Source organism: Hahella sp. HNIBRBA332, from assembly GCF_030719035.1.
GTDB lineage: Bacteria > Pseudomonadota > Gammaproteobacteria > Pseudomonadales > Oleiphilaceae > Hahella.
Genome location: NZ_CP132203.1, coordinates 3052902 through 3283587 on the forward strand (window position 1 = coordinate 3052902; position 230686 = coordinate 3283587).

Genomic DNA, 230686 nt, shown 5'->3' on the forward strand with positions numbered 1-230686 from the left:
ACGATGCGCAGGTAGCCGTCATTCTGCACCATGGCGATATCGCCGGTTTTCAGCCAGCCATCTTCAGTCATGGTCTTGGCGGTCTCATCTGGACGCTGCCAGTACCCTTTCATGACCTGGGGCCCTTTTACGCACAGCTCGCCCACCTCCCCGACGGTAAGATCCTTACCTTCGTCGTCAATGATTTTCACCATGGTATTGGGAATCGGCAGACCGATTGTGCCAATTTGAATAGCGTTCATGGGGTTGATGGAAACCACTGGCGACGTTTCTGTCATGCCGTAGCCTTCCGTCACATCACAACCAGTGACTTTCTTCCACATTTTCGCCGTATCGCTGGTCAACGCCATGCCCCCGGCAGCGGTCACCTTCAGAGACGTAAAATCCAGATCCTGGAATTTTTCGTTGTTGCAAAGCGCCACAAATAGCGTGTTGATCCCCAGGAACGCCGTAAACTTCCATTTGCCCAGCTCCTTGAGAAAGCCGTCAAAGTCTCGCGGATTGGGGATCAAGATACTATGGTTGCCGGTATCCAGCATGACGCCGCAATTCATGGTGAATGAATAAATATGATACAGCGGCAGCGGCGCAATCACTGTTTCAACAGCTTCACCGAGGCGCACCGTCAGCAGCGGCTTCAATTGCGCCACATTGGAAACCAGGTTGCGGTGAGTCAGCATGGCGCCTTTGGCGACGCCAGTCGTGCCGCCGGTGTACTGCAACACCGCGATATCTTCGGGGTTAACGTCGACAGGCTTGAAGGTGTACCGCGCGCCCATAGACATCACTTTAGTAAACGGTACGGCGTTGGGAATATTATAAGGCGGCACCATCTTCTTGATGTACTTGATCGCCGCGTTCATCACCATGCGCTTGATTGGCGGGTGCATGTCTGGGATCTGAGCCACAATGACATGCTCCACGCCGGTATGCGGAAGCACTTCCTGCGCCTGCGAAGCCATATTGGCCAGAACCACCAGCGCCTTGGCGCCGGAGTCGTTGAACTGATGCTCCATTTCCCGCGGGGTATAGAGCGGGTTGGTGTTAACCACGATCAGCCCCGCCCGCATTGCGCCGAAAACGGCGATCGGATATTGCAGCAGGTTGGGCATTTGGATGGCGATGCGGTCGCCGGGCTTCAGGTTGGTTTCATTCTGCAGGTAGGCGGCGAATGCGCGTGTGTACTTCTCCATTTCGCCATAAGTCATGGTTGCGCCGACGGCAGTGAACGCAGGTTTATCCGCGTATCGTTTGCACGCCTGTTCAAACATGTCGACAACCGATTTGTATTTCCCCAATTCAACTTCGGATGGAACTCCGGGGGGATATTTATCCTTGAAAAAATTATCCATACCGCTATCTCCTGGCCAACGCTGTTAATAGGCAATCTGATTTTTATTTGTAGTTGTTGAGAAAACGGGACTGGCTGAGAGATGACCGCGTCGCTTCAGGCGACGGCTTCAAGGATGACGGAGCAATGCCGCAGCTAACTCGACGCCTACGCGCCCGGCGCTCGAACCTGCGCCGTAACCCTTAAAATGAGTGAATTCCACTGCATAGCGCAACATCGACTTCCGCACCTGGCGGCTCCGACGCACCCCATATTAGAAACTCTTACTCGCGATCATATATAAGCCAATCATCGAATCCCTGACGACCACTACCCCATTCTTACTTCTGTCATCGGGCGGCGCTATTTTCAGGAGAGTCACCCGGTCGGGTGATTACCCCATCAGGCCGGAACGGTATAGTGGGCTCGTTTTTATAGTGCGCGATAGAATAGCAGCTTTATTTTGGCTTATGTAGACAAAAGTATTACTTAATTATCGGAGTTTCTTCAGATTCCCTGAGACAATACAGAGCGGGAATACCGCGACAATAACCATTGACGCTGATGCGGGCGATAGCTAAATTGTTGCGAATCAGCGTATAAAACACTAATAAAATCCAATAAATAACAAACATCATGCGCAACCTGGAAGATTTCCTTACCAGCCTGGACGGCCATAAGATCGGGTACTACAGATGGATACCAGACTCCCCCGTCATACGCGGCGTTATTCAGATTTCCCACGGCATGGCGGAACACGCCGGTCGCTACCGGATTCTGGCTGAGCACTTCTGCGCCCAGGGCTATGCAGTCGTCGCTCACGATCACCGCGGCCATGGCCGTTCTATCGCCAACGGCCAGACCGGCCATTACGCGGACCGCGACGGTTGGGACAAAGTCGCTGCAGACCTGCTGTTTATGGCGAATCAAATAAAAAAATGGCATCCAGACGTCCCCCACTTTCTCTTCGCCCACAGCATGGGATCTTTCATCAGCCTGCAGTGCCTGATCGCACACCGCCCGCCCTTCCACGGCGTTATTCTTTCCGGCAGCAATTATGGCGCGCCATTGAAATACCTTGCGGCGGCGGCCATCGCCAGGGCGGAAAAGCTACGCTTGGGCGCGCGCAGCGCCAGCCGTCTGCTGGACCATCTTTCATTCGGCTCATTCAATCATCGTTTCGCTCCCAATCGCACGGAGTTCGACTGGCTCTCCCGCGATGCCGCCGAGGTAGACAGTTACATCAATGACCCATGGTGCGGCTTCATCTGCACCACCGCCACCTGGATCGCATTACTGGACGGCTTGCGTCAGATTTTCACTCCGGCCAGCTTCTCCCGCATCAACCCTAATCTGCCCATTTATCTGATTGCTGGCGATAAAGATCCTGTCGGAGAGTTCGGCAAAGGGGTAAGAAAGCTGGAGCGCCACTTACGCGAGGCAGGCGTACGCGACCTCAGCTGCACGCTTTACCCCGATGGACGCCATGAAATGCTCAATGAGATCAATCGCCAGCAAGTGCTGGAGGATCTGTCCTCATGGGTGACCGCGCACACTCCGTAACAGACGCGTTAGAGGAATTTGGATTACACTAATATATAAAGGAAAGTTAATCCCTGCGTCGCCACTCTCCGGCGTGCGTTGTCAGCAACCCAATCAAGTTATCAGTTCACTATGGACGCGCTAGAAAACATTACCTACGACGAACTTCATGTGGGCGACTCCGCCACTTATACCCGTACACTGACAGAGCAGGAAATCGTTCTGTTCGCCGCCGTATCCGGTGATATCAATCCGGTGCACCTGGACGCCGAGTACGCGCAGTCCACCGTATTCAAGGAGAGAATCGGCCACGGCATGTGGTCCGGCGCATTGATTTCGGCGGCCCTGGCCACCGTTATTCCTGGCCCCGGCACCATTTACCTGGAGCAGCACCTGAGTTTCAAGCGTCCAGTAAAATTAAACGACGTCCTGACGGTTACCCTCACGGTAGCGGAAAAGCTAACTAAAAAGCGCGTGGTTCTGGACTGCGCCATTCATAATCAAAACGGCGTGCTGGTGGTGGAAGGTCAAGCGAAAGTCATCGCTCCAGATGAGAAGATTTCTCTGGAAAGACCAGTGCTGCCCGCAATTTCCATCAGCGACGAGTCCTGATTCGCCAGCGAAAGGCGACTGGCTTCATCGCATCCGCCGCTGATATTTCCCCATAAAAAAAGCGCCCTCTCTGGGCGCTTTTTGTTTGTTCAGGCTTACAGCAAATCGATAGGATATCTGATCGCCTGTTTGCTGGCGTTGGATTTAGCGCCAAAGTTCAGCAGCCTTAAACGAGCGCATATCTTCTTCTCGAAGTCAGGATTATTCAGATTACTTTCCACGATCTTGCATTGCGATACACTTCCATTCGCTTCCACCATCAACTCAGGCACCAGAGTTCCTTTCAAAGTAGGGTCCTGACGACGGGCCCGCTGATGAATGGAAGCCAATGCACCCTTGGCGCTGTCGAACACCTTCCTGATTTCTTCCAACGTGCGCGTTGCACTACGTTGATTGCTGGAACCGGAGCCGGATGTTTTCTTGCTGGAAGAGCCGCCGCCTGACTGGGCCTTTTCCTGCACTTCCGTCACCTTGCGCGAGGCCAGCGCAACCTGCTGGGTCGACTTATCCAGTTTGTTGGCGTCCACGCCTCCACTACCGGAGGTGGAAACATTGTTCACCAGCTTATCCGACGCCTTTTTGCTGATAGGCGTCGCCGTGTACAGCGGTTGGTCTGACGCATCCGCAGTGTCCGCCAGGGCCCGCATGTCAGAGAGCTGATCGCTAAGCGCCAGCAAACCAGAGCTTTGCGCTTTTTCACGCGCCTGATCCACCGTCTGCTGCTTGGGTTGCTCCGCCTTCGGCGTTACCTTTCTCTCTGGTTTTGGTTCAGGTTTGGGCTGCGGTTTCGGTTCTGGCTTTGGGTCGGGTTTCGGCTTGGGCTCTTCTTTCTTCTCTTCCTTTTTCTCCGGCTTCGGTTCCGGCTTTTTGATCTCCGGCTTTGGCATTTCCCGTTTTTCAATCACTACCCGCGCCAGTTGGGGAGGCAGTTCTTCCAGTTCCTGGCGAGTTTTCTCAGGTAATTGCACCAGAGAAATGACCACCGCAACTACCAATAACAGTAATATGGAGAACGCCAAAATCAGGTGAAAACGATCACGCTCCTTAACGTCAACATCCCACGGCAAAGGAAAGCCTACGCTAGTTTTCACCATACTAGGCCTCCTTATCCGCCGCACGTCTTACCGCCAAAGAGATGCTGCTGTAGCCTGCCTCAACACAGGTGGACATAATTTTCTTCAACAGCTTATAGGGCAACTCTTTGTCCGCCATGATGGTAATCGGTCTACCTTCAGGCGGAACTGGCGTGGTGACTCGAGACACCTGATAGTCCAACTCCAACTTGAGGCCATTGATCAACAGTGGTTCCTGATTGGCGGCAACAGCGACTTTGCTGACTACACGCCCGCCAACCAAAATATCATCATCGGTCACAGTGACAGTTAACTGCTCCGTCGGGGGCTGATCTGCTATAGATACAGGCAACTGAACAGAACCACTTTGTTTCAGAACTTGAACGTCAGATGAGTTCACCATCAGGAAGAACACCAGGATAGTGAAAATGTCCATCAGTGACACCAAGTTCAGCGACGCTGTTTTGTGCATCCTACGGTAATGGCGTTGATAGCGCTTGGCGCGGCCTGACTGCTTCATTGCGCGCCTCCTGCTGGAATGATCTCGGGGGCATCGGCAATGGAGATATCCGGAAACAACTCCGCGTTAACGACGCTGCCCGCCACGACGGCTTTGTAGGAGCGCACCTTATCCATCACACTCACCAGTGTCTGATAGGACGTGCTTTCCTGAGGCAGGAGGGTAATGTCTTTTTTATCCGGGACCCGGGCCTTGATATCCTGCATAGCCAATGCGAGCGTCTTATAGTCATGCTCGCCTTCCGCCAGCTTCGGGATCTGCATGATGACCCCGCCCTTGTTGTCCGCAATAACCAACTGCTCCTCCAGGATCATGACCTGTAATTGTATCTGGTCTTTATTGTCCTGGGCGGAGTTGGCGGCGGACTCAGGGAAGTTCAGGTTCAGAACGCTGATTTGAGAGAACACCAGATTGATCAGCAGCACCGGCACCAGGACGATCATGAGGTTCATGAACGCCGTGATGTCCAGGTCAGCAACAGCCTCCGGACGACGGTGTTTACGACGCATCGGTCTGTCCTATGTTCTTTCTGGAGTGGCTTTCGCTACAGGGGCTTGGGCTGGTTTTTCCGAAATCAGGTTCATGATCTTGATGCCGGCCGTCTCAAAACTGTCCACAATTTCGTTGGTTTTAGTTTGCAATATGGCATGCACAAGCAGTAAAGGAATAGCAGTCATTAGGCCAAAAGCAGTAGTGTTCATGGCCAGAGAAATACTCTGTGACAGCAGATTAGCCTTCTCAGCCGGGTCAGCATTGGCAACCGCAGTAAAGGCATCGATCAGGCCGATAATGGTGCCCAACAATCCCAACAGAGTGGCTATATTGGCAAGGGTGGCCAGATATTGCGTACGCTTTTCAACACGAGGAAGGACTTCCATCAGCCCTTCTTCCATGGCGTATTCAATCTGATCGCGAGGTTGACGGCTCAGCAATCGAGACAAGCCTGCTTCTACAATAGAAGCCATCGCGGTTTTGGATTGTTTGGCCTGTTTTAGCGCATTGAGATAATCTTTGCGCCCGATCAGCATGATCAACTTATTAAAGTCTGCGCGATTGCTCAACTTGGCGATGCTGAGATAAACATATCTCTCAATGGCGATAGCAACCCCAACAACGAGCACTATGCCGATTGGAACCATAAAAATACCGCCATCTTTAAAAAAGCGAACGATAGTCTCGAACATATCGCGCTGACTCCTTAATCACTTCTAGGTTATTGCTGGTCTAAATCGCCTATCTTAAGGTTTTTACGATAGTACAGACTTTGCCGAAACGCCTGTCTATCTAGCGGTCTGAGCGCGCCGTCCAATTCTTTTTCCGGCTCCGGAACGTCAATCGCCGGACTATCCGGCGTTCGCCAGGGAACCAGGTACAAGACTTTGGGTTGCTCCTGCTCCCCCCTCAACGCCGTTCCTTCGAGCTCGATCAACTCAGCCGCAAAACCTGCGTTACTGTAGAGACCGCAGAGGCATAAGGCAAGTATTTGAAATCTCATACCTTCTCCGCCTATTGGATACGCCGCTCAAGGTCGGCGATCCACATCGCCACTTGCTCGTCGGGAGCGGATCGAAGTTCCTGGCAGCGCTGGTAATGCTCCAGCGCCCGCACGTAATCACCCAGATACATGTCGTAAAGTATAGCTATATTACGATGATAAACCGGCTCATTCGGCTCCGCCTTCAGCGCTCTTTCATAAAACGCCAAGGCATTCTCAAAATCACCCTCCTCCCGCGCTAAAACTGCCAACTGATTCAAAGCTCTGGCGTCTTTGGGGTTTACATCCAGCGCCTGAGCGTACCATGTCCTGGCGGAAGGCAGATCGCCCTGCTTTTCCGCGATGACTCCCAGATTGAAATAAGGCGCGCTAAGGCTGGGTTTATCAGCGATCACTTGCTTGAATAAATTCTCCGCCAGGGCGACCTGATTATTGTTTAAAGCTGTCAGCGCCTGATCGTACTTCATCTGAGTTTGCTCTCCGGCCAGAGCGGTATCAGCGGCAGCATTCTTGCGCGCCGGCGAACCGGCGCAGCCAACCAGCAACAGGGCCGCCGTTAACGCCAGACCTATGACGCCAAGTTCATTGCAACGTTTGCGCGACATCCACCTTTACCTCCTGCTTGTCATATCTGGCGGGCATAATTTCACGCAACGCCAGATAACTTTTTTTGACCCACTCGTCGTAAACCCCTTGGCGAGTACGGCTTGCATTGAGCTCAAGAAACTCAATGGCTTTTTCTTCGAAGGGAAACGCCTGTTCCTCCAACAGCAGACCGTATTGCTCCCGCTCCAGATCACTCAGGTTACCAGGGCGATTGGACTCAATGATGTCTTTAGCCAATTGCCGATAGACCTCCCCCATCATGTAGGTCGCCGCAGTAGCGTATTCGCTCACGCCATAACCATTGATGCGATTGAGCCGCTGCATGACTTTCTTCAGCGCAGCTTGCTTGGCCGCCAACGACTTGTTTAGCGGCAAGGTCAGGCGTACGTCGTCAAACGCCGCCTTTTCCTTCTGCGCCAGCGTCCAGCTGGCCTCCGCCGCCAGAGAGCGACTCGCAGGAGTCCGATCTGCGCCGCCGTTCTCTTCAAAATGAATCAACTTCTCCCGCCATTGGTCCGCTTGTTGCGGCTGAGCGCTCTTGGCGTAGTAATCAATTAGCGCGCCCCTGACCTGGATGGCGGTCTCGAACGGCGCCGGATATTCGTTTGCATATTGCAGGTACACATTGGCCGCTTGCTGTTCCCGGCCGGCGTTTGCCATCAATTCCGCCGCCTGCAACAGCGCCTTGCGCTTACGTTCAGCGTCTTTTTCACCCGCAGCGATGCGCAGCAACTCATCGGCAGCGGATTCTGGGCGCTGATGTTGTTGATAGGCGTAGACCAGTTTCTCGCCAATGCCCGCTGTCAGCTTGTGATCGGGATAACGCTTACGGAAGTCATTCAGCAGATCAATCGCTTCTTTCCAGCGCCCAAGATCGATTGCGCGCATGCCTGCGTCATATTGAGCGCTGATGCGCACCTGGGATTCCGGCGCTTCGTCAATGACTCGCTTATATTCAGTAAAGGCCGCCGCCACCTCTCCACGCGCCTCCGCCTGTTCGCCCTGGCTGTAAATACTGGCGGCGAAATTCTCCATCAGCACGTCATAATCCTGCGCTTTGCGGGAGCGTAACGACAGCGCCTGACGATAGGCGTGCTCAGAGTCCTGATATTGACTCAACGCAAAAGCGGAATGACCGGCAATAGTCCATGCTGCGTTACGGGTCGCTTTATCTTCCGTAAAGGAAGCAGTCTGGGTGGCGGCATCCAGCGCTGCGCCATACTGCTCCATGGCGTAGAGTTCATTCGCCGCAAATAACAGGCTCTCCGTCGCTCGCGAGTCCCGGGGGAAGGTTTTCGCAAACCGCAGCAGCGCATCCACGCGGCGGCTTCGCAACGTAGAGTCATCCTGATTGGCGTCCACTGCTTTGCTCAGAGCGTTGACGCCAGCATAGGCGGCCTCATGACGCTGAGGAAAGTCAGGATAGAAATAGCCCGCCTTGTCATAAGCTCGCACCGCAAGCTCCCATTCCTCCAGCAAAAAGTACGCTTCCCCCTGCAAATAAAGCGCTTCAGCCGTTTTTCCTTCGGAGGGAAAGATCTCCTCCATGCCGTCAAAATACGCCACCGCATTCTGCAAATGCGTACGCCGCTCCACCCCGGCCGCTTTCAAGCCAAGAGCGTATTCTCTTCGTCCTAAATCATCCAAATATTGATAGAGAGAGGGGCGCAGGCGGGTTTTGGCGGTCTCTTGCTGGGATTTCCAATAGTTCGACGCCAGCCCCAGTTCTCGGGTGAAACGGGCTTTCTCCTCCCACGCCAAAGAAGGTAGCCCGCCCTGATCGTAGGCGGCGATTATGCGATCATGGAAGTCGCTGCGATCCGTGGCCGCCGGATAGGCGACGATATATGCCTGCGCGCTGGCGGCGGCGTCCTGATAGCGTTCGCGCTGCAAGTAATAGTCGTACAAGGCCGCATACAGTTTAGGAGCCAAGGGTCGATAGTCGCCCAATGCGATAGCCGCCTTCAGAGTTTCCGGCCCTTTACCGTAACTGGCCATGATACTGATGATGCGCAGGGCGTCTTCCCCCGCCTCTCGTACGCCGGGCTCCACCTGTCCCGTTGGAGCGGAGTTGAACTCCAAGTGGGACAACACCTGTAAAAAAGTCTGCAATGAAGCGCTGAAATTTTCCTGCTTAAACTGGGTCCACCCCAACATATAACGGGCTTTGGACGCCAGATCGCCATCGCCTCGGTCCGCCAGCACCCGGCTGTATGCCGATTGCGCTTTGACATATTCACCAGCGCTGTAGCGTAACTCGCCGACACGAAACCATGCTTCTGTCGCATAGCTTGAGCGCGGATACTGACCCACCAACCGCTCCAGACTGGTCAATGCTTTATCGGTGCGCCCCAGCATGCCGCAGGCGCGAGCCAACTGATAAAGAATACGATCGTTGTCTTTGTCCCCCGGCTGACGCTGCAACAGAGCTTCGTAGCTCTCTATCGCGATGCTCCATATTTCGTCGTCGATCAGCCCCTGGGGTTTGGCGTCGTAAAACAGTTCTTCCAGATTGATCAGTCGATGCAGCGCTTTGATGCGCACTTCCGGGTCAGAGGCCTCGCGGATCAGGCGACTGTATCGCAACGCCACTTCATTCAAAGGGGTTCGCGGCGCCACTCGATAGCTGAAGTCGATATAGGCGGGTTTCAGTTCGCCGATGGTCTTATCGGCTTCGTCTTTTTCCACGATGACGATCGGCGCCAGCGTGCCCGCCAACGCTTGCAGAGGGATCAACCCGAGAACGCTCACACTAAGGAGCAAGGCGGCCATTCTCATAACGCCCCCTCTCCGGCTGTCGCCGCATCTGGCGAAGCAGGCTGTTTTTTGCGCAGCTCGGCCACAGCCAGGTCGTCATACAAATTCACCAAGGCCAATTGGCTACGTACGTGATAGCCGTCTATTTCACGCCAGTGTCGCCGCAACAACTTGACTGCCAGTTGCGACAGCTTCTTGTCATAATCGTTGATTTTCCCCGCCAGTTCTCGCTGCATGGCGGAGAACTCTTTTTGCAGAGTCTCAACTTTGCGTAGTTGCGCCTTGTAGAGATCGCCGCCCTGGCGCAAGCCGCTCTGTACACTGACAAAATTATCCTTGAGCTGGGTCAACGCCTCATCCAGGTCCCGCAACGCCAGCAATTGCAGCGCCCGTTGTTCGTCGGAAGCGTGAGCGGCGGACTTGGCCAGCGTATTGCGCTCGGACACCAGTTGATTGAGTTGTTGCGGACGCATTTTCTCAAGCGCCCCGGCGGCGTCCCGTTTCGCCTCGCGCGCGCGGCGCTCCAAGGCGGCGGAGAAGATTTCCATCCGCTGCGCGCCATCCTGCAGCGACTGCAGTAAACCATGCATTTGCAGCAACTCCTTGGCGAACGGAAAGAAGTCCGGCTTATCCATCAAATAATGAACAAAGGCGATCTTAGGCGTATTAGTGAGCAAATCCGTGGCCAAATACCATTCCACCTCGCCATTTTGCAATGGCGCCTGCAGCAACAGATCCAATACGCCTTTGTCGTTGATTTCAGCCACCACTTCGTCAACCTGACGCTTTTCCTTCTCATACACGGCGATGGCTTCCAGATAGGCGTCGATCGCCGTGGCGCGTAATTTCTCCTGCTCATAGCCATAGGCGATAGCCTGAAAGGTTTCCGCAACGCCGGAAGACGTGAGGGCGAACTTTTTGGCCCGATGCCAGGACTGAATGGCGGTGCGATAGCGTCCCAATCCCGCGAACGCCATGCCGTAGTCATAGATCGCCGCCGGCGCTCCCGGGCCAGAGGCATGGACGTTTTTCAGGAACGACAGGGCTTTGTTGTAATCCTTGTCCAGCAGCGCGATATGTCCCGCCGCCAACAGGACGCGATCACTCAGCTCGCGCCCCTCATAACTGTCATCAGCCATGGCCGCAGCGACCCGTAATGCGACCAGGGCGCGCGAGGAATCCGGATCATCCGCGGCGTAATTCACCCCCAGGTTGTAATAGCCATGGGCGGCCCACAGACTGCCTTGAGAGGCATCTCCCAGGACCTTGGCCGCATCCTGGGGCCGCCGCAGTTGCAGATAGCTGTTGGCCATGTAGTAAAGGGCTTCATCTTTCCTCTCCCGAGGCATCCCCTTCATCGCTCCGATGAACAGATCCACCGCCTTTTCCCAATCACCGTCGCGATAGGCGAGACGGCCTTTGATCATCTGCGCCTGCTGTTTAACCTCCGACTCCCTGGCGGTGAACTGTAAATGCTCCAGCAGCGACTCCGCATTACGACGCAGCCCAAACTCCAGACCGGATTCGATGGCGAGTATATGGTTCAGGTTATGATATTGATTACCTACATGGTTGGAGCCAAGGTGCTCGTTCTCCAACAGCACCAGGGAGTGCAGAAAGTCATTTGTGTAGTAGTGGAACAGCGCTTCCCGGTGCAGCAATTCATCGGCGGTTTCTTGCGCCCGCACAGCGCCGGCGAGCATGCACAGGCAATGCAGAATCAACAGCAGGACGGGCATTCGATGCATGGTTGGCGTTACATCCCCTTTCATGGCGTTCGACCGTAATCAGCGGCGCTTAGCGCAGCTCTCTGATCAGAAAACGGGGCGCTCTGACGCCATCGCCCTGCACCCGCAATTCCAGGTATTTAGAGCCATTTTCTTTATTGAAAGACAGTGTCGCCGCTTTTCGCAGGTATTTGTCTCCGGCGCTGCGCCCATTGAAAACCGCCACCGCCTTGTGGGCGCCCGCAGGCAAATTCCCCATAAACAGGCGTTGCACGCCGCCTCGTTGCAATGCCTGCAATTCACGAGCGGAGTAAAGGTAAGTGGTTGCCTTGTCGCCATCCAGAGTCAGCTCGACGGAGTCCAATTCAAAACCGACATTTTCATCCACGGCCAGGAAAAACACTACTTGCGTGTCGATGGGATACAGGACTTCTTCCTGCAGTTTGTATAGCTCGCGATTGAGCTCGATGACGCGTTGCTTCAGAGCCTCCATATCCCGCTCGGTCGAATCGCCGGCGGCGCCATAAGCCTGGGAGGTGATGACGAAAGTCAGTATGTACAACGCTGTGATGATTATTCTTGGAATTGTTCGCAAAGCCTTCATCCTCAATACCCTTGTGAGAGCCGAACTCTCGGGTGAACGCAGAAAGAGACGAAAGCCATGGTAGCACCGGGTCGCCAGCGATAGTGTGAACTCGATTCACCAAACTACACAAATGTTTACAAAACGAGACATAGTTAGCGTTCGCCACTGACGCCTGATTCGCCGGCGCCGCGCAAAAGCATAAATAGTAGAAGTGAGACAATGAAGGCGCGCCGCCCAGCGACGGCGCGCAAAGAAAGGAAAAAGGTTTACTTGCTCAGGTACTTCATACCCTGCTCCAGCCCGTCGATGGTCAGCGGATACATATGCTGGTTGACCAACTGCCGGGTGATTTCCAACGAGCCGCCCATGCCCCAGTAGTCCTGGGGATAGGGATTCAGCCAGATCACCTTGTCGAACTTATCCGTCACCCGTTGCATCCAGACCGCCCCGGCTTCTTCATTCCAATGCTCAATACTGCCTCCCGGATGCGTGATCTCATAAGGCGCCATGCTGGCGTCGCCTACGAAAATCACCCGGTAATCCGATGCGTACTTATGCAGGATATCCCAGGTTGGGATGGTTTCGCTGACGCGGCGAATATTATTCTTCCACACGCCTTCGTAGATGAAATTGTGGAAGTAATAGTACTCCATGTGCTTGAACTCGCTGCGCGCGGCGGAGAACAACTCTTCACATACGCGAATATGCGGGTCCATAGAACCGCCGATGTCGAAAAACAGCAGCACTTTTACAGAGTTATGGCGCTCCGGCACCATCTTGATATCCAGGTATCCGGCGTTATTGGCGGTGCTGCGGATGGTATCCGGCATATCCAACTCTTCCGCCGCGCCCTGACGGGCGAATTTGCGAAGACGACGCAACGCCACCTTGATATTGCGGATGCCAAGAGTGATGGAATCGTCCAGATCCTTATACGTGCGCTGCTCCCAAACCTTCACCGCACGGCGGTTGCGGGAGCCGTTTTGCCCGATGCGGATACCTTCCGGGTTATAGCCGTTCGCCCCGAATGGCGACGTGCCGCCAGTCCCGATCCATTTATTGCCGCCCTGATGACGCTCTTTCTGCTCCTCAAGGCGCTTTTTAAACGCCTCAATCAACTCTTCCAAGCCTCCCAGGGATTCAATCTTGGCCTTTTCCTCATCGGTGAGCTGTTTTTCAAATTCCGCCCGTAGCCAATCCTCGGGGATCAGCGCCTCCAACACAGCATTCAGATCTTCCAGCCCTTTGAAGTAGACGCCGAAAGCCTGGTCAAACTTGTCGTAGTGCTTCTCATCCTTCACCAGACAGGCGCGGCTCAGGTAATAAAAGTCGTCCATATCCGCAAACGCCAGCCCCTGTTGCAGAGCCTCCAGCAGGTCGAGCAGCTCCCGTAAGGACGCCGGCACCTTGTTCTTGCGCAGCGTCAGGAAGAAATCAATCAACATATAAGTGTCCTCCTTTGCTCACAGACGCAGTATTGCGTCCGCTCATTGCTGCGATCAGCCTTTTCTGCGCGTCATGAACGCCAGTTTCTGCAATAGGTGGACATCCTGCTCGTTCTTCACCAGAGCGCCGTACAGGGGAGGTATGGCCTGACTGGGATCGTGGTTGCGCAACACGTCCTCGGGAAGATTGTCCGCCATTAGCAGCTTGAGCCAGTCGATCAACTCCGATGTCGACGGCTTTTTCTTCAATCCAGGCACTTTGCGCACATCGAAAAAAACATCCAGTGCATCCTTCACTAGCGAGCGCTGGATGCCTGGGTAGTGGACGTCGATGATCGACTCCATGGTGTCTTTGTCGGGAAAGTTGATGTAGTGGAAGAAGCAGCGTCGCAGGAAAGCGTCAGGCAACTCTTTCTCGTTATTGCTGGTGATGATGACAATAGGACGGGTGGTCGCGCGGATTCGCTCCTGGGTCTCGTAAACGTAGAACTCCATTTTATCCAGCTCCAACAACAGGTCGTTGGGGAACTCAATGTCCGCTTTATCAATCTCATCAATCAACAGCACCGCCTGCTGTTCGGATTCAAACGCCTCCCACAGCTTGCCTTTTTTTATGTAATTGCGAATGTCGTGAACGCGGTCGTCTCCCAGCTGGGAGTCGCGCAGGCGCGAAACCGCGTCATATTCGTAAAGTCCTTGCTGGGCCTTGGTGGTGGACTTGATGTGCCACTGAATCAAAGGCGCGCCCAGGGCCTCCGCCAGCTCTTCCGCCAGCATGGTCTTGCCCGTACCCGGTTCGCCTTTGATGAGAAGCGGTCGCTGTAATCGAATGGCGGCGTTGACCGCCAATTGCAGGTCGTCAGTGGCGACATAGTTCTTGGTGCCGGAAAACTTCATGTGTAAAACCTTGTATGTTGTGTGAATGCGTCATTATTAGAGGAGTTATAAGCGGATATATTACCCGAAAACATTCAAATATTTCATGCCAGCCGCTAAGCTATCCCTCACGCTCGTATTGTTGTGGCCGGGGAAATCTACTTAATCTGCAAGGAGATAAATAATGAACGTCTACGAAGACAACTCCATGTCCATCGGCAACACGCCGTTGGTGAAGCTGAATCGCGTCACCAAAGGCAACGTGTTCGCCAAAATTGAAGGCCGTAACCCGGCCTACTCCGTAAAATGCCGTATCGGCGCAAACATGGTATGGGATGCGGAGAAATCCGGTCGCCTCAAACCTGGCATGACCCTGGTTGAACCCACCAGCGGCAACACCGGTATCGCTCTCGCCTTCGTCGCCGCCGCACGGGGATATAAACTGATTCTGACCATGCCCGCCACCATGAGCCTGGAGCGTCGCAAGGCGATGAAAGCGCTGGGCGCGGAGATTGTACTGACCGAAGGGCCCAAGGGTATGAAAGGCGCCATTGAGAAAGCGTCGGAAATCGTTTCTCAGGACCCGCAACAACACTTGATGCTGCAACAGTTCGATAACCCCGCCAACCCGGAAATCCATGAAAAGACCACCGGCCCTGAAATCTGGCGGGACCTGGAAGGCGCAATCGATGTCCTGGTCGCTGGCGTCGGCACCGGCGGCACCATTACCGGCGTCTCTCGCTACATCAAAAACACCATGGGCAAAAACATTACATCCGTGGCCGTCGAGCCCACCGCCTCTCCTGTGATCACTCAAACCATCAAAGGCCAGGAATTGCAGCCCGCCCCTCACAAAATTCAGGGTATCGGCGCAGGTTTCGTACCGCAAAACCTGGATCTGGACATGGTGGATCTGGTTGAGCAAGTCACCAACGAAGAGGCTATCGAAATGGCTCACCGCCTGATGCGGGAAGAAGGCATCCTCTGCGGCATCTCCTGCGGCGCAGCGGCGGCTGTTGCAGTCCGTTTGGCGGAGCGTGACGAATTCAAGGACAAGAATATCGTGGTTATCCTACCGGACAGCGCGGAGCGCTATCTGTCCACCGCCTTGTTCGACAACTTTTTTACTGAAGCGGAAAACGTGCAGTAGTTAGAAATTAGAGTTTAGAAGTTAGAAGTTAGAAGTTAGACAACGCCGGCCCTCGCGCCGGCGTTTCAGCTTTTGCTGGCGGGATTCACCTTCAGTGAGACACCGCGTCTAGGTTTCAGCAAGCTTAACCGCCCCTTCTTCATACCATCTGGCGGCGACTTCGCCATCTCTAAAAGCGATTAACTCCCCAGGGCGCATTTGTCGCCATTCTTCATCGACGGTCAACGGCTCCGTGACGATCATGGTGACTTTGTCGGTGGGATTGGTGTGCTCTTCGAAGTTCACCCGGATCTCACCATCTTCCAAAGAGGCGCAGCCAAAGGGCGCCTGACGAGTGATCCAGTACAATTTGGTGGAGCAGTACGCGAACAAATACTCCGAGTTGGTGAAAAGCATGTTGAACACGCCTCTCGACGTCAGCTCCAGACAATTCTCATACAGCCTTCCCCCTAAGCACTCCAGACTGGCGAAGTCATTACAACCGCTGGCGACATCCTCCAGCAACCAGCAAAACGCGTGCTCGCTGTCGGTTTCTCCCACCGGACGAAAACGCCCCAGAGGCAGGTCCTGGTAGGATTTCAGTTGGCCATTATGCGCGAAACACCAATAGTAACCGCCCAGTTCGCGAATGAAGGGATGGGTGTTTTCCAGACTGATGTCGCCGACGTTGGCTTGTCGGATGTGGCTGATGACCGTGCGGCTTTTAATGGGATACTGGCTGATAAACCGAGCGATTTCCGAGGTGGCGCTGGGATTGGGATCACGGAACTCACGCAGCCCCTTACCTTCATAAAAGGCGATGCCCCAGCCGTCTTTATGCGGCCCGGTCTGACCACCGCGAAACATCAGACCGGTCCAGGAAAAACAAATATCCGTCGGCGCATTCGCGCTCATTCCAAGAAGTTGGCACATGATCAGAAGTTAACTACTTTTTGTCTTCGTCTTCCGATCCGGCGGGGAGGTCATCGGTATCGGATATATCAAAATCTTCCAGGTTAAACTCATCATCCATGTCTCTGGCTTTCTCGTTGGAAGCCAGAATCTCGTCCGCCAGCGCTTCCGCGTCCGTATCTTCAGCGTCCGTATCTTCAGCGTCGGGTGAACTCATGGGCGGCTCATCTTCCTCCTCTTTTTTCGGTTCCGGTTCCGCTTCCTCCTCCATGCCGAATTCCATATCGTCCGCCTCATTCATCATAGAGGGTTCTTCTGCGACATCAATAGGCTGTTCCAGCTGCTCTATCTCATCTTCCAGATCATGACCGGATTCTTCCAGGGAGGGAACTTCATCAGAGTTATCCAGCCTGGAGGTCTCCACGGGCTCACGAACTTCCTTTTCGATGCGGCGTTTGCGGTATATCCAATAACTGGCCCCCGCCGCCAGCAACAGTATGGTGGCGCTGCTGGCTGCGATGATAATCCACAACATGGCGTTGGAGCTTCCCTCCTCCGTCGCGGCGTCCTGCTGCTCCGTCGCTGCTTGATCCTGCATTTCCGGCGTAATGGGCGGCGCGATGGCATCTTCTTCAGGCTGCTTCGATGGCTCTGGCGCCTTGACGGCTTCCTGCACCAGGGTTTCATTCATTTGTTCCACGCTGCTGTCGTTCACCAGTGAACGGTATTCGTTCGGCGACGCCTCCTGGCGTGGGAACTCGGCCATGACGCTGTCAGGCTCGAAACGGAAGGCGGAGCCGGAATGGGTTTCCCCCTCCACTCTCAACATGACTTCATACACGCCATCGCCCCGGGTAGCGTCGACTTCCAACTCCCAGCGCCCTGTTTCCTGGGTAAACGGAATGGATTTAATCAGGTTGCCGCCATCCGGTCCTTTGATCTTGGCGATAATAGAGGTCTTCGCTTCACTGATATTTGGACTAAGGGGACTGATGACAATTTTGTAGCGGGTATCCGCCCCAGCGCCGGTGGCTTCAAGATCCACCGCCATTGGCGCGTTCAATGTGATCAGCTGCCGCGACTGCCGCTTGAACGTGCGGCCGTCGGCCTGCACCAGCACTTCGTACTTGCCGATCTGTTTGAGCTTGGTAATGCTTTCACGAAATACGCCGTCGGATGGAGGTGAGCCTTCTTTGGAAATCCGCTTGGTGCCGGATTTGTTGTCCTCTGTCCGAATGGTGACGTCCACCGCTACAAGGTCCAGAAAAGTCCGGTTTTGCACCAATGTCCCGTCTTCAAAAAAGCCGATCTTGAGTTCCAGATGATCTCCCGCGTAGAAGTTCGCAGGCAGTGGGTCCACCACCATTTTCAGATTGCTTACGACCGTCACCCGGCTGCCAGACGCCAGCTCGGCATCCAGCTTCCACTCTCCTTCCAAAGGTCTTTGCACGGTAATCAGATCATAGCCCGCCGCCTTGAACCACTTAACGTAGTCGGGACGATCTTGTTCGGTGAAACGCTTGCCGGTGGGCTCTACAATGGCGGTTTCCACATTTTCGCTGGCGCGAAACACCAGAGCGGTAAACTCTTCAATGCTTGAGTCCACATCAAACGCATTGTCTTCCAGAGGCACCTCTTCAGCCGGCGCCGCACGCTCGAAGGCTTGCAGAAAGACACGACTCAATTGATCGGAAGTTTCCGCAATGGCGTTAATGCCATTACTGCCAATGGAAAGTCGTTGCAGCAACATCTGATCCGCATTCTTGGATAGCGCAATGGTGTGAATCTTGGCGCCGAAGCTGGCAATTCTTTTCAGCACCTGAGTCAGGACGCGGTCACGCTCAGCTACATTCTCTCCCGGCTTTTGTGAGATATCCACCACGCCGTCGGTGAGCAGAATGAAATGCGTGTTGCTGTAATCCTTACCTTCAACAAAGTCCTCGGAGGCTTTCTCCAGCGCCGCGCCGATATTGGTGTATAGCGCCGTCGAGCTGATTTCCTTGGCCTTATCCTTGGCCAGGCGACGCCAATTGGGGTCGACGACCTGATGAGGCGCCAGCACATTAACATACTCACCGAATGTCCATACCCCCGCTGAATCGCCCGCTGGCAACAGCTCCGTCACCAGATTAAGGGCCGGCCGCCGCAGATTTTTCGGGTCATTCTTCTTCATACTGCCGGAAATATCGATGAGCACGCGTACGTCCGCAGGCGGAGGCAACTCCATCTGCGCGGAGGCGACTCGCCACAGCATCAAACTACAACACAGGCAAACGAGAATCTGGCGGAAAAGCAATGTCATATTCGAGCGTATTCCAAGTTGGCGCAGGCGAATGTAGCCGCTCAGCAGCCGTCTCCGCTGGAAATATCGACCGCTGGCGGGCGCAGCGCGGCCGAGCCCGCGGCCATCCTTACTTCAAGTTATAGCAGGTTTTGTTGCAACAACAATAAAATACGCAGGAATTGCTTAAAAAAGCGAAGGGACTTAATTGATTTTTAAGTAATTATGTACGTCGTCCAGGCTTAGCAGGCGCTGGTTTGGAGGTGACGAAGAGCTTGCCAAGCACCACTTGCAACGCGAACAGCAGACCGATAACGCACCAGGCCGCCAACATCAGCAGGCCCGCCTGCAAGGCGGCGCTGTCATCATGCTGGAGCCAGTTGTATGCGGCGACGATATGGGCGGGCGCCCACAGGCCTTCTTTAGGGACGGACATTGCAGGAGTAAACAACACCACCGCCAGCAAGCTGCGCAGGAATAGTTGCACGGGACGAGGACCACAACGGTTGAACAACGGCATCATTAATGCGTACAAAGCCAGCGCCGCTACGAGATAAGCAACCCAACCGGCGATATAACCAAAATCTGTCAGCATAATTTTCTACTTTTCAATAACTGTTGCTTCAAGCGTTCAAATCATATCGATAAGAATCAGTTCTTCCCAATCGTCCGGGTCGATGTCGTCTTCGCTTATCGTTCTGTGTCGCACGGACTGCCCCGCCGCCTCCACAGAGCGCGAATCCCCACTGATCAAAGGGTGCCAGGCTGGTAACGTCTGATTTTCAAAACGAAGACGATATGCGCAGGTCTTTGGCAGCCAGTCACTGATTTCGGGAAGATTTTCCGGTGAGATAACCAGACAATCCGGGTTCTTCGATGCGCGCGCAGTATAGCAATTACACTGCACCCTTTCAGCATCCAGATAACGGCAGGCTACGGCGGTGAAGTAAAGCCCGTCGCTTTCCTCATCCTGCAACTTGTGCAGGCAGCACTTGCCGCAGCCGTCGCACAGCGACTCCCATTGCACGTGGCTCAGCCCATCCAGTGGCTGCTCCCACCAGCGCGACTCAGTCATCCTGATCTTTGCGTCCCACCGCAGGACGTTGTTCGCGCGCGCGCACCACATCCATCATGTAATCGTCCTGGACAGACGGCATCTGCAGATAGAAACCTTTTTCGTCAATGGCGCTCATCACTTCCGTCGCGTCCGCCCTGGCCAATGGCTTTTCTTTCGTCAGCAACAGATCAAAAACATGCTGCGGTTTGCCAAAAAGTTGCAGTAACGCTTCCGGCAATGCGCCAACGCCCTGCTTTTTATCCACATAGACATACATTTCCTCTTTCTTGGAACTTCTGAAAATGGAAATCAGTCTGCGATCCGGAGTCATAACCTGTTTTTCCTCAATACCTAACTTCACTCTTTACGAGAATAACCGGGGCCTTACGACGATTGCTGGGGCGGGACGGAGTTGTCGTTCTGCAACCAGCGTTCAAGCGGCGCTGCGCAGATACGGCCGCGCCAGCCCTGTAGCAACTGCGGTTGCGTCCCCACTCCACCCTGGATATGCCAATAAACAAACTCTTCCAGCAATCCCCGGCTGGCGAGCAGGCCCACGTTGATGCGGTGTTCTCGCGCCAGCTTTTGCGTCAGTTTTTTTACTTTCTTTACTAAGTCCTGATATTCCCGCGGAATCGGCGGACGTATCATTTCAAATCCGGCCTCAGGCTCATCGCCTTCGGACTGCATATGCTCACGCACCATTCCCACCAGTTCCGTCCCATACCGGCGTAGCCCGGCGCCCTGAATAGAGGTGATCTCCGTGAGCTGCCCCAAGGTGCGAGGCCGACGTTGAGCGATGGCGATCAACTCGTCGTCAGGGCAGATCTTCTTGCGTGGGATATCCCTCCCTCTCGCCTCCTGCTCGCGCCATGCCGCCAGTTTCGCCAGCAACTGCTGCGCGCCTTTGCGCAAACGCCATCCGCCACGCAACTTCAAATAGTAGCGCCCTACGTCCTGAACCCCGGCGGCGGCCAAACGCATGGCCTCGCCTTCTTCCAACGCAATTTCGTACTTGCCGGACTGGCGCAATCCTTCTTCCAGCTTCTGATAGAGCGGCCACAACACCACTACATCTTCCTGGGCGTATTGAATCTGCTTGTCTGTGAGCGGCCGTTGCGTCCAGTCTGAGCGCGTCGCTTGCTTCTCCAGCTCAATCCCCAGGTTTTGTCGCACCAGCGACTGCAGGCCTTCATTCAGCTCACCATCCAGAAGCGCATTGGCGACCTGAGTGTCGATCATGCCGTAGGGCTGCGACAAGCCAACGCAGTTAAACAACTCCAGATCCTCGCTGCAGGCATGCACCACCTTAAGTATGTCGCGGTTCTCGAACAGTCGACTGACTCCACTCCAATCGGTGATTTTCAGCATATCCACCAGATACACGCACTGGCGATCATAAAGCTGCAGTAGAGCCGGCGCAGGATAAAACGTGGTTCCACGGATAAATTCCGTATCCACCGCCAGCCAGTCGGTCTTTTCCAGGCGCTGCAGGGCATCCTGCAAGGCAGCCGGCGTGTCTATCCAGAGACTTTCATAATCCGGCGGATATATAGCGGAGAGGGGCGTATCGTTAGGCAAACGGTTTTCGACCTTGCAGTGCGTGACTTAACGTGCCGCTGTCGATCATGCCCAGTTCTCCTCCAAGGGGAATGCCATGGGCGATTCGGGACACAGGAATGTTCAAGTCTTTGGCGATATGGGCGATAAAATGCGCCGTCGCTTCACCTTCCACGGTGGGGTTGGTAGCCAGGATCAGCTCGCTGACGGCGCTTTCCTGCAGTAGCTGCTTGAGCTTATCAACGCCAATGTCTTCAGGACCTATGCCGTCTATCGGCGACAAGTGCCCCATCAGCACAAAGTAACGGCCGCTATAATCCGACGTCTGCTCAATCGCCAGCACGTCCGTCGGCGATTCCACCACACAGAGAACGCGATCATCCCGTTTCGGGCTTTCGCAAATCGAGCAAAGGTCCGCCTCGCAAAAATTCTGGCAGCGGGAGCAACGTTTCACCCTGGTGAGCGCATCGCTGATGGCAATGGCCAGATCCGCCGCTCTACCCTGATCTCTTTCCAGCAGATTAAGCGCCATGCGAGTGGCGGACTTCGCCCCCACGCCGGGAAGATATCGCAGACAACGGACCAACTGATCAATAGCGGGCGTCAGACTGGAAGACATATATGGATACTACTCCGTCATTAAAACGGCATTTTGAAATTAGGAGGAATGCCCAGACCTGCAGTCATGTTCGACATTTTATCCTGGTTGTTCTTTTCCACTTTACGCACGGCGTCATTCACCGCCGCCGCCAGCAGATCCTCCAGGATTTCCTTCTCTTCCTGCATCAAGCTGGCGTCGATCTCCACTTTTTTCACATCATGGCGGCCATTCATGACAATTTTGATCAACCCGCCGCCGGACTCTCCGCTCACTTCTGCATTAGCCAGCTCTTCCTGAGCTTTCTGCATTTGTTCCTGAATCTTTTGGGCCTGCTTCATCAAGTCGCCCATGTTACCTTTAATCATATGTCTACTCCTGAATAATAGGCTCAATACTGTTTTCGATGACCGCTGCGCCGAAGCGTCCCGCCATCATCTGAATATTGGGATCATTGCGAATGGCCGTTTCCGCCTGTTGTTGCAACTCAGCCCTGCGTCGCTCCGCATACTGCAGCGGCGTCAACCATTTCGATTCGCCGGCTGAGACTTCGATTTTAACCGCTTCGCCCAGGAATTCCGACACCGCCGCGCGCAAGCGCTCACGTTGAGCCTCATTAAAAAAGTCGAGATGTTCGCGATCAATCGTGAATATGACCAAGCCTGGCGTCACCGCCTCTAAAGCGCAACGTTGCGCCAGGGTGGCGGTCATTCCGCTGATGGCGAGGCGCCGGACCGCATCCTTCCACACCATTCCCTTCATGGTCGGTTCGCCCTCCAATGGCGGCGTCAAAGGACCAGCTGGAGGCTTCTTGACGCGGGTCGACGCCACAACGGGAGGGGCTGAATTCATTGGCTCAGCGCTCCCAGGACTTGCCTGCGGACCCGGGCCAGATTCAGTTACTGGCTTTGGGTGCGGAGCTACTGCCTCCCTTACCTGTTGTTCCTGGACTGGCGCAGTCGCCTGAAGACGCTCGCCATGCGGCTGTGGCTTTGTCGCTGGCGCGACATGATTTCCATCGTCGTGATAACCAGCGTCCGCCGGATAGTTAGAAAAGCCATAATCCGCATCGGAAGGCCCTGGATCATCGGCAAAGTACGCATCGTAATCATCAACTGGCGGCGGTTCTGCTTCAGAATGCTTGGAGGTCGACCGCTCCACGGGGTGGGCAGGCGTTACAGGTGAGGCGTCAATGACTGGCGCATCGCCCGGATTATGTGGTTCCGGCTGCTGCAGCTCTTGCTGAGGAAACGTCTGTCGGGGCGGTTCTTGCGGCGATGGCGCAACGGGCTCTTCTGGAGTCTGCTGTTGCGGCTCCGGTTGCGGAGCCACAGCTTCTTTCGCCGGCTCTGGCGTGGCCTCTACCGCTGGTTGCGCTGCCGCCACCGATTCAGTCTGGGATGGCCCCGGTTGAGCGCTTTCCTTATCGTCGTCAGCCGAGGCTGTCGCCGAAACAGCAGAAGGCGCTTGAATCTGTCTGGCTGATTTGATGTTGGGACGGAAGGCGATCATTCGTAACAGAGCCATCTCAAACCCGGTACGCGGGTCGGGCGCTAAGGCCAGATCTTTACGCCCCATTAATGCAATCTGATAGTAAAGCTGGGTGTCTTCCGCCGTCAGCGTTTGCGCCAACTCAGTGACCTGTTGTTGATCGCCAAAACTGTTGTCGACGCCGCCGGGCACGGCCTGCTCCACCGCCACGCGGTGTAGCAACTCAGCCAGCGCCTGTAGCACATAAGCGTAATCCGGCGCGAACTGGGCCATATGATTCACTTGCGCCAGCATCGCAGCGCAATCCTGAGCGGCGATTGTACGCAGCAGGTCAATGACCACATGCTTCTCAATGGTCCCCAGCATTTCAATGACATCTTTCGCCGCCAACTTACCATCGCCGAAAGCAATGGCTTGGTCGGTAAGGCTCATGGCGTCCCGCATGCTGCCTTCCGCGGCGCGCGCCAGTTCCCACAGCGCCGCCTCTTCCGCAGGCACATTCTCCGCCTGCAACACATGGGCTAAATGGGTGACAATACGTTGTGGCGACAGATTCTTGAGGTTGAACTGCAAACAGCGCGATAGAATCGTGACCGGCAGTTTCTGCGGGTCTGTTGTGGCCAGCAGAAATTTGACGTGAGGCGGCGGCTCCTCCAGGGTCTTCAACAGTGCGTTGAAGCTGGAGTTGGAGAGCATGTGCACTTCGTCAATGAGATAGATTTTATAACGGCTGCGGGTGGGCGCGTACTGCACATTGTCGAGCAGCTCGCGCATATCCTCGACTTTGGTGCGGGACGCGGCGTCGATTTCGATCAGATCGACGAATCTGCCTTCGGCGATTTCGCGGCACACACCGCACTCTCCGCAAGGAATGGCGCTAACGCCTTGTTCGCAATTGAGGCATTTGGCGAAGATTCTCGCCACGGTGGTTTTACCCACGCCGCGAGTGCCGGTAAACAGATACGCATGGTGCAGACGGTCCTGATTCAGGGCGTTGGTCAGCGCTTTGAGTACATGCTCCTGCCCCGCCATTTCCGCGAAATTGCCGGGACGCCATTTTCTGGCTAGAACCTGATATGCCATGCCACTCCTATCGATTCATAGCGATTACGATATTGCTTCAACTTGCTCACCCGGCCCGCCATAGCCTGTAAGGCGCTCTCTTTGGAAGAACTAAAATTCAAACGCATACATTAGCATGCAAGGGGTTTTCTGTCACCGAAACGACAACGCCGCAGACGCTGGAAGACCGTCGCAGAAATCGTGAAATCAACAGGAAAATTAAATACAGGAGGGAGGAGATGGAGGTAGCCCCACCAGCCACACCCCGGCACACAGATCCACCGCTGTGGCTGCTCCCTTCCGGGCCTGACCAGGTTCACGGTTTCTTGTTGCGAGGGGACCGGCAGAGCCACCATAGCAAGTCAAGAACAGCTGTTCTTCACAAGTGGCGCGCATCATAACAAAGTCAGATGGCGGGCTCAAGCATGAAAATGACAGAAATTCCGTCGCTTAGGAATTGTGTTTCTTTTCCGCTCGGCGAATGAACTCCTCGAGGATAATACGGTACAGCTCATCCCCCAGATATTTATCCTCCACGCCGGACTCAATACTTGGGTTATCGTTGACTTCAATGACCGCCGCGCGATTACCCTTCTGCTTTACGTCCACGCCATATAAGCCGTCGCCTATCAGCCCAGCGGCTTTCACTGCTGCACTCAGCACCACTTTGGGCACTTCATAAGTCGGCAACGTCGCCCAGGCGCCAGCGGCTGTCGAGCCTTCGCCGTGCTTATAGATCTGCCAGTGGTTACGCGCCATGAAATACTTACAGGCGTAAAACGGCTTACCGTTCAACACGCCGATGCGCCAGTCGTAGTCCGTGTACATGAACTCTTGCGCCAACAGTAACGCCGATTGCTTGAACAGCGTTTGCGCCTTTTGCTCCAACTCTTCCGGCGACTCTACTTTCACAACGCCCCGGGAAAACGAACCGTCAGGAATCTTCAGCACCATAGGCAGGCCCAACTCCTGCGCCGCCGCCAACAACTGCTGTTTGTCGCCCTTGCTGACTATCAGAGTCTTGGGCGTCGGCACTCGATTGGCCCGCAGTAAATCCGCCAGATAAACTTTGTTGGTGCACCGCATGATGGAAGTGGAGTCATCCATCACTATCAGACCTTCCGCTTCCGCCTTTTTGGAAAATTTGAAGGTGTGGTGATCAATCGCAGTCGTTTCGCGAATGAACAACATATCGTATTCAGGAATGCGCTGATAATCCTTGGGCTCGATCAGGTCCACCGCTACGCCAAGCTGTTTGCCTACTTTGGCCAACTTCTTCAGGGCGCCTTTGTCGCTGGGCGGCATTTCCTCTTTGGGATTGACCAATACCGCCATGTCGTAGCGATATTTCTTGCGCTCTTTGGGCTTGCGCCACACTTTGCGGCTGAATGCGTCCAATGAGTTGGCGAACAGCGTCTGCTCCTGATCGTCGAAGCCTTTCGGGCTTATCGGACGCATAGCGGACAATTTCCAACCGCCTTTCTGTTCGATCTCTACTTCCACCACGGGACAGGGCAGCTTTTCGAACACCAGAGCGCCCAATGGCTCCAGATCCGGGTCGCTGGTTTTACCGAAGAAACAGCGGAAGGTCAGCTCTTGATCAGGCTTGTTAGCCAACTTCTTCAATGCCGACAATGCAGTGTCGTCGTCCAGATCAAGAATCAGCGAATACAAAGAGCGCTTTTCAATCTCGTTCAGTGTACGCACGGAAGGAATGACGTGATGCCCGCGCGCCTCAGCAAGCAATGAGCAGTAATAACCTTTGCTGAGATACTTGTAGCTGCGGCAAAGATTGATCAGTCTGACGCGATCGTTTTTGTTGATGGGTAGAGCCAGGTAGTCTTCAAATGATATTACGTCTTCACTTGGATAATAGGGGGTCCAATCCTTTAAAGACTCAACGACTATGTAAAGACGAGACATACGGCTTGGGGTTCCTCTGGGAGCATTGGGGGATAAGGAGTTATAGCGCTATTAAATGACGAACGTTCATTTTAGACTTGCGCATCTTTGCTAAGTCTTGCTTAACTTAATTAGCCTGTCCACTACATATTTGACCTTACCCCCAACTATTTCAAAAGCATGAATAAAAGCCAGCCGCAAACTGTAATACGCTCTTTGGCTCCCAACTATCGGGAAGCCCACATGGAAGATCTTGATGAGCTGGTGGAGCTTGAAAAATCATGCTTCACCACGGACCGGCTCAGCCGCAGAAGCTTTCGTCACATGATCAAATCCGAGTCCGCCTCAGTGGTGCTTTGCGAGATGGACGAAAAGTTGTGCGGCTATGCGATTACGTTATTTCATCGCGGCACCAGCCTCGCCCGCCTCTACTCTATCGCCATCGTACCTGAGTCTCGCGGCAAAGGCGTTGCGCGGGCGTTGATGGACATGGCCGAGCAGTCGGCGATCTCGCGTCGCTGTATATTCATGCGTCTGGAAGTGCGTACGGACAACCAGGAAGCGATCGGCTTATACAAGAAGCTGGGGTATCGCCAGTTTGGGGTTTATCACGATTATTACGAAGATCATCGGGACGCCTATCGTTTCCAGAAGCAGATCATTCGTTTTGCTCCGCTCAATCAAACGCTGCAGATTCCCTATTACAGCCAGAGCACGGATTTCACATGCGGCCCGGCGTCGCTGATGATGGCTATGGCGACGCTGAATACGGAATATATCCCCCGCAACTGGGAAGAAATACAGATCTGGCGTGAGGCCACTACCATTTTCATGACCTCAGGACACGGTGGATGCGGCCCTCACGGACTTGCGCTGGCGGCGCATAAACGCGGCTTCAAGGCGGAAATCTATGTCAATTACGAAGGTCCGCTGTTTCTCGAAGGGGTCAGGCGCACGGAGAAAAAAGAAGTATTAAAGCTGGTGCACAAGGATTTCATGCACCAACTCGAAGAAACCGATGTGGTCATTCACAACACGGTGCTGACCCAGGAAATCCTGGATCAGGAAATCAAGCAAGGCAAACTGGCCCTGGTGCTGATCAGCACTTATCACTTCGACCAGAAAAAAGCGCCGCACTGGGTGATGATCAGCGCCATCGACTCGGATTTCGTATATATTCACGACCCGGATGTGGATGAGGAGTCGCACCGGCTCGCCATCGATAACCAATATATCCCCATCGCCCGCGCCCAGTTCGACCGTATGTCCCAGTTTGGGCAGAACCGACTGCGCACTGGCGTAATTATTTCGCAACGCCCCAAACGTACAAGACGAAAAAATGCCTGATATTTCAGAACGCTTCCCCACTTCCCGCGCGCAAGCGAGCCGAATAGACAAACTACTGGTGGATCAGGGCTATTGTCGCTCGCGCAATCAGGCCAGGGAGCTGATCAGTCTCGGGAAAATCATGCTGCAAGTCGGCGCAGGTTGGGAGGCGGTGTCCAAGCCTAGTCAGACGGTGCTCAGCGACGCCAAAATAAAGGTTCTCGATAACGAACTGCAGGAATACGTCTCCCGAGGCGGCCTTAAGCTGGCCGGGGCCATTGCGCAGGTAGGCGCGGATTTTAAGGACAAAACGGTGCTGGACGTAGGCCAATCCACCGGCGGATTTACGGATTGCGCGCTCAAGCAAGGGGCTGCCTTGGTAGTCGGCGTGGAGGTTGGACACGGACAGTTGACGCCATCTTTGAGAGACCATCCTCAGGTCCGGGTGTTTGAAGGGGTCAACGCCAAAGAAATTCCCCTCTCCCTGCTTGAATTGACGACTGATTGCGCTGGCTATGACTTTGCAGTCATGGACCTGAGTTTTATTTCACAAACGCTGGTGTTGAAATCTGTCGCCGCGCTTCTCGCCAATAACGGCTCGTTGATCAGTCTGGTGAAGCCGCAATTTGAAGTCGGCCCGGCGGGCCTGGGCAAAGGCGGTATAGTAAAAGACGCGAGTCTTTATAGCGAAGTGGAAGATAAGATCAAAATGGCTTGTGAGGACGCAGGACTCAGAGTGATGGATTACTTTCCTAGCTCCATCACAGGCGGAGACGGTAATCGAGAGTTCTTCGTCTTCGCCTGCAAAGTGGCGAATTCCTGACGATGGACAGTGCAACCGCGCGCCTGCACCCGACGACGCCGGGACTGCGCGGAGAGAGGATCAATGCAGGGCGCGCTCCATCGGCGCAGAGGGCGCGCCAGCGTCCGCAGTGGCGATAAATCCACAATCGAGACATTCGCGAAGTATATCCTGCTTGGCTTCCAGGGCGTTTCTCAGGAATACTCCCAACTGCTCCTTGGTGACGCCAGCGGACACCCATAAGGTATCGCACATAATCACACGAGGCGCCCCATCATCCGCCAAGTCGGCGAACGTCTTGATATTTGCGTAAGCGCCATTCAAGCGCGGCAATTCAGCAACCAGATTCAACAGAGCGGACGCTCTTAACTCTACTTCGGTAGTAAAAATCAGACATTCCTGCTCCAGAAAAACCCGACTTTCCAACACCCCTTCCTGACTTTGCAGATCGGCGATGTGCACACCCTGGCACTGCCCGCAAAGGTAGTGATCAACTTCCAGGTCTTTTAGCCATTTAAGCAGGCTATCACTATTAATAAACTGAATATGGGGCATGTAAACACTACTCTTACGCTTAACGCGGTGGCCTTCAAAGCCGCGGATTATAAAGTAACCATCCCTATATGAGTAGACCTTAACAGCCTATATCACCCCCTGCCGCCAAATGACGGCGAATGAATCCGGTCAATTTATGATCAATCTCTTTGACGGGATTTGGCGTGACGCGTCGCTTTCATTGATACCACTGCATTAAAGACAGTGATTCGGGGGATCAAACCATGAAACTTATCAAAATGCTGCAAAAACTCAGCGCCAAACCCGCTGAAGAAACTGAATCCAACTATAGCCGTAAAGCAGTCAAAGACGTTGATCCACGGGACCTGACCGGACAATGGGGTATGAGCGCAACCGACGCGCTGCAAGTCAACTTCGTCACCCGTGAGTGTGGTAAACGCTAATCAATCCACCGCGCCTATATCGTTCTTATTCCTTTCTAAACAATATTTAACGGCCCGGGGCGCGTCGCTCCGGGCCGCAGCTATTGACTCCCCCTGCGCCTCTTGCGAAAGTTTTGCTTTCCCCAGTTTCCGATGAAGGATGCCCTATGCCTGCAGTAACCCGGTTCTGCAAACAATCCCGTCTATTATTATTTACTCTTGGTCTTTCCCTGCCATTCACCTCCTACGCCGACTTCGCAGAATGCGTGGCGGGGTTGCAGGAAAAAGCGAAACAGGAAGGGATTTCCGAGAGGGTCGTCAACGAGGCGTTAGGTCAAGTCAAACTCAGTCAACGCGTCATGGAACTGGACAGCAAGCAACCTGAGTTCATAGATACTTTCACCAATTACCTTAACCGCCGCGTTACGGATGAAAGGGTGAACAAGGGCCGCGAGATGCTGGCCAAACATCGCCCCCTGTTTGATCAGGTCGCTAAAGAGACCGGCGTTCCCGCTCAATATCTGGTCGCATTCTGGGGTTTGGAAACCAACTATGGCGGCTACACCGGTAAAATGCCCATTATGGATTCCCTGGCCACCCTCGCCTGCGACCCACGCCGCAGCGCCTATTTCACCGGTGAACTAATGGCGGCGTTAAAGATCGTCGAGAAAGGCGATGTGACCGTGGACAAGATGCTCGGCTCCTGGGCCGGCGCCATGGGCAACTTCCAGTTCATGCCTTCCGTCTATCTCCAGTACGCAACCGACAAAGACGGCGACGGCAAGCGCGACTTGTGGGGCAGCCTGCCTGACGCCGCCACTTCCGCCGGCTTATTCCTGAACGGGTTGGGCTGGCAAAACGGCTTTCGCTGGGGACGCGAGGTCAAGTTGCCAGAAAAATTCACTTATGGCGAGGCGGGACTAAAGCGCAGCAAAACGTTGTCAGAATGGAGCAAGTTAGGCGTCCTGGATGCAGACGGACGTAAAATGCCGGATCTGGACTTGCAAGCGTCGCTGATTATTCCCGCTGGCCACCTTGGTCCCAAGTTCCTGGTTTACGATAACTTCAAAGTCATCATGCGCTGGAACCGTTCTGAATCCTACGCCATTGCGGTGGGTCACTTGGCCGACCGTATCGCCGGCGCAGGACGCTTGCGGCAAACGCCGCCAGATCTGCCGCGTCTGCCTTTGACCGCCGTCGCCGACTTGCAACAGAAGCTCACCGACAAAGGCTTCGATGCGGGCAAGCCTGACGGTATTATGGGACCAGCCACCCGGGACGCCATCCGCGCTTTTCAGGAAAAGCAGGGTATGATCGCCGATGGCTACCCCAACCCGGAAGTCTTGCAGGCGCTGGACATCAAGATTCAATCAGAGTCGTGAGCGCCCGCCCGCCCAATAACCTTGGGCGGGCGTTTATCCGCTGACGCACGAATTAGATATGAAGCGGGGTTAGCTTCCCACGTAACGCCAACTTACTTGGACGTTTCAGGCTGCGCGGCGGCTTCTTCTCTGAACATTTCGTAGTAACCTACTTGCCGCACAAACTCTTCACGGTCAATCGGCTTCAACACTTCATCATTGATCAGCGATGCCGCGGAGTCGCCCAGGCCGGCGAGCTTACGCGGTTTCCTCCAGGGCACAATATAAAGCACCTGAGGCTGCTCCTGATTTCCACGCAAGGTTGCGCCATCCACGGTAATTACTTCTGTCTCCGCCTGCGCTAATGGACTGATGACCCACGCCGCTGCGATGAGACACAGACTGATAAAAACATTCTTAGGCCGGGACTGACGGCTCATACCCCGCCCTCCTGTTACTGTATGCGGCTCTGCAGATCAACAATCCAACGATTGACTTCATCGTCGGGTTGCGCCTGCAGGCTTTGATAAATCTGATATTGCTCCAACGCTTCCTGCAATTTGCCCATGTACAAATCATAGGTAATTCCCAGATTCAACCGGGCAGGCGCGTAGGAGCCGTCAACGGCGATCGCCTTGCGGTAATACTCTTCCGCCTCAGTGAACTTACCCTGGCGGCGAGCCAGATATCCCAACAGGGAGTACCCTTCAGGATTCAGCCCGTTGACGCTGACCGCCTTTTCGAACATCGCCTGCGCCTGATCAGGCGCATCGGTATTCATATAAATGATGCCCATATTGATATAGGGGCCTGAAAGCTGGGGATAGTCTTCACTCACCGCCTGAAATTTTTTCAGCGCGGAACCAAAATTACGAGCCTTTTGCTCACGCAATGCGTCCACATATTGACTGCGCGCGCCCTCAGGGACCTGGGAAACGTCGACGCCGCCTGTGGCCCCGCCGACCGATGATTTCTGGGGCGCGCCGGAGCATGCCGCCAGCAACAGAGTCAATGCCAGACCACCAACGCGAATACTGCTTTTACGACTAAAGAATGTTTTCACTGAACTCTGGGATCTCTTCCGATTTTTGATAGCGTGCGGGGAACAGCTTTTTCAGCGCTTCAAAGCTGTTTTTCACCCACTCATCGTAGGTACCGCTCCAACTCCGCTGTGCGTTCGCCTCATGCAGTTCAATCGCGTTTTCCTCGAAGGGGTACGCCTGCTCCTCCAGCAACAACTGATATTGCTCCAATTCAAGTTCATTGAGATTGCGGGGACGCTCAGAATCCAGCAGGTCGCGGCTGAGCTGAGAATAGATCTCTCCCATGCGATAGGAAGAACGCGTGGTAAATTCCGCTATACGATAGTTTGCTGTTTTCTTGTAGGCGGCCATCGCTCGCTTCATCGCATCCTGCTTGGAGCGCAAAGAGTTTTGCAGCGGCGCGGTCAGCTTGATGCTCTTGAACTGAATGAAGGCGTCATCCGCCAGTACGCTGGAGGACTTCGCCGCCAGATAGCGCATACGGTCAGAGCCTTTCGATCCAGCGGCGTCATATCCCTGCACCACCTTCTGCAGCCAGAAACGTTGTTTGATGGGGTCATTCGCCTTGGCGTACAACTCGCTCAGCGTATAGCCAGCTTCCGCCGCCATATCCGCTGGCTCAGGATAGCTGTTGGCGTAATCCCGGTAGGTGTCGATGGCTTTCTGGATCTGGCCGCTCTTCTCGTACAGTTCCGCCGATAACAGCAACGACTCGCGACGGGTTTCGCCGTCAGGATGACTCTGCGAAATCACCGCCAACTCGCCAGCGGCTGCGTCCCATTGCTCAGTGTTGCGATAGGCCATCGCCAACTTGGCGGGCACGTCTTTCGCCAGTTCATGCTGCGGATAGCGCTGGCGGAAACTCTTCAGAACCGAGATTGCCCTGTCCCATTGCCCCTGCTGCAGCATGTAGGTGGCGGCGTCATAATCTGCATTCGCGCGCACCGACGCAGTGGGAGCCGCCTGCCCAACACGCAAAAACTGATCAATAGCGCCATTGACGTCATTGGCCGCCAGCATTAGTTCGCCCTGCTTGTAAATACTGGCGGCGAGCAGTTCGACAATCTCGCCGCGCCGCCTGTCATTCGCCGGCATGAGCGCCAACACGCGGGTGTAGGATTTTTCCGCCTCCGCGTATTGCTTAAGTTCAAACTGGCTGTGACTGATGATCAACCAGGCGCCCAGCAAGGACGCATTGTCCGGCGGCGGCGTGCGTTGCGTCAGGCGTTGCGCCACATCGATCGCGCGCGGGTAATCCTTCATTGCGAACAGCTTTTCCGCCGCCGAAGCCATGACAGCGCCCGCTCTGGGATCGGACGCATAAGATTGGGCGAAGCGAATCTGGCTTTCAATTTTGCGCAACTCAATCTGCGCGCGCTCGGCTTCAGCAGAGTCTGACGCTAATTCATCAAAAGCGGTTATCGCCGCATACCCCGCCTCGGCGCCTTTGGCGAAGCCCTTGTATTCATACGCCGCTTTTTCGTAGGCGACTATTGCCTCTTCGTATCGCTGCACGGCGAATAGGGTTTCGCCACGCAGGAACACCATTTGAGGCGCTTTCGGATCTTGCGGGAAGGTATCCACAAATTCCTGATAGTATGCGGCCGCACTGGCGTACTCATCGCGCATGGCGGAACGCGCCTGTTGTGCGCTTATTTCCTTGCCGTCCAGCCCTTTCGTCCGACCATTGCGGGCCGTGGCGACATTGCGATCCAGCGTTTGCGCAGCGGCGTGATGATGCGTAGCCAGTTCGTCGATATACACGCGCAGCTTTTCCGCTGTGAAGGCTTTAACCTTTTCGTCTTGCTGTCGCCAATAGAAGTCGCTGGTGACGCCATAGTTCTTCACAAACGCCGCCTTTTCCGGCAACACGGAGCTGCCAAAGCCCGCTACGATGAGCGTTTGAATGACGCGCTCCTGATAATACGGCGACCATTTGCTGAGAGGATGCAGTTCGATAAAGCGTCGATAAACGGACACTGCATCCGTATACCGCTCCTCTTTGACCAGCAGTTCGCCGTATTGCTGATAAATCAGATGCTCATAACTACGCGGACCGACTCTCGCAAACAAGCTTGTAACGGTATCTACGCCATCCAGATAATTGAAAGCGAAGCCCATTACCCGCAGCTGATCCTCCACCAGAGTACGGGACTCTTTCGACAACGCGTCCAAATCGTCCGACTCCGGCATCACCAGATCCAGCACTTTGACAAAGCTATCCAGAGAGGTTTCGTACTCTCCTTGCTTAAACAAGCTCCACCCATGCATGTACAGCGCCTGTTGCTCAAAGCCAGTTTTGGCGCCGCCGCCAATGACAGACTCAAAAGCGCGCTGAGAGGCGTCATAGTCGCCATTAGTGAACAATATCTCGCCGCGCCGGAACTGCGCCTCATAGAAATAAGGAGAACGCGGGAACTCTTTCACCAGGCGATTCAACGCTTTGAAGGAATCATCGCGACGCCCTTCCAGATCATAGGCTTTCGCCAACTGATACAACACCTGGTCGTTTTCCGCCCGATTGGGGTATTTCTTTAACAATCCCTCATAGGCGGAGATAGCAACAGCGAAATAAGCCGCCGAGCCTTCGGAATAGTCCACCACTTCCTGGGTCACAGATGACTCTTCATTGCGGATCATCTGTAAATCCGCCAGTCGGTAAAGAATCTTGGTGCGAGTTTCAGGGTCTTCGACAACGGTCAACAGATCCGTGTAATTAGCGATAACTTCATCAATATTGATGTTCACCGTTTCTTCGCCCTGATCCTCAATGATCGCGGGCTTCAAATCGGCGATGGTCGGCTGATCCGCAGCGCGACGACTTTCCTCGGAACCGGAAAACAGCGAACAGCCGCTCACGACGACCGCAATAGCGGTTAACATCAACGCCCTCATAAGCCGCCTCCGTCTGCGTCGAGAAGCTCATCGGACAAGCGAGTGCGCGCCAGTTTTGCGGAGGTCATGTAGTAGTTGACTTGATCTCTTTGCCGCAATAATTCATCTCTGGCCATGTCGCTGACGGTTGTTTTCGCCCGGGTCAGCGCGCGACGCACCTGATCGTTTAACTCCTGTAAACGGGGCTTGGCGCTATCCACCCTTTGTTCAAGCGTTTCCAATTGCTCTGACTTGGCGATGAGATTGTTGATTCTCACGCTGCGCAGTGAATATTCTTTCAGCGCCGTATCCAGCGCCGCCAGTTCCTGCTTGGCTTCCCAAAGCCGTTCGGGAAACTCTTCACTGATAGTCCAGTTCAGAAAACCTTCCATACGACGCAATTTATCTTCATATTCCGGCACATCTTCAGCCCAGTCAGGATCCTGCCGCATCAACTCAATGGTGCGTCTCGAACGTTCAATAATCGCCTTGTATCCCAATTGGTCTTCCGTCAGAAAATAAGGACCGTCGCCGGCGGCTTCGCCTTCCGCTATGACCTGCGCCAACGCGTCGCGCTCGGCGCGAATGCGATCAGCGTCCAGGGACGTCATTTTTTCACGGGTTTCCCGAATGCGCTCTTCCCGCGCTATTCTTCGGGTATCGATCATCACGTCAAAGCTATCCACCTTGCGTAACCATTCGTTCAAGGTGTTTTGCAGCAAAGTCAGTTCACGCAGCTCTTTGAGCACGCGCTGGAATTCTTCCTGGGCGACCAGGTGAGCCAGACTGTAAGTAGCCGGGCGCACATCCAGACGCCCGTATTCATCTACGCGGATGTTGTCATCGTCCAGGCGGGTGATATGCAGCTCCGGATCGCCGCCGAATTCGAGACTGTCGAACAGGCGATCTTCGTCCAGCTCAGCAATATTGGTTTCCAGCAGACGCAGGCTTTCCTGATATTGGGTGACGGCATTGGCGTATGCATTGAGCGCCTTCACCTTCTGCCCAAGCTGTTCATAGACATAGCCAATGGCGAAGTGAGACTCCTGAATAATGGGGTTGGCGGCTTGCTTGCTGCTCAAGGTTTGCAGTGATTGGATCGCCAGACCGAACTCGCCGGAATTGGAGGACGCCAGGGCGTATCCGAACAGCGCCTGATCCGACCAGGGCCCATTAATGCGCACTTTGCGAAACTCCGTCATGGCGCCGGCGTAATCGTTTTGCTCCATTCTAAGTACGCCGGTAGTCAGGCTGATTCTATCGCTTAACGCGTAAAACTCATTAGAGTCATCCTCGTCCCGCGGCGTCGGCGCGCTAACGCCCGCCAATCGACGCAGCGCCGCATCCAGATCGCCAAACTTCCTTTGGTTCAGAGCGAGGTTGTACTCCAGATAGGCGCGCCAGTAGGAGTCTTTCGGCAACGGCTGTAAAAATTCCTCCGCTGCGGTCAAATCCTCCAGCCCCAATGCAGTTTGCCCCTGAAGGTAAAAATACTCTTCCAGCAGACCCGAGTCGGAGTCCTCCAACAATTCGCGATCAACGCGCTGGAATGAAGACTGGGCGTTCTCCCATTTCCGCATCTGGTAATACACTTTACCAAGGTAAAACCAAGCCTGATTACGGACTTCCGGGGTCACCTTGTCTTCCAGCAGGTTTTCAAAAATACGCTTGGCTTCATCCACCATGCCATAAGAAAGCAGCATCCCCCCTTTCAGCACCTGAGGGTGATCGCCATGGTGGGTGATATTGTTACGCAGCTCACCAATCGACAAATCCGTGAGCGCGCCGTAATAACGCTGCTGATAGAACTCGAACAGCACTTTACCGTACTGCAAATCCAGCGCCCGCTCAGGCTTTTTCTCATCCGCAGCGAAGACGCTTTGCCCCAGGCTCGCCAGGACGAGAAGAGACGGTATTGTTTTTCTAAGTATTCTTTTCATTGCCTCAGTGACTACCGGCTACCAGACACAGTTAAAATTATTCCCATTCGACAACGGTGAATTCAGGTTGGTACTTCTTGGTCGAGTCGGTAATGCGCAACTCCAGCGTTTTGATGTCAGAGCCTTTTTCAAATTTTTGCGTGGCGCCGCGCTTATAGTCGCGACCATTGGGCCCTACTCCAGTGAAAAATGCGGTGATTTCATGTTCGCCGGTCTTCAGGTTGCCAATATGCAAACGCTGCATACCGCCTTTGTACAAGGCCTTGGCTTGACGCTGGGTATAAAGGTGACTAGCCACTGTTTCACCATCTATTTTGACTTCCACCGCATCCAGCTGGAAAAACTCGCCAACGTCGACGGAAAGAAACACTACGAACTGCGTACTGGCGGGAAACAGCAGATCTTCTTCCAGAATGAACAGGTCGCGATTCAGTTCAATGGCTTTCTGTTTAAGCGACTGCACCTGATCCACGATAGGCGTGTCAGGATCAACGGAGGCCATCTCTTCATCGTCAGCCAATTGCATCACATCAGCGGAAGCGGCGTCTTCAGCGTCCTCTTCCGCTCGGGCCATGGCCGACAACAGCAGCACAATCAGGAACAATGCATGGGCCAGGCTGTTTTTGTAATTCATACTTTCAATCCCAATTAAATTGATCGCATCCTGTAATGGATAACCTCACCGCTATCAGTACGAAGCGGTGACGAAAAAGCGAATAACGGTGGCGTCAAATTCGTACAAAGGCTCTTCTCCCGGCGCAAAGCCAGTTCGCGTCACGTCGCGGAAGTCCTCGTACTCAAATTTCATAAAGTCGACGAACAAATTGACGCTGCCTTTTTCAATAAACGAAAAGCCCTTATTGAACTCATAAGTCAAACCAACGCCCACGCTGTCGCCGCTATAAGTGCTCAACTCCTTGTCGCGCCCCATAAAAGTACGAACGTCCTCGCCTTCAAACAGGTCGTCGTAAAACTCTGCTTTGGTCTGCTCGTAATGGCGGAACTTGAACTCGGTGATGAACTGGTCGCCGAACGGGTGCACATAGGCCAGCTCATAGTTATAGCCCTTGATATTCCACGAGTCGGAAAAATACCGGAACTCCCCTTTGATAGCAGCCCGATATGGCAGGTAGTACATGCCTCGCAGCGCCACAGCGTTACTGGTGCGCGTCGTGGGATACTTTTCTATTCTGTACTCATAACCTTTCGGGCTGGTGGCGTCTAAAAAGCGGTATACCCGGTATGGGTTATTCAGATAGCCCTCATCCGTGATCGTCTCGATATCCAGGTTGAGCAGTGCGTTCTTGGTCAACACCTGAGTGACGCCAAGCCGGTAATGCTGGCGATCCACTTCCTCGTTAAGAGAAGGGTCTAACTTACTGCGTACATTATCCCAGCCTTTTGAGTACCCCATGGTCAGGGTAGTCAGGTCGCCGAAAAAGTCCTGACTGATATTGAAGTGAATGGACTCAGCGTCAAAATCGTTTTCCTGGCTGTTGGTATAGGCGAAGCTCATGATGGACTTGTTGTACAGATAGTCCACGCCCAGGCCACCTTCGGTCCGCTCTTCTTCATAGGGAGTCGCCCGCGCCAGTACGTCCACGGATGCGGAGCTGACTGAGTCGACATAATAGTTGGCGCTCAAAGAGAAGCTGGCGTCGAAGTTCTTTCTTACCAGGACGGAAGGACCGTCGATCTCCATGCCCCCGCCTTCATAGCGGTGATACATCGCCTCCGCTTTCTCTTCCGGCAACACGGCGGCGCCAGCGGATAACGCCGTCGCCAAGAAACTGAATATCGCTGCAATGCGGTGTACGTTTTTCATATCAGTTACAGCCGCAGCCTCCGCCAGCGCCGCCTTCGGCTCCACGCGCGCCCTCCCGGGCCTGATAGACGTGATGCATGTATGAACCAGCAATGCCGATACGGCCAAAGCTCATGATCGGGTCGGCGAGGTTATTACGCTCATAAGGCATAACCCAGGGTTCGAGACTGCTACAGCCCCCCAAAAGCATGGGAGCCAGCAGCAGGAATATCCACTTTTTCATTGTTGTTTTACTCGCGAATCAGCGCTTTGACTTCTTTAACGTAATGATCTTCGGTACCTGGCTGATATCCTTTGTGCAGGTAACGCATGTTGCCGTTTCTATCCACGATGACCGTTGTCGGCATCGCCTTCACGTCATACAAGCGGCTGACCTTGTTCTGGTTATCGTAGAGAATCGGGAAAGTGACTTTGGTGTCTTTCAGGAATTCGTTAGCCAGAGAAGAGTCTTCATCCACGTTCACTGCAAAAATCGTGAAGCCGAATTTTTCGTACTTCTTGTAGATGTCTTCCAGTATCGGCATTTCCTGACGGCAGGGGCCGCACCAGGAAGCCCAGAAATTGATCAGCACGACTTGGCCGCGGTATTCCTGTAGACGCAGATTCTTGCCAAGAGAGCTCTTCAGCGTAAAGTCCGCAGCCGCGCCCTTGATCTCCGCAGCGCTTGCGCTGACAGTGAGAATGCTGGCGGAAATCATCAGGCAAAACGCCGCCACACTTTTAAAGAATTTGTTTTTCATAGCTTTGACTCCTCAAACTACTCTTTCTTCGACGCCAACTTCAGCGACTGCGATTAGAAGAAAACGGACAGACCGGTCGTCATTTCCAGGTTATGGGTTTTCTTATCCTCGCCCAGGATATCGGTATCGAAAATGTGGTCCCTCATGCCCAGATGCAGGGACAACCAGTCAGTGCCCAACATTTGGAATCCCCAGCCGAAATTGGCCGTCAGGCGATCATCGCCGGCGAACTGAGTGCTGCCCAATCCCCCCACGACGTAAAAATTGGTGTTGAAGGCGTACTTGCTGCCAAAGAATATTTCCCCCGGAAAAATGTTGTATCCGAGAGAAAGGTTGTAATAGGTCAGGTCTCGTTCGTCATCTTTCAACAACTTGGCGGAACCGCTCAGCTTTTCATAGCTGGTTTCGCTGGTGTCGGTGACGCCGTAATTGGCCTCAACAAACAGATCTTCATTGATATGGTAGGCCAAGCGGGCGCCTATCACGAAGTTAACGCCAAAGTCCTCTACACTCATCAGGCCGGTGTAGACGCCGACTTCAAAGTCCTCTGTATCGATCAGGTCTTCCTGTACGCGACGCGGCGTCACCTCCGGTTCGATCAGCGGCTTAACGGCGGTTTCAGACTCAGCATCCACCTCTTCAGCCATCACCTGCCCCGCCCCGACAGAGGCCATCGCACACGCCAATACCGCACTGGCGACAGGGCGTCGCCCGTCGTTTAGAAAAATACGCTTAATCCAATTTTCCATTCTTCTGCTTCTTCGTTTTCGTCGCGGTCAGTGAAGACCACGTAGTCTTTATATTCCATACGGATAAAATAACGGTTGGTCATGTACCATCTGACTCCAAGCCCGTAATGTACGGCTTCCTCAACCCTGTTGTCTTCATTCACCAGCGTCGCTTTCGGCTTAATGAATGCAGCGCCGGTTCCCAACGTAAAGAAAGGGGAAATCCGCCAATGGGGGAAAGGTTGGTGCACGATATTCAGGTCCGCGATCATGATCTGGGAAAAATCCCCCAGGACCTGGGAGGCCCAGAGCTCCGTCGATAAATTGGGAGTGAACAGGTAGCCTACGTACATGGAGTTCACCGCTGCGCCGCCAAAGTCGCCAGTCGCAACGCCGCCTTCCCAGCTACGAGAGGAAAAGTCGTCAAAGCGCGGCTCCGTGAAAGCAACCTGCTCGCCGCTTCCATCCAGAGTCATTTCCATTTGCGCACGGCTTGCCCAGCCTTCCTGTCCTTTGGCGTTGCGCACTTTGAACCACTCGGTTTTCCGTTTGAGAATTTCAATTCGCTCGCCTTGCTCAACGACGAAAAACACAGGATAGCCCCGCCCCGGCCCTGTACGGAACTCAAGGTAGGGCTCTGCGACATCGACTGTCTGATATTCGTCTTCAGCAAAACTTTTCAGTGAAAAGCAACAAAGGATAACCAACAAAACCGGGAAAATTCTTACCGCTAACAAGTGTCTTTAATCCTGTGGAACGTCAAATGGGTTGTTGTAGTACTGCGCTCCAATATCCAGCCACTCGGATATCAACTTCAACTCGACTGGCTCAAGCCATCCTTCATGGCTTCCCCCCGTCTGGAAAGGCGCGAAAAAGCGAGTGCTGGCGATTGCTCCTTGCGGTGTCATCGACCGGTTAACGGCGACCGTAGTCGTCACGGGGATTGGATTGCCATCATCGTCCAAAATAAGATCGCCATTGCCGTCGGTTTCGAACACTTGATTGCCGTCATCGTCCAAGACAGGAATCTGGCGATCCACAAGCACTCCTTCGATAATTTCCTGTTCCGCATCATTGAACAGCAGTTCCCGGTACGACTTAAAGTGGTCCGCTTGATCCGTAGAAGGCCCATCGCCTAAGTCCAATTGTGCTGCTGGAACCTGAACCACCGCTATGGCGTCGGTGAGTCCGTGGCATGTATTACAGGTGTGATCCGCTAATACAGTGGTTCCATCATCATCCAGAACCTGACGATCTTTCCCCCATATAGGGTGAATATGGGTCTCGTAATTAATTACCACTCTACACTTGGCGTCCTTAGGGGAAGCGCACGCGCTTGATACAGGCGCACTACCAGCCAAGTCGGCATAGGCGTAACTGAAACTCTCCGCTTTTGCAGTAATATTAGCGTCGGTCCACTCATCGTCAAATACAATATCAGGATTCAGGTATCGCAAGCCATTGATTCGGGCGTAGGTTTCCGCCATGGTTTCGCCCATATCAGCAAACAGAGCAGGGTCCGTATTGGGGAATGGCAGACCTGTCGTAGCCGCGCCGACATTGATGGATGGCGCCTGAGCTTCCGGACGACCATGAGGAGCCTCGCTATTCGCTGTATGACAACCAATGCATTCCATCGTTTCTCCTGGCTTCACCTGCAGCCAGTTCTGATGCCGAGGACTGGTTCGTTTGCCCGATTTATCCACTACGCTCACCGCAAACGCCACGTTGGCGGGGACAGCAAACTTCACGGAGCCATCCGGCTCAATGGGAACATAACCCAGAATTTCTCGCATTAACTGTCCAGCGCTGGCGCCGAAAGCCGTACCTGGAACATCCGCGATATCCCTGTCAGGCATGGAAACCGCTTTGATAACACGCAAAAATCTGGCGGGCCGATTGTCCGCAGAGGTCTGCACTGGATCCGCCATAGCGCTGACGCCCGCAGGAGTCGTGTCAGTCCCGTCAATGTCGTATACGCTGCGTATATGTACGATGCCGTACCCGCTATCGCCAAGGTCAGCATCCAATCCGTCGCCGTCAAGAATAGAGTCTGGTCGCGTGCGTGTTTGCAGCACGACCGCATCGGTATATAAGACATTTTCGGAAGGAACTACCACGGGCAATTGGGTTCCATCCGCTGCATTGTAGATCCAAAGACCATACAAAGGCGGCGCCGCCTGATAATCAGAGTCCTCCAATCGATCTTTGGTGCAGGGAACAATATCGTTATCGGAATCCAACAAGCGGCATTGGCTCCAACTCACCAGCAATCGCCCGGTGCCATCCATCATGGGATAAGCGGAATTGAATGTCCCGGCGAGGGTTTGCACGTCATCGTCCGTAGAGACATCACTAGGCGTCAGCCTGGTCTGACCGCTCGTCGTCACGCCTCGATTTTCATAAGTAGGCTGATCGTGCTCAGTAAAGTTTTCAACATCAATGGCGACCAATGCTCCACCATAACGGCTGCTTTGATACGGACGCAGACTCACCATGATGCGCCCATCCTCAAGCTCCACTGGTTTGAGGAATTGCACCGCTTCATTACTGGAGCCCGTATCATGACTATGACGACCATATAGATACTCCAGACCCGTCCCATCAGGGTTCACCCGATACAGGTTCATGGAGTTATTACCGCCCATATTGTCCCAGCGCGTGAAAATTATCTTACCGTTCTGAGTGACGAACGGATCCAAATCACTACTCTGGTTGAAGGTAATCTGCTTGATTTCATCGGTATCAGGGCTGATGACGTGCAAGACCAAAGAAGGGTCGCGACGATCTTCATTCAACGCTTCAAACTGAGGCTTACCCTCATCCAATAATATTGCCTGAGACTGTCGCTGGCGGGTGGAGGCAAAGACGATACGTCCATCAGGAAGATAATGCGGCGAGATGTCATCCCCGGCCTCAGCGACATTATCAGAGGCAATCACCCGCTCCAACGAGCGGGACGCCACATCGTACTCCCAGAGATTCCAGGTCGGCTGCTCATCTTCATCCGCATCTTCAATTTCCGGAGCACGCATGGCGAATACGATTTTGGCCCCATCGGAGGAAACGTCCACATCTCTGACGTCGTATAAGAGCTGTCCCTCTTCATTAAGAAACTCCTCTCCCTGAAACGCCTTAGAGCTTATGTCCCGTTCAGGAGCGCTGGGAGAAGCCTGACTTCTCAGATAAAGCACTGCGCCAGGAAGGAAATCAAGCGGCGCACGAGCATCAGCGGTCAGCAGATTGCCGTCTTCATCAGCCAGTAAAGGGCGTTTCACGTAGGCGATAGGAATATCCTGAATAACCGGATCAGGATCCTGATTGGCGCCGCCAATGCCGCCACCGCAGGCGGTAAGCGCAAATGTTAATACGGACAAAGGAATTATTTGACGGAGTCGTCGATATCCAAATACATAAAATTTATTGGGCGGCGTCATTATTTTATTCATAAGCATTCACTGTCGGTAATGCCAAATGGCAGTCAGACCAATTATTTTAAATTATTGTTACAAGCCGGTGAGCTTAATTTATCCGCACGGCTTGCGCCAATATTTCTGACAAACTCCATTCAAACGCTTGTTTAGCTATAAGGCCCAGGGCCAATACTAAGTGGAAAATACTTAATATGCCGTCTCTGAAATTATGTCGCTGACAATTATAGAAGCCAGGGACGATTTGTAAGTAAGTGTAATAGCGTGCGGGCCCGCACAAAACAACGTTAGCCTGTTCTACTACACTATTTTATAAAGAATTATGACTAGTTCTGTGTATAGGCCATTCTTCATAGAACATATGAACATTTAATATTTGTCGTTTTATCAATTAGTATTAATTATCACCTAACCATTCGTTTAAGCGCACTGCACAGAGCTGCAGGAGAAAATAAAGTATGAGTAGTCTAACTCCCATAGATAATAAGCGCAGACAGGTTAAGCGTTGCGTTATATCTCTACTCTCACTGGCTTTAACCCTATCTACTGCAGCAGAGGCAGGCCCCAGGGAACAGGCTAAGAGAATCCATGATCGTATCGCCGGGACGCCTCCCAGCGAGTCCGTACTTAACGACATGGCCAGCGATATAACCTCCGGCGACCCCATCGCCGCCGCCTATACCGCCATGGAAAACAAAAATTTTTATGACGTAACCCTGAAAAATATGGTTGCGCCCTGGACCAATGAGGCGCAGTCATTATTTGTTCCCTTGAATGACTATACCGCCACCGTCGTCGGCATGATTCGCGATGAAGATGTTCTGGGGATAGACTTTCGGGAAGTGCTTTACGGCAATCACCTTTATGTCGGGAAAAGCAGTCTGGGCGCGCCCGCCTATTCTTTAGCGAATAACGCCCATTACGAATTTCTGGAAACTCAGGGCGTCAGCCTGAAAGACGATTTGGTGCACACCACTCAGGCCCTGCCTGCTGAAGCCACCGCAGGTATTATGACCACACGCGCAGCGGCCAAGGCTTTCTTCAGCGGCGGCACCAACCGCGCCATGTTCCGGTTCACCTTGATGAATCATCTCTGCAACGACCTGGAGCAGGTGAAAGACATTACCCGTTCTCCCGACCGCATCCGTCAGGATGTATCACGCAGCCCAGGCGGCGACAGCCGGATTTTTCTCAACAACTGCGTGGGGTGTCACAGCGGTATGGACCCTATGGCGCAAGCCTTCGCTTACTATGAATACGAATACGATATGGACGCCGATCCCGATGGTGAAAACGGCGTGCTGGTCTATAACACGGAAGGGATGACCGACCCGGATACGGGTACCCGCGTACAGGGCAAGTATCATATAAACTCCACGACCTTCGAATACGGCTATGTCACCCCGGACGACCATTGGGACAATTATTGGAGAGAAGGCCAGAACAGTCTGCTGGGCTGGGACAAAAGCCTGACCGGCTCTGGTCAGGGCGCCAAAAGCATGGGTATAGAACTTGCGCATTCAGAAGCGTTTGCTCAGTGCCAAGTGAAAAACGTCTTCCGCACCGTTTGTCTGCGGTCGCCGATTAACAGCGCGGATAGGGATCAGATCAGCGCAATGGTTTCGTCATTCAAAGCCAGCGGTTACAAAATGAAGCGAGTGTTCGCTGAATCTGCCGCATATTGCATGGGCGAGTGAAACAGACAGCCTGTTTCGCCAAACAAGAATTCTTAATCGGATTACGACTGTGAACATCATGAGCTCAATACAACAGCAGATAATAAGAGCGGTCGCCATATCGATCGCCGCGATCAGCATTCTGCTCAGCGGTTGCGGCGGCAATAGCGGAGCTTCCAACGAAAATCTTCCCAATACAAACCGCCCCGGACAAGGCGGCAATTACAGCGGACCCGCGCCCGCGACAGACGACGTGCAACAATTCAAGCTCAGCCTTTGGGACAAGCTTTCACCAACCAATCGGTGCGGCAGCTGCCATACTACAGGCGGTCAGTCCCCCATGTTCGTGCACAAGGACGACATCAATGTCGCTTATTCCGAGGCGAATAAAGTCGTCAATCTTAGCGACCCATCGCAGTCACGCATGGTATCCAAAGTACTTGAGGGCCATAACTGCTGGGAGAACAGTGTCCAGATCTGTGGCGAGCTGATCACAAAATATATTAGCGACTGGGCGGGCGGAGCCTCCGGCGACACCAAGAAAATTGACCTGATAGCGCCAACGGACAAAGATCCGGGTGAAACCAAAAACTTCCCTGCCGATTCCTCCCTATTCAGCTCTACGGTATATCCATTGCTGACCACAAACTGCGCCGGCTGCCACCGGGAAAGCGCTGCGATTCCGCAGTCCCCTTATTTCGCTGGAGCCGATGTGGACTCCGCCTACGCAGCAGCTAAAAGTAAAATAGATTTGGGCACGCCCACCAACTCTCGCTTTGTTGTACGCCTGCGTGATGAGTTCCACAACTGCTGGTCCGGCTCCTGCGCTAACGATGCCGCAAAAATGCTGGAAGCTGTAGAAACCTTTTCCGGCAATATCGACCCAGATCAGGTAGATCCTGAATTAGTCGCAAGTAAAGCATTAAGCCTGACTGACGGTTTGGCGGCGAATAGCGGTGGTCGTTATGAACAAAACGTAATTGCTCTGTATGAGTTCAAAACCGGCGAGGGCGTTACCGCCTACGACACTAGCGGCGTCGACCCTGCATTGAATCTAACGCTGACCAATGACGTCGAATGGGTTGGCGGCTGGGGCATCAAGTTGAACGGGGGCAAGGCGCAAGGCTCCACGTCCAACAGTAAAAAGCTGCATGACCTGATCAAAGCCACCGGCGAATACACCATTGAGGCTTGGGTCGCTCCCGGTAACGTAACTCAGGAAGGCCCTGCGAGAATTATCAGTTATTCCGCAGGCGTCAATGCCCGCAATTTCACTTTGGGGCAGGTTCTATACAGCTACAGCTTGATGAACCGCACCAGCGAAACAGATCAAAATGGCGAACCCGCTCTGGTGACGGACAATAACGACGAAGATCTACAGGCCACCTTACAGCATGTCGTGGCGACTTATAGTCCGGCAAATGGACGCAGAATCTATGTGAACGGCAGGTTTACTGACGATGAAGATATGACTACCGCTGGCAACCTGAATGACTGGGACGACACCTTCGCCTTCGTATTGGGCAATGAGGCCTCCAATAATCGTCCCTGGCAAGGAACCATTCGAATGGTGGCGGTCCATAACCGGGCATTGACTCAGGACCAGATCTCGCAGAACTTTGAAGCAGGAGTTGGACAGAAGTTCTATCTGCTGTTCGGCACGTCTCACCTGATCGACGTACCGCAGAGTTACATTGTATTCGAGGTTAGCCAATTCGATAGCTACAGCTATTTGTTCAACGCCCCCTTCTTTATCAGCCTTGATCCAAACGCTGAGCCTTCCAGTATTCCTGTCAAAGGCATGCGTCTTGGGATGAACGGACGCGAAGTCACCGTTGGGCAGGCTTATAAGAACATGAACATCTCCTTGAACGAGACTAGCTATACTCCGGATAACGGCCAAGCAATGTCTGACAGGGGAACTATCATAGCGCTGGAAAAAGGCCCTGAGGAAGATGAGTTCTTCCTGACCTTTGAGCAGTTGGGATCCAACAGCCATGTTTATATCGAAGCGGACCCTACTCCTCCTGGCCCCCCCGCGGACGGCGACCCGGTTCCTGATATTGGCCTGCGTAATTTCGACGAAATCAACGCAACCATGTCAGCCATCACTGGCGTCAGCGCCTCCAGTCCTGGAGTAAGGTCAACTTTTGAAACGGTGAAGCAGCAGTTGCCTACCGTTGAGAACATCAATACGTTCCTGGCTTCGCATCAAATGGGAGTCACCCAGTTGGCGATCCAGTATTGTGACGCTCTAGTGGAAAGCAACACGCTGCGCAGCGCGTTCTTCCCTGGCTTTGATTTCAACGCCAGCGCATCCAGCGCCTTCTCCGGCGCAGGAAGAGACTTGGTCATTGACCCACTGCTGAATAAAGGCATGGGGGTAAACTTGGCGTCACAACCAGATGGCGCCGATGTTAGAGCCGAATTGAATCAGTTGATCGACAAACTGGTTGCATGCGGCGGCGGATGCTCCGCGGACAGAACCGAAACAGTTGTCAAAGCAAGCTGCGCCGCTGTACTAGGCAGCGCCGCGATGCTGGTGCAATAAAGTTTGACGATCAACGGCAAAAATTTCGATAGAGGTGGTTTTATCATGGCAAGAAGACGTGGACCTTACGGCCTCGACGAGCCGCTGTTTCACCCGGACCACAAGCGCCCGGTGACACGTAGGGACTTTATCGCCCAAGGCTTTCTGGCTGGCGCCGGAACCATGTTCGGCACATCCATACTAGGTCTCTTCGCGAACCCAAGAGAAGCGCATGCAGCGCTCTCTTCGGATCTGGAGTCATTGAAGTCCTCCTGTGGCATCGCCGTACAAGGCGCCGGAAAGATACCTTTTATCTGTTTCGACCTTGCGGGCGGGGCCAACATATCTGGCTCTAATGTTCTGGTTGGGCAACAAGGCGGTCAGTTGGACTTCCTCAGCACGGCGGGATATAGCAAACTCGGCCTGCCCGGCGACATGACCCCAGCAATTGGCAGCTCACCCGGCGTGCCAGGCGGCTTCGTCAGCCAGGAACTAGGGCTGGCGTTTCACTCCGACAGCGCGTTTCTGCGTGGTATTCTAGAGAAAACTCAAGCTGCTACTCGCGGCTTTGTCAACGGCGCAGTCATTCCTGCGCGTTCGGACAATGATACTGGTAACAACCCGCATAACCCGATGTACGGGATCTACAACGCCGGAGCGGACGGCTCATTGGTGTCTCTGATTGGCTCCAGCAGTTCGGATTCCGGCGGCAACTCCATGGCCCCTGCGATGCTGATGAATCCGAAAATCCGCCCCACCAAGGTCGATCGTCCCAGCGATGTGACAGGCCTGGTGGATGTGGGCGATCTCGTCGGTTTGCTCGATCAGTCCGACGCGGTGGCGGTCATGGAGGCGATTTATCGCATCAGCGATAAGAAAACCGGCGTTGTCACCACTGATGAAGTCGTTAAAAAGCTGGTGGACTGTGGCTATCTTAAGAGCGCAGATCTAGCGGATCGTTTCGGGAACCCCGCCTCATTGAACCCGGCCCTCGACACCACTATCGTCGGCCCTTCAGGCATATTTACCCAGGCTGAGTTTGATAGCGATGGAGAGTTCAGAAAAACCGCATCGGTAATGAAAATGGTGCTGAACGGCTATGCCGGCGCCGGCACTATCACCATGGGAGGATTCGACTATCACACCGGCGAGCGCGCCACGGGCGAACGCCGCGATCTACGCGCCGGTCGCTGCATGGGCGCCTGCCTGGAGTATGCCGCACGCCTGGGTATGCCTTTGATGATGTATGTCTTCAGCGACGGTTCACTAGCCAGTAACGGACGTATAGACAGCTCCGTAGACGGTCGCGGAAAAGGAGAATGGACGGGGGATAACTCATCCACCGCCGCATCTTTCTTCCTGGTCTACAACCCTAATGGGCGCCCAGCGCTGATGGGCTCCACTACTGAGCAACAGGAGCGACATCGCCAGATTGGCCACATGCGCGCCGATGCCTCAGTTGAAACCTCTTCAAGTCCTGCGGCGAACAACGTCAACCTATTGGTGAACACTGTTGTGTTGAATTATATGGCGTTGCATGGAGAGCAAAGTCAGTTCGCCTCCACTAAAGGATTTGAACAACACGGACTGGGCTCTTCTTCCGATCTGGACCGTTTGACTGCATTTCAACCTATCGTGAACGGTACCATCGGTTAAGTTCATCGTTCACCTAGACAATATGAAATAAAGGGCCTGCTGGGCCCTTTTTTATGATGACAGATCTTCGATCCGACGGCGCATTTCCAACAGCTACTCCGCCGTCGGCGGTTTCAGTTCCGACGAATAATGCATTTTGCGATTGCGGTCGATAATAATCGCATCAATGCCCGGTAGTTTTTCAATCAGTTCCAGCCCCTTTTCCGCACCGAGAATGAAGACGGTGGTGGAAAGCGCATCCGTAGTCGTCGCATCTGGACCGATAATGGTCACGCTTTGGGATTCCTCCGCCGACTTTCCGGTTTTCGGGGAAATTATGTGGTGAACCCGCACGCCATCGTGCATAAAGAAGCGCTCATAATCCCCAGAAGTAGACATTGCCGTGTTTTCCAGAGGTATCAGGACGGCGTTCTTATCTTCCAGACGCGGATCTTTCACGCCAACAATCCAAGGTCGACCATGTTTATCGCCCAGAAGGCGACTGTCGCCACCGGCGCTCACCAGCGCATATTGGATCCCCATGTCCGCCAGTTTTTCGATAGCCTTGTCTACGGCATAGCCCTTGGCGATGCCGCCGAGATCAATGGTGACCCTCGGATCTTTAAAATGAATGCTGAGCGTCGCCGGATCCATTTCTATCCACCGATAATTAATCGCCGGAAGATTTTCCTCTATTTGTTTATCGTCGGGAGCCAGCCCTTCGCGATAATTATAGTACTTGCCGATGGATGCGAAGGTGATATCAAAAGCTCCATTGCTCAGCTCAGACACCCGCTGCGCCTTTTCAATCAGGTGGAACAGCTCCGGCGTAATAACCACCGCCTGTTTACCAGCAAGTCGATTCACCTTGGACACTTCGCTACTGTCGATGTAGACGCTCATCAGCGCTTCAAGACGATCAAACTCCTGATCCACCGCCGCAAACGCTTTTTCCGCCGCAACAGAACCACCCTCGTCCACCCAGACCTCAGCGCGAATTTTTGTGCCCATGCCATTCCAGTCTTTACTGAACCATTCAGCGGAAGCGGATTGAACAAAAGAAGCAAGCAGCAAAACGCCGCTTATCAGGGCAAATGGTTTCTTCATGGATTAACTACCGCAGCGGATTTGACGCAGAGGTATACCCCAGCCGGCGGGCAATTACAACCTGCCGCCACAACGCTAAAAGGCTTTGTGATCACAGACATAGGCGAAAGGACGTTGGGCTAAAAGCTTGCGCTGACGTTCCCTGAAATTGATCAGAGCCCGACGGCGACGCTTGAATAGCGATTAGATGCGGAACTTGCGCACCAATTGCGTCAGTTGTTCACTCAAGTTGCTTAAGCGCTCGCTATTTTCCGCACTGCGGTGCGCTTCCTTATCGGTTTCCAGGCTGATCTCGTCCACCAGCCGGATACGGTCGTTCACGCCATAGGCAAGCTGCATCTGAGCCGTCGCTGCAGTGCTGATTTCGCTGTTCATATTGCGCACTCTTTCAATGGCCTGCGCCATTTCATCCAGGTGCGCGCCGGTGGCGCGCGCTTCTTCCACCGTGGCGTTGCCTTTCACCTGGCTTTTATTCATAAAGCTGATGGCTTTTTTTGAGCCTTCCTGCAGCTTCTCCGTCATCGCCTGAATATCAGCGGTGCTGTCTTGGGTTCGCGAAGCAAGAGAACGCACTTCATCCGCCACCACTGCAAAGCCTCTCCCCTGCTCCCCCGCCCTTGCGGCTTCAATAGCGGCGTTGAGCGCCAGCAGGTTGGTCTGTTCCGCAATGGAACGAATTACGCTGACAACGGAGTCGATTTGCTCAATCTCAGAGCCTAATTCCTGGATAATCTCCGCCCCCTGGCTGATATCCGTCGCCAGCCCTTCGATAGATTCAATCGAGTCCACAACCAGATTTTTGGTTTTCTCGCCAATTTGATTAGCCTGCTCCGCGAGCAAAATCGAGTCTTCCGAGAACTTCGAGACGGTATCCACCGATTGCGACAGGGACTCCATATCTTCACGCAATGAGACCGACTCGTTACGCTGACGCTGGCTGACGTCCGAGGTATTGTGGGCGCACTTGTCCAGTTCGCTGATGTTATCCTTCATACTCTCGCTAGCAGATTGAATACTGACGATGACATCCTGAATCTTGCAGATAAACGCATTGAAGTATGACGCCAGCACTGCAATCTCACCTTTATTGCCGACCTCCACACGTTGGGTAAGGTCGCCTTCCCCTTCGGCGATATCCATTACCCGCCGCGTAATCGCTTTGATAGGCTTGATCACCACGTTAAGGATAATGATCGACACCAATACAAAAGAAATCAGGGAACCCATGGCGCCGAAACCGATGGCGCGGTTCACCCTATCCACAACCTGGTTGGTTTTCTCACTGGATTGAGCGACCAGATCGCCGGTGATCTGATTAATCTGGGTAATCGCCGCATTCATATCCGCGATGATCGCATCGCTATCGTTGGCGAGCTTTATGGCCTGGTCCCGATTATTGAGGCGCAGCAGGTAGGCGTTGAAGATGTCGTTTTCCTCCTGCAGCGTTTTGATCCAGGCGTTATATTCCCGATAGATGTCTTCGATGTCCGCCAGCGTCGCTTCGTCCTCCACCATGCGTTTGAGAGTCTCTAACGTCGCCACGCCCTCTTTGACGCCATCGTCGAACTCCACCTGCAGCTTCTTCATCGCATTGCGGTCTTTTTCTGAGGTGTAACGCGTCACCGCTATCTGCAAACTCAAAATCGTCTGCTTCAAATTCTGCGCTTCAATCACCACTGGATAATCGCTTTCAAACATGTTGATAAGAGAAATCATATCCGCCAGCATTTTGGAGATCTTATCCCCTTCCGCCCTGAACGCAGCGAGAGCGGCGATATTGCGCTGCTCCAGTTCTATGGCGTCGGTCTGACTCTTGACGATGCTGTCCACCAATCTGTCCAGTTCGTTGCGATGATCAATCAACAGATCCACTTGCTCCCGCGTGCTCGGCGACAGCTCCGCCAACAACGAAGCGTTTTGCATAAACCCAGGGGTAAGCGCCTTGATAGCCTCATGCTTCGCGCGGATCTCGCTCGCCTGGTTGACAGACAGAATATTATTCACCCCCTTGGTGGTGATCAGATAGTTGACCGCCAGTTCGTCAGCCAAATCACCAGAGCGATTAACGTTTTCTATCAGGTGCGTAAACCGGTCCCGCAGCGACGACATGCCGCTCCAGGTAAAAGAAAAAGCGCCTGAGATAATCACTGCAGTGATTAGCAGCAACGCCGCAACCCGGAAGCCTATGCTATTGAAACGAGAGGAGAAGAACCGGGAAATAGCGTCAACCGCCATAACTAACACCTACTAACGACTGTCGAGCCCTTTAAAAGCATAGATCACAGGCCAAATATCAACCATTTTTAAGCTGTAACAGAATCTTAATAAGTGTTAGCGGCTTGATCCGCATCATAAAAAGCGGGCGCCGACGAGCAATCTCGGGAAGGTAGTACTCACCAAGTTAATGGGAAATAAGAGGGATAAATCTGCAGGCTTTGATTATGGCCAGGCAATAAAAAAGCGCCTCTATTGAGACGCCCTGCATGAGGTATGACGAGATTTAATTGCGGGCGTCAATCCCCGCCCAGGTTACGCAGAGACCGCAGGAACAAACCTAAACCGCCTACCGCCAAAACCAAGATCACAATCAATTCAAAAGCAGTCATGGAGCGCATACTGAAATGGATAGAGGAAATAACGCCAAACACCAGCGCCGTCAGTGAACCAATGGTTAAAATCCAGCCCAGAATGTTTTTGGCGCTGAAAAAGATCAGGCCCACGCCGAACATGAAAGGAATCATCACCATACCGGAGGTAATGCCCCAGTGGCCGCCAAACGCATTGAAGCCGTACAAACGCATGCCCATGCCGAAACTCGATGAGACGACGATAGAGTTGAACAACATGTACAACCCGCCGCACAGCATGATTAATCCGATAAAAAACTGCCCTACTCCACCGGAGGTACCGCCAGCGCCTTTCATTGTTCATCTACTCCTGCATCGTCATTGAATATCACGCCTCACGGCGCTAAAAAACTGCGCAACTATACCATAAGCGTAGCAATTAGAAGCCATTAACGCGGCGAAAATCACCGCTTCCGCACACATTTCGGTAGAAAGCACTGTTGTTTAAGCAGTAGCAAGAGCATAGCGTTACCAACGCAGCATGGATGTTGTCGCTGCCTCAATCCGCAACAACAATGCACAACACATATATTGAGGAAATTTCGATGACCAAAGGACAGATCTCTTTTTGGGAAGGCAATGGCGCAACACAAGATCAAGTAGGAAATACGCTGAGCGGTGGAACCAGCTACGATATCAATTGTAAGGATGGCGACCACGGCTTTCAGAACGACGAAGCGCGCTCCATGAAACTGGAAGGTATTCCCGGCCCCACTATCATGTGGGTGTATGACAGCCCATCCGCCTCCAAGGACGATGACTGGGCGAAGATCGTGATAAAAGGCGATATTCAGGATTCTGTCGTGGTTGGCACGTTCAACAGCAGCGGCTCTTACGACAACGGCAATGTCACTGTTGAAAGCCATTATAACAATGGCCTGGATGGCAAAATTTCCCGGATTATGATCGAGTATCTGGGCTAAAACCCTCTGGCAGGAATCATTCCTGAGCTTAAAGAAACCGCGGCGTTGCGCCGCGGTTTTTTCATAGACTTGCCTAAATCCTCGACATCAGGGGCGACTAAAGCCGCCCCTTCCGACTTAGACCATTAAGCGCTTTGCCAGGACGCGGCGATCGCCGCGTTTACCTGACTCTGCTGCTCTTCTGACAGCGTGATTTCACCACCGACCGGCGCGTCGAATGCGGCCATCGCCGACACCAACTGCTCGATCCGCCCTGCATCAATCACTGCATCGTCAGTGCGAACCGCTTCCAGCTGTTGCGAGTTATCCGCGTACCAGCTCTGCACCCGCACTTGATCCTGCGATCCCAACAGATCCATCACCAAGTCGTCGCCATCGCGAGAGAACCAGAGATTCTGCTCGTCAACGCCCGCAGCGAACTGCAGTTGATCCTCACCCGCTCCCGCGTAGTCGTTGATGGTGTCGCGACCATCGCCGGCGGCGAAGTGGTAGGTGTCGTTACCGGCGCCGCCGATCAGGTAGTCATCGCCGCGTCCACCAGTGAGATGATCGTCTCCCGCGCCACCGTCAATGAGGTCGCCATCTGAGGAGCCGAATATCACATCTGCGCCCGCTTCCGCGATGGTCACCGTCCCAAATCCGCGCTCGTCAGGCAGTCCGGAATAATTCGGAGAGCCATCCGGATCAGGATTGCTCATCCCGAAAACACCGAAGATCTGGTCGCCGGTGATTTGACCGCCGCTGGCGAACTCAATGCGGTCGATCGCATGGTCGCCGCCCTTGAAGAAATTCTTCAAGGTGACGGAATCCGACCCTCCGCTCACATTTAGCGTCAAGTGATCCCCGTTGCGCTGCAGTCCGCTGGACACCTGGCCGAAGCCGATTCCCTCAAAGCGCAGGGTATCGAAACCACCCCCGGTGTTATCAATGACATCCATGCCGCCGCCGGCATTAAACACATAGACATCATCGCCGCGTCCGCCGATCAGCAGATCGTCGCCTTTGCCGCCATTAAGGATATCGTCGCCATTGAAACCGCGAACCAGATCGCGACCGTCTCCCGCCGTCAAGGCGCTGTCGCCGTTCTGCGTGCCGTCCACCGTTTGATCGTAATCGCTGGCGGCGGGGATGGACATGCCGAATACGCCAAAGATCTGCTGGGCCGAGATCTGACCGCCGGTTTCGAACTCGATGTTTTCCACCAAGGCGTCGCCGCCCAGGAAGAAATCCGTCAAAGTGACTTGACCGCCGCCACTGACTTTCAGCACCAGATCATTGCCAGCCTTAGTCAGGCCGGAAGACACCTGTCCGAAGGTGATGCCGCCGCCAAAGCGCAACGTATCCACGCCTGAGGCGTCACGCAGCACATCCTGACCGCCGGTGTAGATATAGACATCGTCGCCCACGCCGCCCAGCAGGAGGTCGTCGCCCGCGCCACCGGACAAGGTGTCGTCGCCGGAACCGCCAATCAGGGTGTCGTTAGCGCCGGAGCCATTAATGACGTCGTCCTCGCCCAGTTGCGGCTGTGGGGTTTCTCCATCGCCGTTTCCGGTGTCTCCACCGTTGTTGTCAGTCCCACCATTGTTGTCAGAACCGCCATTGTCGCCACCGTTATCGGTTCCACCTCCGGTATCTCCTCCGTTATCGGTCCCGCCGCCGTTATCACCGCCAGAGCCGTCAGGCATTGGCGTCAGCATACCGACCAGGCTGCTGGCTCTGATGGCGTTGCCGCCGTCAGTCGGCTGGACATAGGCGATAGCGTGTTCGCCGCCCAGGAAATGATCTTTGACTCGCACTTGTTGCGCCAGATCGCCATCGACCAGAATCACCAAATCGTCGCCGTCCTGGTGGTAACTGAGACGAGAACGGTTCAGTCCATCCAGAAAGAACACCCAATCCGCGCCGCCGCCACTGGCGTCAATCACGTCCACACCTTGACCGGCCTTGTAGTAGTAGTGATCGTCGCCAGCGCCGCCAAACAGCAGGTCATCGCCGTCTTCCCCGACCAGAACGTCATTGCCGTCTCCGCCGATAATCACATCGTTACCGGATCCTACACCGCTACCGTTGCCGCCGTAGAGATGGTCGCCGCCATCGCCGCCTTCAATGCGGTCATCGCCGCCGAACGCGAAGATCGTATCGTCGCCGCCCAGACCTCGAATCAGGTTCCGGCCGTTGGTTCCAGCAATCTGCTCACCATCTTCATTGCCTTCCATGACATTGTCGTACTCGCCATCGGAACCACCGTCGTCAGGATCACCCCCCGCCGCCAGTTTGTTAATGTTGGCGGTGTTGATCATGGAGGAGCCATCCGGCTGCACCCAGTCAATGGCGAAATCGCCGCCCTTGAAATGGTCTTTGACCCGCACGCTGTCGTTGACGCCGTCATCAATGGCGATCAATAAATCATCGCCGTCGCGACTGAACGTCAGTCGGCTCTCGTTCAGTCCGCCCCCAAAGAGCACACCGTCAAAGCCGCCGTCGCCGTTGAAGATCACATCGTGACCGTCGCCTGGGCCATAGACGTATTTGTCGTCGCCCTCGCCTCCGGTCAGCTCGTCATCGCCAGCGTTGCCGCTCAATTGATCGTTTCCAGCGCCGCCGAACACTTTGTCATCGCCGGCTCCGGCTTCAAAGTAGTCCTTGTCCGCGCCGCCATCCAGCAAGTCATTGCCGGCGCCGCCGAAGAGACTGTCTTCGCCGTCCTGTCCATACAGCTCATCAGCGCCTTCGTTGCCTTGCAGGCTGTCGTCGCCCAGACCGCCTTCCAGGTAGTCATCGCCAATGCGGCCCACCAGGTTGTCGTCGCCTTCGCCGCCAAACAAGCGGTCGTCGCCTTCATCGCCATCGAGGTAATCCACTCCGGCGTCGCCGTAGATAGTGTCGTTTCCTTGACGACCCCAGACTTTATCGTCACCGCCGCCAGCATGGATTTCATCGTTCAGTTCGCGGTATCCGGTCAGAGTTTCGCCCGCATCGGTTCCCAGCGTCACCGTACGCGCTTCAATGTCCGCGTCACTAAGAGCGCTACCATCCGCGAATTGGAACTGGTTCACCTTGAAGTGGTCGGTGGAGCCCAGATACCAGTTCTTGATAGTGACGCCATCCACGCCATTGCTGTGCTCGATGATTAGATCGTTACCACGACGCGTGAAGGACAAATCAGACGCCTTGACGCCCTCACCGAACTTCAGCGTATCGGAGGAGGGTTCAATGTTGTTGAACGCCTCGCCTTCTCTGCGCTCAATCAGAGTGTCGCGACCGTCACCCAGGTTGAACAGATAGGTGTCGTCGCCAAATGACCCATAAAGAGTGTCATTGCCGGTTCCACCCGCCAGGGTATTCACAGTCTCGGCCCAGGTATTGGTATTGGCGATCAACACATCGTCGCCAGCACCGCCCAGCAGGGTGTCAGAGCCCAGGCCACGCAGCTCGTCGTTACCGTCGCCGCCGTCCAGCGTTCCCTGGCCTTCCAGTATGTCTTCGCCTTCGCCGCCGAACAGTTGGCCGGAGCCGTACAGTTCGTCCTTACCGGCACCGCCGTATAGTTCATCCTGACCGCCATCGCCATACAGCTTGTCATCGCCAGCGTCGCCGTTCAATACGTCATCGCCGGAGCCGCCATGCAGCGTATCGTTTCCTTCGCCGCCAGACAGAACGTCCGCGCCGCTATCGCCGAATAGTTCATCAGCGCCGAGACCGCCGGATAACTGATCCTGACCATCGCCGCCGCGCAGCGTATCGGCGCCTTCTTCGCCGAAAAGCTCATCGTTTCCGGAACCGCCGAACAGTGTGTCGCCGCCGTCGCCACCGAATAGACGATCCTCGCCCGCGCCGCCGTCGAGTCGGTCCGCGCCCAAGCCGCCTTTAAGCAAATCGGCGCCGCTATCTCCGTATAGCTCGTCGTCGCCAACGCCGCCGTCGACGTCATCATCGCCATCGCCTGCGCGGACCTTGTCGTTTCCGTCCAACGTACTGATGGTTTCGCCATTGCTAAAGCCCTGAATCACGTCCGCATCTGCGCTGCCGACAACCGCCTGCGCCATCAATGCAGCGAAATCCCAAGTCACGCCATCACTGAACGTCACGCTTTCCACACTGGAAGCCGCTGGCGTCAATTGCTCGCCCAGATACTGGCCAGTGATCGTGATTTGATCGTCGCTACCGGGAACGCTGATCACCAGATTGCCGCCTTCGCGTCGCACACGTACGGCTGTAGACGCAATATCAGTGAACTCAATGCGATCCGCGCCGTTGACGTCGGTGATGACGTCTTTGCCATCGCCGCGTGCGAAACGATATAGGTCGTCGCCTTCGCCGCCGGCAAGTTTGTCGTCGCCGGCGTCGCCAGCCAGCACGTCATTGCCGGCCCCGCCTTGCAGATCATCCGCGCCAGCGCCACCGGACAGACTATCGGCGCCGTCATTACCCAATAATGTATCAGCGCCGCCAGCGCCGCTCAGGATATCGTCAGTGCTGTAGCCGATCAGGGTTTCATCGCCGTCGCCGCCGATCAACGCCATATCCAGCAAGGTTTCTTTATCCCAGACGGTTCCGTCCGCAAAACGCACTTCATCGATGGCGTAGCCGGTGGTTCCTTCGTTGCGGAAGAAGTCATGCACCAGCACCTGATCGCCTGAGCCGTAGTCCAACTGCAGGTTATTACTGGCGCGGGAAACTCTAACGCTTGAGGGAGTCACACTCGCGGCGAACACTATTGCGTCGGAGCCGCCACTGTCATTGTTGTTGATGACATCGCGCCCATCGCCAGATGTGAACTGATAAATGTCCGCGCCTTCGCCGCCAGTGAGTGTATCGTCACCCACGCCGCCGTTCAGGGTGTCGTCGCCGTGACCGCCAAGAAGCTGGTCATTGCCGGCGCCGCCGAGCAGTTCGTCATTACCGCGATCGCCATTGAGCAAGTCGTTGCCCTGCAATCCGTCGATACGGTTATCGTTCAGATCGCCGTAGATCACGTCGGCCTTTTCCGTCGCCTCCATGGATTTCGCATTGATGTCTTCCGCGGAAAACAGGTGCGACAAACCAGAGCCCGGCAGGAAGAAGCCGATACTGCGACCAGCGATGCCGCCAAAGTCCGGGTAGTAATCGCGAATGGTGATCTTGTCGGTATCGGTCTGTTTGAACAATACATCCAGGTGACGGCCATTACGTCGGAAGATCACGTCATCCAGCTCAATCTCAGAGACGTAGATGGTGATTTTTCCATTGTTATCGTAAATGGAGTCCTTCCCATCGCCCTTGGTGAAATAATAATTATCATCGCCGGCTCCGCCTTCCAGATGGTCATCGCCCACACCGCCAATGAGGTCGTCGTCGCCGTCGCCGCCATAGAGAGAATCATTGCCTTCCTGGCCGAACAGACGGTCTTTATCAGCGCCGCCGTACAGTGAGTCTTCGCCCAAGCCGCCCTGCAGTTCATCCTGACCGTTCTCGCCGTACAGCCTATCTTCGCCTTCCTGACCCAGAATGATGTCATCGCCATCTTTGCCATAAAGCACATCATTGCCTTTCAGGCCGTTGAGCACGTCGTTGGTGGAGAAGCCATAGATCGTGTCGGCGTCGTCGGTGGGCAGAATGGCGCGCTTTTTCAGCTCGTCCAGATCCAATTCCGAGCCATCGTCAAAACGAATGTGGCTCAACGCATATTCGCCAAGACCATCTTTTTCGAAATATCGGCTGACGGTGACTCGATCCTGCATATTCTTGTGGAACAGCACTAGGGAATCGCCGCTGCGGCGCACCCAGAAATCATCTTTGCTGATGCCCGGTCCGAATTGCAGTGTGTTTATGTCGGAACCACTTTGATTGCGGTCGATGATAGTGTCGGCCCCATCCCCCAAATTGAAGTGGAAGGTATCGCTGCCTGCACCGCCGTCAAGGCTGTCATCGCCTTTGCCGCCAGTCAGCACATCATCGCCTTCGTCCCCATAGAGCTTGTCCGCGCCATCGCCCGCGTCGATAACGTCGTTGCCTTTCTGACCCCGGATGACGTCATTGCCCGCCAGGCCGGTCAGGTTGTCATTAGTGGCGTCATAGCCCCAGATCTCATCCTGGCCCTCGGTAGGAATCAGCACTTTCGCCTTGACTGTGTCGATGTCCCAAAGGGTTCCATCAGCAAATTCAATGGACTCCAACGCAAATCCTGTAGAGGCGTCTTTATTGAAGTAGTTATTGATCCGGACAGTTTGCGCGCCGTCATCAATGCTGATCAGAAGGTCCCAACCACGACGCAGCAATACAGTATTTTCCGCCAGGATGCCTGCGCCAAAGACCACACGATCCACCACTGTTTCAGAATACTCTTCCGTGATTGTGTCATGACCGTCGCCTTTAGCGATTTGGTAAACATCCTTACCTGCGCCGCCGGACAAAGAGTCATCGCCACCGTCGCCGACAAGCAGATCATCGCCTACATCGCCGCGCAGATTATCGGCGCCCTCGCCGCCATACAGCTTATCGTCGCCCTGGCCGCCATGAAGATAATCGTTGCCAGCATCGCCGCTCAATGTATCCGCGCCAGCCTGGCCGTACAGCGAGTCATTACCGCTCAACCCTTTCAGGTTATCGTCAACGGCGTCGTAGCCCCAAATCTCATCAGCGCCTTCAGTGGGAACCTGTACTTTCTGTTTAACCGTAGCGACATCCCAGACGGTTCCGTCCGCAAACTCAATAAAATCCACGGCGTAGCCCGTGGCGCCATCTTCATTGAAGTAGCTACTGACGCGAATAACCTGACCTTCTTCGCCAATATGCACTAGCAGATCGCGACCATTACGCGCCAGGCGCACGTCGCTCTGGGTAATGCTGGCGTCGAGGTAAATCCGGTCTTCTCCCGCTGCGTTGGAATTGTTGATGACATCTCTGCCGTCCCCTGCGCTGAATTCATAGCGGTCATCGCCTTCACCGCCTTGCAGGTTGTCGTCGCCAACGCCGCCGACAATACGATCTGAGCCTTTGCCGCCAGTCAGCGTGTCACTGCCTTCACGGCCTTCCAGCACATCATCGCCGCCATTGCCGTTCAGACGGTCTGCGCCTGCGGAACCAATAATGTAGGAGTGGCCTTCCGAGCCGGAGTAATTGTTATTCCAAATGCTGACGTCCTGCAGCGCGCCGGTCAGCAAATCATGAAACACGGAGGCGTTTTCATGGCCCTGCAACTGGGTAACGACTGCGTTTTCATCAATATTCAGCTGCGTGCGGAATGCGCTGTACACCTGCGCAAGCAGCGCCGCGTCGTCTTTGGAGCCGACATTTTTGGCGTACTCCGCCAGAGACGTCTGCAGTTTGGCTGCGTCAGTCACCATCATTTTGTTGCTGCTAATGGAGTACAACGCACCAGAGAAGGCTTCCGCCAACACGGACTGCGCCAAAAAGCGATTGGCGAAGTGCATGCTCAGAGCGTGAAAACGCTCATCCAGATAACTGGTATTGATCCGATTCACATAGGGCGACTTGCCTTCTGCGAACTGGCTCTCAATAGATTCCTTGAATTGTGTCAGACCGGAGAAGCTTTCCAGAATCCACAATTTTTCTGTTGTAGACAAAGGTTTGCTAGTATCCAGACCCGCCTGTTCCCGCAGCGCGGTAAGCCCGGACCAGTCCGCAAGCACTTTTCCGAAGTTGTCATAGACAGTTTTAGCGTCAGAACCGGCCAATGACTGCACCAATGCCAGTGTGGCTTCGTTCTGCGCATATACCGTCTGCAAATCCTTGACGCTGCCGAAACCGCGCAGGAGCGGCAACTGAATGCCTCGCTGCAACAGGTCCTGCAATACGCTTTGGTTCAAAGTATGGGAACCTGGGTCTTTGGTGATGCGGTTATCCAATTGCAGGTCGAAGGCGGCGGCGTACGCCTCTTCACCGTTACGGACAATCGAACCTTCTGCAATGATGCGGTTGCCATTGCTGTCTTTATCGACGGTTTCGTGGTCGAGCTTGATCGCTTCAATCCCCAGATCTTGCAAGGAATGCAGCTCACCTTCCTGACTTAGGCCATCCTGGTTGGTGTCAGTCCACACCTGCAATTTGGAATAAATGGCGTCCTTGGCGTCGATCACACCGTCTTCATTTTCATCACCAGCGACTCGCAGAGCTTCAAAACCATCCACATCCGCGCCGCCGAACAGCTCGTTGATATCATCAATGGAGCCATTCTCATTCAGGTCATTGACCAACAGACCATCCCGCGCATTGATCCAGCCCACCCTTTCAGCGATGCCATCGCTGTCGATATCGAAATAAGTAGTGGAAGCTGCGAGGGCGGAGGTTTCGACCGCACCGCTGTTATCAAGGTCGAACGCCAGCGGATCGCGTCGCACAACAGAGTTATCAGGATCATGCTGAGGCGGATCATCCGGCTCGTCTTCAGTTTCCAATCGAATACCGAGATCGCCGTTGGAGAAATCGTTGATGGTTAGGCCGCCGTTGACGGTAAGCACCGATCCATTCAATTCATAGGTAAAGCGGCCATCTTTACTCTTATAAACATTCTCCGGATCGTCTTCTTTACGGGTTCCACCCACAAGCGTAGTGTCTTCCAGTTTGACGGTTCCATTGCCGTCAGAATCTTTCAGCGTATCGGAACTATCCGAGACATAGGTGTCAAAGCCTTCGCCACCTTCGAGGGTATCGGAGCCTTCGCCGCCTTCCAGGCGATCTTCTCCTTTGCCGCCCTTCAGAGTATCGTTACCACTCTCTCCAAAAATTCGGACGCCATTATCTCCAACCTCTATTTCATCATCGTGAGATGTGCCCTTGATCGTTTCAACACTTCTAACAACTATCGAGCCATCGCCTTTAGATTCTCTTACCGTTATTCCTTCGTTACCCTCTCTTGTTATAACCACGCCGCTAGACATATCGGATATATCTAACGTATCGCCTTCGCTATCCTGCTCTTGCTCTCCCATATCTATATATTCAAGGCCATCTAGCTTTTCAGCATCTACTCCAGATATAACCAATGAATCATTTTGAGCACCGAGCTCAATTCTCTCTATATCGTATAAATAGTCTCGCCAGCTAGAAATCAGCCCGTCTGACTCAATTTTAAAACGGTACTTAAATAAAGCATCTCCTGATAAAGAATCATCAATGGAGACACTGAGAGAATCATTTAAAGCGGTATATTTAACTGTATCAACCCCTCTACCTCCATCAATAAGATCATCATCATCAGATCCAATTATTACATCATCACCCAAGCCTGCGTGAACAATATTGTCGCCTGAATTAGTTTGTAGTTCAGCATCATCACCATAGGTGCCGGCAATATACTCTTCGCCAAAAACAGATCCAATACGGTCACTCATATCGCCGAAAGGCAGGTCATTGCCCAACTCAAATCCATCATCTTTCGTCAAGCCATATGAACGCCAAAAAAAGTCATCCAATGACTTAACCAGATCAGACTGATCGGTATCAAGGACAGCAGGGCCGCCAAATAAATTTATTATAGCCTCCCATCTATTCGAGTTGCCAGCACTCCAGGCAGCCTCCTGGCTTGCCTGAACCATCGCAATTAAATCATAAGTTCCATCAAGATGCTTAACTGTGACACTTCTATATTCGCCATTTAAAGGTATATCTGCGACTACATCTTCAGAACTTAAAAGAAAATCACTAAAGAAATTATCTATGCCTAAATAGGGAAATAATTGCGTCCCAGCCCATGGAGCGTAATCCCCTTCCATATGAGGGATCATACCGCTAAAAACCGTACTCGCAGCGGCTCCTGCATCGATGGCCCCTAGCCCCATTACACCAGGAAGTTCGCCACCATAATTAATCACGTCACCAACTAAATTAAATGCAATCAAGTTAGACGCTTGCTGATTCTTTCTTTCGGCCAGAGCTGGATCGCCACCACGAATTTTATACTGTATTTTAGTATAATCCCGGATGTAATCCGCATAGAATCCCTTACCTGTATTGACACCTTGCGCACCTTCTATCCAGCGCCATACAGCAGGGTCTACTCCTTGCTTAGCAACATACTCACCATCGACATGATCGCTAATCATCTCAAAAATGGCTTTATACAATGGTTCACCCAATCCCACTTCATCCGGCTTAGATTTGTATTTTAATAATTGATCATCCAACATAACCTTTAACGTCTCAACTTGCTCTTGAGTTAAGGTTATTCCACCATGTCCACGCTCATATACAACTTTCTTTGTCATTCCTTTACACCCAATCAATTATCTGACCATTTATAATCAACTACCATAGCCTTTTCTACTGTATCGCGAAGCTCTGCGTCATATTTAACAATAACGTCAATAGGCAAGTATTCCTTATAAAATTTATACGTAATATCAACACGTCCATTTAATACATATGAGACTGTACATTGATTTAGTGGAATAGCCCCTCCTCCCCAACAGTCGACAAAGAAAGGTCGTCCCAAAGGGGTTTTATAAATATTTTCAGGAGCTTTATACCCAACAGCAAGCAAATGCTTTGGGCGCTCATCAGCTGACTTCCAATAGCATGCTTCGAGCCCCTCCTCAGTATACTCGCAGTTGTTATAACTCCCTTTTGCCTGATAAAACTGATTCTCAGATCTATCTTGAAGCATTCCGGAACTATTTCCAGAATAGGTTAGAGAAATACTTTCCGGCATTAGCTTCAAATCAGCACTCATACCACCTGTATCTTTCAGTCTGTAATTCAGCTTTATACCTTTTGTAGCGACGGGATTATCTGGACAACCTTCTGGCTCCGTAGGATCAGGCCTATGAGGTAGATCTTCACTATCTTTAACTGCTCGGAACTGTAGGTTAGTCTCGTAGGGAAACCTGAATACTGTTTTCCCCAAAGCCACATATACATTTCCTTCCGCATTCTTCTTACATAGGTCAGGGCTATATTCAATATTCCCCGCAAAGCTAGCATTCCTATTAGTCTCACCACTCTCTTCACTATCCGCATATCCATGCTGACAACCAGCTATGAAAAACAGTGCAATGCTCCAGTCGATACACTTTTTATATCTTCCCATTTGTCAAACCCTGTTTGCTGTCTCGTATTTATACATCACCACTAATAAGCCATTAAAACAAAACTTTGAATAAATCTTCCTCCTGATCTCCGCTTCAGTATTCCTCCTCATTAAACGAACCAAAACGACAATTAACGCCTAAAAACGCGCTGAGCCAATATGCGCCGTTCTAAAACACTAACCTCTCGACTTACCCATAAGTCAGGTGGGTGTTACTGGGACGTAAAAAATTTAGTACACACTGACCACGTTGAATTTACTCTCAAGGTAGTTTCGCGCCAGATCGTCAATAACGGAAGATTGGTTTTTCTCGATTTTCTGGGGGTAAGGTCAAGATGACCGCTTATAAAACAAACAGTCTTATCCACGGATAACATCTCCTTGTGAACAGTAGCTTCAAAAGGCTTCCTAGCTCTCTCAACATGGCCATAAATTAGCGCTCCCCAAGTCGCCACAAATGTTCCTTGTTACGATAGATTCTCCCAATTTCATCAAATATTGAAAAAAATAATCTGTTATTTTTGATAAAAATCAGACGAGTAGCTCATATTTTCTAGCTGTAGAAGATAACAGACATACGCACTTTTTATATTCAGTTCCAGCACCAAAATTAGAAGTCCAATTCTCTTTAGAGTAACCATCAATCATAGATTTCACGAAAATATTTATCCGAATCAAAATCAATATCCGTTCCAAGTTTTTCCGCAATTGGAGATTGCCACATACTCAGTCCTGATGACAGGAGCGAGGTCAGCTTCCTCCTTAAAGATAACTTTAATATCGACTTTAAGACTTTAACTATGGCTGATGTTGAACCACTATACCTGTCCCAAAAGGTCGGCTTATAGCCTTTAATATTATCTACAACTTCACAGCATTCTGGGTTTAATGTGACAAAATGTTCCACTCCCTGATAAAAAACAACATCACTCTTATCAACCTTATCCATACTCAACAAAAAACCTACTTCTTCTTGATTACAGATATAATTCATAATTACAGGTGGATAATGCTTGAGTGCATATTTTACAGCCAGCCTAATTCTTTCATCATCTAAAAGAACGCCGTTCAGCATAACAGTATCCTGAATAACTAAGAGCGGACCTAGCAATAAAGTATACGAGGCAGCACAACAAAATTATTGATAAAAACATTCTCAACAGCTTCTTTCCATGCTTAGCATGTCCTACCACCCAATTTTTATACATGATCAAATAGCGCAAAACTGTTTTCTAATTTACCTTAAAATTCATCGATCTCCCTAGTTCATCAAGAGCAACTATTACTACCCTCTCCACCAGCTCTCGATCTTCAACATCTTCTATATAAGTTAAGGATTCTAATGTTGAAGCATTTCGAAAAAAACTCTTTACCTCGTATAACTTACCGTCAAAGAAAAGTACAAAAACTGTCATTTCCGGCATCCCAGAATCCAATTGAACCAGCCAGGAATCATTTTCTCTATCTACAACCCAATAGTCCCCTTCGTTTATCTCACCAAGAGGAGTCGCATATATGTAAGGGAGTCTTGGCAAGGCGCCTCTAGTTATCTCTCTTTCACTTTTAGAACCAGCCAAATGCTTTAAAATAGCATCTTGCACCTTCAAGCAATTTTCTGCTGCAAGATCTTCTATTACGTAGTTCATTGCTAATATGTCACCTTCAAATAATCAGCTGATATTTACAAGTACAATTCAGGCAAGTGCGTTACACCAAGGCTCTGAGCTATCCTTAGATATCAACACATTACACCACGTGAAAACCAGCTAGAACTTATAATCAGCATTGTCTACGCGCCAAATTCCTAGCCGTCCCGGACTTCTCCCTCCCTGGCCTGACCCAGGCGATGTCGCAGGTAGAGTCGGCGGTCATCTGTTTATCTCGCTGGTTATCGGAGGTGAAGCCGCTTTGGGTGGGAAATCCGGGGTTGTTTCTGGGGGTGTCGAACATGTGATAGACAGTGACCGCGCTGGATTTTCCGAAAAGGTAGTCCTGCGCCAGTTTGTCCGCGCCGCGGGCGTCTCCGACAACGAAACTGGCTTGATTTTCCAATGCCTGGTCAATAACGGGAGCGTAGTGTTGCTCGAATTCTTGTGGGGTAAGATCAAGATGACCGCTTATAAAACAAACAGTCTTCTCCATGAATAACGTCTCCTTGTGAGCAATAGTTTCGAAAGGCTTCCGAGCTTTCTCAACAGGGCGACGAATTAGCGTGCTCCATGCCGGCGGGAAGGTTCCTTGTTACGAGTGATTCTGCCAATTTCATCAAAATTTTAAAAGCGATTACCTGTTATTTTTCATCAAAATCAGAGAGGTAGCTCACTTTTTCAAATAACTGCAGAATTAATAGGCTGAATTAAGCAGCGACTGAGGCGAAGAGGCCAAGCCCTAAGGCGTATCTGGCCCCTGTCTGATGGCTGATCCGAGCATGGTCAGCTCAGAACAAGTACAGGAAGTTTAACGCGGCGCTCCATACCGTGCTTCGATCCACCAACGGCGAATCCGTGATTTCGTCTCCCAGCCAGCGCACTTCCGCAGAGTGAGAGATACGCCAATGTTCCGACAAGGCGGTAAACACTTCATAGCCGACAAAAGGCGTCAGCGTATCATCGCCTTCATAGGCGCTACGGTCGGAGGTTGCTTCGCTATCAAGAACGCCATAGTAGTAGTCTACGTAGTCACTGCTGCGATAGTAAAAACCTGCTGAAGGCGTCAGATAGAGCGTATCGCTTAACTTTTGCGGCGCGGAGAAACTGGCGCTGGCGACCAGTCCTTTGTATGCGCCGGAAACATCGTGGGCGATGGCGGCGTTCAACGAACCCTGATCGAATGCGTACTCCACTCCCACACCCAAGTCGACGCTGGCGTCTCTATCGTCCATTCCGGCAAAGACAACGGAGTCTGACGCATCATAGCCGCCGTCGCCCATTCCAAGGCTGATGTAGGCGCTCAAACCGCTGTCGCCATCGCCCAATACGCGATAGTCCGCCTCGGTTCCGCTGATACTGAATCGGTCTCCTTCGTAAGAAATCGCCGGATAGACCGCCAGCTCATCAGAACCGCTCACGCCTTCGTACTCCGATTTCCAGGCTGCCGCGCCAACGCCGAGCATGAAATCCCCAGCGCACGCCGGTCCGGCGCTCAGACATAATGAAAGCGCAATTAACTTCCTTTTGCTTACCACAAAATACCTCACTTTCTCTTTGTTATTTAAAAACATAACCTAACCACGAAAGGGCTTGTGCAACAAGCTGATTATTTTGTATCAGAAATATGACACCTAAGCATTGCTCACTGATTACCTTCCTCAAAAAACAAATCCTCTTCGCTTCATTGGTTTAGTTCCCACCCGCGCCTAGAATAAACACAGCACATCCAACGTCGTCGCCTAAAACACCAAGGAGGACATACCGTGCTTACGCCTGATGAACTCAGCCGCTACAGTCGCCATCTCAGCCTGCCGGAGTTTGGTCGCTCAGGTCAGGAACGATTGCGAGCCTCCCGCGTGTTGATCGTGGGCGCAGGCGGATTGGGGTCTCCCCTTGGATTGTATTTAGCGGCGGCGGGCGTGGGTGTTTTGGGGATTGTGGATGGCGACGTGGTGGAGGAAAGCAATCTGCAACGGCAGGTGTTGTATACCGTGGATGATATCGACCAGCCCAAGGCGGAGCGCGCCGCCGCTCGTTTAAGCGCGCTGAACCCGCATGTGGACATACGCCCCTACGCGATGACGCTGTCCTCGGAAAACGCCCTTGCGCTGATCAATGACTATGACCTGGTGATCGATGGCACAGACAACTTTCCCACCCGCTATCTGACCAACGATGCCTGCGTGCTCACTAATAAACCCAACGTATATGGCAGCATCTTTCAGTTCGAAGGCCAGGCCAGCGTGTTTCATCACGATGGCGGCCCCTGCTATCGCTGCCTGTTTCCAGAACCGCCTCCACCGGGCATGGTTCCCTCCTGCGCGGAGGGCGGCGTACTGGGCGTATTGCCCGCCATGATCGCGAGCATACAGGCGACCGAGGCTATCAAAATCCTCACTGGCATGGGCGACACCCTGAGCGGCCGCCTGCTGCAGTACAACGCATTGAGTATGAGTTTTGATGAGTTGCGACTGCGAAGAGATCCCCAGTGTCCCGTCTGTGGGGACCATCCCAGCATCAGAGCGCTGATCGATTACGACGCCTTTTGCGGCGTTCCCAAAACCCTGGCGCAGGAAAGCGATATCAGTCCGGAGGCGTTGCACGCACGACTGCAACAGGGCGAGGACCTAACGCTCATTGATGTGCGAGAGCCCTACGAGCGGGAGATTTGCGCCATCGCCGGCAGCCTGCACATTCCATTGCAAAGCCTGCCGGCGCGAATAAACGATTTCAACAAAGAGCAGACACTGGTGTTCTACTGCAAGTCAGGCGGACGCTCCGCTGGCGCCCGTCAGTTATTCAGCGATGCTGACTTCAAACGCGTCTACAACTTAAGCGGAGGCATTCTCGCTTGGGCGGCCAAAGTCGATCCGGACATGCCGCGTTACTGATCCCGTTCCATGACCGCCAGCGCCTTAGTCGGGGACCGCTGCGACCGGACTAAAAATGCTTATCAAAGCGCACAACATAAATCGGGGGCAGATGTTCGCTCAGGCACTGCCAATGGTCGCCCTGATCTTCACTCACCCACAGCCCGCCCGTGGTGGAGCCAAACGCCAGTATGTCGCCGCTGTCGTCCACATCCAACGAGTGACGATATGTCAGATCATAGGCCGGACCTTGCGGCAGTCCATTGCTAAGCGCCATGAAGCTTTTACCGCCGTCGCGCGTGCGGTTGATGATTAATTTACCGTCAACCGGGACACGGCGCTCATCCTTGATCGCCGGAGCAAACCAGGCTGTGTTTGGGTCCTGGGGATGCACTGCCACTGCGAAACCGAACACAGAGGGAGGAACATCGGTGAGTTCCGTCCAGCGATGCCCGCCGTCATCGGAACGAAAGATGCCGTTATGGTGCTGAATCCACATATGATCCGGTGATGCAGGACAGCTGACCATACGATGAGGGTCCTGAGATTCCGGATTGTAGGCCTGATCCGGCGGCAGAAAGGCGGCGCGCAGCCCTTGGCCAGTTTGCGCCCAGGTTTCGCCTGCGTCCTGACTTTCCCATACGCCGCCGCAGGATATCGCCAGCCGCACGCAACGGGTGTTGTTGGGATGCACGCAGATGGAGTGGATACCGGGTTTGTCATACCCGCCGCCGAACCAGTTAGCGCGTTCCGGCCGGTTCCAGAGCGACTCAATCAGCGTCCAGCTTTCGCCTCGGTCCGTGGATTTGAACAAGCCGCCGGGAATGGTTCCCGCCCACAGTGTATCCGGTTGATCGGCGCCGCCAGGAACCAGTTCCCAGATCAGTTCTACCGCCGGCCCGTCTTCGTCGCCGCTTTTGGGAAATTTAGGGGCGTCAATTTCCTTCCACTCCCGTGAACCGGACTCGGCTCTGTGCAGCTTCACGCCAAAGTGGCCAAGATTAAGCGCCGTATATTGATTGCCGTTGCGCGGGTCCCGCAACACCATAGACACCGGGTCGCCCAGAAAATCCGGCTCGCCACAGCGCCATTGCCCCTTTCCCGTGCGCTCGTAAACAAACAAGCCTTTACGCGTTCCTATACGTAGTTTTTGATTCATCGCCGCCGCTCCCATCAGATTGAAGGATTGGGGCCGCCTTCAACCGCCGGAGAGCGCCTGCAGCACATGTACTTCGGAATCGGGCTGTAACGCATCGGTCAGATGAAGTCGGTCCCGGACCATCTGTCCATCCACAAAAATTGCTATGTTTTTACGCAACCGGTCCTGATCGTCGAGAATATACCCGGCCAGACGCGCGTTATCCGCAAAGACTCGTTGCAGCGCTTCCGCCACGGTCTCCGCCGGAACAGCCTGCGGCGGACAGGACAGGTATCGTTTGAGGTTATTGGTGAAAGTGACCGTCGCCATATCTATTCGTCTTACTCGGCGTGATTGCCGTCATTGGTTGAGACAAGATCCGTGGTTTGATATTAGCACAGCGTCGCGCTAAAACAGTTCCGCCAGACTGTCCGCCACCTGCGCGCCGTCAGGCAGACGCCGCTCATCCTCAGGGAGGTATTTGCCGGTGCGCACCAGACAGGCTTGCAGGCCTGCGTTCACCGCACCCTCCACATCGCCGCCAACATCGTCCCCCACCATCAGGCACTGCTCTGGAGAAAAACCGGTTGTGGCGCGCACCTGATCAAAAAACTCCCGGCTGGGTTTGCCCATGATCACTGCGCTGATGTCCGCCGCCCATTCCAGTGCGCGGATAAAAGGTCCCGCATCCAGCATCAATCCTTCGTCGTCTTTAAAGTATTTATTCATGCCAATGCCGATCAGAGGCGCGCCAGCGCGACACAGACGAAAAGCGCGGTTCAGATTAGGGTAATTCAAACCGTCGCGGGCGTCTCCCAGCAACACACAATTGGGGTCATGGCGATCCAGGTCCGCCAGATCCTCCTGCACTGCGTCGTTGATGATACACAGCGGTCGCAGTTTGTGTTTGAGGATGTAAGCTTTGGCGGCCAGAGGCGCGGTGAATAACTCTGAGTCCTGCAAGCAGAGGCCCATACTTCTCAGACGTTGCAGCAAATCGCGAGACGACTGGCTGGCGGTGTTGGTGACAAACCTTAACGTCAGGCCTTTATCCCTTGCCCGCTCTATGGCGGATACTGCTCCAGGTATGGTCTGACTTCCCTCATAAATCACGCCGCTGAGATCAAGAAACAACGCCTTATAGGAAAGCGACATCGGCGACCTCCTCGTCCATTGGAAAAATAGAGTCGGAAATACCCTGTAAGTGGGCCGAATAATTATACTGACGGCTTATGGCGGGATTAACAACCGCTAAGGCGCCTGACGTCGACCTTTAAACGTAAAAGCGACGCCAAGCGCTTTGGAGGAAGCGGCTTTCAATGACGTGAATATCCGGGCGTTTAGCGCGCCAAAGCGCCGATCATCTCGTCAAAGGTTTCCACGCGAATACTGCGCACCAGATCGATATACAAATCCCAATTCCAGGCGGGATTAGGGCATGTGCGATGACCGGAATGCGGCGCTTCCTCGATATGACCGCGAATGCCTGCGGTGTGCGGCGCGGTTTCATGACGTACGGGAATACCATAGCGATGACATAGCCAAGCCACCAGTCGCGCGGACGCCATGTATTGCGCATCCGTGGGATAAGTCCTTGGATTCGGATCCCAGGGATTCACGTGTTCAATGCCAATACTCTCGCGATTGGTTTGAGAGTGAATATTATCGACATGATTGGCGATATGCGCTTCCCTCACGGTCTGCACCACGCGCCCTTCACGATTGACAATATAGTGGGCGCTGGCGGGGCCCGCCCGAAAGGTGTTTAAGGCGTTGCGCTCCGTCAAAGCAGGCCCGCCAGTAATGTGGATGATAATGTAGCGAATGTCCCGCCGCCCCGGCGGTATTCTGAAATTCGCCGCCGGCGACCACAGCGCATAAGGGTAGTCCACGCGCCGCATATCCACCTGCAATAATCGATCTTCCCAGGGTTGTCCCATGATGACTCTCCACCGTTTCATTGTGAGTGCTTGTTTTCGGTGCGACGGGAAGGCCCGCCGTTATGTCCAAATTAAAACCGCCAAAGAAAAAGCACAGTGGAAAAAGTCACATTTCAAATGTGAGGAAATAAGACTGAGCCGCTTCACTACGTCTTTTATACTTAGTAAGTACGACTTCCCCGCTCCCTGCAGACAATCTCTACTTATCCGCCCAATGCCAGGCCGGCGTGTCCAGAATGCCTTGTCCGATGATTTCTGTCTGGCCCAGGGGCTTTTCCAGTTGCACAGCGTTGCATTCCGGGTGTTCATTAAGAGCGGCGACGAGACGGGAGGCATGGGACACCACCCAGACCTGGGAATGCTCAGAGGCGCGTAAAATCAAACGCGCCAATGCCGGCAATAAGTCAGGATGCAGGCTGGTTTCCGGTTCGTTCAGCACCATCAGTGATGGCGGACGCGGGGTCAGGAGCGCCGCCACCCATAGGATATAGCGTAAGGTGCCGTCGGAAAGTTCCGCGCCGGTCAGAGGCCTGAGCAGTCCATCTTGATAAAACATCAACGAAAAGCGACCGTCTTCGTGCAGCCTTACATCCAGCCTGGCGCCGGGAAAGGCGTCGCTAATGGCCGCATCAAGCGCTTCGCTGTCGCCGATTTCACGAATGGTCTGCACCGCCGCCGCCAGATCGCGACCGTCATGATGCAACACCGGCGTCCGCGTGCCCAACTGAGGTTTACGAGCAGGCGCATCGCGGTCTGTTCGGAAGTGATCATAGAAGCGCCAGTTGCGAATTGTCTCACGCACCCGGAATACCTCCGGCGCAGCGCCAGGGTCGGCCAGCTGATCGAACATACTGGTGAAAAGGCTGAGATTCTGCGCCGCCACGTTCCAACTGCGCCCGTCGCGCACTCTCACCATCGGCCCGTCCCGGTCCACCAGTAATCCTGCGGGACGATAGAATGGCCCGGCCCAAATGCACTCCCGCTTGATCTCTGGGTCCAATGCGAAGGCTGAAGGGGATGGTTTGGGCAGCCCGAGTGATATCGCGTAGCCGAAATCCTCACTGGAAAAGCCGAGCCGCAAGCGCACTGCATCGCGACGTGGGCCGCCCTGGACAGGTATCTCGCCAGTCCGCATCCGACGACTGATTTTCTCCGGCCCAGCCCAGAACGTGGAGCCCAGTCCGCCCTCGCCGGCCAAAGAATTAACCACCCCGCCTTGCGCCGTCTCCGCCAACAATCGCAGCGCCCGGTACAAATTAGACTTGCCGCTGCCGTTAGGCCCGGTAATCACATTCAGCGACCCCAATGGCATCGTCAGCTGCAGTATGGAACGGTAGTTATTGATGGAGAGCGTAGTGAGCATGTTAATGTTCCTGGTCGAGCCGTCTTGTAGAATCGGCAACCTAGCATTTAAAACGACACATGTTTTACCAAACTGCCAACGGAGCCCAATCATTATGGATATAGCCAGAACAGGAATCATTTTAAACACGGAAAACTACAACGCCTGCGTGGCTTTCTATCGGGATCTGTTTAGCCTTGAAGTCCAATTTCAAGAGCAACGCGGCGACTTCCAAATGACCTGTTTTCGCTACGGCGGCGCTTACTTATTAGTGGAGACCGGCGGCAGCGCTCACGCCGGAACCCCGGAAAACCTGATACACCAGCGCCCCGCTAAACTAAGGTTCAATGTGAGCAATCTGGAGCAAGCATTGGAAGAAGTGCGCGCCTTTGGCATAACGGCGGAGATTGAGCGATACGCCTGGGGATCCGTCATCAATATCCAGGACCCGGGCGGTAACCGGGTCGGCATTAGAGATGAAGCAACGTTTTTAGATCAATTAACGGAATACGCTAAAAACCGTTAGTCCCATCAGCTCTGAGCGATGGAACAGGTTTGCCCCGATGTAGCCGCGCTCCGTCGTTGCGTCAGAACCGCCTGCGCGATGCCGGAGCACATGATCAGACCACAACCGGCCATCTGCAAAGGGCTCAACGCCTGATCAAACAAAGCCCAGCCAAATGTCACCACAGCGATGGGCTCCAGATACGCCAGCGTGCCGAAAGTGGCGGAAGGCAGTTCACGCAAGGCGATAACCGCAAACAAAATAGCAAGGAATCCGGGTAACAGACCCGCAGCCAACAGCCAGCCCCACTGCGCCGGCGCAATCACTTCCTGTTGCTGCAGCATCAATGGCGCCATACACAGCGCGCCGATCAGCATTTGATACCAGCTTCTTGCATAAACATGCACATGCGCAGGCGTGGCGCGATTGATAATAATAAAGCCCGCATAGCACAGCATGGCCAGCCCGGCGTAGGACATCCCCAAAGCGTCCTGGGAGCCGCCGAACTCAAGACGAAACTCCATCATCATTGCAAAGCCGAAAAGCGCAGTAAGAATCAGACCTATCGCGCTGGCGCTGAGTTTCTCTGATAAAAACAGGTGCGCGAATACGGAGGCGACCACTGGAGCCAGATAGATGGTCATAATGGCGTTGGCCATGCTGGTATGCTCCATGGCCTGGATATAAAACACAATAAATCCCGCCAGAAAACCGCCGTTGATCAGCACCCGCCAGGAAGGCCAACACCACAACAGATTCGCTTTACGGATGACCAGCAGATACCCCAGCATCATCGCCGCGCCAAAAAACAAGCGATAAAAAGTCACGGTTTCCGCGCCCAACTGCGCGTATTTGGCGATAACGCCAATCGTCCCCATAAACACCGCCGACAACGCCGCCATCACCAAAAATGGCGTAGCGCTGCCTGAGGACGGCTGTATCTGCTTCATCTGATTTCCTTGACTGCAAAGGTGAAAACGTAAGAGCGAAAGTCCATTAATTCATGACAATTGGAACAGGCCGTCATTGAGACTGACGAGAAGAGAGGCTCAATCTTCGCTGAGCTGCGCTCTCACCTCTTCCAGGATGCGGCCCAGCATGTTCTGGCCGCTGCCGTCGCCGCCATCGCCCCAGTAGTCGTCATTGTCCGTGTGTTCGACGATTTTGGCGGAACCGGTGCTGAGCAGGCGTTCGCGCAAGGCTTCGTGTTGGGTGAATTTGGCGAGAATGGCCTCGCGCATGATGTTGAGCTTGATGGTCTCCCAATCATTGCGCAGCTTTCTTTTGCGGTCGCGGCCTTTACGCGCGGCTTCCAGCGGAGACTTGGCTTTGCGAATATCGCTGCGGTCTTTTTCTTCTTCGAATTTCATGGCCTGGAAATAATGCTCGCTGCTGGGCCACACTTTTCCTTTGAGCTTGATCGGGTATTGGGCGAAATTGGAAAACTCTCCAAATTCATCATTTACGCTATAAAACTTAATCACTTCCACGTTTGTACAGGCCCGTCGTCAATTATTTTGCGGCGCTCACAGCCATCTCCATCAACACAGTCTGACGGATGACCGCAACAGCGGACAACTCATTTTCCGTTACAGAATTTTGGCGAAGAAGGCTCACGAGACGAAGCAAATTAACGCAAGCGACGCTTCCGCGCAATGAGGGGCGAGGAAAAACGCCGTCCACGGGAGTGAACGGCGCTTTAAAGGCGAATAACAGGGCTTAGTCAGCGGAGGTCAGTTTCCAACGCGCGCTGAACCAGCCGGGTTGAACCGGCCCTGCCTCGGGCGTCCCGTTTTCAATATGCAGATACTGGTTCGGTCGCCAGCGGTTGCGGATGCGCACCCAGTCAGTCTGTCCTTCCACCGGCTCCAGCTTCCACTGCGCGCTATGCCACCCGCTCTCAATGGCGCCCGCCTGCAAGCCGCCATCTTCAACATTCATGCAGGCCTGCGCGCGCCAGCGGTTACAGATTCGCACATAATCGTCCTCGCCAACTGCTTTGATATCCCATTGGGCGCTCCACCAGCCTTGTTCAACGGCTCCGCTTTCCAGACCACCGTTTTCCATATGCAAAAACTGATCGGCGCGCCAATAGTTCTGCATTCGATAACGGCCACCGACTTCGCCGGGGAACGGCACTTTATGGATACGGTTGGCGGACATCGCCGCAGACCGCTCTCGCCACAGCCGAGCCATATCCTGTGAGTGCGAAGTGCCCAGCACATTGCCTTCGTCGTCCATCACCAAAGGAGATGAGTAGTAGCTCAGGTCATTGCCGCACTGCGCAGTTCCCCGGCCTTGCCTGACGCTATACCCATAGTTGTATCCCGTGTCGCCTTCGGACTTGCAGTGCATCCCACCAACATTGTGGCCGACTTCATGGCGGTAGGCGCCGGGCCAGGGCGCGCCAATCACCACAATGTCTCCTGGCGCATAACCCCAGCCTCCCGCGCTTCCAGGCGCATCCGTCGGCCGTTGCACCAAACCAATAAGATCCGGCGCATAGCGCGCGATATCGTCCTTGAACCACTCTTTGCCGTCCCGTAGCACGGAAGTCACCACGCCGGGGTTCTGCGGCGACACGCCGACTCCCACCAGCCTCAGGTATACCCCTTCTATCTGGCTGTTATTGAGCGCTTCATTCACCGACTCCACGTATATTTGCGCTTCGGTGTTGATATTGCCGACGTCCTGAGCCGCCTGCTCGGAGAATCCGATGAATACGTCAATGACATAACGTCCTGAGGCGTCTTTCTCTCCTGCCGCCTCTTGATTGAAGCGCCTCATAAAGCTCGTGTCTGGATTCTTCAGAATACGATCGTCCATTTTCGGCGGTTGAATTTTTCGCCAGAAAACGTTTTCATTTGCATCCGAAGACGACTGCAGACGAAATTGACCAGAGCCCGTTTCCAGATAGCCCGACATTTCCTGCTTGTCGTGATCCAAAGTGATGATAAAACTGCTGTAGTCCATGAAGTCCGCCAGAGCAGGATCATCCACCTGTGCGCGAATAACCTCGACGCCATTGACCTTCGATCGGGACTTTACGGTATAAAACAAGGTGCGCCCGTCATCGAGATGGATTTCTCCACTCTCGTTTTGGGCGAATTGCAGATACTCTTCCTGGGCTGACAGGGGTTGCCCTTGTACAGCCGCGCTGAACAAACATAAGGCGGCGAATGACGACGTGAAAAACCTCTTTTTACGCATAGCGATATCCTTATTGTCATAGTTGAGTTTCAAGGCCTCGCGCCAGTGCGCCCTTCACTCCCTCAGGTTCGCCCGACGCAATAGGTACAGCGGCCTCAGCGTCGTTTTATGCGGAACGCAGCAACTATGCCGCGACAGCTTCACACAATGAAAACGTTTTCAATATTACTCCAAAAATTAGCGCGACTGTATAACCATCGCGCCGCATTTTGTGAGTGACTGCAAAAATCGTTACGTTGCGCGCAGACTCGACTTAACGTAAGCGGGTCAGTCTTTGCCGAACCACTCCACTTCTTCTTCATACAGGTAGGATCCGGCCTCCTCCTCAGTGAAACCTTTGCGCTCCTTGAAAAACTCAACCTCTTTGCGACTCTGAGGACCGCCGCCAACGCGAATCAGGCAGTCGATATAATCGATAAACGCTTCAGATTCATCGCCAAAATCCTGGCCAACCAGAATCTGCTTATCACATGGAAATATACCGCTACGTACTTTCAACGCTCTTCTCGCGGAGATCCCCACGGTCGTGAGCCCCATGCGCACCGCCAGTTCATAGGCCAGTTTGGGCACGCCGGCGTTAGTCAGTCCGCTGACAATTTCCACCTCACTCTTATCCTTGCCGTCGACCCAGGTCTTGATAGAGCGCTCCAGGATTTCGCTGGCCGCTTGCTGGTCGAACCAGCGCTTACTGAATCCCACTACCCCGATTTTCATTTTATTGTTCTCCACACAGCTTAATTTGTTCGATGTTCGTCATTAGCCCTGGCTTGTCCGCTTCGCGCAGAGCTACTGGAAAGGCCGCTCTTATAAGCTTCGAAACGGCGTTTATTGTCGCGTGGCGCATTGTAGTGATCCCATAGCCAGGATACAAAGGCAAAGTGGTATGCGGCGCCAGGCCATAAAACCCACAACGAAAATGATGAAAAGGCGGCGTGGCGCAATAAGTTGGATAGAATTCGAGCAACGAGTGGCTATTTAACTACCCTGACCGTCTCCATTCAGCCTCCATCGAGCCTGAAAGCCATGGAATGTTAGAAAGTTAGACCGCAGACGCTTACAATGTGCGGCCAAATCAATAGCCGAGTCTTTTCACGCCTGATAGTGCGCCATTTTCATTTCGCGCCACGCGCATTCGGCTATCTTATTTCTTACAGACAAAGCATCAGTAAAATCAGAGGCGAACGAGCATGTTGCTATACATCTACGTCGATGGAACAGACTTGGAAGACATTGCCGGAGATGTTTCTTCAGCGATCGAAAGTTGGGTAAAAGAATCCACTCTGGACCTCACGTTTGTCGATAACCGTCAAATCGACCCGGAAGCCTCTGAAGACATGGATCTGGATGATCCTTCAGACTGGCGTATTGGCGTCAACCTGAGCGTCCGCAACAAGAAACAGCTTAAAGAGCCGCTGGATGGCCTTTACAAAATCGCCAAGCGCCTAAAGTGTGAATTCGTCATCGGCATCATCGACGAGAAGACCGGCGAGCAAGAAGACGTCTGTTATTTCGGCTTTGAAGAAGGCCAGCCGGATATGTTTGAGGTGGGGAATTACTTGGGGATTTAATTATCCCGCGTAGAGAGCCAGCACACCTCGCCCATATCTAAAGCGCCCAATAATTGAACGTCGGGCGTTTTTATTTGCACAGCGATGTATTAAATAGCCTGTTTAACCACTCAATCGCCGCAGGCTCCTCACCACAGTCATAGACAAATTCCTGCCCTCTGTAGACAGACTGCAGGGACACATAGTCATCGCAAATCTCGCCCCATCGAGTGGGGTTTGTATGATAGGAAAGCGCTGCTTTCTTGTCAGGCGGAAAGAAAAAACGCGGGAGTTTCCATGATGATCGTGAGGAGACGTTCGCCTGGGTGAGTTGTAGTATGTCCTCAAAACGAGGAAAACAGCCTCCACCAGGAAATGCCGTTTCTTTGCCGCCGATACTCAGCTTTTCGGAGGCGACATAAATCGTATTGCCGGAATGCTTAAAATTCTCAGCGGCCAATATATGTGGGTGATCGCTAAGCCAGGGCCTGTTACGTACAACCTCCTCAGTATCCTCACCGATCTGAAGAATTTCGCCAATTTGAAGCCAGCCAAATAGAACGTGAAGATCGGCGCTGCCTTCCGCAAATCGCCATCCCTTTTCGGTATTGGCAATCCTTCTAAACCATCCAAAGAAAAGAAACAGATCGCCACAGGCCACTTTTTGATTACGCAAATGAGATTGGGCCGCGCTCACTTGCCCAAATGAGGAACGCCATCCCTCTTTTCTGGTCATATATGTGGCGCATAGATCCGGGTCTATGTGAACCGTCGTCTCAGCCTTGATTCTGCGATCTGAGAGGTCTTCAAGAATACTGCCGATATAGACGCCCTCAATATTGAGCATGCCAAGATTCTGATAGTCGGCGTCCGTTGGGATCGGTAGTGAAATCATGCGGCCATCAGGCATGATCAGGCTAGGCATTCCTCCAGCGGATGAGTCGAATCCCTTTCTGCTAAGTATCAGTCGCATCTCACCAATCCTTTCGGTAGTTATTTCCCACTTTTCTACTCATGAATTAAAAGAGTAGATTAGCGAGGGGCGTATGCAAGCGTTTATTCCAAACCGAAATACCCCATGCACACGCCCACTACGCTAAAGGCGAGTTATACCGCGTGCGACAACTTCCCAGGAATCGCCCGCGCTTCAGGATGTTCCGCCAGCGGCACGAAGGCATGTCTGGAACCGTCGTATGCCTCGATGCCGCCGGATTCAATGTCGTAGAACCAGCCGTGCATGGTGAGACGGCCTTCCTGCAGCGCCAGACGTACAGACGGATGTGTCTGCAAGTTCGCCAGCTGGGCGATGACATTCTCTCGCACCATATCTTCGATCTTCGCCCGCTCATCGGCGTGCTTACGCGCCTGATTCACCACTTTGGCGGAGTCCGCATAGCGCAACCAGTGAGCGACTGCCGGCATGTGGTCGATACACTGGCAAGTAGCGACCGCCGTCATGGCGCCGCAGTTGGAATGCCCACACACGACGATGTCCGCCACCCGCAACGCCGCCACGGCGTATTCCACCGAGGCCGACACCCCGCCAGGCTCCGGTCCATACGGAGGCACAATATTCCCCGCATTACGAATGACGAAAAGATCCCCTGGCTCTCTCTGGGTAACCAATTCCGGAACCAGACGACTGTCGGAACAGGAAATAAACAGAGTACGCGGCTGCTGCTGAGTGGCGAGATCTTTGAACAACTCCTTACGCTCAGGAAATGCTTCGCGCTGGAACTTCAGAAAGCCTTCGATGATATCTTTCACTCGGATCTCCTAATCAACTCTATGGCTTATAAATCAGCGTGAATTAATAATCCAAAACGACCTTTCATAATACCCTCCATAGGTAGCATTAAATCACTTGGCCCCCGAAAATGCTTAGTGCTCAACGTGATCTAAAAGTGCTTCTCTGAAGTCGGGCTTAAAAAGCGATATCCCAGGATATATCGATGTTCAAACACCCTAGCTTGCGCATTATCTCCGCCGTCAGCTTTGGACCTCCCCGGCTGTTGGTATGGTAATAGCAATAGATTTCAATGGAGCATGTCTTTCTTAATACAGATAACGCCATCCCCCGGTATTCCACTGCATCAACCACGGCGCTCACGTGTTCCAAAGGATTAGTCGAGTCCAGCCGCCCTTTGGTGGACCAAAGCCACATATGACGCTGCCGAGACTGATCATCCAAAGCCTCAGAATCACGGAGCAGCACTTCTGTTGCTTCCGTCTTCAGCATGCGGCTTATCACATCAGGTGGATGTACCTCTGAAAGAATACGGAGTTCTGAGTAGGTTTTTATACAAGCCATGATGATATCGCCCATACCTGAGTGGATTTATTGGTGAAATAACCAGAGTAGCCCGTCAGGGCTGAAACTATGCATGATCGCGGGTTATGCTTTGACTTACAATTTCCCCTATTTCTATTTAAAAACACAATCGGGTTCTATTATGTTTGAACGATCAGGCGTCAACTGGAATGGGTATGTCAGCGGCTCCTGCCCAGTCCAAGGTTGCGGTATTGTTGACAACTATCCATGGTACTTCAGAGCGCGCGGCGATTCATGGTCAATGGAGATTGCAGAGGATCAGAGCATTGACTGTGAGTGCCTGCCGTTAGTAGGACATTGGCCGGGCTGGCTTATAGAAGAATCGTGGGGGGAGTGGCCTGATGCTGGCCATATGGAGGCGGCTGTAGCATGGGAGCTAATAGAAAGGGTCTTTGAGCAATTCAGAAACAATGAGCTTCCCTATTTTGCTGGCGAGCAGACTGACTAACAGGCTCATTTTTAGGCTCTCTCTCTTGCCCCGTTCATACAAAGGAGCACACCGGGCCGATCATAACCAGACTTTCTTTTAGCAGAAAACCAGCTACGCGTGAGACATGGTAGATGCCTCAACCCGGCTCACCGAACACACTTTAATTGCCCGCGTAGTTTACTAAACTGAATATGCGCGACGCCTGTAAAAATTTAATCCATCTTCCCCAGGATGCACTTCGGTAGAAATGCTATGAAAGCTCTTTCGGTATTAGGGTTCTGGTTCTGCGCAACAGCCTCCGCCTACGCCGCTTCAGATACGCGGGAGGTGCTGAGAATCGGAGCGAACGATGAGATCGCACAATTGTATGCGCCTTATCAAAGGTTCGTTGAAGCCGCTTTTCGGGACACCCCTTGGAGAATCGAGTGGGTGAACCTTCCTTTGGCGCGCTCAATACGCGCCGCCGATGAAGGCAGTATTGACGGTGATTTCATAAGAATTAAAGAGGTGACGGAGATTTACAGTCATTTGGTGGCCATACCCTGGCCACTGAATCGCCAGCGCTTTTATCTATATATACCGACCTCATTGGACTGCCCCGACACGCAGAACATAGACCAATTAGTAGTCGGAAAATTATTAGGGATCTCCGCGTACGATCACTTTCCTGAAAACATCAAGAGAAACATGGTCTTTTCCCCCAACCTGGAGTCTTACGTGAATATGGCGATGGCGCACCGCATAGACGGCATCGCCATCACCGATGATCACTATAAAAAGATCAAAAGGAAATTCGACGTTGATTTCAAGAAATGCAACGACCACATGCTATATGAAGCCGTTACTTATATGATGCTAAATATTAAGCACAAAGAAAAAATTCCTCAGATAGTAAAGGCTTTTTCAAAACATGTAGCGCTTCTTCCGGCTGAAGATCGAATACACTGAAGCTATCTTTATAAAGTATTCATCGCATTTATTCTTGCGCCAAATATATCCATCTTCCCACTACATACATACCGACTGAGCCCAGTGCTGTTCAGTAATAATCACAATAGGAACGCCGCTCTCCCGATACGTCATAGCCTTCTCAATTTTCCGCCCAAAGTTTTCATGGACCCAGCTATCCTTCACATAGGTTCCTATCACCAGATAATCCAGTGATTTCGTGACGTTCTTGGCGATCTTGCCTCCACGCGCCACAGTCGCTTCCTCACACTGCTCCCGCGTTCCAAGCGCACAAGTTCCGCTAAAAAGGAAAGACCGTCCCTGAAAGGTAATGGGCGGCATGGGCTCGATGATAGGCAGACGGGTTGCCTTGGCGACCTCCCCCAGATAAGACTCATCTCCCGAGATTCTTCTCAGAACACTTAGCAGCTCAGAGGACTCTTCACTATCCAATACACCGTCTTCCAACATAACGCTAACTCTATCCAACAAATTAACGATAAGTGGATTATCGGAAGCACACCTGCTCTGCACCAACCAGGTTTGCAGAAACTCCGCTTCCGCCTGATCGACTCTTCCATCAGCGACAATGCCTTTGCTCAGACCGATCAGTGTATCTATTTGCCTGTCCTTAATTTTATTTAGATTGAATTCGGTGAAAATATCCATAAATATTCCCTCTCTAAAATGATTGAAACTTAAGGCGCGAATATTTTTTTAAACTGAAAAACGGCCATACGCCAATGGATAATATTCAGATTATCCCCTGCACTCGCGATAGTAGTATTCTATCTATCGTAAAGACAAAATATGTCGCCACAAACCAAAAAGAGTAGAGTTGCGCTTTTTTCTAACTCAAAGAGGAAGCCCTATACCCTGGCACCATCAATTCATGTCCAGTCAGATCACTAGGGCGTGTTGACGTTTCGTCATAGGTGATAGATAGGCGCAAACTCGTCATATTGCGGTTCCCACACCAACAACAAGACGAGTTTGCGATGCCCCGATTGATGCTCAGTGACGAGCTTTGGTCGAAGCTGAAAGAGATCATGCTGCAAGAGCGAATCTATAACAAGCCCACACTACGAATGATGGTGGAAGGCATGTTGTACCGAATGCGGACGGGGTGTCCCTGGCGAGACTTGCCAGGGCAGTTTGGCGACTGGAATTCGGTGTTCAAAAAATTCAATTCCTGGTCTGCCCAAGGCAAGTGGTTGAGGATCTTCCGGGGCTTGATCCGCGAGCCGGATTTGGAATGGGAGTTTATTGATGGCAGCTATGTGAAGGCCCATCAGCACAGCGCAGGAGCCTGCACGGAAGAGTCTCAGGCGATTGGTAAGAGTCGGGCGGGCAATACCACGAAAGTGCATCTGGCCGTGGATGCCTATGGTCTTCCTGTGGAATTTGAGATCACAGGAGGCGAAGTCAATGACTGTACGGCAGCGGCGGAGTTGATTGAAAAGCTTCCCTTGTCAGAAGCGGTTGTCGGAGACAAAGGCTACGACAGTGAACGAGTGCGGGCACAGATCGAAAGGAAGGGAGCCAGGGCCGTGATACCGAGAAAGCGAAACTCTGTCAAAGGCAATGACGATATGGATTGGGGTTTATACAAGTGTCGCCATTTGGTGGAGAACGCCTTCGCCCGACTCAAGCAGTACCGGGCCATCGCGACGAGGTATGACAAGTTGAAGAGGAACTATGAAAGTATGGTAGCCATGGCTTGTGGGTATTTATGGCTGCCGATGTGAAACGTCAACAGACCCTAGCTATTTGGTCAATAAAATTATCTGTTGCCTGACTGATAAACTCCGTAAGTAGCCAGTTATGTTGACTTGCAAAGTGTCTTCTCAGCCTTTTCGGGTCATAACGTGTAAGCTCACTTAGTCGGTGCATAGCAACAAATATCAGTGAAGGTGTTGGCCAATGCAATATTCCTTTAGAACGATCATTTCTCTTATAGTACCAGAGCCTTTGTTCGCCATGGATATACTTTATATCTCGTCTTATCTTATAGTGGTAAGACTGAAGCCTTTCAATATTCTTCTTCATCTCATAGCTGTTCGATTCATCCCAGCGGAAGCGCTTATTCCTCCTAATATAAAATCTATCCGAGTTAGACTTATCCAGCTCCCACCCACGCTGCCTGCCTATTACTTTATCAGTGCAATATTTAGCATCCACTATTTCTGCAGTAAACCAAGCCTCAGTCCCATCAACCTGCTTAACAAAATGTGGGTCTCGAATAGGTATAAATAGCTCTTTCGCTCTAACATATGTGCATGTATATGCTCTATGAACAAATGGCATATTATAAATAACATCCTTAAGGCATACTTTTACATTAAAAATATTAGAGCCATAATAATTGCTTAACGAGCAAAACACCCCACGCCCTTTTACACTAGAAACCTCATTCATTAGTGATGTTTTTGAACCAATTGACTCACCAGAAACACCATGAAGATCTGAATAGTCTATTTTCTTCTCCGAAAGCAGAGACTTGGTAGCATTAAGCATACAAAAATACGATGCAATAGTTTGAGATTCTTTAGGTAATACTCTAGTAGCATGATAAAAATTCTCTGCCTGCTGCCAATACAGTTGGGCTTCCTCTGAAGCATTACGTTTCAGCCAAAGTTCAACATAGTCAAACTTATCAGTTACCAATATTGTAGGAGCGTCGAAAGCTGGGTTAACTACAGCTTTATGAGGCCTTATTTTTGACTTATTTATCTCTATCACTCTATAAGCCATAGCGACCACCAAAAGATAGCAAACGATTACAATTATTCAAATTTGCGACATAAAAATAATCACAAAAAAACATCAAAACCGAGAGGCACCAACATATATGAAACCTCTCTTTTAATTACAATATAGAAGATAAATCCAGATAGAGAAAAAGAAACACTATTTATTTCTAATCAGCCTACAAGCCTATGCATCATCCACCTGTACAAAAAGCAGCAACCTCTTGAAAACTGGCGTTCGAATTCAATAATTTACCAGACGTTACTTCAATAACCAGAAAATGTGTTGAACTGCTTTTTGAATCCTGAAGAATCAAACTTCCATCGCAGATTTTAGGGGAAACAGCACGCCAGTTCGCTTCCACATCCCACTGTTTAAACAGCGAATAACAACTTCCTGTTCCTGTGGCGGCTTTTGTCAAAGGCGCAGGGCTGCACGCGATGAGATTTTCACCGGCGGAGATAATGATAGAGTCAGGTTTAAAAGTCAGACCAGAAGGCTTCCAGTCTGTTCCATCGAACTGAAACGCCTTTCCCTCTACATCCAGCACATACAGTTTTTGCTGGTACTCGAAAAACTGGCTTGCCATCGTTTCCAGTGGCCAGCTATTCACCCTCTCCAAATTACGGGATATAAACACAACGAAGGGAAAGTTTTCCCCTTTCCGATCAATTTTAAATCCCGCCAGATAGAGCCCTTCGTCTGTTTCAAACCCTGTGTAGGCGTTTTGCAGCTCTGTCTGGAGCGTTTGCCCCTGGTTAACGACAACGCCGTCATGCCTCCACGAGAAGACTGTTTGCGCGCAGACGGAAAATGGAAATGCCAGCAAGGACGCCAATACGAAAATACAGGGCCTTATCATGCGGCTTGCTCTCAATAGCATGGAGTTCAAAAACAAAGACATCTGTTACCTGTCTTTCACTTTCAAATTAGGCCAACATGAGAGTCCCGTCAGAAGAATCGCAACTGCCCCTAAGACATGCCATACAATACTATCCAGTCCCACTCTCAAAAAGGTATAAATAAGATAAACACCGACAAGCGCAACACCTATTTCCACGGCAAAAGTTACCCCAGGCATACGGTAAGACTTATTGTCGCAATGGCGGCACGTATATGGCTCAACCTTAATACCTCGCCCCTCAAGGGTATTAATCTTTTTACAGTGTGGGCGCCCAATCAAACCTGATATTCCCCAATGATTGGCTTTCCGAACAGGTAAACGGCAGGGCTCGTATGTTCACGGATGGATCGATTGCGGTTCAATAGGTAAGCACTCTCCTTGGACAAGCTTACTTTCCGCAAGAGAGATATGGCAGTTCGCGACGATTTCTTTTCCTTTCATTATGACCATGTCAGCGACATAGCTTATTTGATCGTCCATGGCTTTATATCCGGAAAACTCTATGAAGCTGAAGTCCGTTCTCGCATCAAGCGTTCGATAGCCGTTTAGCTTGATCTCACAGGCGTCAATGGACTGGATTACATCACTCCCACTTGCGCCCAGAAGTTCGAATCTCGGAAAAACGTTATCGATCTCTAACTCACCGTTTGTCAGGCGAACCTTATAGGTTTCCAGTTCGAATATTTTTTCTGGCTTATTCGCAGAGGCATCTTCAACCTCTGCGTTACCCATCACGCTCCCGCTTAAAAGCAGAATGAGAAAGCCGCCAAACCTGCATTTTCTCATTGCGAGGTTCCTGTTGGCTGATGACTATTGAAGACAAGTTTTCCAAAAGCGGACCATTCTTAGACTTCCCCACCCGCCGCAAACCCAGACGCCCAGGCCCATTGGAAGTTGTGGCCGCCCAGGTGGCCGGTGACATCGACGACTTCGCCGATGAAGTAGAGGTTGGGGATGTCTTTGGCGGCCATGGTTTTGGAGGAGAGGCAGTCGGTGTCGACGCCGCCTAGCGTGACTTCAGCGGTGCGGTAGCCTTCGGTGCCGTTGGGTTTGATTTTCCAGCTTTTCAAGGCGTCCGCGACTTCCTGCAGGCGTTGATTGGAGCATTGCTGGAAGGTTTCATTCCAGTTTTTCCATTCGGTGAATATCTGCGCCACGCGCTTGGGGAGTTTGGCGTTGAGGTAGGTTTCCAGGCGTTTATTGGGTGATTCCTGGCGCCAGGTTTTCAGTTCCGCCAGCACATCGTCGTCCGGTAACAGGTCGATAGTGAGTTCCTGGCCAGGTCTCCAGAAACTGGAGATTTGCAGCATGCTGGGGCCGCTGAGACCACGATGAGTGAACAGCATAGGCTCTTTGAAGGTCACGCCGTTAACGCTGACGGCGACCGGGCAACTGACGCCGGACAAAGGCGCGAAACGCTGCAAATCTTCCGGCTGCAACGTGAATGGCGCCAATCCCGCCCGGGTCGGCAATACCTTAAGACCAAACTGCTCCGCGATTTTATAGCCGAAGGGCGATGCGCCCAGTGTAGGAATCGACAACCCGCCGCTGGCGATCACCAATGACTCACATTGGATGGCCCCGCTTGAGGTCTGCAAACGAAAGTGGTCGCCTTCGCGCTCCACCGCATCGATACTGCATTGCAGACGAATTTCAGCGCCAGCCCAGTCGCATTCAGTCAGCAGCATGTTGAGAATATCTTTACTGCTCTCATTGCAAAATAACTGCCCAGGCGTTTTTTCATGATATTCAATGCCATGGCGCTCCACCCATTCCACAAAGTGCTGAGGGGTATAGCGTCTTAGCGCAGAGATGCAGTAATGGGGATTATTGGATAAATAATTGGCCGGAGTGGAGTTCAGGTGGGTGAAGTTGCAGCGCCCTCCCCCGGACATAAGAATTTTCTTGCCCGCTTTATTGGCGTGATCCAGCACCAGGACTTTTCTGCCGCGATACCCCGCGGTAATCGCGCACATCAAACCGGCGGCGCCGGCGCCAATGATGACCACATCTACTTTTTCAACCACGAAAGACTCCACACTGACTGTCTGCAAACCAGCGCATTGTAAGCCTCTCAAGAGCTGTCGACTAATTTATTTATGTAGTCTCAGCGAGGTCCGTATTGACGCAGAGAAGGCTGTCCGTCACGCCTATTGGCACAAGTAACGAATATCCGCCAACAAGGTGCGCTCGCTGTCCAGCACCGTACTGATGGTCTGGCACAGAAAACCGGAGTTCGTGTCGCGATATGGCCGCGAATTGATGACCCGCCTTTGCAACAGACGCTCGATCGCCAGCATCTGATAAAAATAAGGTCTGGCGGCCCAGTTCACCCCTTGATTGCCCATATGCTGTAACCATTCAGCGCCGTCCCAATCAAAGTTGGGCGTGATCTGAACCCCAGTATGGTCGCAGATATAAAAGCGCAGGAAACCTTCTGGCGGATGCGGTAGCGCGCCGAGGAAATCCTCGTTGCGCAGCACAGAGTCCTTGATATCGAGCACGCACTTTTCCATTTGATGGATGTAGTAAATATGCCGGCGCTCTTCCTCCACCTTGCGATGGATAAAGCTCTCCAACAACATACCGACTTTTGACTGCGGCGCGTCTGGCGCCAAAAAACGCTCCAGCGCAGGATTGAAGATGTAACCCTGAATGTAACGGGCGCCGCATTCCATGGCGAAGCGAAACTCGTCTTCCGTCTCCACGCCCTCGCAGATGATCTGGCTGCCCGCACGCTCCGCCAGGTAGCCGACGGACTGCACTACTTCGCCTGAAATACCCCCGCGCGCCGCGCGCTTGAACAGGCGCATATCCAGCTTAATGAGATCCGGCTCCAGAGAAATAATGCGGTTTAATTGCGAATATCCGGCGCCAAAGTCATCAATGGCGATGCGCAAACCCGCACGCCGATATTCAGCCACCTGCTCCACCAGCGCCGCCTCGTCGCCGCCATTCTCCGTGAACTCGACCACCACACGCTGCGGATCGATGCCAGCTTCATGAATCATGCGGATCGTGGGAACCTGCTCTTCCTCGCAGCTTTTACGCATCCATTCAGGGGAAATGTTGAGAGTGAGGAAGCAATCCGGAGGGAGGGTTTGAGCGGTTTCTAGCGCCTGCTTGCGCACCATGCGGTCAATATTCAATAACCGCCGTCGGTCAACGCCGGGATCAGAGAATAAGGGGCCAGCGGACATTACTGTACCGTCATCGCGCCGAATCCGCGCCAAGGCTTCATAACCGGCCACCATTCCCCGGTTAATATCGACGATAGGCTGAAAAAAAGGGAGGTACTGATTGCTTTCTGGTTGGACCCCGTCACAGGGTTTGTCCGAGTCTCCGTCAGGGATTCCATCCGGACCTGTCCGCAAACTCGATATGCGCTTCGCAACCGAATCCATTTTTACTCCGAAAGTAAAGAAGGAGGCCAGTAGTACAGCCGATTAGGTTAGGCCATTTGATCATAACCTACTGTAAAGGTTTGAATATTTAGGTGTACTTTAGTAACTGCCACGCTGTTTGGGCAATTTATACCGTGTAACAACCATATTGCAAGGCGACCCCTCGACTTCCTGAGAAAATGAACGCTATTTAATCCATCGACGCCCCATACATGAGTTCCACTCGCATTCCATCCGGTCGACGATCGATTTGCAGCGTCCAGGCCATGGCTTCCGCAATTTCCTGGCAGAGCTTGAGCCCTATGCGGTTACTTTCTTCACGTTCTGTTTCCTCAGAGGGTCCATCCACCTCTTCGTCAACGTTGAGAACGATCAGGCGGCTCTCACTCAGAGTCACGGTAACGGAACCCGCCGCAGTGTGCTGGAACGCATTGCGAATCAGATTAGCGGAGATAATAGTCCAGGGCGTGATCGCTATCGCCGTGACCAAGGTGTCCGGCGCATCCAGTGTGATTGAGACCTGTTTGCTATGCAGCAGGTAACGATGGAAGTCGATCTGCTCCCGGATCGCCGCCGCCAGATCCTCATCGCGGCGAGGCGCGCCTTCCCGCTGCTCCCGTCCCAGCCACAAAAGCGTTTCCGTCATGCTTTGCATGCCATAAGCGGCGCGTTCGATACGCGCCAGTGACGGCGTCAGTTCTTCCGGCGGGTTGCGGCGTTGCAGCAGCTCGACATTGTTGCGCACCACGGCGATGGGCGTGCGTAGTTCGTGACTGGCGTGACGCAAAAAGTCCTTCTCCCGTTGTAGGGCGGTGCGCAGCCGTGCGAAGGCGCTGTGCAGCTTCTCCGCGATATCTGAAAACTCCGCGAAGCCCATCTGCGGCGGTTTTTCCGTCAAGGTATCGAGGTTCAGGTTATGCGCCCAGTGCGCCAGTCGATCCACGCGTCGCCCCACGTATACCAAAAACAAATGAGTGAGAATGATAACGCCGAGGATCACCGCAAGCGCCAGAATGATCTGGCTCACGCGAATACGCCAGATCTGGTGACGCACATCATGCTGTAGCGCGCCCGGCGTAGGATGCCGGGTAATGTAGAGCCATTCGTCGTTCGACAGATGGAAAGGAAACAGAAAGTAGATATCCCCCGGGGCTTTCGGTTCCGACGCTTCATTGCGGAACAGGACTTCAAGATTGGCGGAAACCAGCTCTGACCGATCAAGCCGCGATTGATAGGGCTCAGGCACCGCGGACCAGTCCCGGTAGGACTGCACATATAAACCTGACGGCAACTCCGCCTCAGGATTGTTGGCGAGGCGCTGATCGTAGTCCTGGGCCAGAAAATACATCTCCACCGTCATCGCCTGCTCCAGGCCGCGCCCGAAATACTCTTTCAGCAACAGGGTGTAGATGATCACAATCAGGGTTGCGATCCCCAACAGGTAATAGCGAAAAACCCGTCTGACGGCGAACTCTTTAGCGAACGTCAAATCGCTTCCTCTCCATCGCGCTCCGCCTCACCGCAACGGACGCCTTGTCCCGGCACGGTATGAATCAGCGCGCTGGCGAAGGGCTTGTCCACCGCCATGCGCAATTTGTACAAATGCACTTTGAATGCATTGCTGTCCGGCGGCGAATCCGGCCATAACAGCTGTTCCAGATCGCTCTTGCTCACCACGCCCGGGCTGTGCCGCATCAGCTTTTCCAACAACTGCCAGCCTGTAGGCGTCAGCGTCAACGCTTTGCCCTCGCGCCGCACCTGCCGCTGGTCCAGATCCATCTGCAACGGCCCTACTGTAAGCAAACGCGCCTGACCGCTACGGCGGCGGGACAACGCCTGCAAACGCACAATCAACTCCGCAAAGGCGAACGGCTTCACCAGATAATCATCCGTGCCGGCGCGAAAGCCTTCCACCTTGTCGTCCAGAGTGTCTCGCGCGGTGAGCATAAGCACCGGGGTATCCACGCCTTCTTCTCTCAGTTTGCGACACATGGCCAGCCCGTTCATACGCGGCATATTGATATCCAGCAGCATCACGTCGTAGGCGTTGGCCCGCGCAAGATTATAGCCCGCCACGCCATTGGCGGCGTGGTCGCAACTCATGTTCTCCAGCGCCAGATAATCCAGCACGGTGGTGGCCAGATCGATATCGTCCTCCACCAGCAGCACTCGCAAATGGCCGCTCATAGTCTTTTTCCCATCATCAAACCGCTTCATCAGGCGCGCCCAAAACCGCGTCAGCCGCGCTTTTCCCGTCCGTCTCACGGCGTCGCCCGCCAACCAGACTGCGTAGATCCTCACTGATAGCCAGCAATACCGGGATCAACACCAAAGTGATGACCGTTGCGAAAAGTATACCGTATCCCAGCGCCACTGCCGCCGGGATGAGGAATTGCGCCTGCACGGACGTTTCATAAATCAATGGGGCCAGCCCTACGAAAGTGGTGCTGGATGTCAGCAAGATGGCGCGCAAGCGACTGGCGCAGGCGTGCTTTACCGCTTCTTTGACCGCCATGCCGCCCTGGCGCGCTTCATTAAATTCCGCCACGATCAGCAAGCTGTCGTTCACTACCACGCCCGATAGCGCCAACACACCGAACAGAGACAGCAGACTCATGGAGATGCCCACCATCCAATGTCCCAGAATCGCTCCGACCACGCCGAACGGAATAGCGGTCATGATGATCAACGGTTGCCCGTATGAGCGTAATGGAATCGCCAGTAGCGCATAGATGCCGAATAACACCAGGGCGAACGCTTTGATGAAAGAGGCGCTGGTTTCCGCCTGCTCCGTCGCCTCGCCGCCGAAACTGACCGTCAACCCTGGGTAATCCAGCTGCAGTTTGCGCAGCTCGCCATTCTGCAACGCCGTGAGGATTTCCTGCGGCGACGTGATGTTTTTGTCTACATCCGCCGTCACCACCGCCACTTGTTTGCGATCCACCCGGGTGATTTCGTTAGCGACGTAGGAAGACTCTAGTTTCGCCACGCTCAGCAGCGGCAACACGCGTCCATCATCGGTGCGCACGCGGGCGTTGACCAGGTCGTCCACATGGCTGCGGTCACCGGAGGGATAACGAATCTTCACTTTCACTTCGTCTTTGCCACGTTGAAAGCTCTGCGCTTCGTAACCCTGAAAGTTCTGTTGCACCTGGGCGGACAGCTGCGCCGTGGTCAGTCCCAGCGCGCGCCCGGAGTCGGTCAGTGACAGCGTAATCTGCGGCTGACCAATCTTGAGGGTGCTCTCCATATTCTCCACCCCGGCGTACTCCTGCAGCGCGGCGATCAGTCTGTCGTTGGCCAGGGTCAGGGTTTGGTTGTCATTGGAAGCCAGCTCAACGCGCAGGTCTTCCGGGCCATCAAACGCGGTGATGAACTTCACTGCCCGCGCGCCTTCCACTGCGCCGACCTTCTTCTGCCACAAGGCCGCCACTTCGTCGATAGTCAAAGCGCGCTGGTTCTGCTCCGCCAGTTCGGCGGTGATGGACACGTCGGTTTCCGACGCCACTCTGACTTGCAGGTTGGCGATAATCGGCGCTTCCATCTGCTTCGATTCGATCAACTCGGCGTTCAGGTCCTGCGCCGCTTGCTCAATACGCAACGCCTCGCGCTGGGTCAAACCGTATCCGACATCATCCTGCATGGTCAGTTGCACATTGATGACATCCCCTGGAACATTGGGGAAGAACACGAAGCGCACCGCGCCGGAAGGTATCAGCCCCGCCACCACGATAAACAACGCCAGCATCGCCGCCAGCGTGGCGTAACGGTATTCCAAAAGTACATGCAAGGCGCGGCGATAGTAGCGATGGGTGAAGTGCTCCAGACCCAGCCGTACCTTCTCCTGCATCGCCTCCAGCCAGCGCGCGGCGAAGTGCTTGCGCCCCTGCTGCGCCCTTTCCCGCACATGGGCCAAGTGAGCCGGCAGGATCAGCTTGGATTCGATCAAAGAAAACACCAGACAAAAGATCACCACAATACCGAACTGGGCGAACAGCTGCCCCATCTTGCCTTCCACCAATTGCAGTCCGGCGAACGCCACGATGGTCGTCAACACGCCAAAGGTGGCGGGAACCAGCACGCGCTGCACGCCGCGGATGGTGCTGGCCACATTGGCGCCGCGCTGGCTTTGCTCGGTATGAATGCTTTCGCCGATCACCACGGCGTCATCCACCACGATTCCCAACGCCATAATAAAACCAAACGTGGTGAGCGAATTAATGGTCATGGCGGACAAACCATCCCCCATCAAAAATACCGCGCCGGCAATGGAAATCGGAATGCCTGCGGCGACCCATAGGGCCACACGGAAGTTCAAAAACAACGCCAGCAGCACCAGCACCAGCAGAATGCCTTGCAGGCTGTTCTTGTACATCAGATTCAAACGATCGGCGATGGCGCTGCTTTTGTCATACCAGGTGGCGCTGGAAACGCCTTGCGGCAGGGTTTCACGAAATGCTTCGGTAATCTGCTCCGCCCGCTCCGAGACTTTCATAATGTCGGAATCGCCGATCATCTCCACTTTCAGCGCGATAGAGGGCTCACCGTTGAAACGGGACAGCACCGGCGTATCGTCATAAGCGTCATTGACCTCGGCGATATCTCCCAAAGTGACGCGTGCGCCGTTGGTCAGTTCTTTCACTACGATACTTTCGAAGTCGCGGCGGCGGTATTTCTGGTCGTCTGCTTTGATGACCAGGTAGCCATCCGCGCTCCGCAATTCACCGCCGCTGCGAATCAACGACGATCCGTTGATCGCATCGGACACTTCCGCCAAGGTCATACCGTAAGATTGCAGACGGCTTTCGCTGACCTCCACCGTAATTTCCGGCGTGCGGTCGCCATAGGTAGTCACGCGTTTGATTTCAGAATCAGCGAGCAATTCATCCCTTAATTGGTCCGCCAAATCCTGCAATACATCCTGGTCCGCATCGCCATAGAGTTGGGCCCAGATCGCATGATCCACACGCTCCGCCTGGCTGATGACGGGCTTCTCCGCCGCCTCCGGCAGGTTCTTGATGGCGTCCACGCGGATTTTGACATCCTGATTGAGCTTATCGAGGTCGTAGTCGCTCTCTTTCTCAATAGTCACTGTCACCGATGAGGTGGAGGACTTACTGGTGATCTGCTTGATGCCCTGCACGCTTTGCAGAGCTTCTTCGATCTTGATGGCGACGCCCTCTTCCGCCGCTTTGGCGGAGCCGCTGGAATAGCTGACGCTGACAGTGACTTCATCTGGCGGAAAGGAAGGAAAACCTTCCTTGCGCAGTTCAAAGGCGGTCACCACGCCAGCCAACAGGATCACCGCCATCAACAAGTTGGCGGCGACGGGATTGCGCACGAACCAGGCGACCCAACCTCCGCCGGAATTGAATTGTTTGGAACTCATTGCGCCGTCTCCCGCACAGGATGAACCTGCGCGCCCGGCGCGTAGCCCGCCAAGGGATTACGCACCACCGCCAGGGTCGCGGCGCTTTCCGCTTTCACGTAGATGGAATCGTCGCCAGTGAACAGAATGTCCGGCGTTTCTCTCACCAACTTGTCGTGCTGATCCACGTACCACAGATAGCCGCCGGCGGTCACCGCAGACGCAGGCACTTTCAACACGTTGTCCATATCCGCGCCGCGAATCTCCGCTTCAACAAACGAGCCAGGCAGCAACGCTGTTTCTTGCTGCAACGGCTGCTTGACCTCCACCAACAGCCCCCGCAAACGCGTGGAGGCGTCGATATAATTGTCCAGCCCCACCACCTGAGCGCTCCAGGCGGCGCCATCCGCTTCGATGGAGCGCAGGGTGACGGTGTCAGGCAAGTCCTGCTGCAATAGCCCCCATTGTTGCTGGGTCAGGGACAGGCGCACCTGTACTGCTTCCACGGAATACAACGTTCCAGCTTCCGCGCCCACGTTGACATAATCCCCCAAGGCAACGCTACGGCTGACCACCACGCCATCGAAAGGCGCAATGACCCGGGTGCGCGCCAGATTTTTACTCGCCTGCTCCACCGCCGCTTGAGCGGCTTCAAGCCTGGCTTTGGCGCTGGCCAGTTGCGGTTTATGCAAGGTCAGATCTGACGCCGGCGTTTTAATGCCGGAGCGACGCCAGTCTCTTTCCGCCTGCTCGGCCTCGCGCTGCTCCTGCTGCAACGCGTAATCGGCTTCGGCGAGCGTCTGCCTGGCGCTGGCGAGCGCTGCGCGATAATCGGTGGCGTCGATAACGAACAGTAATTCCCCTTTGGTGACGTGCGCTCCTGCGGTGAATACCTTTCCCACTTCAGTCACTTTGCCGGCCACATCCGCTTTTAGCTTCAGCTCATATTCCGGCGTCGCTTCCCCGTTCAACCTGAGCTGGTAGGGATAAGCGCCAGGGGTGCTTTCAATCACCGTCACCGCCGGCAGACTTTGATGCTTTTCACTCTGCATTGGCGCCGGCTTGTTGTTGATGGCGTAGGCAGTCGCCCACAACGCCAGCGGAATCGTCGTCAGCCCCAGCAGAGACACCCAGACCTTTCTGCGTCGGCGAGCTTTGGCGTCAGAATTTGCAGCGCTGCGCGCCGTATCTTCAGTGGAGGGTTTTACGATGGCGTTCATAGTGTCAGTCCAAGGGCCAGGCCCAGTGTAATTCGGTTGCTCATACGGTCGCGGCGCGTTTCCAGCAGCTGGGTCTGGGCGTCGAACAGGCTGCGCTGCGCCTGCAGAAGATCAGTGATGTCGGCCAGCCCCTGGGAGTACAACTCCTGGTAATGACTAAGACTGGATTCGGCGTGCTCCCTGGCGCTTTGATAGTGAGTCTGCTGCGCACTCAAACGACGCTCGCTTTCCAAAGCGCTTTCCACTTCATTGAGGGCGTTCAGCAGGGTTTCCCGATAGCTCCACCAGGCCCGCTCCGCCACACTGGCCTGGGCATCCGCGTTGGCTTTAATTTGTCCGCCGTTAAACAAAGGCGCCGTCATTGAGCCAAGCAGGCTCCAGGCCGGACTTTGTCGGAACAGGTCACTCACGCGCTCGCCGCTGTCGGATAAGGAGGCGGACAGGGAAAATCCAGGCAGCAGGTTCTTGTGGGCTGCGCTGGCGCGAGCGTCTTCCGCCAGAATTCGACGGTAGGCGGCCTTCAGATCGGGGCGCGCGCCGATCACCTGCATAGGCGTGTCCGCCTGGGGCAACATCACCTCCGGCAAGATTTCCGCGGTTTGACTCGACGTTTGCGGCAGTCTTCCCAACAGCACATTCAGCGTGCGCAGACGGTCGTGATAGGTTTGGCTCAATTGTTCCAGTTGAGCTTTGGCGTTGGCGGTGGATAAACGCGCCGCATCCAGATCGGCGAGATCGCCAAGTCCGCTCTGAAACCGCTCCAGGATGGTGGTTTCGGTGAGTTGCAGGCTGTCCATACGCGCCTGCTGAATAGCCAGCCGGCTCTTATCAGCGGACAAAGCAATCCAGGTTTGCATTACCTGCGCCGCCAGGGAGGCTTTAGCGGCGTTCAAGTCTTCTTCCGCGGCGGCATAGTCTTCGCGCGCAGCGTTGCTTTGATCGCTGAGGCGCCCCCAGATATCCAGTTCCCAGGACAAGTTCAGGCCGGCCGAGTATGTGCTGTGGGCGTCCACCTCGTCGCTTCCTGAGCGCTCGCCCTTGGCGCTGGCGGACACTTCGGGTATGCGGGAAGCGTTCTGCGCCGTCAGGCTGAACCCGCTTTCACGCAAGCGCAGCGCCGTCTGACGCAAGTCAGGATTGGCCTGCATGGCCTCTTGCAACAGGCCTTGTAATTGCGCGTCGGCAATCAGGTCTGTCAGGCTCTCCAGCGCGACGCCCTCACCCAGCGCCTGATCCCAGGCGGCGGGCGTCTCCATTTTTTCCAGGTTGCTTGCCTGCTTAACCGGCGTCAAACTGCAGGCGGTCAACGACAGCAGCAGCGCAGGAATAATGCATCGTTTAAATTGAAGTACTACGGACAATTTCGTCGACCCCGATATGATTGATACGACAATGGCGACATCCTATCGGGAAACGGGTTAACGGCCGGTTAACGCTGGCGTGGATACCGCAGAAATAGCGGATGCGCCGCCATAGCCGATCAGATTCATCGTTGCAGCGACTGATCAAGCCTTTTTCGAATAAGCAGAAGGATTCAACATGTTATTAGAACTCGCTATCGGCGACGCTTACGGCGCTGGTTTCGAATACGCTTCCAACAAGATTGTGCGCGAGAACAACTTCGGCGAGCAGTACATCCAACACCAGCGACACACCACTATTCTGCCGGGCCAGTACACCGACGACGCTCAAATGGCGATCGCCGTAGCGGAGGCCCTGATCGCCGAACAGCATTGGAACGAGACTATTCTCGCCGGCTACTTTCTTAACGCTTTCAAGCGTGATCAGAGAGAGGGATACGCCAAAGGCTTCTATGATTTTCTCTGTAGCGTAGAGACGGCGGAGGAATTTCTGGCCCGCATCAAACCCGACAGCGAGAAAAGTGGAGCCGCCATGCGCGCCAGTCCCATCGGCGTGTTGGCGGATGAGAAGCAAGTCATCGAATACTGCGCACTACAGGCGAAAGTCACCCATAACACGCCGCTCGGCGTAAACGCCGCCCTCGCCGCTGCATTGATGACGCACTATTTCATTTACGACCTCGGCCCGAAACAGGACCTTGGCGAATACATCGCCTCCAAAGTCCCCGGCGATTGGAATGCTCCCTGGAAAGGTAAAGTCGGCGCCTTGGGCGTGGATTCCACTCGCGCCGCCATCACGGCAGTCATAGCGGAAAAAGACCTCAAATCTATTCTGCTTAAATGCATCGCTTACACGGGGGATACGGACACCGTCGCCACTATCGCCCTGGCTGCAGCCGCGTGCTCAAAAGAGGTAGACAAAAACCTTCCACAGTCGCTTTTCGACAATTTGGAAAGAGGCGCATACGGCTATGATTACATCGCATCGCTGGATAAAAAGCTGATGGAGCTGGTGAAATAAAAGTCGCTTACGCCTGATCGAACGCGCAGGCGTAAGCCTAACGAAATATTATGTGACGCACGGCGGTTTTTCGTTATTTTTTCATTGCATATCAATCGTTTGAAAAGCATAAATGTCGGCTCACAAGAAACGGATAAAGTGTAACGGAGTACGCGCCAAAGATTGCCTCTCCCTGCCCTTCATAGTGTTTCAAACAATCTCAAATGCACACAGTAAGTGGTAACAGGACATGCCAGTTTTTGCATATCAGTCGTTAAACTCCAACGCCAGTAGCGACCATGGCGTCAGCGCCTCAAACTCGCAACATTTTACCCGGATGACTCACGATCATTCCGCTACTAATCATCAGGGCCCCTGGCTGCTGGTGCCGCCGACTAATCCCGCCGTCGAGCCACATGAACTGCTTCATGGCCCTTCTCAGATGATTTCTACGGCGTCAGCAGGGCACATGAATAAAGGACAACACGATAACGCTTCCTTTCGGAGCCTGGTGGAGGGCAAGGCGCGCCTGAATCATCAGCATTTAGGCCAAGCTTTCGGAAAGAGTTGCGACCTGATGGTTTTTGGTGAATTGAACAGCGAGCATGCAGAATGGGCCACACTGAAAAATAGCGCCGGCCCGATATTCAAAACGTCGACGCCCGCCAAAGCATGTAACTGCTTCAGTGTGCACGCCACCAATAACAGCCAGCATCGCTTCGCAGGCGACGGCCAAGGTTGGATCGCTATCAAGAGTTATGGCGTCCTGGCGGTCTTCGTACATGTTCCCAACTCAGTCGCCAAATCAGCAGACGCAGCCAAGGTATTTTACGGCGCCATTCGCAACCAATTACTGCAAAGCAATGCAGGGGTTATCGACATCATCATGGGCGACACTAACCAGGGAAGTAACGACTTTACCCACACCGTAGTCAGCGAAGCCTTGGGCCAAACCTTCGCTGATGCGCACACAGGCTCATCGATACAACCATTCGACGCTCACAATAGAGAGTTTCAGGGCACAAACAGCACGGGAACCAAAAAATACGACGTGGCGGTTTACAATACCCAATCAGTTAGAGTCAATCGCCTGATCTACCTTTCTCAGTTCGCTCCCACCAGCCACCAAAGCTGGGAAGCCGTGGCCATCACCGATCATATGGGTATAGGTGTGGAGGTTGAGCGGATATAACTGCGCGACAACAGCTCGAATAGCTTTCAGATTGGGGACCCCATAAACGGTCCCTTACTCAACTTCCGTGTTCAAACCTAAATTCTCTTCGCTCCTATTTACCCAATAGAGGCTAGTCTCTACGCCCTATTCTTCCAGTTTGTTAAGTTTTGTAACATGAATTTTTCGTTAGTGTGCAATCAAGGTTTGGAAGAAGATGAGCAGAATGGATTTTGATGTTGAAGTAAAACTACTCAAGACATCTCCCGATACCATATTAACCCCTCTATGCATCCCTGATTTCCAGGAACTCAAGTCGAATACCACGAAAAACAAAGACTTTATTACCTTTGAAATACAAGTAAAGAACCAGTCTGTTGATAAGCTTTATATAAATATTTCTGATGGTGATTTTCTCGTATTTCAAATAGAGTTACCTGCAAGTATGCGCGAAACAGGCATCCATAAGTGGGAGTGGGATGGCTACGACAGAGTAGGCACCCTTGATACCAAGATACTTAAAAGCAGCAAGCTTAAAGTAACTGTTACTGCAAAAAAAGATCATAAAACAAAGTTCAGTACTTTGTTTCTTAAAGGGGAAGCCGCCCAAGAAGACTGGCTGGATCTGAAAATTGACAGGAGTGATAGGCGAGTATACGTTGAATTGAGATTGAACTTAAAAGATGGCGGGGCTAGAGGCGTAGGAAAGCTCCCGCCAGAAGAAGCATTCCAAGGAAAGGAAAATATGCATTGGAGCGATGCTTTCACTGAAAGACACATAAGACACAAAAGCTTCACAGACCTAAAACATTTAGTCTTCCTTGGTGTAAAGAAATATTGGTCCAGAAGTGTAAGCATCAATACAGGACACCAATGTACATCCTACAAAGTAATACTGAATCCCATTCCAAATTTAGACAAGGCTATGGATGACATTTCCATATCCTACAACACTAATGGACCAATTCTCAGATCAAGTAACCCAGGAAAAATTAGAGGATTAATTTCACTAATTGGAAATATAGCTCCTGAAGATATCGTTTATAATGTAGGTTGGGTTAAAATCAGTGGAATATGGCGCTTCTATTTCGCCTCACATGCAGATCAAGAGTTTATGTCCACAGCTGCACATGAGATTGGCCATGAGCTATTAAGCGCCTATAGTGGAGCAAATAATTCATACAGTCACAAAGGCTCATCTTTTCTACTGACACAGTCTCCTAAGCCTACTTTTATGGGAGGGAGTTCTTATCCTGAGAGTTCAGAAATAGATTTGATGAAATACTACAATGGCGCAACACCTTCTGATTTTTATGATAGGCAAATTGCAACTGAAAAAGATGTCCGCTCACTAATCTGGATTTCAAGGATAAAGTTCAAATGAGAAAAGCTTTAGTAACCGCAACTGCCATACTAGCCTTATCTGGTTGCTGCCTTGACTCCTCTTACTCAGTCAGAGGAGTAGTTCCAACCAATATTATCATTAAAAACAATACAAATAACACTATTAATATAGAAAAGTTCTATGCCGCACCAGACGCTAACGCTATGTTTTCAATGGAAAGCTTTCGCCTACATCCAAGCGAAGACTCAGAAGTATTACAAATGACCATCTCCTCGTTTGATGCTATCGTCGATAGGAAGTTTTATTTCTTTGGTGCATGCGAGGGATCAGAGAGCCAGTTATCTCCTGGTGAAAACTTTAGACTTGAGAGATCTGAAGGATACTGGCTAGCGACAATAATCATTGATGATTGCAGCTATTTTCACCCACAGGAAAAATTATAAGGAAGCGACATGAAAACCTCGGCAATAAGTCTGCTTTTTCTTTTATCGACAGGTATCACAGGTTGCTGCACAACTTATATTCCGGACGTAGATATCCCTTTAACAGCTGAGCTTAAATTGAGAAACGTATCTGACAGTTCTCTGATCATCAAAAAGCTGCAGTCAAAGGAAGATAAGCAGCGTATTTTTTCCTTCCCACCGACTCAACTGGCCTCAGGAAAGACAGTTTCGTTCCCAGTGTCAGAGAAGACATATTCGCTTGTCAAAGCTGGGGATTTCGAAGTTAGCTATCAATGCTCAATGGCGGAAAGATATTTTGGAAAAGAGTCTGTATCAGTTGCCTCCAATGATACCGCCGCCTTACAAAGTGTGGAAATAGAGTTCAGTCAATGCGCCACTGAGGGTGAGTGAGCAGGGGTTTTCTCTTACTCTTACCTATTCTCCTCGGCGGCTGCTGTCTTGATGGCCCGTATCAATACAACAGCTTTGTTCCTGTGGATTTGGTCGTCAAGAACCAGACAGACAAAGACGTATATATCAGAACTGTCTATAACTTTGATACCAGAGTCGCAGGTTTTACAACCAGAAGCATGTCGTTAAGCCCAGGAGAGCTGTCTGAGACGGCAAGTGTCGCCATAAACAGCTTTGACGCAATTGTGTCTGACCAATATTTTGTTAGCGGCGCATGTGGCGAGTTCGATAACAGTCAGGTCCCCGGGAGCCGACTCCGGGTAGAAGCCTCAACTAAGCCAGTGTATCGGCTATTAATCGTCATTGATAACTGCGACGCGTTTAAGTAAATATGAAACTGACCCACACTGCCTTATTCTTCATTACAGTCATTACGCTGTCAGGATGCTGCAATTACCAACGGCCAAATATTGATATTCTGCTTTCTGAAACGATTGAAATAAGCAATCCATCAGCCATGCCGCTGGCCATTCTGGAAATTCGAAGTACGCCGGATAGCCCTTACAGATTCAAGTTCCCTCGGGTATCAGTGGATGCTGGCGGTCGCATTAATTACCAGATTACAGAAGAGTCCTACTTAGGATTTAGTCAGGGGGAGTTTATTGTACAGGCTCAATGTGGCGGCTCTGAAACGGTGTTCGGAAAAGAGCGGTTTAAAATAGACTCAAAGGCGCTAGATAGCCACCAGCCCATATCGATTGACCCTGTAAATAATTCTGTGTATCTGCCTGGTTATTAAAGATACTCCGTTAAGCGATCTTCGAACTCGATCATAAATCGGTTCAGCGCTGACTTCCAATTCCTGATCGGCATCGTCCATTTCTTCGACGCATCCATGATCGCCAGATACACCACCTTTCTCGCGGAATCATCCGTGGGGAACAGCTTCCGTTTCTTGATCACTTTCCTAATGACGCTGTTAAGGGACTCAATGGCATTGGTCGTGTAGATGGCCCTGCGAATGTCTTCCGGGTAGCGGAACAGAGTGTTGAGGTTCTCCCAGTGAAGCCGCCAGGATCGGCTGATCTGGGGATATTTCTCATCCCATCGTTCGGCAAACCTGTCCAGCTCTGAGAGGGCTTCCTCCTCGGTGGCCGATTGGTAGATCCGCTTCAGATCTGTTGTGACCGGCTTATAGTCTTTCCACGGCACATACTTCACCGCATTGCGCACCATGTGCACAATACAGAGCTGTATCTGGGTTTGGGGATACACGGTATTGATCGCTTCGGGGAAACCCTTCAGGCCGTCCACACAGGCGATCAGAATGTCCTTCACGCCCCGGTTCTGCAACTCGGTCAGCACATTCAGCCAGAACTTCGCCCCTTCGGTTTCCGAGAGCCACATCCCTAGCAATTCTTTGTGGCCTTCCAGGTTGACCCCCAGGGCCAGATAGATCGCTTTGTTGATCACCTGCTTGTCCTGGCGGATCTTCACCACAATGCAGTCCAGGTACACGATGGGATAAACCGCATCCAGAGGACGAGACTGCCATTCCACCACCTGCTCAATCACGGCATCCGTGACTTTGGAGATTAAGGTGGGAGAGACATCCGCGCCATACATTTCCTTAAAGGTGGCCACGATCTCTCGGGTGCTCATGCCTTTGGCGTAGAGGCTGAGAATCTTGTCGTCCATGGTGGTGAAGCGGGTCTGCTGCTTCTTGACCAGTAGAGGCTCAAAGCTGCCCTGACGATCTCTGGGAGTATTAACTTCAAACTGACCGTCCTCGGTACGGAGGGTCTTGCTGGAATAGCCGTTACGGCTATTGTCTGAATTTGAAGATTGATGTTTCTCGTATCCCAGATGCACATCCAGCTCTGCATTGAGCGCGGCTTCCACGGTCGCCTTGGTGAGCATCTGACGGAACTCGTTGAGATCCTTTTCTGTTTTCAGAGATTTGGCTGCCTCACGGGCAAATGCTTCTAATTCTTTCTGGTTCATTGTCTACCTATCCTTAACCCCGCTATAGGGTACTAGTGATAGGCAGATACACAAATTAAATTACAGTCTCTATCGATTACGCTGCTAAACTGCCCTGACGGCTAATTGCAGTTCGTAACATCACAATGACAGCGCCTTCCGCACCGCTGACAATAAGTTTTCCGGCAGTTCTTTATTTTTGGTGAGGATTGCGTCGAATTGGATTTCTTCCGGTTTAAGGCCCTGACGGCTGGTGATGAGTATGGCGGGGATTTTGTGATTGCGGGCTTGCGAAGCGCGTAAGGCGGCGACCACCGCAAGGCTGTTAAGTTCTTTGAGTTCGCCGCCGGCGATAATGAAATCGAAATGTTCACGTAGCAGACGACCCAGTGCGTTCAGGCCGTTCTGCTCCCACACCAGACGCACTGGAAGAGGCTCCAATGCCTGTTGGTAGTAACTGGCCAGGGTTTGCGAAGATTCCGCCAGTAAGCCGGATTTGCGTTTTTCCAGCACCCGGTGGTTCAAACGTTCCAATTCACTTTCGATATCCGACTGCTGCATGAGTTCGCTGCGGTGGACGACGCTGACCCGGCGCAGCAGATCGAGATAAGCCAGCGCATTGTTGGCGGAACTGGCGTCAAGAGCGGCGTTTGCGCCCAGCTCAGCAAGAAAGCTTTCCAATTGATGGCAGATGGTGGTCACCACGTTCAACCCATGGGTGCCACCCGCCCCTTTGACATTATGGATACCGCGATAGAGTTCGTTGAACACTTCCTTGTTCGCGCCATCTCTTTCCAACGACAAAATCAACTCTTCAAGCTTGTTGCAACGTTCATCCAGCTCCTGCAGAAAACGTTCCCGCATATTCGCCAAAATGGCGGCGAAGGTTTCGGTATCCATTGCCATCCAGACCACCTTCTTTAAATAGCATTCGCCAACGCTAATTTTATTTGAATGCTATTAATCCTAGCACTTCCAGCGCAGAGTTATTGTAAAGATTACGATATCGGAATATCGCGCCGGACAATGTGTTTATGTTCGTTCAGGAGGAACGCTGCACATCAGCGTTTGCAACTGCCTTCTACACTAGTTGGGGATACCTAAAACGTCAGACAGTTAAAAGCGTTCCGTCACTTCTTGGGGAGCATTAGATCTACTTGTTTGACCAGACCACATCCTCGCTTAAGCTGGCCCCTGCAGGTTATAGACCCGCCTTTCAGGGCGTCTATCCATAAATCGGAACAGGAAATATTAATAGCGCCGCACTGGGATTACATCTATTCTTAATATGTTCATTCCCGGACGGATAGGACGCCGCCATGTCGACAGAGGATTTGCAGAAAGCGTTCCAGCTCTCTGCGGAGTTGTTGCAAAACCAGTCTTATCACGATTTAACGCAGAACCTGATCAGTCTCCTTCGTAGCATCGAAGGCGTTGACGAAGTTTCCGCTTACGAGATATTCAGCTCCGCGCCGCCAGCCTCCAATAGTAAAAATCCGCGAAGCGATATACTGGTGCGACGCTTTCCCCTTATCTCCAATGATGATTTCGACAATCAAAACGCCGACGTATTGAAGAATATAATCGCCGAATCGCAAGGCGGCGTGGGATATTGGATTGGGAGCGCCGCGCCGACGATTTACTACGATGTCGCCAGCGCTTTGGAGCCCCGGCGCATCATCCTGATAAAAGGCGCTGTCAGCACTTACGATTTTGAAGTGATCAGAGGTCTATATGGCGTCTACAGTAATCAGGTGACGCTGCTCGACGCCAGAGAAAGAGACCCGCTCACCCGCCTGTTGAATCGGGGGGCCATGGATAGAACGCTGGAACAGGTGGTTGACTTCTATCACCTGAAGCAACCTGAGGAAGCAACTCAGTCTTCCTGGCTCGCCCTGTTGGATATCGATAATACAGCGCCCGCTAACGGAGCTAATGGCGATGAGACCCTGCTGCAGGTGTCATTACTGTTGAAAAAGGGTTTTCGTTCTTCCGATCTGCTATTCCGCCTTGATGGCGAGGAATTTGTGGTCATCGTAAATCAGACAGACAAGGAAGGCGTGGAGACCTCTCTGGAGCGATTCCGCAAAAACGTCGCCTCACACCCCTTCCCCGCCGGCAAAATTAACGTCAGCATCGGCTTCACGCAGGTGTCCCCGGAATGTCCCACGCCGCAATTAATCGAAAGCGCGGATCTGGCGCTGTACCAAGCGAAATCCGACGCCGGCGCCGCCATCGTGTACAACGATGCGCTGCGCCAGAAACAAAGTCCGATGGATGATGTGGAGTGCTATTGAGAAAAAACTTCAGCACCGGCGCGGGAAAGAATCACTCATCTTCATCAGTTAAGTCATCAATCCTGATTTCAATGTGGCCGTCCGGCATTTCCGTCGTATAGTTTTCCAGAAACTCCGAGTATTCCTCTGAATTTCGCAATAATGAGCGTCCCGCCTGAATCAGGGTGTCGATTTCCCGATTGCTCAGTTCCAGTGAAGTTGGCAGGCTGTTGAAGAACTCTTTCAGCGAAGGCGATGTGAAGGACTGAAAATTGACTTCGATAAAGTAATAGGGAATCCGCCCAAAGCGCTGAAATCCTCTGACGATACGATCATCCTGATCTTGCAGAATCGCCCGGGACTCCACGTTATAGCGCTGAATTTGCGCATTGGTGACGGCGTCAATGGTGTCCGTAATGGAGGGCTTGTTAGGGCTTTCATCAATACCTCGTTTCGGCCTGACTTCCGCATTGACCAGGATCACCGCCACCCGTTTCACTTTCTTGGTGTGATCCTGGGCGGCGTTTTCCAGTTCAGCCAACTGCAGACCGTCTATCACCCCTCGCAAGCCCAGGTTATCCGAAATGCCGCCATCCACCAGATGAATATAAGGATGCTGCTCGCTGTCGTTATAGGACAGCAGACCGCTGACCAGCTCCCGTTGGCGAATATCCAGTGGCTTGGACTCGTTCAACATGCGAAACATGGCGGATTCGCTCAGGTCGCAGTCACCACCGTGATTTTTCAATACGATGGAAGGAAACGCCACCGGCACCGCCGAGGACGCGGTCACCGCCCGCGCCACATTAAACTTATCCAGGTCCGAGCACAGTAGATCAAAGGTATCCTGATCAAAGGAGAAACGATTCCCCTGACTCAGATCCGTAGCGTTGATATTAATGAAAGGACGGCGGCTCAGCGGGATATCGGCGAAGGTCTTACCCTTGAAGATATAGTTGTCATAATACTCAACCGCCATTTCCGTCCGGTCAAAGCGAGTGAACAGCGAACGCCACCAATACCCCGGACTCAGCAACTGCCACAGTAATGCGCCCTGCACGCTCTGGCGGAGAAATACTTTCTCGTAGTCCGAAAACAGCTTATCGCCAAACAATCCGTAATAGGCGGCGGTGAAACTGCCTCCTGATACAGCGGAGATATAATCCACCTCATCCAGCAAACGGGTTTTGACGCCATCGATTTCAATGCGTGTGTCCTTCAACTCCTCCATGACGCCATAGGACAACGCAGAAGCCCGCGTGCCGCCGCCTGAAAAGGCCAGGATCAACAGGGTTTCCCCCAGGTCGTTGTCGCGCTGGTATGTGCGGAAGCGGTAAGCGTGGTCGCTGTTGTAGGATTTAATCGGTTCGTTTTGCGGCTTGAACTGGCTCGCACACCCGCTGCACAACGCTGCGAGGAGAATCAACACACTGCTGGATCTGACTAACGAATACATGACTCTGATTCAAACGCGTTTAATACCAGGAAGCCGCCGTATAACGACCGTTTTTCGCCGCGCCTTGGAGTGCCTCAACGCGCGGGTTGTTGATAAAAGCCGAAAGCGCCTTACTTAACCCAACGCGCACTATAACCTATTCCACATGGAAATCAGATGAATGCGGCAATCGCCTGGGCCGCCATGTCCACATAGAGCTCCTTTTGTCCCACCGGCGCCGCATAGGCGATCACGTCTCTAGCCGCCTCTTCTCCCAAGCTGCGCCAGATCACCCACATAGCCAGATAGGTGGCGGACAGGCAGCCTCCCGCCGTGGCGATATTACCCGTAGCGTGAAACGGGCCTTCCACCACCTGCGCGCCCAGGCTCTGCAAAACCGGTCCCGTAGTCGCATCCGTGCACACCGGCGTGTTATTCAACAGTCCCAGGCTATGTAAAAACAAAGCGCCGGAACATTGCGAGCCGATAAACTGAATGTCCGGGTCAAGATGAAATGCCGACATAATGCTGTCATTTTTCACATGTTCGCGGGTTTGCACACCACTGCCGAACAACACCGCATCCGCTTCGCTGGCGAACATCAGCGGCCGCTGCGCAGTGATCTTGACGCCATTCATCGACAAGGCGTGCATCGAGGGGCAAGCGAGTTCCGCCCGCCAGCCCGGTTGCTTCACCCGATTGAGCAGGGTGAGCGCCATAAAGGAATCCATTTCATTGAATCCGTCGCATGTGACTATGGCTATTTTCATATCGCCCCACTATTCATACTTTGTTCGTTGGTGTTTGCACTCGCACGACGGACGCGCCAGCACCAATGTCCAATAATCATTTGCAGGCGTCTTCTCGTTGCAGGCGCGCGCCATTCCTATTTCAGTATATTCCAGCGCCATGATATTGCCGCAATGCCCCGGACTGGCCAGCCGGATAAAACGCCTCGCCGCAATAACGGCTTTGCGCTCTGGCGTCGTTGATCAATTGCAGCCACTGCTGCGCAAGATGGCTCATACCCGGTCTTTGGCGAATCCTACTCTTGGGGGGCGTAGAACACAGGTGTCGCCGGCTGATGCCAAGCGCCCATTGCGTCACTAGCATAACCAGAACACCCTCACAAAGCCCGACTAATTTTTAACGCCGGAGAACGCTTCGATGCCGACCGACTTCATCGCCCACCACCATCCTCTCACCGATGTCGAGATACTGAAGGACGGCAGACTTTGTATTAGCGTGCATGCAGCGTCTGACGAAACGATTGATAGCGCCTGGATTCGCTATGAGTTGGACAATGAAGAGTATTTAACCGCACTGGAGCCAGCGGAGACCACCGCAGGCGCGCGGCGCTGGCGGGTCGAGATTCCCACCAACCCTGGCGCTGCAACCACTTATTATCTATTCAAGTTTATCTGCGCAGAGCGGCAGTTTTGTCTCGACGCCGGCGGCGTGCATCCCCGCATTCGTTCACGTTCTTTCCACTTCAAGCATGTGCAGGGGCTACAGACTCCGCAATGGGTATGGAATCAGGTGTTCTATCAGATCTTTCCAGACCGGTTTCGCATCGGCGATAGCTTCTCCTCGTCCATCGCCAAAAAACATAAGGAACATAAGAACCATGAAGAACAGACGCCCCTCAGCGACTGGAACGCCATACCGGATCCATCCCGAGGGTCGTCGGAGTTCTTCGGCGGCGATTTGAATGGCGTCGCTGACGCCTTACCCTATTTGCACGATGAACTCGGGATCAACGCGATTTATCTCAACCCGATCTTCGCTTCTCACAGCAACCATCGCTATGACACGGATGATTACCTTCAGGTAGAACCGCGCCTGGGTGGCGAGCCTGCTTTGCGGCGTCTGCGGAAGGAAACCCAAGCGCGGGATATGCGGTTGATTCTGGACGCCGTCGTTAACCACACCTCCGTCCATCATCCCTGGTTTCAACAGGCGCAGGCGGGCGACGCGCGTTACCGCGCTTTCTATCATTTTGACTCGGAAGGCCGCTACGCCGCCTGGAAAGGTATCGACAGTCTGCCCAAGTTGAATTACGCCAACCCAGACGTGGCGGCCAGCATGTACTCAGGCGACAACGCCATTCTTCGTCACTGGCTGCGACCGCCCTACGCCATCGACGGCTGGCGTCTGGACGCGGTGCATATGCTGGGTGAAGGTCCCAGCGCCCACAATAACGCAACGCATATGCGCGGCATGCGCGACAGCGTCAAACAGGAAGCGCCGCAAGCTTATCTGCTGGGCGAGCATTTCTTCGAAGCGACAGAATGGCTGCAAGGCGATCAGGAAGACGGCGCGATGAACTACTACGGCTTCGCCCATCCTCTGCGCGCCTGGCTGGCCGGTCTGGATATTTCCGGACAGCCGGGAGCCATTGACGGACGCGAGTTCGCCGCCTGGCTGGCGGAGACGCGGGCAGCGATTCCCTGCTCCATTCAATTAAGCCAGCTTAACCTGCTGGATACCCACGACACACCCCGTTTCCTCACTCTGCTGCAAGGTGATCGCGACCTGTACAAATTGGCCCTGGGTCTGCTGTTTACCTACAGCGGCGCGCCTTGCCTGTATTACGGTGATGAAATCGGGCTGCCCGGCGGCGCAGACCCGGACTGTCGTCGCCCCTTCCCCTGGGACCGGGAACGCTGGGATACGGATATTCTGAACTGGTGCAAAACTTTGATCGCATTGCGAAAGAATACGCCAGCGCTGAGCCGGGGCGGACACCTTGATCTGGGGGCGGATAGGGACAGCTATTGCTTCGCCAGAACTGCACAGGAAGGTTCGATGATCATCGCCGCCAATCGTGGCGACGCCTCTAGGGCGTCCCTGGATACACGGTTGCTGGGCGCGCCGGGAAGCTGCTGGCGGGATCTGTTCAGCGGAAATCTTTTCACTGCGGACGGATATACATTGACGCTTTCCCTGCCGTCTAAATCCGTGCGGATTCTGTTGCAAGATTAGGCTTAATCGCTGTTCGGGCCTGAGCATCCTGTGACTCCAGGCCCGACGCGTTGATCAAGACAGGTTATCCGCGGCGATCAAACCATCCCAGCAATCAAACAGATACAAAGCCAGATAAATCGGCGATAACGCCCAGATCAATGGGTCGTCCCAGAACGGATAGGTGGTTCCCACTGCGGCGATCGCAATAGCCATCAGCTCCGTTACGCCGAGATACAGCAATATCTTGGTCAAGTGCGCCAACCAGCGTTGCAGCGGTTTCTCCAACACGGACTTCTGATAAGTGGTCTCGAATATCCCCACAATCGCCGACGCCATCAACAACCCGATGACAGCCAGAATGGCGGACTGATTACCCGCCTCCATATGCTGCATGCTATCCAAGGTAAACAGAATCATCGCCGGCGCAATGACCAGCAATAACACTGCATTTTTCAACGCCAGCTCAGTAAGGAATTTTTTCTTGTTCAGCATGACTCAACGCGCATTCAGAGAACAGGTATCCAGAAAAGACAACGGGAAAGTATAGAGTAGCTTTCTTTTTGAAACTGACGAGAGATGCGCGAATCTACAATTGGATACACGGAATCTCACCCAGACAAGACCCGGCGCAGCCGGATCTTGTCTTTTCAGTGACTCACTTTCAAACACGAGTTCTCAATCACGACTTTTTCAATCACCAGCCGCCACGGGTGGCGTTGACCAGGTCACTGTTGAATACCGTATTGCTCCCAGGTTGCCATTCTATTCCCGCTCCAGGGTTGTTCTCGTCCCGTTTCAGGCATTTCCACTCGACCTGCGTTCCGGCGGGGACGGAGATAACGCCGCTCCACACCGGATAGGCGGAGGGCTCCAGTTTGACTGCGCCTGCGGGGCTCCAGCCGCCCAGTTCGGGCAGATTACCCACGGCGTAGACGCTTTGCCCCCATTGGGTCTGGCCGTTATCGCAGGTAAAAGAAACATCCACCCTTTGTGACTGACACTGCGGGCAATCCGCCACTCTCGCCTCCACATGAATCGCCATGGCGTCGCGACCGGCGACGTTGACGGCTGCATAGCCCGCGCTGTCCACAAAGACCGTGGGCCCCGTACAGACGCCTTTGACGTAATCGCCATGCAAAATGTCGCAGTATTCTCCCGCTGGCAAACCGGTATCCAGTGAGGCGCTCCAGCCCCCTGAGTCATTGTTCAGCGCCACAAAGCCGAGTCCGCCGCGCCCAAACGCCAGCCGATTATCGCCATCGCGAGACACATTGGAGGTATAGGCATTGGCGGCGGTGGCCTGACGGAATTTCGCCATATTACCCATCCCGCCCCAGCGGTGCTCGCATACCCAGTCCACGCCGCAGGCCCCGCCGGTGTGCGGACCGGAATTAGGCGGCCCCTGATCGTGGTCATTGAAGTAGTAACTGGACATCACTCTGGGATAGCCGTAGGGATAAGCGAGCATAAAAATATTGGCGAGATAGTACATGCCCTGAGGATCGTTCCAGGTCAGCGCCCATTCCGGGTGCTGGCGCTGATCGTCATGATTGGCGACGAACACCATGGCGTCACCGCTGGCCACGCGGCCGCCCCACTGGGAAAAATCGATCAGATTCGCCATGCGTCCATTACGAAAATGCCAGGCCAGATCCCGCTCCATTTGAAACTCGGTGACATCGGCGATATGGGTGTACATCTCTGGTTGCACCGCTTCTCCCGACGCCCGAATCACTTCCTGAAAGATATAGGGAGAGCCCTGAATACGGCTGACGATATTCTCTATGTCCGCAGGCGGCATGTGCTTGGCAGCGTCGATACGAAAGCCTTTTACCCCCAGGCTGATCAGATCGTTCATGTAACCCGCGATTTTACCGCGCACGTAGTCGCTTTCAGTCTTCAGATCTTTCAAGCCCACCAGATCGCAATTCCAGACCTGATTGGCGTCGCCATAGTTGATGCCGCCGCAGTTCCAGTTATGAAAGTCATTGACCCCATAGGGGACGTCAGGAAAGTCGAACCCGGTGGACGCCATGTGATTGATCACCAGATCCGCGTACACATCCACACCCGCCGCAGCGCACCGTTGCGTCATGTTCTGGAATCGCTCCCGGTCTCCGCTACGACTGTTCAACACATAGCTGACGGGCTGATATCGGGTCCACCATTGCGCGCCCTCGATATGGGCTTGCGGCGGCGACACCTGCACTGCGGCAAATCCCTTCGGCCCCAGATACTGTTCGCACTCCTGCGCCACGTCCTCCCAGCTCCATTCGAACAAATGCACCATCACCGAGGCATGACGATTAACCTCGCCGTAGCTGTTTCCGGCTACGCACAGCGTTCCCGCACAGACCGAGGCCAGTACGAGCCGCTTCACGCCCCCGCCCAACCTGTTATCGCCATTCTTGTTATTCACGTTATCCATGACCATGTCAGCTCTCCCGCAAGCTTGTTATTGTTTACTCCTTACATGAATGGCCCATCGAGGTTAAACACCCGCGCGCATCCACGGATTAACATTAGTCGCGACGACGTGAACGGACATCCATCCAAGTGGGGTTTAGAGGGGGAATTTGAGGGGGAGATTGGGGAGTCACGAACCATGACTCCCAGGGTATGCGCGGAATTATCAGTCCAGAATGGTGGTGAACTGAGCAAGGACGCCTAACACGACCATTCCCCAGATAGCGAGACCAATAAGGATGAACAGAATATTCCAGGGACTAAAACGGCTGTTGCTCTTCCCTTCGGAATCTTGATTCGCACGGTTTGCATGTGTTTGCGCCTCATACAGCGTGTAAAGAGAGATAGTAGAGGTGGCAAGCAGCACAATATCCCAAACACCAAAAACATCGCTCGTCAATTCACGGTTGATGGCTGTCCCCCCGATCGTCATCAACACATATAAGGTCGCCACAATCTCGTGTGAGCCCCAACTTCCCAGCCCCTGCTCCTGATGGCTATTGGCAATGCGTTTAAAAAGAGAGTGCGTGAACCAGATACTGAATATAGAGCGCCATACCGGCGCGACTTTAAGACCTTCATGAACCTGCAGCGCTTTCCAGTGTTTGTAAAACCAGTAGAGGTGATAAAAACCCAACGTAGCGATATATAAAACAATCAGCTTGGTAATCGAGGTGGTGAAGAAGGGAGTTGAAGATTCGCTGTGCGTGTCCAGCTCAGCCTGCGGCGTTTGATACGGGTTTTCCATGGGACGGCCTCGGAATATCTGAGAATAAAAATTGCGCGGGCTGAGCACGACGGATCAGATTCCGCGCAATTCTATTCATCTATCCCAGCTTGTCCAGCTTTACTCAGGACGCCGGCCTTTTAGCTCTTCCAGGCGTTCAGCTGGACGCAGGGACCTTCAAAGGTAACAGCGGCGACATCCAGCGTGGAAGGGTTGTCATTGATCAACAGACGGCTGCTGTTGGCGATGACTTTCCATTCCGCAGAGGTCAGCGTCCAGTTCTCTTTACCAGAGTCAATCTGTCCCAGGTACACCAGACTGTGGTCATCCATCTTCTCCGCCCACAAATGCAACGGGCCTGAGGGCTTGTCCTGGAAGCGTTTGGACCACTGGGTCACCAGTTCCGAAGTTCCCGGCTCTTCGCCTTTATAGGCGGAGATCACCAGCGCCACTTCGCCGTTGCGACTCATGGGGGCCATATAATCGGCCCCCCGCCCCGGCGCGCCGCCCATAACGTTCCACAACAGCGCCACAGCGAACACGACCGACGCCGCGGTCCCCGCCATGGCGGAAAAGCGCCACATGGCGAGGTTCTCCCAGAAACTGGCCAGCCAGCTGGTTTTGGCGACCTGCGCCTGCGTCCTCGCCGTTTGCGGTTTCGCGACAGGGGCCGTAGCGGCGTCTATTTTCGCCCACAGATCTACCGGCGGTTGTTGCGGCGGCAGACGGTCCTGCATTGGCGTCATCAAATCTGACCAGTAGGCCACCGCCGTATCCATTTCACGATAGTCGCGCATCAGAGTTTCCATGCGTCGACGTACTCGGGCGCTCATCGCCCCCGCCACATATTGACTCGCCAGATGGTCGCAAACTGTGGCGTTTTTATATCTCATGCTTCGAGACATTGTTTTAACTCCTGCAGTCCGCGTCTGATCCAGGCTTTGATCGTCCCTAATGGGCGCTCTAGCCGAGTTTCCAGTTCGCCGTGGCTGTATCCGTGGATGTAAGACAATAAAATCGCTTTACGAGGCTCTTCATTCAATTTTTCAAGGCACTGTCGCATGCCTTCCTGGTCCGCCAGTCCGCACCCCTCGCCAGCCAGATCCGCCATCAACGGCTCTACATCATCCATGAGGTCTTCACGTTTGCGCTGTCTGCTTTTCAGCTTGTCCAGAGCGGCGTTGCGGGTGAGCACGCAGAGCCAGCCCCAGGCGGATCCGGCTCCCGAATACTGCGACGCTTGCCGCCACAGCTTCATATACACTTCCTGCAACAGATCGGCGGCTTCGCCCTCATCTTGCAATATGCGCATGGCGACGCCCATCAACCTGGCGCCGGTTAAATCATACAGACGCTTCAGCGCGGCTCGGTCCTGATCCACGATGCGGCGCAACAGCGGCGCCAGCTCCACAGACCAATCTGTGTCGGTTGCAGTCTTCAACGACGGCTCCTGAATTGAGTTCACCTGATCGATTCCCCCGAAGGTTCCCAGGCATTATATCCAGGTAGCCGCCGCATACCAGTCGGACGTGGCGTTTGCGACGGATTTTCGTTTCTACGCTCCCGCAACGAGACGCCTGCCAGCACGCGTCAGGTCAGCCGATCAATAGTAGCTGCTGCTGTAGTTGCTTTGCTTGTGGCTTTTCGCCGAGTCCATTTTCACCGTGAACCAGACGTCCTTGATGCCGTGACCATTCACGTCGCCAGGCGCGCGGTCGCCAACCCAGAAGTACAGAGGCTTGCTCTCGTACGCCCACTGCTTGGAGCCGTCTGCGCGGGTGATGATGGTGAACTTACCGGTATCATGCGCGGAAGGGCCAGCCATGAATGGAGGCCAGTTTTCCGCGCAACCGCCATTACAGTTGGAGACGCCGGCCGCATCCTTGGTGAACGTGTACAGGGTCATGCCCTGCTTATTGGTCATCACGGAACCGAGAGACGTGTCTCTACTGGAAACCGGCTCGCCGCTATGATTTTGAGAGTTAGCGGCGCAAGCAGTCAGCATCATTGCAGCGGCCAGAACGGTAAGGCTTTTGAGTTTCATATCAGGCATCTCCTCAATAAGTTTTTTGGTTTTCGAATGTCTTCACTTATTAAGACGACGCCAGTTATCAATTTGGATGCATAAAAAGAAAAAATTTTATTAATCCCCGATTAGAGGACTATATTTGTAAATGAGAAGATCTCTCACTATTGGATATTCAAATAAGAAAAAGGAGACTGATCATGACACCCAAGGCCTATTTCGGCATTGCACTCATAACAGCCACACTGGGACTCTCTACCTGGCTGCTGGGAGGCTCTTCCTCCCCGTCTCCATCCGCCCCCCAAACGAGCGCCCCCCAAGAAGCCGCCATCGCCGTTAATGACGCCAACGCATTTCTCCCCATCGGCATGCAAAACTTTTCCGCCCAGGCGCGTCCTTCCAGCCTCACCCAGAACCAGAACACCCTTTTGGAGGACCAGGCGCTGGAGCGTTATGCGGAATACCAATCCTACTTCGACTACGGGCGCGACTATCGCGAGCTGCTGCAGCATGCGGAGCAAATGGACAGCGCCACCCGCCGGGAAAAATTCTCCCGTGCGGAGCAAAATATCGACCGTCTGGAAAAAGAGCACAAGCTCTCCGCGGCGGAAGCGTTGATCATGAAACTGGCGTTATTGAAAATCACCCCCAATGACCCGGAAGCCAAAGCCAGGGGCATGGAGCTGATTCAGCAGTACAAGCAAGCGGGCGAAGCGCGCATGCAGGAGTTCAAGGACAACCCGGACCCGCGTTTCGCCGAGTACAAGAAACGCGAAGCCGAAATAGTGAAGGAAGTGCTGGCCATGACCCATTATCCCAATGGACTCAGTCGCGACGATTATCTCGCCCAACGACTGAACGAAGAGCTCAAGCAGGCCTACGCGTTGGACAACAGCGGGACGACGAATTAATCCTGATCGCAGGAAAACGTCAGCCCTTCCCGCCTGGATCCCATCTCATCAAACAAAGAAAAGCCCTCGGCAGAGGGCTTATTTGCAACGCATCAATTCAGTGGTCAGAGCCGTTTACAGCAACTGATCCAGCAGCCAGTACAGCAGGTTGAAGCCTTTCTGATAATCGCTGACGGAGTCTTCTTCCGAGGCTGACATGACCGGGCCGGAGCCTTCCATCACATTATTCACGAAGTCGCCCAGTTCCAGTCCGTCTTCCTGAATGTCGGCATTGTTGAACTCGATGATGCTGGTGCAGTGGCTTTCATTCACATCGCGGAAACGTGGAATGTAGTAGCCCCAGTTATCGTAGCCGTCCAACGACGTCATCAGGTGGCTGGTGTCTTTGTACCAACGCTGATGAATTTTCTGCTTACGCTTCTCTGCATCGGGCTCGTTATTGATGTCGTCATAGAAACGTTCATAGGAATAGGACGAGTAATTGAGGTCATCCCAGAAGTGCGTATGACCCAGACGATCGTTTGGATAGTATTCGCCCAGGGCTGTGTACAGCGTACCCAGGTCGTTCAGGTCCAGTGACGGCAGCTCGTTTTGGAGGTAGTACAAAGGCCCGTCGCCATCGCCATCCAGACCCCACACATTGCGAATGGTGTTCTGCAGTTTGAGGGAGGGATATTCTTCTTCCGAGCCGGTTACCGGCGCCGGGAAGATAGGGCCGGAATCGTTGATCAGGTAGGCCTTGCCTGGCGCCATATCGCGGCGAACCGGGTGATAGTTGGCGAAAGAACCCGCGCCGCCTGCGCTGCATCCGGTCATCAGCATTTGTCCGGAACGCTCCAGGTTGTTCTTCAACCACGCCACCACTGCGCGCATATTGCGCACGCCGTTATGCCGCCATACCAGCGGGTCATTTTCGCCGGTGGGATCCTCGTAGATCGCAACCTTGTCCCCGGTATAGATATCCCCGGTACAGTAGGGAACGTACACCATGTTCCAGTTCTGGGTTTTGGTGCTGGTCCAGGGATGCAGACGGAACACGAACGGGCTCACCAGACTGGCGGAAGGATTCTGCAGGCTCATATAGTCATCGGGAATGCCGTTGGGATTGCGAGCGCCGCGAATGCCGGTCTGGCCTGTGCAGCTTTCATAATCCCAGCAGGCGCCGCCGCCTTCCATATAAATCACCGTATTGCTGGTGTGCGCCACGCGATTGACGAAGAATTTATAAGGCGAGCCGTTGCCGCAAATTGCGCCGGTGTCCGGGTGTAATTGAATGGTCTGCCATTGCAGATAGGCGCCAGGGCTGAAGCCATCGGCGACTTCGGAGGGGTTGGGCGTCAAGGGATACTGCGCTGCGTTTTGCTGCTCCTGCGTGACCGGGTTGTCCGCGCCCCGGGGCCAGATCAGGTTGCCCAAGGTATCCCAGAATGAGTAATCGCCCATTTCTGCGGATACGCCAACTGAACTGCCAAGAAGACCTAGAAATACCGCTGTTTTTATTTTTGTTCTGGATTGCATTGTCTTTTCCTCCATTAATTGGAAACGCAATTCAATCCAGTCTCTCCTCCCGGCTTCGCTCCTGTTTTTAAAAGAAAAAAGTATTGTCGCCGACCTTGGCTCGCCGGTAATGCAGGGACCGCTAACTGGATAGCTGAAAGGCTAGTCGGGGATCAAGGGTTACGCAAATTTAATTTAACGACGTTTACTTATTTTGCGCGTTGGGAAGCCCTATCTGGCGGGTTGGGGGCCGCCTACAGCCAGGGCGCAGGCCAGCGTTATCGCCTGCCAAACGGGAAAAATCGCCACACTTTCCCAAAAGCCATGCCAGACGGCGCTTTTGGCGATATCCGGCAGACTGTTGATCAGCACAAAGTCCACCACGCCGCCCGCCGCGCCAGCCAGGGTAAAGGACGTCAAAAAGATCAACCAGGCGCGCATGCGCCAGGCGAGGATAACGCCGACTGCGGTGACGCAAGCGCCGACTGCGCCCATCAGCGCCAGTGACACAACTTCCCAGGATGAAATGAAGAACAGAAAGCATAAGCGCCACCCCAGAATCGTGGCGGCGATAACGATCAGCAGACGCAGCCCCTTGCGCTCGGCGTTCCAGCCCCGCCGCCAGGCGCCGAGACAGATAGCCGCGCCGAACACGCCGCCGGGCATCCAGTAGTTCACCCACAGGGCGTCGCTCCATTCCGCCAATTCCAGCAGCACGCCGATGCCAGCGATAAGCAGACCGGAAGCCAGCCCCATGAGCGCGCCGAAACTGAGATCTTTGTTCATGCCAGGACGTCCGTTCCTACTTGATGTAGCGATCAATAATATTCTGATAGACGGATTGACCGTTGTCCTCTATCTCCGTTTTCAGCTCGTCCAACGCAATTTGAAAACGCTCGATAATCCAGTCTGGCGTATCGATATTGAAGGCGTAATAGTTATCGCCAGCGGAGCCGAAGTCATATACCGGCGCGTATTCAGAAGGGTTGAAGCCGTTCTGCTTGATGATCCAGTAAGCGGCGATGTCGCCGTAGGCCCACATGTCCACCCGGCCCGCCTCCAGCATTTTCGCCGCCAGCTCCGGGTATGGCACCGGCTCGCGCTTTTCGGGCGGCACTCCATATTCGTCCAGTACGATTTCAGCAATGTCCTCGCGCACGGAGGCGATGTGGAAGTGTTTCAGGTCCTCCGACGAGCGGACGTTCAGGTTCCGCTCCTTTTTGGCCATCAACACAATGGGCGACGCCGCCACCGGCCCCACCCATTTGAATAGATTCTCCCGCGGGCCGCGTCGGGTCATGACAAACAACACCGTATTCGGCGTTTTCAACGTCAACCGGTAGCTGCGCGCCCAGGGGTGCACCTGAATATCCTTACGCGTCTTTTTTGAACCGAGCTTTTTCAGGATCAGCTCCAGCAAATCAACGGAAAACCCTTTGAGCTTGTCGTCCTGAACGTAATTAAAGGGGGGATAGTCCTCGGTCATAAACGTCAGTTTTTCTATCGCTTCATCCGCCCGACACAGGGATGCGCTCAACAATAACCCAACCAGCGCCATGACAGGACAGGAATACCATCGCATGCTTTTATGCCTCCACACCAAAATGGTTTCCTCGTCCCACAGAAACCAGACACGGGCGTTATACCTTCAATTCTTTACGCGAAGTGCGGAACCGTCAAACTTTCGCCGAATTCATATATGATTCAGATTACTTTTATCGGCAACCATTATTTACGACGACAAGGCGACAACGGTTTCTTATGTCCCAGGCGCTGGCTTTATTTCATCCACTCATCGCGGAATGGTTCGCCGCCAATCTGGGCGCGCCTACGGATATTCAGAGTAAGGCCTGGCCGCGCATCGCTTCCGGCGAACATTGTCTGATCACCGCGCCCACCGGCAGCGGTAAAACCCTCACTGCTTTTCTCTGGGCCCTCAACCGCTTCGCCACCGGCGAGCTGCAACCGGGCCGTACGCGCATACTCTATATTTCACCACTGAAAGCGCTGAATAACGATATCCGCAATAACCTAAGCCGTCCGCTGGCGGAACTGACAGCCTGCTTTGAACGCAAGGGCGAGCCCTTCCCAGTTATCCGCGCGCAGACCCGCAGCGGCGACACGCCCTCTGGCGAGCGCCGCCAGATGCTGCGTCACCCGCCGGAGATTCTCATCACCACGCCGGAAAGCCTCAATCTGCTGCTGAGTTCGCAAAGCGGCCTTACTCTGCTGCAGGACCTGGATACGGTCATCATAGATGAAGCGCATTCCCTGCTTGGCGTCAAACGGGGCGCTTATCTGATCTCCGCCGTGGAGCGTCTGGTGGATCTGTCCGGCGAGTTTCAGCGCATCGCCCTGTCCGCCACCATCAACCCAATCTCCGTCGCCGCGGACTTTATCTCCGGCTACGAACTGGATGTCACCCAGCCGGACTACGCGCGCCACCCGCAATACCGCAAGCGCCCGATCACGCTGGTGGAGTCCAACGCCGCCAAGCAGTACCGGCTCAGCGTCAATTATCCAGCCGCCATCGCCCATCGCGGGGCGGATAAGCATCTCTGGGACGCTCTGGCGGAAACCCTGCTGACGCGAATTCAGGCCAACCGCGCCACCTTGATTTTCACCAATAATCGCGCCCTGTGTGAAAAGCTCACTTACAAAATCAATCAGGCGGCGGACGCTATGGTGGCTTACGCGCACCACGGTTCGCTGTCGCGTGAGATTCGCACGGAGGTGGAGCAACGCCTCAAAGGGGGCGAACTGGCTGCTATCGTCGCCACCAGCTCCCTGGAGATGGGTATTGATATCGGCGCGCTGGACGAAGTCGTGCTGGTGCAGACCGCCGGCTCGGTAGCGGCGGCGATCCAGCGCGTGGGTCGGGCCGGTCATAATGTCGGCGACGTCAGCGTCGGTTCTCTGTTTCCCACGCACCCACAGGACTTTCTGGAATCCGCTGTCCTGGCCAAAGCCATCATGGAAAAAGATCTGGAGCCAGTGCGTCCATTGCAATGCCCCCTTGATGTCCTGGCGCAGATAATTATCTCCATGACCGGCGTCGCAACCTGGGACCTGGACGAGCTGTACGCCCATTTGCGTATGTCCAGCGTCTACCACACGTTGCCCCGCCGCCAGTTTGATCTGCTGATTGACATGCTGGCGGGCCGTTACGCAGAGAGTCGTATCCGCGAACTGCAGGCGCGCGTATCCGTGGATCGTCTGGACAATACCGTCACGGCGCGACCGGGCGCCTTGCTCTCTCTGTATCAGTCCGGAGGCGTGATACCAGATCGTGGTTACTTTCATCTACGTCATCAGGACAGCAGCGCCCGTATCGGCGAGCTGGACGAAGAGTTTGTCTGGGAGGCGAAAATCGGACAAAGCTTCACTCTGGGCGCGCAATTCTGGCAAATTCAGAAAATCACCCACAACGACGTATTCGTGCTTCCCGCCAAAGCTGGCGCCTCCACGCCGCCGTTCTGGAAAGCCGAGTCCATCAGTCGTAATTTCCACTTCTCCGAGCAAATTGGCCTGTTCCTGAAATATCTGGACGCTAACCTGGACGCCGACGATCTGGTCGCCGCCTTACAGTCGCAATACTGCATGACGGAAGAGGCGGCCGCGTCTCTGTTGGATTTTCTGCGCCGCCAACGCGCCCACACAGGACGCCCCCTGCCTCATCGCCACCACCTGCTGGTGGAGATCGTCGACTCAATCCTGGGACACAGCCATGGTCGTCAGATGGTGCTGCATACCGGTTGGGGCGCTGAAGTGAACCGCCCCTGGGGCATGGCTTTGGAAGCCGCCTGGCTGGAATCCTTCGGCGAGCAGCCAGTGGTATATGTCAGTAACGAGTGCATCGTCCTGCAAATGCCAGAGGAGATTCCCGTCGAAGCGATTCTCTCTCTGGTCTCCCCGGAGCGGATAGAAGCCCTGTTACGCGCCCGTCTGGAAGGCTCCGGTTTTTTCGGCGCACGCTTCCGGGAATGCGCAGGTCGGGCGCTACTGCTCAACAGAGGCAAATTCAACGAGCGCCGTCCATTGTGGATGAGCCGCTTGCAATCGCAGAAGTTGCTGAACTCCGTGCTCAAGTACGAAGACTTCCCCATTCTGCTGGAAACCTGGCGCACCTGTCTGCAGGACGAATTCGATCTTCTCGCGTTAAAACAGCTGCTGGAGGAGTTGCGAACCGGACAGGTTCAATGGTCCGTCGCCAACACCCGAACGCCCAGCCCCATGGCTCAGAATATCGCCTGGGAACAGGTCAACCTGTACATGTATAAGGACGATACGCCCACCTCGGACAAGACCTCCAATCTCAGCGAGGACCTGCTGCGAGAGCTGTTGTACAACGATGCGCTGCGTCCCACCGTAAACGCCGAGTTGTGTCAGCGCTTTGTACAGAAACGCCAGCGCCTGGCGCCGGGTTATGCGCCGGACAGCGCGCGGGACCTGTTAGACTGGATCAAGGAGCGCGGCGCGATTCCGGATTCTGAATGGCGCGAACTGCTCGCCCGTATTGAATCAGAGTCCGGCAAGGAGGCGCTGCAAAACATGCTGGCGGCGACAGAGGCCAAGCTCATTCGTCTGGCGCATCGTGACGCCCAGATTATTGTGGCGCGGGAAACCCAAACTTCTCTCGCGCAGGCTTTCTACCCGGAAACCGACGAGGATGCGGAATCCGATGCGCTGTTCGATACGCTGCTGGGCGAATGGCTGCGCTTTTACGCCCCCCTCTCCGCCGCTGAGATAAGCGACTGGCTTGGCGTCGATCCACAACGCCTGCAACGCGCCCTCGACGATCTGGTTGAGGCGCGCGCTATCGTGGCCGGCCCGCTGATCGCAGACGATACTGAGGTGCGCTATTGCGACCGGGAAAACTTCGAAATCCTCCTGCATATGGCGCGCAAGGAAGCCGCGCCGGAATTCGCCCCCCTCCCCTTGGAACAGCTATCCTTGTTCTTACATTGCTGGCAGACCCAGGCGAGCGAGCGTGACGACGATCCGCACGAGCGACTGTTTGATATTTTGCAGCGCCTGCAAGGAACGCCCGCCCCGGCCGCATTGTGGGAGAACGAAATACTCCCTGCGCGCTTGCCGGACTACAGCCCGGCGGTGTTGGATCACCTGTTTCAGGAGTCCGATTTGGCGTGGATTGGCGTAGAGGAAGGCAAAACCCTATTCAGCTTCACCGCTGATCTGGATCTGCTTGACGCCCCCGCGCCTCTGAACGAAGCAAACGCCAGCGAACTGCAGGCCCTGTTTCCAGACGCCGACAGCCGCTACGATTTCCAGGCCCTTTCCGGCAAAAGCGGACTGGACAACACAGCGCTGACGGAACGCTTATGGGATTGGGTATGGAAACAGCGCATCAATAATGACACCTACGCCGCACTGCGCAGAGGAGTGGAAAACAAATTCACCATTCCTGATCTGCCCGCTCAGAGCTCCGGCAGACCGCCTTCACGCCGACGCGCCATGCGCCACTCCTTCGCCCAGTCAAAACAGGCGGCGAACAGCCCCGGAACCTGGCGCCAAGTACGCTGGCCCCAGCGCCAGGAAGACCCGATAACGGAACAGGAGCGCGGCAAAGACCGTGCGCGTTTACTGCTGAGTCGCTACGGCGTGGTGTTTCGCGAGCTCCTGCAAAGAGAGCTTCCGGAGATGCGTTGGAGCGCCGTCTTCCGTTCTCTGCGCCTGATGGAGCTATCCAGAGAGATCATCGGCGGCTACTTTTTCAAAGATATTCCCGGCCCACAGTTCATTACACCCATAGCGCTGCAAATGCTGCAGAACGGCCTGTCGCAGACGCGCATATACTGGCTCAACGCCGCCGATCCCGCCTCTCTTTGCGGGTTGGGGCTGCCGGGCCTGAAACAGCGACTGCCGAAGCGTTTGGACTCTATACATATGACGTTTATGGGGCCGGAGCTGATCATGACCTCCCGCCGCAATGGCAAACAGTTGGACATCATGATTGCGCCAGACCATCCAGATATCGAGGCCTGTCTGGCGCCTTTACGCAACCTGCTGTATCGACCCCATCAGCCGCTCAAAAGCATCAACCTGGAAACCATTAACGGCGAGAAAGCCGTGGACAGCCCCTACCTCGCCCCTCTGAGCCGAATGTTCGACGTGCAGAAGGGATACAAGGACGTCGCGCTCAACCGCAACCTGCTGTGACGCCCGCCATCCAGCGAGCGCCTGGACGTCAACCCAATGCGATGCCGCTCACCGCGAACATAATCGCCACCAGATAAAACAGAAATACCTTCAGATTCGCTGGAACAACCGGATAGGGATGCGTCGGGAGGTGTTTGATTATCATTGCTTCACTCCTCTGTTTATTGTCGGCGTTCTAGCCACGCCTGCAGGGTGAACGGATGAAGCAACACGCAAAAAAGCCGGCCGCGGTATCCTGCAGGGACTCCTCTGGCTAATCAGAGTTCCCTCTGGCGAGCACAACACAGGCACTACGAAGGATACAGCGGACACAGACGGCGTCTGACTGGAGGCGACCACTCTATCCAACGCCCGGCTCGCTAGTAAGCATAGCCACTGTTCACAGAATGTACTAATTACATGTAAATATTTGTATACATGGTCCACCCATGCGGCTTGATCAATACAACGTCCTGATTCGCCGCTAAAATGCCTATACAATAGACGCCCGAATCATTGACGGCTTTCGTCAGGCAATCGCAAGGACAATTTATCCGTGTCATCCAAACCCCGGTTTCAGCAGGTTAAGGACTTTATCGTCAGCGGCATCGAAAGCCAGCGCTATACGGTTGGCGGCCGCATTCCCACGGAAATGCAGTTGGCGCAGCAGTTTCAAGTCAGCCGCATGACTGTGCACAAGGCGATACGGGACCTGGTGAATGAAGGACGCCTGGTGAGGTATCAGGGACAAGGCACTTTTGTTAACGACGCCAAACCCACCTCCTCTTTTCAGGATATCCGCAACATAGCGGAAGAAATCAAAGCCCGGGGGCATGAATACAGCGCCCGCATCGTCAAGCAGGAGCAGTTACTCGCTTCCTCCAATGTGGCGGTGCAGTTGGGCATCAAGACCGGCGTAGCGGTGTTTCACACCTTAATCGTCCATCTGGAGGACGGCGTGCCGGTGCAACTGGAAGACCGTTACATCAACCCTCTGCTGGCGCCGGAGTATCTGGACCAGGATTTTTCTCTTGTCACTCCCAACCAGTACCTCACTTCTGTTTATCCTGTGTCCGATGTAGAGCATATTATTGAAGCGGTGCTGGCGGACCCGGATCAGTGCGAGCTGCTGGAAATCAATATCAATGAGCCCTGTCTGCGCATCTATCGCCGCACCTGGAGCCGTCAGCAGTTAGTCAGCAGCGCCCACCTGACTTATCCAGGCAGCCGCTATCGCCTGCAATCCGACAGCCACTTTTCATAAACATCGCCTCCCTCTCCATAAAGATCATCAATTCAGATTATTTTGCAGCCGCGCCCTCCTGCGAATAACGGCTGCAGGGTCGTCTTTCGCGCAGGCAGGCTCTTGTGGTTCTCCTTATCTTTTCCCCTGATTCCTACCATCCTGCGATAGATCAGGCAGTTAGCGCCCCTTAAAATTTGTATATACATTTAACTTCTTTCCTCTCTCAAAATCTCACTGCGAGTGGGCGGTGCAGGCGCAGAAAATTCTACACTCGCACCAGCTTGTCAAATTCAAAAACAGTCTTAAACCCTCTATTTTTATAGCCATAAGAATATGCGATCGCTGTCAATGCGCTAAGCAAAACCGGTTTTATAATTCGTTATGAGAAGAAATTTTTCTCGCCTCCCCTCTTGCGCAAAACGCATTTTTTGTCTTTAAATGTATATACATTTATAAAGACACTGCGGAGAGCGAGATTTTATGGATTGGTGGATCAACGCCAGGATCGCCACCCTTGATCCTGACGCCCAACACGCTTACGGACTGCTGGAAAACCATGCACTCGGCGTGGCGCACGGCAATATCGAAGCCATCGTCCCCATGTCTGAATGGGATGGCGGCGCGTCCGATAACATTACTGACGCCAATGACCGCCTCATCACCCCCGGACTGGTGGATTGTCACACCCATCTGGTCTACGGCGGCGACCGCGCCGCTGAGTTCGAAATGCGTCTGCAGGGCGTATCCTATGCGGATATCGCCAAACAGGGCGGCGGCATTATTTCTACCGTGCGCGCCACCCGCGCCGCCACCGAGAAAGAGCTGTTGCAGCAATCCGAGAAACGCTTGCTGGCCTTATTGCGGGAAGGCGTGACCACGGTGGAGATCAAATCCGGCTATGGCCTGGATCTGGAATCGGAGCTGAAGATGCTGCACGTGGCGCGACGTCTGGGACAGCGCTATCCCGTCAACGTCCGCACCACCCTGTTGGCGGCTCACGCCTTACCTCCCGAATACGCCGGTCGCTCCGACGACTATATATCCTGGATCTGCGAAGAAGCCCTGCCCATGGCCCACGAGCAAAAGCTCGCTGACGCTGTGGACGTGTTCTGCGAATCCATCGCGTTCACCCCGGAGCAATGCCGCCGGGTATTCGAAGCCGCGCAGAAACTGGGCCTGCCGGTGAAAGGCCACATGGAGCAACTGACTTTGAGCGGCGGCAGCCAGCTCGCCGCGGAATTCAACGCCCTGTCCGTCGACCACGTGGAATACTTGGACGAGGCAGGCGTGCAAGCCATCGCGGCCTCCGGCACGGTGGCCACGCTGCTGCCCGGCGCCTTTTATTTCCTGCGGGAAACCCAGCGCCCGCCCATCGATTTGCTGCGTAAGCACAAGGTCGCCATGGCTCTGGCCACGGACCTTAACCCTGGTTCCTGCCCTCTGGCGTCAATGCGTCTGATGATGAACATGGGCTGCACCTTCTTTGGCATGACCCCGGAAGAAACCCTCGCCGGCGTCACCCGTCATGGCGCCAGGGCCCTTGGTATGCAGGATCGCATTGGTCATCTGGCTGTGGGCATGGCGGCGGATTTCGTTGTCTGGGATTGTCAGCACCCAGCTCAATTAAGCTACGAATTCGGCGTCACCGCTCCGCATCAACGGGTATTTCATGGAGAAATTCACAATGTCTGAGGCAAAAGTCTGGTCAGGTCGCATCGACAGCGCCGACGGCCCCACCGCCATACGCTGGCACCAACAAGTTCGCGCGCCGCAGGAAGACAGTCCGGCGGGCGTGTCGTTGATCGGCTATCCCTGCGATCTCGGCGTCTATATCAACAAAGGTCGCGTGGGCGCGGCGAACGGCCCTGACGAAATCATCAAAGCGCTGGCGAACCTGCCCTGGCATCTTTCCCGCCCGGTTTATGACTGCGGCAACATTCAGTGGGAAGGCGAGCTGGAAGACGCCCAGGCGGCGCTGGCCAACAAGGTATTCAAACAGCTGCAGGCGGGACACAACCCCATTGTATTGGGCGGCGGCCACGACGTCGCCTGGGGCAGCTTCCAAGGGCTGCGCCGGCACTTGGATCAGGCGGCCCCGGACAAAGTGCTCGGCATTCTGAACCTGGACGCGCACTTCGACCTGCGCAGCGACAGTGAAGGCGCCAGCTCCGGCACGCCTTTCCAGCAAATCGCCAAATACTGCAAGAACACAGGCAAGCCCTTTCATTATGCGGTGTTCGGCATCAGCGAATACGCCAATACCCGTGCGCTGTTTGATCGTGCGGACAAGCTTGGCGTCACTTACCTGAAAGATTCGCACTGCGGCTTTACCCAATTAGGCCCCATGTTGCGCGCGCTGGACGCCTTCATGAGCAAAATAGATTGTCTTTATCTCACTATCGATCTGGACGTGTTGCCGGCGGCCACCGCCCCCGGCGTTAGCGCTCCCGCGGCTTGCGGCGTTCCATTAGAAGTGGTCGAAGCCATGCTGGACGCTATCCAGCGCAAAGGCCTGCCAGTGCTGATGGCGGACATCGCCGAATATAACCCCACTTACGATATTGACAGCAGAACCGCTCGCGTCGCCGCACGACTCGCCGCGCGTCTGGCCGGGCTGCTGGGAAAACCAACAACAAAAGCGTAGAAGTAACTCACAGGAGAAACCGATGAAAGATCCTCGCCATGACGACCAGAGAGAGATCCGCGCCCCACGCGGCTCCGAGCTGAACGCCAAGTCCTGGTTGACCGAAGCGCCGTTGCGCATGCTGATGAACAACCTGGACCCGGAAGTCGCCGAACACCCTAAATCCCTGGTGGTGTATGGCGGCATCGGTCGCGCCGCTCGCGATTGGGAATGCTTCGACAAAATCGTGGAAGTGCTGAAGCGCCTGGAAGATGACGAGACGCTGCTGGTGCAATCCGGCAAACCGGTAGGCGTATTCAAGACTCACGCCGACGCGCCCCGCGTTCTGATCGCCAACTCCAACCTGGTGCCACATTGGGCCAACTGGGAGCACTTCAACGAGCTGGATAAGAAAGGCCTGATGATGTACGGCCAGATGACCGCCGGCTCCTGGATCTACATCGGTTCTCAGGGCATTGTGCAGGGCACTTATGAGACCTTCGTTTCCGTGGCCAAGCAACATTTCAACGGCGAATCCCGCGGCAGATGGATTCTGACCGGCGGTTTGGGCGGCATGGGCGGCGCACAGCCTCTGGCGGCGACCATGGCCGGCTTCTGTATGCTGGCGGTGGATTGCGACCCCAGCCGCATCGAATTCCGTCTGCGCACACACTATCTGGATAAGCAGGCGAAAGACCTGGACGACGCTCTGGCGATGATCGAAGACGCCAAGAAGACCGGCGAAGCTATCTCCATCGGTCTATTGGGCAACGCAGCGGATGTCTACGCTGAGCTGGTCAAGCGCGGCGTTACTCCTGACGTGGTCACCGACCAGACTTCCGCTCACGACCCATTGAACGGCTATCTGCCGCAAGGCTGGAGCATGGAGCACGCGGCGGAAATGCGCCTGAAAGATCCTGCAGCGGTGGTCAAAGCGGCCAAGCAATCCATGGCGGTGCAGGTGCAAGCCATGCTGGCGTTACAGGAAGCTGGCGCGGCGACCCTGGACTACGGCAACAACATCCGTCAGATGGCGCTGGAAGAAGGGGTGAAAAACGCATTCGATTTCCCCGGTTTCGTACCCGCCTACATTCGTCCCCTGTTCTGTGAAGGCGTAGGGCCTTTCCGCTGGGCGGCCTTGTCCGGCGATCCAGAGGATATTTACAAAACCGACGCCAAGGTCAAAGAACTGATTCCTGACAATCCGCACCTGCATAACTGGCTGGATATGGCGCGCGAGCGCATCAGCTTCCAGGGCCTGCCGGCGCGTATCTGCTGGGTGGGACTGAAAGACCGCGCCCGTCTGGGTCTGGCGTTCAATGAAATGGTGCGTAACGGCGAACTGAAAGCGCCCGTGGTTATCGGTCGAGACCATCTGGACTCCGGCTCCGTCGCCAGCCCCAACCGGGAAACTGAGAGCATGATGGACGGTTCCGACGCGGTTTCCGACTGGCCGTTGCTGAACGCCATGCTGAACGTCGCCGGCGGCGCCACCTGGGTGTCTCTGCACCACGGCGGCGGCGTAGGGATGGGCTTCAGCCAGCATTCCGGCGTGGTGATTGTCTGCGACGGCACCGAAGCCGCGGATCAGCGTATCGCTCGCGTGCTGCGCAACGATCCCGGCACCGGCGTAATGCGCCATGCCGACGCGGGTTACGACATCGCTCGTAATTGCGCCAAAGAGAACGGCCTCGACTTGCCGATGTTGAAAGACTAATGCGTAGCGGAGTACATAACGTGAACGAGCTGTTAATTAATCCCGGTCAACTTACCCTGGCGGATCTGCGCAAAGTCAGCCGCGGCCCGGTAAAACTGTCACTGAGCGAAGACGCCTACCGCGTCATGGATAAATCCCACGAAGCCGTCGCCCGCGTCATGCGCGAAGGTCGCGTGGTTTATGGCGTCAACACCGGGTTTGGCCTGCTGGCCAACACCCGTATCGCCGAAGATCAATTGGAAGTGCTGCAGCGCTCCATCGTACTGTCTCATGCAGCAGGCACTGGCGACTTCATGGACGACGCCACCGTGCGTCTGATGATGACGCTGAAAATCAACGCGCTGGCGCGAGGCTATTCCGGCATTCGCAGCCTGGTGGTGGACGCGCTGATCAAACTGGTTAACGCTGAAGTTTACCCAATCGTGCCGAAGAAAGGCTCTGTAGGCGCTTCTGGCGACCTGGCGCCTCTGGCGCACATGAGCTGCGTCCTGCTGGGCGAAGGTCAGGCCAGACACGACGGTAAAATCGTCGACGCCATGACCGCCCTGGACATCGCCGGCCTGCAGCCCGTCACTCTGGCGCCGAAAGAAGGTCTTGCCCTGCTCAACGGCACGCAAGCGTCCACCGCGTTCGCCCTGGAAGGTTTGTTCTTCGCCGAGGATTTGTACGCAGCGGCCACTGTCACTGGCGCTATGAGCGTAGAGGCCGCCCTGGGCAGCCGCACGCCTTTCGATCCCCGTATCCATGACGCCCGCGGTCAGAAAGGCCAGATCGACGCAGCCATCATGTATCGCCATTTGCTGGCGGACACCAGTGAGATCGCGCAGAGCCACAGCAACTGCGGCAAGGTGCAGGACCCCTACTCCCTGCGCTGCCAGCCTCAGGTCATGGGCGCCTGCTTGACGCAGATCCGCAACGCAGCGGAAGTCCTGCGGGTGGAAGCCAATGCGGTGTCCGATAACCCGCTGGTGTTCGCAGACGAAGACGACATCCTGTCCGGCGGCAACTTCCACGCTGAGCCGGTCGCCATGGCGGCGGACAACCTGGCGTTGGCGCTGGCGGAAATCGGCTCTTTGTCCGAACGCCGCATGGCGCTGCTGATCGATCCGAACATGTCCAAACTGCCTCCTTTCCTGGTGGATAACGGCGGCGTGAACTCCGGCTTTATGATCGCCCAGGTGACCAGCGCCGCGCTGGCCAGCGAGAACAAGTGTCTGTCCCATCCTTCCAGCGTGGACAGCCTGCCCACCTCCGCCAACCAGGAAGACCATGTATCCATGGCGACATACGCCGGCCGTCGTCTGACCGATATGGCGGACAACACCCGGGGCATTCTCGCCATTGAGATTCTGGCCGCCACCCAGGGCATGGATTTCCGCAGCCCGTTGAAATCCTCTGCGCTGGTTGAAAAAGCGCGCAAGTCAGTACGTCAGGTGGTGCCGTTCTACGATCACGACCGCTACTTCGGCCCAGACATCGAACAAGCCAAACAACTGCTGGCCTCTGCTGTCTTCAACGAGTGGCTGCCGCAAGGCATGATGGTCAGCTTCTAACCCGCCGTTAGAACTGAACTGCAAAAAGCCGGGCGCTGTTAATCGTCCGGCTTTTTCGTATCAAGCCCCTGGACCGCAAGCGCTACTTCATGCCGTATTTCTTCAAGATCTGATCGAAAGTCCCGTCCGCTTTCATCGCCGCCATGCCCTTATTCAAGGCGTTGATGATTTCTTCATGCTTGGCGTTGGCGAGACCGCAGGTGACGTGCAGCGTATTGGCGTTCAACGCATTTTTGGTAAATTCAATCTGATCGATCAACCCCGGATCTTCTTTGGCGATCTGCGAGCGCGCCACCAGTTCATCTTCCAGGGTGAGATCCACCCTGCCGGACACCACTTTCTTCACGTTAGGTAAAAAGTCCGCGGTTTCCGGACGTTTGAAATTAGTGGCGTTGAGGAAGTCATCCCCGTATCCGTAGCCTCTGACGATTCCCACAGACTTGCCGGTCAGGCTGTCCATTCCGTTGTATTCGAACGGATCGCCTTTGCGCTTGATGAATTTAATCTCATTGGTCAGGTAAGGCTCGCTATAAGCAAGGAACTCCGTTCGCTCTTTCGTCCACCAGGTGCCGATAAGTACGTCGTACTTGGCGTTTTTGACGCCGTCAATGGCTCGCGCCCAGGGCATGATATTCATTTCCAGAGTAAACCCGGAACGGGAAAACGTCTCCCGAGCCAGAGAAACGGCGACGCCGCCATCCGGGTCGTTAGGATCAATAAAAGGAGGCCAGGGGTCGCCGGCGGCGGTGACGGTTTCCGCTCGGACGGAAACCGCAAGGAACAAGGCAAGGAAAGTCAAAATGGCGGATTTAAACTTCATCGAAGAAACCCTCAATTGATTAACGGAAAATCTACGCGTCCGTTCAATCAAATTATGGTTGAAGGGGCCGGATTTGCCAGACAATCGAGGGGCTTCAGCTCTCTGCGTCAGTAAAAACTTGTCATTCCTCAATAAACTCCCAAGTATCCGCGCCATCAAACTTTTTGATCGGAGTATTCGCAATCCATTTCGGCTCCAACATACGGCAATTTACCGTCACCCGCTTTTCCTCCCAGTTTTCCGTGGAAGTATGATGCGTCACGCAACCGCAACGGGGGCAATGCTGAAAGTCAATATATTCATCCCCCCAGCGATAGGGTTTCGGCGCTTCCTCCGTCCACACCACATTCACCTCTTCAGGAGCAAAACGTCCCCACAACGCCCCAAGGCGATGACAAATCGAACAATTACAACTCACCAACGCCTCGGGCGCCCGAGGCATGTCTATATTGATATTGCCGCAATGGCAGGAAGCTTTAAGCATATTGAGGTCCTTTTCGGCTAACGTTCCACGCAATAAAGCGCAAATCATTCATCATACAGATTTGGCTGAGTGGATATAGTCGAAATAAATTCAGCCGATGACCACCCGAACTTAAATAACGCCCAATCTAATGTCTATAATTGTATAGGCTCACAGGTAACTACTACGGTTAAGGTTTCAACCTCGCGCAGCTTAGGTCGAGGGAGGTTATATGAAATGGTTTCTGGTCGCTTTTTGCTGCTGGCTTGCGTCCTTGTGCCAGGCCAAGACTCTGTTGGTGGGCATGGAGGCAGCTAATAATTCGCCATTTGAGTATATTGATGAAACGGCGCAGCTTACCGGTTTTCACGTTGAGATTATGCGTGCAGTGGCGGCGCGGCTGGGTTGGGATATCGAGTTTCGCCGGCATCCGTGGAAAAGAGCCATGAAAGAGCTGGAGGAAGGCGGCGTGCATGCAGTGACCTTTGTCGCCATTTCTCCGGAAAGACAGAAGTTCGCCGACTTTTTACCGGACAACCTGCTGCATGTCTCCCGCACCACCATTTATATCAGACGCGACCGCAGTGACGAAATTCGCTATGAGCCGCCGCTGGAGCAGTTTGTCTGGCGTTGGCGCACAGCGGCGGCCAGCGGCTATTACATGAGCGATCAGGTGATAGATCTGATACGCAGAAAAGCGCCTATCGAACAGCCTACCGTTAATCAATCACAGCTTTTCATCATGCTGATCAGTAACCGGTTCGACGCCATTTTCGGCGCCACCAGCGCCATTGAGAGAGCCCGCGCGGAAATCGCCGGGCTGGATGAACAGGTGCAACGCCTGGACGGAGCGCTATTCCCCGGCAAGCGTATGTACGCGGCTTTCTCGCGCAAAGCTCCAGACGGCATGGCGGAGGAGTTCGCCGAAGCCTACCGCTTGTATCGCATGGACAGCGCTTATGAGGAGTTGAAAAAACGCTTCGGCATGGAAGAGCTCGCTCCCAGCCCCACGGAATTTCAATAATCCAAGGGCTCGCCAGACATGGACGTCGCCATGAATACCAAGCACCTTACCAAGTCCCGATTTCTTCAGTTTTGCGGTTGCAAAACAACGTCAAATCCATGCGCGCACAACCCAAATTACCGCTCCACGCGACCTATAATGGCGCATGCAATGGCGCATGCCGATATCCATTCCGCTATCAGGTGATCCATGTCCTATACCCGAGTCTTCGCCACCCCCTTCCGCTCACTAGCAGCCAGCCTTATCGCACCGGCGCTACTCACCGCCTGCTCGAATGAGGACGCGCCGGCGCAGCCACAAAAAGGGACGCACACCGTCATTGTGGAACAAAAAAGCCAGGACAAGCAGACTGTCGATGCGCGCATCATCCGCTCGATTCAGGAAGCGCGGGAAGCCGCCGTCTCCATCAGCGTGGGCGCCAGCGTAGGCTCAGGTTTCTTCATCAACAAAGACTGTCTGATCGTCACCAACAAACATGTAGTGGAGTTTGATAGCCCCGCATTGCTCAATGTTTCCGCCGCCATGGACAGGGCGGACAGAGAAACGCAGGTGATGCGTGAGCGCATCGCCACTTGGGAAAGACAGTATCCCAAATATAAGGGATCGGCCCAGCACAGTACGGATCAGGACAAACTGCGCAGTATGGAAAAGTATCGCCAGGAACTGCAGCAAGCTTACGATAAACTGTCTTCCGAACAGCGAAACGCCAGCGTCCAGGTCAAAACCCTGGATGGACGCACTTTCGCCGCGCACACCGTAATTAAAAGCGAAGACACTGACTTGGCCTTTCTGGTCGGCGCCGTCAAAGACTGCCGATACTTCGACACAGCGGTGAAAACCGATCCGGCAGTGGGACAGCCCACATACACTGTTGGCTCACCCGCCGGACTGGAGTTTACGGTTACATCCGGCATTCTTTCCGGCGTCAGAGACTTTGAAGGCCTCACTCTGCTGCAAACGGACGCCGCCATCAATCCCGGCAACAGCGGCGGCCCGTTGTTGGACGCCAACGCCAAAGTTATTGGCGTGAACACCTTGCGCCTGAGCGGTATGGAAGGCATCGGCATGGCGATTCCTATCGCCACGGTCAAAGAACAGATCAATCGTAATCTGTTATTGGCGAGCGGCGCCCCGTCGCAACCTGCGACGACGACCGCCAGCGCGAAATTCGACTACGACAGTTATCGCGAAAATGCGTTGCGTAACGCCCAGCCAGTCGCTGTGGACGTCAGCAAGCTAAGCGACGCCTGTGAGCAGGATTACAGCAACTCAAAGTATGCGGCAGCCATGACCTCCTGTAAGACCTCCTCCTCCCATGGACACCAACAAGGACATTTTTATATGGGTAAAATGCTGCTGGAGGGACTGGCGGGACAGCAGGACTATTATCTGGCGGCGGATTACATGAAAAAGGCGGCGGAAGCCGGGAACATGGAAGCTCAAATGTTGCTGGGGCAAATGTATCAATATGGCGTGGGCATTAGCCCCAACAGCGCGTCGGCGCTGAAGTGGCTGACGGAAGCCGCCAACCAGAACAGCAAGGAAGCGCTGAACTCGCTGGGTTTGATCTATAAGGAAGGGCAAATCGTCTACCGCTCCTATGAGCAAGCCGCCAACTATTTCGAGAAAGCCATCGCCGCTGGCAGCACCAACGCCTTACACAACCTGGGTGTCATGTATCTCCAAGGACAGGGCCTGGCCAAAAATGAAAACAAAGGCTTTGAACACTTTCTCAAGGCCGCCCAGCGGGGCAACCCGGTCTCCCAGTTGAGCGTCGCCTACTGCTACTACAAAAAACTCGGCGTGAATAAAGACTATGTGGAGGCTTACGCTTGGCTGACCGCCGCCGAACTCAACAAGAAAGGCAAAACCATCACAGACTGGGACCCACAACGCGCCTCTGAAATGAAGCAGTTCCTGAAAGGTATCATGAACAGCAAGCAGCTCGCCCAGGCGACGGCCATGTCCAACGACTACGTTAAACGCTACAGCAATGTGTCAACGGAAACGTCACTAGCCGCCAAAGCAGGCAAACTCTAAGTTCCTGATTCGCGGATATAGCGACGCCCGTCGCGTCGGGATGGCTCAGTCGATCTGGTTTAACGGAATCTTCAGATAACGGACGCCATTATCAGCCGCCTCGGGCAACTGGCCGCCGCGGATATTGACCTGCAGGGACGGCAACATAAGAGCGGGAGCGCCCAGCTTGGCGTCTCTGGCTTTGCGCTGTTGCACGAAGCCCTCTTCAGAGACACCTTCATGGCACAGCACGTTCTCTCTGCGCTGCTCGGCCACTGTGCTTTCAAAGCGCAACTCGCGGCCATTAGGAAGATAATCATGGCAGACAAACAAGCGGGTTTGCGGCGGCAATGACAGGATGCGTCGAATGGATCGATACAGCTCCGTGGCGTCGCCTCCCGGAAAGTCCGCCCGCGCCGCGCCGTAATCCGGCATAAACAGCGTATCGCCAATAAACACTGCATCAGCGACCACATAACTGACGCAGGCTGGCGTATGTCCCGGCGTATACATGACTTGCGCAGGCATCGCGCCAATGTGAAACGTCTCGCCATCACGAAATAAGTGATCAAACTGCGAGCCATCCACCGCAAACTCCGCCCCCAGATCGAAGATACGCCCGAACGCGCTCTGCACCTCCCGGATGTGCTCGCCAATGGCGACTTTGCCCCCCACCTCGCGCTTCAGCCACTGGGCCGCAGACAGGTGGTCCGCATGCGCATGAGTTTCCAGAATCCACTCAACTTCCAATTTGTTCTCCTTCACATATTGGACGATATTTTGCGCCGAATCGGTGCTGACGCGTCCGGCGGCGGAATCATAATCCAGCACCGGGTCGATGATGGCGCAACAGCTATCCCCTTCTCCATGCGTCACGTAGCTGAGCGTGTACGTCGCCCGGTCAAAAAAGGGCCGCACGATTAAATTCATTTCCATCCCCTATGGCTCTCAAACTATTAAGTCCATGACAGCAAAGTTTAGTCACTTGGACATTGCGCAATCGATATAGATTAAATATATTAGCTTAGACTGATTTAGAAAACACTTATTTAGATTAAGCTAAATGAAAAAGAAAGTCGCCGCCTCCCATTCTTCATCCCCTTCTCCATTGGACCTGATGGGAACCGCTTTGAATGCGGAAGCTGCGGCGGCGCTGATGCAGGCGCTCTCCAATCCGCACCGTTTGATGATTCTGTGCGCGCTGTCCGAGGGCGAGCGCCGGGTCAGCGAGCTGAACCAATTCGTGGAGCTGTCGCAATCAGCGCTATCGCAACATCTGGCGGTGCTGCGCCATCAACATCTGGTGCATACGCGCAAACAGGCGCAAACCGTTTATTATTCCGTGGCGGAGGGGCCGGCCATGGCCATTGTCAAACTCCTGCACCGCCACTATTGCAGCAACGCTGCCTCAAAACCAACCATTCAAGGAGAACCCCATGACAGATGACGTCTCTCTGCTGCTGCCCAACTTGCGTCGGCCGCAACCGGAGCTTTTCACTTGCGGCCTGCCGGCTCCGGACGATTTCCCACGCATCCGGGCGGCGGGGGTAAAAACAGTCGTCAGCTTATGTCAGCCTCACGAAACGCCCTTGTTGAATGCGTTTCCGGTCGACAATCAAGGACTGCAGCTGTTTAACATTCCTGTCGCTGGTCCGCAGGATTTAACCGAAGCCAACGCCCGGGCGCTGGCGGACATACTGAATGAATCAGAAAATTGCCCGGTTCTGGTCCACTGCATGAGCAGCAACCGCGTTGGCGCCCTGTTGGCGTTGAAGGCCTTCTTCGTGGATGGCGTATCTGTGGAAGAAGCGCTGGATATCGGCTGCGCAGGCGGCCTGGCTGGCCTGGAGCCGGAAGTACGTCGCCTGCTGACCGCCGCCGCTCCGCAAACATGCTGATAGCAGCGCTCCTGGGGATCACTGTGGGAGTGCTGCTTGGGCTCACTGGCGCCGGCGGCTCCATTATCGCCGTCCCCCTGTTGATGTGGAGTCTCGGCTGGACGCTGCCGCAGGCGGCGCCGGTGGCGTTGCTGGCGGTCAGCGCCGCCGCCACATTGGGCGTGGTGAACGCTTGGCCGCAGGGCTCCGTTCGCTATCGCGCCGCAACAGTGATGGCGCTGGCCGGCATGCTGATGGCGCCCTTCGGCCTTTGGGCCGCCCATCGGGCGCCCGTACACCTGTTGGCGCTAGTATTCGCCGTGGTGTTGCTGGGCGTGGCCCTGCGTATGTGGCGACAAGCTCGCCGCGCTCCCGAGGAAGCCAAAATGGGCTGGGCGACAGTGCAAAGCGACGGCTCTGAACTGAAAGGACCCATCTGCCAGCTCAACCCTGACACCGGGCGTCTGCGCTGGACCCGCCCCTGCTCTATGGCGATCGTCAGCAGCGGCGCGCTCACCGGCTTTCTGTCAGGTTTATTGGGCGTGGGCGGCGGATTCGTTATTGTCCCCGCCCTGCGCATGGTGTCGCCGCTACCCTTCCATTCTGCGGTGGCGACGTCGCTGATGGCGGTAGCCCTCACCAGCGCAGGCACTGTCAGCCTGTTCATGCTCAGTGGAAAAACACTCCCCTGGCTGATCGCCCTGCCCTTCGTCGCCGGCGCCATGGCGGGCATGCTGGGAGGGCGTCGTCTGGCGCCGCGCTTTGCAGGGCCGCATCTTCAACAGGGTTTCGCCGTCATCATGGCGGGAGTCGGCGTGATGATGATCCTCAAGTCCCTGCTATAAACCCATACATCCCTGATCATTACAGAGACTAAAAAGCCCGCAGCGCTCATCGTCACCGCGGGCTTGTTTATCTCAACTTTATCTCCGCGTCAGAGCGCGATCTGAAATGACAGCGCGATGCGAATATCCACGCCCGAGCCTTTCTTCAAAGTGCAGGGAGAATTGATGGCGTAGTCGCCAGCGATGCGCATATACAGCGGCCCATCACTTAATCCATCCGGCACCTGAATCGTGGTCGTCAGCTCATAGACGTCCGTCTCCGATTGCGTCACCTCGCGCAGCATCTCATTCGCACTCTCTTCAAAGTGTCCATCGTTATCCGCATCCAGCCAGATCTTCCATGTGTCGGACGGCGACGCGGCTAACTTAGCGCCTATAACTGTAATGGTCACAGCGTTCGCGTCAGTGATGGCGATAGCGTTCTCGGTGTAATCCGTACGCAAAGGATCTGGCGTCGTTGCTCATCGCCGCACCGAATACCTTGAGACGGCTGATACGCGACAGGCCGCTGGATCATACCAACAAAAATTACAAGCTATCACTAAATTAATCCGAAGCGGCTCGCGAAAGGATCATGGGAAGGATTCCTATTCCATTCATACTCTGCTTCATCCGCCACCCGCTCCGCCGTTTCCGCGCTAACCAGCACTTCTATCAGTCGCAACGCCATATCCATCCCTGCGGATATCCCCGCGGAAGTGTAACGATTACGATCCTCCACCCAGCGCGCCTGTTTCACCCATTCCGTTTCCAGGCTTTGCGACACCGGCCATGCGAAGGATTGTTTGTTGGTGGTGGCGCGGTAGCCATCCAAAAGACCCGCCGCCGCCAGGACACCTGCGCCGGTGCACACCGAAGCCAGAATCCTGGCGCTGTGCGCCTGCCGCCGCAACCATTCAAGCAACGCTGGGTTGGTCGCCTGTTGGCGGGTCCCCGCTCCACCGGGAACCAGAATCAGGTCATAGCTTCGCCCGTCCGCAAGATCATATTCCGCATAGCCGCAAATACCTGCTGAGCTACGCACTGGACCTATCTTCTCAGCCACCTGATAAACAACGAAAAACTCATCAGCCAAGCCGAACATTTCCAATGGCCCGTAAAAATCCAGAAGCTCAAAACCTTCGAATAGAACCGCTGCGACTTTGATTTTTTCTTTCATATTCCGTTTCTCTCCATTAGCACGCTTAGCTTATTAATATTCACAACCCATGCCGTTAAGACTAAGATAACGCAATACGATTAGACATCGCCGACAGGGACATCATTGGTAACTTTCCGGTCATTTTATCGAAAGATGTTGCAACAGGCGGTGACGGCGAATCCCGGAGCATTCATCGCCACCTCCGCTGACTGCGAGTAATCGCCGCTATGACTCCGCTGAAAATAGGTTTTCTGCTCTTTCCCGACACCCATCTTCTCGACTTGTCCGGCCCAGCGCAGGCGCTGCGCGCGCTCAGTGATCATCGACCAGGGCAAGTGGAGCTGCTTTTCTTCTCCTCCACTCCGTCAGTCGCCAGTTACCAAGGGGTCACGCTAAGCGGGCTAGCCCCGCTGCCTGCCGACGACGCTGTCTTCGATTTACTTATCGTCAACGGCAGCAAGTACAAAGATGACATGGTCAGCGACAAGAAAAGCCAGCAGGCCCTGATGTGGTTACAGAACTATGCCCGGCGTCATCCTCAGGCCGCGATCGCCTCCGTGTGCACTGGCGCATTCTATTTGGCCCGGGCCGGACTGCTGCGCAATCGCCACTGCACCACCCATCATGGCCATGTGGACAGCTTGAAGCTGGCGGAACCCAGCGCGACTGTGCTGGAGAACCGACTGTATGTGTGCGACGGCCCTATTATTACGTCCGCCGGTGTCACCACAGGAGCGGATATGGTTCTCGCCTGGATCGCCAAGACCTTTGATGACAATCTGGCGCAGCATATTGCACGGGAGTTAGTGATCTATGCGCGCAGAGACGGCGAGCAGGCGCAAATCTCCGAGCGCAGACGCTACCGCAATCATCTCGATCATAAAGTGCATCGCTTGCAGGATCGCATTTCCGCAGCGCCGGAGTTGCCCTGGACCGCAGGGCAACTGGAGCGGGAAATCAGCTTGGGATACCGGCAGCTGACGCGTCGCTTCCGGCTCGCCACGGGGGTCAGCATCAAGCAGTATCAATTGATTCTGAGACTGGAAGTCGCTCAGAAATTAATGCGGGAGGGACGTCACGCCAACATCGAGCGCCTGGCGGAAACGGTGGGCTTCCAATCCGCGCACGCTTTCCGCAAAGCCTGGAAAAACCGCTTCGGCGCGCCGCCTTCCGCCTATGAAGGAAAAGAGTAAAGCATTCTGATCGACCAAAGCGTCAATATGGTGGAGCCAGACGCCTGAAACCATGCCACAGGACAATGACCAGAAACACCAGATTACGCAGTAGCAGCAAGGGCCCGGGCAGAAGCGGAATCCGCACTGTCTGGCCCTGATTGATAGCGAGATCGACACGCTCCGCCAACACTCTGAAATAGGCGGGATTGAAAGGCCAATCCCTTATTCCCTGCAGCCAGGGCGCAGGTATGCCTTTCTCCCCCACGCCCGCGCCTAATATGCCGCCCAGGATCGCAGCGGTGGTATCGGTATCGCCGCCCAGCGCCACGATCTGAGCAATCCCTGCTGCATAGTCATGTTGATGCTGGAGCCAGACATAAAGCACTATCGGCATGGTGTGGTACATATACCCCGTCACGCCCCGCTCCAACCCAAGCTGTTGCGCATACTGCGCGGGAGACAGACCTTTTTGCAGCGCTAAGTCCAAACGATCCAGCAGCGTATTGAATTCGCTGACCGCCGCCCCGGTCGCCGCAGACGGCTCCAGTTGCTTAAAAAAACGTTGCAGATCTGACTTGTAAGAGGCTATCTCGACCTGCCCCTGGGCCGCCAAATACGCCGCGCGGGCGGCGGCGATAGCGCCGACCAACGCTTTCGGGTCGCGGTGAGTCAACTGGGTGGACGCCTGTAAATACGCCAGCATTCTCTCTGGTTTAGACCCCAGGGTCACGCCGATGATCGGCGCGCGCATGGCCGGTCCGTTGCCTGCAGACCAGACCCCGCTGCGCCCAACGGGAAACCCCAGCCACAACTTGATAAGCGCACGCCCGGTGGCCAGCCCAACTCCTGCCGGCAGACGCGCCAGCCACCAACGCAGGCGCCACGCCAGACTTTTGGCGAACTGATCCACATTGCCGCTGTATCGCGCCAGCGCGGCGGCGGTCATGGCCGCATGCTCGCTATCGTCGGACACCATGCCTTTTCCAAAGATTAAACGTTGCCGCAACGACCCCGGAAACAATCGCGCCAAACGTTTTGGAGCAATCCCCTCGCACGGCAAGCCGAAAGTGTCGCCGACCATCAGCCCCAACAGAGACCCTTGCAGCGCCTCACATTGACGATCATTGTCCTGGCTCATGCGTATTGGCTCCCTGTTCTTTCACCTATTTTCTTCCACTTATTAACCGACTACGGATGACCATCGCGTAACCTGTTGTTTAGCTGAACCCTCACATTTACGCTCAGGCGCGCTATCGGGGTACACTAGGTTTCAGTGTACCCCGATAGCGCAAGGCAGTGTTGATATGAGTTGGAAAGAGATAGCGCCTTTTATTGTGTTTTTGATCCTCGCAGCCAGCGCCGTAGTGATGGTGATGTGGTATCCCAACCAACGTCTCAGGAAAATTCGCGCCACCCCATTTCCAGAAACCTGGGAAGTCATTCTGGAGGCCAACCTGCCGGTCTACAAACGTCTCCCCGAGGCTCTCAAACATCAACTTCAGGGACTGATCAATGTCTTTCTTCATCAGAAAACCTTCTATGGCTGCGCCGGTCTGGAAATTACTGACGAGATGCGGGTCACCATCGCTGGCGAGGCGTGCTTGCTTCTATTGAACAGGGCCACTAGCGAATATAACGACCTGCGCTTTATCCTGGTGTATCCAGAAGCATTCAGAGCCAGGCGCGAGGTCATCAACGACGACGGCGCCACCTCCGTATCTTCTCAAGGGCTATTGGGAGAGTCCTGGCACAACGGCAAGGTGATTTTGTCCTGGGACGATGTCGTCGCCGGCGCCCGCGATTTTACAGATGGCCACAATGTAGTGTTGCATGAGTTCGCCCATCAACTGGATGGCGAGTCTGGCTCCACCAATGGCGCGCCGCTGTTGCGGACGCCCACCAGTTACCGTAGCTGGGCCCGCGTGCTGTCGGATGAGTTCAATATATTGCGTGACAGCGCCTTCAAAGGGGAAAAGTCAGTCATGGATTATTACGGGGCCACCAACCCTGCCGAGTTTTTCGCTGTCGCCACGGAAACTTTCTACGAAAAGCCGAAGGAGATGGCGGAGAAGCATCCTGAATTGTTTCGTGAGTTGCGTAACTACTATTGTGTGGATCCCAGGGATTGGGTATAACTCCAAAGCATTTTCACCTCACACTAACTATGATCCCGCGTTATGCCCAGATACCTCCGCTCTTCGCCGTTTATCCTTGGTTCGCTGTTAAGCGCCGCGCTATCAATAGTCAGCGCCACTATTCAGGCGGAGGAGTCGACGCCAGCGGCCAGTGCGGCCAAATCAGCATTCACAGGACACATCTACGCAATCCAGGAAGATGATTTCCTGAAGTACGTCACGCGGGACGATATCGTCTACACCGTCGATCATGACGCCATTCAAAGGGTGGTGGTTCACTCCAAAAACGATTACTCCGGCGTCACCGTCTACCCTCTGGAAGATATCGTACTGATGTTTCGCCGCAATGGGTCAGAAAAATACTTCACGCAGGTCAGCATCAAAGAGTATCTGGAATACATGGAGAGTCAGGGGCGATGGAGCGTCATGGATTATGATCGCTTCGGCTTCGGAACCTACTTCAATGGGATGCAAAAAAGCAAGGACACCCTCATCGTCGCGCAACCAGATCCGGTGACCTATGATGAACGCCCATGCCAGCAGCTGGACATCACACAGTCGGACTCCATCTCGCCAGAGCTGTACACGACGATCCATTGTGACCACCTGGGCATCCCCAGAGACTGGCTGCAATACACAGAATTGAGAATCCCGGATGAAGTCACTGGTTTCCCATTCAAAGTGACGTTGCAGATGCAGGAAAAAGCGCCCAAACAAGTTGACGAGTCCAAAAAGGAAGACGAAAAAGACGAAGACAGCGGTCTTGATCCCCGCCTGGAGAAAGCGTTGAAGCTAACAGGAAAAGCCCTCGCCAAAACAGCGCACGTGGTCAGCAAAATCAATGAATTCACTTACCGGGTCGTCAAAGTCGTGAACGAGCCCGTGACCAAAACGTCGTTTTTTCAGGAAGAGGATTTTATCCGGGTGGACTCTATCGCAACGCTGCGCAGCTCCTTCTCCGATTTTCCCAAATACCACAATTCCGGCGGCTCCCATAACTGGTTCGACTGACGCCGCATAACGCCCGTCTGGGGGATATAGATAGTCCCCCATATAGACATCCCCGCCAAAAAGGCTAGAATTTCCGCCTTTTGTAAGCTTGAGTCTATGCCGAATGACTCAGTCACACACCTTCACATAAGTAAATTCGATATGAAAAAAATATGGTTAGCGGCGCCCATCGCCGTTGCAGTGGCCGCGGCTCCCTTTGTCATCGCACATAAAGCCGAACAGAATTTCGACGCTGGCGTACAGGACGTTTCTTCATATCTGGCCTTCAACGGCCTGCCTGTTGAACTGACCGTTCAAAAATACGAGAAAGGTTTTCTGAGCTCCAAGGCGATTAATCGTCTGCAACTTTCCCCCGAATTCCAGAATATGATGGGTACTGTCGGCGACCAGCCTGTGTGCCTGGATTTGGTGACAGAAATCAAGCACGACTACATGACCTTATTGAAAGGCGGACTGTTAACCGCAACCACCCGCGTCATGCCTTTACAAAACCAGGCGGACTGCGGCCTCGCGGAAATCTTCACTTCCGAAAAAGAACTGGCGGATCTCTACACCCAACAGTTTGGCGAAGACGGCCCGTTCACTATTGAATCCGCCTTCAAGATCGATGGCTCCAACACCATTACGTTCTCTTCCAAGCCCATCAACCTGGACAAAGAAGAAGAGGGAAAGTCGCTAAAGATTAACGTCACGCCAATGCAGGGCGTTATCGGCGTCAGCCCTGCTCGCGATCACGTGGTGGCGAATATCAACTGGCAGGGCCTCAATATGACGGTTCACAATGGTGAAAAAGTCGGCGACATAAAAGTTGGCTCTTACACCTTGAAAATGGAAGTGAACCAAATTCTGGAACACCTGTGGGCCGGCTCTTCCGAACAGGTAATCAGCGACATCAAAATCGGCAGTGAAGATGGCCAGAACTTCAGCATCAGCGCCATCACGCTGAAAGGCAAAGACACCGTCGCAGAAAATCTGCTGAGCAGCGCCGCATTCATCAATGTGAACGATATGCTGTATGACGGAATGGATGCAGGCTCCATGGCTCTGGATCTGTCTTTCAATAACTTTGAAACAGAAGCCACCAACCGCTTAGTGGGCGTCATCAAACAAATCAACGCCCAAGCCACCACCTCCACTGATCCTGACCAGTTCCTGACCGAACTGGAAAGCCAGAAAGACGTTATTGTGGGCGATCTGATCACCCTGGCGAAAAAAGCGGATATTAAAATCGACAAATGGGAACTTAAGCTGGGTGAAAACAGCTTCAGCGCCAACGCAGATCTGCGCATGGATGGTGTTGATCAACTATCCGCCGACATTCTGAAAGAACAGCCGCAAGTCCTGATAGCGAACGTGCTGCTAAATGCTGAGGGCAAACTGGATGAAGCCCTGGTTAACGCCTATGCGGATGTCATGGTCGCCGCGCAAAGCAAGAAAATGGAACTGACTGACGAAGATAAAGCGCAAATGAAAGAGATGCTGCTCATGCAGTTCTCCAACATGGCGCAAATGTATGTCCAAATGGGACTGCTGAACTACGACGAAGCTTCCTCTCAGTACAGCGCCAAAGTCGGCTTCGCCAAGGGCGGATTAACCGTTAACGGCCAGCCTTTCAACCCGAACGGCGGTTGATACTTAAATACCTTCGTGGTTGATAGTTAAATACCTTCGTGGTTGATAGTTAGCATATCTTCGTGAAGGAATAGCGCCCAAGGGCGCTATTCCGACCCCAAACGGGCAAAATGCAAAATAGCGCGCTCGAAATCACCATCCGTCACCGTTCGTCCCGTCAGATTCTTATTCCTGAAGGTCAGGCACAGATTCACCGCATAAACCGGCGCTGCAAACTCCTGACGATACATTTCCAGAAACTTACCCTCCCCCCGACTCAAATCCTGCAGCACCCAGGGACTCAGCAACGCCACATGGTTCAGCAAGGGGAAACGCACCCGCTCATGCAAATGCGTTAACCAGGATGTGCCGATGGTCACATGACGTAACGCCTCGTCATGACGCACCATCTGTTTGCAGGAGTATCGGTAGAAATCCAGAAACGGGTTATTGCGACAAAAAACGGCGATTGCGTTGTTAACCCGATGGTACCGGTGAAGCGCACCCTCGCTCTCGCTGATCCACACTTCCCGACAAAATGCGAAACTCTCCGAATCTGCAACCTTCAAGCGTTCGGGCGAACCGATATAAACATCTATATCCACCCAAATGACACGTTCGTATCCGGCCGCCAGCAGCTCCGCCGCACGCTCCAGACGCGCCAGATCCGCCATCAAATGGATTTGCCCGCCTGTGCGCACACGATACCAATCAGGCAAACAGTCAAAGAAGCGATCATCGTAAAAGAGATACTCGTAACCCTGGACCTGCGCCCACTGAACCACGCTGCGTCGACATTTTTCCACCCAAGGCGGAACATCATGGGTGCGGAATGATTGAATAACGACTGTTTTCAAGACTTTCGCCCCCTTTGCGCCAACAAAGCCTCGACCCGCTGCCGAATCAACTCAGCGCCTCGCTGCTGTTCTGCGTATTTGCTTGCGCTCTCGCGAGCCCGGGATTGAAGAGCCTCTGAGGCAAGCAATCTCTGCAGGCTGCCGATCAATGCATCGACATTCTCGCCGTCAACAATCTCGCCGACGCCGCTTTCACTGGCGGTCCGACTGTTGAGAAATTGCTCCTGCTGAGTGGGTAAGCAAGCGATGGGAACACCCGCCTTAACGCTTTTCGCCAGCATTCCCATGCCGCCATGGCATATCGATAGGTCCGCCTCACTCAGCGCTTGATCCAAAGCAACGGGATAAGGATAGATTCTCAAAACGTCACTCTGATACTGCGATATGAGATCCGCAGCAATCCCTGGACAGATAACCAGCGCCGTTTCGCCAAGACCTTGTATCCCGTCCAATACGTTTTCCAGATGCTGATAGAAAGGCTTCAGATAAGCGATCACTTTTTTCCCGGTTTCCTGCGGCCATGCCGCGACTTCCCCTCTGAAATCTCCCGCAACCGGACCACAATACAAAGCGTGTTGCCGATGTGCGGCTTGAAAATCGAGCTCCGAATAGCTAGCGATGAATGCCCCGTCAGCCTGAAACAAATCCGACAAGAACGATAATGGCGACAGCCCCATCGCTTGCACTAAAGGATTCATATTCGCCACTACCTTTGACTCAGCCTCATAAACCTGGCTGTAATCGGCGGTTTCGGGACGAATATTAGGGTTTGGTTGCCCTGGAGAGAGTTCACTGAATCCTGCGCCCACGGTAAATTTAGGTATGGATAACGACCGCGACGCCAACATGGCTGTTGGTGCGAAATCAAAAAAAAGTGCGTCAGCTTGTATTAATCGAAACAGCGTCTGCCAGGCGCTAACCAAAGTGGCTAGCCCCTCAACGGATTCGTAGCCTCTCTTCAATAAAATATCGGCGATGCAACTACTAGGTTTTGCGCTTTTCCCCTTAACCGGCCATAAAGGAGCTTGCAGCACCGTTACTGGGATGTCTGTAAAAAAAAACGGGACTTTTGAAAGATCTTTCAATATCACCGTCACCTGATGATTATGACTGACAAACTCGCGCGCCAACTCGGAAAGTGTCGCCAAATGGCCTAATTCTCCACCTAATTCCCAGCAAAATACCAACTTGCTCATGTTTTATAGTAATTCCCCCAGTTTCAATTTGGCGCCCATTTTACGTACAATGTGCGACCCAAAATTCTAACTACATTATTCAGCTAAGGTTAAACATGCAACGGAACAAATTGCCCCTGTATTTTCTTGCGGGCGCTGCAATGGCGCCCTTGGCGAATGCTACGCCCGTAGCTAACGATGACTCCGCCACTACCAAAATGAATGAGAGCGTAGTCATTCACGTACTCGCAAATGATACAACTGATCGCGACGCCCCTCTTAGATTAGTAAGATTTGATAATCGCGCCTCCCATGGCTCTGTCTCTAGAGATGAAGGCTCCACACTTAGGTATACGCCAGATCCTGGTTTCGTAGGCACTGACACTTTTTACTACACTATGGACGATGGTGATTACGACGATTACGGAGATTATGGGGACTACGGCGACGACTGCGACACCCCTACAGTGGTAGACGAGGAAGAGACCATGCTCTCCAGATGCGTCGATGAGCCTGCTACGCGCCCCCAAGCACGAAATATCGAAAGTACAGCTTTAGTCACTGTTACTGTCACTGGACCATCGAGCCTCACAGTGCACACCGAAGGCGAAAACGACCGCCGCGTATCAAGCGTGCTTGATGCAATCTGTAGCACCGCTTCTGTTGAGTCTGAAGGCGAAGAAGGTAAACTCGCACAGCGCTGTTCGGCTCTATACACACTAGCGGAAGAAGATTCCAGCAAAGTAGACGCCATCATCAATCAACTGGCGCCAGAAGAAACCCTTTCTCTGTTGCGCGTCGCGTCTGAAACCTCTCAAGCGCACACTAGCCGTATATTCAAACGCATGTCTTCTTTGCGTCAGGATAACGATAATATTCAAGTAACCGTCAACGGCCGCACCTGGGGCGAGCAGGTCATGACTGGCGGAGCCGCTGGCGACGCCCAGACTTCTCCTTTCGGCGTGTTCCTGAGCTTGCACCGCGAATCAGTAGAGCACGACAGAACCGACCGTGAGTCTGCATACGAATATGACAACGACGGATTTACTCTGGGCTCTGATTACCGCGTCAGCCAGAACCTGTTAGTCGGCGCTGCGCTGGGATGGGGACAGAACGACCTGTCTTTCTCTGAAAGCGGCGGCGGTGTGGATGCAGACGCCTACAATCTGACCGGTTACGGTTCTTACTACATCGGCAATTTCGGTCTGGATATGCAGGTGGGCTACGGTGCAGGCGACTACAACACCAAGCGTCGCATTAACTATACCGAATCCGGTTCTGAGTTTTCCGCCACAGCAAAAGGCGAAACTGACAGCAAGCAGTTGAATCTCGCGCTGCAAGCTAGCGTTATGTTCAACAGCGGCGCGTTGTCCGTACAGCCTTTCCTGCGTCTGAACTACTCTAATACGGAAATCGACAGCTTTGACGAAAGCGGCGGCGAAGGTTGGTCTGTGCATGTCGGCGAGCAAAACCTCGACCAGATGACAACCAGCGCCGGCTTTGAAGCCACCTATCCCGTCAGCTATAACTGGGGGGTGTTGCAGCCTAGCTTCCAGGCCTCTGCAGTCAGTGAATCCAGCACCAACTTCGGCCCGGTCAAGTTCCATTTTATTGGCGACTCTGACGCCACCAAGTTTGAGCTGAGTCCAGATGGCGAAGACAGCCTGTACTACATCTTTAACCTGGGCGCAGTCGCTGTCATGAAAAATGGCGTTTCAGCATTTATCGATTACCAGCAGAACGTCAGCTATGACAATAGCAGCGCCTACCAGATCAACACAGGTCTGCGTTACGAGCTGTAATCCTCGTCATCTTGAACGAAAAAGGCGGCCTGTACAGGCCGCCTTTTTTATGGCGATTGTATGCTATTTGAATTCGAAAGCTTTTTGCTCGCCTTGTTTACGGATCGCGGAGATCAGCGCTTCATCCACCGTATTAGCGTCTGATTTAGCCGCCTTGCGATTCTCCTCAGCAATATAAACCTCTCTCTCGTCGCTCAAGGCTTTAATTTTGTCCTGCAACGCCTTGCGCTCTGTTTTTTTCGTTTCTATATACTCTTCTTTTTCCTTTTTACTCATGCTTACCATGGGCTCCGGCAATGCTTCCGGAGCCACTTCCTCCAATGCCACATCCCCGGCTTCGTAGGCGTCCACTAAATCCCAGCTTGAGTTATCGTAGGCAACGGAAGCTTTGGACTTGGCTCTTTGCGCCAGCAATCCGAGTGAGACATTCTGGCTATTCGCATCCTGCTCGTATTGACGCTTGGACGCAGCCGCGCCCCCCGCGCCATAGGGCACATAGGTCTCATTCAACTTGGCGTTCAAAGCGGCGATTTCTTTATCTTGAGGCGCCTCAATTTGGGCTATCTTTTGATCCTGATCGATGCTCATGTAATTGCCGCCCGCCAGCTGCGCGCCCTGCCTCCAACCGCTTTCGCCGCCTTCGTTATAGGCGCCAGCGAAAATAGTATTGACGGTGATATCTTTCTGTTTGGCTTGAGCAATCGCCTCCCTGAAGGAAACCGGGCCTTGCGTGAAAGGTTCGTTGCCTGCGATAAAGATGGCGCGGATATCATTGGATGATTGACTCCATTGCAGCTCTTTCACAGAGGCGTTGATCACATAACCACAGAACTCGTCGCCGCCATTGGTAGTGAGAGAAAACAATGCCTCCGACACGCGGTCCAGTTCTCTGGTCAGCCCGGTGACCTGGCGAATGTAGCCGTTTTGGGAAGAAAGCCCATCGTTGCCGTATTCGTACACCGCCACTTCCAGTATTGGCGTGACGCCATTTTTCTTGGCCTTGGAGAACTCATCCACCATCTTCCACAGCTGATTGCGCGTCTGATTGATCAGGCCGTCCATGCTGCTGCTCGTATCCAGCAAAATAGCCAATTGAATACGCGGGGCGATTGCCGGTTTGGTTGCTGCCTGCGTAACGGGTTGGGCGTTATCAGACTGGATTTCCGTGCTCCATGCCCATCCGGAAAAGCCACAGCAGGCAAGCATCGCCGTCGCCAGTAGGGTTTTACGGTATGACGGACGGCCACGATAGCCTACAGAAAGTGTTGATGAGATCTGATTAGGACGGGATGCATGGTTCATATTCGGGCTCCTTCAGGCAATGTTGTTGCGTTGGAGTCAGAATACGATTGCAGGCCGGATGACATCAGACATGAGTTTGTAAAAAGAACGAGGGAAGTATTTACATAAAATTTACATCTCTCCGCAGCGGCCGCAGTATCCACGGCCGCATAACAGAGAAATGGAACGATGAGGGTTATGATTACCGCCGCGATTACAGGCGCACTAACAACTTGCCTTCATTGGCGCCGGTAAACAGCAGATTGATGCCATCTATTGCGCTTTCCAGCCCTTTCAGTTCGTGAGTGCGATATTTGATTTTTCCCGCCAGCAGATAAGCGCCGACTTTTTGCGACAGCTCGCCGAAGCGATGCATATGATCCGGCATGGTGAACCCCTGAATGCTGAGACGCTTCTTCACAATCTGCGTCCAACTCGGCGCTGGCGCAGGCGTCGCAGCGTTGTAATCGGCAATAACGCCACACACCACGATACGTCCAAACGCGTTCATATTGGCCATGGCGACATGTTGAATAGGGCCGCCGGTATTTTCGAAATAAATGTCGATACCATTTGGCGCCGCCGCTTTCACCGCCTGAGCCAGATCTTCCGTCTTGTAATTGATAGCGACGTCGAAGCCTAATTCCTCTACCAGCCAGCGGCATTTTTCTTCCGAACCAGCGACGCCGATGACCCGCAGCCCTTCAGCCTTGGCGATCTGACCGACCAGAGAGCCCACTGAGCCCGCAGCGCCCGAAACCAGCAACGTTTCACCAGCCTTGGGCTTCGCCACTTCCATCAAACCGTGGTAGGCGGTTACTCCGGGCAACGCCAGCACGGAGAGTATCGCTTCCGCTGGCAGTTCTTGCGGCATGATGGAAACGCCTTCGCCGCCGCTGACCAAATATTCCCGCCATCCGAACATGCCCGCCACTTTAGCGCCCACCGGGAATTTGTCGTTTCTGGACTCCACGACTTCCCCGACGCCACTGGAGCGCATGATGTCGCCCAAACCTACTGGCGGAATATAGCTGTCAGTCGCTGCGCTCATCCATCCGCGCATCGCTGGATCCAGCGACATATGCGACTGCTTAACCAGAATTTGCCCAGGTTCCAACGCGGGAATGTCGAGCTCCACCAGCTCGAAACAATCCGGCGTGATGTCGGTTTCAGGTCTCTTCACCAACTTGACTGCTTTGTAGCTCATGTCGCGCTCCTTAATTCAGGTGATTCATCAATCAAAAATTCTTGAGCCAGTTTATTTTTGCCAAATCAAAAGATAAATATGCTAAATTTCAAATAACTTTTGTTATTTCAGCAAAAATAGACGCAAAATGGATAAACTCAGAGCGCTACGTTTTTTCGATCACGTGGGGAAAACCGGTAGTTTCAGCGATACCGCTCGATACTTTGACATCCCCGTATCCAGCGTCACCCGCCAGATTCAGGCATTGGAGGAAGAGCTGGGCGCACGTTTACTACACCGCACCACCCGGGTGGTGAAGCTCACGGAAATCGGCGAGATCTATCTCCAGCATTGCAGCCAGATATTGCGCAGCCTGGATAACGCAGATGAACTCATCGCCAATTACCGCAGCACCCCTTCCGGCGTCTTGCGCATCAGCTGCAGCCCCTCTTACGGAGAGAGCCGGATCGTGCCCATTCTGCCTGAGTTCGAGGCGCTTTATCCCGAAATCATCATTGATATCGACTTGACGGATAAGGTGGTCGACATCATGCGGGATACCGTGGACATCGCCGTACGCGCCGGCCAGATTCCAGATGAACGGGTGGTGGCCAAATACATTGATGACAACAACTTCTCCCTGGCCGCCTCCGACGCCTATCTGAGTCGTTACGGAACACCGCGCCAAATAGAGGACTTAAGCGAACACAGGGCGATTTTCTTCCGCACTTCCGAGCAAGTGCTTTACTGGCAGGCCAATATCAATGGTCGCTGGCGGCAGGTGGATATACGTCCGGCGCTGATCACCAGTTCTCCTCGATTACTGCGGCAGTGGGCCAGTGAGGGCAAAGGACTGGCGATGATGCCGAATTGGGCGCTTAGGTCAGGCGCTCTTCCAGCCGGGTTTCACATCCTGGAGCTGGATTACCCTCTGCACGTCAGTCGCGCTACGCAACTCGGCATTTATCTTCTATATCAGCGCCCCAAATACGCGGTTCCCAAAGTCAAAGCGGCGGTGGACTTCCTGGTTTCCAGGCTGGCGCAGGACTAGGGGAATTCGCGAAATCCGCCCTTGCCTGCAATACTGGATAAAAGATAAACACAGCCGTCGCCTTTCCTAATCAGAGGTACCCGGTTTTCATGCAGCTCAGAGACAATAATCTCAGCAAGCTCCGCCGCTTCAGTTTCGATGCCCTGGTGATTGGCGGCGGTGTCAATGGCGCGGTCTCCGCCGCCGCCATGTCCGCACGGGGATTGAAAGTAGCCCTCATAGATCGGGGCGACTTCGCCGGCTTCACCAGTCAGGAATCCTCCAACCTGGCCTGGGGCGGCATCAAGTACATGGAAACCTACGAGTTCGGTCTGGTGCGCAAACTCTGTATGTCGCGCAACAAGTTAATGCGCAGCTATCCCTCCACGGTGCAGGAAATCCGCTTCTTCACCACGATTAAAAAAGGATTTCGTTATCCGCCCTGGTTTCTCTATCTGGGCGGTGTACTGTATTGGTTTATGGGTAACGGATTCACGCGCTTCCCCCACTATCTGACGCCGGAGCGGATCGGTCGTGAAGAGCCAATTGTCAACACGGAGGGCTGCACGGGCGGTTTCGAATATTCCGACGCGTTTCTGCATGACAACGACGCCCGCTTCGTCTTCAACTTCATTCGTCGCGCCATGGATTACGGTTGTATCGCCGCCAATTACGTGGAATCCATCAGCGCGCAATGGGCGGACCGCATCTGGACCATCAATGCCCGGGATAATATCTCCGGGGAAGAATTTCAAATCCGCGCAGGATTGTTGATCAACGCCTGCGGTCCCTTCGTCGATGAGCACAATCGACTGACCGGACAGACGACCAAATATCGGCACGCCTTTTCCAAAGGCATACACCTTATTGTCGACCGCATTACGGAAAACAAGCGAGTGCTGACATTTTTCGCCGATGACGGTCGTCTGTTTTTCGTCATCCCCATGGGGCCGAAAACCTGCATCGGCACAACGGACACGCGTATGGAATCCCCCTATGCGACAGTGACGCCGGAAGACCGCAAGTTTGTGCTGGACAATATCAATGCGCGCCTGCGCCTGCCGCAACCTTTAACGGAAAGCGATGTGGTGGCCGAACGATGCGGCGTTCGGCCGCTGGCGGTGCAAGGCGACAATGGCGCCAAAACGGATTGGCTGCAGTTGTCGCGCAAACACGTGATTGAGGTCAATGCTGAGACCCGCCACATCAGTATCTTCGGTGGCAAGCTCACAGATTGTCTGAATGTGGGAGATGAGATCTGCCAGACCGCCGCCGCGCTTGGGATGTATCCGCCCTACCCCGATAAAATCTGGTACGGGGAGCCTCCCAACCAAGTGAAAGAGGAGTTCATGCATCAGGCTCGACTCATGGATCTCGACAGCCTGACGCCGCCGTCCTCTTCGGAGAAACTGTCTATCCGGTTGTGGCGGCGTTACGCCGCCCACGCCTTTGACCTGTTGGAAACCATTCGCGCAGATCCCAGGCAAGCGGAGCTACTGATAGAAAACGCAGAGTACCTGCGCTGCGAGATTGAACAGGCGGCGCGCCGGGAAATGGTGACCAGACTGGATGACTTTCTACGCCGAAGATCGAAAATATCTTTGGTGGTGCGGCGTGATAAAATAAAAAGCGCCCAAGGTTTGCAGGAAGCCTGCCGGATTCTGTTCGGTGACGAAGCGGATAAAAAGTGGGCGGAATATTTTAAAGAAACAAGCGCTTAGCGCTCATTTTCGCAGCGTTTCACATACATTTTGTAATGGACCGACTGTAACATTAATGAGACACTGGCGCGTCCAATTAGCATGAGCATAAATATAATTCATGAGTACATTTGATGATATTCGTCCCTATCGGGATGATGAAGTTCCTCAGGTGATCTCGCGGCTGCGCCATGACGAGCAACTCGTCCGGGCCATAGAACATTACAAGTTTCCCAGGTTATCCAAATACTGCCGCAGTCTCACCTCGTTCATGGTAAGACGCAATCTGCAGCACAATCTGCGCAGAATCAACACGATACACGACGTTCAGAATATGGTGGCGGGGTTCATGATCAACACCGTCAGGAAAACCACCTCCGGCTTCACGTACGAAGGTCTGGACAAGCTTCCCAAAGATCGCGCGTTTCTGTTTATCAGCAACCATCGCGATATCGCCATGGATCCAGCGCTGGTTAACTTCGCGCTGTATCAATCCGGCCGCGAGCTTGTGGAAATCGCCATCGGCGACAACCTGCTGTCGAACCCTCTGGTTTCCGACATCATGCGCCTGAACCGCAGCTTTATCGTGAAGCGTTCGGTGGAAGGGCACAAGGCCAAGTTGCAGGCGTTAACCCAGCTTTCCGCTTACATTGATCATACGCTTTCCCAAAATCGCTCCATCTGGATTGCACAGCGGGAAGGCAGGGCAAAGAATGGCCTGGATAAAACCGATCCGGCCATCATCAAGATGCTCAATATTTATGGGCGCAAGCAAGGCATGGCCTTCGCCGACACCATCAAACGCATGAATATCGTGCCGGTGTCCATTTCCTATGAATACGACCCCTGTGATCTGCTCAAAGCGAAAGAGCTGCAGGCGCGGGAGCAGTCCGAGTATGTGAAGGGCGAAGGCGAGGACATCGCCAGCATCATTCGCGGCATTTCCTGCCCAAAAGGTCGCGTGCACATCGCCTTTGGCGAGCCATTGCAACAGGATTTTGAAGATGCGGAAGAAGTGGCCGCCGCGATCGACCGGCAGATCACCCGAAATTACAAGCTCTTCCCCTCCAACATTCTGGCGTTTGAGCAGTTGAAGACGCTGAGCGAGTCTTTCGCTCACCTACAGGAAGAATCACTGCATCGTCTGCAGGAGCTGGCGGGACAGGCTAGACAGGCTTGGGATAACCTGGACCGGGATGAGATGGGGCAAAAAGCCTCAGAGTTCTCCGATCGGGTCGGCGGTTACCCTAACCTGCTGCAACGCTACATTCTGGAAATGTACGCCAATCCTTTAATCAACAAGTTCGCCGGCGCCCCGGGAGACTCCGCGCCGCAAACCTGATCTCCCCCACGGCGGCCTCGCGCCGCCGTTCGGTATCTTTTTTTAAATTCAATAAATTAACTTACAACGCCTGATCCACTTTGCAACCTGACAGGAGTTGCCCTGACGCCGTTGTATTTGGTTACAATGAGCACGCGTCGGCGAAGCCCAGGATATTCGACGCCGTCATTGCAGCCGTTGGAATGAATGGAATATAGACATTCCGTCCAGGCCCCAGGATTTATGAGGAAAGCTATGCACATTGAAGTGTTGGGGAGCGGAGAAGCTTACGACCGCGCCCGGGTAAACTCATCACTGCTCGTCACGGAAGAGCGTTTTCAAATGTTGATAGGCTGTGGCCCCAGCGTGCCCCAGGCCTTATGGCGGCGAGATACCGCCATCGAGGATATCGACGCCATTCTGCTGAGCCATTGCGGCCCAGATCACGCCGCCGGCCTTATTACCCTGGTAAATTGGATGCACGCCAAGGGACGCACCAAGCCTTTATTGCTGATTACGCCCCACGGTTATCGCCCTCTGCTGCAAAATCTGCTGAATTACGCTATCTGGCCTGAGCAACGGCTCTGTTTCCTGCTGCGCTGGAAGCAGTCCGATAAAGGGCTCGCTATTGGCCCCTGGAATCTGTCCACCGCCATGACCCAGCATGCCGCACCCAATCGCGCCTTATTGCTGTCCGGGCCTAACGGCGCTCTGTTCTTCAACGGTGAAGGCGTGTTGTTGGAAGCGCCCTTACGTCTGGCTGGAGAAGCGGATTTGATATTTCTCGAATGCCGCTCGATTAAAAGAGACCGGCATGATTTTCACGGCAGTTGGGAGGCCTATCATGACCTGGCTTTCAAACCCGGTAGTCTGATATGCCTGTATCAAGTCCTGGAACAGGAAAAAGCCCGCTTGGGCGACTTGATATATCAGCGCGAGGATGTCTATCTACCGGAGCAGGGACAGTGTTTCCGTCTGGTGCGGGGGGACTGGGAGCTGCTGTAAACACGGCGCCGGCGAACAGAAGCTCCCTGTTCGCCGGCGCTGTTATAAACGGGACGCTGACGTCAGCGCCCTTTGAACAATCATTTATCCTTAATAGATAAAAATTGTCTCTGCGTTGAAGCAACCGTCCGCAATATCTTCTTCTCCGAAGATATTCAACGTGTCCCCCGCCGCCAGGTCGCTAAATGCAGCGGACATATTGGTGGTCTCATCACCAGAGGTGACGACCAGATAGATATTGGCGCCGGCGGCGTCAACACACTGATCGCCAGCGTCGCCGCTTACTGTCAGGCGGAGGTTATCGCCATCCACTGACAGCAGCTCTCCGCTGACGCCTGCTTCTTCGTCGTTCTCGCTCAGCACCAGGAAAGGCGAACGCAGGTAATTATCCTCTCCGGTCGGCAGCACCAATACCGCATCAATCAAAGCGTTCAGACCCACTTGGATATCCGCCTGAGACAATTCGGTTCCCGCATCGTTGAATACGCGGGTTTTCGGGAACAATTGCACGGCGATGGGGCTGTCCGTGGCGATGCCCTGCCCTTCATCCAGAGCGACGTCAAAGCGACTGGTATCCACGTCTACAGTGGACGCCGCTTCACCGGAGTAGCGTCTGAATGCAGTCAACGGGCCTTCTTCGATGGTCAACGCATTGATAGCGAAGATATGAGCGTCGACGACGCCTTGGCTGTTAACCAGAACCGCTCCCTCAGGCACGGCGGCAACTGTTGAGCACAGCTGCGCAGCGGGCTGCTCTTCTACGCTACGATCCAGATACCAGACAATGCAGTAGCCTTCTTCCGGAAGGTTCGCGTCGTCAATATCGGGCGACGTGGTGACGGTCCGAACCAGGCGGCCAATGACCGTCACCTCATCGCCTTCAACCAGGGAGGACGCATCAGCAGGAAGACCGTTGCTGGCGAAGATACCGGTGTCCTCGTCCATCCTCACGCGCATGCACTCCTCGGAACTGGCGGCTGGGGTGGAGTTTGTGTCCGTAACGAACTGAGTACGGCACAGACTGAAGGCGTTGTCGCCCACGCTCTCAATGTCGCCGTGAACCCGCACGAACTTGTTGCTGGGGATCTCGGAGCGGATGTTGGCGAACACGACAGGGCGAATAATCACTTTGCCCTGGCCTGTGGTTGTGAACTTGAGGGCTTTGTTCATATCAAAATCGATTTCAATGAACAGAACAGCGCCAGGCGTGACGGTGAAGCCGCCCTGGTTAACCACTTTTATAACTTTGGAAGGCAGCTTGGAAGGCACTTCGGTTTCACCGCCCGCGCCATCGTCTTCATACAGATTCACGTCTGACGTGGTAATGCGCAAAGAGCTGTATTGGCCAGCAGGCACGTCGGTGGTGTCCAGAAATTCGTAAAAGTCGGGAAGACTCAATAAGTCGAAAGTCTCTTCGCCGCTGAACAGGGTCACCTTGCCCTGCTCGCCTACCAGCTCGACTTTCGTGAAAGTAATCATGGCTCTTGTATAATCGCCGCTGGGTGCGTCCGTGAGGATCAAGCCCACCTTGGCGTCCGCAGCGGAATTGTCATCGCTGCCGGAGCCGCCGCCTCCGCCGCCGCATGAGGCGATTAGCAACGTGAACGCTATGGCAATCCAACGATTCATGACATCTACTCCTATGGGTTGGTTGTGTTCTTTTGGGATAATAAGCCCAAACACAGATATCGTTTTGTGAACCAGTTCACATTTTTACTAACAGTTTGGCGATAATATCCCAAATCATGAACCAGGCATTAAGTCAGGCGCTATACGCCGCCATTTACAAATTACTGCGACCCCTGGCTGCGCTGCTGTTGCGGCGCGGCATGTCGTACAACGAATTCGCCGAGATCGCGAAGCGCGCCTATATAGACGCCGCCACAGAGGAATTTTCCCTCCCTAACCGCAAGCAGAGCCTCTCCAGAGTGTCCGTATTGACCGGCATAAACCGCAAAGAAATCGCCAGACTGGAGAAGCTGCCCAATCCCATTGAAACCGGCGAGGCGCAAAGCGCCAACAGAAGCTCCAGGGTCGTCAACGGCTGGATCAGAGACATCCGCTTTCAGGACGAGCATGGCGCGCCACTCCCCCTCCCCCTGGATGAGGGTGACAACAGTTTCAGCGAGTTAGTACGCCTATACGGCGGCGATGTGCCGGTTCGCGCGGTCCTGGACGAACTGATCAGGCTGGATTCCGTGGAGATCAGCGGTCAGGGAGAAGCGGCGGGCAAACGGGTTGCGCTGAAAGTGGAAGGCTATGTGCCGCAAACTGACTTAAAAGAGAAACTAAGGATTATGAGTACTGCGGTCGCGGACCTGCTTCGCACCATAGATCACAATCTGGAGACGGACCGCACTGAAGCGCGCGTCCAACGCACCGTGGCGTACAACGATATTCCCATGGAGTGTCTGGAAGCGATACGCGGACGCAGTAAAGAAGAGGTGGAAGAAATTTTGCAACGCATAAACCGGTGGTTATCCGGGTACGACAGAGGCGTCAATGCCAAGCTCCAGGGCAGCGGGAAATTTCGCGCAGGAATAGGCGTATACTATTTCGAGCAGTCCTTAACTCGCGAGGAGCAGCCATGAGCAGATTCATATACGCCCTGACGGCGCTGGTATTGACGACCAGCCTGCTCTCAGCCTGCTCCGGCGGCGCGTCCTCTGACGGCGGCATCGAAGGCACTGGCGCGCCAGTGGCTGCACGGGGCGAAGTCAGCGGCTTCGGCAGCGTATTCGTCAATGGTGTGGAGTACGAGACTGATTCAGCGGACATCGTCATCGATAGCGTCAGCGGCTATTCAGAAAGCGCACTCAAAGTGGGTATGGTAGTGCTTGTCGAGGGCGCGTTGGATGCTGACGAAGCCACTGGCGACGCTCATCGCGTCAGTTTTGAGCAAACCTTATTCGGCCCGATCTCCGTGGTGAGTTACGTTGACGACTATAACGCCGAGATTAAAGTACTGGGGCAAACGGCAATAATTCCCGACAGCGCTGTATTTGAAAACCTCAGCTTCAGCGACCTCGCGATTGGCCAGGTAGTGGCGATCAGTGGTTTAACCAACGCAACGGGGGTCGTAGCCACCCGCATAGAGAAAGTCGCGGACGCCCACAGCGATGGCGAGCAGGTAGCGGTGAACGCCGTCATCAGCAGCGTGGATACGCCGAACCGCACGTTCGTCATAGGCGATTTGAGCGTGGATTACAGCATGGCGGATCTGCAGGGCTTCTCCAACGGACAACCGGAAGCTGGCCAATACGTGAGAGTCAATGGGCGCTTCTTTGAAGACAGCGGCGTCATTGCCGCCAAGGTCAAAATGAAAGCCCGCGCCGATATGTCCGCAAGCGGCGTCAGACTGGAGTATGAAGGCATCATCACTGACTTTGCGTCGCAGCAAAACTTCAACCTGAGCGGTCAGCCCGTCAACGCCGCCGACGCCAAATTCAAAAGAGGCCAGAAGCAGGATTTGGCGGACGGTGTCCGTATTGAAGCGGAAGGGCCGATTGATGCGGACGGCGTACTACAGGCGCAAACGATTACCTTCAAGAAAGCCAATGACATTCATGTCGAAGCCGCAGTGGATTCCGTCAGCGAAACCGACAAACAGGTCGTCGTCCTCGGCGTTACGTTCAGCATCAATGAACTGACCGCCTTCGATGACCGTAGCGAAGCACACCAGCTCTACTTCGGTCTGGATGACATTCGCAACGGCGACAGACTGTCCATTAGGGCGGCGAGCGGAACAACGCCATTGACCGCGTCCCGCATTGAACGTCTGCGTGCGGACGATTCTGTCACTGTGGAAGGTCCTGTAACGGCCGTCTCCGGCGAAGTGCTGACCATTCTCGGTGTCGCCGTGGACATTACAGACGCCTCCGGTTCGCAAAACGGACTCAAGGTGGGCGCGTTTGTGGAAATTGAAGGCGACTTGACCGGTGCGCAATCCGTTAAAGCGCAGAGAATTAAGGTGAAGAAGAACAACAACTAAAGGGTCTGCGTAAGCGCTGGCCAAACCAGATGCTTTGCGCAGAACCCCACAAAGAGTCCTATATCAGGGATTGGCGTCTATTACGATTAGAAGGCGATAAACAGTGTCGATTACCAGATTAGCAATTGATTTTTACGTCACCTCCAGCCTGTCGAGCGACGAGCTGGAGGCCGCAGCCCAACTGGGCGTGCGCTCAATCGTCAATAACGAGCCCGACCGGGAGGCGGAATCAGAATCTTTACGCCGCGGGGCTGACGCCCTCGGACTGTCTTATCACAGCGTTCCCTCGCATAGAAATACGGACGAACAAACTCAAATCAGCTCATTTATCGATATCATGGAGCATTGTGAAAAGCCGGTGCTGGCTTTCTGCAGAAGCGTCAGCAACGGCATTTCCCTTTGGGTGATGTCGGAGACCCGGCATAAATAACGCCCGCAACGCGACAGCAAAGAGCTAGTCCACTGGCACATTATGTTCTTTTAAATAACGTCTCAACGTATCTATATTGGCGAGCAACTTGGGCAGCACCTCTTTTTCCATTCGCTCCGTACGTTTTTTCATTTCTTCTGCGCCGTAGTGAGGGGCGTAGGCGCTGCTCTCGATCTTGCCGCGAATGTCTTCTATTTCCCGATAATAGCGTTGAATCTCCAGAATAAACTGGCTGGGCGTCTCCAGCGCCGAGGGAGAATAACGCATGCTTTCCCAAACGAATAAATCCAGTTTCAGCGGAAACATCTTGATGGCGCTGCGACTGGGAGGTGATTTAACGAACTCTGCATAATCCCTGGCCTGGATCAGGTTGCTTTGCAGCTCGCTGGCCAGGGAGTTGCGCAAATAATAGTTATTTTGCCGGGAAGTCAGGTCGTCAAAAATAATCGCCTGGTTCAATCCTTCCTGCGCCGCCAGATATACGCCAAGCACCGTCGCCAAAATCATGAATATCTGGCTGATCCAGAAACTGGACTCCTTGATGCCGCTCCCCTCTTTCTTGGCGTGTGCTTCATGTGTGCGATGACCGTCGTTGGTTGCGGCGGACGAGGACTGCTGCATATCCATAAACCCTTGATGAGTGAATTCAGGGGAAGGATTCTAGCTGCGTAAAGAACAGAGCATCAAGCCGAGAACTGCTCCGTGGAGTACGCACATCTGGATTTTTTGCATTCTTAAGACAAATCCTAAATGATGCGGCGCATCGCACACTTCGCCAACCAAGAAGTCAAACCAGATGCTTAAATATGCCGACTGCCCCAGCTGTGGCGAAAACAGCCTGGAAATATGGGACAAACACTCCGGCGTGATCGGCGCGCCGCTGTATTGCAACAACTGCCACAAGAGTTTCGCCAGATATCGCTTTTTCCACTCCGCCGGACTCATGCTGTTCGAGGCCTGCATCACCACTGCGGTCGTCGTCAGTCTGTTTCAGCAGTGGCTGTCAGTGTCGGTATTGGCGGCCTTCTCCATCCTGGGCTTATATGCTGTATTCAACCTGGATAAGAAAGTTTTTCCTCTGCGCGAGGAAAGCCAGATGCAGAAAGCCCCTCTAAAACAAAAGTTGCTGAACTTCGCCGCGTTTATTGCAGCACTCTCGGTCTATGCCCTACTGTTGCTGGCACTGCCTTTGGGGCCGGTTTTGGATGTTATTAAATTAAACTCAATCAAATAACAAACAATAAGGCGGCCAGTTCCCTGCATTAAACGTATTATGACATCGCTCTAATATATGTGTGTATTATTTTCCAACCTTAGACTTCACCACTTCAACTGCAACTATCACTCCCAGCACTGCACTCAGCGTAAGGGGAATGAAAAAGAATTGCTCAGTAACTAACCCAATTAAAAAAGCCATAGGCGAACCATAACCATCTGCCCTTTCCATTCCTCCATTATCAATAATAAATTTAACTCTTTCGTATGTTCGCCAAAATAGAGGAATCCAAAAAACAAACACCAAGAGAAGAGATGCCCAGAAGGATGCCTTCTTATCAGACTTTAGTAAGTAGTAAACACCCCACCAAGATAATAATATGCCGCCCCAAAAAGCTGACTTATAAATATTCCCATGCAATATGCCTGGTAACAGGAAAAGAATAGAGAGGACCGAAATAGCAACCACACTTATCTTTATTGATTTTTTATAACTAAGCAGGCTCATCCGTCAACATACACCTTATAAGTAAATTAAAAATAGACTTAAGCATATTTTGCCATATAGTGAGGTTTAATCAGAGTTAAAAACAGAAAATAAAGTAATAGGTAGCTCGAGAACTGATACCCTTTCAATGCCACGCCTTTAACGCCTCCTCATAACTCAAGGTCTTCCCCGGCGGGCGTTCATTAAGCTCGGGTTTGGGGGAGCCGGGTTGGTTGAGCCAGTATTCTCTGGAGGACTGGGGATTGAGGCGGGGCGCGCAGGGACCGGGTTCTTCCCGGCCGATCGCCGCCAGTTCTTCATCCATGGCGTGCGCCAGGTCATGCATGACGTCCTCTACCGGCTGCGTTCCGTTGAGCGCGCGGGTCATATATTTCCACCACAGGGGAGAAAGTTTAGGGTAACTGGGCACGTTGGTTCCTGTCGGAGTCCAATAGTAACGGGCGTTGGAGCGATAGAATTCCACCAATCCTCCCAGATAAGGCGCGCGGTCCGTCATCGCCTGGGAGTTGATGTCGGATAACCGAATAGGCGTGAGTCCCACCATTGTCTTCTTCAGGGAGACTGTCTTGGACACCGTGAACTGCGCATATAACCAGGCTGCTTTGCGGCGCTTTTCCGGCGTGTTCTTCAGAAAGGTCCAGGACCCGGCGTCCTGATAGCCGGACTTCATCCCCTCCCGCCAATATGCTCCCAACGGCGATGGCGCAATACGCCACTTGGGCGTGCCATCGGCGTTGACCACCGGCAGTCCCGGTTGGGTGATTTGCGCAAGATAGGCAGTGTACCAGAATACTTGCTGCGCGATCAGGCCAGAGCCGACCCATTCCCCCATCACCTTATCCGTCACGTGGAGGGCCTCTGGCGGCGCCAGCCGGAACCAGTCGAGAAATTTACGAATGCCATAAATGGCCGCAGGACTGTCCAGCGCGCCGCCGCGACGCACGCTGGCGCCGACCGGGCGACAGTTCTCCACCCGAATGCCCCAATCGTCCACCGGCAGGCCGTTGGGCAGCCCTTTGTCGCCCATGCCCGCCATCGCCAGCCAGGCGTCGGAAATGCGCCACCCCAGGGAAGGGTCGGTTTTGCCGTAATCCATGTGCCCCCATATACGATGGCCGTCCAGCTCCCGCACATGCACGGTGAAAAATTCCGCAATGTCCTCGTAGGCGGACCAATTCATCGGCACGTCCAGCTCATAGCCATAGAGTTTGCGGAAACGGACCTTTAAGTCCTTGCGGCTGAACCAGTCATGGCGATACCAATACACGCTGGGAAATTGCTGGTCAGGCAATTGGTAGACTTTCCCATCAGGCCCGGTCGTGAAAGACAGGCCAAAGAAGTCCGCTATATCCAGCGTCGGCAATGTGACGTCTTTACCTTCCCCCTGCATATAATCCGACAACGCCACCACAGCGCCGCTGCGGAAATGGCCGCCAATCAAGTCAGAATCGCTGATAAACCCATCGTAGATATTGTGTTGCGTCTCGATTTGCGCCAGCAGCTTGCGCACCACATCATCTTCGCCCGTAATTTCATGCACGACGCGAATGCCGGTAATATCTTCGAAGGCTTTGGCGAGCGTATCGGCTTCGTACCAGTGAGTATCGATGGGCTCCGACACCACATAAATCGTCATCCCCCGAAACGGCTCGGAGGCTTTATGAAACCACTTCATTTCCTTGAGTTGTTGCTCCCGACTGAGGGTCGAGGGAGTGAACTCCGTCTCCACCCACTCTTGCGCCGTTTTGGCTTGGACGCCTCTGGACGCAAACACCATGCATCCCAGCGCAAAGAGAGATAACAGCGCTTTAAACGGAGTCGATAAACTTTGTTCTTGTTGTCGCTTGAATAACATTGCAGATGCGCTCGTTTAATCCTCAAACCTAGGAGGCCGCGTCCGTCAGCCTACAGACTTAGTGTAGTCAGAAATGGGAATGGCAGTGATGAACGCCAGCGCCGGCAATCCCAAAATCAGCCGATTTAATGCCTATATCCGCTCTACTCCACCCCATTCCCGTTCTCTAGGATAGAGCGTCATCATAAGTTGCCCGTTTACGCCAGGCGAGAGAGCCCTATACCGCTATGTACCGATGTGGATTCAGAACACCAAGACTTTACGTATACAACCTCCGCTGCGTTACCTCCACAGGCGACGGCGATGATCTTTATCGCGACATAGTGAGGATTGTCACACCGAACACAACGCGCTTCGCACCTGACGACTGGCGCCGCATCGTCAATCGGCAGGACGCCAAGTCATGGCTGGATGACCGGTTAGCCGAATCGCCTGTGTTTGTCGTGAAGGAAATTATGTCTTCCGACGTCGTCGGATTCGTGTTTCTCCATCCGATCCCTCTCCCTTTGGAGCTCACCGAGTTGCGCCTGGGCTACATTTTAGGCGAGTCATATTGGTCGCAAGGGCTGGGAACAGAACTCATGGAAGGCATTATTGGTTGGGCGAGGAATAACAAAGGCGTCGCTAAAATAAGCTGCGGCGTCGCCAGGGACAACGCCGCATCGCTCAAAATGCTGGAGAAAAATAATTTCTATCTTGCCTCTCGCGATTCCGACACGCTTTTCTATGAACGCCTGATTGAGCAGCCGGAATTACATACAGAGTAAAGCGAATATCTATGCTGGTATTTGAGCAATCAAGAGTAAAAGAGAACTCACACCACACTCGCCCGATGACGATCGCTCACCTGCCCCACGCCAGCCTTGATCAATCTTTGCAGCAGTGCAGGACGACCATGCTCCATGGACCAGCGCATCTCCTCCTCGGTGATGACAGTCGCGATTAGGATTTCCATATTGCCATTGGAGAGCTTTCCTGATGACGGTAGCGGAGGCTGGGCCTTTGCAATCAGGACATTGATGAACTCAGACTCGCCGGCCTGAATTTCCTCCACCGTCAGGCCGTCATGTTTGCTGACCCGCTCCAATATGCCCGCGTCGTTGAGAATCTCCGCATTGGCGGTCCATTGCAGAAACCAAAGCGGCCACTCCGCTTTTTCCCGGGCGATTACCAGCATCTCGTATCCGTAGCCGGGAACGCCAGCGCTTGACGCCGCCACGTCTTTTCGGGTCAACGTCGCTGCGCTGCTGACCACACGTCCTTGCTCATCAGTCTCTACTTCCACGTTATTCGCCGCAACGCCCGAGGGCATGTCTGGATTGGTGAAGCCAAAGGTCGTGTATACCCACATGCCTTCACCCAATTTGTTGGCGGGAATCATATACAGACCGCCACCGGGCCAGACGCCGAACATATGGCCGATCTTTAGAATTTCCGACGGCAGCGCGCCAAAATGCTTCTCATAGTAATCTGACCGTTCATCGTAGACTTTTTGCCAGAACTGCTCTTGCGGGGTTTCATTCTGCGTGATCGGCGCAGAACCCTGGCCACTCTCAGACGCTCTGTTAGAGAATAATCCGGCCAGTTTGTTAAATAAGCTTTTCACGCTCGCTCCTTTTGACGACTTCCTGTGAGTTGAGGCTCTCAACGCTCCACTGTCGCGAGCTTGACGCCTAATGCGACGAAAGCGCCGGCGAAAGTTTTCTGGGTCCATTGCATCAGTTTGGGGGAGCCCGCGATGTAGTCGCGTACGGCGTTGGCGAACAGGCCATAAAACGTGAAGACCACCAGCGTCATCCCCATGAAAATAGCGCTTAACAGCAGCATGTGGGAAACAGGCGAGGCGGCGTCATGGGGGACGAACTGGGGCAGAAACGCCAGAAAAAAGATGGACAGCTTGGGGTTAAGAATATTGATCAGGCAGGCTTTGATGGCAAAGCTTGTTGCTTTTTTCTCATCCGGCGAGGCGTCAAAGGCGATAACGCCGGATTCCCTCCACATCACCCAGGCGAGGTACATTAAATAGGCCACGCCGGCGTATTTAACAGCCTGAAAGGCCAGACTGCTGGCGTGTAGAATCGCCGCCAAACCCAGGGCGCTGGCCAGCAAATGCGGAATAATGCCTGCGGCGCATCCCACAGCGGCGAACATGGCTGCGCGCCGCCCGCCCATCAGACCAGCGGAGACGGTGTACAACACACCGGTTCCAGGGAGTAACACAACTATCAGGGAAGTCATCAGATATTCGAGGCTAACCATAGTTTATCCCTTGCTTATGGCGTGGCGATAAGTCTTTCCGTTAGTGGGCAGGGTCAAGTTCTAACACTCGCAGAAAATCTGATCAAGCCCATTCCGGACGAATGCAAGCAAGTCTGTGGAAATATTAGACATTTTGAACGACGCCGCCAGCGGCGGGACCTCATTCCCGGCAGATAATACAGGTCTCGCCAATACAGCTCTTTCTAGGCGACTAACCGCTCCACCAGCCAATAACCGCCCATCGCCGCCACGAATAAAGATCCAACCCGCGCCATCCGCAATAGATTCCAATCTTTCATCGCGTAATAAATCAGGGCGTACGCCGCCGTTACGATAGCGATCTGCCCCGTCTCCACACCCACATTGAATGACATCAGCGCCCCAGCCATTTGGTCGCCGAGCCCGATTTCCCGCAGTATGAACGAAAAGCCGAAGCCGTGAATCAATCCGAACGAGAACGTCACCAGTAAACGCCGCTTCCAACGGGTAGCCAGGGCTTTCGCCGTCGGTTCGCCACGCAGCTCCCACAGATTCTCCAGGGCCACGTAGACAATGCTTAACGCAATGCCCGCCTCCACCCACATCATCGGCGGACTGACCCAATTCAACACGGAGGCCGCCAGCGTGATCGAGTGCGCGACCGTAAAAGAGGTGATCAGCGCAGCCAGCTGTTTCCATCCCAAAGGCAGCAATAGCAGGCCCAGCAAAAACAAAAGATGATCAAAGCCAAAGATGATGTGCTCCAGACCCAACATAAAATAGTCGGAATACTGGCTCATGCCGCTGGCGCCGCCCATATCCCCCATGAAATCATCCGTGAGCTCTTTGCTCCATGCCTGCAAGGACTGCGCTACGGGGATTTCCTGGGTTCTGCGCTCACTGTCAAACACCACCGTGGCGGTTCGGTCAGCCAGGACAATACGCACGAAATTCTTGTGCTCGGCATTGTTTTGCAACAGGAGATAGCGAACCGTTAAGACGCCGATATCGCTACCGCAGTCGTAGAGCATGGCGAACTGACGCGAGGCGATTTGCTCCAGGGTCTGTGAACGGGCGTCGATCAGAGCGCAGGCGCGATCGTCGTTATGCAATTGAAAACCTGCGCCAGCCAGGGTCGTCATCGCTTCGCTCCTGGAAGCGATGACCGAATCGGCGGCGAGTTCCGCCTCAGGCGCGGTATACACAACTTTCACTTTGCTGGCTCCGATCTGAACCGCGGTATCGGTGACGCCAGCCTGGTGCGCCCACGCCGGGACACCCAGAAGAACAAACAGCGTTGCGAATACGAGTCCGAAACCACTCATCGCCGAACTCCCTTTATTTGTAGAATGAGCTGTCGGGCGCGCCTCGGAAGCAATTCAGCACCCAGGGATAAGCATCCGTCACGTAGTAGCCGTACTGACCGTCCACCGTCATGCCGTTACAGGCGTCAAGGTCGCCGGCGTTGGTGAACTCCCAGTCGTCAATATAGGTTCCATCGTAGGCGCCGCCCGGGTTACTCGTACTCTTGGTTCCCCGGGAACCCGTCTTTAGGGTGTAGCCGGATACGGCCTTGCGCACCGTTCCTGTGTCAGGGTCCAGAAAATAGCTGCCGTAGATAGGAAAGCCATCCGCCGCGAAACCGATCACCGGCGAACCGTTTGGTCCGGGATTGCTGTCGAACATGGCGTTGGGGTTGCCATGATAATGGTACAGGCCGCCTGGCTGAGTGTGGGCGTTATGAGCGTCCGCGCCGAATTTGCTATCTGTGCCCAGAGGGTCCAACAACCAGTCCGACGTGTCTGGACACCCAATGGCGGTGTTGCCGTCTGCATCCGCCATGGGACTGGAAGGGTTATAGCAGCCTGCAGACAACAGATCTAATATCACTCCGTTCAACATCACGCCATTCACCAAGCGCTGACTGAGCGAGGTGGTGGAAGACGCGGAGGACGGATTTCTGGGAATATTGAAGCTCTGACTGACCTCCGCCACGTTGTTGGCGAAATGCGCGGTGGCGTCGTTAAAGTCGTGATTGGGAATCGAGTTGGAGATCAGTGTGCAACTGTCCGAATCGCTGCTGATAGTCACCGCCGCATCAAAACCAAGCCCGAGCTGGATATCCGTGACGGACGCCTCAAGCGTGTTGTCATAATCGGCGCAGTCGCCGCTGGTTTCGGTGAATATTGCATTGGTGATATCAACGCTGAAGGCGTCTCCAGCATCGCCCGACGTACCGCTTGAGGAGCCTTCGTCTACCACTGTTCCCGAGTCATCGCTGGCCGCCCCGTCGGACACCGCCGCAGAGCCTCCGCAACCGGCCAAAATCAGTCCTGCACTCAAACACAGCGCCGCCAAACCACTTCCGCCCAGCCTAAGCGCATCGTAATACTCATCACCGCTTTTTGTTTTTGAAGAGCTTTTCATACTGCCACCTACCTCTGTTATTTACGTTGTTCTTCCTGATCCGTGAAAAACATAGTAAGAGGCGAATCCGCAGGAACTACGGAAGAAGTGTGTAAGAAATGAGGAAATACGAAAAAGCTATTCTGAATAAGACGCAATTTTAACGCCCAAAAGTCTTCTGGACAGATTGCCTTTATTGGACCATCTTTAATCTTATCTCTTGCTGTAGATTTTTTCGTGACGTGGCGTTTTCTAGTTGTAATGGAAGGTGACGCTATGGATGTTGATAGTGCCTACGAAAATTTCAAGGAGTTAGAAAAAGAGATTGCAGGGATGCCTGAGCCAGTAACTGAAGCAGATATCCGGTTTCAAATCATAGATCGCTTATTAAGGGATATCCTTGGATGGGACACAAAAGACTTCAGCTTAGAGCCATCCTTAGAATCTGGATATGCTGATTATGTCTTGAAGGATAATGGTACTAACCGCCTTGTCATTGAAGCGAAACGCTCCTCCTCAAAAATTTTAGATTCCAAAAATAATTCAATGGGCTTTTATAAGGCTAGTGGCCCAGTGCTCAAGGCTGCCAAAGATGGCATGACTCAAGCGCAGTCGTATTGTTCAAATACTGGAGTAACATTTTCAGCCTTAACAAACGGGCATCAATGGGTAGGCTTCTGGGCGATCAGGGATCATGGAGTTCCACCATTTGATGGCAAAGCGGTAGTCTTCCCAAACTTTTCATCCATAAGTAATGACTTTGTTACTTTTTATAATTTATTCTCAAAAGAAGGCATTAGAAATCAATTATTTAAAGCTTACATTTCAGAACATGAAGGATTGAGAGTAATCTCATCAGAAAAGCTAGAGGCTCCGACTCTACAGTCAGGCATCCGGCTAATGCATCGACAAAAGCTAGCTTCAGATATCGAACTCATATTCAAGCGTTTCTTTAGCGATATATCCGGAGACAACGATCCAGATATGCTAGCTGAATGCTTTGTAGAATCAAAAGAAAGCAAAGAAGCCGAAGTTGGGCTGGAAAAAATAGCACGAAACTTACTACAAAAAATAGAACTTGTTGACTCCGGGAACGCAGATGAGCTAAGAAACAAGATTGAAACATCTATAGACCTAAGCAGTAGTGACTTTGTTTTAATCGTTGGTGGGAAAGGCTCCGGAAAAAGCACATTCATAGACCGTTTCTTCAGGATAATAATTGGCCCATCGCTTAAGAAAAAATGTTTATTTGTAAAGCTTGACTTACGCAACTCAGATGGTGACGAGGGACGCCTTCAGGAATGGTTGTCAAAAAACCTCGTCAACACTCTTGAAACTCAATTGTTCGGAAAAAAAATCCCTAAATATGAAGATTTAGAAGGGATATTTTTTGATGAATATAACAGATGGAAACATGGAGAGCTTCAACATTTATATAAGTCTGACAAAGAAGCATTTAAGATAAAATTTGGCGAACACATAATCAAGCAAAGAGAAAAAGACCCTCACAGCTATGCCATAAAGCTAATAAACACCGCAGCAAACTCTCACAAAAAAATGCCCTGCATAATATTTGATAACACCGATCACTTTTCAAATTCATTCCAAGAAAAAGTATTTCAATACGCCCAATCAATAAACAAAAACTCGCCTTCTTTTATCATATGTCCAATTACGGACAAAACCGTGTGGCAGCTTTCAAAATCGGGTCCTCTTCAATCCTTTGACTCTCATGCATTTTATTTACCAGTACCTCAATCTAAAGAAATACTTAGAAAGAGGGTTAGCTACCTCCATAAGAAAGTCAAAGCCATTTCTGAAGGAGAAAAGAAGATATTAACCACCACAACTTTAACAAAAGGTATAAAGCTAACCATTCCTGATCTAACTGCCTTCGTGACCTGTATAGAAAAGATCTTCATAGACACAGACTATGTATCTAGGATGGTTAGCTGGCTATCAAACCATGACATTAGAAGAGGGTTAAGAATAGCCGAGAGAATCATAACCTCACCACACATATCAATAGAGAGCTTAATTAGGACTTGGGCCAATGGAAAAGAACTAACAATAAGAGAAATGAATATAAGAAAAGCATTACTTTATGGGTCATACACTCTTTTTAACCAAGAGCATAGTGAGTACATACTTAATATTTTTCTAATATCACCAAGAAATATCACCTCTCCATTATTAAAGCCTTCAATACTAAGACTACTTATTGACATTCAAGGTAGCGCCACAAATGGAGAAGAGGAATATTTTTCAATCACAAATATTTTCAGCTATTTTGATTCATGCGGCGTCAGTTCATCAATCACTTCCGAACACTTGTCAGACCTTATAAAATACAGGTTAATAGAACCATACGACCCAACTGACGACTCCATCTACGATACGCAAAGAGTACGAATCACACATAGCGGCCATATCCATTATGAGTTCCTAACAGGTGGGTACATCTATGTTCCTAACATGGCTCTTGTGACACCAATCAGGGATTTTGACACTGTATCCACCCTTCGTAGATTGAGGCTAAGAAGTGACGAGAGAAATTCAAATACTTGGCCAGACATAAGAAAGGAGTTTGTAACCTACCTACTCGAGGAGGACCGAAAGTTCATATCTATACCAAACATGGACCAATATAAGAGCCAGCATATGTTTCGCAGCGAAATATCTAGAAAATGGGTAACAAATACCGGATACAATAGTTACCCTAAGAAGAAAAAGGTAAATAATTACTACAAAGCAAATAGATACTGACATTATCCTCACCACGCCTTCAAATAAGAACACGTCACTTTCAATTGTCCTTATTTCAAATACCGCCCCGGCGTCTTCCCAAAATAACGCCGAAACAGCGTAATAAAAGCGCTGACGCTGTCGTATCTCAGCTCCAGGGCGGTTTGGGTGACGGGGACGCCTTGGGCCAGTAGTTCTAGGGCCCAGGCAAGCCTGGCCAGTTGTCGCCATTGTCCCAGAGACAGGCCGGTTTCTTCGCGAAATTTGCGGGTCAGCGTACGTTCGCTCATGCCGATGTCACTGGCCAGCGTCAGCAAGGAATCGTTGTTTTCCGGCGCGGGGAGTAGCCTATGGCTCAGACGCAGAAGGCGTTTATCTCTTGGCATGGGCGGGTACAGCTTTAATCTTCCCGAGCTGATCAAAGTTCGATGAGACCGGAGCGCCCCACGGCGCTCCGGTCACCTCGGCGGCCGTCGCCTCACAACGTTTTCAAGTATTCCAACAACTCCATGCGCTCAGACTCCTTCATGTCTTTGGCGCCATACTCATGCCCGCTGTTGGCGTTGCCCTTCAGGCTTGTATCGTATTCGAACGTTTTGATCAGCGTGCCGTCGGACAGCGTCATGTGCGGCATGGAGATGTATCCAACTTTAACCACGTCCAACTCCCGCGAGCCCAGATAAAACTTCTTGGAGCGCTGCGACGCCGGCAGCAGCAGCTCATACAGGTTCGGCACGGAGCCGTTATGCAGATAAGGGGCCGTCGCCCATATACCGTTTAAGGGCCGCGCCTTATAGGTTCCCTCACTGATCGGGAGATTATCGCCGCAGGCGACGGATGGCGACTGCTTGATTTTGAACTGCTCCAGAATATCCTGGATTTTCTCCAGGCGCGCTTTCTCGGAGTGCAGCTCAGTGGCATAGTCCACGGAGGCTGCTTCAATAGAGTCCGCCGTGTGCTCCAATAGCCCTCCCACCGCCGCATTCACCAACGGCTCAAGCCCGGAAGTCGTGGCGGGAATGGGGTCGCCTGCGATGCCCATGCTCTTACGGCCTTCATATTTACCGGCTTCATAGCACTTCATCATATTGGTCCATTCCAGCGGATCAGTGCCGACCTGGTTGATAGGCGTCAGTACTGCATTGTAGACCGCCGCTTCACGACTGCGGGGAATCACTTGATGGCAGCTCAGGCAGTATTTGTCGTAGTGCATCTTACCCTGGGCCGCGACTTCCGGATTGACGGCGGGAAGGTACTCCGTTGGCCACGCCGGCGAACGCAAATCCGCCACCCAGGCTTCCAGATCCCCCAATCCCTTGATGTCAAACGAGGACTTGTAACGATACGCCGATTTATCGTCAGGAATATTGATTTGGCCATATACGCCAAGCACTTCGCCCGCATTGCGAATCAGCGCGCCGAAATCAAACGGCCCATTCGGCGCAAAGCCCGTCCACTGCACCACATCCGACTGCTGGGTTCCCCATAGAAACGGATAACTGACCGGCGCGTTGGCGGGATGTCCGTTGTTGGGCATGTCGTTGAAGTACACCATGATCTGGTTGAAGATCTGCCCAATGGCGTCCACCCGCCCATACCCATAATCCGGCTGATGCGGCGCGGAGTGATTGATCAAATTGCGGGTGGCCAGCTCTTCTGTTTGCGCCAGCAGCGCCTGGCGCAATTTGAATTTCGCCTCCGTGTCCGGCTCGCCCAGCACATTGATGGCGAAACGGTCGAACTTGGCGTTGTCCTGATAAGTACTGCTCAACGCATCCACCAGCGCGGCGTTGAAAGTCTGCACATCGCCCAAGGTCGGGCCGCCGTCGATACGAATCTCCTGCCCCCGATAGCTGACTTGTCCCGTATGACAGGCGGCGCAACTAAAGCCCATCCATTGCTCGCCGTTTTTCCCAATATCCTTGACGAAGCCGACCGGGAGGCCGTCTGGATTCCATGATCCCACCTGAGTGGAGGGCAAGTAGCGCATGCGTTCCATATGGTCATCCGCGCGGAATAGCGCCTGACTGTCCTTGCGCTCCAGCACCAGAAACCATTTGTAAGGAATGATGCGCGAACCTTGTGAGGAGAAATAAAACGCCGCCTGAGTGTCGTCGGTCCAGCCCTGATCCAGATCCACCACATTACCTTTGGCGCCAGGAACTTTGTCCCCTTCCTGAATCCATTCGCCCTGTTGCTTTAACGCACAAGATCCCATCAGTCCTGACGCCAACGCCAGCGCAAGCATCCCTATGGGACGCAATCTATAACCCTGCCGCCATTTATCCTTCTCCGACTTTGCCTGTCTTGTAGCCATAGCCTTGATCCTTTCCCTTTGGAGCCTTCCCTTAGAGAATTTTCATTGGTTTATGATTCACAGCCACTTTTACTATAGACAGGGATCGCCGACGGCGCTCAGTCCGTCGGCCAGGGAGAGAGGTTTAATCGAGGTTGACGCTGACTTTCAGCTGTTTGGGACCATTAGCGGACAGAGACACGAAATACACCGTGCCGTCATCCAGGAAAATGCCATCGGTTCCGATGTAGGACCAGCGATAGTCCACGGGTATCCGTTTCTCAAGCGCGATTGATGTCTTGGTGAGCGACAATACCATCAACCGGTCCGGCGCGGCGGGATACACCGCCAACAGTTTGCCATTTACGGATCGAATGGCCGGCTGCGCTTCCCTCACCAGAGGCGGCAGGCTGGTGTTTCTGGCGGTGATGGAGCCGTCGGAGGCGATCAAATAAGCGAATCCGCCGCCGTTGCTGTAGGCGCCAGTGACAAGAAAACGGTCAATCGCGCCGATGTATTGCACATCATAGGTGTAGTATTCCTGGGTTTTGACCAGCTCGGTCTCCCCTTTCACCCATTTATCGCCCACTGGATCATACATGCGATACATCAGGCGGGCGTAGGGCTTATCGTCCACAAAGCGTTGCCACACCAGCAGCGCCCTGCGATCGGAGCCCGCCGCCAGCGGCCACCAGTCCCGGGTGCGGTCGCCAACGGCGACATCACGTTCATGCAGTAATTCGCCATGGGTGTCGTAGACCGCCATCATCACGTCGTCGCCGGAACCAAGGTCGTCGACACCGCCGCCATCCACCCACTCATCTGAATAAAACACCACAAAACGCTTACCGGCCGCCGTCACATGGCCGGAGTGCCCGCCATCATAGACAACCTGCTGATAGGCTTTGATCGGACTCATGTCGCTGTCATACAGTCCGAAAGTCTGCGCCAGAACATTCTCCGCATTCCAGGCGTCCTCCATGGTGACCATGATATGGCCATCGTCATTGATGGCGGAACTGGCGGGCTCCTGGGCCAAGGGCGCAGAGATCAGCGTGACCGGGTCGAGCTGGGGATCTTTCGGGTCAATGAAGGAGTAATAAACATCATGAATCCACTCATCGCCATCCGCTTCCTTGGGATCCAGCGGCGATCCGGAGCTGGACCAGATCAGCACATATTTACCGTCAGCCCGGCGAACGAAATCCACGCCATGCTGAAACTCTCGCATATCCCTTCGGCGGTCGGAGTCCGCTTCAGAGGTGAGACTGAGGTATACAAAATAAGAAGTCACGATCAGCCAGATTATGGCCACTGTCGCGATGATTCCGGTTCTTTTTGAAGTCATTGCCATGTTTGCTTAGCTCTTTGTCGTCAGTCAAATAGTGACCGCAACAAGATCAGTCTCTAGCGGAAAACAGCAGAACAGCGCCGATCTCTTGCGTTTGCACCCGCTTGAACCTAGCTTCCAACTGCTCGATCCAGGCGTCGGCGGTATCCTTCAGGTTGCTGAAAATTCCTTTGCGGTTGTAGAGCATCTTCAACAGTCCGCCCAACCGGGATTCCCCACCGTTATTAATGATCGTCGAACCGAAGCAGACGCCTACCTCCGTCAACACGGCTTTCACGTGATCAAATACAACGCCCTTCTGCTCCGGCGAGCCGGGCATGCAGTGCAGTAAGTAATTCAATCCCACAGAGCCGAACTGATGTGAGTCCAAAGGGAATGGCTCTAACGCATTGTGCCTCAACAGTCTTGGCTGATAGCGCCTGAGGCGACCGGCGGTATAACGCAGGCAAGTTGGATTCAAGTCCAATAACGTCAGCTTTTCGAGCCGAACGGCAGGAGTACAATGATCGAGAAAGTAGCCGGTGCCCACGCCCATCTCCAGATGAGACGCAGACAGGTTCCGGTTATACAGTTCGAGCAGATTCGCCGATGGACAACGCCAAGCGAAATGATTGGAAAAGCCAAGCACCATAGAATCGTAAAAGGGCAAGGTAATGCGGTTATAAACCGCCTGCCCCGGCCTGGCGTCCAACAACACTCTTTCTTGTCCGTTCATCCCTTTGTCCTCAACGCAGATTGCAAAAGTTCGCAAACTTGGTTTCAGTCCTGCCACTAGTATAGAACGCAAGCCTGAAATTGCCGTCGCCAACCCGCATCAGCAAAGGATAAACGCCACTCCATCGACGGAGACGCCATCATATAGGAAAGTGTTTGCAAGAAGGATGAAAGAGTATTAACGTTGACGGTTTTTTGTCAGGGAAAACAAGAAGATATGTAACTTATGGAAGGTATATAAGCGCCATTATACGGCTCATTGACCATCTGTCAACAGCGGGTATTCGATATGCATGCAATAAAAGATTTAGCGCCGGACTTACGGGCCCTGATAGTCGAAGGATTGAATTATCCAAACGAAACAGGCGCAGTCAGCGTTCATTCGCCGCTTATGCGCCAAGGACATGTGGGACTGCCCCTGTCTGTCGCTATCAAAGTGTTCGCACCGCTTCTGACGCCCCGCCTCGTACAGGACAATATCCGCACCCTCTCCTCATCTGTCCTGCCTGAGACCCTAACGACGCTCATGTCGAAGAATCGGGTAGCGATACATTTCCCGGGTTCGCCTTGGCGAAGCTTGAGCCTTATCCCTTGTCTTACTGGCGATCCGACCATCCAGTTATCGGCGCAGGACTACCCCGACAACTATGTGGAATACGGAGCCAGAGTCAGGGTCTATCTGCAAACAGGCGCCCAGATAGTCAATGCGGCTCAACAGTTTGCATGTGACCCTGACAAGGAGTTCAAGTTTCCTGGACACAACACACTGAACGATGCGGATATCATCACCTTATACGAGCTGACCTGTAGAGATGACGCCAAACCAATTCTGGACCTGCTGCACCCTGACGAAGCGGCGCATCGATATGATCGAGGTCTGGCGTCACTACAACAACAAGTGAGAGTCGGTCGCAACCGCACGCTCTCAACGGTGGGTCGTATCTTGGCGAGCCGGAGTCTCTCACGCTGGTTCTCATTAGAGGAACTGAACCGCTGTTTCAACAAACTGTTTCTCGACACGCTGTTCACCCGTGTGGCCCTGGAGTCGAGCTTTGACCTTCCCATGCTTGCGGAGATATTGACCACATTGGCGCAGACTTACCGCCCCCATCTCACAATCTCTCCATCATTCAAAGAACTGGAGACACTGCCGGATCTACCGCGACTTCGGAAGGAGAGTGAGTCTGAGCTGCTGGAGTTCTACGACCAGTATGAAGCAGGACTTTTCACCCAAAGAGATCGCTATAACAATCATGTCGATATACTCTCCAAAACGATCTCTACGATAACCAAACAAGCAAATGCTCTTCATTTAAAACGATTCAGCCTTACTCCACCGACGCAGTGGCACACTGAAGTATGCGCACTTGGAAAGGAGTACGCTTCAACCCGTATCCCTGTGATAGGTGGTTGCGTCGTTACTACTCACCAATCCGAATACCTAGAAATAAACTTTCCAAGCAATAAAGCGAGTGGGCTCAGTCCAATTGAGATTTTGCTTGAAGCAGGGAATTATCGCCAGGTAATGAAAGCGAATATGCGAAAGGAGCACAATGCTGCAAAGCAGTTTCACAACCTGACTCAAATCAACCCATCACTAGTCACGCATATCGAAGACTGCAACGCCGAAGTTGGCTTCCCCATACCTCTATTTGATTCAGAGATTGCAAATAACGCGGCTTTTATAGGGCGAGTAACGTCTCAACCCGTCATATCGCCAACAACTGGTCAGGTTATCCTAGGCGCCAATAAAGTCATCAGACCACGTCATCTTGATCAGATATTCGCCCATCAGGTTCCCGGCATTGTTGTGCGCTCCCCGCTAACTTGCCAATCAGAAGCAGGCGTCTGCCAAGTCTGTTGTGGAGAGTCTCCAACGCATCAAAGCTGGTCGCCGCTCAACACAAATATCGCCGCACTGACGAACATTACATTCGCGCATTTATCTAAAACTATCAAGTTTGCTGCTATCTATTTATTTGGTGGAACGTATCGTACAAACCGCAACGAACCATATATTACCACTCGGGCGGAGACCGCTGGGCGAGTCCAATTTGCAGAGCTCGACACGATTATCAATAAAGCGGAAAACAAGCCTGTGGCCTGCTCATATAAAGGCACAATTAATATCCGAGATGACGCTGGGAATTCGTGGTCCAGTGTCAGAATTGGTTATGGCGATACATTGTTAGTACAAGACGGGGAACACGTCGCAGCTGGAGACGCTCTTTTCAAGGCGCATCATTACGAACAGCCAATTATTGCTCTCGAAGATGGCGTGGCCGCCTTCCATCATTTTATTAAAGGCGCAAACTTCGAAGAGTCACCCAGCTTTGGCGTCGAGCCAATTCACATCAGAATTTTAAACACAGGCGACAAAGATGATCGCACCCAGTCTCCTGCAATAATTATTTACTCCGAGTCCGGTGAACAACTCTCCAAGATTCCACTCTTCCCTGACGACTCTATATTCATCACTGACAAAGCGACCGTATACAAAGGCGATAAAATAGGGGCAAGGGATAAGCAGAGCCCAGACACAGACCACCATCACTGCCCTGACAAACTGGAATACTTTCTGACTGGACGCGCCTCCAAATACGCTTATGTACAAAAACAAATAATATCACCTGTTAACGGGCGCCTTTCATTCGAAAAGGTCCCCCCTACCTCTCGCTACGGTGGAAGTCTATTGCACCCCACCATTACGGAAACGAATGGAAAGCGTCACACACTCGAGCCGAGCTATTTCTATTCTCCAGTTCTTGAGGGAGCGCAGGTCTCTCGCGGCGACATCCTCTCAGACGGAATCCCTTGCATACACAACATATTAAAGTATCAAGGACTGCGTGCAGCGCAGCGATATCTGCTGGAAGCAATCATGGAGGTTTTCATCCAGGATGAAATTCCCATACGTAGCCTATATATAGAAGTATTGATCAAGGCGCTACTGAGCCATGGCAAAGTGACCGACTCTAACAACCCCCGCTTTCGGAAAGGCAAGAAGTACCCGTTGGCGGAATTGTCGCAGGCGGAGGCGGTGTTCTACCGCCCGGTATTCACTGGCGTTGCGCCCTATTTAGCGGCCAATGATTAAGTCTTTCGACGCATTTCTTACTTAATTAGCACAGGTGACTCATGGCGAAACCAGAAATTTATGTCAGTACCGATGTGGAGGCGGACGGACCGATTCCCGGGCCGCATTCCATGCTGAGCTTCGCTTCAGCAGCCTATACAGCGGAAAAGGAATTAGTCGGGACATTCTCCGCCAACCTGGAGACGCTCCCTGAAGCGTCCGCCCACCCGGATACGCAAGCCTGGTGGGAGCAGAATCAGGTGGCCTGGGAAGCCTGTCGCCAGGATCTGCAGCCACCGCAACAGGCAATGCAGCAGTATCTGCTGTGGCTCAAGCAACTGCCCGGCAAACCCGTTTTCGTTGGTTATCCAGCGTCCTATGACTTTATGTTCGTCTACTGGTATCTGATGAAGTTCGCCGGCGAGAGTCCGTTTTCTCACTCTGCGCTGGACATCAAAAGCTACGCAATGGCGGTGCTGAAAACGCCCTTCAGGGAAACCGCCAAACGTAAGATGCCTCAACATTGGTTTGATCCCCTGCCCCATACCCATGTGGCTCTGGACGACGCCATCGAGCAGGGGGCGTTGTTCTGCAATATTCTGCAGGAGAATCTGAAATAAAAAGGCCGCAGTAGCGGCCTTTCTCATGCTTGGATGTTTATTAATCAGGCAGACAAATAGCTTCCTTCTATTTGTCTGCAACGACAGGGCCTGCCCATGTCAGGCTCTGTCTTCCGCGGCCCGCCACCGCGCAGGCGCATCCATACGCCAGGTTATTAACATGCCAAAATCATTGCCGTGTTAATAACGACGACTAATAACTGGCGAGCGCTTTCTTTATGGCCTTGATATCATCTCCCACCACCCGACGGTATCCCACATAAGTCACGGGGTAGCCGCTGATGCCAAGGGTACGGATAAGCTGCTCTTTATTACGCGCCTTCTCCACATCAATTTCCTTGAACGCCATGCCGTCATCCCTAAATGCGCCGCGCAGCTTTTTGCAATAAGGACACCAATCGGCGCTATACATCACCACCCTCGGGGAGCCATCTGCGTTGAAGTGGGAAGACGTCAATTCGCGCTCTTCTGAAGTGAGCAGGCCATCGCCATAGTTCAACGCCAGCGTCGTCGCCACCTCAATGCTCATATCGCCATAGGCGCGCTCTTTACCGACAATCAGCAGAGGGAATGAGTTATAAGGAGAGAAGCTATCCCACAACTGGCGGTTTTCCGCGTTGGCGTCCACCACTACCTCTTCAAAAGAAGCGCCTCTGCGCTGTAAGTCATCTTTCACTTTAGCGCAGGGTTGTTTGCAATCGGAGAAGGTAAACAGCAGCGTTTTGGGAGAGCCATCAGCATAGTAAGCGCCTTCAGGCTGCGTAAACGGAATCCACTCCGGCTTGAACTGATAAATAAGACCCGCGATCACCGCCAGGACGAACAACTTTTTCATGAAATACACCACGACAACAAAAAGGCGCGCAATGAGACCATTTTTTGCCCGTGTGTGCAAACATTACTCAAACATCAAGGCTGCCTGCTTTTTCCGCCGGGTTTGGTTAGCGTGGGAGGCGGGTTCGCTTTTCACGTTTTGCGCCATATCAGAATTCAATTCACCGAGCAGACGAGATGCGAGTTCGGCGCAATCCGGGGCGGCCTCCAAACCATTTCCGAACTTGCTGCGCTGGAAAATCGGCATTTGCGGCGGCGCGTCGTCGTTATACACCAGAAACACCCGCTCCTGGCGCAAACGATCCAGCAAGTCCTTGAACCATCTGGCGTAATATCTTGATTGCGAAGATGGAATGTCTCGCAATGAATAGCTTTTTCCAATCCAGCAGGCTGCGCCGATACGGTCCGGCATTAACATAGTGCGCCCTGCCTCCCGCAGTAATACGCTGGCGTAAAATGGGCTTTCCGTCTTGAGCAGATCCGCTTCAGTAAGGGCGTCTTTCGCTTTCAGTAAAAATGATCTATCGTGCAACATAAAATCAATTTTTATTGTGTTTCAGGGTAAGTTCAATCTAACTGCAATTCCAAACTAAAGAAATCAGCCGAAGGGAATATGCGGAATGGCGGTGAGTAGATTCGTTAATTTTTCAATTCGAATTAATTACATAAGGAATTCGAAATTTACCACTTGTCCGGCCGGTCAGGATTAGGCATCCTAGCCTGCTTTCTTCGTTATAACCAAGCTTTGTTGTTTTTTCGTTCAAAGCCCTGCAGCGCAGCCGACTCTCATGACATCTTCCAGCAGCCACTCACGTCTAGCCTTTATCCTGGCGATGGCGGTCGCCCTTGGCCCTTTCGCCATTGACACTTATCTACCCGCCTTTCCCGATATCGCCAAAGCGATCGGCGCAGATATTCACGATGTTTCTCTCAGTATCAGCGTATACATTCTGGGTCTGGCCATCGGACAGTTAATCGGCGGCCCGTTATCGGACCGTCTTGGCCGCAGCCGAATCATGCTCATCGGCCTGGGCGTCTTCCTGTTCTCCTGTCTCATGCTGTCGCAAAGTGAGAGTTTGGCCTCCCTGCTTATTTGGCGCTTTACCCAGGCCTTTGGCGGCGGTTGGTGCGCGGTGAGCGTGCCCGCCATCATTCGCGACCGCACGGAAGGACAGGAAACCGCCAAACTGTTTTCCCTGATCGGGTTAATCATGATCGCGGCGCCGGCCATCGCCCCGACACTGGGCAGCACTATTCTCGCTTTTGCTGACTGGCGCTGGATATTCCTGTTTCTGGCGTTTTATACCGGCGTGGTGATCGTCACGTTATGGTTTTCTTTATTCGCCGATGCGCCACCGCACTCTCCGCCGCCCAAACGCAATGTGCTGGCGGATTATCTGGAGATTCTGCAAAATACCTCCGCCTTGCGTTTCATCTTTATTCAGTCTCTGGGCTTCAGCGTCATGCTGACGTTTCTGACTCACGCGTCTTTTATCTATCAGGAATGGTTCGGCTTATCCGAATTCGCCTTTTCCCTGCTCTTCGCCGGTAACATCGCAGTCATGGCCCTGATGAGCATGGTCAACAGGGCGCTGCTGACCTGGGTGGAATCCGCTCAACTGCTGCGACTGGCGGTATGGTTGCAGACTTTCGGGGTGATTCTGCTGATGTCCATCGTTTTCTTTTATCCATCACTGTATCTGTTCGCTCCCGCGCTCATGCTTTCCGTGGGATCGCTGGGCGCCGCCATGCCTAACGGCTCCGCCTGCTTCATCCAGTTTTTTAAAAGCAACAGCGGCACAGCGTCTGCGTTGATGGGGGCGCTGCAGTTCACTATTTCCGGCGCCATCAGCGCCTTGTCATCCGCTTTGTCCGACGGCACACTGGTTCCTATTGTCGCCGTTATGCTTATGTGCGCGCTGCTGAACGCCGCATTCGCCTGGGGAGCTCCCGGCGCTGCGCGCAAAGCGTTTGCAGACGCATAAGACTGCAACAAATGGGAGTTTATTTGTGACCGTGCAACCTGCGCAGGACATCGCCAGCGTCGATGATATCCAGGATATCGTCGAGCGCTTTTACGCTCTGCTGTTAAATGATGAACAAGTGGGCTTCTTCTTTACTGAAGTTGCGGCCATCGACCTTCCTGCTCATCTGCCGCGCATCGTCGCCTTCTGGAACTCCCTGTTGTTTGGGGTGCGTGCAGGTTTCCAAGGCAGGGTGTACGAAGCGCATGCGGCGCTGGACGCTAAATCCCCTTTGCGTTCAGAACACTTCGAGCGCTGGCTAACCCTGTGGCGACAGGAAGTGGACCGCCGCCACGCAGGGCCCAAAGCAGAACTGATGAAGACGCGCGCCGCCGCTATCGCCGACTCCATGTCCAAAGCATTTGAGACCGCTCGCAACGCCGCTCCCGGCGACGACGCCAACTTTTACTCCGCGCTATAACCTTGATTTCTCGTCTAAACTGCCTTGATTTCTAGTCTAAACTGAAAGTTAAACAACAGACTGACTCCAGCGCCCCAAGAGTTGGCCTTTCTCTGGTTTCAACCCGCCCCCCGTAGCGACCACATTGACGGCGATGGATGGAACACCGGAAAGTCCAGCAATGAACGCAACGCCCCATGAGAAGACTCAAAGAGCTGCATGTCAGTCTGCTCGACCGACTCATTCCTGGCGGCGCATCTTTATCCGAGGCGCAACTAAGCCGCCGAAGAGTACTCGTCGGCCTGTTGCTCTATGGCTTTATCAGCGCCGCCATGATGGCCATAGTTCGCTACGCCACTGACGGCTGGACCGCCTCCACGTTGGTGGTCGCCTTCGCCACGCCATCATTGCTATCGGGCTTGATTGCACTTTGGCTGACAGGGCGTCCTGGTTTGGCGGCGGATCTGTTGTTACTGTCCACGCTATTCATCATCCTCGCCACCGCCTGGAGCGACGGCGGCCTTACCTCTCGCGTGCTGACCTGGTTACCCACGCTGCCTCTGATCGCAGGCTTTGTCGGCGATAGATATCGTGCGCCGGGGATTGTCCTGCTGGCGGCCATCGGCTTACTGGCAATTCTTGGAGCCCACAACACTGGGCTGATTCAAGGCAAAGGCTGGGAAGACTCACTGGTAGGCCGGTTGTCCGCCAGCGTCGCTTCAATGACCTTTGTCGCCATCATCGCATACATCTACGAGGAAGCCAGACGTCGCGCCGAGATGGAAAAAGACCGTCTCGACCATATACGCCGTGAATGGGTCGCTGTGGTGAGTCACGAATTGCGCACGCCTTTAACCGCGATCCAGGGTTCACTGGGACTGTTGCAGAGTGGCCGCTTTGAGCACAACCCTGAGCAAAAAGCCCATATGCTGCAGATGGCCTGCAATAATACTGTTCGACTGGTTAAGTTGGTAAATGAGGTGCTGGACATTGAACGTATCGAGTCAGGACAACTCTCCTTGGACATAACGCCCTTAAACCCGGCTGATCTGATCCAGGAGGCCGTGGACACAATCTCCCCGTCGGCCTCACTGCAGCATGTGACGCTATGTTATCAACGCCAGGATACGACCTTCATACAGGCAGACCATGATCGCTTACTACAAGTGCTGCAGAACCTCCTTTCCAACGCTCTGAAATTCTCTCCTCATGGTGGGGAGATCAAAGTCGCGCTCAAGGATGCGCCAGAGCGGCTGCACATCGACGTTATCGACCAAGGGCCAGGCATCAAGCCGGAACTCGCCAAACGCCTGTTCACCCGCTTCGCCCAAGGCGACACCGCCGCTAACCGCAGCACTGGCGGCTCTGGACTCGGCCTCTATATCTGCAAAGCCATCATAGAGCAACATCAGGGGAGTATCGGCTTCCAGAACCTGCCGGAGGGAGGGTGCCGCTTCTTTTTGGAACTGCCTCACGGCTGATGAACTTGTTTACCTGACGCTCCCTACGGAGATATGACTCAGGATATTAAGTATGGGCTACAAGTTAGGGCGCCACCCCACGCCCAAGTTAAACCCGTTCATGGTTGAGACTGAGAGGGCTGGCTCTACAATTAACTAGTCAGCCTCGCCCTCCTCCACATCATGCTCTTTGCGATAACGTTCCCAGTCCTCCCAATCGAAGGGTGTTCCTGAATTAGGTCGATGTAAATGCCTGGCCCGTTCTTTCGCGTTTTCCTGCAGACTGTGCTCTTTCTCGTCTTCTTCCACAAAACCGTATTTCTTCATGAATTCATCGGGTTTCATTGGCTACTCCTATTCTGACTGCGCAATGTGTGAAAACTCGCCTTACTTTCTTCCATGTGATCATCTCAAGACTTTTCAAGGGAATAGTAGATCACACCGCCATCACTGAGAGTGCGCCGCCCAATAACGCCCTGACGCGCCAACCCCTCCAGCGCCCGTTGCACACTGTCCCAGGAGTACGCATCCGCTTCCTCCGCCAACCACCAGCGCATCACACCTTGCAGCGAGTCCGCCGCAGAGGGATGACTTTTCAGGTATTCAACAATTTTCCGACACACTTTTAGGATGTCATCCTCATGCTCCATTTCCATAAGCAATGCTCCTTCCCAACAGCTCACCCATTCCAGTGCAGCAAGTTGCGCGCCAGGGCTGGAGGCGCCCTCCCTCCTCGCACCGCCAGGATAAGCCACAGAAAACCGGCTAACACCTCTGGTTGACACAAGACCCATATATCAGAAAAAGAGAAAAGCGGGTCAAAAGCCACCCGGCAAAGCGGGCAAATAATCACCCGATCATATGAGTGCAAAGTTTATAACCCCGGGAAATGAAAAACCCCGCGTAAGCGGGGCTTTCCAATGAGAGTGGGCGCCAACGGGGAGCAGAAAGGCGCATTACTTCAGTGCAAAAGGCGATATTGATGAGATTGATGACTAGGCGAAACGTGATAAACCCAAGGACGGGCCATTGCTGCCTCTCCTGTCCATGCTCGGCTGTAATGAATGCCTCTTTGTTACGGATACAAGGCTAACCCTGGTCTTTATTATTCGCGTCCTCATCGGATTGTTTCTTCTCCTCTTCCGGCGGCAAGTCCATAAATTGAGCGAGTTCTTCGGCGGAAAATTCATCCACGAACGGCTTTGCGTCTGGATTATTCCTCTCATCCTCCATCGCCAGCTCCGTAAGACGAGTAAGTTCTTCCGCCGAAGCGTTCATTAGCCACTCTTGCTGGGCCTTCACTTCAGGACGGCTCATCTCCTCTCTTAATTCCTCGAAACCCTTTTTGCTCTCAGCTTCCCGCCTTTGATATTCCTCCCATTCGGCGTCCTGCTCCGGCGTACTCCATTTAAGGGGCTTCACCTTCTGGCTCAGTTTGGAATCAGGGTAACTCTGTTTTATTTTTTCAATCTCTTCTTTCAAGGACGGAGAAGGCTCTAAGGTGACGCTGTTGATTATCTGCCGAGTCCACTCGTAAACAGGCTCGGGGGAAATCGCAGCGTCCTGTTGAGCGAGAGTGCCTGATTTGTACTGAACCAACCCGAAATAAAATAAAACATAAACGTCATGATCAAGAGGAAATACAAAGAACACTCCGCGAGAATCGCTCGGACCCATAACTGGGCGCGCCTCATAACTTACAGCGGGAACAGGCAGATGGTCGTGAACCCGCCAATCGCATGGCGCGTCGTACGCACTTTTACCATGATAAAAGTTGTCCCCATAGTTTCTTGTAATATCTCCCAATACTCGGCTTTCAAACGAAGCCGGAATTAAAAGCGACTGACCCCCTGTGCAAGGGATGCGCTTCTTGACTGTCACCGACAATTCCAGGTGGCCGACATAGCTGGAAAAAACCGCCTTCCGAAACTTCCCGCACCACGTCAACAGCCGAAAGTATTCAAAATCAGAAGCAATTTCTTTCTTGTATGCCGCGTCGGTAAATATGTTGTAGCTTTGTTTTGGCGTTACTTGTGGCTCAGAAGGCACAACTGGCGTATGCCGGTTCAAGCAAATTGACAACTTCGAGCCGGACAAAAACGTGCTTTGTCGCTTCGCGTTTTTAAAGTTAGGCCCAATGGGTACACATGGGCCAGTCTTTTTACTCTTTCGACGAAATAAGTTCATGGCACCCCATCAAAGATACAAGCATTACTCTATTCAGTCTAAAAACAAAAAAGCCCCGAATTCACAGGGCGCGAATGACTGAACTCACAGATCCAAAATCAAGATCTATACCTATTCCTTTCTTCTTGTGTACTTGGAGAGAATTTTATGTATATATTTTCCATAAACTCATTCATGGCTTTGGTGACAGCACTATCAATATCGTGCATTGGATCAAAGTAACTTCTCAGGTTTCCTCCTGCCTGAAAAGAAACATCTAAAAGGTGATCATCAGAAATAGCTGTACACCAAATCTTTTTAGGTGTTTCTGCAACAGGCTGCCCCGCTTCATAATAGAGCCATTGGTTTCCGTTAATAGTCATTTCTTTAAAATCCTTTCCCTGTTTTGGGTATTTCCATAAACTTCTTTCAGGGCTGAAGTTGCGATAGTTATCACGCTCCTCTAGCATTTCCCTATTACGACTCCCCCAACTCTGCTCACAAGTATCAAGCACCCAACGACTTAGACCGTTAGGGTTAAACAATGAATCATCCTGTCGGTTATTTGGAGCCCTACATTGCAATATCATTTGCATCATAACATAGCCCAGCATCCCATCTCCCCCGAAGAGAGAGTCCCAAAATCCCCACCCAGTTCTCGCCAAAATAAGCGTCATGCCCTTGTTGTTAGGCCAAATATCAAAATTTTCTATCTTGTATATATCTATGTGATCAGGAGGATCTTCACAAGAAAATGGCGCCTCATGGGCAGGATTACGGAACCTGAGTTCCGTTCCAGATAGGTCGATTGAACAGACTGGAGCCCTTTTAAAGTCAGGGCCCAGCGGATTCATCTTAGACGCTCTATACCGTTGCAAAAGGCGCATAGGACTGGGCTCTAATTACTTTCACCAAGTTAAAAAACGACTTCGCTGAGCCATGATGCTTCGAAACATGTAGATTAAGGTAACTGCGTCTTTAAATGGGTGCATATAAAAATTAAGGTTTTGGACAAGACCCCCTTTGCATCTGTCGCGTTCCGAGTAGCCTGTGCGGAATACTATTCCGCTGGTAATCCTACAGCAAAGCAACAGTAAAGCAGGAGAAACTACCTACATAGAAGGGTGGCCACGGCTTCATAAATTGAGACTGTAATTTAATTTGTGTATCTGCCTATCACTAGTACCCTATAGCGGGGTTAAGGATAGGTAGACAATGAACCAGAAAGAATTAGAAGCATTTGCCCGTGAGGCAGCCAAATCTCTGAAAACAGAAAAGGATCTCAACGAGTTCCGTCAGATGCTCACCAAGGCGACCGTGGAAGCCGCGCTCAATGCAGAGCTGGATGTGCATCTGGGATACGAGAAACATCAATCTTCAAATTCAGACAATAGCCGTAACGGCTATTCCAGCAAGACCCTCCGTACCGAGGACGGTCAGTTTGAAGTTAATACTCCCAGAGATCGTCAGGGCAGCTTTGAGCCTCTACTGGTCAAGAAGCAGCAGACCCGCTTCACCACCATGGACGACAAGATTCTCAGCCTCTACGCCAAAGGCATGAGCACCCGAGAGATCGTGGCCACCTTTAAGGAAATGTATGGCGCGGATGTCTCTCCCACCTTAATCTCCAAAGTCACGGATGCCGTGATTGAGCGGGTGGTGGAATGGCAGTCTCGTCCTCTGGATGCGGTTTATCCCATCGTATACCTGGACTGTATTGTGGTGAAGATCCGCCAGGATAAGCAGGTGATCAACAAGGCGATCTATCTTGCCTTGGGAGTGAATCTGGAAGGTCACAAAGAACTGTTAGGGATGTGGATCTCTGAAACCGAAGGGGCGAAGTTCTGGCTTAATGTGCTGACCGAGTTACAGAACCGGGGCGTGAAGGACATTCTGATCGCCTGTGTGGATGGTCTGAAGGGTTTCCCCGAAGCGATCAATACCGTGTATCCCCAAACCCGGATACAGCTCTGTATCGTGCACATGGTGCGCAATGCGGTGAAGTATGTGCCATGGAAAGACTATAAGCCGGTCACAACAGATCTGAAGCGGATCTACCAATCGGCCACCGAAGAGGAAGCCCTCTCAGAGCTGGACAAATTTGCCGAACGATGGGATGAGAAATATCCCCAGATCAGCCGATCCTGGCGGCTTCACTGGGAGAATCTCAACACTCTGTTCCGCTACCCGGAAGACATTCGCAGGGCCATCTACACGACCAATGCCATTGAGTCCCTTAACAGCGTCATTAGGAAAGTGATCAAGAAACGGAAGCTGTTCCCCACGGATGATTCCGCGAGAAAGGTGGTGTATCTGGCGATCATGGATGCGTCGAAGAAATGGACGATGCCGATCAGGAATTGGAAGTCAGCGCTGAACCGATTTATGATCGAGTTCGAAGATCGCTTAACGGAGTATCTTTAATAACCAGGCAGATACACAGAATTATTTACAGGGTCCATAAATTGGAGCGTGAACGCTACTATCCGTTTGAAGAATGTTGGCTCCGTCCTTAGAGCACATATGAATTTCTGTAAAGCACCTAAATTAGCGTATTGATAGTCGCTTCCTTTCTTGCCAGTCCTTATAGTACTCTTCCCACTCCGCATCTTGCTCGGGAGTTGTCCATTTAATCGGGTCAACCTGCCTTAAAGACATATCAAGATACTTACTCTCAATATCCTGTAATTCTTTCTTTGCCGATTCTGATAGTTCTAATTCCACACTATCAATAATTTTTTGTACATATTCATCAAGGGGTTCGGGGAAAATGAGCTGGTCTTGCTCCTCAAGGTTTCCAGGAACGTAACGATCAATATTGAAACTCAACCAGACGCAAACATCATGTCCCACAGCGAATGCCATTACTTTTTTTCTAACCCCGCCTCTATGAGGCGCAGAAAGCACTTCAAATGTAACAGCAGGGACGGCTAAGCTTGAGATAGATTTCCAATTAACAGGTGCATCATATAGGTTTCGACCACTCTCAATTTTGTTTCCATACTCAAAGAGCAAAGTGTCAAGCTGGAACTTCTCAAAGTCTCTAGCATTAAATAGTGAAAAGTCTTCTCTACGAAGCTTAACTCGCTGAACCAATACAGCGAAGTTTACTTTCGCAATATAGCCAGAGAAAATAGGTCCTCTAAACCCCCAACTCCTACACAAAGCCAAAAAGTACCTGCTTGGCTCATTATCTGATTGTTGAGTACAATATAAAGAGTCATCATAAAGATTATACTCTTCACATGGTTCAACTCTGTCATCTCTACCTGCAGAAGGTCCGTGAGAGTTAACAAGCATTTTAAGCCTAGTACCAGATAATATTATCTCAACAGGCCTCGCCCTCCCAAAATTTGGGCCTACTGCCGAGCAGGGTTTCTTAGCTTCTCTCAGCTTTATTGCTAAAAAACTAATGGGGCCCTCCAGAATCTATCCAGACCATATATAAAAACGCCCCGAAGCATTCAGGGCGAATCAATACAATTTGTGCTATATCTCAACACTTTCAAAAGCTGAGAATATGCACAGCTACTTTTCAGTCTGAGCGGCTTTCCTAATGCGCTCTGTGGACTTGTGTTGCTCTTCAACTTCAGCGCAGTATTGTTCCCACTCAGCATCTTGCTCTGGCGTAGTCCATTTGAGAGGTTTAATTTCCTTGCTCAACTTGGCCTAAGGATTGCTGGTACGCGCCTCTTCAAACTCCCTTTTTGCTTCTGGCGATAGTTCTAAACTTACACTATCTATTATATTTTTCGCCAGTTCATACAGTGGCTTAGGGTTAACAAGCTTATCCTGTTCACTAAGCTTACCTACAGCTGATTGCTCAAAATGAAACGAAATCTCAATATAAAATTCATGCCTGATAGGAAAGGCAATATACTTGCTTCTCCAACCTCCCCGATTTGGCCCAGACAACACCTCATACGCTACACAAGGAACTGGAAGCCTCTCAATAACCTCCCAATTCACTGGCGCATCATAACAATTTCGACCAAGGAGAATCTCATTTCCATATTCCGCAGTCAGTGTAGACAATATAGCGCCTTCAAAGTCATGAGGATTAAATAAAGAAAAGTCTGAGCGCGTGGCTTTATGCTTAATAAGGAGAATCGTAGTATGAAGTTGTGCGACATACCCGGTAAACAAAGGCCCACGAAACTTGTTAGACCTCATTAAAACCTGGATGTAATCAAACCCTTCAGATTCTGCATGTTTATACTGAGAGTTATTGAAAAGATCATAACTCTCCTTAGGCTCTATATGCTCCTCATATGCAGTCGCGGGACTATGATCTAGCATCATAGCTCTTAGCACGCTACCTGAAAAAGAGATTTCCAAAGCCTTAGCAATACTAAAGTCAGGCGCCACCGGAACACAGGGTTCACGCAAAGGCCTCAGTTTAAGGGCAAGCAGGTTCATAGTTAGGTAACCCCCTTCTTGAGAAGGGGCATATTACCACACCTTTCTATCGAGATTATTGATACCAAACCTAAGAGAAGGATACTGGTTAAATTTGCTCCAATTGCAGAAAATACGGTACCGCTATTAAATATCACTGTACAAATAGTAGAAAGCCCCCTGTAGCAAGAGCAACACCTAAGGCTCCAGCTCCCATACCAAGAGATGATCCTACCCACCAATGATAGACACCCCGTTAAGCGAGTAAACTACGCTACAGAGGTGAACTATGACCAAACAGAAAACAACAAATTCCAAATCTCGCCAACGTTATTCCAACGAGTACAAGGCGGAAGCCCTGACGCTAGCTCAACGTATCGGCGTGAGCGCCGCCGCAAGGCAATTGGGTCTGCACGAGTCACAACTTTACAATTGGCGCAGTAAAGCCCGACTGGCGCAGGATCGTGGCGAAACGGAACAGCAACTGGCCCAGGAAAACGCCCGCCTGAAGCGTCAGTTGGCTGAACAGGCGGAAGAGCTTGCCGTGTTAAAAAAAGCGGCGGCGTACTTCGCCAAAAGTGTGAAGTGAGGTACGCCTTTATGCACTCTCACACGAGCCTTTTCCGCGTCACTTGCATGGCGAGAGCGCTTCAGGTCTCAAGAAGCGGCTACTACGTTTGGCTCCATCGACAGAAAGCCCCTTCTCTGCGACGACAGCGTCAGCAATCCCTGGACATCCAAGTTGGAGCCGCTTTTGATAAAGCTAAAAAGCGTAATGGGGCGCCCCGGCTGACCAAAGACTTGGCGCAACAGGGAGTCCAGGCTAACCGTAAAACGGTGGCCAGAAGCATGCAACGCTTGGGCTTGAGAGCGAAAGCCGCCAGAAAGTTTAAGGCCACCACTCACTCCAGGCATAGCCTGCCTGTGGCGGAAAACCTTCTTCAGCAGGACTTTAATGCAACGGAGATAAATCAAAAATGGGCGGGTGACATCACCTATTTGTGGACGCAAGAAGGTTGGCTGTATCTAGCCGTCGTGCTGGACCTGTTCAGCCGTAAAGTCATAGGCTGGGCGATGAGCAAGCGAATGAAATCCGAGCTGGTCTGCGACGCCTTGCGCATGGCGTTGTGGCGTCGACGTCAGCCCAAAGGGGTGATCGTCCATTCAGATCGAGGTTCCCAATATTGCTCAGAAGCCTATCAGACGTTGATTCAGGCGCATGGGCTTCGTTGCAGCATGAGCGGCAAAGGCAATTGCTATGACAATGCCTGTGTGGAAAGCTTCTTTCACTCCCTGAAAGTGGAAGCGATTCACGGAGAGCGGTACGCAACCCGACAAGAAATGCGTGAAGCCGTGTTTGAGTATATCGAAGTGGATTACAATCGAACCCGCCTTCATAGCGCAAATGGGTATCTCAGCCCAGAGAGTTATGAAGCATCGAAAGTCGCTTAATGACGTGTCTAATCTTTGTGGGCAGGATCAAGAAACAAGATCTTTGCCGCCGTTATAACCAGCCACGCTATCGAAAGCTGCGTTAATGATTACATAATCCTTTTGCGACCTAAGGCGCTCAGCCACATTCAACATAGGCCAACGCGCTGATGCTATTTCTGGCGGCAGCCGTTACTTAGCCGAGAATACCTCGAAAGAAAAATCTACACTACTTTAGACCACAACGTGATGATGGGTGAAAGCGAATAGGTTAGCTTTCCCCCTTGTCTTTCTCTTCAGCATCTATTGCTTGGTCCATAAGACGAGAGAGTTCCTCTGCCGATGCATTATTTAGTTTCTCCAAAAGTGCTTGTGTTTCTGGGTCATCCATACTCTTTTTTATATCTTGGAATCGTTTTCTGCTCTCTGCTTGCTGTCGTCGGTACTCCTCCCACTCTGCATCCTGCTCAGAGGTACTCCACTTTATAGGTTTAATATTTGGGCTGACTTTAGAGTTAGGATAATTTTTCTTTATTTTATCCAACTCGCTCTGAAGTGATTCAGATGGCTCTAAACTGACACTACCTATCACCTGCCTAGTTAACTCATAAAGAGGCTCTGGGGAAATAGCCGCATCCTTCTCGTCGATATCACCTTGTGCGTATTGGCCGAAACCAAAATAAAAGGTAACCAAAATATCGTGATCAAGAGGAAACTTAAAATGTACCTTTCGTGAATTTCCAGCAAGAGTAGCAGGACGTGCTTCAAAGCTGACAGAAGGAACTGGAAGGTGATCATGAACGCGCCAATCAATTGGAACGTCATGAACACTTTTCCCGTGATCAAATTGATTTCCATAATTTCTTTTAATATCGCTTAACACATAACGTTCAAACTCGCTCGGTATTAAAAGAGATTTATCCTGGGAGCATGGAGAGCGCTTGAATATTGTCGCTGATAGCTCTAAGTGCCCGACGTAACTAGATAAAATAGCCCGACGAAACTTCCAGCTACAAGTCAGCAATCGAAAGTATTCAAGATCAGAATCTACATCCTTTTTATAGCCATTATAGGTGAATATATTGTAGCTTGGCTCCAGCATAACTTGACTTTCTGCAGCCACAATAGGCATATGCCGATTCATACGAAGCGAGAATTTTGTCCCTGATAGGAGCGTGCTTACTCGCTTTGCTTTCTTAAAATTAGGGCCGACAGGAACACAAGGCCCACTTTCTTTACCCTTTCGACTAAACAAGCTCATTCTAAATCTCTCCATGCCTTTAAAGCATTAAGCATTATTTTTAAATTTTGCTATCCAGCTTTGTAGCTTCGGTTTCACCATTTCTTCTACTGCAGTTTGATCATCCGGCCACTGTGCATACGACCGCATGTTATCTTTAAGGAATGGAATAGTCACGGCCGCGCCAGCGCCAACTGCTGTTATCACTGCAGATAACCCGCCAAAATAAGCAGCTACGCCTGAAGTTACAGCTACGCCAATTTTCCAAACATTACTTCCTGATGCAATAGAGCCTAACAGTTCCTTTCCATAGTCATATCCTGTATAGCTAGCATCATGCCTCAGACGTTTGAAGCTTGTAGTAATACCAAATAAGTTACCAACACCACCCGCAAGTTCATTCAAATTATTGAAGTTATTGTTAGACAACTTGGCATTCAATGTCATTCCTAACTGCTGACTTAATGTGTATGCCTTGTCTGGATTAGTCAGCGGGCGACTTAGGTATATCGTTTGATTACTTAGAGTAAGCCCACGACTACGAGCAATGCTCATCGCTTGGGTTAAATATGCAGAGCCAGCTTCGTGAGAGACCCAAGCGACTTTGATGCCTGCTTTTTGAGCTTGTTCCATCGATTCAGCAATGAAGTACGAAGTCTCCATTAATCGTTCAACGTACTCTGGGTTGATGGCTTCGCTTAGGCTAATGATCCCGCCTACTTTGCCCTTATCTCCTGTACCAGGAGTGTACATAACATTGAAACCAAACTGATCAATCTTATTATCACTAAAAGGGCTCTTTTTTATGTGAGACATCCCTAAATTTGCAGCCATTTGGAGTTCTTTTTCAGGAGCACCAATACTCACCAAAGCATAATCAGTCTCATCCACAGAATGTGGATTAGGGAGTCCAGCCTGCAAGTTGAATGTTCGTTTATTAATTACCAGCTGAGACTTATCCAAGTGTTTAAAAGACCAAACATTTTGTGAGTTCTTATGCGCATAATGCATCCCAGGCTTTTTCTTTCCTTCTTGAAGCGCAAAATAGTCATCACTTACCTCAAGATGTGCAATGAAATAACGACCGTCAAGCTCTTTTACCGTCGCATCACATCCTGGTATCTTGAGGAAAAACGTTTCAACGCCTCCAGGAAACATTTGCTTTTTGCAATAGACGTGATTGTGACCAAGTTTCCCAGATGCAAGTCGTTCAATTTCCTTGATAACCATCGTCGCCCAGTAGTTGCCTTCCTGACTACTCTTCTGTATCGAAAGAAACGACTGGGCAACGCGGCCCACAGCGAATACTTGTTTGCCTGCTCCGGGTAAACCAATGCGAACCAAACCTTGAGGTGCTTTACTCATTCTTAATCCCTAAAATTCCGTGATCGTGTTGAAAGATAAATTTTTCAGCCCGGCGGGTCCCAATTCCATCATATAGGCAGGGGTGACCTGTGGCGTAACGCCAGGGGCAACGTTATGTGGCGGCGGCAGTATTTGTAAGCGATGGTTGACGTTTTTATTGTTACAAAACTTAACGGATGAGAGTTTTAGGCTCAACCCACCATCAGACCTATCCCTTTTGACCTATTCCACATTTTGATATTTACTACGTCTTTACGGATGGCCTTTTATTCAACCTAAGCCATTGTATTGACATGTTTTTCATGCCTCTTAAAAAGCGAAGTTTCAGATATGTTGAATCTCTTAATCAAGAGTAAAAAGTTGTGAAATAAGCAGTCTCGCATCTCGGCTCTCCCTCTAGCATTTACCAAAAGAGGTGAAGCGATGCTGCAATAGCTTTAAAACCAAACGCTTTGACCATAGCCACGCGGTATAAAGCGATAGTTTTAGAAAAAATCCGTCATCCAATTTGGAAAAGTTTTTATTCAAACCAACCATCAATTCTCCGGTCATCATGGTTCACTGACAGGCAGGTGAGCTCCCATTTGCTTATGGATATTTTGTAGCTGCTCAGTAGATCAACCGTCGCGCGTCGAATTGCTACTATTCCCGCGTCCTTATTGATAAATACCTCTTTTTTGCAGCGAAATATCTTTTTCTTGATCTCCCTGCAAAGTCGGATTTTCGAACTATACTAAAACTCCCTAGCAGCGCTTCAGGTTAGCGGCGCACTCATTTATAGACGCGTTTACTCAGTGCAGTCATCGGCGGGCGCGTCTCGAACGATAACAAGACCGCCTGGAGCAGGCATATGGAAACCTTAGACTGCATCGCCTTCAGCTCTTCATCACAGCATCATTCTGAGTTCAGCCGGATTCTGCCTGAGCTGGGTTACCGTCCTCAGTTTGTGTCCGGTGACGTCTGGCTGAATCAACCTCAGCCTTGCTCCAACGCTATTACCCTGTTTTTACTGGGGGCCCCATATCCCAAAGACGCCATCCTCGCCGCCCTGACGCCGGAACAGCGCGGCAGAAGTCTGTGTGTGTATAGCTCCGACGCAGGCGAGTGGGACGCGGATTTCATGCAATGCTTCGATGAGTTCGTACGCTGGCCCTGTCATAAGGCGGAGCTGGCCTTGCGACTGGAGCGATTACGTCATCGGGAAGGTGGTGAAACCGAAACGTACGACTCCCATCAGCAGGCCACTTTATGGGAGCAGTTCGATGCGTTGAATATGATCGGTCGCTCCGCCTCGTTTACCGCCACGTTGCGCCTGATCGCCCGGATCGCGGGCTGCGACGCGCCGGTTCTGATCGAAGGCGAGACTGGCACCGGTAAGGAGATGGCGGCGCGGGCGATTCATTATCTGGGAGAGCGCAGACCGTTTCCGTTTATTCCTATTAATTGCGGCGCATTGCCAGAACAGCTACTGGAAAATGAGTTATTCGGACACGCCAAAGGCGCTTTCACCGATGCTAAAAGCGCACAGCCAGGATTAATCGAATTAGCCAACCGGGGAACCCTTTTTCTCGACGAAATAGACAGCCTTTCCGCCAAAGCCCAAGTCGCCCTGCTCCGTTTTCTACAAACCCGTGAATATCGCCCCCTTGGCTGCGCGGGATATCGCACCGCGGATATTCGCGTTATCGCGGCCACCAACGCCAATTTGGCGCAGCAAGTGACGCTGGGAGAGTTCCGCGAAGATCTGTTCTTTCGCCTGCATATCCTGACCCTGACCATGCCGCCCCTGCGGGGTCGTGAAGAGGACATCGAGCTGCTATCCCGATATATGCTGCAACGTTTCAGTCAGCAATACCGCCGTCCTGAAAAACAGCTCAGCCTGACGACCTTGCATGCGCTGAAGACCTACGCCTGGCCAGGAAATGTGAGAGAGCTGGAGAATCTGCTGCAACGGGAGTACCTGCTCAGCGACAATGCGGAGCTGCAGTTTTCTCTGCCCTCGTCCACCCGCATTGCTGCGCCTGAGTTTGAAATCAGCTTCGAAGCACAATCCTTTAATGACGCCAAAAGCGCCGTCGTTCGCCGCTTTGAGAGCGACTATCTGAACTGGTTGATGGAGACCACCCGTGGAAACATCAGCGAAGCGGCGCGCCGGTCAGGTAAAGAACGGCGCGCCTTGGGGAAAATGATCAAAAAACATGGCATCGATAAAACCCGCTTCAGGGCCTCCTCAGCAAAAGACAGGGCTTGAAGTTTACTTTCTCCTCCTGTCGCGCTTCTTCTTCCTCAGGTCTTTCCAACCCACGCTCCAAGGCGTGTTCAACCATTCAAAGAACCGCCCCATCACACCTGAAGGGCGTTTGGGCGGAGATTCCGGCTGAGCAGGCTCATTGGCGTTCGGCTTCTCGTTGTTTTGTGACGACGGGGCCGTCGCTTCGCGAGTTTTAATAAGTTGTTCTTTTTCTTGCGCAAGCTCCTTCTCTTCCGCGCTCTTCATCACCGCGCCCGGTCGCGGTGTTTCCAGCTCAATCTCTTCGATTGGCGTTGGCAAATCCGCCAGACTTTTACCCGCTTGAATATGCTCCAGATTTTCCATCAGGGCGTTGTCCACCGCTTCCAGCACCTGTCTCTGCATTGTCGTACAGGTGGGGTTGCTCAGCATGATTCCAATGTCCTCATGCATGCCGACTATCTCCTCTTCCGCTCGTTTTCGGCAGCTTTTCTCCTGCTCGCAAACCCGGCTCAAACGCCGCTTGATGTCCTCTACAGGAAGGCTGATTTTCAGTGGGGCGATTTTAACGCCACGCCTTTCCAACAATACCCGCATGGCGATGGAGGTGCGCGCATAGCGGCTGAAATCACCCACCACCAGATTGATTTCTTCAAATTTTTCGTCAATTTCCTCCTCGGCGTCGACCAGCTGCAAGGCCATTTCCGTGACTCGCCCCAGATTGCTCTGTACGTGGTCGTCCAGGTTACCGAGACGGACTTTCACCTCGGAGTCAGGCAAGTTACGGACTTTACGCCCTAGTGATTCGAATGATTTGAGCGCGGAGGTGGATAACGTCATCTTCTTCGCGCCCAACTGCAACACCGCCTGGAAGCTCTGTCGCAGCTTTTCCAGGGAAGACGTCGCTCTTACCAAGCGCAATAACGCGGACCGCTTTTTCTCCAACACAGAAATCTGCTTGGTGATAGAAGCGGAGCCGGAGGTCGTGGATTCAGTCACACAGTGTCCCGGATTTCAGTTTTTATGGTTGGTCCTACGTGCGGCGTAGCGGTTGCGCTGGACATAGGCATCGCCGCTTGGAAATGTTCAACGCTTTCATTTTCCGACAATTATCAGTTTAGACTACTGCCAAAATGACGCGAGGCCAGCCGCGAAGACCACTGGCGCGGGCGCGGCGACGGGATACACAACTCGCTGTCGGAGCAGTTTTATAAATATGTAATAAAAATGAACTGCTTGCACTTACGCCAAACAGCAACTATTTGTCTATAGTTATACGATGAGTAGCGGCGCTCTCAACTAGTATGGACATTCTATTTTTCTCAAGGCGGGAGTCATGACAGGAAACCAGTCCACCCGGCTTATTCTGGTGGTCGAAGACAGCATGGATGATTATGCCGCCATGCAACGCGCCTTCACCAAAGCGGGCCTGATCAACCCCATCGTCCACTGTCAATTGGGCGAGGAAGCGCTGGACTACCTGTTTGCGCGCAATCAATTCAAAGATAGAGGCGAATTGCCGGCGCTAATCCTGTTGGATCTGAACCTTCCCGGCATTGACGGGTTTGAAGTGCTGAAGCAGGTCAAAAGCGACCCCGAGTTGCGCCGTATTCCCGTAATCGTACTCACCACATCCAGCGATGAAAGGGATATCGCCCGCTGTTACCTCTCTGGAGCGAACACCTACGTCTGCAAACCGGTCGATCTTTCCGGCTTGATTCGAGCGGTTGGCGAGCTCAAGCAGTATTGGTTTGAAATAGCAGTTCTTCCACGCAGTAATGAGGCATGAATGGAATGCGCGGCGACACATCCCTGTTGATCATCGAAGACTCTGCCGACGACCGCTACCTATACCGAAGACTACTAGCCAAGTATCAAGAGCCTTTTTCCAGCATTGAGGAAGTGGAAAGTGCGGAAGAAGCACTGGAAATCCTACAGCACCATCGACCAATATGCTGCCTCCTCGACTATCAACTCCCAGGTATGGACGGCTTGACGTTCCTGCGTAAGCTTAAGAAGTTATGGATCGACGACATGATCCCGGTGGTGGTGCTGACCGGGCAGGGAGACGAGTCCATTGCGGTCCAATTGATGCGCAATGGCGCTCATGACTACCTGGTCAAAGGCGACCTGACAGCAGAATCCTTACATCGCGCCATCGGCAACGCCGTGCGCACCTGCAGCCTGCAGCACCAATTGAATTACATGGCGCATTTCGACGCGCTGACCGGACTTCTTAACCGCGCGTTGTTTCTTGATCGCCTGCAGCTGGCGATCAAGAAAGCCGAGCGCAATAGCTATGAATGCAGCTTGTTCTATTTGGATCTGGACCATTTCAAGCCCGTCAACGATTCCCTGGGGCACGACGCCGGCGACGCTTTATTACAGGCTGTGGCCAGCCGCATCAAATCCGTGGTGCGGGAAACAGATAGCGTAGCCCGCATCGGCGGAGACGAATTCGTTGTACTGCTGGAGGATGTCGACGTCAACATTACTCGCAGCGTTGCAGAAAAGCTGCTGGAGGAAGTCAATCGCCCTACTCATATATCAGAACATGAAGTGGCGGTTAGTTCCTCCATCGGCATCGCCCGCTACCCCGCCACCGCCAGAACAGCGCAAGAACTGCTCAAGCACGCGGATCTGGCGCTCTACGCCGCCAAGGGGCGCGGACGCTCTACATACCATGAGTTTTCCCAGTCGCAAAAGGAAATCTGGCAACGTAAACAGGCATTGGAAGCGGCGTTGCCCAGAGCGGTTGAGAAAGGGGAACTGCAACCTTATTTCCAGCCTATCGTTGATATCCCCGGGGAGAATCTGCGCGGGTTTGAACTACTCAGCCGCTGGCCAAAGCCGGATTATCCCAACATCCAGGCGATGGAGCTGATCCAGATGGTGGAAAGCCTGGGCTTAATGGAACCGTTCAATGAATGGCTGATCGACGAAGTCTGCCGCAAGGCGGTGCTATGGACAAAGGAGTTCCCGGAAATTTCGCTTTCTATCAATATGCCGGCCAATCAGTTCCATAACAGCTATTTGGTGGATATGTTTCGCAGCAAGTTGAGTCGCTACCCTATTGACCCTTCAGTCATCGAGTTGGAAATCACTGAAACCACGCTGATGCGACAACCCGACGCCAGCATCCGTCTGCTGAATAATCTACACGAATTAGGCCTGCGTATCGCCGTAGATGACTTTGGCACCGGCTACAGCTCCCTGGCGTACCTCACCCGCCTGCCCATCGATATTCTGAAAATCGATAAGTGTTTCTTTTTGGAAGCGCAACACGATGAACGCAACAAGAAAGTCATTGAAACCGTCGTCGCCCTGGGACACCACCTGGGACTGAAAGTCACTGCGGAAGGGATTGAGAGCGACAAGCAATGGAATGACGCCAGGAAATCACGCTGCGACCTGGCGCAAGGCTATTTGTTCGGTAAGCCAACGCCCTGCGACAGCCAGTCTTTAAAAGAATTCATGGAGCACTTCCCGCGTATTCAGCGAAAGGTCTGACATCCTCCTGAATACGCCTTTCAGCGTTTATGGAGCAAACCGCAATGTCAATTATCGACCGGCTTCTCTCCGGCGACTACATGCCTCATGGCCACTGCCTGCTCTGGCAATATGATCTGCTGATCATGCATGTCGGGTCGGACCTGATCATCGCCGTCTCCTATTTCAGCATTCCCCTGGCTCTGCTGTTTTTCATTTACCGCAAGCGGCAATTCGAACTGAATTGGACCCTCGCCCTGTTCGCCTGTTTCATCCTGTTTTGCGGGATGACTCACATCATGGGAATCGTCAATGTCTGGAACGGTTACTACTATGCGGAGGGCGCCATCAAGGTCGCTACGGCGCTGGTATCTGCAATCACCGCTATCGCCATTTGGCCCCTGTTGCCGAGAATGACCCAACTTCCTTCATTCAATGAATGGCGTGAACTCACGGATAGTTTGCAGAACAAACTGGCCTTGAGCAGTTTGCGCAGTGACGAGCTCACTCAAGTGAAAGCCTATCTGGAGGAGCAAGTAGCGCAGCGTACGGAGGAATTACAAAACCTCAACCGCCGCCTGGAGCGAGAGAATATTGAGCGTCGGCTGGCGGAAGAACGCGCCAACACGATTAGCAATGCTGTCGGCTATGGTCTGGTGGTGGTCAACAATGACGGCCTGATCCAATCCTTCAATTCCGTCCTGACCGAAATGCTGGGGTACTCCAAAGATGAGCTTAAGCAACAACCGATAGAACTGTTATTGCCGGAAAGCATCCGCCATCAACACCAGATTCAGCGCAACGCCTATCTGAAGCGCCCGGAAACACGCAAGATGGGAGTGGGACGTGATTTGTGGGCGCGACATAAAAATGGCGGCCAGATACCCGTGGAAGTCGGTTTGACCGCCGTGCATGAGCACGACAGTCATACCATTATCGCCACAGTGATAGACATCACCGAACGCAAGCGCATGCAGGAGCAAATAGAACAGGCGCACCAGAAATACATCCGCGAAACCAACGAAATCCAAAAAGCGCTGAAAGAGAGCGAAGCAAAATTCCGCACCATCGCAGAAACCCTGCCCGGCGTGGTCTGGATGTCCGCCCCCGGTTTGGACCGCATCTACTTCATCAACCGCCGCTACGAGGAAATCTGGGGGCGCAGCTGCCAGTCTTTGTATGAAAACCCCAGAGGCTTCATCGACGCTATCGTGCCGGAAGACCGCGACCGTATCCTTAAGGGTTTGGAACGGCACAAGCAGGGCGAATGGTCCCATAGCTACCGCATCATCGACGCCTGGGGCTCCCTGCGCTATATCGAAGACAAAGGTCACGGTGTGATGGACGACGATGGACGACTCATTTGCCTGATCGGCATGGCGGCGGACGTTACCGAGCAGATAAAGCATAAAGAGGCGTTACTGCGCTCCAATCAGGAATTGGATGATTTCGCCTATATCGCCTCCCATGACCTGAAAGAGCCGCTGCGCGGCATCAGCAACTATGCCTCATTCCTGATCGAAGATTACCAGGACCGTCTGGATGACAGCGGCCGCCAGATGCTGCAGAGCCTGGTGCGCCTGACCAGTCGCATGGAGCGTTTGATCACTGAGCTGCTGCATTATTCGCGTCTGGGCAGAACCGATCTGTCCATAGAAAGCTGTAATCTCAACACTGTGGTGACCGAGGTGATCGAGACGCTGGAGCCGCGTCTGAATGAATTAGGGGTTACCTGCCGCATCGCCAACAAGCTGCCGGAAATAAAATGCGACCGCGTCAGAGTGGCGGAAGTATTCCGCAACCTTATTACCAACGCCATGAAATATAACGATAAAGACGAAAAATGGGTCACGGTGGGCAGCTTCGAGGAAAACGCCCAGCACATCTTTTACGTCAAGGACAACGGCATTGGCATCAGCTCCAATTTATATGAAAAGATTTTCAAGATATTCAAACGCCTTCACCCCCAGGACAAATATGGCGGTACCGGCGTCGGCCTGACCATTGTGAAAAAAATCGTAGAGCGGCATGGCGGTCGAATCTGGCTGGACTCCTCCAGCGGCGAAGGCACCACGTTCTACTTCACTCTGGATAGTCAGAGCTAGCCTTAACGCAGTTCACAAAAACGCGCGCTCTCACCCGTTCGGGTGAAATGTACGACGTTTATTTATGGAATACTTTGTCAGATCCTCCCCGTTGAAGGAGTGCGTTAGCGCGGAAGGATCACTCACAAAACAAAAATAACATGACAAGGATACTCCCCATGAACGTCACGTTTCGATCCGTTCTGTTATGGACTCTGTTAACGCTCGGCTGGTCCAGCCTCGCCAGCGCCAATATCTGCGTCAATTTCGACCTGCCTGATCACGCCGATTATAGCTTTAACGACGACATCAAGGTCACCGCCCACGACGGCCTTTCTCTCGACGCTAACTTGTTCATCCCCAATACGCCGCCTCCGGCGAACGGCTACCCTACGGTGATATTCATCAACAGCTGGGTGTTGGACGAACATGAATACTTCCTGCAGGCGGCCAAATACGCGCAAAGAGGTTATCAGGCTCTAAGCTACAGCTCACGAGGCTGGGGCTGCTCCGAGGGAATGGTGGATGTGGCCGGCCCCAACGACATGGCGGACCTGTCAGCCATGGTGGATTGGCTGTTGGCCAACACACAGGCCGATCCCAACGCTATTGGCGTCACCGGCATTTCTTACGGCTCAGGCATCAGCCTGCTGGGGCTCGCTCACGAGCCGCGCATCAAAACCGCCGTCGCCATGAGCACCTGGGGTGATTTAGTGGAGTCATTGTATGCGCAGCAAACGCCACGTTTGTTCTGGGGCTTTTTCCTGGTATCCAGTGGCCTGATCACCGCCAATATGGACCCGGTTATCGCGCAGAATTACCGCAATCTGGTGGAACATAAAAATATCCCGGAAACCATGGCCTGGGGCTACGAGCGCTCCCCCTCCCGCGTCGTGGATCAGATCAACGCCCGCCAGGCGCCGGTGTATCTGGCCAACAGCTTTGGCGACAACCTGTTCCAGCCTAACAATCTGCTGCGCTTCTTCGAACAGCTCAGCGGCCCCAAACGTCTGGATCTGAACCAGGGCACGCACGCTTCCGCAGAAGGACTTGGCTTGCTTGGCATTCCCAACTACACCTGGGACAACGCACGAGACTGGTTTGACTATTGGCTGAAGGGCGAAGATACCGGCATCATGGCGCGCCCTCCCCTAACGATGCTGACCGATCTCAAACACAAGCGGGAAGAATATGCCGCGTGGCCCATCCCTGGCGCGCAAACACGCACGTTGTATATGCACCCCCGGGGACTGCTCAGCAACGGCGGCTTGTCAGAAGCCCAGTATGATTCCTGGCTGAGTCGGACCAACACGATCTATTCCGGACTAGATTCAGGCGCTAACACCGGCATTCCCCTTCTGTCAGCGCTGCTGGATGGGCTGGGCCTGCCTGTTTACGCCTCCCTGCCGCTGATCAATCGCGTTCACGGCATCGTCTATCAAAGCGGCGCGCTATCGCAAACCCTGAAAATCCGTGGGGCGGCGAAAATACATCTGAATATCGAGCCCAGCTACCACAAGGTGCAGCTGAATGCCTATCTGTATGACGTCGATGCGTTAGGCATTGGCAAACTGATCACCCATGCGCCGGCCACGTTGCATGATGCCACGCCCTGGCAAGATCAGAGTCTGGACATGGAATTGACGGCGGCGGCTTACGATGTGCCCGCTGGGCATCGCATCGCTATCGCGTTCGACACTTTCGACATTCTTTACGGCCCGCCCACGCTAACGCCTTACGCTGTCAGCTTTCGGCATAGTAACGCCGCGCAATCCTATCTGGAACTACCTGAAGCGCCCTGAGGCCGCTAACGCCTATCGCGAACGCATCCGGCTCCTATGGGGCCGGATGCGCAAAAACATCCGCAAATTTCCTACACGATTTCATAGGCCTCGCCTACACTTTCCTAATTAAAAACAAATCTGGCCCGCCAGCGGTAGCTGCTGAAGTCTTGGTCACGGCCGCGATCCGATCGCATTGACAGCTGTAACAACCTCAAGAAAAAGGCAAGGTACGCAACATGACGCTCAGACTCCGATCACTCCTCTGCTCCACGCTTTTTTTGCTACTTAACTGCATCGCTTCACTCTCCCTCGCCGCCACTGCAGTAAGTGATACGTATATCATCGATTCAAACAAGGGACAGGAAAAACTCATTGTTACCTACAATGACGTCATTGAAATCAGCACAAGAGAAGCTATCGAAGCCGCTAAAATTACTAGCGTTTCCGCGCTAAGTGACAGTTCAGCTGGCGTAGTAGCTATTGACGGAGATGATAACCTTTCCGTTAATTTCAACCCCACTTTAGGATACTCAGGCGATGTAACGTTTACTTACATCCTGCAGGATATCCGTGGCACAAGTAGCACTATGGTCACGTTACACATCAAAAGCGAGACAAGTAGCGTAGAAGCGGTGGATGATGATTACCTGGCAGGGAAAGAGCCCATAACAATCTTCCCCTTGGAAAATGATGTCAAACCCAGCGGAAACCCTACTAGTTTTACAATAGACTCTCCCACAATAGGAAATCTTACTCAGCTTAGCGGCATAAGTGGGCTATACAAATACACACCGCCCAGCGATTTAACTGAAGAGACAACTATAAGTCTGTCCTACACTATCGCTTATGAAGGATTTGCAGAAAGCAGAGCTAATGTGTCAATTAAAATAAATCCTGATTCAGAGCCTTTAGCTGCAGGCGCCAAAGATGAGGAGCAAAAGCAGCTTGCAGGAGTGTTGCAAGCCGCCTGTGACGCCAACTCCGCCGGCATTGTCAGAGAGACGGACCCCACCTTCCAGGCCACCTGTAACGCCCTCGCCGCACTAAGCGATTCAGAACGGTCAGATGCGCTTGAACAGATTCTGCTGCGCCAGATCGGCGCTCAAGCCGGCGCAATGAAGGAGGCTGCTGCGTCACAGGTAAAAAGCTTGGGCGACCGTCTCAGCAATCTACGCAACGGATCAACCGGTTTGAGCCTGGTAGGGCTGCGGACTGAAGTACAAGGCCAGAATTTCAGCGTCGGCAAGTTATTGGGCGTCACAGGGACCGGCGGGGCCGCTGGGGATGACGAGACTATGTTCGCCGACAATCGCCTGGGCGTGTTTTTAAGCGGCTCTTTGATTTTCGGCGACGCGGACGCCAACGGCGATCAGCGCGCTTATGAATATGACGCGCAACAACTGCTCGCCGGGGTCGACTACCGCTTCACCAACAAATTGATTCTCGGTATTTCCGCCGGATACACCACAACCGACAGCGAAGAAAACAACTCCGTCACCAAGCTGGAGACCGATACCTGGAACCTTGCCTTCTACGGCAACTACTATCCCCGGGACAACTGGTATTTTGACTGGATCGCCGGCTACGGCGGCGTCTCTATTGACTCCACCCGGGCCGTCAATTTTCCTGGCGTCACTTCGACGTCTAAAGGCGATACCGATGGAGATCAATGGAACGCAGCCATGGGAACCGGCATCAATTATCAGGTTCAGCAATGGCAGGTCGACGCCTTCCTCAATATCGAGTATCGCACTGTCAATGTGGACGCTTATAGCGAAAGCAACGACGCAGGCTTGGGCTTGGATGTGATGGAATACTCTACGGATCTCATGACCGGCACCCTTGGCGCACGGGTCAGTCAAGCGTTGAGTTATGAGTTCGGCGTGCTGATTCCACAACTGGAGTTGGCGTTCGTCAACGAGTTGAAAAACGATCCGACCGAAATTGAAGCGCAATTATCCATATTCCCAGAAGCGGGTTCGTTCAAGCTACAAACCGAGGAAGCGGATAAAACTTACATGAATGCCGGTCTATCACTCACCGGCGTGTTCAAAAGCGGCACTTCCGCCTATGTTCGCTACGGAACCGACTTAGCCCGCGACAATCTCTCCACCGATGTCTGGCAGGCAGGCGTGCGCATGGAGTTAGGCGGTCCACAAGCGGAAAGCGGCGTGTTCCACACTCTTGAAGGACAATCCATCGCCCCGGGCATTATGTTAGGCACCTTGGGCGCAGGCATCAGCGTCACTATTCCACTACACGACCTGAGCTGGAATATGCGCGGCATGGTCAACGGCTTCTCACATTCCGTTGATCGCTCTCTGGACGACGTGGACTACGATATTGATATTGATCTGGAATCGTACGGCCTCATCATGGATTGGCATCCCTTCGAAGGCGGTTTCCGCGTCAGCGGCGGTTTATTTTCCAACCGCAATGAATTTACTGGCTCCGCCACCCCAACAGAGGACGTAGAACTGGGCGATTACACTTTCACACCAGAGCAGGTTGGCACCCTACATGCAAAAATCGATTATGATCACTCCATCTCCCCTTACTTCGGTATTGGATGGGGCAATGCTGTTAGGCCAAATAAAGGCTGGGGATTCAACGCCGATCTGGGCGTGATGTTCACTGACACCGCTCAAGCGCACCTGTCAGCGGACAGCCCCGCCGCAGACGCGAATCCAGCCCTCAAGGCGCAGCTAGAAACAGCTCTGGCGGAAGAAGAAGACAATATCAATAACGACGATCTGGATGGCGTCAAATATTGGCCGGTCATCGCAGTTGGCGTTTCGTATCAATTCTAGTCTGCGCCAGACCCCACACCGGCGACGCGCCCGCCTGCGCGCCGCCGCGTCAATGGGCAGGAGGCGGGCTCCTCCTTGACAAGTTCAGCCCCGCCAACTGAACTTTCCATAAGCATCAATGATCATTCGGCCGTCTCGGCGGCGGCCAGTAACGCATTACAAAGGATGGCGAACATCAGACCTCAATCCGGCAACGCATTTTGGGCCTCCGTCGCCCCTCTGTTCAGACGCCGCCTACTTGCCGCCTGGGGTGTGTTGATCGCCAGTTTGGCCATGGTGGTTCTGGCCGCCAGCGTTATCCGCAACCAAGAACAACTCAGCGCCGAGCGACAGTTTCAACTTTATGTCGATGAGGTCTCCTCTCTGATCACGCAGCGCATGCGCGATCACGAGCAGATTCTGCTGGGCGGCGGCGCGCTGTTCAAAGCCAGCAACGAGGTAAAACGCGACGAGTGGCGCATATATATCGAAAGCCTCAACCTGAACAAAAACTATCCCGGCATTCTCGGGGTCGGCTATTCCGTCGTCATCCCCAGGCACGAACTCGCCAAGCATATAGCAACCGTCAGAGCGGAAGGATTTCCCAACTATGTCGTCAAACCTGAAGGCGATCGGGAAATTTACTCCGCTATTATTTACTTAGAGCCTTTTCTGGGACGCAACCTGGCCGCATTCGGTTACGACATGATGTCCGAGGAAACCCGCGCCGCCGCCATGCGGCAAGCTGCGGCGTCAGCGGAGACCGCCCTGTCCGGCAAGGTCACGTTAGTGCAGGAGACCCATGGAAAAGTGCAATCCGGCTTTCTCATGTACGTGCCCATTTACGCCAAAGGCGTAATCCCGGAAACAGAACAGGCGCGCTGGCGCGCCCTGCAAGGCTTCGTATACAGCCCCTATCGTATCGACGACCTCATGGCCGGCATCCTTGGCCCGCGTCGACTACAGATATCATTTCGCATCTACGACAACAACACCATCAGTGACGAAACACTGATGTTCGAAACTGAAGAAAACGACTTCCACACTGGTCTGCAAGAAATTAAAGGAACGCATTCTCCCCGCTATTCCGCCACACGCACTCTGACTTTTTATCAACATGACTGGACGGTGGTGTTTGAAAACACGCCTGCGTTCGAAGCCGACGCTATCACCCACCTGGATAAATTAGTGGTGGGACTCGGCGGCGTGGTCAGTCTATTGCTGACGCTACTGGTCTGGTTCCTGTCATTTCGGCGGGAGCAGGCCTTGGAGCTGGCCAAGCGAATGACGCAAACCATTCGCGACAACGAAACCCGCCTGCGTCAGAGCGAAGAGCGCTACCAGTTGGCGGTGCGTGGGTCCAATGATGGGATCTGGGACTGGAACCTGGAAACCGGCCACATGTATTACGCGCCACGCTTTCAGGCCCTGCTCGGTTATGAGGAAGGCAGCTTCAGCAACACCTTTACTGAGTTTGAGCAGAAAATTCATCCCCAAGACAAAAACCCGGTCCTGCAGGCCATCAAGGCGCACCTCGAGACCGAGTCGCCCTACGACATTATGCATCGGCTGCTGACCCGCTCTGGCGAATGGCGCTGGTTCCGTTCTCGGGGCGCCGCCATTCGCAACAATGAGAATGTCGCCATCAGAATGGCCGGCTCGATCTCCGATATCCACCAGCAAAAAATGGCGGAAGCGGAGGCGGAAGAGCATGCGCAACATACCCAGGCAATTCTCAACAACATCAACGACGGCATCATCACCGTTGATGAAATTGGCTTTATCGCTTCCTTCAATCGGGCGGCGGAGCGCATTTTCCACTACAACGCGGACTCCGTCATCGGCTACAACCTTAAACGATTATTCGCCAACTATTCCGACGATGACGCTTCAGAAACCATGTCGGACTATCTTTCCGCCTCCATACGCAGCGACGCCAGCGGCGAGGAGCATGAAATTGAAGGCGTACGCCAGAACGGCGAGCGTTTTCCCGTGGGGATATCTGTGTCGGAAGTACACCGCAGATCAGAGCGTTTATTTATAGTGGTGGTGCGGGACATTACCGAGCGCAAACGCATCGATCGCATGAAAAATGAGTTTATTTCCACAGTCAGCCATGAACTGCGCACCCCACTGACCTCCATCACTGGGGCGCTCAGTCTATTGTTGAATGGCGCTGTGGGCCAGCCATCGGAAGAACTCTCCCGCTTTCTGCAAATCGCCTATAAAAACAGCCAGCGACTCGCCCTGCTGATTAATGACCTATTGGATATGGAAAAGATCACCGCGGGAGGCGTGAAGTACAGCTTTTCCGTCGAACCCATTATGCCATTGGTGGAGCAATCCATTGATACTAACCGGGTATATGGCCAACAGCATGAGGTAGAGTACCGGATCACCCATCGTGAAGACGGGTGTCTCGTAAATGCTGACCCATTGAGGTTCCAACAAATACTGGCCAACTTTCTCTCCAACGCCGCCAAATTCTCCCCCCAAGGCTCCACCGTGGACATATCTGTGCAACGCCGGGAGAACTATGTGCGCATCTCCGTCACAGACCGCGGCCCAGGTATTCCACCAGAGTTTTATACGCGTATATTCAAGAAGTTTTCCCAGGCGGATTCATCCGATCGCCGCCAGAAGGGCGGCACCGGGTTGGGCTTATTCATCTCCAGAGAACTGGCCAAAGGCATGCATGGACATATTGATTTCGAGTCTGAAGTAGGCAAAGGCGCGACCTTTTATGTAGAACTCCCCGTGGCGTCAGGCTCGCTCCAGGATGCAATCGCATCAGAACCGGAAGAGGCCTGATCTACTTTTTCAGCTGCGCCGCCAGTTTCGACAATTGCTCGGAACTGGGGAACAACTGGCTGCCCGTAGTAGCTTCCGCCTGCGCCATTTGCAGTTCGCCTTGATCCCGCAACTCGTCTATGCGAGACACCAAATCGTGCTCCAGAGTCTTCAGCCCTTCTTGCGCCACTTGGTTAGTGGGATCAATTTCGAGCACAATCTTGTACGCGTCATAGGCGCTGGAGCCGGAAGGCGTCACCAACCTTCCCTGTAATCGATGGACTTTGGCGACTTTGAGCAGCCGGTCAATTTTGGCGGAGACTTCCGGATTCAGACTCTGCACCTCGGCGCTGGCAGGGCGCACAGGGTTGTCAGCGCCTGCAGTTGACGCATTTTGAGATGTCGAGCCGTTTTGGTCGCCATCAGGAGTCGACGCGTTACCGCTATTTCCATTGTTATCAGCATGCGCCTGAACGCCATTGCCGGACTGGTTGGGAGTCGTTGCCGTCCCATTAACAGTACGCGGCGTCAACTTGGTAGTCTCGACGGGAGGGGTTACTCCGTTCTGTCCCACGGAAGGCATCAAAACGTACAATAGCCCTGCCGCCGCCACCGCCAGCAAACCGCCAGCGCCCGCAAACATGGGGCCCTTTATGTTGCTGCTTTTCTTACCTTCAGCCGCCTGCAGCAACGCCTGAATAAACTCTTCCGCAGACTGGTAACGTTTCTCTGGACTCTTCTCCAGGGCTTTTACGACAACCGCGTCATAATGCTTGGATAAAGTCGGTATCAACATTGAGGGCAGTTCGGGTCTGGCGTGCAAAATCTTCTGCATGATCGCCGTCGGCGAGTTGGCGTTAAAGCAATGCTCATTGGTCAACAGCTGATAAAAAATAATGCCTGCTGCGAACAAGTCCGAACGCGCGTCTACTGGCAACCCCTGGCACTGCTCAGGAGACATGTACCTGGGAGAACCGATGATGGTTCCCACCCGGGTCAGCTCGGATGATTCCAGCTTAGCGACGCCAAAGTCAGCGATTTTCGCTACACCATTCTTGGTGATGAAAATGTTGGCGGGCTTCAAGTCCCGGTGAATGATTCCATGCTCATGGATATGTCCAAGTCCTGAAAGCACATCCGTCATGATTTTCAGAGTCTTGTCGATGGGAAAGCGCTGACCGTCATCGAGCGAGCTTTTCAGCTCATAACCCTCTACATACTCCATGACGAAAAATGGCGCGCCATCCTGATCGCCAGCGTCAAATACATTAATCACATTAGGGTGGGATATCTTGCCCGCCGCTCGCATCTCGTTACGAAAACGTTCGCGAAATTCACCGGTCACATCTGCGCCCAACAACTCCGGCAGCAAGACCTTGACGGCGACGATGCGTTCAAAGTCAGGGTCAAAACACTGATACACCACTCCCATGGCGCCGCGCCCCAATTCGCGCTGCACCTTGTACTTGCCGAAATACTGAGAGTCCATTGAGGCGGGATCGAAAATTTGCGTATCAGACATCGTTCAATTACTGTCCAGCGCTATCAATTAATTCAAAGGGTTAAGTCCGCTTATCCAAGCACTTCGCCTGCTCGCGCAAACGGTATATGGGAAGCGCTATTAATATAACTATAGCGTCAAAACCCGAAGAGCTTAGAGTAAACCGGGAAATCGTCAGTGGAAAAATAATAACGTCTTACTGTCAGTTTCATCCAGCAAATTAATGCTCTACGAAAAAAGTGACGCTTGTGACGGGTCAGGGAAATAAAAAGGGGCGGAAGAAATCCGCCCCGGAGAGAATTAGGCCAATTAGATGGATTTCGCTTTTACGAAGAAGAACTCACCTGCTTCATGGCCTGCGTATTTGATCGCGCCATAATCTGGAATCTGATCAATGCCGAATTGCTGTGAGCGCTTACGCACATCGCCAAGCACAGAGATAAACAAGCGGTTGCCGTCCATCAAGCCGTTATTGCTGTTCAGCGCTTCGATAAACGCCCGCGCAAACACGGAGTGATCGCCGCCGCCGCTATCCAATACCGGACGCACGCCTCCCGATGTCAGCACCGTGCGAGCTTTGATGTCGACCATCAACTCCAGCCACTCTTTTTGCAGCTCGTTTTCCGCCACTGCGCTCTGGCGCGCCACCGACGCAGTGGACAAAGTGCCCGCGTAACAAGAGTCCGCCACCACCATCACATGCTTGGCCTTGAAAGTATTCAACTGGTCGGAAATCGATACATTGGACAACCAGTTCGCCGTATTGCCCGGCTCCGCATCCACCGGCAACCAGTAGCCGCGATCATTCTGCGCGTCCAACTCGCCATGACCTGCATAATAGATCAGCAGGTTGTCATGTTCAGTCAACTTTTCGCGCATTTCGTTCAGCGCGGACAGCAACTCATAGCGCGTAGCGTTGAGCAGCAGTTTAGTGTTGAAGCCGTATTGCTTACTCAACATTTCTGCAATGGTGCGGGCGTCTTTTTCTGGCGTTTCCAGATCCGTGTAGTAAGCATAATCGCGATTGCCGATCACCAGCGCGTAATAGCGGCCAAAGCTGATGCCATCGAATTTGGGCGACTGCGAGCTGGCGTCAAATTCAATTTTCTGAGTACGGGACTGATTCGCCGCCTGATCAAGGAACATGGAGAACCCAAAGCCGACGCGCTGGTCCACTTTATCGGTTGCGTTCATGGCGACGTCTGTTTTACGCCCCTGCACCGGCACCTTGATGAAGAATAAGTTGAATTCATCCACATCGACTCTCTTGCCGTTCACCGTGAACGACTTCAAACCTGCAGGAGACTCCACTTTACCGATAATTTCCTTCTCACTCACCGCGTTGCGCAGCAGGACCGTGGGGCCACTGCGAGTCAACGAAATGGGGGGATCCAGGATTTGGATAGAAGGTGGAGCTAAAGCAGGGTCCAAGCTAGCGACTTCAAGCGTCGCTGGTTTAGCGGCCTGATTAGCTTTGTCACGCTGCTGCTGGGCCAACTGTTCCGCCCTCGCCTTTTCAGCAGCGCGACGTCTCTCTTCTTCGGTTTGCGCCTTGTATTGCTCCAGTTTGTTTACTTCGCCTTGTAGATTGGACAGTTCTTTCTGCAGGGCTTCATTCGCAACAATGGTGGATGCATATTGCAGATTATCGCTGTCCAGGCCTGAGGCGCGACGATACCAGTTCAACGCCATAACTGGGTCTTTATTAACCCCAAGCCCTTTCTCATAGAGGTTGCCAAGGTTGATCTGAGCTCGTGTGAAATTCTGGTCCGCGGCGCGACGATACCAAATCGCCGCCACTTCATAGTCCGGCGCCAGGCCCAGACCTTTTTCATATATCTCGCCGACGTATGTCTGCGCCTCGGCATCACCAGACTTGGCCTGTTCAAGCCATACTTTCAAGGCAGTGGAGTAATCGGCTCTATCAAAAGCAGTGAATTCGCCCCCTCGGATAGCGCAGTCGGAGGCAGTCGTCTTGATCGGACGACGGGCGGTCAAAAAGCGGGCGTTGGCCCCTAACTGGCGAATCTGTCCTGGCAGCAAACAATCCACCACCATCAATTTGTCCGCCTCCGTTCCCTGATCGCCGGCCTTATCCACCGGCTGACTGCTGCACGCAGCCAAGGCGCCCGCCGCGACCATGGCAGGCAGGCCCCATCGGGTACGCTTTTTCAATGACCTGTGCTGTTTACTGCTCATACCTTGTCTGCGTGTCATAATTCATCTCACTTTTATCTACGCTGCTATACTGCCCCGGCGTCATCACAAACAACAACGCCTCCTGCTTATCCGAACAGGCAACAGATAAAGCGACGTTCTCGCCCAAAACCCTGAACGCCGAAGCCCGGCCTTCGCTCGTGACAAAAAATAATTTTTTACAAATAAAGTATTGATCGCATCCAGCGCCCGCGCAACGCGATTATTGTTTATCTTTGTCGGCTTATAGTTGCTTTTAGCTGCGAAATAGCGTCATTAATCTGTGGCCAATAAAGCCGCCAATCGCCATGATTCGTGGCAGGCCCCAGCTGAAAAGTCGCTTGCTGCCGCGCCGCTTCCCTTTCTATCCATCCCGGTTTCACGACTTCATCTCCACTGGCGGCCCAATGCCATTGCCTGACATCACGACTAAGAGGCGGCAAAGCAGCCGGGTCGAGTGATCCCGCCAACTTGGAAAAGTCGTGCCCTGACGTCCACGCCGTGACGTTTAAGTTCCCAGACAGCGTCATCACCGCGGCAGCATTACTCATCCGCGCCGCCAGCAGCATCGCCAGCGTCCCGCCGCCGCTATGCCCGAGCAATAGTAATCGGCGATCGCCCGCCTTCATTCGCAGAACCCGCGCCATCGCCGTCACAATTTCTTCACTGTAACGACCGTGTGTATACCAATAAGCGAAGCAAGGCTGTGTTTCCGGCGGGCCTTCCCTATCCCAGGGGGTAGGCGGAACGCGACTTGATTTAGCGCCGAAATAACAAGGTCTCCCCAAATACAATGCTTCACCCGGCCATTGTCGATACCAGTCAAACATCAGGGGATCTGGAGATGTTGGATCGGAGGAGATGCGCCAAGGACGACTCCAGGGCAGGCCGTCTCCCTCAATCACGACAATCAAGGGCGCTTGCGAGTCGAGCGCATCGAGCATACTGTGCGCATCCATCGCCGTTCCATTCTTGTACGCCAGCCACATATTAAAGTCGTCAGCACTGACATAATCCGCCACTCCCTCCTCCACCTCCGGCGGAGTGGAGAGCCCTACGCACCCAGTAACAAAAATACACAATGACGCCATTAGTAAGATAATGAATTTACCGCGTTTTTCTCCCTTGTTCCGACAATATGGAGTTCGCCGAGCCAAACTATAAACACCTGCTTTTTGCAAATTATTTCAACCTTTAATAAACGTATTTTCGTTCAAAAAGGAGATCTAAAAATTGGATCCGCCAAATGCACGACGCACAAATAAACCATTCGCCCTAATCCCCAAAGGGAGCTTTTAAAACAAAGGGCTAGCGCCAAAAAAGTAAGGGGCGAGCTAGCCTGAAAGCGAATACTTTAGTATATTAACCGGCCTTCCCGGAACCCTGGACAAGGGTTGTGAGAAGCCCCCTGCCAGCCGTGAGAAACAAGACACACGACCGGCCGATGTCTTAAACAACATTGATTTCAGGGAAAAATCGGACATACTCCTCTATTTCCGAGCGCCGAACGATTTTATGGAGTAAATACATTATGGCGTCTGACAATATTATTGAGTTAGAGCCTTTCTTCTCGCCAATCAGTGACGAGAATCCATCCGGAACCGACCTAAGAGACGAAAACGACAGCGACTTCAGCGCCGCCAAGGCCGCGCGTCGCAAAGTCGTATCTCTGGCCAAGGCTGCGCGCTTTGACGCCAACGGTGAACTGGAGCTGGTTGAACAATGGCGGGAAATCCGTCGTCTCGCCCCGACTATTCTTAAACGCAAAAGCAAAGACCTTGAGGTCGCCGCCTGGTTTACCGAGGCGTTACTGAAACTGGAAGGCTTCACCGGTCTTCGTGATGGCCTTCAGATCATTAAAGGCCTGGTCGAAAACTTTTGGGACACTGTCTACCCGCTTCCTGACGAGGACGGTGTGGAAACCCGCATTTATCCGCTGATATCGCTTAATGGCGAGGACGGTACAGGCACACTGGTCCTACCAATCAAAAATACGCCATTGACTGACGACACGGAAAACGTGTTGACCCTGACTTCTTACGGCCGCCTTCAGGACGCCCTGAACATCGAAGATCCTGAAGAGCGTATTCGCCGCTTTGAGGAGTTGAGTCTTAGCGAGGATATCGTTAACCAGCAACTCCTCACCGTGAGTCCCGACAAAGCGCAGAATATTTATGAAGATATTCAGGAAGCGCTGGCGTTATGGCAGGAGATCGGCGAACTGGTCGACGCCAAATGCTCAGAAAGCGGCAGCAAAGCCAGCCTTCCCACCAGCGGCGTCAAAAATGCGCTACAGGAAGTCGAAGAGCTATATAAGCGCCTTATGAAAAACAAGCTGCTTTCCGATGATGAAGTAGCGCCTGTGCAAAGCGATGGCGGCCAAGCGGGCGGAAGCACTGGCGGAGGCGGCGCTCAGCAGATGAGAGGCGGCGTTGCGCACGGCCCCTTCAGAAGCCGCGAAGACGCCATCAATCACCTGTTGGTGATCGCAGAGTATTTCCGCAAAACAGAACCGCATTCGCCCCTCTGCGGAGCCATTGAACGGGTCGCTAACTGGGGTAGAATGTCTATTCAAGAGTTGCTCATGGAGCTGATACCTGACGAAGAAGCGCGCGCACGCTATGCTTTAATGACGGGTATTCAAATTGGCGAAGACGCAGCTCCAATCGGCCAGTTATCGCAAACGGCGAGAGCGGTCACCATTCCTGAGCCGAAGGCGAAAGCCGAAGGCGCATCCGAACCTGCGCAAAGCTCCGGTGAAAACTGGGATAGCGGCGGAGGCGGCGACAGTAGTTGGTGACAAATCAACATATTAAAGGGTTAAAATTTTTTTTGACGCTTAACCGGATACCTACAGCTAAATCAAAGAGGACCTAATAATGTCAGATAGCCTACAGGATAAATTAAACAGAGTCCGCAAACCGCGAGTGCACATTACCTATGATGTGGAAACTGGTGGTGCGGAAGTTAAAAAAGAGCTGCCATTTGTAGTTGGGGTCATGGGCGATTACTCAGGCGACAACACTGACGCCAAGAAATCCCTGAAAGAGCGCAAATTCGTCAACATTGACCGTGATAACTTCAATGAAATCATGGAGAAAGTCGCTCCTACTTTGGACCTCAAAGTACAAGACGAAATTTCCGGCGACCCTGACAAGCAAGTAGGTATGAGTCTCGCCTTCAATTCTATTGAAGATTTCGAGCCACAGAATATCGTTAAACAGATTCCAGCGCTAAAAGAGCTGTTGGAAGCGCGTAACCGCCTGCGTGACCTGCTGAGCAAGGCTGACCGCTCTGAAGAGCTGGAAGGCTTGTTGGAACAGGTTTTATCTGACGCAGACAAGATGGCGGTATTGAGCAAAGAAGTGGAAGAGCGTAGCCCGGCCAAAGATGAAGACGGAGGAGATGCCTAATGAGCGACGCAGAATTACAAGGTCAGGAATCCGGAGCAGCGGAAGAGTCCAGCTCCAGTCTGCTGGATATGGCGATCACCGCCACCAAGCAAACCGAGCCTGAGCAAGCCCAGGACCTGATCGCAAACCTGGCGAAACAAGCGGGCGCAGGTATGGTCAAATGGGACCGCAACCTCACCGTCACCATCAATAAAGCGATTGATCAGATCGATGCATTGATGTCCAAGCAGTTGGCGGCCATCATGCATGAAGACAAGTTCCAGAAGCTGGAAGGCTCCTGGCGTGGTCTGCACCACCTGATCATGAATTCAGAGACCAGCTCCTCGCTGAAAATCCGTATGTTGAACATCGGCAAGCGTGAGCTGTACAAAGACCTGGACAAAGCGGTTGAGTTCGACCAAAGCCAGATCTTCAAGAAAATCTATGAGTCTGAATTCGGCACCGCAGGTGGCGAGCCTTACGGCGCGCTGATCGGCGACTTTGAATTCTCTAACCACCCGGAAGACATAGAGTTGCTGCAAAACATGGCGGGCGTTTCAGCCGCTGGTTTCTGCCCCTTCATTTCCGCTGCTGGCCCACAGATGTTCGGCTTTGATGACTTTACCGAGCTCTCCACCCCGCGCGATCTGGAGAAAATATTTGAAACGCAGGAATACATCCCCTGGCGCAGCTTCCGGGATTCCGACGACTCCCGTTTCGTCACCCTGGTTATGCCGCGTGTATTGTCTCGCATGCCTTACGGCAGAAACGGCAAGTCCATCGAAGACTTCAACTACGAAGAGCTGCCGATCGACTCCAAAACCGGCAAGGCTGCTAATGTCGAGCACGACAAGTTTGCATGGATGAACGCCGCATACGTTATGGGCACCACCCTGACTCAGGCATTCGCTGAACACGGCTGGTGTGTGGCCATTCGTGGCGCGGAGAATGGCGGTAAAGTAACTGGCCTGCCTTCTCACTTATTCGTCAGCGATGACGGCGACGTTGACCAGAAGTGCCCGACCGAAGTGGGCATCACTGAACGCCGTGAAGCGGAACTGTCAAAACAAGGCTTCCTGCCTCTGTTGCACTACAAGAATACCGACTATGCCGTGTTCTTCGGTTCACAGACTTGCCAGAAAGCCAAGAAGTTCGACAAGGCCGATGCGACCGCAAACGCTGCGATCTCCGCAAGACTGCCTTACATCATGGCGACCTCGCGCATCGCTCACTACCTGAAGGTAATGGCTCGCGACAAAATCGGTTCCTTTATGGACGCCAAAGGCGCAGAACGCTGGTTGAACAACTGGATCAACACCTACTGCAACAGCAACCCTGACGCATCGCCCGAATCCAAGGCGAAGTATCCGTTGGCTGAAGCGCGTGTTGAGGTTAAAGAGAACCCAGAATCTCCTGGCTCTTTCAGCGCCGTCGCTCACTTGCGTCCATGGCTGCAAATGGAAGAGCTCACCACTTCTTTACGTCTGGTTGCGGAAATTCCTAAGTCTGGTTGATAAAACCGCTCAGGAACAGTAAGCGACATGCTTGGGCCGGGCCTGCTCTCTCAGAGTGCAAGCCCGGCTTAAATTTTAGAATTAAACCAATAAATAAACGTTCTCCGGGCAGACTTACGCAAATCCAAGATGCAGAATAAAGTATCTCCAAACGACACCCCCATGCCGTTTACCTACGGAGTTGTGCAGAAGCGCACGCAGGGGCCGAGCTCCGCCGAAGTGATCGCGCTCAAGAAGATACTTCAAATGATCAAACTTCCAGACTGGTGTTACGAGGACAAAGCCGCCGGTAAGCCGCTGGATTACGACTACCTGATTCTTTGGCTGCAAAGAGCCGTCGCCCAGATCGACAACAAGATCATCAACCAGGTCAACCATATACTTCACCACAGCAAGTTTCAGGATTTAGAGCGCGCATGGCGCAGCCTGTATGACGTGGTGAGCTATTCATATGGCCGCAAACTGGTGAAGATCCGCTTCCTGGATATCACTTGGTCGGAAATCACCAAGGACGTGAATCGCTCCGTGGAGTTCGACCAGAGTCAGTTATTCCACAAAATATACAGCGAAGAATACGACGTACCTGGGGGCGAACCCTACGGCATCATCGTGATGAATTTTGAGGTGTCCCACAAACCCTTTGCGGGACACCGTTTTAATGACATTCCCACACTGGAGCGTCTGGCTGAAATCGGCGCAGCGTCTTTCTCGCCGATACTTCTTAACGCTGCGCCCCAGTTGTTTGAAATGGGGAGTTTCCCGGAAATCACCAGTCCGATCAGCCTGAAGCAACTTTTCAGCGAGCAGGATTATATTGCCTGGAACAGTCTGCGCGACCACCCTGACACGCGCTTTTTAGGACTGACAATCCCTCGTGTGCTGATCCGCAACCCCTACTCCATACAAATCGCCCCGCACGGCGGTCTGCTTTTCTCAGAAAAGCGCGCACAGGCCTCCAATGAAAATTACCTGTGGGGATACGCCAACTTTGCGTTGGTCAAAGTATTGATACGCGAATTTACCGAAGTAGGCTGGTTTTCACACATTCGCGGCTTGCTTCGCGATCACATGGCGGGCGGCGCCGTTGACAACCTGGTGGTGGACGCCTTCGCTACGGACGCCAAGAAAATCGCGCACAAGCCGATCGTTGACGCCGTTTTTTCCGACGAACGCGAGCGCGCGCTCAGTGAGCATGGACTCATTGCACTCTGTCAGTGCTATGATGTGCCCATGGGCGTGTTTTATAGCACCCCTACCCTGCACCGTCCGAAAGTATTGCAGGACCGGATCGCCAGCGCCAACTCCAGGCTGTCCTCCCTGCTACAGCATGTTTTGTGCGGCTCCCGCTTCGCCCACTATATCAAAGTGATTACCCGCGATATGATCGGCTCCGTCAGGCGGGCGGAAGATTGCGAACGGGAATTACAGCGCTGGCTGACCCAATACGTAACCTCCCAGGAAGATGCGGACTGGTTCATGCAGGCGCGCTATCCGTTGCGTGAAGGCTCGGTGCAAGTCAAAGAGATTCCCGAGAAGCCCGGCTCCTTCGCCACGACCATTTACTTGCGCCCGCATTATCAGGCCGATCGTCTGGTGTCGGAGCTGCATCTGACGACAGAGGTTAACACCGCTAGTTAAGGGATTCGGATGTCGAAAATAAGTAAGAGCCAAAAACTGCGTCCTTCGGTGCTGGACCGGCTGATAGATGAAAGGCCGGACCTGAAAGTTGAACCGGAAAAGAATCGCCATCAGGTGCTCAACGAGCTCCGCGAATCCGTGCGCCGCGATCTTGAGGACCTCCTCAACACGCGCTATCGTCCTATCTCCGCATCCGACAATCTGCGTCAGTTGGACGAGTCGCTAATCAACTACGGCCTGCCCGACCTGCACACTATCAACTTCCTTAGTGCGGAAGGTAAAAGTCAGTTCTGCCGCACAGTGGAACAACATATCGCCATGTTTGAGCCCCGCTTTAAGTCGGTCAGGGTCATCACCCTGGATGAGGACTGGGCGGAGGGCGCCACCTTGCATTTCCGCATCGAGGCGGTGTTGTTCGCCGAACCTGCTCCCGAGGAAATCTCCTTTGATTCCTCACTGGAGCCGATTTCGGCTATCGTCAACGTTCAGGAGGCGCGTTAATGAGTGACGAATTATTACCCTATTACGAGAAGGAACTGGCTTACCTGCGCCAGTCCGGCGCGGAATTCGCCCGCGTACATCCCAAGATCGCCGGTCGTTTGCGCATCTCCGGCGACGTGGTGGAAGATCCCCACGTTTCACGCCTGTTGGAAGGCGTGGCGTATTTAAACGCCCGTATTCAATATCGTTTGGAGGATGACTTCTCCGAACTTTCAGACGCCCTGCTCGACCAGCTCTACCCACACTACCTGCGCCCGATACCCTCTATGGCGGTAGTGCAGTTCAGAGCGGCGAAAGACCTTGACGGGCCATTGCATGTCGCGCGTCATTCACGTTTGGAGAGTGACGTTTTCCAGAATAAGGTGTGTCGATTTAGTACTGGTTACGACCTGGATCTGCTACCTGTCGAAGTCACCAAAGCGAGCCTCAAGGAGCGCCCTTTCATCGCACCGGGATCGCAGACCGTGCAAGGCGCCTCCGCGGTGATTCACGTACGCCTGGAAGGCTTTGCGCCGGAAATCGATTTGGGCCAATTGCCGCTGGATAAAATCCGCTTTTTCCTGCGCGGCCAGTCGCAATACGCCTATTCGCTCTATGAGCTGCTGATGAATCACTGCGTGCAGATCGTCGCCGCCAAAGGCGCCGACGACGTCAACCCCATGTTCCTGCACAGCAGCTGTCTGCAACCGGTTGGTTTCTCCGAAGATGAGGCGCTGATTCCTACGCCGCCGCAATCCTTCCCGGGGTATCGTCTGCTTACCGAATACATGGTGTTCCCGGAAAAATTCCTGTTTGTCGACCTGACCGGACTTGGCGAGCGCCTGAATGAAAAGTTCGGCCCCAACCTGGATTTGTATTTTTATCTGAACAAATCCCATGCGGAGCTGGAGCGCAATCTGGAAGCCAGCAACTTCGCCCTGGGTTGCACGCCGATCATCAACCTTTTCAAACACCGCGCTGAGCCCATTGATATCGAGCATGATCAATACAGCTATCCGATCATTCCCGACGCGCGTTTCCCGGACAACTATGAAGTGTATTCCATCGACCGCGTCCAAGGGTTAACCGGCGATGGCAAGAAAAAGGAATATAAACCCTTTTATGGCTTAAGCCACTTTGATATCGGTCGAGAAACCCAGCTTTTCTGGCATGCCCAGCGCTATCCAAAAATCGGCGGCGAGCTTGGCAACGAGCCCGGCAGCGAGCTGGAAATATCTCTCGTAGACCTGAATTACGCGCCGGCGAATTTATCCGACGAGACCCTGACCGTCGACGTGATGTGTTTCAACCGAAATACACCGGAGAAACTGCCCTTTGGCGGTGGACAGCCTCGTTTTACCTGTCTGGACGTAGGCGTTTCCTTACGCGGCATCGACTCTTTGACCCACCTGACGCCAACAGTACGACCGCCGTTGCGGGATGGCGCGCGCTGGCGCCTAGTGTCGCATCTGACATTAAACTATTTATCGCTCGATAGTCCGGAAGCCATTGACGTACTTAAGGAAATTTTGGCGCTATATGATTTTCAGGACAGCGCGGCCTCACGGGCGATCATCGCCGCCGTGGTCAACGTACAGACCCGACCGATGACGGCGCCGATCACTATCGGCGGCAAAACCACTGTGTGCCGTGGGGTGGAAATCGAAGTCACCTTTGACGACAACCTGATGTCAGGCAACAGCACCTTCCTGTTCGCCTCGATACTGGAAAGGTTCTTCGCCATGTATTGTTCGATTAACGCGTTCACCCGATTAATTGCCCGCATCAAAGGGCGACAGGATATTCTCAAGAAATGGCCACCGAGAATCGGCTCCCAGCCTCTCATTTAGCCAAACGGCTGCAGCAGGACCCCTGGCGGTTCGATTTTTTCCAGCTGGTGCGTCTGCTGGAGCATTTCGACTCGCAGGATACGCGACCTCGCACTCCCCTGGGCGGATTTTACCCGCCCAGGAACGAACCTGTGCGCTTCGTTGTGAATCCCAGCATGGGCTTCGAGGGCGGCGCTGTAGACAAGATCACCCGCGGTGGAGATAAGTCGCTGGCGTCTCGCGATCAGTGGTCAATGGCGGTGAATTTCTGGGGACTGGTCGGCTCCCGCGGCGTACTGCCGTTCCATTATCGCGACCTGATATTGCAGCGTCTGCGGCAGAAAGATAAGTCGATGAAACACTTCTTCGATTTACTGGACCACCGTACGCTATCGCTGTTTTACCGCTCCTGGAAAAAGTACCGCATTCCGCTGACTTTCGAGGCCAATCACCAGCTTGATCCCAAATATAACCGCGACCGCCATGCTGAGATGATCAAGGGGCTGATGGGTCTGGCCAGCATGCGCAGCGCCAAGTTCTATCAGCCTTCCGGGGATATCTTCAACGTCGCGGGTCTGATGAGTCGCGGCGTGTGTTCCGCTGAAGCGCTGTCGCAAGCTATTCGTCAGCATTTTGGCTTGAAGGTGAGCATCCTGCACTTCCGTGGACAATGGCGACGCATGCCGGACGACGTGCAAACCCGTCTCGGCGGCAGCCGCTTCCCCGGCGTGAATCACTGTCTGGGGCAGCAGGCCATTCTGGGTGAAAAGACCTGGTCAGTGCAGAACCGTTTCACCGTCCACTTCGACGACATCGACTACCCACGTTTCCTTTCCATCGTTTCCGGCACGGAAATCCTGGGGGCCATGTACAAGCTGATTCGAACTATGGCAGGGGTTGCTCTAGACTTTGACTTATCGCTTAAAGTCCGACAGGACCGACTGCCAAACAGCCAGCTTGCGCACCCGACCGCGCCGCCGTTGCTGGGCTGGAACTCAAAACTGTTTTCAACACGACAACAAGATCGGTTCATTACCGTGTCTGTATCCCGGCACGCAATGCAGCGAACTATAGAAAGACTACAAAAGAAAAGGGAAACCTTATGATTGAGTTAAACTTACGCCAACTCATTGAACCCACCACTTCCGTCGTACGCAAATCGCTGGAAGATGGTTTGCGTCTGGCCCAGCAGGAGCGTCACAGCTCACTGGAAATCGAACACGTGCTGCTGAAGGTGCTGGAGCAAAGTGACAGCGACCTGGACCGAGTGCTCGAGCAACTGGGCGTCGACATCGGCAAAGTCAGCAGAGAACTGAGCCAGACCATAGGCAAATTTCACCGCGACAACCCCCGGGATATGGTTCCCTTTTCGCCATTGGTGGTGGATGCGCTGAAAGCCGGTTGGCTGCTGGCGTCAGTGGAAATGGGCGTAAATTTCATCAGCTCCGCGCATCTGTTTGCAGCGATCATGTCGCACAACACCATGCGCAACCAGTTGCTGAGCTCAGTCAAAACCTTGCAGGAAATCTCCCTGGAAAAAGTATTGCCTGCGGTGAAAGCCGTCACCGGACAATCCTCCGAGAGCCGCGCCTACCTGAAGGCGGCCGCGGGCGGCGGCGCCCCAGCCGCGCCAACAGCGCAAGGCGGCGCGTTGCAGAAATATACCGTCAACCTGACGGAAAGAGCGCTGAACAACGAAATCGATCCCGTACTGGGTCGCGATCCGGAAATCCGCCAGTGTATCGACATCCTGACCCGTCGCCGTCAGAACAACCCAATCCTGACCGGTGAAGCCGGCGTCGGTAAAACCGCCGTCGTTGAAGGCCTGGCGCTGCGCATTGCGCAAAAAGACGTTCCAGAGCCCCTGCAGGGCGTACATATCCATGTTCTGGATCTGGGCTTACTGCAAGCCGGCGCCAGCATGAAAGGCGAATTCGAACAGCGCCTGAAATCCGTTATTGAGGAAGTCAAAGCATCTCCTGTGCCCATCATCATGTTTATCGATGAAGCGCACACCATGATCGGCGCAGGCGGTAAAGAAGGCCAAGGCGACGCCGCCAACCTGCTCAAGCCTGCGCTGGCGCGCGGCGAGCTGCGCACCATCGCCGCCACCACTTGGGCGGAATACAAGAAATACTTCGAACGCGACCCTGCTCTGACCCGCCGCTTCCAGGTGGTGAAAGTCGAAGAGCCGTCTGAAACCGTCGCAATCGACATGCTGCGCGGCATTTCGAAAATCCTGGCGATACACCACAATGTGCGCATCTCCGATGACGCGATTATCCAGGCGGTGAAACTGTCCGCCCGTTATATTCCTGGCCGCCAGTTGCCGGACAAAGGCGTGAGCCTGCTCGACACCGCCTGCGCCCGCGTATCCCTAAGCCAGAGCGCCACGCCGTCATTGATCGAGGACACCCGTCGTCGCATCCAACAGATCGACACTAACCTCGACCTGATTTCCCAGGAAAATATCTCCTCCGGCGAATATCACGAGACCTTGGATCTGCTCACCGAAGAGAAAGCCGTTCTGGAGGCCTCTCTCGCCGCCCAAACCGAGCAGTGGGAAAAGGAAAAAGACTTGATCGCCAAGATCCTGGAAGTGCGCAACAGGCTGGAGCAGGACTACCAGGCCAAGAAAGGCGCTGAAGACGCTGGCGACCGCCTGAGCGACGAAGAAGTCGCCGAATTGCAGGTGGAGTTCAAGAATTTGTTCGCCGCCCTGGCGTCCGCACAAGGGGACCAGCCATTAATGATGCCTCATGTGGATGGGCAAGCTGTGGCGGAAGTTGTCGCCAACTGGACCGGCATCCCGGTCGGCAAGATGGTGAGCGACGAGATCAACGGCATTCTGAATCTGCATGAGCAATTGGAAAAACGCGTTATCGGTCAGTCCCACGCCCTGGAAGCAGTCGCCCAGGCGATCCGCACCTCACGCGCGGGTCTGACGGACCCACGCAAGCCCATCGGTGTCTTCCTGATGGTTGGTCCCTCTGGCGTAGGTAAGACTGAAACCGCTCTGGCGTTGGCGGACACGCTGTTCGGCGGTGAGCAGAACCTGACTGTCATCAACATGTCCGAGTTTAAAGAAGAGCACAAAGTTTCCATGCTGTTGGGCTCTCCTCCCGGCTATGTGGGCTATGGCGAAGGCGGCGTGTTGACGGAAGCCGCCCGCCGGAAGCCCTACTCTGTCATTTTGCTGGATGAAATGGAAAAGGCCCACCAAGGCGTGCAGGACGTGTTCTACAACCTGTTCGACAAAGGCACCATCAAAGATGGCGAAGGCCGCGACATCGACTTCAAGAACACCGTCATCATAATGACCTCCAACGCTGGCGAAGAAGCGATTCGCGCTATCTGCGCGCAGTCAGAAGAGAGGCCTGAGCCGGATGTCATGCTCGACAGCATGCGCCACGAGCTGCTGAAGTACTTCAAACCCGCGTTTTTGGGTCGCGCCAACGTGATTACGTATTATCCGTTAGACGACGAGAATCTGTTCAAAATCTGTCGCATCAACATGGATCGTATTGCGCGCAGAGTACGCAATCACTACGGCGCCGCATTCACCTACGACGAAGACGTGCTGCTCAACATCGTTGCACGTTCGCAGGAAGTGGATACCGGCGCGCGTAATATCGAACACATACTGAACCGCACCGTGCTGCCAGAACTGTCCACCGAATGCCTGAGCAGACTGGCGAACGGGGAACATATCGAGCATATCCACATCAGCGCCACGGAAGAAGGTAACTTCGGTTATCTGTTCAATGCAGACGCCGCTGCGGCAGCGTCTGCGGAACCGCAGGCGGTGGTGGATACTGATGTTGATGCAGACGTGGATGCCGATGCGGACGCAGCCGAATAATTAACAGGAGTGCAACTGGACGCGCATGGCGAGAAAAACACGATTTAATCTTACCGGCCATCCACAACTTATCATGCAGCGGGGGCACAATCGCCTCCCCTGCTTCTTTGATAAAGAGGATTATCTGTACTTCCTTGAATGCGTGGGCAAGGCGTCTGAACAATATCAGTGCTACGTGCATGCGTACGTGTTGCTGAAAAATGAGTTCAACTTGCTGGTCACGCCGCACATTGAAAACGGCATCCCTCAGATGATGCAGTCTTTAGGACGCCGTTACGTGCAGTATGTGAATCACCGCTACCACCGTAGCGGCACGCTGTGGGAAGGCCGTTATAAATCCAGCCTGATTGATTCCTCCGGCTATATGCTGACGTGCTATCGCTATATCGACTCCCTGGCCGTGTTCCGCGGCCTGGCGCCGAATGAGTCGGAATACCCCTGGTCAAGCTATCATGCTCACGCCAAGGGTGAAGACGAACTCGGTTTGATTCGTAACCATCCCATGTATACCGATCTTGGGGATGACGCGGAAGAACGTCAGCAGTCGTTCCTGGATCTCATGCAGTACGAGATGGAGCCCTGGATACGCCGGCATATCGAGCAGACATTACTTAATGAACTGGTACTAGGCGGAGACCGCTTCATCAACCAGATTGAAGATCTGGTGGACCGACCTGTCCGGCCGATGAAACGAGGCCGCCCCCCGAAAGACGCAGCGAAATCCTGATCGGATTCGCTCACTCCCAATGTACATGGAGGCGCAATGAAACCAAGAATAAGCATGATCACACTGGGCGTTGAGGACTTGCAGCGCTCCGTGGACTTCTACGAGAACGGCCTGGGTTTGCCCAAGATGCCAACGGAAAGCGCCAATGTGGCGTTTTTCACGCTCAACGGGACCTGGCTGGGCCTCTACCCTCGTCACTTGCTGGCGGAAGATGCGACAGTTCCTGACGATGGCTCAGGCTTCAAAGGCGTCACTCTCGCCCACAATCTGGCGTCCAAGGAAGAAGTGGACGCACAGATCCAACAAGCCATCGAGGCCGGGGCCAAACTGACCAAACCCGCCGAAGACACCTTCTGGGGTGGCTACTCCGGCTACTTCGCCGACCCTGACGGCCACCTGTGGGAAATCGCCTGGAATCCTCACGCCTGGGTTGGGCCTGAGGATAAGTAAACCTAACGGTACACGAGGATAAGCCCGCTAGGCCGTGAAGGCTGATAGCCATCCGATAGCGGGTTATTTCTTTGCATACCGATTGACTCCACACCTGCTTTCCACCTCAGTTCATCCTCTCCATTTCAGGCAATTCACCAAGCAAACTCGGTATGCGCCGGGTTTCTTCCGTCAGGAAATCCAGTAACAGCTGGGTGCGTCTAAGCAGGATATTACGGTCGTTCCATACTACATGCACTTCCCTGTGGGCCCCTTCCCAATCACTCAGTATCTGTCGCAGGTCGCCGCGTTGCAGATCCTCCCAGACCAGGGAGACAGGGCATAACATCCACCCGCCACACGCCTTTAGGATATCGACCGCCAGGGAAAGATCATTGATGTGAGCGCGTGGACGCCAGTCAATATCGATCTGCTCACCTGTACGGCGGTGACGCAGACGACGCATACTTTCGGATATTGAGGCCACCCAAGGCCAGCGCGCCAGCTCTGCAGGGTGTAAGTCCACGCCTTGCGCTTCGATTTGCGCGGCGGTATCCGGTGTCGCCACCAGTACCGTGCGAATAGAACCAAGGAGTCTTTGTCGCAATGCGGAATTTGCTAGCGGCCCGACACGCACTGCGAGTTCCGCTTGTGAACCGGTGAAATCTTCCACCCTGTTATTAAGCTGCAGCGTCAGCTGAATGTTGGGATAACGGGACATAAAATCCCCCCACAAAGTACGCAGAGGTCCATTGGCCAAATTCACCGGGGCCAGCACTCGGACTTCGCCCTCTTCCGCTGAAATATCCTTCTTTATCAACGCCATTTGTTTATCGAGACAGGACAGGTGCAGATACGATTCATCAAATACCTTTTGTCCCGCAGCAGTCAGTTGCAACCGTCGCGCGGAACGATGTAACAGCTGGCACCCCAGTTCGGCCTCCAGCTTCTGCACTCGCCGCGTCAGCGTCGGCGCAGGAACTCCGGCAGCCGCAGCAGCTTTAGAAAAGCCGCCAAGTTCCGCCACTTTTATGAATAACGCCAAGTCATCAAGCATGATTTCAAATTTGGAATTTAAGATTTAATTTATGCCGGTATATTCTATTTTTGAATAGCAATAGCATGTCCGCCTTAGTGAATAACGTCAACCCACCGCAACAAGTAAGAGGCCGAACATGCCCCATCATCTAACCGCCCACATTCGCACTACAGAAGGAAGCGATCCGGATTCAGTCCGCCGGGAGCTGGCGCAGCTGCAGGCAGACACACAGAAAGAAGCTGGCTGTCTGACCTTCCAGATTTTTCAGGACGCCGCCAATCCCACTCACTTCGTTCTTTGGGAGTCCTGGACAAGTCCAGATGCGCTAGACCAGCACTTCGAGCATGAACACACTCAGCGCTATATGGCTCTCAATCTGACGCAAGTTGAGAAAATAGTTGTGCATACGCCGGTCAATCAAAGCACAAGTTGACCAGAAGATTTGATGCTCCGTTAGTAATCAGTAGGAGAACTTTATGTCGGTAAAATTTCGTTTTTTCTACAGCCTGACGATGTCCTTGGCGCTCAGCTTTTTGATGAGCGCATGGGTGACTTTTCTCAACCTGGGTTTACAAAGGGATTTCACCGCGCACTGGATGCACGCATTTCTGTTGGCGTGGCCGACCGCCTTCACCATCGCCTTCGCAATGGGACCCACGGTCAACAAAATAACCGAGAAACTGATAGCGGCGAGCGCCACATTG

At 53.3% G+C, this 230686-nt stretch carries 195 protein-coding genes, 1 other RNA gene and 2 pseudogenes (2 of these 198 only partly in view); 79 read left to right on the top strand and 119 right to left on the bottom strand.

The features are described from left to right. Positions 1–1352, bottom strand: partial view of a long-chain fatty acid--CoA ligase gene (locus O5O45_RS13495; RefSeq protein ID WP_305905736.1) — the 5' portion only. It extends 337 nt beyond the left edge of the window; the window shows 1352 of its 1689 coding nt (coding positions 1–1352); the start codon lies at positions 1350–1352; its stop codon lies beyond the left edge, outside the window. 614 nt (positions 1353–1966) lie between these two features. Here O5O45_RS13495 and O5O45_RS13500 point away from each other — a divergent pair. Both O5O45_RS13500 and O5O45_RS13505 read left to right on the top strand, forming a co-directional pair. Then, positions 1967–2893 (top strand): alpha/beta hydrolase, encoded by a 927-nt coding sequence (locus O5O45_RS13500; protein WP_305905737.1) that lies wholly within the window; start codon positions 1967–1969, stop codon positions 2891–2893. A gap of 111 nt (positions 2894–3004) precedes the next feature. After that, positions 3005–3484, top strand: a complete 480-nt coding sequence (locus O5O45_RS13505) for a MaoC/PaaZ C-terminal domain-containing protein (protein WP_305905738.1) — start codon at positions 3005–3007, stop codon at positions 3482–3484. Positions 3485–3579: 95 nt separating this feature from the next. Here O5O45_RS13505 and O5O45_RS13510 read toward each other — a convergent pair whose 3' ends face one another. The 11 genes from O5O45_RS13510 to O5O45_RS13560 all read right to left on the bottom strand — a co-directional run bounded on the left by O5O45_RS13510 (position 3580) and on the right by O5O45_RS13560 (position 14590). Further along, on the bottom strand, positions 3580–4578 hold the full coding sequence (locus tag O5O45_RS13510; RefSeq protein ID WP_305905739.1) for an AgmX/PglI C-terminal domain-containing protein: 999 nt from the start codon (positions 4576–4578) through the stop codon (positions 3580–3582). A 1-nt stretch (position 4579) separates the two neighbouring features. Then, a complete protein-coding gene (locus tag O5O45_RS13515; RefSeq protein WP_305905740.1) occupies positions 4580–5077 on the bottom strand; it encodes an ExbD/TolR family protein in 498 nt (165 codons plus the stop codon). Next, positions 5074–5586, bottom strand: a complete 513-nt coding sequence (locus O5O45_RS13520) for an ExbD/TolR family protein (RefSeq protein WP_305905741.1) — start codon at positions 5584–5586, stop codon at positions 5074–5076. Before O5O45_RS13520 ends, O5O45_RS13515 begins: the two co-directional genes overlap by 4 nt. A gap of 9 nt (positions 5587–5595) precedes the next feature. Next, complete coding sequence (locus O5O45_RS13525) at positions 5596–6261, bottom strand: MotA/TolQ/ExbB proton channel family protein (RefSeq protein ID WP_305905742.1); 666 nt, start codon at positions 6259–6261, stop codon at positions 5596–5598. A 29-nt stretch (positions 6262–6290) separates the two neighbouring features. Then, on the bottom strand, positions 6291–6572 hold the full coding sequence (locus O5O45_RS13530) for a hypothetical protein (RefSeq protein ID WP_305905743.1): 282 nt from the start codon (positions 6570–6572) through the stop codon (positions 6291–6293). An 11-nt stretch (positions 6573–6583) separates the two neighbouring features. Then, positions 6584–7177: a tetratricopeptide repeat protein gene (locus O5O45_RS13535; RefSeq protein ID WP_305905744.1), complete on the bottom strand. Its 594-nt coding sequence runs from the start codon at positions 7175–7177 to the stop codon at positions 6584–6586. Continuing rightward, positions 7155–9956 carry a tetratricopeptide repeat protein gene (locus tag O5O45_RS13540; protein ID WP_305905745.1) on the bottom strand — a complete coding sequence of 934 codons (2802 nt, stop codon included), beginning with the start codon at positions 9954–9956 and terminating at the stop codon, positions 7155–7157. Before O5O45_RS13540 ends, O5O45_RS13535 begins: the two co-directional genes overlap by 23 nt. Next, positions 9953–11707, bottom strand: coding sequence for a tetratricopeptide repeat protein (locus O5O45_RS13545; protein ID WP_305905746.1), 1755 nt, complete (start codon positions 11705–11707; stop codon positions 9953–9955). The genes O5O45_RS13540 and O5O45_RS13545 overlap by 4 nt, the downstream gene beginning before the upstream one ends. A 25-nt stretch (positions 11708–11732) precedes the next feature. Then, a complete protein-coding gene (locus tag O5O45_RS13550) occupies positions 11733–12266 on the bottom strand; it encodes a hypothetical protein (RefSeq protein ID WP_305905747.1) in 534 nt (177 codons plus the stop codon). Positions 12267–12514: 248 nt separating this feature from the next. After that, positions 12515–13693 (bottom strand): vWA domain-containing protein, encoded by a 1179-nt coding sequence (locus tag O5O45_RS13555; protein ID WP_305905748.1) that lies wholly within the window; start codon positions 13691–13693, stop codon positions 12515–12517. Positions 13694–13747: 54 nt separating this feature from the next. Next, positions 13748–14590, bottom strand: a complete 843-nt coding sequence (locus tag O5O45_RS13560; protein ID WP_305905749.1) for an AAA family ATPase — start codon at positions 14588–14590, stop codon at positions 13748–13750. 163 nt (positions 14591–14753) lie between these two features. On the opposite strand from O5O45_RS13560, the gene cysK reads away from it, so the two are divergent. Next, a complete protein-coding gene (gene cysK, locus O5O45_RS13565) occupies positions 14754–15719 on the top strand; it encodes a cysteine synthase A (RefSeq protein ID WP_305905750.1) in 966 nt (321 codons plus the stop codon). A 108-nt stretch (positions 15720–15827) separates the two neighbouring features. Here cysK and O5O45_RS13570 read toward each other — a convergent pair whose 3' ends face one another. The 11 genes from O5O45_RS13570 to O5O45_RS13620 form a co-directional block, all read right to left on the bottom strand. Continuing rightward, positions 15828–16631, bottom strand: a complete 804-nt coding sequence (locus O5O45_RS13570) for a class II glutamine amidotransferase (RefSeq protein ID WP_305905751.1) — start codon at positions 16629–16631, stop codon at positions 15828–15830. A 13-nt stretch (positions 16632–16644) separates the two neighbouring features. Then, positions 16645–18912: a vWA domain-containing protein gene (locus O5O45_RS13575; RefSeq protein ID WP_305905752.1), complete on the bottom strand. Its 2268-nt coding sequence runs from the start codon at positions 18910–18912 to the stop codon at positions 16645–16647. A 202-nt stretch (positions 18913–19114) separates the two neighbouring features. Beyond that, positions 19115–19486 carry a hypothetical protein gene (locus O5O45_RS13580; protein WP_305905753.1) on the bottom strand — a complete coding sequence of 124 codons (372 nt, stop codon included), beginning with the start codon at positions 19484–19486 and terminating at the stop codon, positions 19115–19117. 36 nt (positions 19487–19522) lie between these two features. Continuing rightward, entirely contained in the window at positions 19523–19966 is a 444-nt protein-coding gene (locus tag O5O45_RS13585) for a YcgN family cysteine cluster protein (RefSeq protein ID WP_305905754.1), read from the bottom strand. Beyond that, complete coding sequence (locus O5O45_RS13590; protein ID WP_305905755.1) at positions 19959–20279, bottom strand: YcgL domain-containing protein; 321 nt, start codon at positions 20277–20279, stop codon at positions 19959–19961. The genes O5O45_RS13585 and O5O45_RS13590 overlap by 8 nt, the downstream gene beginning before the upstream one ends. Before the next feature lie 53 nt (positions 20280–20332). Beyond that, positions 20333–21529 carry a ribonuclease D gene (gene rnd, locus O5O45_RS13595; protein WP_305905756.1) on the bottom strand — a complete coding sequence of 399 codons (1197 nt, stop codon included), beginning with the start codon at positions 21527–21529 and terminating at the stop codon, positions 20333–20335. After that, positions 21522–22127, bottom strand: coding sequence for a recombination mediator RecR (gene recR / locus O5O45_RS13600; RefSeq protein ID WP_127971648.1), 606 nt, complete (start codon positions 22125–22127; stop codon positions 21522–21524). Before recR ends, rnd begins: the two co-directional genes overlap by 8 nt. Before the next feature lie 20 nt (positions 22128–22147). Then, on the bottom strand, positions 22148–22474 hold the full coding sequence (locus O5O45_RS13605) for a YbaB/EbfC family nucleoid-associated protein (RefSeq protein WP_011396473.1): 327 nt from the start codon (positions 22472–22474) through the stop codon (positions 22148–22150). Positions 22475–22478: 4 nt separating this feature from the next. Continuing rightward, a complete protein-coding gene (gene dnaX, locus O5O45_RS13610; RefSeq protein WP_305905757.1) occupies positions 22479–24680 on the bottom strand; it encodes a DNA polymerase III subunit gamma/tau in 2202 nt (733 codons plus the stop codon). 228 nt (positions 24681–24908) lie between these two features. After that, positions 24909–25005: signal recognition particle sRNA small type (gene ffs, locus O5O45_RS13615), an RNA gene on the bottom strand. Between the two features lie 104 nt (positions 25006–25109). After that, on the bottom strand, positions 25110–26582 hold the full coding sequence (locus O5O45_RS13620; RefSeq protein WP_305905758.1) for a RimK family protein: 1473 nt from the start codon (positions 26580–26582) through the stop codon (positions 25110–25112). 222 nt (positions 26583–26804) lie between these two features. On the opposite strand from O5O45_RS13620, the gene rimI reads away from it, so the two are divergent. Together rimI and O5O45_RS13630 are read left to right on the top strand one after the other, a co-directional pair. Beyond that, positions 26805–27908 carry a ribosomal protein S18-alanine N-acetyltransferase gene (gene rimI / locus O5O45_RS13625; RefSeq protein WP_371747988.1) on the top strand — a complete coding sequence of 368 codons (1104 nt, stop codon included), beginning with the start codon at positions 26805–26807 and terminating at the stop codon, positions 27906–27908. After that, the gene (locus O5O45_RS13630) at positions 27901–28710 is read left to right on the top strand and encodes a TlyA family RNA methyltransferase (protein WP_305905760.1); all 810 of its coding nucleotides are present in this window, start codon (positions 27901–27903) and stop codon (positions 28708–28710) included. Before rimI ends, O5O45_RS13630 begins: the two co-directional genes overlap by 8 nt. Positions 28711–28770: 60 nt before the next feature. Here the strand turns inward: O5O45_RS13630 and O5O45_RS13635 are convergent, their stop codons facing one another. Then, positions 28771–29244 (bottom strand): type III secretion system chaperone family protein, encoded by a 474-nt coding sequence (locus O5O45_RS13635; protein WP_011396468.1) that lies wholly within the window; start codon positions 29242–29244, stop codon positions 28771–28773. A 224-nt stretch (positions 29245–29468) separates the two neighbouring features. Here O5O45_RS13635 and O5O45_RS13640 point away from each other — a divergent pair, with 224 nt between their 5' ends. Beyond that, positions 29469–29648 carry a hypothetical protein gene (locus O5O45_RS13640; RefSeq protein WP_011396467.1) on the top strand — a complete coding sequence of 60 codons (180 nt, stop codon included), beginning with the start codon at positions 29469–29471 and terminating at the stop codon, positions 29646–29648. A 146-nt stretch (positions 29649–29794) separates the two neighbouring features. After that, positions 29795–31009: a lytic murein transglycosylase gene (locus tag O5O45_RS13645; protein ID WP_305905761.1), complete on the top strand. Its 1215-nt coding sequence runs from the start codon at positions 29795–29797 to the stop codon at positions 31007–31009. A gap of 92 nt (positions 31010–31101) precedes the next feature. Here the strand turns inward: O5O45_RS13645 and O5O45_RS13650 are convergent, their stop codons facing one another. The 11 genes from O5O45_RS13650 to O5O45_RS13700 are packed head-to-tail and all read right to left on the bottom strand — an operon-like array spanning position 31102 to position 43515. Continuing rightward, positions 31102–31428, bottom strand: a complete 327-nt coding sequence (locus tag O5O45_RS13650) for a hypothetical protein (protein ID WP_305905762.1) — start codon at positions 31426–31428, stop codon at positions 31102–31104. Positions 31429–31442: 14 nt separating this feature from the next. After that, positions 31443–32051: a tetratricopeptide repeat protein gene (locus tag O5O45_RS13655; RefSeq protein WP_305905763.1), complete on the bottom strand. Its 609-nt coding sequence runs from the start codon at positions 32049–32051 to the stop codon at positions 31443–31445. Beyond that, a complete protein-coding gene (locus tag O5O45_RS13660; protein ID WP_305905764.1) occupies positions 32035–34914 on the bottom strand; it encodes a tetratricopeptide repeat protein in 2880 nt (959 codons plus the stop codon). The genes O5O45_RS13655 and O5O45_RS13660 overlap by 17 nt, the downstream gene beginning before the upstream one ends. A gap of 8 nt (positions 34915–34922) precedes the next feature. After that, entirely contained in the window at positions 34923–36845 is a 1923-nt protein-coding gene (locus O5O45_RS13665) for a tetratricopeptide repeat protein (protein WP_305905765.1), read from the bottom strand. 37 nt (positions 36846–36882) lie between these two features. After that, complete coding sequence (locus tag O5O45_RS13670) at positions 36883–37479, bottom strand: AraC family transcriptional regulator (RefSeq protein WP_305905766.1); 597 nt, start codon at positions 37477–37479, stop codon at positions 36883–36885. Between the two features lie 54 nt (positions 37480–37533). Continuing rightward, the gene (locus O5O45_RS13675) at positions 37534–38670 is read right to left on the bottom strand and encodes a DUF3570 domain-containing protein (protein ID WP_305905767.1); all 1137 of its coding nucleotides are present in this window, start codon (positions 38668–38670) and stop codon (positions 37534–37536) included. Between the two features lies 1 nt (position 38671). Further along, complete coding sequence (locus O5O45_RS13680) at positions 38672–38893, bottom strand: DUF4266 domain-containing protein (protein WP_305905768.1); 222 nt, start codon at positions 38891–38893, stop codon at positions 38672–38674. 7 nt (positions 38894–38900) lie between these two features. After that, positions 38901–39410 (bottom strand): TlpA family protein disulfide reductase, encoded by a 510-nt coding sequence (locus O5O45_RS13685; protein WP_305905769.1) that lies wholly within the window; start codon positions 39408–39410, stop codon positions 38901–38903. Between the two features lie 53 nt (positions 39411–39463). Further along, positions 39464–40159: an outer membrane beta-barrel domain-containing protein gene (locus tag O5O45_RS13690; RefSeq protein WP_305905770.1), complete on the bottom strand. Its 696-nt coding sequence runs from the start codon at positions 40157–40159 to the stop codon at positions 39464–39466. After that, positions 40129–40875 carry an SH3 domain-containing protein gene (locus tag O5O45_RS13695; RefSeq protein WP_305905771.1) on the bottom strand — a complete coding sequence of 249 codons (747 nt, stop codon included), beginning with the start codon at positions 40873–40875 and terminating at the stop codon, positions 40129–40131. The genes O5O45_RS13690 and O5O45_RS13695 overlap by 31 nt, the downstream gene beginning before the upstream one ends. A gap of 6 nt (positions 40876–40881) precedes the next feature. Continuing rightward, positions 40882–43515, bottom strand: a complete 2634-nt coding sequence (locus O5O45_RS13700) for an HzsA-related protein (protein ID WP_305905772.1) — start codon at positions 43513–43515, stop codon at positions 40882–40884. Positions 43516–44027: 512 nt separating this feature from the next. On the opposite strand from O5O45_RS13700, the gene O5O45_RS13705 reads away from it, so the two are divergent. From O5O45_RS13705 to O5O45_RS13715, 3 genes are read left to right on the top strand one after another with little or no spacing between them, the layout of a single operon-like run. Next, complete coding sequence (locus O5O45_RS13705; protein WP_305905773.1) at positions 44028–45266, top strand: hypothetical protein; 1239 nt, start codon at positions 44028–44030, stop codon at positions 45264–45266. Between the two features lie 58 nt (positions 45267–45324). Next, positions 45325–47796: a LamG domain-containing protein gene (locus O5O45_RS13710; RefSeq protein ID WP_305905774.1), complete on the top strand. Its 2472-nt coding sequence runs from the start codon at positions 45325–45327 to the stop codon at positions 47794–47796. 45 nt (positions 47797–47841) lie between these two features. Further along, on the top strand, positions 47842–49431 hold the full coding sequence (locus tag O5O45_RS13715) for a hypothetical protein (RefSeq protein ID WP_305905775.1): 1590 nt from the start codon (positions 47842–47844) through the stop codon (positions 49429–49431). 93 nt (positions 49432–49524) lie between these two features. On the opposite strand, the gene O5O45_RS13720 is transcribed toward O5O45_RS13715, so the two are convergent. The 3 genes from O5O45_RS13720 to O5O45_RS13730 all read right to left on the bottom strand — a co-directional run bounded on the left by O5O45_RS13720 (position 49525) and on the right by O5O45_RS13730 (position 53441). Further along, positions 49525–50517, bottom strand: coding sequence for an FAD:protein FMN transferase (locus tag O5O45_RS13720; RefSeq protein WP_305905776.1), 993 nt, complete (start codon positions 50515–50517; stop codon positions 49525–49527). Positions 50518–50700: 183 nt separating this feature from the next. Next, entirely contained in the window at positions 50701–52752 is a 2052-nt protein-coding gene (locus tag O5O45_RS13725) for a methyl-accepting chemotaxis protein (protein ID WP_305905777.1), read from the bottom strand. 278 nt (positions 52753–53030) lie between these two features. Next, positions 53031–53441, bottom strand: coding sequence for a hypothetical protein (locus O5O45_RS13730; protein ID WP_127971692.1), 411 nt, complete (start codon positions 53439–53441; stop codon positions 53031–53033). Between the two features lie 248 nt (positions 53442–53689). Here O5O45_RS13730 and O5O45_RS13735 point away from each other — a divergent pair, with 248 nt between their 5' ends. After that, positions 53690–54067 (top strand): hypothetical protein, encoded by a 378-nt coding sequence (locus tag O5O45_RS13735; RefSeq protein WP_305905778.1) that lies wholly within the window; start codon positions 53690–53692, stop codon positions 54065–54067. A 125-nt stretch (positions 54068–54192) separates the two neighbouring features. On the opposite strand, the gene O5O45_RS13740 is transcribed toward O5O45_RS13735, so the two are convergent. The 7 genes and pseudogenes from O5O45_RS13740 to O5O45_RS13765 all read right to left on the bottom strand — a co-directional run bounded on the left by O5O45_RS13740 (position 54193) and on the right by O5O45_RS13765 (position 68205). Further along, entirely contained in the window at positions 54193–62997 is an 8805-nt protein-coding gene (locus O5O45_RS13740) for a calcium-binding protein (RefSeq protein WP_305905779.1), read from the bottom strand. 234 nt (positions 62998–63231) lie between these two features. Then, positions 63232–64272: pseudogene (locus O5O45_RS31985) on the bottom strand (hypothetical protein); the annotation flags it as partial. Positions 64273–64286: 14 nt separating this feature from the next. Beyond that, positions 64287–65093, bottom strand: coding sequence for a hypothetical protein (locus O5O45_RS13745; RefSeq protein ID WP_305905780.1), 807 nt, complete (start codon positions 65091–65093; stop codon positions 64287–64289). Positions 65094–65733: 640 nt separating this feature from the next. Further along, positions 65734–66168, bottom strand: a complete 435-nt coding sequence (locus O5O45_RS13750) for a hypothetical protein (protein WP_305905781.1) — start codon at positions 66166–66168, stop codon at positions 65734–65736. Between the two features lie 157 nt (positions 66169–66325). Beyond that, positions 66326–66739 carry a hypothetical protein gene (locus O5O45_RS13755; protein WP_305905782.1) on the bottom strand — a complete coding sequence of 138 codons (414 nt, stop codon included), beginning with the start codon at positions 66737–66739 and terminating at the stop codon, positions 66326–66328. Between the two features lie 133 nt (positions 66740–66872). Further along, positions 66873–67235 carry a hypothetical protein gene (locus O5O45_RS13760; protein ID WP_305905783.1) on the bottom strand — a complete coding sequence of 121 codons (363 nt, stop codon included), beginning with the start codon at positions 67233–67235 and terminating at the stop codon, positions 66873–66875. A gap of 295 nt (positions 67236–67530) precedes the next feature. Continuing rightward, a complete protein-coding gene (locus O5O45_RS13765) occupies positions 67531–68205 on the bottom strand; it encodes a MipA/OmpV family protein (protein ID WP_305905784.1) in 675 nt (224 codons plus the stop codon). A 300-nt stretch (positions 68206–68505) separates the two neighbouring features. Between O5O45_RS13765 and moeB the strand changes: the two genes are divergently transcribed. Further along, complete coding sequence (moeB, locus tag O5O45_RS13770) at positions 68506–69633, top strand: molybdopterin-synthase adenylyltransferase MoeB (RefSeq protein WP_305905785.1); 1128 nt, start codon at positions 68506–68508, stop codon at positions 69631–69633. Positions 69634–69682: 49 nt separating this feature from the next. Here the strand turns inward: moeB and O5O45_RS13775 are convergent, their stop codons facing one another. The 5 genes from O5O45_RS13775 to O5O45_RS13795 all read right to left on the bottom strand — a co-directional run bounded on the left by O5O45_RS13775 (position 69683) and on the right by O5O45_RS13795 (position 74053). Then, positions 69683–70771: a WD40/YVTN/BNR-like repeat-containing protein gene (locus O5O45_RS13775; protein ID WP_305905786.1), complete on the bottom strand. Its 1089-nt coding sequence runs from the start codon at positions 70769–70771 to the stop codon at positions 69683–69685. Between the two features lie 39 nt (positions 70772–70810). Beyond that, positions 70811–71080 (bottom strand): MoaD/ThiS family protein, encoded by a 270-nt coding sequence (locus O5O45_RS13780; protein WP_279502881.1) that lies wholly within the window; start codon positions 71078–71080, stop codon positions 70811–70813. Positions 71081–71158: 78 nt separating this feature from the next. Beyond that, positions 71159–71905, bottom strand: a complete 747-nt coding sequence (locus tag O5O45_RS13785; protein WP_305905787.1) for a TIGR01458 family HAD-type hydrolase — start codon at positions 71903–71905, stop codon at positions 71159–71161. 185 nt (positions 71906–72090) lie between these two features. Next, complete coding sequence (locus O5O45_RS13790; RefSeq protein WP_305905788.1) at positions 72091–72690, bottom strand: N-acetylmuramoyl-L-alanine amidase; 600 nt, start codon at positions 72688–72690, stop codon at positions 72091–72093. A 199-nt stretch (positions 72691–72889) separates the two neighbouring features. Continuing rightward, positions 72890–74053, bottom strand: coding sequence for an AAA family ATPase (locus O5O45_RS13795; protein WP_305905789.1), 1164 nt, complete (start codon positions 74051–74053; stop codon positions 72890–72892). A 94-nt stretch (positions 74054–74147) separates the two neighbouring features. Here O5O45_RS13795 and O5O45_RS13800 point away from each other — a divergent pair, with 94 nt between their 5' ends. After that, on the top strand, positions 74148–74558 hold the full coding sequence (locus O5O45_RS13800; protein WP_305905790.1) for a VOC family protein: 411 nt from the start codon (positions 74148–74150) through the stop codon (positions 74556–74558). 5 nt (positions 74559–74563) lie between these two features. Here O5O45_RS13800 and O5O45_RS13805 read toward each other — a convergent pair whose 3' ends face one another. The 4 genes from O5O45_RS13805 to O5O45_RS13820 all read right to left on the bottom strand — a co-directional run bounded on the left by O5O45_RS13805 (position 74564) and on the right by O5O45_RS13820 (position 78461). Next, positions 74564–75487 (bottom strand): DMT family transporter, encoded by a 924-nt coding sequence (locus O5O45_RS13805; RefSeq protein WP_305905791.1) that lies wholly within the window; start codon positions 75485–75487, stop codon positions 74564–74566. Between the two features lie 99 nt (positions 75488–75586). After that, complete coding sequence (locus O5O45_RS13810) at positions 75587–76027, bottom strand: NADAR family protein (protein WP_305905792.1); 441 nt, start codon at positions 76025–76027, stop codon at positions 75587–75589. A 229-nt stretch (positions 76028–76256) separates the two neighbouring features. After that, positions 76257–77747: a hypothetical protein gene (locus O5O45_RS13815; RefSeq protein ID WP_305905793.1), complete on the bottom strand. Its 1491-nt coding sequence runs from the start codon at positions 77745–77747 to the stop codon at positions 76257–76259. 267 nt (positions 77748–78014) lie between these two features. Further along, positions 78015–78461, bottom strand: coding sequence for a hypothetical protein (locus O5O45_RS13820; RefSeq protein WP_305905794.1), 447 nt, complete (start codon positions 78459–78461; stop codon positions 78015–78017). Positions 78462–78934: 473 nt separating this feature from the next. Here O5O45_RS13820 and O5O45_RS13825 point away from each other — a divergent pair, with 473 nt between their 5' ends. Then, complete coding sequence (locus O5O45_RS13825; RefSeq protein WP_305905795.1) at positions 78935–79315, top strand: hypothetical protein; 381 nt, start codon at positions 78935–78937, stop codon at positions 79313–79315. A gap of 70 nt (positions 79316–79385) precedes the next feature. On the opposite strand, the gene O5O45_RS13830 is transcribed toward O5O45_RS13825, so the two are convergent. The 3 genes from O5O45_RS13830 to O5O45_RS13840 form a co-directional block, all read right to left on the bottom strand. After that, positions 79386–80267, bottom strand: coding sequence for an Nmad3 family putative nucleotide modification protein (locus tag O5O45_RS13830; RefSeq protein ID WP_305905796.1), 882 nt, complete (start codon positions 80265–80267; stop codon positions 79386–79388). Between the two features lie 134 nt (positions 80268–80401). After that, positions 80402–81061: a carbonic anhydrase gene (locus tag O5O45_RS13835; RefSeq protein WP_127971732.1), complete on the bottom strand. Its 660-nt coding sequence runs from the start codon at positions 81059–81061 to the stop codon at positions 80402–80404. Between the two features lie 157 nt (positions 81062–81218). Continuing rightward, positions 81219–81605 carry a DUF4279 domain-containing protein gene (locus O5O45_RS13840; RefSeq protein WP_305905797.1) on the bottom strand — a complete coding sequence of 129 codons (387 nt, stop codon included), beginning with the start codon at positions 81603–81605 and terminating at the stop codon, positions 81219–81221. A gap of 73 nt (positions 81606–81678) precedes the next feature. Here O5O45_RS13840 and O5O45_RS13845 point away from each other — a divergent pair, with 73 nt between their 5' ends. Together O5O45_RS13845 and O5O45_RS13850 are read left to right on the top strand one after the other, a co-directional pair. Beyond that, positions 81679–82074 (top strand): hypothetical protein, encoded by a 396-nt coding sequence (locus O5O45_RS13845; RefSeq protein ID WP_305905798.1) that lies wholly within the window; start codon positions 81679–81681, stop codon positions 82072–82074. 234 nt (positions 82075–82308) lie between these two features. Beyond that, positions 82309–83004, top strand: coding sequence for a hypothetical protein (locus tag O5O45_RS13850; protein ID WP_305905799.1), 696 nt, complete (start codon positions 82309–82311; stop codon positions 83002–83004). A gap of 60 nt (positions 83005–83064) precedes the next feature. On the opposite strand, the gene O5O45_RS13855 is transcribed toward O5O45_RS13850, so the two are convergent. Beyond that, positions 83065–83673, bottom strand: a complete 609-nt coding sequence (locus O5O45_RS13855; protein WP_305905800.1) for a BRCT domain-containing protein — start codon at positions 83671–83673, stop codon at positions 83065–83067. A gap of 329 nt (positions 83674–84002) precedes the next feature. On the opposite strand from O5O45_RS13855, the gene O5O45_RS13860 reads away from it, so the two are divergent. Beyond that, positions 84003–84752, top strand: coding sequence for an IS5 family transposase (locus tag O5O45_RS13860; protein ID WP_305902294.1), 750 nt, complete (start codon positions 84003–84005; stop codon positions 84750–84752). Between the two features lie 4 nt (positions 84753–84756). On the opposite strand, the gene O5O45_RS13865 is transcribed toward O5O45_RS13860, so the two are convergent. From O5O45_RS13865 to O5O45_RS13910, 10 genes are all read right to left on the bottom strand, one after another. After that, positions 84757–85758: a YaaC family protein gene (locus O5O45_RS13865; protein WP_305905801.1), complete on the bottom strand. Its 1002-nt coding sequence runs from the start codon at positions 85756–85758 to the stop codon at positions 84757–84759. A gap of 190 nt (positions 85759–85948) precedes the next feature. Next, complete coding sequence (locus tag O5O45_RS13870; protein WP_305905802.1) at positions 85949–86659, bottom strand: hypothetical protein; 711 nt, start codon at positions 86657–86659, stop codon at positions 85949–85951. 336 nt (positions 86660–86995) lie between these two features. Next, the gene (locus O5O45_RS13875) at positions 86996–87445 is read right to left on the bottom strand and encodes a hypothetical protein (protein WP_305905803.1); all 450 of its coding nucleotides are present in this window, start codon (positions 87443–87445) and stop codon (positions 86996–86998) included. A 59-nt stretch (positions 87446–87504) separates the two neighbouring features. Then, positions 87505–88686, bottom strand: a complete 1182-nt coding sequence (locus O5O45_RS13880; RefSeq protein ID WP_305905804.1) for a BaiN/RdsA family NAD(P)/FAD-dependent oxidoreductase — start codon at positions 88684–88686, stop codon at positions 87505–87507. 123 nt (positions 88687–88809) lie between these two features. Beyond that, positions 88810–90063 (bottom strand): EAL domain-containing protein, encoded by a 1254-nt coding sequence (locus O5O45_RS13885; RefSeq protein WP_305905805.1) that lies wholly within the window; start codon positions 90061–90063, stop codon positions 88810–88812. Between the two features lie 190 nt (positions 90064–90253). Next, positions 90254–91552 carry a sensor histidine kinase gene (locus tag O5O45_RS13890; protein WP_305905806.1) on the bottom strand — a complete coding sequence of 433 codons (1299 nt, stop codon included), beginning with the start codon at positions 91550–91552 and terminating at the stop codon, positions 90254–90256. After that, the gene (locus O5O45_RS13895) at positions 91549–92250 is read right to left on the bottom strand and encodes a response regulator transcription factor (protein WP_305905807.1); all 702 of its coding nucleotides are present in this window, start codon (positions 92248–92250) and stop codon (positions 91549–91551) included. The genes O5O45_RS13890 and O5O45_RS13895 overlap by 4 nt, the downstream gene beginning before the upstream one ends. A 16-nt stretch (positions 92251–92266) precedes the next feature. Then, entirely contained in the window at positions 92267–95452 is a 3186-nt protein-coding gene (locus tag O5O45_RS13900) for an efflux RND transporter permease subunit (RefSeq protein ID WP_305905808.1), read from the bottom strand. After that, on the bottom strand, positions 95449–96651 hold the full coding sequence (locus O5O45_RS13905) for an efflux RND transporter periplasmic adaptor subunit (protein WP_305905809.1): 1203 nt from the start codon (positions 96649–96651) through the stop codon (positions 95449–95451). Before O5O45_RS13905 ends, O5O45_RS13900 begins: the two co-directional genes overlap by 4 nt. Further along, complete coding sequence (locus O5O45_RS13910; RefSeq protein WP_305905810.1) at positions 96648–98012, bottom strand: TolC family protein; 1365 nt, start codon at positions 98010–98012, stop codon at positions 96648–96650. The genes O5O45_RS13905 and O5O45_RS13910 overlap by 4 nt, the downstream gene beginning before the upstream one ends. A gap of 178 nt (positions 98013–98190) precedes the next feature. On the opposite strand from O5O45_RS13910, the gene O5O45_RS13915 reads away from it, so the two are divergent. The 6 genes from O5O45_RS13915 to O5O45_RS13940 all read left to right on the top strand — a co-directional run bounded on the left by O5O45_RS13915 (position 98191) and on the right by O5O45_RS13940 (position 103181). Next, positions 98191–99033 carry an ADP-ribosylglycohydrolase family protein gene (locus tag O5O45_RS13915; RefSeq protein WP_305905811.1) on the top strand — a complete coding sequence of 281 codons (843 nt, stop codon included), beginning with the start codon at positions 98191–98193 and terminating at the stop codon, positions 99031–99033. Positions 99034–99262: 229 nt separating this feature from the next. Beyond that, positions 99263–100204, top strand: coding sequence for a hypothetical protein (locus tag O5O45_RS13920; RefSeq protein WP_305905812.1), 942 nt, complete (start codon positions 99263–99265; stop codon positions 100202–100204). Between the two features lie 196 nt (positions 100205–100400). Continuing rightward, the gene (locus tag O5O45_RS13925) at positions 100401–101567 is read left to right on the top strand and encodes a hypothetical protein (protein WP_305905813.1); all 1167 of its coding nucleotides are present in this window, start codon (positions 100401–100403) and stop codon (positions 101565–101567) included. Then, positions 101564–101971 (top strand): hypothetical protein, encoded by a 408-nt coding sequence (locus O5O45_RS13930; protein ID WP_127970061.1) that lies wholly within the window; start codon positions 101564–101566, stop codon positions 101969–101971. Before O5O45_RS13925 ends, O5O45_RS13930 begins: the two co-directional genes overlap by 4 nt. A 9-nt stretch (positions 101972–101980) precedes the next feature. After that, on the top strand, positions 101981–102382 hold the full coding sequence (locus O5O45_RS13935; RefSeq protein WP_127970060.1) for a hypothetical protein: 402 nt from the start codon (positions 101981–101983) through the stop codon (positions 102380–102382). Positions 102383–102773: 391 nt separating this feature from the next. Next, entirely contained in the window at positions 102774–103181 is a 408-nt protein-coding gene (locus O5O45_RS13940; protein WP_305905814.1) for a hypothetical protein, read from the top strand. Here the strand turns inward: O5O45_RS13940 and O5O45_RS13945 are convergent. Then, entirely contained in the window at positions 103178–104386 is a 1209-nt protein-coding gene (locus O5O45_RS13945) for an IS256 family transposase (RefSeq protein ID WP_305905815.1), read from the bottom strand. The two genes, O5O45_RS13940 and O5O45_RS13945, sit on opposite strands and share 4 nt — an antisense overlap. Before the next feature lie 120 nt (positions 104387–104506). Beyond that, positions 104507–105271: an Hpt domain-containing protein gene (locus O5O45_RS13950; protein ID WP_305905816.1), complete on the bottom strand. Its 765-nt coding sequence runs from the start codon at positions 105269–105271 to the stop codon at positions 104507–104509. A 413-nt stretch (positions 105272–105684) separates the two neighbouring features. Here O5O45_RS13950 and O5O45_RS13955 point away from each other — a divergent pair, with 413 nt between their 5' ends. Beyond that, on the top strand, positions 105685–106662 hold the full coding sequence (locus O5O45_RS13955; protein WP_305905817.1) for a GGDEF domain-containing protein: 978 nt from the start codon (positions 105685–105687) through the stop codon (positions 106660–106662). Positions 106663–106693: 31 nt separating this feature from the next. On the opposite strand, the gene O5O45_RS13960 is transcribed toward O5O45_RS13955, so the two are convergent. The 3 genes from O5O45_RS13960 to O5O45_RS13970 all read right to left on the bottom strand — a co-directional run bounded on the left by O5O45_RS13960 (position 106694) and on the right by O5O45_RS13970 (position 109102). After that, entirely contained in the window at positions 106694–108097 is a 1404-nt protein-coding gene (locus O5O45_RS13960; protein WP_305905818.1) for a patatin-like phospholipase family protein, read from the bottom strand. Positions 108098–108249: 152 nt separating this feature from the next. Continuing rightward, positions 108250–108846: a DJ-1/PfpI family protein gene (locus O5O45_RS13965; RefSeq protein WP_305905819.1), complete on the bottom strand. Its 597-nt coding sequence runs from the start codon at positions 108844–108846 to the stop codon at positions 108250–108252. A 121-nt stretch (positions 108847–108967) separates the two neighbouring features. Continuing rightward, positions 108968–109102 carry a hypothetical protein gene (locus O5O45_RS13970; protein WP_305905820.1) on the bottom strand — a complete coding sequence of 45 codons (135 nt, stop codon included), beginning with the start codon at positions 109100–109102 and terminating at the stop codon, positions 108968–108970. A gap of 141 nt (positions 109103–109243) precedes the next feature. Between O5O45_RS13970 and malZ the strand changes: the two genes are divergently transcribed. After that, positions 109244–111061, top strand: a complete 1818-nt coding sequence (malZ, locus tag O5O45_RS13975) for a maltodextrin glucosidase (RefSeq protein ID WP_305905821.1) — start codon at positions 109244–109246, stop codon at positions 111059–111061. A gap of 54 nt (positions 111062–111115) precedes the next feature. Here malZ and O5O45_RS13980 read toward each other — a convergent pair whose 3' ends face one another. The 6 genes from O5O45_RS13980 to O5O45_RS14005 all read right to left on the bottom strand — a co-directional run bounded on the left by O5O45_RS13980 (position 111116) and on the right by O5O45_RS14005 (position 116280). Beyond that, positions 111116–111535: a hypothetical protein gene (locus tag O5O45_RS13980; protein WP_305905822.1), complete on the bottom strand. Its 420-nt coding sequence runs from the start codon at positions 111533–111535 to the stop codon at positions 111116–111118. Between the two features lie 202 nt (positions 111536–111737). Beyond that, positions 111738–113477 (bottom strand): carbohydrate-binding module family 20 domain-containing protein, encoded by a 1740-nt coding sequence (locus tag O5O45_RS13985; RefSeq protein ID WP_305905823.1) that lies wholly within the window; start codon positions 113475–113477, stop codon positions 111738–111740. A 198-nt stretch (positions 113478–113675) separates the two neighbouring features. Further along, on the bottom strand, positions 113676–114257 hold the full coding sequence (locus O5O45_RS13990) for a hypothetical protein (protein WP_305905824.1): 582 nt from the start codon (positions 114255–114257) through the stop codon (positions 113676–113678). Positions 114258–114376: 119 nt separating this feature from the next. Next, a complete protein-coding gene (locus O5O45_RS13995; RefSeq protein WP_305905825.1) occupies positions 114377–115141 on the bottom strand; it encodes a hypothetical protein in 765 nt (254 codons plus the stop codon). Further along, positions 115126–115701 carry an RNA polymerase sigma factor gene (locus O5O45_RS14000; RefSeq protein ID WP_216740317.1) on the bottom strand — a complete coding sequence of 192 codons (576 nt, stop codon included), beginning with the start codon at positions 115699–115701 and terminating at the stop codon, positions 115126–115128. Before O5O45_RS14000 ends, O5O45_RS13995 begins: the two co-directional genes overlap by 16 nt. A gap of 138 nt (positions 115702–115839) precedes the next feature. Further along, on the bottom strand, positions 115840–116280 hold the full coding sequence (locus O5O45_RS14005) for a COG4315 family predicted lipoprotein (protein ID WP_305905826.1): 441 nt from the start codon (positions 116278–116280) through the stop codon (positions 115840–115842). Positions 116281–116462: 182 nt separating this feature from the next. Between O5O45_RS14005 and O5O45_RS14010 the strand changes: the two genes are divergently transcribed. Next, positions 116463–117173, top strand: a complete 711-nt coding sequence (locus O5O45_RS14010) for a hypothetical protein (protein ID WP_305905827.1) — start codon at positions 116463–116465, stop codon at positions 117171–117173. 114 nt (positions 117174–117287) lie between these two features. On the opposite strand, the gene O5O45_RS14015 is transcribed toward O5O45_RS14010, so the two are convergent. The 3 genes from O5O45_RS14015 to O5O45_RS14025 all read right to left on the bottom strand — a co-directional run bounded on the left by O5O45_RS14015 (position 117288) and on the right by O5O45_RS14025 (position 120252). After that, on the bottom strand, positions 117288–118691 hold the full coding sequence (locus O5O45_RS14015) for a pectin acetylesterase-family hydrolase (RefSeq protein WP_305905828.1): 1404 nt from the start codon (positions 118689–118691) through the stop codon (positions 117288–117290). A 210-nt stretch (positions 118692–118901) separates the two neighbouring features. Further along, entirely contained in the window at positions 118902–119456 is a 555-nt protein-coding gene (locus tag O5O45_RS14020; RefSeq protein ID WP_305905829.1) for a hypothetical protein, read from the bottom strand. 16 nt (positions 119457–119472) lie between these two features. Then, on the bottom strand, positions 119473–120252 hold the full coding sequence (locus tag O5O45_RS14025) for a substrate-binding periplasmic protein (RefSeq protein ID WP_305905830.1): 780 nt from the start codon (positions 120250–120252) through the stop codon (positions 119473–119475). Between the two features lie 179 nt (positions 120253–120431). Between O5O45_RS14025 and O5O45_RS14030 the strand changes: the two genes are divergently transcribed. The 6 genes from O5O45_RS14030 to hutH all read left to right on the top strand — a co-directional run bounded on the left by O5O45_RS14030 (position 120432) and on the right by hutH (position 131968). Then, positions 120432–124850 carry a DNA glycosylase AlkZ-like family protein gene (locus O5O45_RS14030; protein ID WP_305905831.1) on the top strand — a complete coding sequence of 1473 codons (4419 nt, stop codon included), beginning with the start codon at positions 120432–120434 and terminating at the stop codon, positions 124848–124850. A gap of 535 nt (positions 124851–125385) precedes the next feature. Further along, entirely contained in the window at positions 125386–126093 is a 708-nt protein-coding gene (hutC, locus tag O5O45_RS14035; RefSeq protein WP_305905832.1) for a histidine utilization repressor, read from the top strand. 462 nt (positions 126094–126555) lie between these two features. Continuing rightward, entirely contained in the window at positions 126556–127767 is a 1212-nt protein-coding gene (gene hutI / locus O5O45_RS14040; RefSeq protein WP_305905833.1) for an imidazolonepropionase, read from the top strand. Then, the gene (gene hutG / locus O5O45_RS14045) at positions 127760–128719 is read left to right on the top strand and encodes a formimidoylglutamase (protein WP_305905834.1); all 960 of its coding nucleotides are present in this window, start codon (positions 127760–127762) and stop codon (positions 128717–128719) included. The genes hutI and hutG overlap by 8 nt, the downstream gene beginning before the upstream one ends. A gap of 22 nt (positions 128720–128741) precedes the next feature. Next, complete coding sequence (hutU, locus tag O5O45_RS14050) at positions 128742–130415, top strand: urocanate hydratase (RefSeq protein WP_305905835.1); 1674 nt, start codon at positions 128742–128744, stop codon at positions 130413–130415. Further along, positions 130415–131968, top strand: coding sequence for a histidine ammonia-lyase (gene hutH, locus O5O45_RS14055; protein WP_459077242.1), 1554 nt, complete (start codon positions 130415–130417; stop codon positions 131966–131968). The genes hutU and hutH overlap by 1 nt, the downstream gene beginning before the upstream one ends. A gap of 82 nt (positions 131969–132050) precedes the next feature. Here hutH and O5O45_RS14060 read toward each other — a convergent pair whose 3' ends face one another. Continuing rightward, positions 132051–132788: a transporter substrate-binding domain-containing protein gene (locus O5O45_RS14060; RefSeq protein ID WP_305905837.1), complete on the bottom strand. Its 738-nt coding sequence runs from the start codon at positions 132786–132788 to the stop codon at positions 132051–132053. A 121-nt stretch (positions 132789–132909) separates the two neighbouring features. After that, positions 132910–133272, bottom strand: a complete 363-nt coding sequence (locus O5O45_RS14065; RefSeq protein WP_305905838.1) for a GFA family protein — start codon at positions 133270–133272, stop codon at positions 132910–132912. Positions 133273–133483: 211 nt separating this feature from the next. On the opposite strand from O5O45_RS14065, the gene O5O45_RS14070 reads away from it, so the two are divergent. Both O5O45_RS14070 and O5O45_RS14075 read left to right on the top strand, forming a co-directional pair. Next, positions 133484–134275: a substrate-binding periplasmic protein gene (locus O5O45_RS14070; protein ID WP_305905839.1), complete on the top strand. Its 792-nt coding sequence runs from the start codon at positions 133484–133486 to the stop codon at positions 134273–134275. Between the two features lie 189 nt (positions 134276–134464). Next, positions 134465–136315, top strand: coding sequence for a trypsin-like peptidase domain-containing protein (locus O5O45_RS14075; protein WP_305905840.1), 1851 nt, complete (start codon positions 134465–134467; stop codon positions 136313–136315). 45 nt (positions 136316–136360) lie between these two features. On the opposite strand, the gene O5O45_RS14080 is transcribed toward O5O45_RS14075, so the two are convergent. Further along, positions 136361–137224, bottom strand: coding sequence for an MBL fold metallo-hydrolase (locus O5O45_RS14080; RefSeq protein WP_305905841.1), 864 nt, complete (start codon positions 137222–137224; stop codon positions 136361–136363). A gap of 133 nt (positions 137225–137357) precedes the next feature. On the opposite strand from O5O45_RS14080, the gene O5O45_RS14085 reads away from it, so the two are divergent. From O5O45_RS14085 to O5O45_RS14095, 3 genes are read left to right on the top strand one after another with little or no spacing between them, the layout of a single operon-like run. After that, on the top strand, positions 137358–137741 hold the full coding sequence (locus tag O5O45_RS14085; RefSeq protein ID WP_305905842.1) for an ArsR/SmtB family transcription factor: 384 nt from the start codon (positions 137358–137360) through the stop codon (positions 137739–137741). Beyond that, the gene (locus tag O5O45_RS14090; protein WP_305905843.1) at positions 137731–138192 is read left to right on the top strand and encodes a protein tyrosine phosphatase family protein; all 462 of its coding nucleotides are present in this window, start codon (positions 137731–137733) and stop codon (positions 138190–138192) included. The genes O5O45_RS14085 and O5O45_RS14090 overlap by 11 nt, the downstream gene beginning before the upstream one ends. Continuing rightward, complete coding sequence (locus O5O45_RS14095) at positions 138186–139016, top strand: sulfite exporter TauE/SafE family protein (RefSeq protein WP_305905844.1); 831 nt, start codon at positions 138186–138188, stop codon at positions 139014–139016. Before O5O45_RS14090 ends, O5O45_RS14095 begins: the two co-directional genes overlap by 7 nt. Positions 139017–139105: 89 nt before the next feature. Here O5O45_RS14095 and O5O45_RS14100 read toward each other — a convergent pair whose 3' ends face one another. Further along, positions 139106–139459 carry a GEVED domain-containing protein gene (locus tag O5O45_RS14100; RefSeq protein ID WP_305905845.1) on the bottom strand — a complete coding sequence of 118 codons (354 nt, stop codon included), beginning with the start codon at positions 139457–139459 and terminating at the stop codon, positions 139106–139108. Between the two features lie 98 nt (positions 139460–139557). Continuing rightward, positions 139558–140175, bottom strand: coding sequence for a DJ-1/PfpI family protein (locus O5O45_RS14105; RefSeq protein ID WP_305905846.1), 618 nt, complete (start codon positions 140173–140175; stop codon positions 139558–139560). Positions 140176–140384: 209 nt separating this feature from the next. Here O5O45_RS14105 and O5O45_RS14110 point away from each other — a divergent pair, with 209 nt between their 5' ends. Next, positions 140385–141350 (top strand): GlxA family transcriptional regulator, encoded by a 966-nt coding sequence (locus O5O45_RS14110; RefSeq protein WP_305905847.1) that lies wholly within the window; start codon positions 140385–140387, stop codon positions 141348–141350. 22 nt (positions 141351–141372) lie between these two features. On the opposite strand, the gene O5O45_RS14115 is transcribed toward O5O45_RS14110, so the two are convergent. Beyond that, entirely contained in the window at positions 141373–142470 is a 1098-nt protein-coding gene (locus O5O45_RS14115) for an ADP-ribosylglycohydrolase family protein (RefSeq protein ID WP_305905848.1), read from the bottom strand. A 166-nt stretch (positions 142471–142636) separates the two neighbouring features. Here O5O45_RS14115 and O5O45_RS14120 point away from each other — a divergent pair, with 166 nt between their 5' ends. The 3 genes from O5O45_RS14120 to O5O45_RS14130 all read left to right on the top strand — a co-directional run bounded on the left by O5O45_RS14120 (position 142637) and on the right by O5O45_RS14130 (position 146110). Beyond that, on the top strand, positions 142637–143467 hold the full coding sequence (locus tag O5O45_RS14120; protein WP_305905849.1) for a M90 family metallopeptidase: 831 nt from the start codon (positions 142637–142639) through the stop codon (positions 143465–143467). A 42-nt stretch (positions 143468–143509) separates the two neighbouring features. Further along, a complete protein-coding gene (locus tag O5O45_RS14125) occupies positions 143510–144478 on the top strand; it encodes a hypothetical protein (protein ID WP_305905850.1) in 969 nt (322 codons plus the stop codon). A gap of 141 nt (positions 144479–144619) precedes the next feature. Next, positions 144620–146110: a YdgA family protein gene (locus O5O45_RS14130; protein ID WP_305905851.1), complete on the top strand. Its 1491-nt coding sequence runs from the start codon at positions 144620–144622 to the stop codon at positions 146108–146110. A gap of 86 nt (positions 146111–146196) precedes the next feature. On the opposite strand, the gene O5O45_RS14135 is transcribed toward O5O45_RS14130, so the two are convergent. Beyond that, a complete protein-coding gene (locus tag O5O45_RS14135; RefSeq protein WP_305905852.1) occupies positions 146197–146946 on the bottom strand; it encodes a hypothetical protein in 750 nt (249 codons plus the stop codon). Then, positions 146943–148142 carry a glycosyltransferase gene (locus O5O45_RS14140; RefSeq protein WP_305905853.1) on the bottom strand — a complete coding sequence of 400 codons (1200 nt, stop codon included), beginning with the start codon at positions 148140–148142 and terminating at the stop codon, positions 146943–146945. The genes O5O45_RS14135 and O5O45_RS14140 overlap by 4 nt, the downstream gene beginning before the upstream one ends. 95 nt (positions 148143–148237) lie before the next feature. Between O5O45_RS14140 and O5O45_RS14145 the strand changes: the two genes are divergently transcribed. Next, complete coding sequence (locus tag O5O45_RS14145; protein WP_305905854.1) at positions 148238–149923, top strand: autotransporter domain-containing protein; 1686 nt, start codon at positions 148238–148240, stop codon at positions 149921–149923. A gap of 63 nt (positions 149924–149986) precedes the next feature. On the opposite strand, the gene O5O45_RS14150 is transcribed toward O5O45_RS14145, so the two are convergent. Both O5O45_RS14150 and O5O45_RS14155 read right to left on the bottom strand, forming a co-directional pair. Further along, positions 149987–151225, bottom strand: a complete 1239-nt coding sequence (locus O5O45_RS14150; protein ID WP_305905855.1) for a vWA domain-containing protein — start codon at positions 151223–151225, stop codon at positions 149987–149989. A gap of 193 nt (positions 151226–151418) precedes the next feature. Next, positions 151419–152411, bottom strand: a complete 993-nt coding sequence (locus O5O45_RS14155) for an NADP-dependent oxidoreductase (protein WP_305905856.1) — start codon at positions 152409–152411, stop codon at positions 151419–151421. A 127-nt stretch (positions 152412–152538) separates the two neighbouring features. Here O5O45_RS14155 and O5O45_RS14160 point away from each other — a divergent pair, with 127 nt between their 5' ends. The 4 genes from O5O45_RS14160 to O5O45_RS14175 all read left to right on the top strand — a co-directional run bounded on the left by O5O45_RS14160 (position 152539) and on the right by O5O45_RS14175 (position 157446). Then, positions 152539–153441, top strand: a complete 903-nt coding sequence (locus tag O5O45_RS14160; protein WP_305905857.1) for a LysR family transcriptional regulator — start codon at positions 152539–152541, stop codon at positions 153439–153441. 89 nt (positions 153442–153530) lie between these two features. After that, positions 153531–155141: a glycerol-3-phosphate dehydrogenase/oxidase gene (locus O5O45_RS14165; RefSeq protein WP_305905858.1), complete on the top strand. Its 1611-nt coding sequence runs from the start codon at positions 153531–153533 to the stop codon at positions 155139–155141. A gap of 100 nt (positions 155142–155241) precedes the next feature. Continuing rightward, positions 155242–156462: a 1-acyl-sn-glycerol-3-phosphate acyltransferase gene (locus tag O5O45_RS14170; RefSeq protein WP_305905859.1), complete on the top strand. Its 1221-nt coding sequence runs from the start codon at positions 155242–155244 to the stop codon at positions 156460–156462. A gap of 234 nt (positions 156463–156696) precedes the next feature. Continuing rightward, entirely contained in the window at positions 156697–157446 is a 750-nt protein-coding gene (locus tag O5O45_RS14175; RefSeq protein WP_305905860.1) for an MBL fold metallo-hydrolase, read from the top strand. A 90-nt stretch (positions 157447–157536) separates the two neighbouring features. Here O5O45_RS14175 and O5O45_RS14180 read toward each other — a convergent pair whose 3' ends face one another. Next, positions 157537–159075, bottom strand: coding sequence for a DUF4382 domain-containing protein (locus O5O45_RS14180; protein WP_305905861.1), 1539 nt, complete (start codon positions 159073–159075; stop codon positions 157537–157539). A gap of 116 nt (positions 159076–159191) precedes the next feature. On the opposite strand from O5O45_RS14180, the gene O5O45_RS14185 reads away from it, so the two are divergent. From O5O45_RS14185 to O5O45_RS14195, 3 genes are all read left to right on the top strand, one after another. Then, a complete protein-coding gene (locus tag O5O45_RS14185) occupies positions 159192–160037 on the top strand; it encodes a DUF6502 family protein (protein ID WP_305905862.1) in 846 nt (281 codons plus the stop codon). Beyond that, positions 160034–161437, top strand: coding sequence for a DUF5666 domain-containing protein (locus tag O5O45_RS14190; protein WP_305905863.1), 1404 nt, complete (start codon positions 160034–160036; stop codon positions 161435–161437). The genes O5O45_RS14185 and O5O45_RS14190 overlap by 4 nt, the downstream gene beginning before the upstream one ends. Positions 161438–161540: 103 nt before the next feature. Continuing rightward, positions 161541–161867: a beta-lactamase hydrolase domain-containing protein gene (locus O5O45_RS14195; RefSeq protein ID WP_305905864.1), complete on the top strand. Its 327-nt coding sequence runs from the start codon at positions 161541–161543 to the stop codon at positions 161865–161867. A 24-nt stretch (positions 161868–161891) separates the two neighbouring features. On the opposite strand, the gene O5O45_RS14200 is transcribed toward O5O45_RS14195, so the two are convergent. After that, positions 161892–162488: a hypothetical protein gene (locus O5O45_RS14200; RefSeq protein ID WP_305905865.1), complete on the bottom strand. Its 597-nt coding sequence runs from the start codon at positions 162486–162488 to the stop codon at positions 161892–161894. Positions 162489–162663: 175 nt separating this feature from the next. On the opposite strand from O5O45_RS14200, the gene O5O45_RS14205 reads away from it, so the two are divergent. Then, positions 162664–163101 carry a hypothetical protein gene (locus O5O45_RS14205; RefSeq protein ID WP_305905866.1) on the top strand — a complete coding sequence of 146 codons (438 nt, stop codon included), beginning with the start codon at positions 162664–162666 and terminating at the stop codon, positions 163099–163101. 66 nt (positions 163102–163167) lie between these two features. Here the strand turns inward: O5O45_RS14205 and O5O45_RS14210 are convergent, their stop codons facing one another. Together O5O45_RS14210 and O5O45_RS14215 are read right to left on the bottom strand one after the other, a co-directional pair. Continuing rightward, positions 163168–163590, bottom strand: a complete 423-nt coding sequence (locus tag O5O45_RS14210; RefSeq protein WP_305905867.1) for a hypothetical protein — start codon at positions 163588–163590, stop codon at positions 163168–163170. A gap of 124 nt (positions 163591–163714) precedes the next feature. Next, the gene (locus O5O45_RS14215; RefSeq protein WP_305905868.1) at positions 163715–165445 is read right to left on the bottom strand and encodes an ABC transporter substrate-binding protein; all 1731 of its coding nucleotides are present in this window, start codon (positions 165443–165445) and stop codon (positions 163715–163717) included. A gap of 323 nt (positions 165446–165768) precedes the next feature. Here O5O45_RS14215 and O5O45_RS14220 point away from each other — a divergent pair, with 323 nt between their 5' ends. After that, entirely contained in the window at positions 165769–166212 is a 444-nt protein-coding gene (locus O5O45_RS14220) for a GNAT family N-acetyltransferase (RefSeq protein ID WP_305905869.1), read from the top strand. Positions 166213–166259: 47 nt separating this feature from the next. Here the strand turns inward: O5O45_RS14220 and O5O45_RS14225 are convergent, their stop codons facing one another. From O5O45_RS14225 to O5O45_RS14240, 4 genes are all read right to left on the bottom strand, one after another. Next, a complete protein-coding gene (locus tag O5O45_RS14225) occupies positions 166260–167051 on the bottom strand; it encodes a suppressor of fused domain protein (RefSeq protein WP_305905870.1) in 792 nt (263 codons plus the stop codon). 38 nt (positions 167052–167089) lie between these two features. Continuing rightward, entirely contained in the window at positions 167090–167704 is a 615-nt protein-coding gene (locus tag O5O45_RS14230; protein ID WP_305905871.1) for a LysE family translocator, read from the bottom strand. Between the two features lie 203 nt (positions 167705–167907). After that, positions 167908–169008, bottom strand: a complete 1101-nt coding sequence (locus O5O45_RS14235) for a HupE/UreJ family protein (protein WP_305905872.1) — start codon at positions 169006–169008, stop codon at positions 167908–167910. 13 nt (positions 169009–169021) lie between these two features. Further along, a complete protein-coding gene (locus O5O45_RS14240; protein WP_305905873.1) occupies positions 169022–170110 on the bottom strand; it encodes a YHYH protein in 1089 nt (362 codons plus the stop codon). Positions 170111–170365: 255 nt separating this feature from the next. Here O5O45_RS14240 and O5O45_RS14245 point away from each other — a divergent pair, with 255 nt between their 5' ends. Beyond that, positions 170366–172855, top strand: coding sequence for a hypothetical protein (locus tag O5O45_RS14245; protein WP_305905874.1), 2490 nt, complete (start codon positions 170366–170368; stop codon positions 172853–172855). 50 nt (positions 172856–172905) lie between these two features. On the opposite strand, the gene O5O45_RS14250 is transcribed toward O5O45_RS14245, so the two are convergent. The 4 genes from O5O45_RS14250 to O5O45_RS14265 form a co-directional block, all read right to left on the bottom strand. Further along, positions 172906–173220, bottom strand: a complete 315-nt coding sequence (locus tag O5O45_RS14250; protein WP_305905875.1) for a helix-turn-helix domain-containing protein — start codon at positions 173218–173220, stop codon at positions 172906–172908. A 92-nt stretch (positions 173221–173312) separates the two neighbouring features. After that, on the bottom strand, positions 173313–175151 hold the full coding sequence (locus O5O45_RS14255; RefSeq protein WP_305905876.1) for a di-heme-cytochrome C peroxidase: 1839 nt from the start codon (positions 175149–175151) through the stop codon (positions 173313–173315). Positions 175152–175275: 124 nt separating this feature from the next. After that, positions 175276–176478, bottom strand: a complete 1203-nt coding sequence (locus O5O45_RS14260; RefSeq protein WP_305905877.1) for a hypothetical protein — start codon at positions 176476–176478, stop codon at positions 175276–175278. Between the two features lie 52 nt (positions 176479–176530). Then, positions 176531–177196 carry a class I SAM-dependent methyltransferase gene (locus O5O45_RS14265; RefSeq protein WP_305905878.1) on the bottom strand — a complete coding sequence of 222 codons (666 nt, stop codon included), beginning with the start codon at positions 177194–177196 and terminating at the stop codon, positions 176531–176533. Positions 177197–177484: 288 nt separating this feature from the next. On the opposite strand from O5O45_RS14265, the gene O5O45_RS14270 reads away from it, so the two are divergent. Together O5O45_RS14270 and O5O45_RS14275 are read left to right on the top strand one after the other, a co-directional pair. Continuing rightward, positions 177485–180292, top strand: a complete 2808-nt coding sequence (locus O5O45_RS14270) for a hypothetical protein (RefSeq protein WP_305905879.1) — start codon at positions 177485–177487, stop codon at positions 180290–180292. A 41-nt stretch (positions 180293–180333) separates the two neighbouring features. After that, positions 180334–180891, top strand: a complete 558-nt coding sequence (locus tag O5O45_RS14275; RefSeq protein WP_305905880.1) for a 3'-5' exonuclease family protein — start codon at positions 180334–180336, stop codon at positions 180889–180891. A gap of 193 nt (positions 180892–181084) precedes the next feature. Here O5O45_RS14275 and O5O45_RS14280 read toward each other — a convergent pair whose 3' ends face one another. Together O5O45_RS14280 and O5O45_RS14285 are read right to left on the bottom strand one after the other, a co-directional pair. Further along, positions 181085–181726, bottom strand: a complete 642-nt coding sequence (locus O5O45_RS14280; RefSeq protein WP_305905881.1) for a glutaredoxin domain-containing protein — start codon at positions 181724–181726, stop codon at positions 181085–181087. 63 nt (positions 181727–181789) lie between these two features. Beyond that, on the bottom strand, positions 181790–182260 hold the full coding sequence (locus O5O45_RS14285) for a hypothetical protein (protein ID WP_305905882.1): 471 nt from the start codon (positions 182258–182260) through the stop codon (positions 181790–181792). A gap of 253 nt (positions 182261–182513) precedes the next feature. Here O5O45_RS14285 and O5O45_RS14290 point away from each other — a divergent pair, with 253 nt between their 5' ends. The 3 genes from O5O45_RS14290 (at position 182514) to O5O45_RS14300 (ending at position 185630) form a co-directional block, all read left to right on the top strand. After that, on the top strand, positions 182514–183710 hold the full coding sequence (locus O5O45_RS14290) for a multidrug effflux MFS transporter (RefSeq protein WP_305905883.1): 1197 nt from the start codon (positions 182514–182516) through the stop codon (positions 183708–183710). Positions 183711–183735: 25 nt separating this feature from the next. Next, positions 183736–184170 (top strand): group III truncated hemoglobin, encoded by a 435-nt coding sequence (locus tag O5O45_RS14295; protein ID WP_305905884.1) that lies wholly within the window; start codon positions 183736–183738, stop codon positions 184168–184170. Positions 184171–184346: 176 nt separating this feature from the next. Further along, positions 184347–185630 carry a sensor histidine kinase gene (locus O5O45_RS14300; RefSeq protein WP_305905885.1) on the top strand — a complete coding sequence of 428 codons (1284 nt, stop codon included), beginning with the start codon at positions 184347–184349 and terminating at the stop codon, positions 185628–185630. 135 nt (positions 185631–185765) lie between these two features. Here O5O45_RS14300 and O5O45_RS14305 read toward each other — a convergent pair whose 3' ends face one another. The 4 genes from O5O45_RS14305 to O5O45_RS14320 all read right to left on the bottom strand — a co-directional run bounded on the left by O5O45_RS14305 (position 185766) and on the right by O5O45_RS14320 (position 188629). Next, positions 185766–185954 (bottom strand): hypothetical protein, encoded by a 189-nt coding sequence (locus O5O45_RS14305; RefSeq protein WP_305905886.1) that lies wholly within the window; start codon positions 185952–185954, stop codon positions 185766–185768. A 65-nt stretch (positions 185955–186019) separates the two neighbouring features. After that, positions 186020–186265 (bottom strand): hypothetical protein, encoded by a 246-nt coding sequence (locus tag O5O45_RS14310; protein WP_305905887.1) that lies wholly within the window; start codon positions 186263–186265, stop codon positions 186020–186022. Between the two features lie 433 nt (positions 186266–186698). Next, positions 186699–187796, bottom strand: coding sequence for a hypothetical protein (locus O5O45_RS14315; RefSeq protein WP_305905888.1), 1098 nt, complete (start codon positions 187794–187796; stop codon positions 186699–186701). A gap of 98 nt (positions 187797–187894) precedes the next feature. Beyond that, the gene (locus tag O5O45_RS14320; RefSeq protein ID WP_305905889.1) at positions 187895–188629 is read right to left on the bottom strand and encodes a hypothetical protein; all 735 of its coding nucleotides are present in this window, start codon (positions 188627–188629) and stop codon (positions 187895–187897) included. A 361-nt stretch (positions 188630–188990) separates the two neighbouring features. Between O5O45_RS14320 and O5O45_RS14325 the strand changes: the two genes are divergently transcribed. Continuing rightward, positions 188991–190199 carry an IS256 family transposase gene (locus tag O5O45_RS14325; protein WP_305900391.1) on the top strand — a complete coding sequence of 403 codons (1209 nt, stop codon included), beginning with the start codon at positions 188991–188993 and terminating at the stop codon, positions 190197–190199. A 123-nt stretch (positions 190200–190322) separates the two neighbouring features. Here the strand turns inward: O5O45_RS14325 and O5O45_RS14330 are convergent, their stop codons facing one another. Next, complete coding sequence (locus O5O45_RS14330; RefSeq protein WP_305905890.1) at positions 190323–191075, bottom strand: hypothetical protein; 753 nt, start codon at positions 191073–191075, stop codon at positions 190323–190325. A gap of 369 nt (positions 191076–191444) precedes the next feature. Then, positions 191445–192194: a hypothetical protein gene (locus tag O5O45_RS14335; RefSeq protein ID WP_305905891.1), complete on the bottom strand. Its 750-nt coding sequence runs from the start codon at positions 192192–192194 to the stop codon at positions 191445–191447. A 268-nt stretch (positions 192195–192462) separates the two neighbouring features. Here O5O45_RS14335 and O5O45_RS14340 point away from each other — a divergent pair. Next, positions 192463–193625 (top strand): IS3 family transposase gene (locus O5O45_RS14340; RefSeq protein WP_371747989.1). Its coding sequence is split into 2 segments (ribosomal slippage): positions 192463–192721 and positions 192721–193625, totalling 1164 coding nucleotides; the frame shifts between segments, so codons are not numbered across the junction. Positions 193626–193875: 250 nt separating this feature from the next. Here the strand turns inward: O5O45_RS14340 and O5O45_RS14345 are convergent. Next, positions 193876–194865, bottom strand: coding sequence for a hypothetical protein (locus O5O45_RS14345; protein ID WP_305905893.1), 990 nt, complete (start codon positions 194863–194865; stop codon positions 193876–193878). A 27-nt stretch (positions 194866–194892) separates the two neighbouring features. Then, positions 194893–196209: a hypothetical protein gene (locus O5O45_RS14350; protein WP_305905894.1), complete on the bottom strand. Its 1317-nt coding sequence runs from the start codon at positions 196207–196209 to the stop codon at positions 194893–194895. An 850-nt stretch (positions 196210–197059) separates the two neighbouring features. Here O5O45_RS14350 and O5O45_RS14355 point away from each other — a divergent pair. After that, a complete protein-coding gene (locus tag O5O45_RS14355; RefSeq protein ID WP_305905895.1) occupies positions 197060–198460 on the top strand; it encodes a sigma-54 interaction domain-containing protein in 1401 nt (466 codons plus the stop codon). A gap of 3 nt (positions 198461–198463) precedes the next feature. Here the strand turns inward: O5O45_RS14355 and O5O45_RS14360 are convergent, their stop codons facing one another. Continuing rightward, positions 198464–199438, bottom strand: coding sequence for a hypothetical protein (locus O5O45_RS14360; RefSeq protein WP_305905896.1), 975 nt, complete (start codon positions 199436–199438; stop codon positions 198464–198466). Positions 199439–199775: 337 nt separating this feature from the next. On the opposite strand from O5O45_RS14360, the gene O5O45_RS14365 reads away from it, so the two are divergent. The 7 genes and pseudogenes from O5O45_RS14365 to O5O45_RS14390 all read left to right on the top strand — a co-directional run bounded on the left by O5O45_RS14365 (position 199776) and on the right by O5O45_RS14390 (position 211396). Continuing rightward, the gene (locus O5O45_RS14365; protein WP_305905897.1) at positions 199776–200228 is read left to right on the top strand and encodes a response regulator; all 453 of its coding nucleotides are present in this window, start codon (positions 199776–199778) and stop codon (positions 200226–200228) included. Beyond that, on the top strand, positions 200225–201949 hold the full coding sequence (locus O5O45_RS14370) for a GGDEF domain-containing response regulator (protein WP_305905898.1): 1725 nt from the start codon (positions 200225–200227) through the stop codon (positions 201947–201949). The genes O5O45_RS14365 and O5O45_RS14370 overlap by 4 nt, the downstream gene beginning before the upstream one ends. A 44-nt stretch (positions 201950–201993) precedes the next feature. Continuing rightward, positions 201994–204033 carry a sensor histidine kinase gene (locus tag O5O45_RS14375; protein ID WP_305905899.1) on the top strand — a complete coding sequence of 680 codons (2040 nt, stop codon included), beginning with the start codon at positions 201994–201996 and terminating at the stop codon, positions 204031–204033. 158 nt (positions 204034–204191) lie between these two features. Beyond that, positions 204192–205814, top strand: coding sequence for a CocE/NonD family hydrolase (locus tag O5O45_RS14380; protein ID WP_305905900.1), 1623 nt, complete (start codon positions 204192–204194; stop codon positions 205812–205814). Positions 205815–206032: 218 nt separating this feature from the next. Continuing rightward, positions 206033–206374: pseudogene (locus tag O5O45_RS31990) on the top strand (Ig-like domain-containing protein); the annotation flags it as partial. Between the two features lie 297 nt (positions 206375–206671). Continuing rightward, positions 206672–208606, top strand: a complete 1935-nt coding sequence (locus tag O5O45_RS14385) for an autotransporter outer membrane beta-barrel domain-containing protein (RefSeq protein WP_305905901.1) — start codon at positions 206672–206674, stop codon at positions 208604–208606. Between the two features lie 165 nt (positions 208607–208771). Beyond that, positions 208772–211396 carry a CHASE domain-containing protein gene (locus tag O5O45_RS14390; RefSeq protein WP_305905902.1) on the top strand — a complete coding sequence of 875 codons (2625 nt, stop codon included), beginning with the start codon at positions 208772–208774 and terminating at the stop codon, positions 211394–211396. 1 nt (position 211397) lies between these two features. Here O5O45_RS14390 and O5O45_RS14395 read toward each other — a convergent pair whose 3' ends face one another. From O5O45_RS14395 to O5O45_RS14405, 3 genes are all read right to left on the bottom strand, one after another. After that, positions 211398–212897 (bottom strand): serine/threonine protein kinase, encoded by a 1500-nt coding sequence (locus O5O45_RS14395; protein ID WP_305905903.1) that lies wholly within the window; start codon positions 212895–212897, stop codon positions 211398–211400. A gap of 288 nt (positions 212898–213185) precedes the next feature. Next, the gene (locus tag O5O45_RS14400; RefSeq protein WP_305905904.1) at positions 213186–215075 is read right to left on the bottom strand and encodes a caspase family protein; all 1890 of its coding nucleotides are present in this window, start codon (positions 215073–215075) and stop codon (positions 213186–213188) included. Positions 215076–215302: 227 nt separating this feature from the next. Next, positions 215303–216094, bottom strand: a complete 792-nt coding sequence (locus O5O45_RS14405; protein ID WP_305905905.1) for a hypothetical protein — start codon at positions 216092–216094, stop codon at positions 215303–215305. A gap of 509 nt (positions 216095–216603) precedes the next feature. On the opposite strand from O5O45_RS14405, the gene tssA reads away from it, so the two are divergent. From tssA to O5O45_RS14455, 10 genes are all read left to right on the top strand, one after another. Then, complete coding sequence (gene tssA, locus O5O45_RS14410) at positions 216604–217872, top strand: type VI secretion system protein TssA (protein ID WP_305905906.1); 1269 nt, start codon at positions 216604–216606, stop codon at positions 217870–217872. Positions 217873–217951: 79 nt separating this feature from the next. After that, positions 217952–218485 (top strand): type VI secretion system contractile sheath small subunit, encoded by a 534-nt coding sequence (gene tssB / locus O5O45_RS14415; RefSeq protein ID WP_216739504.1) that lies wholly within the window; start codon positions 217952–217954, stop codon positions 218483–218485. Further along, a complete protein-coding gene (gene tssC, locus O5O45_RS14420) occupies positions 218485–219978 on the top strand; it encodes a type VI secretion system contractile sheath large subunit (RefSeq protein WP_305905907.1) in 1494 nt (497 codons plus the stop codon). The genes tssB and tssC (O5O45_RS14420) overlap by 1 nt, the downstream gene beginning before the upstream one ends. Before the next feature lie 129 nt (positions 219979–220107). Further along, complete coding sequence (gene tssC / locus O5O45_RS14425) at positions 220108–221616, top strand: type VI secretion system contractile sheath large subunit (protein ID WP_305905908.1); 1509 nt, start codon at positions 220108–220110, stop codon at positions 221614–221616. Between the two features lie 9 nt (positions 221617–221625). Then, positions 221626–222117: a type VI secretion system baseplate subunit TssE gene (gene tssE / locus O5O45_RS14430; RefSeq protein WP_305905909.1), complete on the top strand. Its 492-nt coding sequence runs from the start codon at positions 221626–221628 to the stop codon at positions 222115–222117. Beyond that, positions 222117–223946 carry a type VI secretion system baseplate subunit TssF gene (gene tssF / locus O5O45_RS14435; RefSeq protein ID WP_305905910.1) on the top strand — a complete coding sequence of 610 codons (1830 nt, stop codon included), beginning with the start codon at positions 222117–222119 and terminating at the stop codon, positions 223944–223946. Before tssE ends, tssF begins: the two co-directional genes overlap by 1 nt. After that, on the top strand, positions 223910–225031 hold the full coding sequence (tssG, locus tag O5O45_RS14440) for a type VI secretion system baseplate subunit TssG (RefSeq protein WP_305905911.1): 1122 nt from the start codon (positions 223910–223912) through the stop codon (positions 225029–225031). The genes tssF and tssG overlap by 37 nt, the downstream gene beginning before the upstream one ends. Further along, positions 225028–227787, top strand: a complete 2760-nt coding sequence (gene tssH, locus O5O45_RS14445; RefSeq protein WP_305905912.1) for a type VI secretion system ATPase TssH — start codon at positions 225028–225030, stop codon at positions 227785–227787. Before tssG ends, tssH begins: the two co-directional genes overlap by 4 nt. A gap of 25 nt (positions 227788–227812) precedes the next feature. Beyond that, entirely contained in the window at positions 227813–228514 is a 702-nt protein-coding gene (locus O5O45_RS14450; RefSeq protein WP_305905913.1) for a transposase, read from the top strand. 36 nt (positions 228515–228550) lie between these two features. Continuing rightward, positions 228551–228964 carry a VOC family protein gene (locus O5O45_RS14455; protein WP_305905914.1) on the top strand — a complete coding sequence of 138 codons (414 nt, stop codon included), beginning with the start codon at positions 228551–228553 and terminating at the stop codon, positions 228962–228964. 106 nt (positions 228965–229070) lie between these two features. On the opposite strand, the gene O5O45_RS14460 is transcribed toward O5O45_RS14455, so the two are convergent. Continuing rightward, complete coding sequence (locus O5O45_RS14460; RefSeq protein WP_305905915.1) at positions 229071–230000, bottom strand: LysR family transcriptional regulator; 930 nt, start codon at positions 229998–230000, stop codon at positions 229071–229073. 118 nt (positions 230001–230118) lie between these two features. Here O5O45_RS14460 and O5O45_RS14465 point away from each other — a divergent pair, with 118 nt between their 5' ends. Together O5O45_RS14465 and O5O45_RS14470 are read left to right on the top strand one after the other, a co-directional pair. After that, positions 230119–230415: a putative quinol monooxygenase gene (locus tag O5O45_RS14465; RefSeq protein ID WP_305905916.1), complete on the top strand. Its 297-nt coding sequence runs from the start codon at positions 230119–230121 to the stop codon at positions 230413–230415. 43 nt (positions 230416–230458) lie between these two features. Then, positions 230459–230686, top strand: the 5' portion of a protein-coding gene (locus O5O45_RS14470) for a DUF2798 domain-containing protein (RefSeq protein WP_305905917.1). 21 nt of this gene lie beyond the right edge of the window; 228 of the gene's 249 nt are visible here — the first part of the coding sequence; the start codon lies at positions 230459–230461; the stop codon falls past the right edge of the window.

Bases quoted from the DNA above. Each gene is read 5' to 3' on its own strand.
- O5O45_RS13500 (WP_305905737.1), top strand. From the start codon at position 1,967: ATGCGCAACCTGGAAGATTTCCTTACCAGCCTGGACGGCCATAAGATC.
- O5O45_RS13505 (WP_305905738.1), top strand. From the start codon at position 3,005: ATGGACGCGCTAGAAAACATTACCTACGACGAACTTCATGTGGGCGAC.
- O5O45_RS13510 (WP_305905739.1), bottom strand. From the start codon at position 4,578: ATGGTGAAAACTAGCGTAGGCTTTCCTTTGCCGTGGGATGTTGACGTT.
- O5O45_RS13515 (WP_305905740.1), bottom strand. From the start codon at position 5,077: ATGAAGCAGTCAGGCCGCGCCAAGCGCTATCAACGCCATTACCGTAGG.
- O5O45_RS13520 (WP_305905741.1), bottom strand. From the start codon at position 5,586: ATGCGTCGTAAACACCGTCGTCCGGAGGCTGTTGCTGACCTGGACATC.
- O5O45_RS13525 (WP_305905742.1), bottom strand. From the start codon at position 6,261: ATGTTCGAGACTATCGTTCGCTTTTTTAAAGATGGCGGTATTTTTATG.
- O5O45_RS13530 (WP_305905743.1), bottom strand. From the start codon at position 6,572: ATGAGATTTCAAATACTTGCCTTATGCCTCTGCGGTCTCTACAGTAAC.
- O5O45_RS13535 (WP_305905744.1), bottom strand. From the start codon at position 7,177: ATGTCGCGCAAACGTTGCAATGAACTTGGCGTCATAGGTCTGGCGTTA.
- O5O45_RS13540 (WP_305905745.1), bottom strand. From the start codon at position 9,956: ATGAGAATGGCCGCCTTGCTCCTTAGTGTGAGCGTTCTCGGGTTGATC.
- O5O45_RS13545 (WP_305905746.1), bottom strand. From the start codon at position 11,707: ATGAAAGGGGATGTAACGCCAACCATGCATCGAATGCCCGTCCTGCTG.
- O5O45_RS13550 (WP_305905747.1), bottom strand. From the start codon at position 12,266: ATGAAGGCTTTGCGAACAATTCCAAGAATAATCATCACAGCGTTGTAC.
- O5O45_RS13555 (WP_305905748.1), bottom strand. From the start codon at position 13,693: ATGTTGATTGATTTCTTCCTGACGCTGCGCAAGAACAAGGTGCCGGCG.
- O5O45_RS13560 (WP_305905749.1), bottom strand. From the start codon at position 14,590: ATGAAGTTTTCCGGCACCAAGAACTATGTCGCCACTGACGACCTGCAA.
- cysK (WP_305905750.1), top strand. From the start codon at position 14,754: ATGAACGTCTACGAAGACAACTCCATGTCCATCGGCAACACGCCGTTG.
- O5O45_RS13570 (WP_305905751.1), bottom strand. From the start codon at position 16,631: ATGTGCCAACTTCTTGGAATGAGCGCGAATGCGCCGACGGATATTTGT.
- O5O45_RS13575 (WP_305905752.1), bottom strand. From the start codon at position 18,912: ATGACATTGCTTTTCCGCCAGATTCTCGTTTGCCTGTGTTGTAGTTTG.
- O5O45_RS13580 (WP_305905753.1), bottom strand. From the start codon at position 19,486: ATGCTGACAGATTTTGGTTATATCGCCGGTTGGGTTGCTTATCTCGTA.
- O5O45_RS13585 (WP_305905754.1), bottom strand. From the start codon at position 19,966: ATGACTGAGTCGCGCTGGTGGGAGCAGCCACTGGATGGGCTGAGCCAC.
- O5O45_RS13590 (WP_305905755.1), bottom strand. From the start codon at position 20,279: ATGACTCCGGATCGCAGACTGATTTCCATTTTCAGAAGTTCCAAGAAA.
- recR (WP_127971648.1), bottom strand. From the start codon at position 22,127: ATGTCTTCCAGTCTGACGCCCGCTATTGATCAGTTGGTCCGTTGTCTG.
- O5O45_RS13605 (WP_011396473.1), bottom strand. From the start codon at position 22,474: ATGATTAAAGGTAACATGGGCGACTTGATGAAGCAGGCCCAAAAGATT.
- dnaX (WP_305905757.1), bottom strand. From the start codon at position 24,680: ATGGCATATCAGGTTCTAGCCAGAAAATGGCGTCCCGGCAATTTCGCG.
- O5O45_RS13620 (WP_305905758.1), bottom strand. From the start codon at position 26,582: ATGTCTCGTCTTTACATAGTCGTTGAGTCTTTAAAGGATTGGACCCCC.
- rimI (WP_371747988.1), top strand. From the start codon at position 26,805: ATGGAAGATCTTGATGAGCTGGTGGAGCTTGAAAAATCATGCTTCACC.
- O5O45_RS13630 (WP_305905760.1), top strand. From the start codon at position 27,901: ATGCCTGATATTTCAGAACGCTTCCCCACTTCCCGCGCGCAAGCGAGC.
- O5O45_RS13635 (WP_011396468.1), bottom strand. From the start codon at position 29,244: ATGCCCCATATTCAGTTTATTAATAGTGATAGCCTGCTTAAATGGCTA.
- O5O45_RS13640 (WP_011396467.1), top strand. From the start codon at position 29,469: ATGAAACTTATCAAAATGCTGCAAAAACTCAGCGCCAAACCCGCTGAA.
- O5O45_RS13645 (WP_305905761.1), top strand. From the start codon at position 29,795: ATGCCTGCAGTAACCCGGTTCTGCAAACAATCCCGTCTATTATTATTT.
- O5O45_RS13650 (WP_305905762.1), bottom strand. From the start codon at position 31,428: ATGAGCCGTCAGTCCCGGCCTAAGAATGTTTTTATCAGTCTGTGTCTC.
- O5O45_RS13660 (WP_305905764.1), bottom strand. From the start codon at position 34,914: ATGTTAACCGCTATTGCGGTCGTCGTGAGCGGCTGTTCGCTGTTTTCC.
- O5O45_RS13665 (WP_305905765.1), bottom strand. From the start codon at position 36,845: ATGAAAAGAATACTTAGAAAAACAATACCGTCTCTTCTCGTCCTGGCG.
- O5O45_RS13670 (WP_305905766.1), bottom strand. From the start codon at position 37,479: ATGAATTACAAAAACAGCCTGGCCCATGCATTGTTCCTGATTGTGCTG.
- O5O45_RS13675 (WP_305905767.1), bottom strand. From the start codon at position 38,670: ATGAAAAACGTACACCGCATTGCAGCGATATTCAGTTTCTTGGCGACG.
- O5O45_RS13680 (WP_305905768.1), bottom strand. From the start codon at position 38,893: ATGAAAAAGTGGATATTCCTGCTGCTGGCTCCCATGCTTTTGGGGGGC.
- O5O45_RS13685 (WP_305905769.1), bottom strand. From the start codon at position 39,410: ATGAAAAACAAATTCTTTAAAAGTGTGGCGGCGTTTTGCCTGATGATT.
- O5O45_RS13690 (WP_305905770.1), bottom strand. From the start codon at position 40,159: ATGGAAAATTGGATTAAGCGTATTTTTCTAAACGACGGGCGACGCCCT.
- O5O45_RS13705 (WP_305905773.1), top strand. From the start codon at position 44,028: ATGAGTAGTCTAACTCCCATAGATAATAAGCGCAGACAGGTTAAGCGT.
- O5O45_RS13710 (WP_305905774.1), top strand. From the start codon at position 45,325: ATGAGCTCAATACAACAGCAGATAATAAGAGCGGTCGCCATATCGATC.
- O5O45_RS13715 (WP_305905775.1), top strand. From the start codon at position 47,842: ATGGCAAGAAGACGTGGACCTTACGGCCTCGACGAGCCGCTGTTTCAC.
- O5O45_RS13720 (WP_305905776.1), bottom strand. From the start codon at position 50,517: ATGAAGAAACCATTTGCCCTGATAAGCGGCGTTTTGCTGCTTGCTTCT.
- O5O45_RS13725 (WP_305905777.1), bottom strand. From the start codon at position 52,752: ATGGCGGTTGACGCTATTTCCCGGTTCTTCTCCTCTCGTTTCAATAGC.
- O5O45_RS13730 (WP_127971692.1), bottom strand. From the start codon at position 53,441: ATGAAAGGCGCTGGCGGTACCTCCGGTGGAGTAGGGCAGTTTTTTATC.
- O5O45_RS13735 (WP_305905778.1), top strand. From the start codon at position 53,690: ATGACCAAAGGACAGATCTCTTTTTGGGAAGGCAATGGCGCAACACAA.
- O5O45_RS13740 (WP_305905779.1), bottom strand. From the start codon at position 62,997: ATGGGAGAGCAAGAGCAGGATAGCGAAGGCGATACGTTAGATATATCC.
- O5O45_RS13745 (WP_305905780.1), bottom strand. From the start codon at position 65,093: ATGGGAAGATATAAAAAGTGTATCGACTGGAGCATTGCACTGTTTTTC.
- O5O45_RS13750 (WP_305905781.1), bottom strand. From the start codon at position 66,168: ATGCTGAACGGCGTTCTTTTAGATGATGAAAGAATTAGGCTGGCTGTA.
- O5O45_RS13755 (WP_305905782.1), bottom strand. From the start codon at position 66,739: ATGAACTACGTAATAGAAGATCTTGCAGCAGAAAATTGCTTGAAGGTG.
- O5O45_RS13760 (WP_305905783.1), bottom strand. From the start codon at position 67,235: ATGGAGAAGACTGTTTGTTTTATAAGCGGTCATCTTGATCTTACCCCA.
- O5O45_RS13765 (WP_305905784.1), bottom strand. From the start codon at position 68,205: ATGCTCGGCGTTGGCGCGGCAGCCTGGAAATCGGAGTACGAAGGCGTG.
- O5O45_RS13775 (WP_305905786.1), bottom strand. From the start codon at position 70,771: ATGAATCAAAAACTACGTATAGGAACGCGTAAAGGCTTGTTTGTTTAC.
- O5O45_RS13780 (WP_279502881.1), bottom strand. From the start codon at position 71,080: ATGGCGACGGTCACTTTCACCAATAACCTCAAACGATACCTGTCCTGT.
- O5O45_RS13785 (WP_305905787.1), bottom strand. From the start codon at position 71,905: ATGTCGCTTTCCTATAAGGCGTTGTTTCTTGATCTCAGCGGCGTGATT.
- O5O45_RS13790 (WP_305905788.1), bottom strand. From the start codon at position 72,690: ATGGGACAACCCTGGGAAGATCGATTATTGCAGGTGGATATGCGGCGC.
- O5O45_RS13795 (WP_305905789.1), bottom strand. From the start codon at position 74,053: ATGCTCACTACGCTCTCCATCAATAACTACCGTTCCATACTGCAGCTG.
- O5O45_RS13800 (WP_305905790.1), top strand. From the start codon at position 74,148: ATGGATATAGCCAGAACAGGAATCATTTTAAACACGGAAAACTACAAC.
- O5O45_RS13805 (WP_305905791.1), bottom strand. From the start codon at position 75,487: ATGAAGCAGATACAGCCGTCCTCAGGCAGCGCTACGCCATTTTTGGTG.
- O5O45_RS13815 (WP_305905793.1), bottom strand. From the start codon at position 77,747: ATGCGTAAAAAGAGGTTTTTCACGTCGTCATTCGCCGCCTTATGTTTG.
- O5O45_RS13820 (WP_305905794.1), bottom strand. From the start codon at position 78,461: ATGAAAATCGGGGTAGTGGGATTCAGTAAGCGCTGGTTCGACCAGCAA.
- O5O45_RS13825 (WP_305905795.1), top strand. From the start codon at position 78,935: ATGTTGCTATACATCTACGTCGATGGAACAGACTTGGAAGACATTGCC.
- O5O45_RS13830 (WP_305905796.1), bottom strand. From the start codon at position 80,267: ATGCGACTGATACTTAGCAGAAAGGGATTCGACTCATCCGCTGGAGGA.
- O5O45_RS13840 (WP_305905797.1), bottom strand. From the start codon at position 81,605: ATGGCTTGTATAAAAACCTACTCAGAACTCCGTATTCTTTCAGAGGTA.
- O5O45_RS13845 (WP_305905798.1), top strand. From the start codon at position 81,679: ATGATCGCGGGTTATGCTTTGACTTACAATTTCCCCTATTTCTATTTA.
- O5O45_RS13850 (WP_305905799.1), top strand. From the start codon at position 82,309: ATGAAAGCTCTTTCGGTATTAGGGTTCTGGTTCTGCGCAACAGCCTCC.
- O5O45_RS13855 (WP_305905800.1), bottom strand. From the start codon at position 83,673: ATGGATATTTTCACCGAATTCAATCTAAATAAAATTAAGGACAGGCAA.
- O5O45_RS13860 (WP_305902294.1), top strand. From the start codon at position 84,003: ATGCCCCGATTGATGCTCAGTGACGAGCTTTGGTCGAAGCTGAAAGAG.
- O5O45_RS13865 (WP_305905801.1), bottom strand. From the start codon at position 85,758: ATGGCTTATAGAGTGATAGAGATAAATAAGTCAAAAATAAGGCCTCAT.
- O5O45_RS13870 (WP_305905802.1), bottom strand. From the start codon at position 86,659: ATGTCTTTGTTTTTGAACTCCATGCTATTGAGAGCAAGCCGCATGATA.
- O5O45_RS13875 (WP_305905803.1), bottom strand. From the start codon at position 87,445: ATGAGAAAATGCAGGTTTGGCGGCTTTCTCATTCTGCTTTTAAGCGGG.
- O5O45_RS13885 (WP_305905805.1), bottom strand. From the start codon at position 90,063: ATGGATTCGGTTGCGAAGCGCATATCGAGTTTGCGGACAGGTCCGGAT.
- O5O45_RS13895 (WP_305905807.1), bottom strand. From the start codon at position 92,250: ATGAGCGGCCATTTGCGAGTGCTGCTGGTGGAGGACGATATCGATCTG.
- O5O45_RS13900 (WP_305905808.1), bottom strand. From the start codon at position 95,452: ATGAGTTCCAAACAATTCAATTCCGGCGGAGGTTGGGTCGCCTGGTTC.
- O5O45_RS13905 (WP_305905809.1), bottom strand. From the start codon at position 96,651: ATGAACGCCATCGTAAAACCCTCCACTGAAGATACGGCGCGCAGCGCT.
- O5O45_RS13915 (WP_305905811.1), top strand. From the start codon at position 98,191: ATGTTATTAGAACTCGCTATCGGCGACGCTTACGGCGCTGGTTTCGAA.
- O5O45_RS13920 (WP_305905812.1), top strand. From the start codon at position 99,263: ATGCCAGTTTTTGCATATCAGTCGTTAAACTCCAACGCCAGTAGCGAC.
- O5O45_RS13925 (WP_305905813.1), top strand. From the start codon at position 100,401: ATGAGCAGAATGGATTTTGATGTTGAAGTAAAACTACTCAAGACATCT.
- O5O45_RS13930 (WP_127970061.1), top strand. From the start codon at position 101,564: ATGAGAAAAGCTTTAGTAACCGCAACTGCCATACTAGCCTTATCTGGT.
- O5O45_RS13935 (WP_127970060.1), top strand. From the start codon at position 101,981: ATGAAAACCTCGGCAATAAGTCTGCTTTTTCTTTTATCGACAGGTATC.
- O5O45_RS13940 (WP_305905814.1), top strand. From the start codon at position 102,774: ATGAAACTGACCCACACTGCCTTATTCTTCATTACAGTCATTACGCTG.
- O5O45_RS13945 (WP_305905815.1), bottom strand. From the start codon at position 104,386: ATGAACCAGAAAGAATTAGAAGCATTTGCCCGTGAGGCAGCCAAATCT.
- O5O45_RS13950 (WP_305905816.1), bottom strand. From the start codon at position 105,271: ATGGCAATGGATACCGAAACCTTCGCCGCCATTTTGGCGAATATGCGG.
- O5O45_RS13955 (WP_305905817.1), top strand. From the start codon at position 105,685: ATGTCGACAGAGGATTTGCAGAAAGCGTTCCAGCTCTCTGCGGAGTTG.
- O5O45_RS13960 (WP_305905818.1), bottom strand. From the start codon at position 108,097: ATGTATTCGTTAGTCAGATCCAGCAGTGTGTTGATTCTCCTCGCAGCG.
- O5O45_RS13965 (WP_305905819.1), bottom strand. From the start codon at position 108,846: ATGAAAATAGCCATAGTCACATGCGACGGATTCAATGAAATGGATTCC.
- O5O45_RS13970 (WP_305905820.1), bottom strand. From the start codon at position 109,102: ATGAGCCATCTTGCGCAGCAGTGGCTGCAATTGATCAACGACGCCAGA.
- malZ (WP_305905821.1), top strand. From the start codon at position 109,244: ATGCCGACCGACTTCATCGCCCACCACCATCCTCTCACCGATGTCGAG.
- O5O45_RS13980 (WP_305905822.1), bottom strand. From the start codon at position 111,535: ATGCTGAACAAGAAAAAATTCCTTACTGAGCTGGCGTTGAAAAATGCA.
- O5O45_RS13985 (WP_305905823.1), bottom strand. From the start codon at position 113,477: ATGGTCATGGATAACGTGAATAACAAGAATGGCGATAACAGGTTGGGC.
- O5O45_RS13990 (WP_305905824.1), bottom strand. From the start codon at position 114,257: ATGGAAAACCCGTATCAAACGCCGCAGGCTGAGCTGGACACGCACAGC.
- O5O45_RS13995 (WP_305905825.1), bottom strand. From the start codon at position 115,141: ATGTCTCGAAGCATGAGATATAAAAACGCCACAGTTTGCGACCATCTG.
- O5O45_RS14005 (WP_305905826.1), bottom strand. From the start codon at position 116,280: ATGAAACTCAAAAGCCTTACCGTTCTGGCCGCTGCAATGATGCTGACT.
- O5O45_RS14010 (WP_305905827.1), top strand. From the start codon at position 116,463: ATGACACCCAAGGCCTATTTCGGCATTGCACTCATAACAGCCACACTG.
- O5O45_RS14015 (WP_305905828.1), bottom strand. From the start codon at position 118,691: ATGCAATCCAGAACAAAAATAAAAACAGCGGTATTTCTAGGTCTTCTT.
- O5O45_RS14020 (WP_305905829.1), bottom strand. From the start codon at position 119,456: ATGAACAAAGATCTCAGTTTCGGCGCGCTCATGGGGCTGGCTTCCGGT.
- O5O45_RS14025 (WP_305905830.1), bottom strand. From the start codon at position 120,252: ATGCGATGGTATTCCTGTCCTGTCATGGCGCTGGTTGGGTTATTGTTG.
- O5O45_RS14030 (WP_305905831.1), top strand. From the start codon at position 120,432: ATGTCCCAGGCGCTGGCTTTATTTCATCCACTCATCGCGGAATGGTTC.
- hutI (WP_305905833.1), top strand. From the start codon at position 126,556: ATGGATTGGTGGATCAACGCCAGGATCGCCACCCTTGATCCTGACGCC.
- hutG (WP_305905834.1), top strand. From the start codon at position 127,760: ATGTCTGAGGCAAAAGTCTGGTCAGGTCGCATCGACAGCGCCGACGGC.
- hutU (WP_305905835.1), top strand. From the start codon at position 128,742: ATGAAAGATCCTCGCCATGACGACCAGAGAGAGATCCGCGCCCCACGC.
- hutH (WP_459077242.1), top strand. From the start codon at position 130,415: ATGCGTAGCGGAGTACATAACGTGAACGAGCTGTTAATTAATCCCGGT.
- O5O45_RS14060 (WP_305905837.1), bottom strand. From the start codon at position 132,788: ATGAAGTTTAAATCCGCCATTTTGACTTTCCTTGCCTTGTTCCTTGCG.
- O5O45_RS14065 (WP_305905838.1), bottom strand. From the start codon at position 133,272: ATGCTTAAAGCTTCCTGCCATTGCGGCAATATCAATATAGACATGCCT.
- O5O45_RS14070 (WP_305905839.1), top strand. From the start codon at position 133,484: ATGAAATGGTTTCTGGTCGCTTTTTGCTGCTGGCTTGCGTCCTTGTGC.
- O5O45_RS14075 (WP_305905840.1), top strand. From the start codon at position 134,465: ATGTCCTATACCCGAGTCTTCGCCACCCCCTTCCGCTCACTAGCAGCC.
- O5O45_RS14080 (WP_305905841.1), bottom strand. From the start codon at position 137,224: ATGAATTTAATCGTGCGGCCCTTTTTTGACCGGGCGACGTACACGCTC.
- O5O45_RS14085 (WP_305905842.1), top strand. From the start codon at position 137,358: ATGAAAAAGAAAGTCGCCGCCTCCCATTCTTCATCCCCTTCTCCATTG.
- O5O45_RS14090 (WP_305905843.1), top strand. From the start codon at position 137,731: ATGACAGATGACGTCTCTCTGCTGCTGCCCAACTTGCGTCGGCCGCAA.
- O5O45_RS14095 (WP_305905844.1), top strand. From the start codon at position 138,186: ATGCTGATAGCAGCGCTCCTGGGGATCACTGTGGGAGTGCTGCTTGGG.
- O5O45_RS14105 (WP_305905846.1), bottom strand. From the start codon at position 140,175: ATGAAAGAAAAAATCAAAGTCGCAGCGGTTCTATTCGAAGGTTTTGAG.
- O5O45_RS14110 (WP_305905847.1), top strand. From the start codon at position 140,385: ATGACTCCGCTGAAAATAGGTTTTCTGCTCTTTCCCGACACCCATCTT.
- O5O45_RS14115 (WP_305905848.1), bottom strand. From the start codon at position 142,470: ATGAGCCAGGACAATGATCGTCAATGTGAGGCGCTGCAAGGGTCTCTG.
- O5O45_RS14120 (WP_305905849.1), top strand. From the start codon at position 142,637: ATGAGTTGGAAAGAGATAGCGCCTTTTATTGTGTTTTTGATCCTCGCA.
- O5O45_RS14125 (WP_305905850.1), top strand. From the start codon at position 143,510: ATGCCCAGATACCTCCGCTCTTCGCCGTTTATCCTTGGTTCGCTGTTA.
- O5O45_RS14130 (WP_305905851.1), top strand. From the start codon at position 144,620: ATGAAAAAAATATGGTTAGCGGCGCCCATCGCCGTTGCAGTGGCCGCG.
- O5O45_RS14140 (WP_305905853.1), bottom strand. From the start codon at position 148,142: ATGAGCAAGTTGGTATTTTGCTGGGAATTAGGTGGAGAATTAGGCCAT.
- O5O45_RS14145 (WP_305905854.1), top strand. From the start codon at position 148,238: ATGCAACGGAACAAATTGCCCCTGTATTTTCTTGCGGGCGCTGCAATG.
- O5O45_RS14150 (WP_305905855.1), bottom strand. From the start codon at position 151,225: ATGAACCATGCATCCCGTCCTAATCAGATCTCATCAACACTTTCTGTA.
- O5O45_RS14155 (WP_305905856.1), bottom strand. From the start codon at position 152,411: ATGAGCTACAAAGCAGTCAAGTTGGTGAAGAGACCTGAAACCGACATC.
- O5O45_RS14160 (WP_305905857.1), top strand. From the start codon at position 152,539: ATGGATAAACTCAGAGCGCTACGTTTTTTCGATCACGTGGGGAAAACC.
- O5O45_RS14165 (WP_305905858.1), top strand. From the start codon at position 153,531: ATGCAGCTCAGAGACAATAATCTCAGCAAGCTCCGCCGCTTCAGTTTC.
- O5O45_RS14170 (WP_305905859.1), top strand. From the start codon at position 155,242: ATGAGTACATTTGATGATATTCGTCCCTATCGGGATGATGAAGTTCCT.
- O5O45_RS14175 (WP_305905860.1), top strand. From the start codon at position 156,697: ATGCACATTGAAGTGTTGGGGAGCGGAGAAGCTTACGACCGCGCCCGG.
- O5O45_RS14180 (WP_305905861.1), bottom strand. From the start codon at position 159,075: ATGAATCGTTGGATTGCCATAGCGTTCACGTTGCTAATCGCCTCATGC.
- O5O45_RS14185 (WP_305905862.1), top strand. From the start codon at position 159,192: ATGAACCAGGCATTAAGTCAGGCGCTATACGCCGCCATTTACAAATTA.
- O5O45_RS14190 (WP_305905863.1), top strand. From the start codon at position 160,034: ATGAGCAGATTCATATACGCCCTGACGGCGCTGGTATTGACGACCAGC.
- O5O45_RS14200 (WP_305905865.1), bottom strand. From the start codon at position 162,488: ATGCAGCAGTCCTCGTCCGCCGCAACCAACGACGGTCATCGCACACAT.
- O5O45_RS14205 (WP_305905866.1), top strand. From the start codon at position 162,664: ATGCTTAAATATGCCGACTGCCCCAGCTGTGGCGAAAACAGCCTGGAA.
- O5O45_RS14210 (WP_305905867.1), bottom strand. From the start codon at position 163,590: ATGAGCCTGCTTAGTTATAAAAAATCAATAAAGATAAGTGTGGTTGCT.
- O5O45_RS14215 (WP_305905868.1), bottom strand. From the start codon at position 165,445: ATGTTATTCAAGCGACAACAAGAACAAAGTTTATCGACTCCGTTTAAA.
- O5O45_RS14230 (WP_305905871.1), bottom strand. From the start codon at position 167,704: ATGGTTAGCCTCGAATATCTGATGACTTCCCTGATAGTTGTGTTACTC.
- O5O45_RS14235 (WP_305905872.1), bottom strand. From the start codon at position 169,008: ATGAGTGGTTTCGGACTCGTATTCGCAACGCTGTTTGTTCTTCTGGGT.
- O5O45_RS14240 (WP_305905873.1), bottom strand. From the start codon at position 170,110: ATGAAAAGCTCTTCAAAAACAAAAAGCGGTGATGAGTATTACGATGCG.
- O5O45_RS14245 (WP_305905874.1), top strand. From the start codon at position 170,366: ATGGATGTTGATAGTGCCTACGAAAATTTCAAGGAGTTAGAAAAAGAG.
- O5O45_RS14250 (WP_305905875.1), bottom strand. From the start codon at position 173,220: ATGCCAAGAGATAAACGCCTTCTGCGTCTGAGCCATAGGCTACTCCCC.
- O5O45_RS14255 (WP_305905876.1), bottom strand. From the start codon at position 175,151: ATGGCTACAAGACAGGCAAAGTCGGAGAAGGATAAATGGCGGCAGGGT.
- O5O45_RS14260 (WP_305905877.1), bottom strand. From the start codon at position 176,478: ATGACTTCAAAAAGAACCGGAATCATCGCGACAGTGGCCATAATCTGG.
- O5O45_RS14265 (WP_305905878.1), bottom strand. From the start codon at position 177,196: ATGAACGGACAAGAAAGAGTGTTGTTGGACGCCAGGCCGGGGCAGGCG.
- O5O45_RS14270 (WP_305905879.1), top strand. From the start codon at position 177,485: ATGCATGCAATAAAAGATTTAGCGCCGGACTTACGGGCCCTGATAGTC.
- O5O45_RS14275 (WP_305905880.1), top strand. From the start codon at position 180,334: ATGGCGAAACCAGAAATTTATGTCAGTACCGATGTGGAGGCGGACGGA.
- O5O45_RS14280 (WP_305905881.1), bottom strand. From the start codon at position 181,726: ATGAAAAAGTTGTTCGTCCTGGCGGTGATCGCGGGTCTTATTTATCAG.
- O5O45_RS14285 (WP_305905882.1), bottom strand. From the start codon at position 182,260: ATGTTGCACGATAGATCATTTTTACTGAAAGCGAAAGACGCCCTTACT.
- O5O45_RS14290 (WP_305905883.1), top strand. From the start codon at position 182,514: ATGACATCTTCCAGCAGCCACTCACGTCTAGCCTTTATCCTGGCGATG.
- O5O45_RS14300 (WP_305905885.1), top strand. From the start codon at position 184,347: ATGAGAAGACTCAAAGAGCTGCATGTCAGTCTGCTCGACCGACTCATT.
- O5O45_RS14305 (WP_305905886.1), bottom strand. From the start codon at position 185,954: ATGAAACCCGATGAATTCATGAAGAAATACGGTTTTGTGGAAGAAGAC.
- O5O45_RS14310 (WP_305905887.1), bottom strand. From the start codon at position 186,265: ATGGAAATGGAGCATGAGGATGACATCCTAAAAGTGTGTCGGAAAATT.
- O5O45_RS14315 (WP_305905888.1), bottom strand. From the start codon at position 187,796: ATGAACTTATTTCGTCGAAAGAGTAAAAAGACTGGCCCATGTGTACCC.
- O5O45_RS14320 (WP_305905889.1), bottom strand. From the start codon at position 188,629: ATGAATCCGCTGGGCCCTGACTTTAAAAGGGCTCCAGTCTGTTCAATC.
- O5O45_RS14325 (WP_305900391.1), top strand. From the start codon at position 188,991: ATGAACCAGAAAGAATTAGAAGCATTTGCCCGTGAGGCAGCCAAATCT.
- O5O45_RS14330 (WP_305905890.1), bottom strand. From the start codon at position 191,075: ATGCTTGTTAACTCTCACGGACCTTCTGCAGGTAGAGATGACAGAGTT.
- O5O45_RS14335 (WP_305905891.1), bottom strand. From the start codon at position 192,194: ATGAACCTGCTTGCCCTTAAACTGAGGCCTTTGCGTGAACCCTGTGTT.
- O5O45_RS14345 (WP_305905893.1), bottom strand. From the start codon at position 194,865: ATGAGCTTGTTTAGTCGAAAGGGTAAAGAAAGTGGGCCTTGTGTTCCT.
- O5O45_RS14350 (WP_305905894.1), bottom strand. From the start codon at position 196,209: ATGAGTAAAGCACCTCAAGGTTTGGTTCGCATTGGTTTACCCGGAGCA.
- O5O45_RS14355 (WP_305905895.1), top strand. From the start codon at position 197,060: ATGGAAACCTTAGACTGCATCGCCTTCAGCTCTTCATCACAGCATCAT.
- O5O45_RS14365 (WP_305905897.1), top strand. From the start codon at position 199,776: ATGACAGGAAACCAGTCCACCCGGCTTATTCTGGTGGTCGAAGACAGC.
- O5O45_RS14370 (WP_305905898.1), top strand. From the start codon at position 200,225: ATGAATGGAATGCGCGGCGACACATCCCTGTTGATCATCGAAGACTCT.
- O5O45_RS14375 (WP_305905899.1), top strand. From the start codon at position 201,994: ATGTCAATTATCGACCGGCTTCTCTCCGGCGACTACATGCCTCATGGC.
- O5O45_RS14380 (WP_305905900.1), top strand. From the start codon at position 204,192: ATGAACGTCACGTTTCGATCCGTTCTGTTATGGACTCTGTTAACGCTC.
- O5O45_RS14390 (WP_305905902.1), top strand. From the start codon at position 208,772: ATGGCGAACATCAGACCTCAATCCGGCAACGCATTTTGGGCCTCCGTC.
- O5O45_RS14395 (WP_305905903.1), bottom strand. From the start codon at position 212,897: ATGTCTGATACGCAAATTTTCGATCCCGCCTCAATGGACTCTCAGTAT.
- O5O45_RS14400 (WP_305905904.1), bottom strand. From the start codon at position 215,075: ATGAGCAGTAAACAGCACAGGTCATTGAAAAAGCGTACCCGATGGGGC.
- tssA (WP_305905906.1), top strand. From the start codon at position 216,604: ATGGCGTCTGACAATATTATTGAGTTAGAGCCTTTCTTCTCGCCAATC.
- tssB (WP_216739504.1), top strand. From the start codon at position 217,952: ATGTCAGATAGCCTACAGGATAAATTAAACAGAGTCCGCAAACCGCGA.
- tssC (WP_305905907.1), top strand. From the start codon at position 218,485: ATGAGCGACGCAGAATTACAAGGTCAGGAATCCGGAGCAGCGGAAGAG.
- tssC (WP_305905908.1), top strand. From the start codon at position 220,108: ATGCAGAATAAAGTATCTCCAAACGACACCCCCATGCCGTTTACCTAC.
- tssE (WP_305905909.1), top strand. From the start codon at position 221,626: ATGTCGAAAATAAGTAAGAGCCAAAAACTGCGTCCTTCGGTGCTGGAC.
- tssF (WP_305905910.1), top strand. From the start codon at position 222,117: ATGAGTGACGAATTATTACCCTATTACGAGAAGGAACTGGCTTACCTG.
- tssG (WP_305905911.1), top strand. From the start codon at position 223,910: ATGGCCACCGAGAATCGGCTCCCAGCCTCTCATTTAGCCAAACGGCTG.
- tssH (WP_305905912.1), top strand. From the start codon at position 225,028: ATGATTGAGTTAAACTTACGCCAACTCATTGAACCCACCACTTCCGTC.
- O5O45_RS14450 (WP_305905913.1), top strand. From the start codon at position 227,813: ATGGCGAGAAAAACACGATTTAATCTTACCGGCCATCCACAACTTATC.
- O5O45_RS14455 (WP_305905914.1), top strand. From the start codon at position 228,551: ATGAAACCAAGAATAAGCATGATCACACTGGGCGTTGAGGACTTGCAG.
- O5O45_RS14460 (WP_305905915.1), bottom strand. From the start codon at position 230,000: ATGCTTGATGACTTGGCGTTATTCATAAAAGTGGCGGAACTTGGCGGC.
- O5O45_RS14465 (WP_305905916.1), top strand. From the start codon at position 230,119: ATGCCCCATCATCTAACCGCCCACATTCGCACTACAGAAGGAAGCGAT.